This is a genomic window from Streptomyces sp. DSM 120436 (assembly GCF_055778765.1).
On record NZ_JBSKBS010000001.1, the window covers coordinates 4,491,067 to 4,721,752 of the forward strand.

Below are 230,686 nucleotides of genomic sequence, written 5' to 3' on the forward strand. Positions count from 1 at the left end.
GTCCGGGACGGCCGGCTCGCCTTCCGGCCCACCCGGGTGGTGCTCCGCCGGCCCTCCGGCGCGCTGACGGTCGGCCCCGACGAGTTCGCCGTCGCCGCGCCCGACCCGTTGGCCGGCGCCGAGGCGCGGCTGCTGGCCCACCTCGCGGACTGCCACGCCGACGCCGTCGACCGGCTCACCCGCCTGGTGGACCGGGCGAGCCTGCAGGGCGCGGTCCGGGTGCGGCCGCTCGCCGTGGACCGGCACGGACTGACCCTGCGCATCGAACGCGCCCGCACCGACGGCGACGTGCGGCTGCCGTTCCACGCGCCCGCCGACGACCTCGCGCAGCTCACCGAGCGCATGCACGTCCTGCTCTCCCAGGCGAGCGCCGCCTCCTGCCCCCGGCCGCTACAGCGGCAGCGCGCAGACGGCGACGGGTGACGCGAACGGCTCGCCCGCCGGCCGCAGTTCACCGCTGTCCGCGTCCACGCGGAACACCGTGACGTCGCCGGACCTCTGGTTCGCCGCGAACAGCAGCCCGCCGTCGGGGGAGAGGGCGATGTGACGCGGGAAGTCGCCGCCCACCGGCACCGTGCCGAGCAGTCGCAGCCGGGCCCCGTCCTCCTCGACGGCGTACCGGGCGAGGCTGTCGTGGCCCCGGTTCGCGAGGTACGCGTACCGGCCGTCGCCGGTGACGACGAGCTGCGCCGGGTAGTTGGTGCCGGACCCCGAGCCCGTCGGCTGCGGCTCGCCGATCGTCAGCCGGCCCGACCCGGGCTCGTACGCGCACACGGCCACCGTGTCGTCGAGTTCGTTGGCGAGGTAGGCGTACCGGCCCCCGGGGTGGAAGGCCAGGTGGCGTGGTCCCGCGCCGGGCCGCGCGGTGGCCCGGGAGACCTCGGTGAGGGTGCCGGCCCGTTCGTCCAGGCGGTACGTGTACACGGTGTCCGTGCCCAGGTCCACGGCGAGGACGTGACCGCCGTCCGGGGCGGTGACGCACTGATGGGCGTGCGGACCCTGCCGGCCCGGGCCCGGCGGCGGGTCGGAGTGGACGACCGTCTCCGTGCGCTCGCCGAGCGCACCCGACGCCCGGATGCGGTGCACCGCGACACTGCCCGAGCCGTAGTCGGCGCTCAGCAGGAACCGGCCACGGGGATGCACCGACAGATGGCAGGGGGAGGAACCGCCCGTGGCGCTGCTGCCCAGGACCTTCCGGTCGGACAGCCGCACGGCGGTCACGGCGCCGTCCTCCCGCTCGTTCACCGCGTACAGCGTACGGCCGTCCGGGTGCACGGCCAGGAACGACGGGTCACCCACCCCGCCGACGACGCCCGCGCCGGTGATCCGCCCCGTCGCCGGGTCGTACGTCGCCAGACCGATGCCCTCGCCGCCGCCGTCGACCGAGGTGTACGTGCCCAGGTACAGCGGGCGCGGCCCCGAGGGCGTCGCGCTCGGCGCCGGCGGGCCGGTCACCGTGGCGGGAGCCGGCGGGGCCGGCGCGTCGGACGGCGGGGAACCGCCGTCACAGGCGGACAGCGACACCCCCGCGGCCGTCCCCGCGAACGTGCCCACGAAGCGGCGCCTGCTCAAGTCGGCCCTGTTCATCACACGCATCCTCGGTCGTCTCCCGTCCCGCCCGTCACGGGCAACCCTGGCGTCGATCACCCGCCGGGCGCAAGGGAACCCCGCGTACCCGGGCGGGGCGTCGTTCCTGGGCGGCGCGGAACCGCCCGTCTCAGCGCCGGCGCGCGGGCTCCCCGTCCCGGTCGCGGCGGAAGCTGCCCGGAAGACGGGACAGCCGGTCCCGCATCCGGGTGAGCCGGGGGAGCCGTTCGCGCTGCTCGCGCGAGTGGCGGTCCAGCTCCTCGAACAGCCGCCGGGTCCGGTGCTCGGTGTCCATCTCGTCGAGGATCCGGTTGACCTCGGTCAGCAGGGCGCCCAGCAGCTGCCACCGCTGCGGGTCGCGCCCGGCCTCCTCGTGCAGCAGCTCCGCCAGCTTGTCGCGGGTGCCGGCCGCCTGCCGCAGCTGCGAGGCGAGCCGCTCCTCCGCGGACTCGGCGTTGGCGCTCACGCTCGTGGTGACCAGCACCGAGAAGCTGACCACGGCGTCGGCGATCTCCGCCAGCAACTGCTCGAAGACCTGCCCCGTCTCCTCGCCGAAGAGACGTTCCGGCTCCCGCTCCTTCGCCAGGTCGGTGAGGGTGCGGGCCAGCACCCGCAGCACCACCGTGCAGATCTCCAGCGTGTCCAGACCGGTGCGCAGCACCACCCGGTGCAGCAGCCCTTCCCGCACCCGCGGGTTGAGCCGCAGACTCTCCTCCGCCTGCCGCAGGTCCGCGTCGACCTCGCTGATGTCGTGGTCCAGCCGGCGGGCCTCGTGCAGCCGGGCCGCCGCGCGCGCCGCGGGCGGCCGGCCGGCGGCCTCCTCGCCGATCCGCAGCATCAGCTGCCGCACCCGGCGCGCCAGCTCCTCGATGGAGGCGCCGGCCTCCTCCACCCACACGGGCGGCGCCAGCAGCAGGTTGAACGCCATCCCGACGACGGCGCCGATCAGCGTCTCCACGATGCGCGCCCAGGCGGTGTCCCCGTGCGTGGTCACCCCGAGCACCAGCATCGCGCTGATCGCCACCTCGGGCACGAACTCGCCCGCCCGCACCACATGACCGGTGACCAGCGCCGCGAGGATCAGCAGGCCGAGGCTCCACCAGGTCAGACCCACCAGCAGGCTGAAGAGGATCGCCAGCACCACGCCGGTCACCACGGAGTTCACCCGGCGCAGACCGGTGGTCAGCGTGGAGTACAGGGTGACCTGGACGACGAGCAGCGCGGTCAGGGGGGCGGTGAGCGGCGCGGCCTCCGGGCTCAGCCGGACCGCGATGACGTAGGCGAGCGTCGCCGCGGCCGCCGACCGCACCGTCTGCACGGTCAGCGGATCACGGTGTTGCTTGAGGAACCGGACGGCAGGCGCGGTGATCTGGCGTACGACGTGCATCTTCGGACGGTTCCCCCTCCCCGCGTGTGACGAACGTGTTCTCGTGTGACGGCAGTCCCCCGGGGGACGGGCAACGGGACCGCACCCGGTCGCCCGGCGGGACTACAGCTTGTCGACGAAGGCGAACAGATTGCTCCGGGTGCGGTCGATCTGCTCCTCCAGGGTGAGGCTCTCCTCGAACCGGGCCCCGGTCTCCGGCACCTTCAGTCCGCGCAGATACAGGGAGCAGGCCAGGTCGGTGCACATGTAGGCGCCGACCGAGTTGCCCTCCCGGCCCGCCGGGCCCGACTTGCGGGCGGTCATCAGCGACACTCCGCCGCGCGGATGGGTCGTCAGGCACAGGGAGCACATGCTGCGGTGCAGGAAACCCCGCTGGGCGGGCTGGAAGCGCAGGGCCACTCCGACGAGCCGGTCCCGCCGTTCGACGACCAGATAGCTGCGGTCGGGTGCGCCGGGATCGCCCCAGCCGAGGAAGTCGAGGTCGTCCCACGGACGCTCGGCCAGGTCGCGGGGCACGGACAGCCGCTTCGCCTCACCCTTCGAGCAGTTGATGAAGGAACCGCGGATGTCCTGCTCGGTGAGTGCTCTCATGAGGTCGTCTCCTGTGACGTTCCGGCAAACCTAGGGGGTCTAGGTTTCGGCGGCCAGCGTAGGGACCCGCCCCGCGCGGGAGCCAACGGTTTTCCCCCGCACCCCGCCCCTTGCCGCCCCGCACCCGGGGTCGTTCCGTACGCTGTACCGCGGGCGCCGAGGGGGAGGGGTGCGCGCGATGGGGGACTCACGGGAACGGGCCCGCCGGGTGCTCGCGGGCGCGGGCCTGCCGCCCGCCGCCCTGGCCGGGGTGCGCCCGCTGTCCGGAGGCACCTACAACACCGTCGAGGAGATCCTCCTGACCGACGGTACCCGCTACGTCCTGAAGGTCCCGCCCCCGCCCGGTGCGCCCGGCCTGCGGCACGAGCGGCGGCTGCTGGTCGCGGAGGCCGCGTTCTGCGCGGGCGCGGAGCAGGCCCGGGTGCCCGCGCCACACGTCGTGTCCCTCGCCCCGGACGACACGGCGCCGCACCTGCTGATGACCGCCTGCCCGGGCGTGCCCTGGCCCGAGGCGGCCCCCACCGACGAGGAACGGACCGGCCTGCGCACCGAACTGGGCCGCCAGGTGGCGCGACTGCACCGGGTCACCGGAACCGCGTTCGGCCACCCCTCCGGCGCCCTCGGCCCGCTCGCCCCCGACTGGCGGTCCGCCTTCACCACGATGACCGACGCCGTGCTCGCCGACGCCCGCGACCACCGCCCCTGGCTGCCCCGCCCCGTCGACGAGGTGGCCGCCGTCTTCCGGGCCGCCGCTCCCGCGCTCGACGCGGTCGGCGTGCCGGTGCTGGTCCACTTCGACCTGTGGCCGGGCAACATCCTGGTGGACCGCCCGGCGGACGGCCCCGCCCGGATCGGCGGACTGATCGACGGCGAGCGGATGTTCTGGGGCGATCCGCTCGCCGACTTCGTCTCCCTGGCGCTGCTCGACGACATCCGGCGGGACGACGCCTTCCTCGCCGGCTACGCGGAGGAGGGCGGCCCCGCGGTTCTCGACGGGAGCGCCCTCCTCCGCCTCGCCCTGTACCGCGCCCACCTCGACCTGGTCATGCTCACCGAGACCGTGCCCCGGGCCGTCGGCGCCGAGGCCGCGCGCCGGGTCCGGGAGAACGTCGGCCCGCACCTGGCGGCCACGCTGGACGAGATCACCGCTCTGAGCACGTGCACCTCGTGACCTCGTGAACCGAGGGGGAGGGAACGTCGCGCCGAGCCGCCGCTCGACGGTGTGCGCAGACCGGGCCGCGTCCACGGGAGGCGAGCCGGACGCGGTGAGGAACGGGCCCCGCGACCTGCCCGGAGACGTACGCGGGCGCCGAGCCGCTGCTCGCCCGTCGGCGCGACGCCGCCCCGGACCGGGCCCGGCGGGGGATCAGCCGGTGGACTCGTCCGGCACCGGGGCCTCCGGGTAGGACCCCGCCGAGTGCGGCGCGCCCTGGCGGCCCGTGCCGGCCTCGTCCGTGTCCGGCACGTCGTCGGCGGAATCCGGCCTGTCCGCTTCCTCGGCCTTGCGCTCGCTCTCCCGCTCCGCGGCGGCCGGGGCGACCTCCCAGGGGTCCTCGTCGGGACCGGCCTGCTGGTCCGGCATGTCCCTGGGGACACCCGCGCCGTTCTCACCGGGACTGTCGATGCGGTGGTCGGTCACGACGCTCTCCCTTCATCCGTACGGGACTCGCGGGTACCCCGCGCGGGCCCGCGCACGCGCCGCTCAGCCGACCGCGCTGCCGTGCAGCGGCGCCGTGCTCTCCCCGGCGCCCTGCCGCATGCCCAGCAGGAACTCCTCCACCACCTGCGTCGCCGTGCGCGTCGGCCGCCAGCCGAGCTCCACCCGCGCCCGGGTGCAGTCCATCAGCGGCAGCCGCAGCACCGCGTCGAACAGGTGCGGGGAGGCGGGCAGCAGCCGCAGGCCCCAGGCCGCGGCGACCGCCGACCGGGCCGCGGCGCGCGGCAGCCGCACCCGGCGCGTGCCGAACATCTCGCCCAGCAGCCCCACGTCCACCGTCGGCTCCGCCGCCAGGTTGTACGGCCCGCGCGCCTTTGCGGACAGGACGGCCAGCCGGTACGCCTGCGCCGCGTCGTCGGTGTGCAGCACCTGCATCCGCAGCCCGGGGATGTCCGGCAGGAACGGCAGCAGATCGGGGCGGGCCAGCTGGCCCGGCAGGTAGCGGCCGCCGAAGATGCGGCGCTGCTCACTCGCCGACTCGCGCTTGAAGAGGAACGCGGGCCGCATCCGCACCACCCTGAGGGCGGGGCGGTCCCGCTCCACGGTGTCCAGGGCCCGCTCCAGATACGCCTTCTCCCGGCAGTACGCCGCGTCCGGCCAGCCGTGCGTCGGCCACGACTCGTCCACCGCGTGGTCCTTCGGGCCGGGGGAGTACGCCCCCACCGACGAGGCGTGCACCAGCGTCGGCACCTCCGCCCGGGCCACCGCGTCGAACACCCGCATGCTGCCCAGCACATTGCTGCGCCAGGTGGTCGCGGGGTCGTGCGTGGGCTGGAACGCCCAGGCCAGATGGATCACCGCGTCGGCGCCCGCGAACTCCCGCACCAGGTCGAACCGGTCCGAGGCCAGGTCCACCGCCGACCACTCGGTCTTCGGCGGCGACCAGTCGGGGATCCGCCGGGCCAGACCCCGTACGGAGGCGACCTCCGGTTCCTCCGAGAGGGCCCGCACCACGCTGGTCCCGACGTTTCCGGTGGCGCCGGTGACGACGACCCTGAGTCCCGCTGCGCTGCTCACCCTTCCGCTCCCTCCGGCCGGTCTGCTTGGCGGAACCGTCCGGGTACCCCGCACACGCGCGGGCTCACGCCCGCCGCGAGGGCGTGGGCGCAAGGGAAAGCCCCGGCCGTGACGGGGGGAGCACGGCCGGGGCGGCAAGGAGGTGGGTGCGCATGGCGGTCGCCTCGCGGCGAAAGGCTCCACAGGGCTTCAGCCGAACGATCGTCCCTGTGGGCGAATGGTGAGGCCCGGGGACACTGTCCCATCCGCACCCACGGTCGGTTCAACGGGAAACCGCCCCCGTGTGTTCCGCCCGCGGCCCTGTGCCGGGGTGATGTGCGTCACCCCGTCCGGCGGCGGTCAGCGGCCCCGCGCGTCCGGGTCGAGGTCCGCCCACAGGTTCTCCGCCTGGAGCACCAGCGTGCCCAGCACCGCCGTCCGCGCCGCGCCCTGCCCGGCCTCCGCCCTCAGGCCCTCCTGGAGCCGGGTGTGCAGGTCCCGCATGGCCGCGTCGGTCCGCTCGTCCAGCAGCGGATCCGCCGTCCCCTCCTCGCCCAGCAGCCGGTCCGCCTCCGCGCGGCAGCTGTCCCCGAGGAGCTCCAGCAGTTTTCCGTAGGAGCGGAGCACCTCGGGGTCCGGCGCGGCCGGGGAGCGCTCCTCGTCCGCGGCGACGGCCAGGCTGCGGGTCAGCGCCGTGACATGGCCGGTGATCCGGCCGAAGCGTTCGTCCTCGTCCTGCGACGGCAGCGCCTCCGCCGGCGCGCGGTGCAGCCTGCGCAGCAGACCCGACGTCAGCCGCAGGCTCTCCCTGCTCCAGCCGCGCGCCGAACGCAGCGAGTCCAGCCGGTCCTGCAGCCGCTTCGCCGCGCTCAGCCGGTTGGCCGCCGTCTGCGCGTCCCAGTCACCCTCGCGCAGGTCCTCGGCGACGGCGTGCAGCACCTCGCCCGCCTCCCGGGCCAGCGCCGCGAGGTTCTCCCGGACGTCCCGGAGGTGGACGGGCGGCAGGACGAGCGCGTTCACCGCGACGCCGATGGCCGCGCCGAGCGCCGCCTGCCCCAGCCGGTGTCCCACGGCCTCCGCGCTCACCGTGCCGGTGGCGATGGTGAACACGGCCGTGGTCGCCGCGTAGATGCCCTGGTCGCCGAAGTGCGGCCAGTTCGACAGCAGCACCAGGATCGGCACCGACAGGGCGATCGCGCCCGTGGTGTCGTCGGTGACCGCCTGCGCCCCCGACGCCACCAGCGCGCCGATGCAGATCGCGGCGAACTGCCGAGCCCCCTGCACCAGCGAGCTGTACACCGTGGCCTGCACCAGCACCAGCGCGACCCAGGGCGCCATCAGCGCCATCGGGTCGCCGAGCCACACCTGCGCCACCAGCCAGGCCAGCAGCGCCGCCAGCGCCGCCTTCAGCGACTGGACCAGCAGGTCCCGCTCCCGTCCCGGCCCGCGCAGGGCGGCCCGCGCCGCCCGGCCGACCGAGCGCGCCTCCCACCGCACGGCGTCCGCCGCCCGGGCCAGCCGCCCGCCCGAGCCCTTGTTCTCCGTCCCGTCGATCACCCGCGTCATGGACTGCGGGTTTCCCTGTCGCACCGGTGACGAAGCATGCGGAATCTCATGCCAGGGGGGAGTCCGCCAGCGAGGCCAGCAGCCGCGCCGGGTCGTCGTACACCACGTCCGCGCCCGCCTCGGCCAGATCGGCGCGCGGGATGCCGCCGCACAGCAGACCCACACAGCGCACCCCGGCCCGGGTGCCCGCCCGCATGTCCCACACCGTGTCACCGACGAACACCGCGCGCTTGGCGGGCACCCCGGCCAGCTCCAGCGCGTGCTCCACGGGCTCGGGCGCCGGCTTGCCCTCGTCGACGTCGTCGGCGCTCGCCGTGGCGGAGATCGCCCGGTCCGCGTCGATCGCCCGGCGCAGCGCGCCCAGCTCCACCCCGCCCGCCGAGGTGGCGAGCACCACCGTCCAGCCGTCGTCGTGCAGCCGCTCCAGCAGCCGCCCGGCGTCCGGCAGCGCCGGCAGCCGGTCGAAGTACTGCCCGTACAGCGTCTTGTGCGCGGCACTCAGCCCGGCGTCCCGGGAGGCGTCCCGGTCCCCGCCGAGCAGATGCGCGATCAGGTCGGTGGAGGGCAGGCCCACCGCGCGGTGGATCGCGTGCATCGGAACCCGGTGGCCGGCCTGCCGGAACGCCTCCCACCAGGCCGTGACGTGCAGATGGTTGGTGTCGGCCAGCGTGCCGTCGACGTCGAACACCGCCGCACGGTTCATGACGGTTCTTCCTCTCCTCGCGGACCGGTACGGGTGCCGTCGCGGCCGCCCGCCACGCCGGCCGGCGTCCCGCGCCTGTGGGCCCTCGCCGGCGGCTTTGCCGACGACCGGGCGGCGACCACCCGCTCGGGCGGCGCCCCGCACTCCCCGGCGCGGGCGCGCCCGAGGATCCGCCGGTCCGGGTGCCCGGGGACGTGCGCGTCGGTGTCGAGGGGGAACAGCGCCCCCGCCTCCAGCGTCCGCTCGCGCACCTCGTCCGGGCCCGGCTCCGCCGGCGTCCGCACCGCGGTGCGGACGGCGCGGGCGCGGTACGCCGGAGCCGGCGACCGCTCCAGCGGGAACGCGACGTCCTCCAGCGCCTCGACGGGGTCCATGGCCACCTCCTCGCTCCAGGGTTCCCCAGGGCGGACGGGGCCGCACGCCGCGTCCGGGACGGTTGGCCCGCGCCGGTGCGGGTACTGCGACCCGGCACCCCGGACACCGACGACGAGGAGGCAGGCATGTCACTCTCCACCCCCGTCAACGGCAAGGTCGCCGTGATCACCGGCGCGGACTCCGGCATCGGCCGGGCCACCGCCGTACGGCTCGCCGCCGCCGGCATGGACGTGGGCATCACGTACCTCAGCGACCGCGAGGGCGCGGAGGAGACCGCGGAGGAGGTGCGCGCGCACGGCTGCCGCGCCGAGGTCGTCCACCTCGACCTGACCGAGCTGCCCGGCGCCGCCGACACCGTGGACGACCTGTGCGACCGGCTCGGACGCGTCGACGTGCTGGTCAACAACGCCGGCACCGGAACGAGCACGCCCTTCCTCGACCTGGCGCCCGAGAAGGTGCGGGAGGTGCTCGACGTCGACCTGCTCGGCCCGTTCCTGTGCTCGCAGAAGGCGGCGCGGCACATGATCCGGCAGGGCGACGGCGGCCGGATCGTCAACGTGACCTCCGTGCACGAGCACCAGCCGCGGGTCGGGGCCGCCCCGTACTGCGCGGCCAAGGGCGGTCTCGGACTGCTGACCCAGGTGATGGCGCTGGAGCTGGCCGAGTACGGCATCACGGTGAACGCGGTCGCCCCCGGTGAGATCGCCACCCCGATGACCGGCCAGGAGGACACCGACCCGCACACCGAGAGCCGCCCCGGCATCCCCCTCGGCCGGCCCGGCGACGCCCGCGAGGTCGCCGCGGTGATCGCCTTCCTCGCCGGCCCCGACGCCTCGTACGTCACCGGCGCCTCGTGGAGCGTGGACGGCGGGATGCTCCGCATGGGACCGCAGGCCGGCTCGCACCTGACGAGCGACGACTGGCGGCGTCCCTGAGGGACGGCTCCGGGCTGCCGTGTCCGAAAGGCCGGGTCCATGCCGTTTGGGGCTACCCTCGGAGGCATGACCGAAAGCGCGAGTCCGTACATGTCACAGCCGCGGATCACGGTGCTCGGAGTGCAGCCAGGGTCCCCGCCCTTCCGGATCGTGGAGATCGACGGAGAGATCGTGGGTGAGGCCAGGTCGGTCACCGACGTGCTCCAGGCGGCCGTGGTGTACGGCATCACGGTGCACGACCTGGACGACCCCGACACGGTCCGCTGGGTGGGCGGGGACAAGTTCACCTGGTCCCCGCGCCAGGCCCCCCGCGTCCGCGAGGAGCAGCGGGAGAGGCCCTAGCCGGCGTACGCCTCCGCCCGCGGGGGACGGAGGCGTACGTACGGCGTGCGGCGGCCCTCGGGTCACTCCTCGGGGCGGCGTGCGTGCACGGCCCTGCTCATCCGCCGGCCCACGAGCAGGTAACCGATCAGCGCCCCGGCGGTGTTGAGGATGACGTCGTCGATGTCGAAGGCGCGGCCGGTGACCAGCGAACCCTGCGCCACCTCGACCAGCAGCATCACCGCGGCCGTCAGGAACAGGATCCGCAGGAAGCCCCGGGTGCGCGGCGCGACGACCGGCGCGAGCACCCCGAAGGGCACGCCCAGCAGGATGTTGCCGCCGATCTGCTTCACCGCGTCCCGCAGCGCCGGCTGGTCCAGATAGGCCCGCAGGGATCGGCCCGGATGCAGGTTGGTGTGGGTCAGGGCCTCCGAGGCGGGGGACGGCTGCAGCGTGAGCCGGGCCAGCACCACCGCGAAGAGCACCATGAAGGCGAAGGCGCACAGCATCACCAGCAGCCGCAGGGGCAGCGGGAGCGGATGGCGGGCGGCGCGAGCCATCGGATGTCCTCCAGTCGTCAACGTCCTTGAGTGTTACGGCGGTTACCCCCGGCGGGACCGGGCAGTCCGGGTCAGTCGGCGAAGCTGACGCGCACCCGCTCGAAGCCCAGGGAGCGCAGCAGCCCCTGGAGCATCTCCCGGGTGTTGGCCTCCGCCCGCGCGGTCAGCCCGCTCTCCTCGGCCGCCTCCCGGATGTGCCGCACCGCGAGCTTCTGCACGGCCTGTTCGCCGTTCGGGTTGTCCGAGAACAGATCCCCGAGCCGGTCGAGCAGGCCGCGCTGCTTGGAGACGGCGTAGGAGCGGTCGACGTCCAGCGCCGGGGCGCCCAGCCGGGCGCGGGGCAGCCGCAGCGTGGCGGAGGTGCGGTCCTCGTCCACCCGGACGTCGCCCTCCTTCAGCCCGCCGAGGTCGACGTACGCGTCCACGGTGCCCGCGCCCACGTACAGGGTGCGGCTGCCGCGGACCGCGTCCGGCAGGAACTTGGTGTCCTTCTCCAGGTCCACCACCACCTGGAAGGCGCCCGAGGCGGCGTCGTAGCGGCTGATGTCCTGGATGGACTCCAGCAGCGCGGGCCCCGAGCGGTCGCGCGTCTCCGTGCCGAACAGGCCCTTCAGCCCCGGCAGCACGCTCAGCCGGATCCCGGCGAACAGCACGGCCAGCAGTACCACCGTCGCACCCAGCACCTTCACCCAGCCGGGCACGCGCGCGGTCGGTCCCTCCACCGGAGTCGTCATGGCGACGGCCCTCCTTCCTTCCGTCCGGATGCCCGCCATCTCACCGAACAGACAAGGCGGTCGGGGGACGGGCACCGGCACCGGGAGCACGCGGGGGCGCACGGGCGGGCGGGCCCGCGAAGGGCTACACCGGTCCGGACCTCGATCCGGGGGCGGTCAGCGCCGCCTCCAGGGTGGGCCACGGCGGCAGCAGACGGGACAGGCCGGTGATCCGCAGCATCCGCAGGGTCGGCGGATGGGCGCACACCAGGTGCAGCCGCCCGTCGGCGAGGCGGTGCCGGGCCCGGTGGAGCAGGCGCAGCCCGGAGAGGTCGAAGAAGTCGACGTGGGTCAGGTCGACGACCACGCGGGCGTCCGGCCCGGCGGTCGCCAGGTCGAGGTGCGGCACGATCTCCGCGGCGGCCGCGATGTCGATCTCGCCGTGGAACTCGAGCACGGTGTGGTCCCGGTCGCGGCGCACGCGCAGATGCCGGGTCAGCGGCGGGGGTTCGTACCGCACGACGCCATCGCCTCCAGCCTGCTCCGTGCTCGGGGGAGGGGCGTCGGCCCCAACACCGGCCCCGGGCACGCCAGTTACTCGCGGACGACTGCATTTGAGCATGTTCGAACGACATATGTCTTCGTCTTGCGGCCGAGTTTTTCACCCCTGTGATCGATGAGTGAAAACGGCGAGCGCGGACAGGTGTCACCGGGCGGGGCCGGACCGCCCCGCATCCGACGCCGCGGAGGAGACATGGCACTGGTGACCACGGGCGTGGTGGTGCTCGACTGCGCCGAACCCGAGAAACTCGCCGATTTCTACAAGGAGTTGCTGGAGGCGGACCACGTCGACGCGAGCGCCAACCGGGTGGAGATCCGCACCGCCGACGGCTTCCGCCTGGCCCTGCGTCGCGACGTGAACGCGACCGCGCCGAGCTGGCCCCGCCCGGAGAACTCCCTCCAGGCGCACCTGGAGTTCATGGCGGACGACCTGGACGGGGTGGAGCGGAAGATCGTGAGCCTGGGCGGCCGCCCGACGGAGAGCGGTGACTCGTCCGGCTCCACCGAGGAGCGCGGGTACGCCGATCCGGCGGGGCATTCCTTCACCGTCCGCCGGGGCGCACCGACAGCGCCCAAGCAGGGCTGAAACGCCGGAGGGGCTGACACGTCAGCCCCTCCGGCGTTCCGGCCGGCGCGACCGTCCGGGTCAGTCCCGGCCCCCCTGGTCCGGGACCGGCCAGACTCCGGTGGACCGCTCGATCGCCTTCGCGCCCGCGCGGTCCACCGCGCTGCGCACCACCGCGAAGATCGCCCCCTGGACCGCCGCGGCCAGCAGGATCTCGCCCCAGCCGCGGTCGCGGTCCAGCGCGTCCGGCGCGTTGTCCTCCTTCTTGATCACCTTCCAGGTCTTCTGGAAGGCCAGGCCCGCCACGGTGCCGCTGGTCCAGCCCAGCGCGAAGCCGATCGGCTTGTACGCCAGGGGCAGCTTCTTCGCCTTCTTGTTCTTCTTCGCCACGTCGCCTCTCCTAGGTCGGCTGCTTCGAACGGGGTGGGTGGGTGGCCGGCCGGGCCGGGGGTCAGGGACGGCCCCGCGCCGGGATCTCCTCACCGGGCGGCACCGGACCCGGCGGGGTGCCGTCGCCGAACGGCCGGCCGCCGAGCTCCTCGCGGTGGTGGGGAGACGTCCAGCCGGCCAGGTCGGGCCCGAGCGGGACGATCCCGGACGGGTTGATGCCGGTGTGCACCTGGTGGTAATGCCGCTTGATGTGGTCGAAGTCGACGGTGTCGCCGAACCCCGGCGTCTGGTACAGGTCGCGGGCGTACCCCCACAGCACCCGGCTCTCCGTCAGCTTCCAGCGGTTGCACTTGAAGTGCCCGTGATACACCGGATCGAACCGCACCAGGGTGGTGAACAGCCGGATGTCCGCCTCGGTGAGGGTGTCCCCGACCAGGTACCGCTGCCGCTCCAGCCGCTGCTCCAGTGACTCCAGCCGCCGGAACAACGCCGTGCAGGCGGCCTCGTACTCCTCCTGCCCGGTGGCGAAACCCGCCCGGTACACACCGTTGTTGACGTCCCGGAAGATGTCGTCCATGACCGCGTCGATCTCGTCGCGCAGCTTCTCGGGATACAGGTCGGGCGCCCCCTCGCGGTGCAGGGCGGTCCACTCGGTGGCGAAGTCCAGGGTGATCTGCTGGTAGTCGTTGGTGACCAGCTTCCCGCTGGGCACGTCCACCACGGCCGGCACGCTCACCCCGCCCGGGTAGTCCGTCTCCCGCCGGTCGTAGGCCTCGCTGAGGTAGCGGATGCCGAGCACCGGGTCGCGGCCGTCGGGGTCCAGGGTGAAGCGCCAGCTGCGGTCGTCCTGGACCGGGTCCGTGACGGCCAGGGACACCGCGTCCTCCAGCCCCAGCAGCCGCCGCGACACCAGCGCCCGGCTCGCCCAGGGGCAGGCGCGGCTCACCACCAGCCGGTAGCGCCCGGCCTCCACCGGCCACCCGTCCCGCCCGTCCGCGGTGATCCGGTCCGCGAAGTGCGCCCGGGACCGCTTGAACGCCTTCCTGCCGTACGAGCTGTTGCCGCCCGAGTCGTCGCGGCCGCTCATGGTGGCCTCCCTCTGTCGTGGTTGCGTCGTCCCTGTGACCGCGTTCCCCGTTGTTCCCCGTTCTCTCCCGACCGCACGGTATGAGCTGGGCCGACCGGGGCAATCGCCCGACGTGACTACACGATCGGATCGCAGAACGCGGGTCACCGTCCTGGTGGCGCTCGCGGCCAACCTCGTGATCGCCGCCGCCAAGGCCGTCGGCGGCCTGGCCGCGTCCTCCCCGGCGCTGCTGTCGGAGGCGGCGCACTCGGTGGCCGACAGCCTGAACGAGATCTTCCTGCTCGCGGCCCTCCGCCGCAGCCGCCGCCCGGCCGACACCCGCCACCCCTTCGGCTACGGCAAGGAACGGTTCTTCTGGTCGCTGCTCGCGGCCGTCGGCATCTTCGTGATGGGCGGCTGCTTCTCCTTCTACCAGGGCGTCGACGCGCTGCGGAGCGGGGGAGAGGAGCACCTGAGCGGTTACGTCGCCGGGCTCGTCGTGCTCGGCGTGGCCCTCCTCGCCGAGGGCGGCTCGCTGCTGCGCGCCCTGTACCAGGTCCGCCGGCAGGGTGGCGGCCTCGGCGACCCGGCGCTGCGCACGGTCATCGCCGAGGACGGCACCGCGGTCGTCGGCGTCACCCTGGCCATGGTCGGCATGGCACTGCACATGACCACCGGCCAGGTCGTGTGGGAGGCGGCCGCCTCGCTCGCCATCGGCGTCCTGCTGGTGTACGTCGCCTACCGGCTCGGCCGCGAGGCCCGGGACCAGCTCATCGGCGAGGCCGCCGACCCGCGGGCGAGCGAACGGATCCGGGAACTGCTGCGCGCCCAGCCCGAGATCGACAGCGTGGAGGCGCTGTTCACCATGAAGACCGGGCTCGACACCGCGCTGGTGGCCGCCCGGGTCGACCTGGTGCCAGGGCTGGACAGCGAGCGGGTGGAACAGGTCGCGGTGCGCATCAAGCGGTCCATCGCCCGGGTGGTCCCCGAGGCCGCCCAGGTGTTCCTCGACGTCACCGACCGCGGCGCGACGGAGGCATGGGAGGGCCCCGCCGCGACGGGGGAACACGGCGGGGCCTGAGGCTCGTGTGCCCGGCGGCCGGGGCTTCATGCGCGAGGGGGCCGGGAAATTCCCCCCGGCCCGCCGCACCCGCCCCGTCAGCCCCGGCCGGACCGCTCCAGCACGAACACCGGGATCTCCCGGCTGGTCTTGCGCCGGTACTCCTCGTACGGCGGGAAGGCCGCGACCGCGCGCTTCCACCACTCGGCCTTCTCCTCACCGGTGACCTCACGGGCCGTCATGTCCCACGTGTGCGGGCCGTCCTGGAGTTCGACGTGCGGGTCGGCCTTCAGGTTGTGGTACCAGACCGGGTGCTCGGGCGCGCCGCCCAGCGAGGCGACCGCCGCGTAGCGGCCCTCGTGCTCCACCCGCATCACCGGGGTCTTGCGCAGCTTGCCGCTCTTCGCTCCCCGGCTGGTCAGCACGACCACGGGCCTGCCCTGCAGCGTCGTCCCCTCGGTGCCGCCGGACCGCTCGATCAGTTCCACCTGTTCCCGCACCCAGGCCGTCGGGCTGGGCTCGTACTCGCCTTCGAGAGGCATGGCATCCGTCCCATCGTTCTCGCGTGGTACGACCGATTCGATCACCGCTCCGGAAACACCGCACCCGGAAGCCGCCCTGACCCGGGCGGCTTCCGGCCGCCGGTGCCCCGGAGACCCGGACCGATCCCCGCCCGCGCCGGCGCCCGCACGGGACGGGCGGATCCGCCCGTCCCGGCCCCGTCAGCCCGGCGCCGGCGCCGTCCGCGGCGCGAGCGCCGTCATCACACCGCTCACCACCGGCCGCCCCCGGTGACCGGCCGGCGCCCGCCCCGGCAGGGCACCGCCGGCCAGGAGCACCCGCCGGCTCGCGGAGGCCGCGAAGGCCGCCGTCACGAACACGGCCCGCTCCGCCGCCCCGGCGGTCGTCCCGCCCTGCGAGCCGAGCACGAGCGCCGCGAAACAGATCACCGTGGTCGGGTCGAGCAGGGTGATCCCCAGCAGCGCCAGGTACGCCCGCAGCACGCTCGGGGGCGCCGCCGCGGAGCGGGTGGCGAGCCGGCGGCCGCGGTGCTCCCGCAGCGTGCCGACCGCGCCCCACGCCGCCGGCACCAGCACGTACACCCGGCGCAGCGGGCCCGGGGCCGGACGCGGCGCCGAGGCGAGGGCGGGACCGCCGAGGACGGCGGCGAGCGCGTACAGACCGTCGGCCGTGGTGACGCCGAGGGCCGCGCACACCCCGGTGCGCGGGGACGTACGGGCGGTGAGGGAGACGAGGCGGGCGCCGGCGGCGCCCACGGGGACGGCGATGCCGTAACCGGCCGGCAGCGCGGCCGTCACGGGCGCGGGCGAGGCGTGCCTTCCCGGGCGCCGCGCTGCTGCCGGCCCGCGACGAGGACGGACGACGACCGCGGGAGCCCGTGCGTGGGCAGGGGAGGGGTCCTGGGGCCCGCCCCCCGGTACCGGCAACCGGTTTTGGCTGGCTAGGGTGCCCGGGTGACCGACAAGCCCTTCCTCTACGTCGTCGTCTGCGCCGCCGGAGTCGCCGCGGACGTCGGCAAGCTGATCACCGCCGCGCAGGAGCGGGACTGGGAGGTCGGTGTCCTCGCCACCCCGACGGCGATGAACGGCTTCTTCGACGCCGCCGCCGTCGAGACGCGGACCGGCCGCCCGATCCGCTCCGCCTGGCGCCGCCCCGGCGACCCGCGCCCCTTCCCGGCGCCCGACGCCGTGGTGGTCGCCCCGGCCACCTTCAACACCGTCAACAAGTGGGCGGCCGGCATCGCCGACACCCTCACCGTCGGCACCCTGTGCGAGGCCGCCGGGCTCGGCGTGCCGATCGCCGTCCTGCCCTGCGTCGCCGACGCGCTGGCCGCCCACCCCGCCTACCGGGACAGCGTCGCCCGGCTGCGCGGCATGGGCGTCCGCTTCGCCGACCCGTACGAGGGGGAGGCCGAAGGGGACGGCGGGCGGCGGGGGTTCGCCTGGGAGCGGGCACTGGACCTGCTGCGGAACGACTGAGCGGCACCCCGCACCCTGACGGACGAGGAACTCCAGGAACTCGCCGGGCCCCCACCCCGCACCCGACCGCGGGACACCGACGGGACGGTGACGCCGGGACGCGACCGGGAAACACCCGGTCGGCGCCCGCCGCGGCGAGAGGCGCGCGCCTCACCGGGGGGTGACTTCCGCCGGGGTCACTCCATGTCCGCCAGTGCCAGTTCCGCCCAGATCGTCTTGCCCTCCGTCGTGTGCCGCGTCCCCCACCGCTGGGTGAGCTGGGCGACCAGGAGCAGACCGCGGCCGCCCTCGTCCCAGGTCTTGACGCGGCGCAGGTGCGGAGCCGTGTGGCTGCTGTCGGAGACCTCGCAGATCAGTGTCGACGCGTCGTGGATCAGGCGCAGCCGGATCGGCGGGGCGCCGTAGCGGATGGCGTTGGTGACCAGCTCGCTCACCACCAGCTCCGCCGTGAACGACGCGTCGGTGAGCGCCCACGCGGCGAGCTGGTCGAGGACCTGCTTGCGGATGGGGGCCACCAGCGCCGGATCGGCCGGGACGTCCCAGGTGGCGACCTGCGAGGCCGGCAGGCCCCGGGTGCGGGCCAGCAGCAGTGCCACGTCGTCCGCCGAGCCGCCCGGCGCCAGCACGCTGTTCAGCACACGGTCGCACGTCTCGTCGAGCGGGCCCGACGCGCCGGACAGCGCCTCGCGCAGCGCGGCCTCGCCCTGCTCGACGCCCCGCCCGTGCGAGGCGACCAGCCCGTCGGTGTAGAACGCCAGCACGCTGTCGTCGGACAGCTCGAACTCCGCCGACTCGAACGGCAGCCCGCCCAGCCCCAGCGGCGGCCCCGACGGCAGTTCCAGGTGCCGGGCCGGTCCGCCCGGCGGGATCAGCACGGGCGGCGGATGCCCCGCCCGGCACAGGGTGCAGCGCCGCGACACCGGGTCGTACACCGCGTACAGACAGGTCGCGCCGACCTCCCCGGGCCCGGAGTCGCCGCCCGCCTCCTCCGACAGGTGCAGCACCAGGTCGTCGAGGTGGGTGAGCAGCTCGTCGGGGGCGAGGTCGATGTCGGCGAGGGTGCGCACGGCCGTGCGCAGCCGGCCCATCGTCGCCGAGGCCTGGATGCCGTGCCCCACGACGTCCCCGACGACCATGGCGACCCGCATCCCGGACAGCGGGATCACGTCGAACCAGTCGCCGCCCACACCGGAGCGGGCGGCCGGCAGATAGCGGGTGGCGGCCTCCAGGGCGGCCGTCCGCGGCAGGGACCGGGGCAGCAGGCTGCGCTGGAGGGTGAGCGTCGTCTCCCGCTCCCGCGAGTAGCGGCGGGCGTTGTCGATGCAGACGGCGGCGCGCGCGGTGACCTCCTCGGCCAGCAGCACGTCGTCGTGGGTGAACGCCTCCGGCCGGCTGAAGCGGGTGAAGGCGGCCACGCCGAGGGTGGTGCCGCGCGCCTGGAGCGGCACGGACAGCACCGAGTGCACGCCGTACCGCTCGATCTGCCGGGCCCGCGCCTCGTCCGCCGACAGCCACGGGTCGAGGTCGCCGGACGACACGGAGGCGGCGATGCTGTGGCCGGTGACCAGCGAGTCCGCCTGCGGCGAGTCCTCCGGGTAGACGACCACCTCGCCGATCTGCGCGAGGCCCTCCGGGGCGGCGGCGGTCAGGGATTGCTGGGCGACCCGGCGCAGCGAGACCGGCGGGGACAGCGGACCGGCCGCCTCGCTCCCGCTCTCCTCCGGCTCCAGCAGCTCCACGCTGACGAAGTCGGCGAGCGCCGGCACGCACACGTCCGCCAGCTCCTGCGCCGTCCGGGTGACGTCCAGGGTGGTGCCGATGCGCATGCTGGCCTCGTTGACCAGCTGCAGCCGCTCCCGGGCCCGGAACTGCTCGGTGAAGTCGTGGGAGGTCACGCACACGCCCCGCACCCGTCCGGACCGGTCGGTCAGCGGCGCGAGCCGGGCCAGCCAGGCGTGCGCGTGGCTCTCGGCCCTGGCCTTCATGTGCGTCTGCATGTCGTGCGGCCGCCCGGTGCGCAGCACCTGCCGCAGCTGCCGTTCCAGCTCGCTGTGCTGCGGGCGGCTCCCGATGTCGGTGGGCCGCAGCCCGCGCAGGTGGCCGGCGGGCAGGCCGAGGAGCCGGGCCATCGCGTCGTTGACCCCGCGCAGCCGCAGCCCCTGGTCGAAGACCATCGTGGCGCACGGCGACTGGAAGACGGCCTTCCTGACCAGCGGGTCGTCGGGCAGATCGTGGTCGGTCGCCTCCAGCGGGGTGACCGCGAGCCACTCGCCGGGGCCGTCGCCGGAGGGCTGCCGGTGGTGGGCGAGCACCCACACGCTCACCGTGCCGCCGTCGCGGTGGCGCAGCACCAGCGTGCCGTTCCACCGGTCGGACGGCAGTGGGAGCGGTCCCGAACCGTCGGCCAGCAGCTCGGCGGCCGGGCGGCCGACGACCTCCTCGGCCCGGTGTCCCAGCAGCAGTCGCGCGCCCTCGCTCCACCGCGTGAGCGTGCCGTCGGCGGTGATGACGGCCCGGGCCGTCACGGCATCGTCGAACGGGTCGTCCGGCCTCATCGTCGCCACTCCATCGCGCCCACTCACCGTGAACCGGTGCATCGCCAGAGTCCCAGCCTAGTGCGTCGGAGCGTGACATGAACGGGAACCGGGGCCGCCGCCTCCGCGACATCCGGAGGGCGCTTGTCGCGTCACGACCGTTGACGGGGCGTCACATCTGCCACAACCATGGGCGGCGCACGGAGTTGGGAGCGCTCCCATTCGCGCCCCGTACCCCCGTACCTCCGCAGAGGAGCCCAGACGTGAAACGACGCAGAACCGCGCTGCTGACCCTCACCGGTCTGCTGGCGACCGCGCTCACCGCGCTGCCGGCCGCCCCGGCCGGGGCCGACGAGGCCGAGCAGGTCCGCAACGGCACCTTCGAGAACGGCACCGAACCCTGGTGGGCCTCCGAGGGCGTCACCGCGGGCGCCTCCGACGGCCGCCTGTGCGCCGACGTGCCCGGCGGCACCGCCAACCGCTGGGACGCGGCCGTGGGCCACAACGACATCACCCTGGTGGAGGGGGAGACCTACCGCTTCTCCTTCAGCGCGACCGGCTCGCCCGCGGGACATGTGGTCCGGGCGATCGTCGGCCTCCAGGTGGAGCCGTACGACACCTACTACGAGGTGTCGCCGCAGCTCAGCGTCTCCGGCGACACCTACGCGTACACCTTCACCGCGCCGGTCGGCACCGAGCGGGCCCAGGTCGGCTTCCAGCTCGGCGGCAGCCCCGACCCCTGGCGGTTCTGCGTGGACGACGTCTCCCTGCTCGGCGGCGTCGCCCCCGAGCCGTACGAGCCGGACACCGGTCCGCGCGTCCGGGTCAACCAGGTGGGCTACCTGCCCGCCGGGCCGAAGAACGCCACGCTGGTCACCGACGCCGCCGAGAAGCTGCCCTGGCAGCTCAAGGACGGCCGCGGCCGGGTGGTGCGCACCGGCTGGACCGTGCCGCGCGGCACCGACGCCTCCTCCGGGCAGAACGTGCACTCCGTCGACTTCGGCTCCTACCGGGGACGCGGCGCCGGCTTCACCCTGACCGCGGACGGCGAGACCAGCCACCCCTTCGACATCGACGCGAAGGCGTACGAGCGGCTGCGGCTGGACTCGGCGAAGTACTACTACACCCAGCGCAGCGGCGTGGAGATCCGCGAGGACCTGCGCCCCGGCTACGGCCGCCCGGCCGGCCACGTGGACGTGGCCCCCAACCAGGGCGACGGCGCGGTGCCCTGCCAGCCGGGGGTGTGCGACTACACCCTCGACGTCACCGGCGGCTGGTACGACGCCGGCGACCACGGCAAGTACGTCGTCAACGGCGGCATCAGCACCTGGGAGGTGCTCAGCACCTACGAGCGCGCCAAGCACGCCCGCACCGGCAAGGCGCACAAGCTGGGCGACCGCACCCTGAACATCCCGGAGAGCGGCAACAAGGTCCCCGACATCCTCGACGAGGCCCGCTGGGAGCTGGAGTTCCTGCTGAAGATGCAGGTGCCGGACGGCGAGCCGCTGGCCGGCATGGCCCACCACAAGATCCACGACGAGCAGTGGACCGGGCTGCCCCTGCTGCCCAGCGACGACCCGCAGAAGCGCGAGCTGCACCCGCCGACGACCGCCGCCACCCTGAACCTCGCCGCCACCGCGGCGCAGGCGGCGCGGCTGTACCGCCCCTACGACAAGAAGTTCGCGGACCGCACCCTGGCGGCGGCGCGCAAGGCCTGGGCGGCCGCGCTGGCCCATCCGGACCGGCTCGCCGACCCGGACGACGGCATCGGCGGCGGCGCCTACCCCGACGACACCGTGTCCGACGAGTTCTACTGGGCGGCCGCCGAGCTCTACCTCACCACCGGTGAGCGCCCGTTCAAGGACCACCTGTTGAAGTCCCCGGTGCACACCCAGGACATCTTCGGCCCGATCGGCTTCGACTGGGCGCGCACCGCCGCGGCCGGCCGGCTCGATCTCGCCACCGTGCCGAACAAGCTGCCCGGACTCGACAAGGTCCGCCGCTCCGTGATCGAGGGCGCCGACCGCTACCTGGCCACCTTGAAGGCGCACCCGTACGGGATGCCGTACGCGCCGGAGGGCAACGTCTACGACTGGGGCTCCAGCCACCAGATCCTCAACAACGCCGTCGTGCTCGCCACCGCCTACGACCTCACCGGCGCGGCCAAGTACCGGGACGGCGCGCTGCAGAGCATGGACTACATCCTCGGCCGCAACGCCCTCAACATGTCCTACGTCACCGGTTACGGCGAGGTCCACGCCAAGAACCAGCACAGCCGGTGGTACGCCCGCCAGCTCGACCCGAACCTGCCGAACCCGCCCGCCGGCACGCTCTCCGGCGGACCCAACTCCAGCATCCAGGACCCGTTCGCCCAGTCGAAGCTGCAGGGCTGCGTCGGACAGTTCTGCTTCATCGACGACATCCAGTCCTGGTCGACCAACGAGCACACCATCAACTGGAACGCGGCCCTGACCCGCATGGCCTCCTTCGTGGCCGACCAGGGCTGACCGGTCCCTGCTCGCGCGGGCCGGTGACCGACAGCGGTCACCGGCCCGCGCCCGTACCTCGCGGTACCCCATCTCATATGTTCTGACCTGCGCGTATTTACTGTTCAGTACCTGAGCGGTACCGTAGGTCCATGCCAGCTCTCAACGTGGAGTTCAGCGACCGCGAGCTCGAGGACCTGCGGCAGATCGCCAAGGAACGCGGTACGTCCATGAAGGCGCTCGTACGGGAGGCGGCAGCGGCGGACATAGCCCGCCACCGCGCCCTCCAGGAGGGCGCCGAGGCCTTCCGCCGCTTCTTCGCCACGCACGCCGACGAGTTCGCCGCCGCGTTCCCCGACGACGAACCGCCCGTCAAGGGCGCGGGCCGGGCGGCCTGACCGATGACCCCCGTGCTGCACATCGACGTGCCCTGGCTGCTCCAGCGGCACGAGGAGGTCCTCCCGGACCAGCCCACGATCAACGACTTCTCCGCTCTCGTGGCGGCCGTCGCCCGGCACCGCGTCGATCCGCCCCGGCTGGGCGTGGACTCCGACGCCGCCTGGCGGGCCGCCGCCCTGCTGCACACCCTGGCCGTGCTCCGCCCGCTGCCCTCGGCCAACGCCCGCTTCGCCTGCGCCACGGCCGTCGCCTACATGTACGTCAGCGGGGCCGGCATCGACCCGCCCTACGGCGCCCTGGTCGACCTCGCGCGCGACCTGATCTCCGGCGCGGTCGACGTGTACGGCGCCGCCGACCGGCTGCGCTCCTGGCAGATCTGACGCCCGGGCCGCCACGCCCGCACGCCCGCGCGGCCGGGCGCGCGGGCGTGCCGCCGTCGCCGCGCCCGACCTCCGGCAAGGGGCCCGTCCGGCGCGCCGCACCCCGGCGCACTCCGGCAGCGGGCGCGGGGCGCCGGCGCGGACGCACCGTTCACCCGGGGTGCGCGCCGGGGAAAGGGCACACCGGGGGAGTGGTGTGCCCGCCCTCCCGCCGCGCCTTCCTGTCACCGCTTTTCACGGCGCCCCGCGCGAACTCCGAAAAAGCGCAGTGAATGCCGGACACGGATCGCGGACCACCTTCTCCTTTTGACTTTCTGTCAACGCGGGAATGTTGCCCGACCGCCTTGTTGGCCGCGTGCGGGTTGTGCGAGAGTGAGCCACCCGTGGGGGGTAGAGGCCGGGACGCCCGCGCGTCGATGAACCGGGCCGGAAGCGCCGTCGGACAATTCCCGCCCCCCGCGCCACACCAAAGAGGTATGCCCGACTCGGGCATCCCTTTTCGGTGCCGGAAACGCTCGAATGTCACATGCGCTGTGGGAAGGAACCAATCTCAGTGCACACCCCCCACCCCCCTCGCCCTCCCTATCCCCCGCCGGGCGGTGATCCCGGGGAATCCGACGAGGCGCTCGCCGCGCGACTGCGGGGGCGTCCGGAGGCCGAGGCCGCCCGTTCCGTCGCCCTGCTGACGGCGCGCCACTGGCACGCGATGCACGACTACGCGACCGTGTGCCTCGCCTCGGGCGGGCGCACCGCCGCCATGGTCACCGGGGCCGCCCTGCACCGGGTGCTCGACCGGGTCGCCCTCGGCGAGTCCGCCGTCGCCCTCCGTCCCGTCCTGCTCGTGGGGGTGCGGGACACGGTCCGCGAGTGGGCGGCCGACGACCGCGTGACCGAGGTGCTGCCGGGGCTGCTGAAACCGGCGGGCGGGCGGGGCATGCGCGCGGCGACGACCATGACGCCGGAGAACCGCGCGCTCGCCCAGCGGGCGTTCCGGTCCCTGCCCGCGCTCGCGCGCTGTCTGCTCTGGCACGTCGAGGTCGAGGCCGAACCGGTCTCCGTGCCCGCCGGTCTGCTCGGCACGGACGCCGACCTCGCATCGGGCGCGCTCGACCAGGCACGCGAGAAATTCCGTCAGGGTCTGGTCCGCGCCCATCAGGAACTGGCGCCCACGCAGGAGTGCCGCTTCCACAACCGGCTGCTCGACGTGCCCATCCGCCGGGGCGGCGAGCTGCTGCCCGACGTGCGGCAGCACATGGCCGAGTGCCGCTACTGCCGCAACGCGGCCGAGCAGCTCGGCCACTTCCCGTCCGGACTGGGCACGCTCCTCGCGGAGGCGGTGCTGGGGTGGGGGGCCCGGCGCTACCTCGACTCACGACCGGGCCGTGCCGCGTCCGGTCCGCGCTCCGGCCGGGCCGGACGCCGCCGGCGCCGCGGCGGCGGGGACGGACCCGGGCACCCCGACGGACGGCACCGGCTGCTGGCCCGGTTCCCGGTGCCCGGCCGGCTCGCCCTGGCGCTGCCCGACCCGGTGCGCTCCACCCGCACCCTGCTCACCGGCCTCGGCGCGGTGTCCGCGGGCGTGCTGGTCAGCGTGCTCATCGCCGGGTCGTCCACCCCGGACGGCGGCACCGCCGACCCGGCGGACGCCACCGGTGCGGGCGGCCGGGCCGCCGTGCCGTCCGCCTCGCCGCCCGGAGCGGCCGGCCTGCCCTCCGCGCCGAGCCGCACCCGGCTGCGCAACATCGCCTCCGGGCTGTGCCTGGACACCCGCGACGAGCCCCGGGACGGCTCCGGCACCCGCCTGGCGAAGTGCTCCACGGCATGGACCCAGCAGTGGACGTACGAGGAGGACGGGCTGCTGCGCAGCGTGGCCGACCCGGGGCTGTGCCTGGACTCGCACAAGGACGCCGGTGTGGTCGTCCTCGGCGCCTGCGCCGACTCCGGCGACCGCACCGCCGACGACGTGCGGTACGACCTCACGGTGCAGGGCGAGCTGGTGCCCCGGTGGGACGTGCGGACGGCGCTCGCCCCGTCGGCCCTTGACGCGAACGCCGACATCGTCGTCAAGGTGCGCGACCGGACCGTGGAGCAGCGCTGGGCCGCCGAACCGGTCCGCTCCGCCGGCGAGTCCGGCGAGTCCTTCTCCGTCACCGGCCCGACGGCCCCCTCCGCCCGCCACGCCGAGCTGGCGGAACCGGTGAGCTGAGCCGCGCGCCCCCGGGGCGGCCGCCGGGCCGCCCCGGAGGGGTCAGAGCGCCGCCTCCGTGAGGTCGGCGGGCCCCACCGTGCCCGGACCGGAGTGGCCCGACAGGGCAAGGGTGAGGTCGAGTTCGGCGAGCAGACAGCGGATCACGTGCTCCACGCCCGCCTGTCCGTCGAGGCCCAGTCCGTACACGTACGGCCGCCCCACCAGCACCGCGCGGGCGCCCAGCGCGAGCGCCTTGAAGACGTCGTCGCCGGTGCGCACCCCGCTGTCGAACAGCACGGTGAGCCGGTCGCCGGCGGCCCGCACCACCCCGGGCAGCGCGTCCGCCGCGGCGATCGCGCCCGCCACCTGGCGGCCGCCGTGGTTGGACACCACCACCCCGTCCATGCCCGCGTCGGCGGCCATCCGGGCGTCGTCGGGGTGCAGCACGCCCTTCAGGACGACCGGACCGTCCCAGTTCTCCCGCAGGAACGCCAGGTCCGGCCACGTCTTGGCGGGGTCGGCGAACATGCCCACGAAGTGCATCACCGCCGCGTTCGGATCCTCGTGCACCGGCTTGGCGAGCCCCGCCCGGAACGCCGGGTCGGAGAAGTAGTTCGCGGTGCCCACCCCGTGCAGGAACGGCAGGTACGCCTGGTCCAGGTCGCGCGGCCGCCAGGACAGCAGGGGCGTGTCCAGGGTGACGACCAGCGCCGAGTACCCGGCCGCCTTCGCCCGGTCCAGGAAGGACCGCGCCACCTCCACGTCCTTCGGCCAGTACAGCTGGAACCAGCGCTCCGCGTCCCCCATCGCCTCGGCGACCTGCTCCATCGGCGTGCTGGACGCCGACGACAGCACGAACGGCACGCCCTGCGCGGCCGCGGCGCGCGCGGCCGCCGGCTCGGCGTCCGGGTGCATGATCGACAGCACCCCGACCGGCGCGAGGGCGAGCGGGGCGGGCAGCGGGCGGCCCAGCACCTCCACCGACAGGTCGCGCTCGTGGACGTCCCGCAGCATGCGCGGCACGATCCGGCGGCGGTCCAGGGCGGCCCGGTTGGCGCGGGCGGTGCTGCCGTCGCCCGCGCTGCCGGCGACGTACCCGACCGGGCCGGGGCCGAGGCGCCGCTCGGTCAGCTCCTCCAGCCGGGTCAGGTCGGTCGGCAGCCGCGGCACGGCGCCCGTCATCCCGTTCAGGTAGATCTCGTACTGGAAGTCGGCCCAGTGCTTCGCCATCCGTCCCGCCCCATCCCGTCGTGGATCGTGGTCCCGACGCATACTGGCCGGTATGTGTCGGTGGCGTCCAGCGTCCGGTGACAGGACGTCCCCTCCGCCGCAGGAGACGCGCGGCGTGCTCGAAGGTGACCGTGAAGCGTCCTTTTCATGACCGCAAGGGGTTTCTATTCAGCCCGTGTACGGCTGAATTGGAAAGTTTCAGGCCGATTGATGAGCGACGGGTATCCGGCCATCTGGCCGTTTCGCTCACGCGGGGGCCGCGAGTTCACGGGGTCGACGCGCGTCCGTTTGGTCACTTCACGCCACTGATTCAATACGCAATGTTACTGAAATGCATGGGGTCGAGATGAGTTTCCGCCGGGGACTCGGCAGACTCCGGCACGCCGGTCCGGCACCACCGAGCACGGACCGGCGAACGGAAGAAACGAAGCGGAAGGATGCACACAATGCGGAACACCGCGCGCTGGACCGTCACCCTCGGTCTCACGGCCGCCGCCGTCTGCGCCCCCCTCTCCGGGGCCGCGCTCGCCGCCCCCGAAGACGCCCCGTCCGCGCTCTACGCCCCCTCTGCCCTGGTGTTCACCGTCGGCAAGGGCGTCAGCGCCACGACCGCCACACCGGAACGCGCGGTCACCCTGACCTGTGCCCCGGGCCCCGAGGGCACCCACCCGGCCGCCGGCTCCGCCTGCGCGGAGCTGGCCGCCGTCGGCGGCGACCTGAACGCCCTGACGCGGAACGACGACGTCATGTGCCCGATGGTGTACGACCCGGTGCTGCTCACCGTGGACGGCGTCTGGCAGGGCAAGCGCGTCTCCTACGAGCGGGTCTTCTCCAACGAGTGCGAGCTGAACGCGCACGGCGCGAACGTCTTCGCCTTCTAGGGACCGGGATCGCACGGTTCCCGTGACCGCGTGGCGGCCCGCGGACTGGGGAGTACGGGGCACCGCGCGGACAGTGCGATCCCATGGGAGGCCGGCGGGCGGAGTGGGGCCGCCCGCCGGCCTCCGGGCTGTTCACCGGGCCGTTCTCCGGCCGTTCGGGGAACGGTCAGGCGCGGTCGCGGTGACTGGTGTCGCACCAGGGGTAGCGCCGACTGCGCCGGCAGGTGCACAGGGCCACGCGGAAGCGGTCGGAGGACACCACCGAACCGTCCTCCAGCTCCACCTCCACCGGGCCCTCCACCAGCATCGGCCCCTTGCGCCGCACGGTCACGCGGCGCGCGTCGCCGGACGCGGGGCCCGGGGCCCCGGAGGGAGCGCCGGACCGGGCGGCGGACGGGGACCGCGCGGGATCAGACGGGGAGTTCGGCACGGACCACCACCAGCTCTTCCTCGTTCTCGTCGGGGGACAGCAGCCCGCGCTCCCGCAGCCACTCCACCCGGGTCCGCAGCACCGGCCCGAAGGCGATCCGCTGCCGCTGCGTGACCGCGGACTTCAGCCCCGCGGAGCGCAGACAGTCCACGGTCAGCCCGGGATCGCTGAGCGCCGACTGCACCATCAGCAGCACCCCGCCCGGCCGCAGCAGCCCCGGCGCCTCGTGGCAGATGCGGTCGAGCACCAGCCGCCCGTCGCCGCCCGCGTCCCAGGCGCGGGCCGCGCCGCGCGGCGGCCGGTGCGCCCGGGGCGCGGGGACGTACGGGGGATTGGCGAGGACCAGGTCGAACGACCGCCCCCGCACCGGTTCGAACAGATTGCCGCGCAGGACCTGGACGGACAGGCCGGCCCGCAGGGCGTTCAGCCGCGCCGCGCACACGGCCCGCCGCGACACGTCGACCGCGGTCACCCGGGCGCCGCGCCGGGCGGCCGCCAGAGCCAGGGCGCCGGAACCGGTGCCGACGTCGAGGACGGCGGCGCCCGGCGCCACCGGCTCGTCGGCCAGGGCCGCGGACAGCAGCTCGGTGTCCTCTTGGGGGGCGTAGACGCCCGGAGGTGCGAGACTTTTCACAGGCGGCCGGGTACCCCGTTGGTCAAGAGACATGAGCCGCCTCCTGTGACAGGGGAGTGCGCAGCGCGGAGCGGCCCTCGCTCCAGTCGGCGAGCAGCCGGTCGCCGAGCCGGTCCTCCGTGAGGACCGTGGCCGCCACACCGAACGCGATGTCCGGCGCGAGGTGCGGCTCGTCCTCCAGCAGACCTCCGATGACGTCCTTGCGGACCACCTGCTCGTGCACCGCGTCCGCCTCGACGTGCTCGTCGTAGAAGTGCTCGGCGGCGGGGCCGGCGCCGGTGCGCCGCATGGCCTCCGCGAGCCGCCGGGACCCCGGCGAGGAGGTGATCTCGACCGTCGCGAAGTGGCCCACCAGGGCGCCCCGCAGGGTGCGGTGCAGCCCGAACAGCGACATCAGGTTCACCGTGACCAGCAACTCCGCGCAGGCCGTGTCCAGGTAGCGGCCGTACGTCGTGTCCAGCCCCAGATCCGTCATCAGGTCGGCGAACAGCCGGGCGTGCACCCGGTCGCCCCGCCCGCCGCCGTACTCGTCGAACTCCACGGCCGCCATCGCCGCCTTGGCCCGGCCGCGCAGCCGCGGCAGCACCCAGGCGTGCGGGTCGGCCTCCTTCAGGTGGTACAGCGAGCGCAGGGCGGCGTACTCGCGCAGCTGCCACAGCTCGCCCTTGTCGCGCAGGAAGTGGCTGACGCCCGTGCCGTCCACCGGCTCGACGAGGATCCCGGCGAGCGCGTCGTCGACGCTCTCGTGGCGTGGGGCGTCCTTGCGGAGCGCGGCGAGGAAGCGCCGCTCCATGGCGGCCCGCACCCGCAGCAGGTCCGGGTCCCACTCCAGGGTGGGCGCCACGCCCGCGAAGCCGCGGTAGTGCAGTTCGTAGCAGAGGTAGAGGGCGAGTTGGAGGTCCTCGCCGTACACCGGGGCGGCGGCCACGTCCTCCTCGGAGGGCAGCGGGCCCGAGCCCCGCAGATACGTCGTCACGGCGCGGCTGAGCGGCCCGCGCGGCGCGGGCAGCAGAGGTTCGTCTCGAGGGTCGTCCATGGGCCCCGTGTACCCGGACGGCGTACGGAAACCCCTGCTGGTGTGGCGGGGGCGGACGCGCGGGGTACCCCATGACGTCATGAAGGCATTGGTGATCAACTGCACGCTCAAGAAGTCGCCGGAGACCTCCAACACCGAGGCGCTGTTCCGGACCGTCACCGAGCAGCTGGAGCGGGAGGGCGTCGAGGTCGACGTCGTCCGCGCCGTGGACCTGGACATCGCCCCCGGCGTGGTCAGCGAGGCCGTGCACGAGGGCGACGACTGGCCGGGGGTGCACGAGAAGCTGCTCGCGTCGGAGATCCTCGTCATCGCCTCGCCGACCTGGCTGGGCCAGCCGTCCTCGGTGGCCAAGCGCGTCCTGGAGCGCATGGACGGGATGATGTCCGAGACCGACGACGAGGGACGTCCGGTGGCCTACAACCGGGTCGCCGGCGTCGTCGTCACCGGCAACGAGGACGGGGCGCACCATGTGATCAGCGAGATCACGGGCGCGCTCCACGACATCGGCTACACCGTCCCCGGCCAGGCGTGGACCTACTGGAACCAGGGCCCGGGCCCCGGACCGAGCTTCCTGGAGGGCGGCAGCGGCCAGGACTGGTCGCGCGGCACGGGCCGCGCGATGGCCGCGAACCTGCTGGGCGTCGCCCGCGCCCTGGCCGCCCACCCGCTCGGCGCCCCGCCGCAGTAGGGGCGGGCACGGGGCTGCCGTCCAGGTCCCCTCCGAACCCGGGTGACGGCCCGCGCGCCGCTACTCGCCCTCCGCCTCCTCCTGCGCCCGGACGTTGGGCGTGACGGCGTCGCCCGCCTCGCCGCGGTGACGGCGGTCCTCGTCGGTGTCCCGGGTGCGGCGCTCGGCCTCCTCCACCTCGCGCAGCACCTCCTCGAGGGCCGACTCGGACGGCTTCGGGGTGTCGTCGTGCTCGTGCTCGGACAACGGGCTCTCCTCACGTCGTGCTGGTCGTGCTCGTCGCTCCCCGCCCCGCGGGCGGGAGTCAGTGCCGGGCGGCGGCGATGCGCAGCGGCACCAGGTCGGCGCCCTCCGCCTCCCTCTCGTTGCGCCGGGTGATCTCCGCCCACCAGGAGGGGCCGTCCTCCACGTGGCGCAGCAGCACCCCCTCGCGCAGCGCCCAGGGGCAGATCGTCACCGTCGCCAGGCCGGTCAGCTTCATCGCGGTGTGCGCCACCACGGCCCCCGCCAGGCTCTGCGTCGCGCGGGGCGCGGAGATGCCGGGCAGCCGGGCGCGTTCGGCGGCCGGCAGGGCGGCCAGCCGGTCGATCGCCCCGCGCAGGTCGGCGGCGGACAGCTCCCGCTCCACGAACGGGCCGTGCCGCCCGGGCGCCGCCCCGCACAGCCGGCCGAGCTGCTGGAAGGTGCGGGAGGTGGCGACCGCCGTGCGCGGCCCCTCCCAGCGGATCCGGGCCGCGGCGTCGCGCAACTGGTGGCGCACCCGCCGGCGCAGGGCGCGCACCCGGTCGGGCGAGGGCGGGTCCTCGTCCCCGAAGTGCTCGTGGGTCAGCCGGGCCGCCCCCAGCGGCAGCGAGGCGGCGAAGTCGGGCAGCCGGCCGCGCCCGAAGGCGACCTCCATCGAGCCGCCGCCGATGTCCAGCAGGGCCAGCGGCCCGCAGCGCCAGCCCATCCAGCGGCGCGCGGCGAGGAAGGTCAGCTCGGCCTCGACCTCGCCGGGCAGGGTGCACAGCGCGACACCGGTCCGCTCCCGGACCGTGCGCAGCACCTCGTGCCGGTTCGGGGCCCCGCGCACCACGGCCGTGGCGAAGGCCAGGGGGCCGGCGGCGCCCCAGCGCGCGGCGGCCCGGTCCGCCGCCGCGACGGCCTCCACCAGGTCCTCCACGGCGCGGTCCGGCACCGGCCCGCCGGGCGTGACCTGCTCGGACAGCCGCAGCCGCCACTTTGCCGTGTGCACCGGCAACGGCGCACCGCCCTCCGTGTCCGACACGACGAGCCGGACGGTCTTCGATCCGACATCCACCACGCTGGTCCGCATGGCCCGTGGGTACCCACTTACCGCCCCGTCCAACGGACGGACCGCGCGGAGGGCCGCATACGCGCCACGGTGTGCGTGCTCTGACGGGAGGAGGACCGCGCCGTCCCCCGGGACCGACGGGCCGGCGGCTCAGGCCGGCTGCCTGCGCACCAGCCCGTGCAGCCGGCCCCGGGCGCCGGTGAGGAGCTCGGACGGGTGCCCTGCCGGACCACCGTGCCGGCCTCCCTCGCCACCACCCGGTCCGCGGCCGGCGCCGTCGACAGCCGGTGCGCGATGACGACGCCGGTCGCCCGCAGCGCCTGGGTGCTCTCGATCACCGTGCGCGGCGTCCCGTTGTCCAGGGCGCTGGTCGCCTCGTCGAACGGGCTGTGGACGCCGCCCGGACGGCGCGCGATCACGTCGTACGGCGCCGCGTCCTCCAGCGCCTCCACCACCGCCTCGTCCGGGACCGACGGGTCCCCTGCAGCGCCACGTTGTCCCGTACCGTGCCCTCGAGCAGGACCACGTCCCGGCCGGCGAAGGGGACGGACGCGGCGAGCGCCCCGCGCGGGACGTCCTCGGTGCGCCGCCCGTCGATGCGGATCGCGCCCTCCCACGGGGTGTACGGCCCCGCGATCAGCTGCGACACCGTCGACTTGCCGCTGCCCGAGCCACCCGTCAGCGCCCGGCCACGTGCGGCCCGCGGCCGGAATCCGGCACACCGGCCGCAAAGGCGTGTCCCGGACGGGTGCCCTGCGCACGCACCTCGGGTCCGGTGACCGGGTCGGGCATGCGCTGTGCAGATCCCCCGAAGCCGGGACCCACGGCGGGGCCGGACACCGGGCGTGCCTGCACGGTGGCGGACGGTGAAGGGCTGGGAGGGGGTGAACACCTCTCGAGTCCCTTGCGTACCAACGACCGTCCAGGCGCCCCGAACAGCCGCCGGACGGCGGCACGACTCCGGTCCCCCAGGAGGTCGAGAAGTTTGAGTCACAAGCGAATCCCGAAGCGCAAGGCCGCGGCAGCGGCGGGCGTCGTGGTGGCCCTCGGGGCCGCCGCGATCCTGCTCCCCAGTGCCAACGCGTCCCAGGACGGCGCGCAGGACGACGTCGCGGCCGCGCCGAGGACCCTCAAGGCGGGCGACGCCTCGGACCTCGCCGCCCGGCTCGCCGGCATGCTCGGCGACGCGTACGCGGGCGCCTGGTACGACGGCGAGGACAAGCGGCTCGTCGTCAACGTGGTGCGCGGCGGGGGCGCCATGGCCCTGAAGGCGCGCAGCGCGGGCGCGGAGGTCCGCGAGGTCGACCACAGCATGGCCGAACTGGAGGCCGGGGAGCGGACGTTGAAGACGGAGGCGACCATCCCGGGCACCTCCTGGGCGGTCGACCCGCGCACCAACAAGATCCTCGTCACCGCGGACAGCACGGTCACCGGCGACACGTGGGACCGGCTGGAGTCCACCGTCGAGGGCCTCGGCCCCGGCATGGCCGTCCTCAAGAAGTCCGCGGGCACCTTCCGCACCTTCGCGTCCGGCGGTGACGCCATCTTCGCGGGCGGCGCCCGCTGTTCGCTCGGCTTCAACGTCACCGCGGGCGACGGCAGCCCGGCGTTCCTCACCGCCGGACACTGTGTCGCCGCCGGCGACGAGTGGTCCGACCAGCAGGGCGGCGAGCCCATCGCCACGGTCGACCGGGCGCTCTTCCCGGGCGCGGGCGACTTCGCGCTGCTCACCTACGACGCCCCGGCCGTCGAGGCCCCGAGCGAGGTGAACGTCGGCGGCCGGACGGTCCCGGTCGTCCGGGCCGCGGACGCCACGGTCGGCCAGCAGGTGTTCCGCATGGGCAGCACCACCGGTCTCGCCGACGGACAGGTGCTCGGCCTCGACGCCACGGTGAACTACCCCGAGGGCACGGTCACCGGCCTCATCCAGACCGACGTGTGCGCGGAGCCCGGCGACAGCGGCGGCCCGCTGTTCACCCAGGACGGTCTCGCCATCGGCCTGACCTCGGGCGGCAGCGGTGACTGCACCGTGGGCGGCGAGACCTTCTTCCAGCCCGTCACCACCGCCCTGGAGGCGGTCGGCGCGACCCTCGGCGCCGGTGCCGGCGCGGACGGCCAGGCCGGCGGTCAGGAGCAGGGCGCGGGCGAGGAGACCGGCGACGGCCAGACGGGCGCGGACGGCCAGGCGGACGCCGAGGACCGGACGGGTGGTCAGGACGCAGGTTCCGGTCAGGACGCCGACTCCGGTCAGGACGGCGCGGGCGGGCACCACGGCGCGCGGGAGCGGACCGGCATGGGCTCCGGCCGTCACTCCGGGGCGGACTCCGGGCTGGTTCCGTCGTACTGACCCCGTGTGCGGGAGGCGCCCCCGGCCGTGTGCGGGCGGGGGCGCCCGCCCCCCCGCCGGGCTCAGTCCCGTGCGGTCTCGAGCAGCAGCACCGCCGTGTCGTCCAGCCGGTCCGCCGCGTGCGGACCGTGCCGCACGAGCGCGTCCGCGAGGTCGTCCAGGGGCAGCCCGTCCAGGCCGGTCAGCCGCCGGCACAGCTCGGCGAGGGCGTCCTCGAAGTCGACGCCGGGCGACTCCACCAGACCGTCGGTGTACAGCACCAGCAGCGAACCGGGCGGCAGGGCCACCTCCGTCGACGGGTAGACCGCCGCGCCGTCGATGCCCAGCAGCGGACCGCCGGCCAGGTCCAGCACCCGCACCCGCCCGTCGGGGCGGCGCAGCAGCGGCGGCGGATGCCCCGCACGCGACATCACGGCCCGCCCCCGCACCGGGTCGAGCCGCAGGTACAGACAGCTCGCGAACAGCTCCGAGCCCAGGTCCAGCAGCAGCCGGTTGGTGCTGCGCATCACCTCCTCCGGCGCCTGCCCCACGGCCGTGTACGCCCGCACCGCCGTGCGGACCTGCCCCATCAGCCCGGCCGCCGTCACGTTGTGCCCCTGCACGTCCCCGATCACCGCCGCCGCCAGGCCCTGTGTCGGCACCAGGTCGTAGAAGTCGCCGCCGATCTCCATGCCCTGGGTGGCCGGCAGGTACCGGGCGGCGGCCTCGATGCCCGGCAGCGCCGGCAGGGTGCTGGGCAGCAGCGCCTCCTGCAGTCCGTGCGCCAGCCGGTGCTTGGCGTCGTAGAGCATCGCCCGCTCCAGCGCCTGGGCGATCAGCCCCGCCAGACTGGTCAGCACCGCCCGTTCCTCCGTCGCGAACCGGTGCGGCGACCCGTACGACAGCACGCACGTCCCCACCGGGCGGCCCGAGGCGATCAGCGGCAGGTACGCCCACGCCGAGAACTCCGACGGGTGCGTCTGCAGGGCCGGGTACAGCCGCTCCAGCTCGTCCCGCGACGCGAAGAAGGCGGGCACCCCGGTGCGCAGCACCTGGCCGCCCGGCGTCGGCTCGGACAGCGGCAGCCCGTCGAACCGCTCCACCACCAGCGGGTCCGCGTACCCGCGGTGTCCGAGGACCCGCAGCCGTCCCGCGCGGGAGCCGAGGACCACCAGCCCCTGACTGCCCACCGCCGGCGCGATCTCGTCCGCGACCAGCTGCACCACGTCCTGCACCCCGACCGCCTCGGTCAGCGCGCCGGCCAGGCCCAGCACCTGGGTGATGGTCACCAGCCGGTCCCCGGCCGCCCCCGGCCGCGGCGTCGCACGGTTCATCTCCGTCACCGCGCGGGCCCTGCTGATCCGCACGCTGAGACCGGTGGTGCTCGGGTACATCCGGAAGGACAGCCACGTGTCGGGCGGGCGCAGCGCGACGAAGGAGGTGACGTGCTGGCTGAACAGCGCCGCCCGGTACCGGTCTTCGTACACCGGGTCGTTCAGCCACGGCACCGCCGCCCACATCTGCGCGCCCAGCAGCCGGTTCGCCGGGACGCCGAGCAGTTCGGAGGCGGCGGCGTTGGCGAACGCCACCCGCCCGTGCAGATCGAGCGAGCACAGCCCGTACGGCAGCCGGGAGACCATACGGGCCGCCTCCACCGTGCCGAGCGTGCCGGCCGCCCCGCCCACCGCCGGCGCGGCCAGCAGGTCCGGTTCCGGCGCGAGCGGCAGGCTGTGTTCGGCGGCCCGCTCCAGCCGCACCGCCAGCCGGTCGCAGGCGGCGGTGAGGTGCTCGCGCTCCCGGTCCGACAGCTCCGGCGGGTGCGCGCCCGGCCAGGTCACGAAGACCCCGCCGTACGTCCTGGCCGCCGTCGCCACCGGGAGCGCGGCCAGTGAGAAGGGGTAGGGGAGCACCATCGCGAGCCGGGGGTACTGGCGCGCCATCTCCTCCTCGCCGCCCACCCACACCAGCCGCCGCTCGCGCACCGCGTCGGAGACCGGGATCGGCGCGCTCAGCCCGACCCGCTCCCACGGCGCCGCGAAGGCGCGGGGCAGCCCCGCCATCACCGCCATCTCCAGCACGGGCTGGTCGGGGGAGAGGAGGTACACCGCGCCGGAGTGGGCGTGCACCTCGTCCATCATCGCGGCCAGCGTCAGCGACAGCAGCGGACGGCCGACCGGTGCCCGGGAGCCCGACGGCGCCTGCGCGGACGACTGCCCCTCGGACACGCCGACCACCTCCTCGCACGGCCCGCGTCACCGGGCCCGCACGGCCCTTCGCGCGCACCCCTGCGCGTACCCCGTTCCGCCGCCGTAAGGCCCGCGCTCCCCCTGCCGGCCTTGGCGGACCCCGCGAAGGGCTCCCGGGGCGGTCCGCCCGGGAGCCGTTCGCGCACAGGGGCTGCGCCCGTGTCCCTTTGGCGCTGTAATGGCCAACGTGGTCGGTGAGGGCGCTGTGGGAGGCGGCACGAGAACGCTGCGTGCCGAAGGCGCCCTGAGCGCGATCGCGGCGGACCCGGATCCACCCGACCGGCTGCGCAGGACTCTGGAGCAGGCCCTCGTCTTCGCCGGCGCCCTGTTCGCCGGCGTCTACATCCCCGGTGGGGACGGCGAGCTGTTGTGTCTGGCGGAGGCCGCCGGGGTGCCGCGGACCCTGTGCGGGGTGCGCGACTGCTACTCCGCCGCCGGCCGCGGCCCCGTCGCCGAGGCCCACCGCGGACGCGCGGTGTGGCTCGGCCCGAGGGACCTGGCCGCCCAGTCCCAGTCGCGGCGCACGCCCCGCCGCGACTTCCACCTCGCCGCCCTGCCCGTGCGCCGCGACGGCGGCGGCTGTCTGCTCGCGGTGAGCGAGCGGCCCGGCGGGTTCGACGCCGAGGACCGGGCGTGCCTCGGCCTCGTCGCCGACGCCGTCGCCTTCCCCGCGCCGCCCGTCACCGCCGAGGGCGCGGACCTGCCGCCGGGCGGCTTCAGCCTCGCCATGGACACCGGCCGGGTCCGGGTGCACGACGACGTCCTGGACCTCTACGGACTCGACCCGGACGACTTCGACGGGCGGGTGGAGACCCTGCTCGGCCTGGCCGTCCCCGAGGACCTGCCCTCGCTGATGTCCGTGGTGGAGGCCGACCACATGACCATCGGCGACCGCGAGCTGGAGTTCCGGGTGCTCCAGCCCGCCGGACCGCCCCGGTGGCTCCGGCTGCGCGGCCGGCTGGCGTCCGGCGGTGAGGGACGCCCGGCCCGGCTCGTCGGCACCGTCGCCGACGCCTCCTCGCTGCGCGCCGACGTCACCGACGTGGCGCGGGTGCAGCGCCTGGCCGCCGCCCTGTCCACCGCCGTGACCGTGCGGGACGTCGGCAAGGCCGTGGTGGCGGCGTTGCGCCGTCCGCTGCGCGCGGACCGGATGGCGCTGGCCGAGCTGGAGAGCGACCGGCTCGTCGTCACCGTCCTCGACCCGCCCGAGCCGGAGGCCTGGCCGGAGCTGTGGCGGTCGGAGTGGCGCACCGAGTGGCCCGACGCGCCCGTGCGCACCATGCCGACCCTGGCCGCCGCGCTGCGCGACGGCCGCCCCGCGATGTGGCCGGCCGGCTCCCCGCTCGAGCCGGCGCTCGCCGGGGTCGGCCCGGGCGGTCTCGCGGTGCTGCCGCTGCCCGCCGGCAACCGCATGGCCGGCGCCTGCCTCGTCGGCTGGGACGCCCCGCACGACATCGGTGCGGACGAGCGGACCCTGCTCACCGCCGCCGCCAACCTGGCCGGACAGGCGCTGATGCGAGCCCGCGCCTTCGACGCCGAGCACGAACTGGTCGGCATGCTCCAGCGCCAGCTGCTGCCGCGCCGCCTGCCCCGGCTGCCGGGCGCGGTCGCCGTCGCCCGCTACCTGCCGAGCACCGCCGGACTGGAACTCGGCGGCGACTGGTACGACGTCATCCCGCTGGCCGACCACCACGTCGCCCTCGTCATCGGGGACGTACAGGGCCACAGCGCCGGCGCCGCCACCCTCATGGGACAGATGCGCACCGCCCTGCGCGCCTATGCCGTCGAGGGACACCCCCCGGACGTGGTGGTCTCCCACGCCAACCGGCTCCTCGTCGACATGGAGACCGACCTCTTCGCCACCTGCTGCTACGTCGACGTCGACATGGAGGCGGGCGCCGCCTGGTGCGTGCGCGCCGGGCATCTGCCGCCGGTGCTGCGCCACCCGGACGGGCGCACCGAGATCGCGGAGGCGGAGGGCGGTCCGCCGCTCGGGGTGGTGCGGCAGTGCGACTTCCCCATGAACCCGCTGCGGCTCCAGCCCGGCACGCTGGTCGCCCTCGCCACGGACGGCCTGGTCGAGTCGCCGGACTCCGACGTCGACACCGGCATGGAGCGGTTCGCCCGGCAGGTGGCCGCCGCCGACCCCGCCGACCTGGGCCCGGTCGCGGACGCCCTGCTCGGCAACGCCCTCCGCAGCGACGACGTGGCGCTGCTGCTGATGCGCTACGACGGTATGGACACGCGCCCGCTGCGGGAGAGCTGGACCGTGTGGCGGGTCCCGCAGGCGGTCGGTCACGCCCGCCGCTTCACCCGGCGCACGCTGCGCTCCTGGGGCGTCACCGAGGCGATCGACGCACCGCTGCTCGCCGTGTCCGAGCTGGTCACCAACGCCCTGGTGCACACCGACGGCCAGGTGCGCCTCGACCTCGCCCTGATCGGGGACCGGCTGCGCCTCGCCGTCGCGGACGCCTCCCCGCGCTCGCCGGTGAAACCCACCAGCATCGGCTGGGAGGCCACCGGGGGCCGCGGCATCCTGCTCGTCGAGGCGGTGTCGGAGTCCTGGGGCACCCTGCCGGTCAGCGGCGGCAAACAGGTGTGGGCGGAGTTCACCGTACGGCGCTGACGATGCCGCAGGCCGTACGGCGGGTACCCGGCACCCCTGTCGCTCCGGCCGGGCGAGGCCGGGCACGCCGAGGAAGGGACCCGCCATGACCCAGTACGTCCGCGACATCATGACCTCCGCGCCCGTGGCCGTCGGACCGCAGACCTCCGTCGCGCAGGCCGCCCGCCTCATGCGGGACCACGACCTGGGCGCCGTGCTGGTCACCGACGACGGGCGGCTGCGGGGCCTGGTCACCGACCGGGACCTGGTGGTGCGTTCGGTCGCCGAGGGCGTCGACCCCGAGGAGACGACCGTGGCCGGCGCGTGCAGCGAGGACCTGGTGACCGTACGGCCCGACGACGAGCTGGACCTCGCGGTGCGGCTGATGCGCGAGCACGCCGTGCGCCGCGTCCCCGTGGTCGAGGACGAACACGCCGTCGGCGTCCTGTCGTTGGGGGACGTCGCCCTGGAACGCGACCCGGAGTCGGCCCTCGGCGACATGGCCGTCGCCCGCCCGAACACATGAACCACCCACGGTGGTCATGAAGTTGAGTGAATCCGGAGGCGCGGTGTTTGAGCCGTGCGGCACCGGGAGACCCGGCCCGCCGGTGACCGCAGAAAGGAAGATGATGTGACGTGATCACGGAGAAGACGGACAAGCCCCGGACCCGGCGTTCGGAGACCGGCTGGGCGCGCGCACGGCGCCTGCGCGACCAGGGACCGCTGCGGACCTGCCTCCCCGCGGTCGACCGGGACCCCGTGCCGGCCGCCCCGGTCACCTGGGCCGAGGGGAACATCGTGCGCGGCGAGGACTGACCCCCGCCATCACCGGGCCCGCACCCACGGGGTGTGCGGCCCGGCGGCGTGTACGCGTCCCCACCCGCCCCGGCGTCCAGGCCGCCCACCACACGCTCCTCGACGGTGGCTGCGGCCTTGTCGACGTCACACGCCGGGTGCCTGGTCACCGGCTGCACGTGCCCGATCCACCCGCCGTGGTGCTGCAGCACCGCACACCGCACGGCGAAGCGCCACTTCGTCCACCGGGAGGCCGTCCGCTTCGGTGCGGGTGGTGACCGGTGCGCTCGCAGGGGGTGCGCCGGGGTGTTCTCGGCCCCCTCGACGGTCGGAGGGTGGGCACCGTACCGTCGACGACGGTCACAAGGGGGGCCGGCGGGCGGGCCCGGCCGCATGACGAGGGGTGAGGAGTGGCGATGGTGGGCAAGGACCCTTGGATCAGGCCACTGCGCGGCGCCGCGGATGCTCGGGCGCGCGTGGTGTTCTTTCCGCACGCCGGAGGCGCCGCCTCGTTCTACGCTCCGTTCGCGCGGCGGTTCCCCGACGGGTACGACGTCGCAGCCGTTCAGTACCCGGGGCGGCAGGAGCGTTGGGGCGAACCGTTCGTGACGACCGTCGAAGGCCTTGCCGACCGGCTGCTGCCGTCCCTGCGGCGATGGGCGGCAGAGCCCGTGCCGCTCGTCCTCGTCGGTCACAGCATGGGAGCGTCCGTCGCCTTCGAGTCGATGCTCCGGCTCGGGCGCGACCGGTCGACGGCCCACTGCCGCCTGGTCGTCTCCGGCCGCGCCGCCCCGTCGGTGACGCGAGAGGCCCAGGCGTTCGACTCCGACCGGGACCTGCTCGACCACCTCGCACGCCTCGGCGGAACCGACACGGCGATCCTGAGCAGCCCGGACCTGATGGACCTGACGCTGCCCGCCATCCGCAACGACTACCGGGCAGTCACCCGGTATCGGCCGGTCCCCGACGCGGTGGTGGCGACGCCCGTCCTCTGTCTGACCGGGGACCGGGACCCGCAGGTGACGCCGGAGGAAGCCGCAGCCTGGAAGAGCCACACCACGGCCGGCTTCCGGCTGGAAATGCTCCCCGGCGGACACTTCTTCCTGTCGGACCACCAGGACACCGTCGTGCGCCTCGTCGCCGAGTGCGCCGAGGCCGGCGACCGATGACGGGCGGCGGGCCCGCAGTGCGCCGGGGCCGCGCCGAACTGCTGCTCTCTCATTGACGTGGCGCCCACGCACGTGGGCGAGCGCGCGTGTCCCCGGTTTTCCGCGTGCGCCGGGTCGGTTTCGACGCCGTGGCTGTGCCGGTGCCGGACGACCGGGCGGGGCCCGGGGCGGCCCCCGCCCGGTCTGGCCGAAACCCGTCGCGTGGACGGCCGTGTGATCGAGGCGGTGGTTGCGGGGGTGAGGGGGGCCGTGCCCCGCGGTGGCGAGGGCGTGTGAATTCTCTTCGACAACACCAGGTTTGAATGTGAAACGCCGGGATACACGCCCTTCTTGGCGGGGCGCCTGACGGCTCTCCCCTTCGATTTCGGGGGGTTGCGATCTCGTCACCCGACGTGAAAACTGTGAGCGCGCTCGGCCCGGACGAATCGTGTCGAAGGCGTGTTCTTGGCATGTGAAGTGCGGAATCGTGGGTCAGGGGAGTTCCCGCGCGGGGTTGCTGCACGGGAGAAGTCACGGGGGGATGTGTTGATGCCTGTTCGTCGGTCCCCGGGGTGTGTGCTGCCAGGCTGCGCAGGTGCGGGCCTGTCCGCTGCTCGGCGGGCTTCCGGACCGCTCGGAGCCGCATCCCCGCCGTCCGAAAGCTGTTCTCAGATGTGCTGACGCCCGGGCCGGCACGCCGTGGGCCGGCGGACCGGCCGGTCGCTCCCGGCCCGGCCCCCGGGGGGCGGGCCGCGCGGCGGCCCGCGGCGCGGAGCGAGAGCCGTCCTGCGGCGCCACGCCCGGTGGCCGCGGGCATGACGGCCACCCCTGCCCGCGGCGGCCCACGGCGTCCTCGCACCACGGCATCGTCGGTGACCCACCGCCGGGCCTGCGCGTTCTCACCCAAGGAGAAACGGTGACAAGCACAGAACTGACCGGGGCGGAATCGCCACTCGACGCGTTACCCGAGAGATGGCGCTGCTTACGCGACGCGGGCCCCGTGGCGTACGACGAGGAGCGGCAGCAGTGGCACGTCGTGGACCACCAGGGCGTCGCTGCCGTCCTGTCCGACCCGGCGACGTACTCCTCCGACATGACGCCGATCGCCCCCACCCAGGAGGACTTCGAGGCCTTCACCCAGGGCAACTTCGTCGGCATGGACCCGCCGGAGCACCGCAAGCTCCGCACCCTGGTCAGCCAGGCCTTCACCCCCCGCGTGGTCCACGGACTCGCACCTCGTGTCGAGGCCGTCTGCGCGCGGCTGTTCGACGGTGTCGCCGACCGCGACCGCTTCGACCTGGTCGACACCCTCGCCTACCCCCTGCCGATCATCGTGATCGCCGAACTCCTCGGTGTCCCCGCCGAGGACCACCGGCTGTTCCAGGAGTGGGCCGCGACCCTCTTCGGCGGCGACCAGCTCGGCGACAGCCTCGACATGGCCGACCTGGAACGGGCGCTGGAGGCCATCGCCCCGACCGTGCGCGAGATGAACGGCTACGTGCTGGACCACATACGCCGCCGCCGCGCCGACCCCGGTGACGACCTGACCACAAGACTCCTCTCCGCCGAGGTCGACGGGACGCGGCTGGAGGACCAGGAGATCGTCGGCTTCGTCGCCCTGCTGTTGGTCGCCGGGCACATCACCACCACCGCGCTGCTCGGCAACGCCGTGGTCACCTTCGACCGGCACCCCGGCACGTTCGACGCGCTGCGCAAGGACCCGGACCGGGTGCCCGCCGCGGTGGAGGAAGTCCTGCGGTGGCTCCCGCCCTTCCCCGAGCTGGGCCGGCGCACCACCCGGACCGTGGAGCTCGGCGGCCACGAGATCCCGGCCGACACCCTGCTGATGGTCCACCTGGGGGCCGCCAACCGCGACCCCTCCCGCTTCACCTCGCCGGACGTCTTCGACCCGGCCCGCGATCCCAACCCCCATCTGACGTTCGGGCACGGCATCCACTTCTGCTTCGGCGCCCCCCTGGCTCGACTGGAAGCCCGTATCGCCCTGCGGATGATGATGGATCGTTTCCCCGACATCGGGGTGCCCTCGTACGACGACGTCACGTACCAGAACCCGGCCGTCATCGTCGGCGTACGCCACCTGCCGATCGCCGTCACCAGGCCGTAAGCACGTCGACGCGCACCCCGCACCGCTCACCGTGGGGCCGGCGCACCCGCTCTCCCCGCACCCGCTCTCACCAGGAGTCACGTCCCCATGACCTACTCGACCGCCGCGCCGACCACCGACCGGCCATCGGCCGTCTCGCACCACGAGTTGCGCAGTCACCTCGAATCCCTCGCGCGCATACACCGCGTGCCCGGGGCCCAGCTCGCCGTCCACACGGGAACCCACCTCGTCAGCCTGCACACCGGCACGGCCGACGCCCTGACGAACACCGCGTTCACCGCGCGGACGGCCGTCCCCCTGGGGTCCGTCACCAAGGTCGCCACCGCCACCGCCGTCCTGCTCCTCGCCGATGACGGCGACATCGACCTGGACGAGCCCGTCAGCGACCTCCTGCCCGGCTTGCCCGGCGAGTTACCCGGTGTGACGGTCCGTCACCTCCTGAGTCACACCGCGGGCCTCCCCACCGGGCCCGACTCCGACAGCGCCGTCGGCGCCACCGCCTCCCGCTACCTCTCGGCCGTCTGGAACGCCCGGAACACCCTCTTCGCGCCGGGCACCGGATTCTCGTACTCCAACGCCGGCTACGTCGCCGCCGGCCGCATCCTGTCCGAAGTGACGGGCATGACCTGGCAGGAAGCGGTGACGGCGCTCGTCCTGGAACCCCTGGGCATCGTCCCCGCGTTCCTCGGCGACACCGCCCCCTCGCGGCCGCTCGCCAGCGGCCACGCCCTCAACACGGCCACGGGCCTGGTGCGCCCGGCCCACCAGAACCTCGCCCCGGTGGAGGCCCCCGCCGGAGCCCTGCTGGCCAGCGCCGAGGACCTGGTCACCCTGGGCAGAGCCCTGATCGGCCGATCGGCCGCGCTGCCGGCCGCCGTCGCCGACCGGATGCGCCACCCCGAACCGGCCGCCGACGCCGGTGCGCTGGCGGACTCCTGGGGCCTGGGCCCCGCCCTCTTCCAGCAGGACGGCCGGGTGTGGTGGGGCCACGACGGCAACGCCCAGGGCACCTCCTGCCACCTGCGGGCCGACGCCGACACGGGCATCGTGGTCGCCTTCACCGGCAACGCCGGTGCCGCCACCGCCCTGTGGCGCGACATCGCCGCCGAACTCGCCCGGCTCACCGGCATCCGCGTGCCCACCGGCCCGTCCGCCGACACCCGCCGCGGACCCGCCCTGACCCTCACGGACTGCGCCGGGACGTACCGCAACGGGGGCGTCGAGTACACGGTCAAGCTGGACGGGGACGGCAGGCCGACCCTGTCCGTCGACGGTGACTACCCCATTCCGTTGGTGTGCTACGCGGACCTGTCCTGCGACCTGGTGGACCCGTCCACCGGCCGGCTCGAACCGGGGGGCCGCTTCCACCGCGACCCGGTCACCGGGGCCATCGACCGGCTGCAGATATCCGGGCGCACCGCGCGCCGCACAGGCACCGGCTGACCGCACCGCGCGCCGCACAGGCACCGGCTGACCGCACCGCGCGCCGCACAGGCACCGGCTGACCGCACCGCGCGTCGCACCGCCGCCGTCCGACCGCGTCCCGCGCGCCACCCGTCACGCACCCGCCCCGTACGCGAAGACCCCGCACCGCTCCGGTGTGCCCGCGCGCCCCCCGCGAGCGGCGCGCCGGGTCCGCGCCCCGCCACCGCCCGAAGGACTGCTCCCCGATGACGGACCTGCACGCCCCGCGCCCCGCCACGCCCGCTTCCCCAGCGGCCGGTCCCGTCCCGCCGGCCCGTGCCGACCACGCCACACGGCACGTCCCGCTCCGTGAGGTGTTCACCGGCTGGGTGACGCGCGACCCGCACGCCCTCGCGGTGACCGACGGCCGCCGCACCTGGTCGTACGGCGAACTCGCCCGGCGGGCCGGCCGGCTCGGCGCCCACCTCGCCGCGAACGGCGCCGGACCGGAGCGGACGGTGGCACTGGTCCTGCCGCGCTCGATGGAACTGATCGCCGCCGAGCTGGCCGTGGCCCTGACCGGTGCCGCCTTCCTGCCCGTCGATCCCGACTACCCCGCCGAACGGCGGGAACTGATGCTCGCCGACGCCGCACCGGCCGTCGTCCTGGACGACCGCGACCGGGTCCGCGCACTGCTGGACGACGAGGACCGCGAGGCGACCGCGCCCGCCCCCCCGGTACTGCCCGACCATGCCGCGTACGTCATCTTCACCTCCGGCTCCACCGGCACCCCCAAGGGCGTCACCGTCACCCACCGGGGCATCGCCGGTTTCGCCGCGGCGGCCGCCGAACGCTACGCCGTCGGCCCCGGCGACCGCGTGCTGCAGTTCTCCTCGCCCAGTTTCGACGCCTCCGTGCTGGAGCTGTTCATCTCCGTGCTGTCCGGCGCCACGCTGGTCGTCCCGCCGCACGGGCCCTGGCTGGGCGACGAACTGGCCGCCGTCCTGGCCGAACACCGCATCACTCACACCCTCATACCGCCGGCGGCCCTCGCCACCCTGCCCGACCCGGCGGACCTCGGCGGTCTGCCGTCGCTGCGCACCCTGATCGTCGGCGCCGAGGCGTGCCCGGCCGCCCTCGTCGACCGGTGGGCCCCCGGCCGCCGCATGATCAACTCCTACGGGCCGACCGAGGCCACCATCGTCGCCACCTGGACCGGACCCCTGACCGCGGGCACCGGGACGCCCACCATCGGCGGCCCGCTGCCCGGCACCGAGGCACACGTCCTGGACGCGGCACTGCGCCCGGTGCCGCCCGGCGGCGAGGGCGAGCTGTACGTGGGCGGCGACGGTCTGGCCCGCGGTTACCTCAACCGCCCCGGACTGACCGCGACACGGTTCGTCGCCCACCCCTTCGGGCCGGCCGGCGCCCGTCTCTACCGCACCGGCGACCGGGTACGCCGGCGCGACGACGGCGAGCTGGAGTTCCTCGGCCGCGCCGACCGGCAGGTCAAGGTGCGCGGCTTCCGCATCGAACCCGGCGAGATCGAGGCCGCCCTGACCCGGGACCCTCAGGTCCGCGAGGCCGTCGTCGTGGTCCGTGACCAGGACCCGGGCCGCGGCCGGCTCATCGGCTACGTCACCCCCGCCGCCCCCGCCCGCAGACCCGAGCCGGCCCGGCTGCGCGCCGCCCTCGCCGCCGCGCTGCCCGCGCACATGGTGCCCTCCGCGATCGTCGTGCTGGACGCGCTGCCGCTCACCCCGCAGAACAAGATCGACCTCAGGGCACTGCCCGCCCCCGGTGCGGCGCCGACCGAGCGGCACGTCGCACCGCGCACCGACGGCGAACGGACCCTGGCCGCGATCTGGGCCGACGTCCTCGGCGTGGACACCGTCGGCATCGACGACGACTTCTTCGACCTCGGCGGCGACTCGATCCTCGCGGCCCGCGTGCTGACCCGCATCCGGGAGGCGTCCGGCGCCCGGCTCACCCTGCGCGACGTGTTCACCGCGCGGACCGTCTCCGCGCTCGCCCCGCTGACCGCCGAGCCGTGCGCCGCCCCGCCGGAGCCGATCCCCGCCGCCCCGCGCTCGGAACCCGTCCCGCTCTCCAGCGCCCAGCGGCGCCTGTGGTTCCTCGACGACCTCACCGACGGCGGCACCGAATACAACACCGGCGTCGCGCTGCGCCTGCGCGGCCCCCTCGACACGCCTGCCCTGGAACGCGCCCTGCACCGGCTCGCCGCCCGCCACGACTCCCTGCGCACCACCTTCGCCACGGTCGACGGGCAGGGCGTCCAACTCGTCGCCTCCGAGCCGGACCTGCCGCTGCGCACCGCCGACGTCGGGCACGTGCCCGCCGACCGGCGGGACAGCGCCGTCGAGCGCCTGCTGACCGAGGAACTGCGCCGCCCCCACGACCTGACGACCGGGCCCCTGACGCGGGCGCTGCTCGTCCGCCGGGCACCCGAGGACCACGTGCTGCTGCTGGCCCAGCACCACATCGTCACCGACGGCTGGTCGGTCGGCGTCCTGACCCGGGACCTGGCCGCCCTCTACCGCGCGGAGGCCGCCGGCGAACCCGACGGGCTGCCCGAACAGGCGGTGCAGTACCCGGATTTCGCGCTGTGGGAGCGCGGCCGGCACACGGCCGCCGACGCCCACGCCGACGACCTCGCCTACTGGAGACGCCACCTCGCCGGCCTCCAGCAGCTCGAGCTGCCCACCGACCGGCCGCGTCCCGGGGTGCGCACCACCGCGGGCGCCGCCCACCGCCAGGACCTGCCGCGCCACCTGGTGGACCGGCTGCGGCAGCTGGCCGCGGGCCGGGACACCACCGTCTTCACGGTGTTCGCCGCGGCGGCGGCCGTGCTGTTCGCCCGCCACTCGGGACAGCGGGACGTCGCCTTCGGCACCGTCACCAACGGCCGGGACCGCCGCGAACTCGAGGACGTGACCGGCTTCTTCGCCAACACCGTCGTGCTCCGCGGCGAGGTCGACGACGCCGTCACGGTCGACCGGTTCGTGCAGAGCATGCGCGCGACCGTGCTGGACGCGTTCGCCCACGACGGCGCGCCCTTCGACCGGGTGGTCGAGGAGCTGGCCCCGCCCCGCGACCCCAGCCGCACCCCGCTGGTGCAGGCACTGGTGGTCCAGCAGGCCGCCCCCGCCCGGCCGCCGGTCGCCGCCGGACTGCGCATCGATGACCACCCGCTGCCCCGCCCGGCCGCCCGCTTCGACCTGGTGCTGGAGTTCGCGCCGCGCGCCGACGGCGGGCACGAGCTGACGGTCGAGTACAACACGGACCTGTTCGACGCGGCGACCGTGGCCCGGATGGCCCGGCAACTGCACCACCTGCTCGAAGGCATGGCGGACGGCCCGCAGCGGACGCTGGCCGACCTCCCGCTGCTGTCCGACGACGAGCGGCGCGTGCTCCTCGACTCCTGGAACCCGCCCGCGTCGGCCACGGACCCGGCCGCCGACACCACGCTCCCCGCGCTGTTCGAGGAGCAGGTGACCAGGACGCCCGACCGGACCGCCGTGACCTGCGGCGACGCCCGGCTGGACTACGCCGGCCTGAACCGGCGCGCCAACCGGCTCGCCCGCCTGCTCGCGGCGCGCGGCGCGGGACCGGAGTCCCTGGTCGCACTGTGCCTGCCGCGCACCGCCGGCCTGCTGCCGGTGCTGTGGGCCGTCCTGAAGTCGGGCGCAGGCTACCTGCCCGTCGACCCCGCCTACCCGGCCGAGCGCATCCGCTTCATGCTCACCGACGCGGCCCCCGCCCTCGTCCTCGCCACCCGGGAGACCGCACACGCGCTGCCCGAGGACTGCGAGCCGCTGCTGCTGGAGGACGTGGCGCCCTTCGTCACCGACGCCACAGCCGACGCCCCGGCCGGCGCCGAAGCCGACCTCACGGATGCCGACCTCACCGACGCCGACCGCACGGCGCCCCTCCACGCGTCCCACCCCGCCTATGTCATCTACACCTCCGGCTCCACCGGCCGGCCCAAGGGCGTGGTCGTCACCCACCGCAGCGTGGCCGCGCTGGCAGCCTGGGCCCGGGACACGTTCGGAGCGCGCGGCTTCTCCCATGTCGTCGCCTCCACCTCCCTCAACTTCGACGTGTCCGTCTTCGAGCTGCTGTGCCCCCTGACGGCCGGCGGCAGTGTCGAGGTGATCGCCGACCTCACCGCGCTGGCCGATCTCACCGACGGTTCCCGGCCGGGCCGGGCCGGACTCCTCAGCGGCGTGCCGTCCGCGCTGTCCCGGGTGTTCGGCGGCGACGGCGCCCTGGAGGCGGACACCGTCGTCCTCGCCGGGGAGGCCCTGCCCGCCCGCACCGTCCGGGACCTCAAGGACGCGATGCCCGCGGCCGAGGTGGCGAACATCTACGGCCCCACCGAGGCAACCGTCTACGCCACCGCCTGGTTCGCCGGCGGCACCGTCCCCGAGCAGGCTCCGCCCATCGGCCGTCCCGTCGCCCGCACCCGCGCCTATGTCCTGGACCGTCTGCTGCGCCCCCAGCCGCCGGGCGTCACCGGCGAGCTGTACCTCGGCGGCGGCGGACTCGCGCGCGGGTACCTGCACCGCCCCGGCCTGACCGCCGCCCGCTTCGTCGCCGACCCGTTCGGCGCTCCCGGGGAGCGCATGTACCGCACCGGCGACCTGGTGCGCTGGGGCGCCGACGGCCAGCTGGAGTACCTGGGCCGCCTCGACCAGCAGGTCAAGGTGCGCGGTTTCCGCATCGAACTCGGCGAGGTCGAGGAGGCCCTGCGCGGCTGCGCGGGCGTCGCCGAGGCCGCGGCCACCGTCCGCGACGCCGACGGCCACCGCCGCCTCGCCGGGTACGTCGTCCCCGCGCCCGGCGCCACCGTGGAGCCCGAGGCCGTACGCCGTGCCCTCGGGCGCACCCTGCCCGAGTACATGGTGCCCTCGGCCGTCGTGGTGCTGCCCGCCCTGCCGCTCAACCCCAACGGCAAGCTGGACCGCGGCCGGCTCCCCGACCCGGCGCCCGCCGAACGCGCCGCCCGTCACGTCGCGCCCCGCACGGCCACCGAACGGACCCTCGCCGCCATCTGGGCCGGTGTCCTGCACGTGGAGCGGGTCGGCGCCGACGACAACTTCTTCGCGCTGGGCGGGGACTCCATCCTCAGCATCCAGGTCGTGGCCCGGGCCCGGCAGGCGGGCCTGACGATCAGCTCGCGGGACCTGTACCAGCACCAGACGCTCGCCGCCCTGGCCCGCCGCGCCGACGAGACCGGCAGCCGGCGCGGGGCCGCTCCGGCCGCCCCCGTCGAGGCCACCGGCACCGCGCCGCTGACCCCCATCCAGCACTGGCTGTTCGACAGCGCCGCCGAGCGGGCCGGGCACTTCGCCCAGACGCTGTCGCTGGACCTGCCCGCCGACGTCGACGAGAGCGCGCTCCAAGCCGCACTGGACGACGTGGTCGCCCACCACGACGCGCTGCGGTCCCGCTTCCTTGCCGACGGGGCGGGCGTACGGTGGCTGATCGACGGCCCGGCCGCGCGCTGCCGCCTCACCCGCCACACCGGCCCGGACACCGACTCCCCGCACCTCGGCCCGTTCGACCTGGCCCACGGCCCGCTGCTGCGCGCCGTCCTGCACGACCGGGGCGACGGACGGCCGCCCGTCCTGCACCTGTCAGTCCACCACCTCGTCGTGGACGGCGTCTCCTGGCGCCTGCTCCTGGAAGACCTCGAACACGCCTACCACGCACGCCGTGACGGCCGCGACGGCGCGGCCGCGCTGCCCCGCAAGTCCTCACCGCTGCGGCAGTGGGCCGAGCGGCTGGCCGCGCACACCGCCGCCGGCGGCTTCGCCGCGGAGAAGGCGTACTGGACCCGGGAGACCGAGGGCGCCCTGGCCGCCCTGCCTGCGGACCGGGACGGCGCCAACACCTACGCCTCCCAGCGCTCGGTGACGGTGCGGATCGGCCCCGAGGACACGGACCTGCTGCTGCGAACCCTCCCCGAGACGTACCGCACCCGGGCCAACGACGTCCTGCTCGCCGCGCTCGGCCGGGTGCTGTGCGGCTGGAGCGGCCACGAGCGGGTCCTGGTCGACGTCGAAGGGCACGGCCGCGAGGACCTGTTCGCCGACGTCGACACCAGCCGCACCGTCGGCTGGTTCACCACCCGCCACCCCGTCGCCCTGGCCGTCCCGCCCGAGGACGGCTGGGACGGCGTGCTCAAGCGGGTCAAGGAACACCTGCGCGCCGTGCCCCGGCACGGCATCGGCCACGGCGCCCTGACCCTGCCGGGCCTCGACGGCGCACCGCTCCCGGCGACCAGCGCGCAGATCAGCTTCAACTACCTCGGCCGGTTCGGCCTGTCCGAGACCTCCGCGGAGGGCCTGTTCCGCGGGCTGGCCCGTCCGCTGGAGCTGGAGGCCGACCCCGCCTCGACGCGCCCGCACCCCCTGGAGGTGGTGGGGCGGCTCGACGGGGACAGCCTGGAGTTCACCTGGTTCTACTCCTGCCGGCTGCACCGCCCGGAGACCGTCGCGGATCTCGCGGAACGCTACGCCGACGCGCTGGCCGGTCTCGCCCGGCACGCGGCCCGTCCCGGCGCCGCCGGACGCACCCCCTCGGACTTCCCGCTGGCGCGGCTCGACCAGAACCACGTCGACCGGATCGCGGGGGAGGACCCGGCGGGCCTGGAGGACGTCCACCCGCTCACGCCCACCCAGGCCGGCATGCTCTTCCACCGGCTCTCCCAGGCCGACCGCGGCGTGTACTTCCAGCAGTTGACGTTCGTCCTGGACGGAGTGCCCGACCCGGCGGTGCTGGCCGACGCCTGGCAGCGGATCACCGACCGCACCCCGGTGCTGCGCGCGCGGGTGGTGTGGGAGGACGTGCCCGAGCCGCTGCTCGCGGTGCAGCGCCGGGCCGCCGTACCGGTGGAGACCGCCGACTGGCGCGGCCTGACCGCGGCCGAGCAGGACGAGCGGCTGCGCGACCTGCTCGAACGCGACCGCGCCCGGGGCGTCGACCTGATCCGCGCCCCGCTCCAGCGCCTCGTGCTGGCCCGGGTCTCCGACACCGCGGTGCGCGTCGTGTGGTCCTTCGACCACCTGATCCTGGACGGCTGGAGCCTGTTCCAGGTGCTGTCCGACGTGTTCGCCTGCCACGCGGGCCTGTCCGGCAGCGCACCGATGACGCTGCCCGAGCGCCGCCCGTTCCGTGACTACGTCGCCTGGCTGCGTGAGCACACCGACGGCGCCGAGGGCGAACGCCACTGGCGGGCCCGCCTGAACGGCCTGGCAGAGACGACCGCGCTGCCCTTCGACCGCGAGCCCCGCGAGAGCCACCGCGCCGAGTCCACGGAGGCGGTGCGCGTCACCCTGCCCGAGGCCGTCACCAAGTCCCTGGAGGACGTGGCCAGGACGGCAGGCCTGACGCTCAACACGCTTGTTCAGGGCGCCTGGGCCGTGCTGATGAGCCGCCAGGCGGGCCGCGACGAGGTGGTGTTCGGCACCACCGTCTCCGGGCGGCCGCCCGAGCTGCCCGGCTCCGACGCCATCACCGGCCTGTTCATCGCCACCCTGCCCACCCGCGTGCGGGTGCCGCGCGACGAGCCGCTGCTCACCTGGCTGGCCCGGCTCCAGCAGGAGCAGAGCGAGGACCGGCGCCACGACCACGTGCCGCTGAACCGGATGACGGCGTACACCGACCTGCCCGAGCGGGCCGCCCTCTTCGACAGCATCGTCGTGTTCGAGAACTACCCGGTCGACGACGACCTGGCCGCCGCGCACGGCCTCCGGCTGAGCGGCCTGGAGGGCATCGAGACCACCAACTACCCGCTCAGCCTGGTCGCCTACCCCGGCGCGGAGCTCGCCCTGCGCCTCGGCTACGACCCCGACCTCTTCGACGCCGCCACCGTCGAGCGGATGGCCGAGTACCTCACCGTCCTGCTGGAGAGCTTCGCCACCACCCCGCGGTCCACCCCCGCCCGGCTGTCCCTGCTGACGGCCGCCCGCCGCGAGCAGGTGCTGCACACCTGGAACGACACGGCCGCCGACGCGCCCGTCACGACCACCGCGGACCTCTTCGCCGCCCAGGTGGAACGCACCCCGGACGCCGTCGCCCTGCTGGCCGGCGACGAGCGGCTGACCTACCGGGACCTCGACGCCCGGGCGACGGCCCTGGCCGGCCGGCTGGCCGCGCTCGGGGTGCGGCCCGAGGTCGCCGTCGGCGTGCTCATGGACCGCTCGACCGCCCTCGTCGTCGCCCAGCTCGCCCTCGCCCGCCTCGGCGGCGTGTACGTCCCGCTCGACGGCCGGGCCCCCGCGGACCGGCTGCGCACCATGCTCGCCGAGGCCGGCGCCGACCTGCTCCTCACGGACGCCCAGTGGCACGGAACGGCCGCGGACCTCCTGCCCGAGGGACACGTCCTGCGCCCGGACCTGGACACCGAAGGGCCCGCAGCGGACCTCGCCACCGTGCCGCGCGTGCACCCGGACAACGTCCAGTACCTCATGTTCACCTCCGGCTCCACCGGCAACCCCAAGGGTGTGGCCGTACGGCAGCGGGACGTCGCCGCGCTCGCCCTCGACCGTGCCTTCGCGAGCCACGACCGCGTCCTGGTGCACTCCCCGCACGCCTTCGACGCCTCCACCTACGAGCTGTGGGTGCCCCTGCTGCGCGGCGGCACGGCCGTCCTCGCCCCGCCCGGGGAGCTGGACGCCGCCGCCGTACGCTACGCGATCGCCGAACAGGGCGTCGGCTGCGTCTTCCTGACGATCGGCCTGTTCCGCCTGTTCGCCCAGGAGGACCCCGCCTGCCTGCGCGGCGCCCGCGAGGTGTGGACCGGCGGCGAGGCCGTGCCCGGCGCCGCCGTACGGCGCGTGCTGGACGCCTGCCCCGACCTCACCGTCGTCGACGTCTACGGCCCCACCGAGACCACCACCTTCGCCACCCGCCGGCCCTTCCGCGCCGGTGACACCCTGCCCGCGGCGCTCCCCATCGGCCGCCCCCTGGACGACACCCGCGCCTACGTCCTGGACGGCGCCCTCCAACCGCAACCGCCCGGTGTGCCGGGGGAGTTGTACCTCGCGGGTGCCGGACTGGCCCGCGGTTACATCGGCCGCCCCGGCGCCACCGCGGCCCGCTACCTGGCCGACCCCTACGGACCGCCCGGCGGGCGGATGTACCGCACCGGCGACATCGTGCGCTGGGGCGCCGACGGTGATCTGCACTTCGTGGGACGCGTCGACGACCAGATCAAGATCCGCGGCTTCCGGGTGGAGCCCGCCGAGATCGAGGCCCGGCTCACCGCCCACCCCGCGGTCGCCGAGGCGGTGGTCTCGGTGTCCCGGCACGAGGGACGCAAACGCCTGGTCGCCCACCTGGTGCCGGCCCCCGGCGCCGCCGTGCCGCAGACGGCCGAGCTGCGCGCCCACGTGGCTGCCGAGCTGCCCGACTACATGGTCCCGGCCGCTTTCGTCCCCCTCGCCGAGCTGCCCCTGACCACCAACGGCAAGGTCGACCGGCGCCGGCTGCCCGCCCCCGAGTGGTCGGCGGCGGCCGACAGCGCCTACCGCGCGCCGCGCACCGAGGCCGAGCGGGTGCTCGCCGGCATCTGGGCCGAGCTGCTGGGTGTGGAACGCGTCGGCCTGGACGACCACTTCTTCATGCTGGGCGGCGACTCGATCGTCAGCATCCAGGTCGTCTCCCGGGCCCGCACCGCCGGGCTCGCGCTGACCCCGAGGGACCTGTTCCGCCACCCCACGCTCGCCGCCCTGGCCGCCGCCTCGACCGGCGCCGCCGCGACCGTCGCGGGCACCGGGCCGGTCGCGGGCGAGGTGCCCCTCACCCCGATCCAGCGCTGGTTCCTCGACGCCGCGCTGCCGCGCCCGGAGTACTTCAACCAGTCGGTGGTCGTCGAGACCGGTGAGGACGTGGACCCGGCTGCACTGCACACCGCCCTGGCCGCGCTGTGGTCCCATCACGACGCCCTGCGCGCCCGCTTCACCCGTGCGGCGGACGGCACCTGGCGCCAGGAGTACGCCTCCGCGGACGCCGACGTGCCGGAGCTGCTGCGGGCGCACGACCTGAGCGGCCAGGACGCCGACGTCGCCGCACAGACCGAGGCCCGCCTCACCCACGAGGCGCACACCGGCTTCCGGCTGGACACCGGACCGCTGATCGCCGCACGCCTCTTCACCGGCGGCGGCCGGCCACCGCGCCTGCTGCTGACGGCCCATCACCTGATCGTCGACGGCGTCTCCTGGCGCGTCCTGCTGGAGGACCTGGAGACCGCCTACCGGCAGGCCGGGAACGGCGAGCCGGTCCGGCTGCCGCAGCGCACCACGTCCGTGCGGGAGTGGGTGCGGCGGCTCACCGCACGCACCGGCGAGGCGGACCTCGCCGCGCAGCGCGCCCACTGGGCCGACGTCTCCCGGCACTGCGCCGCACCCCTGCCCGAGGACCTCGACGGCGGCAACACCGTCGCCGACCTGCGCGCTGTGACCGTACGCCTCGACCGGCGGCGCACCGAGGACCTCCTGCGCAAGGTCCCCGGCGTGTACCGCACCCGCGTCGACGACGTCCTGCTGACCGCCCTGGGCCGCGTCCTGGCCGACTGGACCGGCCGGAGCACCGTCGCCGTGGGACTGGAGGGCCACGGGCGCGAGGACCAGCACTTCGACGACCTCGACCTGTCCCGCACGGTCGGCTGGTTCACCAGCCTCTTCCCGGTCGCACTCGACCTGCCCGACGGCGACTGGGGCACCGCGCTGAAGGCCGTGAAGGAACAGCTGCGGGCCGTGCCCGACCGGGGCATCGGCTACGGCGTGCTGCGCCACCTCGCGGGCGACGAACACCTCGCCGGAGCACCGCTTCCCGGCGTCAGCTTCAACTACCTCGGCCGCTTCGACTGGTCCGCCGCCGACGCCGAGCTGGTCCGGGCCGTGCCCGGCGGCCTGGACGGCGCGGAGGACCCCGGCGCGCCCCGGCCGCACCTGCTGGACGTGGTGGCCCGCGTCGAGGACGACCAGCTGGAGATCACCTGGCACCACAGCGGCGGCCGCCACCGCGAGGAGACCGTCGTCTCCCTCGCCGAGGGCATGCTGCGGTCCCTGGAGGAGATCGTCGCGCACTGCGCCGCCCCCCGGGCCGGCGGCCGCACCCCCTCGGACTTCCCGCTGGCCCGGCTCGACCAGGCCGCCGTGGACCGGGTCGTGGGCGACGGCCGCGGCGTCGAGGACGTGTACCCGCTGACCCCGATGCAGGCGGGCATGCTCTTCCACAGCCTGATGGACCCGCAGGGCCGCACCTACGTCAACCAGGTGCAGGTCGTCCTGCACGGCGTCACCGACCCGCACGCCCTCGCCGGGGCCTGGCAGGACACGGCGGACGCCAACGCCATCCTGCGCACCCGCCTGGTGTGGCAGGAGACCGCCGAACCCCTCCAGGTGGTGGAGACGCGGGCCGCCGTGCCCGTCACCCACCACGACTGGACCGGCCGGACCCCCGAGTGGTGCGCACGCGAGACGGAGGCGCTGCTCGCCGCCGACCGCGAGGCCGGCATCGACCTCGGCGCGGCCCCGCTGATGCGGCTCGCACTGATCCGGCTGGCACCGGACCGGGTGCGCATGGTGTGGACGTTCCACCACGTGCTGCTCGACGGCTGGAGCGCGGCCCAGGTGTTCGACGAGGTGTGCGAGCGGTACGCGGCCCGGACCGCCGGCCGCCGCCCGCAGGTGCCCGACCGGGCCCGCTTCGCCCGCTACCTGGAGTGGCTGGCCGTTCAGGACACCGCCCGGGCGGAACAGCACTGGCGCGACACCCTCGCCGGGTTCGCCGTGCCCACCGAACTGCCCCGCGACCGGCGCCCCGCCGACACCCACGGCGCGTCCTCGTCGGGCACGGTGCGGGTCGCCCTCGGCACGGAGGTGTCGGCACGGCTCAGGGACACCGCCCAGCGGGCCGGGCTGACCGTCAACACGGTGCTTCAGGGCGCCTGGGGCCTGCTGCTGCACCACTACGGCGGCGGCGACGACGTCGTCTTCGGCACGACCGTGTCCGGCCGCCCCGCCGAACTGCCCGGCGTGACCTCGATGGTGGGCCTGTTCATCAACACCCTGCCCACCCGGCTGCGCGTCGACCGGCGGCGCCCGGTGCTGGAGTGGCTGCGCGAACTGCAGGCCGCCCAGGTCGAGTCGCGCCGCCACGACTTCGTGTCCCTCGCCCAGCTCCAGTCGTGGAGCGAAGTCCCCGGCGGCACCGGCCTGTTCGACAGCATCGTCGTCTTCGAGAACTACCCGTTCGACGCGGGCGCCCTGACCCGGCACGGACTCGCCGTCGAGCAGGAACGCGACGTCGAGCCGACCAGCTACGCGCTCAGCGTGGTCGTCGCCCCCGGCGACGACGTCACCGTGAGCCTCGACTACGACCCGGCCGCCTTCGACACGGCCACCGTCGAGGGGATCGGCGCGAGCCTGCGCACGCTCCTGACGCAGTTCGCCGCCGACGCCGACCGCAGCCTGGCCGACCTGGCCCCGCTCGAACCGGCCGACGGCCGCCGCCTCCTGGACCGCCTCGCCGGACCCGGGGCGCGACTCCCGCGGCGCACCCTCCCGGACGCCTTCGCGGACCAGGTCGCCCGCACCCCCGACGCGCCCGCCGTCAGCTCCGGCGCCGACCACCTCACGTACCGGCAGCTCGACGAGCGCGCCAACCGGCTCGCCCGCCTGCTGATCGAGGCCGGCGCCGGGCCGGAGCGGTTCGTCGCCCTGGCCCTGCCCCGCACCGCCGACCTGATCGTGGCACTCCTCGCGGTCCTCAAGAGCGGCGCCGCCTACCTGCCGGTCGACCCCGGCTACCCGGCGGAGCGCATCGCGTTCCTCTTCGAGGACGTACGCCCCGACGCGGTGATCACCAGCGCGGAGACCTCCGCACGGCTGCCGGACGGCCCGTACACGCGGATCGCCCTGGACGACCCGGACGGGGCCGCCCGGCTGGCCGCCGCGTCCGCCGCGCCCGTCGGCGACGGCGAGCGGCGCGGCAGGCTGCTGCCGGACCACCCGGCCTACGTCATCCACACCTCCGGCTCCACCGGCCGGCCCAAGGGCGTCGTCGTCCCCCACGCCTCGGTGGTGGCGCTGACCGACTGGGCCGCCGCCGAGTTCACCGGCCGCGGGCTCGCCCACGTGGTGGCGTCCACCTCGCTCAACTTCGACGTGTCGGTCTTCGAGATCTTCTCGCCGCTGCTGGCGGGCGGCCGGGTCGAGGTCGTCCGCGACCTGCTGGCCCTCGCCGAACGGTCCGAACCGTGGCGGGCGGGGCTGCTCAGCGCCGTGCCGTCCGCCCTCGGCCGGCTGCTGGCCGAGGACACCGTGCACGTCGGCGCCGACACCGTCGTCCTGGCCGGCGAGGCACTGCCCGCCCGCGCCGTCCAGCAGGTACGGGCGGCGGTGCCCGGCTGCCGGGTGATGAACATCTACGGCCCCACCGAGGCCACCGTCTACGCCACCGCCTTCACCTGCGACCCGGCCGACCCCGACCGCGTCCCGCCCATCGGCCGCCCCGTCGGCGGCGCCCGCGCGTACGTCCTCGACGCCCGCATGCGGCCCGTGCCCGTCGGGGCGCCCGGCGAGCTGTACCTCGCCGGGACCGGGGTGGCCCGCGGCTACCTCAACCGGCCCGGTCTGACCGCCGGCCGCTTCCTCGCCGACCCGTTCGGCCCGCCCGGCAGTCGCATGTACCGCACCGGCGACCTGGTCCGCTGGACCGCCGGCGGTGACCTGCTGTACCTGGGCCGCACCGACGACCAGGTCAAGGTGCGCGGCTTCCGCATCGAACTCGGCGAGCTGGAGGCCGCGTTGGCCCGGCACCCGCAGGTCGCCGCGGCCGCCGCCCGCGTCGTGGAGCACGGCGGCCACAAGCGCCTCGTCGGCTACGCCGTGCCCCGGGCCGGCGACCTCCCCGCGCCGGCCGAGCTGCGGGAGTTCCTCGCCCGCACCCTGCCCGACCACCTGGTCCCGGCGGCCGTGGTGCCCCTGGAGCGGCTGCCGCTGGGCGCCACCGGCAAGCTGGACCGGCGCGCCCTGCCCGAACCGGTGTGGTCCGCGGCCGTCACCCCGCAGGGCACCCGGCCCCCGCGCACCGCGACCGAACAGACGCTCGCCGCGATCTGGGCGCAGGTGCTGGGCGTGCCCGACGTGGGCGCCACGGACAACTACTTCGCGCTCGGCGGGGACTCCATCCTCGGCATCCAGATCGTCTCCGCGGCCCGCCGGGCCGGACTGACCCTGACACCCCGTCACCTGTTCGCCCATCAGACGATCGCCGAGCTGGCCGCCGCGGTCGACACCTCACCGGCCGGCCCCGCCACCGCCACGGCCGACCAGGGCCCGGTCGTCGGCGACGTTCCCCTCACGCCCGTGCAGCACTGGCTGTTCGACACCCTCACCGGTGACCCGGCCCGCTTCACCCAGGCGGTCTCCTTCGAGACGGCGCCCGACACGGACGAGACGCTGCTGCGCGCCGCCCTCGCGGCGGTGCTGGAGCAGCACGACGCGCTGCGCATGCGCTACGAGCCCTCGGGCGACGGCCGATGGCGGCAGGTGGGCACCCCGCCCGGCGCCGCACCGCACCTGGAGGTGCACCGCGCCCCTGAGGAACCGGCCGACGTGGCCGCCGAGTTGTGCTCCTCGTTCGACCTGGCGGGCGGGCCGCTGCTGAAGGCCGCCCTGTGCCACCGGGACGGCGACCGGCCGCCCGTGCTGCTGCTGGCCGCCCACCACCTGGTCGTCGACGCGGTGTCCTGGCGGGTGATCCTCGAAGACCTTGAGGCCGCCCACCGGGCGCTGCGCGCCGGCGGCACCCCCGACCTGGGCGCGAAGACCACGTCCTTCCGCGACTGGGCCCGGCGCCTGGCCGCGTACACCGCCGACGACGGCTTCGACGACGAGGTCGCCCACTGGAGCGCCCTGCACCCCACCGACCTGCCGACCGATCGGCCCGGCGGCAACACCGCCGCCGACGAGGAGACCGTGACGGTGGCCCTCGGCGCCGAGGAGACCCGGCGCCTGCTGACGGAGGTCCCCGACGCCTACCGCACCCGCGTCAACGACGTCCTGCTGACCGCCCTCGGCCGGGTCCTCGCCCGCTGGACGGAGCAGGACCGGGTGGTGGTCGCCCTGGAGGGCCACGGCCGCGAGGACCTCTTCGACGGCGTCGACCTCTCCCGCACCGTCGGCTGGTTCACCACCATGTACCCCGTCGGCCTCGACGTGCCCCGCGGCGCCGACCTCGGCACCGCGCTCAAGACCGTCAAGGAGAATCTGCGGGCCGTACCGCGCGGGGGAGTGGGCTACGGCGCGCTGCGCCACCTGCACCCGACGGCGGGAGCCGGGCTGCCCGCCCTGCCGCAGGTCGGCTTCAACTACCTCGGCCGGCAGGACCGGAACGGGGGCGGGGACGGTCTGCTGCGGGCGCCCCACGAGGGCCTGACCGGCGGCATGGACCGCTCGGCGCAGCGACCCCACCTCATCGACGTGCTCGGCCGGGTCACCGACCGGCGCCTCGAGTTCACCTGGTCGTACTCCCGGGCGGTGCACCGGCCGGAGACCGTCGCCCGTCTCGCCGAGGAGACGGCGGAGGAGCTGCGCCGGATCGTCGCGCACTGTGCCGAGCCCGGCGCGGGCGGCCGCACCCCGTCCGACTTCCCGCTGGCCGCCCTGGACCAGGCCGCCGTGGACCGACTCGTCGGCGACGGCCGCGACGTGACGGACGTCTACCCGCTCACCCCCACCCAGACCGGCATGGTCGTGCACGGCATGGACGAGCCCGGCGAGGGCCTGTACGTCGAGCAGATCACCTTCGTCGCCGACGGCGTGCGCGACCCCGCGCTGCTCGCCGACGCCTGGCAGCACGTCGTGGACGCCACGCCCGTGCTGCGCACCGCCGTCGCCCTGACCGGAGTCCCGGTGCCGTTGCAGACCGTGCACCGCCGGGTACCGCTGCCCGTCACCCGGCTCGACTGGAGCGACCTCGGCCCGGAGCGGCAGGAGAGCGCACTGCGGCGGCTGCTCGACGAGGACCGGGCCCGCGGCATCGACCTGGACCGCCCCCCGCTGCTGCGGGTCACCCTGATCCGGCTCGGCCCCGATCAGGTGCGCGTGGTGTGGACCTTCCACCACGTCCTGCTGGACGGCTGGAGCGTCTTCCACGTGCTGTCGGACGTCCTGGAGGCGCATGCCGCGCTCGCCGCCGGAACCGAGCCCCGCCTTCCGGGACGGCGGCCCTTCGCGGACTACGCCGCCTGGCTGGCCGGCCGGGACGGCGCCGCCGCCGAGGAGCACTGGAAGGCCGCCCTCGCCGGGTACGCGGCGCCCACCCCGCTGCCGTACGACCGCAGGCCCGCCCCGGGCGCCGCCGCCCGGTCGGGCACCTGGCTGACGCAGCGGCTCGACGCGGCCGGCACCGCCCGGCTGACCGATTTCGCCCGCCGTCACCGGCTCACCCTCAACACCTTGGTCCAGGGCGCCTGGGCGCTGCTGCTGGCACGCTCCGGCGGCGAGCGGGACGTGTGCTTCGGCACGACGGTCTCCGGGCGGCCCGCCGACCTGCCGGGCGCGGACACCATCACCGGCCTGTTCATCACCACCCTGCCCGCGCGGGTCACCGTGGACGACTCCATGCCGTGTCCCGCCTGGCTGCGGGAGGTGCAGGCCGCCCGTGCCGAGGACCGGCGCTTCGACCACGTGCCGCTGACGGACCTCCACCAGTGGAGCGAACTGCCGGCCGGCACCGCGCTGTTCGACAGCCTGCTGGTGTTCGAGAACTACCCGGTCGGCGACGCCACCGCCGGCGCGCACGGCGTGCGCGTGCACGGCCTCGACGCCCGCGAGGCGACCAACTACCCGCTCACGGTGGTGATCTCGCCCGGGGACGAGCTGACCGTGGAACTCGGCCACGACCCGCGGTATTTCGACGAGGCCACCGCCGACGCCCTGGCCGCCCGGCTCATGCACACCCTGACCGCGCTGGCCGCCTCAGGCGACGAGGCGCCGCTGGGGGCGGTGGACGTGCTGCCGCCGGCCGAACGCCACCGGCTGCTGCACGGACCCACCCGCCCGCACCAGGCGCCGCCGCCCCCGGCGACGCTGCCCGCGCTGATCGAGGCGGCCGTCGACCACTGGCCCGACCGACGTGCCCTCGAGAGCGCAGAGTCGAGGTTCACCTTCGCCGAGGCGGAGGTCCGCGCCAACCGGCTGGCGCACCGACTCATCGCCCGCGGGGCGGGGCCCGGCGACATCGTCGCGCTGGTCCTGCCGCGCTCGGCGGACATGATCCTCGCCCAGCTCGCCGTCGCCAAGGCGGGCGCCGCGTTCCTCCCGGTGGACCCCGGCTACCCGGCCGAGCGGGTGGCGCTGATGCTGCGCGACGCGCGGCCCGCCGTCACCCTGACCGCCGAGGAGGTCGCCGACCTGCTCGCGGCACCGCCCGACGGCACGCCGGACCACCGGCCCGCCGACGCCGACCGCGTCCGCCCGCTGCACCTCGACGACCCGGCGTACGTCATCTACACCTCCGGCTCCACCGGCACCCCCAAGGGCGTCGTCGTCACCCACCGGGGACTGGTCGCGTTCGCCGCCGCCGAGGCCGCGCACTACCAGGTCGGTGCCGGGGACCGCGTGCTGGCCTTCGCCACGCCCAGCTTCGACGCCTCCGTGCTGGAGCTGTGCATGTCCCTGCCGCACGGCGCGGCCCTCGTCGTGCCGCCGCCCGGACCGCTGCTCGGCGACGAACTGGCCGGCGTGCTGCGCGGCGCGCGCATCACGCACACCCTGCTGCCGCCCGCCGCGCTCGCCACCCTCCCGCCGGACACCCCCGGCACCCTGCCCGGCCTGCACACCCTGATCGTCGGCGCGGACGCCTGCCGGGCCGAACTGGTCGCCCGCTGGGCACCCCACCACCGCATGATCAACTCCTACGGGCCCACCGAGGCCACCGTCGTCGCCACCTGGTCCGACCCGCTCGCACCGGACGGTGAGGCACCGCCCATCGGCCGCGCCCTGCCCGCCACCGCCGCCTACGTCCTCGACGCCCGCCTGCGGCCCGTCCCCGACGGCGTGCCCGGCGAACTGTGGCTCGCCGGACCGGCCCTGGCCCGCGGTTACCTGGGCCGTCCCGGCCTGACGGCGACCCGCTTCACCGCCGACCCGTTCGGCCCGCCCGGCGCACGCATGTACCGCACCGGCGACCTGGTCCGCCGCGACGCCCGCGGCGAACTGCACTACCTGGGCCGCACCGACCACCAGCTCAAGCTGCGCGGTCACCGCATCGAGGCCGGCGAGGTGGAGGCGACCCTGGTGCGCCACCCGGCGGTCCTGGACGCGGTGGTGAGCGTGCGGGAGGACGAGCCGGGGCTGCCGCGCCTGGTGGCCCACGTGCTCGTCGCCCCCGGAGCCGAGCCGCCCGCCGGCGCCGAGCTGCGGGCCCTCGCCGCCCGCACCCTGCCCGGACCCATGGTGCCCTCGGCGTTCGTGACGATGGACCGCTTCCCGCTCACGGAGAACGGCAAGACCGACCGGTCCGCGCTGCCCGCCCCCGCCCCGGAGACGCGGCAGCCCGACGCCGCGCACGTACCGCCCCGCACACCCACCGAGGAGGCCGTCGCCGCCCTGTGGGAGGAGGCCCTGGAGACCACCGTGGGCGCCGAGGACGACTTCTTCGCCCTGGGCGGCGACTCCCTGCGCGCCCTGCTCATCGCCTCCCGCGCCAACGACGCCTTCGGCGTGCACCTCACGCCCCGCGACGTCCTGGTGGGCCGCACCGTCGCCGCCCTGGCGGACCTGGTGGAGGAACAGGTGCTGAGCGAACTCGAAGACGCCGCACGCGGCGACAGCGACCACGACGAACGGTGAGGACCGGACGACCATGACGTCTTCGAAGCGAAACCGTGCCGAGGCCCTGCCGCAGGACCTCCAGGAAGCACTCCGCCGCCGGCTGGCCGGACGGGCCGCCCCGGGCGCCCCCGGCGCCGCCCGGCAGGCCATCCCGCGCGCCGACCGCACCCGCCCGCTGCCGCTGTCCTTCGCCCAGCAGCGCCTGTGGTTCCTGGACCGGCTGCGCCCCGGCGACCCGCGCTACAACAGCGCCGTCGCGCTGCGCCTGACCGGCCCCCTCGACCACACCGCCCTGGCCGCCGCACTGGAGCACGTGGTGGCGCGGCACGACGCGCTGCGCACCACGTTCCAGGAGCACGACGGCACCCCCGCGCAGACCGTGCACCCCGCCGGGCCGCTCCCGCTGCCCGTCCATGACCTCACGGGAGCGGCCGGCGCCGGCCTGGAGGCGGCCCTGCTGGCCGAGTACGAGCGGCCCTTCGACCTGGAGGCCGGGCCCCTGCTGCGCGCCCTGCTGCTGCGGGAGGCACCCGACACGCACGTCCTGCTGCTGACGGCCCACCACATCGTCACCGACGGCTGGTCGATGGGCGTCCTGCTCGACGAGCTGTGCACCGCCTACGACGCTCTCGCCCAGGGCGCGAGACCGGCCCTGGCGCCGGTGGCCACGCAGTACCCGGACTTCGCCGTCTGGCAGCGCGAGCAGCTGTCCGGCGCACGGCTGGAACGCCACCTGGCGTACTGGAAGGAGCGACTGTCCGGGGCGGTCGCCCCCGAACTGCCGCTGGACCGGCCCCGCCGCGGCGAGGAGTCCGGCGCGGGCGCGGTGCACACCTTCACCGTCCCCGCCGCCACCACCGCCCGGCTGAAGCAGCTCGCGGCCGACCGGCACACCACCCTGTTCACCGCCCTGGTCGCCGCCTGCCAGGCCCTGCTGGCCCGCTGGTCCGGGCAGGACGACATCACCGTCGGCTCGCTCACCCCGGGGCGCGGCCGCACCGACCTGGAACGGGCCGTCGGCTTCTTCGTGAACACCGTCGCGCTGCGCACCCGCGTCGAGACCGGCGCCTCCTTCCGGGACCTGCTCACCGCCGCCGCGGACACCGTCAACGACGCCTTCGCGCACGGCGACACGCCGTTCGAGCGGCTGGTCGAGGCCGTCGGCGCGACCCGCGAGGCCGGCCGCAACCCCCTGTTCGACGTGATGGTCCTGCTGCATCCGGCGCCGCCCGCCGCGCCCGACCCGCACGGCCTGGCCGCCTCCCCGGTCGCCGTGCCCCGGCGGGCCGCCACCTTCGACCTGAGCGTGGAGTTCGTACCCGACGGCGACGAGCTGACGGGCCTGCTGGAGTACCGCACCGATCTGTTCGACGCGGCCACCGCCGCACGCATGGCGGACCAGCTGCTGCGCACGCTGGACGGCGCCGCCGCCGACCCCGACCGGCCCCTCGGCGCCCTCCCCCTCCTCTCGCCCGAGCAGGAACGGCAGGTGACCCGGGACTGGAACGCCACCGCGCGCCCGGTCCCCGAGGAGACCCTGCCCGAGCTGTTCGCCCGGCAGGCGGCCCGCACCCCGGACGCCACCGCCCTCGTCGCCGGGGACGTCCGCCTCGACTACGCGACGCTCTCCGCGCGCGCCGACCGCCTGGCCCGCCACCTCGTGTCGCGGGGAGCGGGCCCCGAGCGCCTGGTCGCCCTCCGGCTCCCGCGCACCGCCGACATGATCGTGGCGATCCTCGCCGTCTGGAAGGCCGGCGCAGGCTACCTGCCCCTGGACCCGGCGCTGCCCGAGGACCGGGTGCGGTTCCTGCTGGACGACGCCCGGCCCGCCCTCGTCCTCGACGAGACCGCGCTGCGGGAGGCGGACGACGCTCAAGACGGCGCCGCCGACGCTCCGTCGGCGCCCCCCCACCCCGACACCACCGCCTACGTCATCTACACCTCCGGCTCCACCGGCCGCCCCAAGGGCGTGACCGTGACACACCGGTCCGCGGCGAACCTCCTCGCGGGCCACCGCGAGGGCTTCGTCGCCGAAGCGGGCGGCGGGCCGCTGCGGGTGGCGCTCACGGCGTCGTTCTCCTTCGACACCTCCCTGGAGGGCTTGCTGCTGATGGCCGACGGCCACCCGCTGCACCTGGTCGACGAGACGACCCGGCTGGACGCCGCCGCCCTGGTCGAGTACGTCGTCGAGCACCGCATCGACTTCCTCGACCTCACCCCCACTTACCTGCGCCAGCTGCTGCCCGCCGGGCTGCTCACCGACCCCCGTCATCACCCGCGCGTCCTCATGCTCGGCGGCGAGGCCGTCGGACCCGCACTGTGGCGGGAGCTGGCGGCGCGGCGGGACGTCGCCGCGTACAACTTCTACGGGCCCACCGAGTGCACCGTCGACGCGCTGGCCTGCCGGATAGCCGGCGACGGCCGGCCGACCGTGGGCCGGCCGCTGCCCAACGTGCGCGCCTACGTCCTCGACGACCGGCTCCGTCCCGTTCCGCCCGGCGTCGGCGGCGAGCTGTACCTGGCCGGAGTGCAACTGGCCCGCGGTTACAGCGGGCGGCCGGGACTGACGGCCGCCCGGTTCCTGCCCGACCCGTTCGGCCCGCCCGGCGCCCGCATGTACCGCACCGGCGACCTGGCCCGCTGGAGCGCCGACGGACGTCTGGACTACCTGGGGCGCGCCGACGACCAGGTCAAGGTGCGCGGCCACCGCATCGAGCCCGGCGAGGTCGAGGCGGCCCTGACCGACCTGCCCGGGGTCGCCGCCGCCGCGGTCGTCGCCGTCACCGACCCGCACGGCCACGTCCGGCTCGCCGCCCACCTCGTCCCCGCCGACCCCGCCGCCCCGCCCGCCCCGGGCGAGGTACGGGCCGCCCTGCGGCGGACGCTGCCCGACCACATGGTGCCGTCCTCCTTCACCGTGCTCGACACCCTGCCGATGACCGTCAGCGGCAAGGTCGACCGGCGCGCCCTGCCCGCGCCCGACCTCGAAGGTGTCGAGGAGCGGGAGTTCGTCGCCCCGCGCACCCCCGAGGAGGAGACCCTCGCCCGCATCTGGGCCGAGGTGCTGGGCGCGCGCAGGGTCGGCGTCACGGACAATTTCTTCGAACTGGGCGGCGACTCCATCCTCAGCATCCAGGCCGTCTCCCGCGCCCGCGCGGCCGGGCTGCACCTGACCTCGCGGGACGTCTTCCGCCACCAGACCGTCGCCGACCTCGCCGCCGCCGCGTCCGTGCGCACCGCGCAGGTGCCCGCGCCCCGGCGTCCCGCCGAGGAGGGTCCGGCACCGCTGACCCCCGTACAGGAGTGGTTCTTCGCCACCCACGGACCGCTGCGGCACTTCAGCATGTCGATGCTGCTGAACCTGCCGCCCGACCTCGACGAGCCTGCGCTGGAGCGCGCCCTGGAGGCGCTGGCCGCCCACCACCCGGCGCTGCGCACCCGGTTCGCCCGTTCGGGCGACACCTGGCGGCAGCACCCCGGCGAGGGCCCGGCCACCGGCCTGCTCACCCACCACGACCTCACCGGCGCCGCCGACCCGGCGGCGCAGCGCGAACGGGCCGCCACGGCCGCCCGCGCCGCCCTCGACCCCGAGACCGGCGCCCTGCTGCGCGCCGCCCTGTTCACGCGCGCCGGTGATCGGCCCCGACTCTTGGTAGTCGCTCATCACTTGGCGGTGGACAGCGTCTCCTGGCGGATCCTGCTCGCCGACCTCGCCGAGGCCTACCGGCAGACCGCCGGGGGGGAGGCGGTCCGGCTGGAGCCCGTCGCCACGCCGTTCACCGACTGGGCCGCGCACCTCGCGCGCCGGGTCCGCGACGGCGACCTCGACGCCGACCTGCCGCACTGGACGGCCGAGGCCGCCGAGCCCCGCACCCCGCTGCCCGTGGACCGCCCCGGCACCCCGTCGGCCGGCTCGGTCCGCACCCTCGGCGCCCGCGTGGACCGCGCCACCACCGAGGCGCTGCTGCGCCGGGTGCCCGCCGTCTACCGCACCCAGGTCAACGACGTGCTGCTCGGCGCGCTGAGCCGGGTCCTCGCCGACTGGACGGGCGCGGAGCGGGTGACCGTCCTGCTGGAGGGCCACGGCCGCGAGGACGACACCCTGGACCTGTCCCGCACGGTGGGCTGGTTCACCGCCCAGTACCCCGTCACCCTCGCGCCCGCCGGGCCGCCCGGGGCACCCGACTGGGGCGCGACCCTCAAGGCGGTGAAGGAGCGGCTGCGGTCCGTGCCCCGGCACGGCCTGAGCTACGAGGCCCTCGCCCGCCTCGGCTCGCCCGACCCGGCCGCCCGCGCCCTGAAGGACGTGCCGCTGCCGCAGATCAGCTTCAACTACCACGGCCAGTGGGAGGCCACCGACGGCGGCGACTTCGCCCCGGCGGGCGAGACACCCGGCCGCGACATCGCCCCGGACACCCCGCTCGACCACCTGCTGGACGTCTCCGCCGTGGTCACCGACGGCGAACTCCACCTCACCTGGCACTACAGCGACCAGGTCCACGACGAGGCCACCGTCCGCGCCCTCGCCGACGGCATGACCGGCGCGCTCGCCGCGATCACGGAGCACTGCGCCCTGCCCGGCGCGGGCGGCCGCACCCCGTCCGACTTCCCGCTGGCCCGCCTCGACCAGGACCGCCTGGACCGCCTCGTCGGCGACGGCCGCGACGTGGAGGACGTGCTGCCGCTCACCCCGCTCCAGGAGGGCATGCTCTTCCACCGGCTGGTCGGCGGCCCCGACGACGTCTACGTCGACCAGGCCGCCCTGCTCCTCGACGGCGTCGCCGACCCGCACGCCTTCGCCGTCGCCTGGCAGCGCGTCACCGACCGCACCCCGGCCCTGCGCACCTGCGTCGTCTGGGAGGACGTGCCCGTACCCCTCCAGGTCGTGCGCCGTGACGTCCGGGTGCCGGTCACCCACCTCGACTGGCGCGAGCTGGACGAGGGGACACGCGCCGAGCGCCTGGCCCGGCTGCGCGCCGACGACCTGGCCCGGGGCATCGACCTCGCCGCGGCGCCGCTGATGCGGCTCACCCTGGTCCGGCTGCCCGACGCCCGGCTGCACCTGCTGTGGACGTCCCACCACATCGTCCTGGACGGCTGGAGCCTCGCCCAGGTGCTGACCGAGGTGTGCGAGGAGTACGCCGCGCTCACCGCGGGCACCGAGGCCCGGCCGCCGCTGCGGCGCCCCTTCGGCGACTACGTGCGCTGGCTCGCCGAACAGGACCCCGACGCCGCCCGCGCCCACTGGCAGAACGTCCTCGCCGGGTTCGCCGAACCCACTCCGCTGCCCGCCGACCGCCCCCTGCGCGAGGCCCACCGGGCCCGCTCCGCCGCACTGCACACGGCCGGCCTGGACGCGGAGGCGTCGGCCCGCCTCGCGCGCACCGCCCGCGAGACCGGACTCACCCTCAACACGGTCGTCCAGGGCGCCTGGGCCCTGCTGCTGTCCCGCTACGCCGCCCAGGACGACGTGCTGTTCGGCACCACCGTCTCCGGGCGCCCCGACGACCTGCCCGGCGTCGAGTCGATGGTCGGCATGTTCATCAACACCGTGCCCACCCGCGTCCGCGTCGACCCCGCCCGCCCCGCCGGGGCCTGGCTGCGCGACCTCCAGGACGCCCAGGCCGAGTCGAGACGGTTCGCCGCCGCCTCGCTCGCCGAGCTGACCCAGCTGAGCGACGTGCCGTCCGGCAGCCCGCTCTTCCACAGCATGGTCGCCTTCGAGAACTATCCCTTCGACGAGGCCCGCACCGCCGGGTCCGGGATCCGCCTGGCCGACGTGTCCTCCCGCGACGCCACCAACTACCCCCTCGTCCTGCGCGCCTACCACGGAGAACGCCTCGGCTTCGACCTCGCCTACGACCCGGACCTGTTCGACGCGGCCACCGTCCGCGCCCTCGCCGACCGGCTCCGCCTGCTCCTGACCGGGCTCGCCGACGGCACCGACCGGCCGCTGCGCGCCCTGGCCTGGACGACGGCCGGGGAACGGCACCGGATCCTCACCGACTGGAACGGCACCGCGTCCGGCCGCCCCGCCGAGACGCTGGTGGACCTGTTCGAGGCGCAGGCCGCCCGCACCCCCGGTGCCGTCGCCGTCACCTGCGGCACCGAGCACCTGGACTACGCGACCCTCGACGCCCGCGCCGGCCGCCTCGCCCACCGGCTCGCCGAACTGGGGGCCGGACCCGAGCGGTTCGTCGCCCTCGCGCTGCCCCGCTCCACCGACCAGGTCGTCGCGGTCCTGGCCGTGCTGAAGACCGGCGCCGCCTACCTGCCGATCGACCCCAGCTCGCCCGCCGAACGCATCACCCACCTCCTCACCGACGCCACGCCCGTCACCCTGGTGACCACCACCGGCACCGCGGCCCGCCTCGACGGCACCGGTGTGCCCGTCGTCCTCCTCGACGCCCCGGACGAGGAGGCCGGCCTCGCCCGGCGCCCGGCGACCGGTCCCGCCCCGGCCCGCCGCCCCCTGCCGGAGAGCCCCGCCTACGCCATCTACACCTCCGGCTCCACCGGCCGCCCCAAGGGCGTGGTGATCCCGCACGCCAACGTGGTGCGGCTGTTCACCCGCACCCGGCCGTGGTTCGGCTTCGGACCGGACGACGTGTGGACGCTGTTCCACTCCTACGCGTTCGACTTCTCCGTGTGGGAGCTGTGGGGCCCGCTGCTGCACGGCGGCCGGCTCGTCGTCGTGCCCGACGAGACCGCCCGCTCCCCGGAGGACTTCCTGCGGCTCCTGGCCGACGAAGGGGTCACCGTCCTCAACCAGACGCCGTCCGCTTTCTACCCGCTGGTGCGCGCCGACGCCGAACACCCCGACACCGGCGCCCGTCTCGCCCTGCGCACGGTGATCTTCGGCGGTGAGGCCCTCGACGTCGGCCGGCTCACCGACTGGTGGGCCCGCCACCCGGCCGACACCCCGCGCCTGGTCAACATGTACGGCATCACCGAGACCACCGTGCACGTCACCCACGCCCCGCTCGACCCCGCCACCGCCGCGCACGGCCCCGCGAGCCCCATCGGCGTCGCGATACCCGACCTCCGGGTGTACGTGCTCGACGCGGACCTGGCGCCCCTGCCGCCGGGCGCGACCGGCGAGCTGTACGTGGCGGGGGAGGGCCTGGCCCGCGGTTACCTGGGCCGCCCCGGCCTGACCGCCACCCGGTTCCTCGCCGACCCGTTCGGCCCGGCCGGCAGCCGTATGTACCGCACCGGCGACCGGGCGAAGTGGCGGCCGGACGGCACCCTGGAGTACCTGGGCCGCGCGGACGCCCAGGTGAAGATCCGCGGGTACCGCATCGAGCCCGGCGAGATCGAGGCCGCCCTGCACACCCACCCCGGGGTCGCCGACGCCGCCGTCGGCGTGTTCGAGGACGCCTCCGGCACCCGCCGCCTCGTGGCGCACGTCGTCGGCACCGGCGACGCGACCCCCGTGGCGGCCGAGCTGCGCGCCCATCTGGAACGGCTGCTGCCCGCCCACATGGTGCCCGCCGCCTACGTCCCGATGGACACCCTCCCGCTCACCGTCAACGGCAAGCTCGACCGGCGCGCCCTGCCCGCCCCGACGGCGGACGGCTATGCCGCCGACACCGACCGGACCGCACCGCGCACCCCCGCCGAACGGGCCGTCGCCGCCGCCTGGGCGGACGTCCTCGGCATCGAGGAGGTGCACGCCGGGGACGACTTCTTCGCGCTCGGCGGCGACTCCATCCTCGCCGTCCGCGTCACCGCCCGGCTGCGCGCCGCGTTCGGCCCCGACGTGTCCCCGCGCGTGCTGTTCACCCACAGCACCGTGTCCGCGCTCGCCGCCGAACTCGGCGACCCGGTGGGCGACACCTCCGCCGCCCCCGTCGACGCGATCACGGCGACCGCCCCCGAGACCCCGGCGCCGCTGTCGTACGCCCAGCAACGCCTGTGGTTCCTCGACCGGTTCGAGCCCGGCAGCACCGAGTACACGACGCTGTCCGTGCTGCGCCTGCGCGGCCCGCTCGACGAGCCGGCCCTGCGCACCGCCCTGGACGGCCTCGTCGCCCGCCACGAATCCCTGCGCACCACCTTCACCGAACAGGACGGACAGCCCCGGCAGGTGGTGCGCCCGCCGCATCCGGCCGCCCTGGCCGTGGACGACCTCACCGCCGCCCCCGACGCGCGGGCCGCGCTGGAGGAACTGCTGGACCGCGAGGCCGCCACGCCGTTCGACCTGGCGGCCGGGCCGCTGCTGCGCGCCCGCCTCGCCCGCACCGCGGCCGACGAGCACGTGCTGGCCCTCGCCGTCCACCACATCGTCACCGACGGCTGGTCGCTCGGCGTCCTCGGCCGGGACCTCGGCGAGCTCTACGCGGCTGCCCACGAGGGCCGCCGGCCCGCACTCCCGGACCTGCCCGTGCGCTACGCCGACCACGCCGCCTGGCAGCGCGCCCGCACCGACCAGGTCGAGCGGCAGCTCGCCCACTGGCGCGAGCGGCTGGCCGGCGTACCGCCGCTGGAGCTGCCGACCGACCGGCCGCGTCCCGCCGTCCGTTCCCGCGACGGCGCGCTCGTGACCTTCACGCTGCCCGCCGAGCTGACCGACCGGCTGCGCGAGCGGGGGCGTGAGGCCGACGCCACCCTCTACATGACCCTGCTCGCCGGCTGCACGGTCCTGCTGTCCCGCTGGGCGGACCAGGACGACTTCGCCGTCGGCACCGTCACCGCCGGCCGCGAGCGCCCCGAACTGCACGACGTCGTCGGCATGTTCGTCAACACCCTGGTGCTGCGCAACGAGGTCCGGCCCGGCACGTCGTTCCGCGCTCTGCTCGAACAGGTGCGCGGCACCGTCCTGGACGCCTTCGCCCACCAGGACGTGCCCTTCGAACGGCTGGTGGACGCCCTCCAGCCCGAACGCGACACCAGCCGCACCCCCCTGTTCCAGGTCATGGTCGCCCTGCACAACCTGGGCGCCGAGGCACCCGAGCTGCCCGGCCTGGACACCGAGCCGCTCCTGCCGCCGGTCCGGCACGCCACCTTCGACCTGGCCTTCGACTTCGTCGAGGGCGACGGCGGCGTCACCGGCCACCTGGAGTACGACACCGGCCTGTTCGACGAGGACACCGTCCGCGGTCTGGCCGCCCGCCTGCGCCTGCTGCTGGAGGCGGCGGTGCGGGAGCCGGACCGTGAGGTGCGGGCGCTGGAGCTGATGACCGCCGACGAACGGCGGCGGGTGCTGCACGACGGCCAGGGAGCCCACCTGACCGTCCCGGACACCACCTTCCCCGCCCTGTTCGAGGCGCAGGCCGCCCGCACCCCGCACGCCACCGCGCTGGTCGCCCGCGACGCCACCCTCGACTTCGCCGCCCTGAACGACCGCGCGAACCGGCTCGCCCACCACCTGCTGGCCCTGGGCGCCGGACCCGAACGGGTGGTGGCCGTCCGGCTGCCGCGCACCTCCGAGCTGGTGGTCGCGGTGCTCGCCGTCGCCAAGTCCGGCGCCACCCTGCTCCACCTCGACCCCGACCTGCCGGCCGAACGCGCGGCCGGGCTCCTCGAGGACGCCGCCCCGCACACGGTGCTCACCGCCGACGCGCTGCGCGCCACCCCGTGGGACCGGCTGCCCGCCCACGACCCCACCGACCGCGACCGCCCGGCCCCGCTGCGCCCGGACCACGCCGCCTACATCATCTACACCTCCGGCTCCACCGGCCTCCCCAAGGGCGTCGTGGTGGCACACCGCCACCTGGTCAACCTCTGCCACGACCACCGCGACGGGCTCGTCGCCCCGCACACCGCCGACGGAGAGCGGCTGCGCGCCGCGCTCAGCGCCTCGTTCTCCTTCGACACCTCCTGGGAGGGCCCGCTGCTGCTCGCCCTCGGCCAGGAGGTCCACCTCATCGACGAGGACGTGCGCCTGGACCCCGACGCGTTCTGCGCGCAGATCGCCGAACGGAACCTGGACCTGGTCAACGTCACCCCGTCCTTCCTGCGCGAACTCCTCGCCGCGGGCCTGCTCGCCCCCGGCCGCCACCACCCCCGCGTCCTGCTCGTCGGCGGCGAGGCGACCGGCCCCGACACCTGGCGCGACCTGTGCGCCGCCGCCGAACTCGGCGTCACCGCCTACAACATGTACGGCCCCACCGAGTGCACCGTCGACGCCGCCTACGGCCGTGTCACCGACCGCCCCGACCGGCCGGTCATCGGACGGCCCGGCGCCAACCTGCGCGCCTACGTCCTCGACGGCGCCCTGCGCCCGGTGCCGCCCGGCACGCCCGGCGAGCTGTACCTCGCCGGCGCCCAGGTCGCCCGCGGCTACCTGAACCGTCCCGGCCTGACCGCCGCGCGGTTCCTCGCCGACCCGTTCGGCGCGCCGGGGGAGCGGATGTACCGCACCGGCGACCGCGCCCGCCGCGACGCACAGGGAGTGCTGGAGTTCCTGGGCCGCGCCGACGAACAGATCAAGATCCGCGGCTTCCGCATCGAACCCGGCGAGATCGAAGCCGCGCTGCTCGCCCACCCGGACGTCGCCGACGCCGTCGTCACGGCACGCGACCACGCCGGCCGCCAGATGCTCGTGGCCTACCTGGTGCCCGCCGGGGACACCGCCCCGGCCGCCGACGAGCTGCGTCCGGCGCTGCGCCGCACCCTGCCGGACCACATGGTGCCCGCGGCGTTCGTGCCGCTGACCCGGATTCCGCGCACCACCAGCGGCAAGACCGACCGCCGCGCCCTGCCTGCTCCGCCCGCCCAACCCGACACCACGGAAACCTACGTGGCGCCCCGCCCCGGCACCGAGCAGACCCTCGCGACGATCTGGGCGGACGTCCTGCGCGTCGAACGGATCGGCGCGCGCGACAACTTCTTCGCGCTCGGCGGCGACTCGATCCTCAGCATCCAGATCGTCTCCCGGGCCCGCCAGGCCGGTCTCGCGCTGACCACCAAGGACGTCTTCCGCCACCAGACCGTCGCCGAACTCGCCCTACGCGTCACCGAGTCGACGCCGGTCACCACCGACACGACCGCGCCCGCCGAGGCGCCGCTCACCCCCATCCAGCACTGGTACCTCGACGGCCGCAGCCCCGGCGACCCGCTGCGCTTCACCATGTCGCAGCGCCTCGAACTCGCCCCCGGCACCGACCTGTCCGCCCTGCGCACCGCCGCCGATGCCCTCGTACGGCACCACCCCGCCCTGCGCACCCGCTTCCGCCGCACCGAGGACGGCTGGCGTCAGGAGGTCCTGCCCGGCGTCCCGGACGGCACCGTCACCCTGCACGACGTGACGGGCCTCGACGGCCCCGCTCTGGGATCCGAGGCGGCCCGCCTCGCGGACGAGGCACGCGCCGCACTCGACCCCACCGAGGGCCGGACGGCGCGCGTCCTCGTCCTCGACCGCGGCCCGGACGCGCCCGGACAACTGCTGTTCGTCGTACACCACTTGGTTGTCGACGGCGTCTCCTGGCGGATCCTGCTGGCCGACCTGGAGACCGCCCACCGGCAGGCCGCCGCCGGACACCCCGTCGAACTGCCTCCGGTCACCACCGCCTACGGCCACTGGGCGGTGCGGCTGGAGGGCCACACCCGCTCCGGCGCCCTGGACGGCGACCTCGACCACTGGCGGCGTACCGTCGAGGCCCCCGCCGAGCTGCCCGCGGGCCGCCCCGGCCCCAACACCCACGGCACCGCCGCCACGGTCACCGTGGAACTGGAACCGGAGACCACCGAGGCCCTGCTCCGCCAGGTCCCGGAGGTCTACCGCACCCAGGTCAACGACGTCCTGCTCAGCGCCCTCGGCCGCACCCTGGCCCGCTGGTGCGGGCGTGACAGCGTGCTGGTCGGCGTGGAAGGCCACGGCCGCGAGGACCTCTTCGACGACCTGGACCTGTCCCGGACGGTCGGCTGGTTCACCGCCGAGTTCCCGCTCGCGCTGACCGTCGCCCCCGACGCCGGCTGGCACGACACCCTCCGCTCGGTCAAGGAGCAGCTGCGCGCGGTGCCCCTGCACGGCCTGAGCCACGGCGCGCTGCGCCACCTGCTGCCCGACAGCCCGCTGGCCGGCGCCCCGGCACCGCGGGTCGGCTTCAACTACCACGGCCAGTGGGACGCCGACGCGGGCGGCAGCGGCCTGTACGGCGCCGCCCTGCCCCCGGCCGGGTCCGACACCGACCCCGACGCCCCCCGGCCCTACCTGCTGGACGTCACCGGCGTGGTGCAGGACGGCCGGCTCGAACTCGGCTGGACCTACCCGCCGGCCGTCTACGACGAGTCCACCGTCCGGGCGCTCGCCGAGGAGATGTGCGCGGCGCTGCGCGAGATCGCGGCCCACTGCGCCGCCCCGGACGCGGGCGGCCGCACCCCGTCCGACTTCCCGCTGGCCGGGCTCGGCCAGCGGGAGCTGGACCGGCTGGTGGGCGACGGCCGGCACGTCGCCGACGTCCTGCCGCTGACACCGCTGCAGGCCGGCATGCTCTTCCACGGCCTGGTGGACACGGCGGGCGCCTACTCGGACCGCGTGGCCGTCCGCCTGGCCGGAGTGAGCGACGCGCGGCGCTTCGCCGCAGCCTGGCAGCAGGTCGCCGACCGCACCGAGGCCCTGCGCACCAGCGTCCACTGGCAGGGCCTGCCGCACCCCGTGCAGGTCGTGCACCGGCGCGTGGAGCTGCCCGTCACCCACCTGGACTGGCGACACCTCACGCCCGAGGAGCGCGCGGCGGCCACCGAGGACCTGCTGGCCGCCGACCGCGCGGCGGGCATGGACCTGACCACCGCACCGCTCACCCGCATCACCCTGGCCGCACTGCCCGGCGACGAGGTCCTGCTGCTGTGGTCCTCCCACCACCTCGTCCTGGACGGCTGGAGCACCGGGCAGCTCCTCACCGAGGTGTGCGAGCGCTACGCCGCCCTCACCGGCGGCCGACCGGCCCCCGCACCGGTCCGGCGTCCGTTCGCCGACTTCCTGCGCTGGCTGCACGACCAGGACGAGGCCGCCGCCGAGGCGCACTGGGCCGAGACCCTCGCCGGGTTCCCCGCCCGCACCCCGCTGCCCTACGACCGCACGCCCACCGAGGAGCACCGCGCCCGCGCCGCCGCCCTCACCAGCCGGAGACTGGACGAGCACCTCTGCGCGCGGCTGCGGCAGGGCGCCGCCCGCGCCGGGCTCACGGTGAACACCGTCATCGAGGGCGCCTGGGCGCTGCTCCTGGCCCGCCACAGCGGCCGCGACGACGTCGTGTTCGGCACCACCGTCTCCGGGCGCCCGGCCGAACTGCCCGGCGTGGAGTCGATGATCGGCATGTTCATCAACACCGTGCCCACCCGCGTCCGGGTCGAGGGCGGGGGAGCGGCGTCCTGGCTGCGCGCGGTGCAGGAGCACCAGAGCGACACCCGGCGCTTCGACTTCCTCGCCCTGCCTCGCATCCAGGCGCTGAGCGAGGTCCCGGCCGGTGAGGCGCTGTTCGACAGCATGGTGGTGTTCGAGAACTATCCCGTCGACGAATCCGCCACCGCTCGCACGGGCGTACAGGTCGAGGAGGTGCGCGCCGAGGACGCGCCCACCTTCCCGCTGTGCCTGCGCGCCCACCTCGGCGACCGCCTCGGCCTCGACCTCGCCTACGACGACGGCCTGTTCGACACGGACACGGCCGAACGCCTCGCGGACCGCCTCACCGTCGTCCTGCGCGCCCTCGCCGACGCGCTGGAGACCGACGCGGACGTGACCGGCCTGGACGCGCTGACCGAGGACGACCGCGCCCTGCTCGAGCGGTGGAACACCACCGTCCGCCGGACCGAACCGAGCAGTCCCGTCGCCCTGTTCGCCGAGCAGGTCCGCCGCACGCCTGAAGCGCCCGCGCTGCGCGACGGCGACACCGAGCTGACGTACCGCCAGGTGGACGACTGGTCCGACGCCGTGGCCTCCCGGCTCCTCGCCGGCGGACTGCGGGCCGAGGACCGGGTGGCCCTGTTGGCGGACCGCGGTGCCGAACTCGTCGTCGCCCAGCTCGCCGTCCTCAAGGCGGGCGGCGCCTATGTGCCCGTGGACGCCCGCGCCCCCGAGGACCGGCGCCGCACGCTGATCGAGCGCGCGGGAGCGACGGTCCTGTCCGCCGAGGACGTCGCCGGCGCGCGGACTCCCCTGCCGGACGCGCCCGTCGCCGTACCGGCCGACCCCGACCGGCTCGCCTACGTGATGTTCACCTCCGGGTCGACCGGCGAACCGAAGGCCGTCGCCGTACGCCACCGCGACGTGGCCGCCCTCGCCACCGACAGCCGCTTCACCGGCGGTGTGTGCGACCGGGTGCTGCTGCACTCCCCGGTGGCCTTCGACGCCGCCACCTTCGAGGTGTGGGCGCCGCTGCTCACCGGCGGCTGCGTCGTCGTGGCCCCCTCACGGCCGCTGGACGCCGCGCTGTTGCGGCAGTTGGTGCGCGACACGGGGCTGAGCGCGTTGTGGCTGACCGCGGGCCTGTTCCGGCTGCTGGCGCAGGACGCACCGGACTGCTTCGCCGGACTGCGCCAGGTGTGGACCGGCGGCGACGTCGTGCCGGCCGCTGCCGTACGCCGCGTCCTGGCCGCCTGCCCGGGCCTGACCGTCGTGGACGGCTACGGCCCCACCGAGACGACGACGTTCGCCACGTCGTTCGCCCTCACCGACGCGGCCACCGTCCCGGACACCGTGCCCATCGGCCACCCGCTCGACGACATGCGCGTGCACGTCCTCGACGGCCGGTTGCGGCCCGTGCCGCCCGGCTGCCCGGGCGAGCTGTACCTCGCCGGCGAGGGCGTGGCCCGCGGCTACCTGGGCCGCCCCGGTGACACCGCGGCCCGCTTCCTGGCCGACCCGGCCGGCCCGTCCGGCAGCCGCATGTACCGCACCGGCGACCTGGTCCGCCGCCGCCCCGACGGCACCGTCGAGTTCCTCGGCCGCGCCGACGACCAGGTGAAGATCCGCGGCTTCCGCGTCGAGCCGGGTGAGGTCGAGGCCGTCCTCGCGGGACACCCCGGCGTCACCGACGTGACCGTGCTCGCCCGCGAGGACCGGCCCGGCAGCCGCCGCCTGGTCGCCTACGTGGTCGGCACCGAAGACGTCACCCCCCTGCGGGAGTTCGCCCGGCGCTCCCTGCCGGACTACCTCGTGCCGTCGGCGTTCGTCGTCCTGCCCGCCCTGCCGCTCAGCCGCAACGGCAAGGTGGACAGGGCGGCCCTGCCCGCTCCGGAACCCGCGAGCGGGGCACAGGACACGTCGGCCGAGCCGCGCACCGACGCCGAGCGCCGCACGGTGGAGGTCTTCGCCGACGTCCTGTCCGTCCCGCGCCCCGGCGTGCGGGACGACTTCTTCCAGCTCGGCGGCGACTCCATCCTCAGCATCCGCCTCGCCGTCCGCCTCTCCGAGGCGTTCGGCACCGAACTGTCCCCGCGTGCGGTGTTCACCCACCCGACCCCCGAGGCCCTCGCCGCCCTGCTCACCGAGGAACACCCCGTCGGCACCGCCCCTGCCGCGATCGTCCCGGTCACCCGGGACACGCCCGCACCGATGTCGTACGCCCAGCAGCGCCTCTGGTTCCTGGAGGAGTTCGCGCCGGGCAGCGGCGAGTACGTCACCGCGCTGGCCCTGCGGCTGCGCGGCCGGCTCGAGGTGCCCGCCCTCACCGCGGCCCTGCGCGCCCTGGTCGAGCGGCACGAGGCGCTGCGCACCACCTTCGACGCGGTCGACGGCCACGGCGTGCAGATCGTCCACCCGGCCGGGGACGTGCCGCTGACCCTGCACGACGTGTCGCAGCTCACCGGAGGCGAACGCGACGCCCGGCTCGCGGACCTGCTGGACGCCGAACGCGCCCGCACGTTCGACCTGCGGCGCGGCCCGCTCCTGCACACGGGCCTGATCAGGCTCGCGGACGACGAGCACGTCCTGACGCTGACCCTGCACCACATCGTCACCGACGGCTGGTCCACCGGCGTGCTCACCGGCGACCTCGCCCACTTCTACCGCGCCGAACTCGGCGTGGAGACGGACGCGTTGCCACCGCTGCCGGTGCAGTACGCCGACTACGCGCACTGGCAGCGCGGGCGCGGCACGGACGACCACCTCGGGTACTGGAAGGAGCACCTGACAGGGCTGGAGACGCTGGGCCTGCCCACCGACCGGCCCCGTCCGGCGGTGCGCACCCACCACGGCGCCTCCGTACGGCTCGCCCTGCCCCGCGAGACGACCCGCCGCCTCGCCCGGGTGGGCCGCGACCGGCAGGCCACCCTGTTCACCACGCTGGTCGCCGCCGCCCAGGCCTACCTGGCCCGGCTGACCGGCGGTGAGGACATCACCGTCGGCACGGTCACCTCCGGCCGGGACCGCGCCGAGGTCCAGCACCTCGTCGGGTTCTTCGTCAACACGCTCGTGCTGCGCTCCCGCGTCACGCCCGACCGGCCGTTCCCCGAGTTCCTCGACGAGGTCCGCGGCACCGTCCTGGACGCCTTCGCCCACCAGGAGGCGCCGTTCGAGCAGGTCGTGGACGAGGTCCAGCCGGTCCGCGACACCAGCCGCACCCCGCTGTTCCAGGTCATGGTCGTCCTCCAGAACGCCCCGGCCGCCGCCCTCGACCTGCCCGGCCTGGAGGTCACCGACGTCGACAGCGAGCTGCGGCACGCCGCGTTCGACCTCACCCTGGAGTTCGCCGAGACCGGCACCGGTGAACTGCACGGCGTCCTCACCTACAACACCGACCTGTTCGACACGGCTACCGCCGAACGCATGGCCGACCAGCTCGGCACCCTGCTGACCGCCGTCGCCGACGACCCCGACCGGCCCGTGGGCGCCCTGCCCCTCGCCACGGACGAGACGCTCAAGGCCGTGCTCGACCAGGGCCGCGCCACCGCCCGCCCGGTCCCGCCGGCCACCCTGCCCGAGCTGTTCGAACGCCAGGCCGCGCACACCCCCGACGCCCTCGCCCTGGCCGACGCCGACGGCCGGGAGCTGACGTACGCGCACGTCGAACGCGCCGCCAACCGGCTGGCGCACCGCCTCATCGCCCGGGGCGTGGGACCCGAGCGGATCGTGGCCCTGGCCCTGCCCCGCAGCGCGGAGACGGTGGTGGCGCAGCTCGCCGTCACCAAGGCCGGCGGCGCCTTCCTGCCCGTCGACCCGGACTATCCGCAGCAGCGCCGGGAGTTCATGCTCCGCGACGCCGGCGCCTGGCTCGTCCTGGACGACCCGGCCGCCGTGTGGGACGCCGACGGACCGGACACCGCGCCCACGGACATCGACCGCACCTCCCCGCTGACCGTCGACCACCCGGCGTACGTGATCTACACCTCCGGCTCCACCGGCACCCCGAAGGGCGTCACGGTGACGCACCGCGGCCTCGCCGCCTTCGCCGCGTCAGCCGCCGACCGCTACGACGCGGGCCCTGGCGACCGGGTCCTGCAGTTCGCCTCACCCAGCTTCGACGCCTCGGTGCTGGAGCTGTGCGTGTCGCTGCTCAGCGGCGCCACCCTGCTCACCGGGGAGGAGGGCCCCCTCGTCGGCGAGCGCCTCGCCGAGGTCCTCGCCGGGCGGCGCGTCAGCCACACCCTGATCCCGCCCGCCGCCCTCGCGACGGTCGACCCGGGCACCGCCGACGCCCTGCCGCACCTGCGCACCCTCATCGTCGGCGCCGAGGCCTGCCCCGCCCACCTCGTCGAACGGTGGGCACCCGGCCGACGGATGATCAACTCGTACGGCCCCACCGAGGCCACCGTCGTCGCCACCTGGACCGGCCCGCTCACCCCGGCCGCCGGCGCCCCGCCCATCGGACGCCCGGCCGGCGCCACCCGCGTCCACGTCCTCGACGCCGCCCTGCGCCCCGTCCCGCCCGGCGTCACCGGCGACCTCTACGTCTCCGGACCCGGACTGGCCCGCGGCTACCTCCACCGGCCCGGCCTGACCGCCTCCCGCTTCGTCGCCGACCCGTTCGGCGCCCCCGGGGAGCGCATGTACCGCACCGGCGACCGCGCCCGCTGGGACGCGAGCGGCGACCTGCGCTTCGCCGGACGCGCCGACGCCCAGCTCAAACTGCGCGGCTTCCGCATCGAACCCGGCGAGATCGAGAGCGCGCTGCGCGGCAACCCGCTGGTGCGCGACGCGGTGGTCACCGTCCGCGCCGGCGGCAGCGATCCGGACGGCCGATCCGACGCACGCCTGGTCGCCCACGTCGTACCTGCCGAGGGCACCTCCGAAGACCTGCCCGTATCCGAACTGCGCGACCACCTCGCCGGACTGCTCCCGGCGCACATGATCCCCTCGGCGTTCGTGCCGCTGGACCGGCTGCCGCTCACCCCGAACGGCAAGACCGACCGCAACGCGCTGCCCGAACCCGGGCCCGCGCACACCGCCACCGGGCCGCACACGCCGCCGTGCACCGACACCGAACGCCGCATCGCCCGCATCTGGGGCGACGTCCTCGGCGTCGCCGACGTCGGGGCGCACGACAACTTCTTCCACCTCGGCGGCGACTCCGTCCTCAGCATGCAGGTCGTCTCCCGGCTGCGACGCGACGGACTGCACGTGACCACCCGTGACCTGTTCACCCACCAGACCGTCGCCGAACTGGCCGGCGTCGTCACCACCGCCCCCCGGCACACCGGGGAGGAGGCGGTGAGCGGGGACGTGCCGCTCACCCCGATCCAGGAGTGGTTCCTGACCGGACAGCGCGCCAGCCACGCCCACTTCAACCAGTCCCTGCTGGTGGAACTCGCCCCCGGCGTCGACGCCACCGCCCTGGAAACCGCCCTCAACGCCCTGCTCGACCACCACGACGCCCTGCGCATGCGCTTCACCGCCGGCCAGGACGGCTGGCGCCAGTACAACCCGCCCGCGGACGACACCGACCGCGACGGGCTCCTGACCCGCCACGACCTCGGCGGCCTCACCGCCACCGACGCCGACACGGCGATGGAGAAGGCCGCAGACGACCTGCACACCGGCTTCGACCTCGCACGCGGCCCGCTGCTGCGGGCGGCCCTGTTCACCGGTGCCGCCGACCGGCCCGACTTCCTCCTCCTGGTCGGCCACCACCTGGTCGTGGACGCCGTCTCCTGGCGCATCCTGTGCGACGACCTGGAGGCCGCCTACCGGCAGGCCGCCCAGGGCGAACCTGTCGCGCCGGGGGAGCGCACCACCTCCTTCCGCGACTGGGCCCGCGGCCTCGCCGCACACGTCGCCTCCGGCGCCTTCGACCACGAACTGCCCTACTGGGAACACGCCGTGGACACCGAGCCGCTCCCGTCCGAGACGCCGGACGGTCCCGACACCGGCGCCGTCGACACGCTCACCGTGGAACTGGACGAGGCGGACACCGAGGCGCTGCTGCGCGCCGCACCGACCGCGTACCGCACCCGCGTCAACGACGTCCTGCTCGCCGCCCTCGCCCTCGCCCTGGCCCGCTGGACCGGCCACGAGGACGTCCGCCTGGACCTGGAGGGACACGGCCGCGAGGACGTCCTCGACGACGTCGACCTGACCCGCACGGTCGGCTGGTTCACCACCGTCCACCCCGTCGCCCTCCAGGTCCCCGAACCCGCCGACCTGGGCCCCGACCGCGACTGGCGCGCCCTGGTGAAGTCCGTGCGCCGCCAGCTGCGCGCCGTGCCCGGCAACGGCCTCGGCTTCGGCGCGCTGCGCACCTTCGGCCCGCCCGAGGTGCGCGAACGCCTGGGACGCGCCGCCCACGGACAGGTCGTCTTCAACTACCTCGGACAGTGGGACGCCCGCCCGGAGAACCCCGGTCACGGCCTGATACGCGCCGAACACGGCTCGTTCGGCCGCCACCACGACCCGCGCGACAGCGGCTCCCACCCGTTGGAGATCGTCGGCGCCGTCCAGCGCGGGCGGCTGTCCTTCATCTGGCACCACCGGCCCGCCCTGCACGCCACCGCCACCGTGCGCGCTGTCGCCGAGGACTTCGCCCGGGCCTTGCGCCACATCGCCCACCACGCCCGCGGCCGCCGGTGACGCCCCGCCTCGCGGCCCGCGCCCCACCGCCGCAGACGCAATCCCGTCCCAGCCCCCTTTCACCACCCGATCACCACCCGATCACCGACCGAGAGAGCGAGACAGCCGGACATGGACGAGAACACCCGCTACCAGGTGCTGCGCAACGACGAGGAGCAGTACTCGCTGTGGCCCGTCGACATCGAGGTGCCCGCCGGCTGGCAGCCCGTCGGCAAGGAGGGCACGGAGGCGGAGTGCTCCGCCTACGTCGACGAGGTCTGGACCGACATGCGTCCGCGCAGCCTGCGGGAGCGCATGGAGAACGCCGAAGCCTGACGCACTCGCGCGGAGGCACGGGAGACCGGGCCGGGGCGCGTCCCACTGCCGCCCGCCCCGGCCCGGTTCCGCCGTCCTCCCCGCATGCCCCGAGGAGCCCTGATGACCACACCGGTCCTGCACACCGAACGACTCACGTTCCGCCCCTACCGCCCCGAGGACGAGGACGCCTTCGTGGAGCTGCTGCGCGACGAGGAGGTCTGCCGCTGGATGGGCCAGGAACGCGTGCCCGAGGCGGACATCCGCACGCTGTTCCGCACCATCCTCACCGACATCTACCCGCAACGCCTGTTCGACGTGTGGGGGGTGTGGCAGGGGGAGACCTTCGTCGGGCACGCGGAGGTGAAGAAGACAGGCAATGTCGACGGACACGAGCTGATCGCAGCCCTCGCGCCCCCGTACTGGGGCCGGGGCCTGGGCACCGAAGTGGTCCGCGGCCTGCTGCGCCACGCCGCCGACGACCTGGGCCTGAAGGAGGCCTACGGCATGGTCGGCGCGGACAACACCCCCAGCCTGGCCATGTGCCGCCGCCTGGGCTTCCGGCACGTACGGGACGTGACCGGCGACGACGGCACCGTCACGAAGCTGCTGGTGATCTCGACGACGGACGCGTACGCCCAAGATGGTCAGACGTCCGGAAGACACCTCGAGGTGCCGTCGCACGCTTCAGATCAGCACCCGGAATGACAACCTGCCGCCGCGCTGACGGTCCGGGCCGCTTCGCTTCGGTGGAAACGGCCCGGGCCCTGCGAGTGATGCGACTCTTCCACGGACCCCCTTCCATCGGAGGTGATACGTGGCGACTACCCCTATCCGTGGGACTCACACATCCCGGAGGAGATTCGAGCGGTGGACGGGCGGTTCAGGACCATCGGCCACCCGCGTGCGGCGCGGGTCAGCCGCCCGAGGGTCCGGTCCAGCCCTCCCGCACATGGCCGAGCCGCACTCGCTGCGGGTGGTCGCCGACCGGGACGGACGCGGTCTTCTCGCCGGTCGCGAAGTCGATCGCCGTGACCCGGTCGGCGCCGCTCTCGGAGACCACGCAGGACTCCCCGTCGCCGCTGACGGTCGCCCAGTACGGCTTGGAGACGGTGACCAGCGGGCCGTGCTCGAAGGTGTCGCGGTCGACCACGGTCGCGTAGTCGTCCATGGTGCCCGCCACGCACAGCTTGGCGCCGTCGGGCTTCATGGTGATGCCGTGGTGACGGGAGTCGTTGACCCAGGTGGTGCGGTCCTCGCCGGTGTCCGGGTTCTTCGGCAGGGTCTTGACGCGGGTGATCCGGTCGGCGGCGACGTCGTACTCGAAGAAGCCGTGGAAGAACGACACCTGGAAGTACAGCTTCGACTCGTCGGGGGAGAAGGCGGCGGGGCGGACCGCGTCCGAGTACTCCTTGAAACCCGCCGCGTCCAGCCGCTCCCGCATGTCGATGACCCGGACCTGCTCGAACGTCCGGGCGTCGGCGACCGTGATCTTGCGGTCGCCCTTCGTCCAGTCCAGCCAGGGCGCGTCCAGGTCGGTGTTCACCTCGCCGATGGACATGTTCCAGATGTAGCGGCCGTCCCGGCTGAAGACGTTCTCGTGCGGCTTGTCGCCGGTCTTGAACTTCCCCACCTCCTCGCCGGTCTCGATGTCCAGCACGTGCACCGTGTTGGACGTCGAGGCGGAGACGGCGACGCGCGTGCCGTCGGGCGACACGGCCATGTGGTCGGAGCGGTAACCGGATACCGGGAAGCGCCAGTTGACGCGTCCGGTGGCCAGGTCGAGGGAGACGACGTCCGCGAAGCTGGGCCGGGAGACGACCACCGAGGTGCCGTCCGGGGTGGAGTACATGTCGTCGACGAACTGGTCGTGGCCCTCGCCGACGGTGTTGCGGATCGCCATGAAGTAGATCCAGCGGATCGGGTTGGCGTTGATCTCCGCCATCCGCTGGTCCTTGTCGGGGATCACGTTGACCCGGCCGATCCGGCCGAGGTCACCGCCGGACTCGATGACGTCGGCGGTGCCGTCCCAGTTGTTGCCCACGAACAGCACCTCCCGCAGCCCGTCGGAGGGTGCGGCCGGGCCGGCCGCGCTCGCGACGGCTCCGGGGGCGGTGAGGGTCAGGGCGACGGCGGCGGCGAGGGTGCACAGATGCCTGCTGCGGATCGGCACGGCGGGTCTCCTCTGCGGGTGGGGGGTCATGATCGGGACATGTCAAACAGGGGGAGGGGAATCCGAACAGACGCGCTTTCAGATTGAACTTACTGAAAAGTAAGGACGGTCAGGGGTTCTCCACAAGACCGCGGACACGACAACATTGCCGGGCGCGGGGAGAGGAGACCGGGTGGCGGACAGACTGAGCGCACCGAGCGGCCGGTACGCCGGGAAGTCCGCCGAGGAAGCGGAGGGCCGAGCGGCGCCGCCGCTTCCTCGACGCGGCCCTCGAACTCTTCGGCGGCGGGCCCGGCTACCGGAACACCACCGTCGCCGCCCTCAGCGAGGCCGCCGGACTGTCCACCCGCCAGTTCCACGAGGAGTTCCGCACCCTGGAGGACGTCCTCGCCGCACTGCACCTCCAGGTCAACGACTGGGCCGAGGCGGCCGTCCTCGCCGCGGCGGCCGGGACGGCGGACGCCCCGCTCGCCGAGCGCGCCGCCGCCATTTTCCGTGCCTGCGCGGCCGACGCCACCCGCGACCCGCGCCGCATCCGCATCGCCTTCGCCGAGATCATCGGGGTGAGCCCGCGCCTGGAGGAACAGCGGCTGGCCCGCCGCGCCCGCTGGGTCGACCTGATCTGCGCCGAGGCGGCCGCCGCCGTCGCCCGCGGCGAGGCCGCACCCCGTGACCACCGCCTCGCCGCGACCGGCTTCATCGGCAGCGTCAACGGACTGCTGCACGACTGGAACGCGGGATGGGTCGAGGCCACCCTCGACGAGGTCGTCGACGAACTGGTCCGCCAGCTCCTGGCGATTCTCCGTCCGCCGGAGACGCCGGAGACGCCGGGGACGCCGGAGACACCGGAGGCGGAAACGCCGCGGACGCCGACTGCGGTGGGCGCGCCGAACCCGCCGAACCCCCCCGGGCGCACCGGCGCGGACAGGTCGACGAAGCGTCAACCCGTCGGCGTGAGGTCCCCCGCGAAGGCGATCATCTGGTCGATCAGCCCCCGCCGCGGGTGGACGACGTCGGTCCCGGCGAGCCGGGGACCATCGGGTCGAGCCCCTGCGGAAGCGGGGTGACGAACCCGGCCTTGAGCAGCACGTACGGGGCGTGTCCGCCGTCGGCGACGATGCCGGTGATCACCTTGCCGGGGCAGAGAATCTGGTCACCGCGGACGCAGTGGTCGCAGGGACCGCACGAGTCGTACAGGAACTGCCCGCCCACGGCCGTCCCGACCTCCGGGAAGGTGACGCCGGGGCCGGTGGCCGCGACCACGCCGGTGATCCCGTGGCCCGGCACGACCGGGAAGCGGGCGAACGGACAGTGGCCGCGCAGCAGGGTCAGGTCGGTGGAGCAGACCCCGTATACGCGGTGACCTTCACGAGCACCTCGCCCGGACCCGGTTCGGGGACCTCCAGGTCCTGGAGGGCGAGCGGGGCGTCGGCCCCGACGGCGCCCCGTGGCGGCACGGCCCGGACGTCCACGACTGGAGGAGATCCTGGCGTACGTCCGGGCCGGCAGCGGGACGGTGCTGGTGCCCGAGTCGGGCGCGGCGGTGTTCCCGCGCCCCGACATCGCTTACGCGCCGGTCACCGACGTGGCGTCCGGCACGGTCGCGCTCGCCTGGGACGGCAACCGCCCGTCCCCGCTCGTCGACACCTTCGTGGACGCGACGCGGGCGACGGCCTCCGGTGTCACTCGTCCCACGCCTGGATCAACACCTGCCCCGTGATCTTGCCGTCGCGCAACGTCAGCATCGACTCCGAGAGCACCCGCACACCGTCCGGGTAACGGCAGCTCTCGCAGTAGGCGGCGTGATCGCCCTGCACGACGCACGCCTCCAGCGCGTGCGTCATGTCGCGGCTGTAGACGTCGTCCAGCATCGCGGCGATCTCGTCCTTGCCGTGCAGCACCTTCGGGCGGCTCGGCCCGCTGACGTGGTCCACGACGCGCAGCTCGGCGTCGTCCGCGTACAGCGACTTCAGCATGTCCGGCGTGTCCGCCTCGATGCCCCGGCGCAGGGTGTCGGCACCGAACACGGGCTGTGCCCGGGTCGTCATGATGACCCACCTCCTCGGGAGGCCCCGGCCCGGAATCAGGCCCCGTGGGCCTCACCTACGAGCGTCCTCCCCGAGACGGGCCGGGGCAAGCGCGACGCCTGGCCGGCGGGGGCGTGACGGGCTCGTTGCCAGTACCGGGCGGAATGCTCCGCCGCCATGAACAGACAGCAGTTCTGGCAGCTCGTCGAGGCGGCCCGCGGCCAGGCGCCCGACCCGGACGACGCCGGGGATGTCGTCCGCCGGGCGAGCGCGCGGCTGGCGACACGACCGGCCGCGGAGATCGCCGCTGCCCAGCAGGTGCTGTGGGACCTGAGGGCGGACTCCTGCACGAACCCCCTGTGGGCCGCCGCCTACGTGATCAACGGCGGATGTTCCGACGACGGCTTCGACTGCTTCCGTGGCTGGTTGACCGCCCAGGGGCGGGAGGTCTTCGAGCGCGCGGTCGCCCGCCCCGACACCCTGGCGGACCTGCCCGTCGTGCGCGCCTCGGCGGCCGACGGGCACTGCCTCGAGTGCGAGGAGGTGCTGAGCATCGTCTGGAACGCCCACGTCCGGGCGACCGGCCGGCGACTCGCCGGCGACGCGTTCACCCTTCGCTATCCGGAGCTGGACCCCACCTGGGACTTCGACTTCGACGACCACGCCGAGACGACACGCCGACTGCCGCGCCTGGCAGCCCTCCACCTGGAGTGAGCGCAGACGCGCGCTCGCTGAGCGGCGGGGCGGAGGTCCCCGGCGAGGAGGCGCCGACCGACGGCCGCGCACGGACCCCGGGCCCGGGGGCGCCCGCCCGCGTAGGGGTCCGCGGGGCAGGCGGGGGACCAGCCCCGCGTCCCGCGGCCCGTTTCACCCCGCCGTGGCCAAGAACTGCGTAGCGGCCAGCTCCCCGTACAACGGGTCCGACGCGACCAGTTCCCGGTGCGTCCCCACCGCCCGCACGCGTCCCGCGTCCATCACCACGATGCGGTCGGCCGCCGTCACCGTGGAGAGACGGTGGGCCACCACCAGCACCGTGGTCGTCCGCGCGACATCCGCCACCGTGTCCCGCAGGGCCGCCTCGTTCACCGCGTCCAGCTGCGACGTCGCCTCGTCGAGGAGGAGCAGGCGCGGGCGCCGGAGCAGGGCGCGGGCGATGGCGACCCGCTGGCGCTCGCCGCCGGACAGCTTGGTGCCGCGGTGGCCGACGAGGGTGTCGAGGCCGTCCGGCAGCCGGGCGACCAGCCCGTCCAGCCGGGTCGTCCTCACCACCCGGGCCAGCGCGTCCTCGTCCGCGCCGGGATTGCCCAGCAGCAGGTTGTCCCGGAGGGAACCGGACAGCACGGGCGCGTCCTGCTCCACGTACCCGATGGCCGCCCGTAGCTCCGGCAGGTCCCACTCGGTGATGTCCCGGCCGTCGACGGTGATCACGCCGGACTCGGGGTCGTAGAACCGCTCGATGAGGGAGAACACCGTCGTCTTGCCCGCGCCGGACGGCCCGACGAACGCGGTCAGTCCCTGCGGCGGCACGGCGAACGTCACCCCGTGGTGGACGTACGGCAGGTCGTCGGCGTAGCGGAACCGCACCTCCTCGAAGGCGACGGCCGCCGGGGCGGCGCCGGGCGACGGCAACGCGGCGGGCGGCGCGGCCGGTTCGGCGGGCAGCCGCAGTGCCTCCTGGATCCGGGCGAGCGCCGCGCTGCCCGCCTGGTACTGCGTGACCGCGCCGACGACCTGCGAGATCGGCGCCATGAGGTAGAACACGAACAGCAGGAACGCCACCAGCGTCCCGATGTCGATGGCGCCGGTCGCCACCCGCGCCCCGCCCACCGCCAGCACCGTGATGAACGCGAGCTGCATCGCCAGCCCCGCCGTGTTGCCCGCCGCGGCCGACCACTTGGCGGCCCGCACGCTCATCCGCCACGACTCGCGCGCCGCGTCGTGCAGCGTCCGCTCCTCCCGGGGCTCGGCGCCGGACGCCTTCACCGTGCGCAGCGCGCCCAGCACCCGCTCCAGCGAGGCCCCCATCACGCCCACCGCGTCCTGCGCCTGCCGGGACGCCCGCTGGATCCGCGGCACGATCACCCCGAGCATCGTCCCCGCCAGCGCGATCACCCCCAGCGTGACCGCCAGCAGCACCGGCTCCACGTAGCCCATCAGCACCACGGTGGCGATCAGGGTGAGGCCGCCCGTGCCCAGCCCGATCAGCGAGTCGGTGGTCACCTCCCGCAGCAGCGTGGTGTCGGAGGTGATGCGGGCCATCAGGTCACCCGGCTCGGTCCGGTCCACGGCGGTGATCCGCAGCCGCAGCAGGTACGACGACAGCGTGCGCCGCGCCCCGAGCACCACCGACTCCGCCGTGCGCCGCAGCACGTACGCCCCCACCGCGCCCAGCACCGCGTTGGCGATCACCAGCGCCGACATCAGCAGCAGCGCCCCGGTGACGGCCCGGTCCGCCGCGAGGTCGTCGATCAGCTCCCGGGCCACCAGCGGCAGCGCCAGCCCCGTCGCGCCGGTCACCAGCGACAGCACGGCGCCGCCCAGCAGCGCCCACCGGTGCGGCCGTACGTACGACAGCAGCAGCCTCCAGGCCGGCGGTCCGGACCGGTCCCCGGCAATGCTCACGAGCCCCCCTCGGCGTCGGTCGGATGTTCAGGCTACGTCGCCCGGGCGGGCGCACCGCACGGTGGGCGGCACGGCCGATCATTCCCGCGTAGGGTCGGGGGAGACGGGGGAGACGGACCCGGCCGATGAAGGAGTCAGCACCATGGCCCAGGAAGTACGCGGCGTGATCGCACCCGGCAAGGACGAGCCGGTACGGATCGAGACGGTCGTCGTACCCGACCCGGGACCCGGCGAGGCGGTCGTGCGCGTCCAGGCGTGCGGGGTGTGCCACACGGACCTGCACTACAAACAGGGCGGCATCAACGACGACTTCCCCTTCCTCCTCGGCCACGAGGCCGCGGGCGTCGTCGAGTCGGTGGGCGACGACGTCACCGACGTGCGGCCCGGTGACTTCGTGATCCTCAACTGGCGCGCCGTGTGCGGAAGTTGCCGAGCCTGTCTGCGCGGACGCCCCTGGTACTGCTTCGACACGCACAACGCGCGGCAGAAGATGACCCTGGCCGACGGTACCGAGTTGACCCCGGCGCTGGGCATCGGCGCCTTCGCCGAGAAGACCCTGGTCGCCGCCGGACAGTGCACCAAGGTCGACCCGGCCGTCGCGCCGCAGGTCGCCGGGCTGCTCGGCTGCGGCGTGATGGCCGGCATCGGCGCCGCGATCAACACCGGCGAGGTGGGCCGCGGCGACTCGGTCGCCGTCATCGGCTGCGGCGGCGTCGGCGACGCGGCCATCGCCGGCTCCCGGCTGGCCGGCGCGGCGAAGATCATCGCCGTCGACATCGACGACCGCAAGCTGGACAAGGCGCGCTCCATGGGCGCCACCCACACGGTCAACTCGCGGCAGAAGGACCCCGTCGAGGCGATCCGCGACCTCACCGGCGGCTTCGGCGCCGACGTCGTCATCGAGGCCGTCGGCCACCCCGAGACCTACCGGCAGGCCTTCTACGCCCGCGACCTGGCCGGCACGGTCGTCCTGGTCGGCGTGCCCACCCCGGAGATGAAGATCGAACTGCCCCTGGCGGACGTCTTCGGCCGCGGCGGCTCCCTCAAGTCCTCCTGGTACGGCGACTGTCTGCCGTCCCGGGACTTCCCGATGCTGATCGACCTGCACCTCCAGGGCCGCCTGGACCTGGGCGCGTTCGTCACCGAGACCATCGCCCTGGACGAGGTGGAGAAGGCGTTCGAACGGATGCACCACGGCGACGTGCTGCGCTCGGTGGTGGTGCTGTGATGACCGCCCGCATCGAACGACTCGTCACCTCCGGTCAGTTCCGCCTCGACGGCGGCACCTGGGACGTCGACAACAACGTGTGGATCGTGGGCGACGACCACGAGGCCGTCGTCATCGACGCGGCCCACGACGCCGACGCCATCGCCGAGGCGGTGGGCGACCGGCGCCTGACCGCCATCGTGTGCACCCACGCCCACAACGACCACATCGACGCCGCGCCCGCCCTCGCCGAGCGCACCGGCGCCACGATCTGGCTGCACCCCGACGACCTGCACCTGTGGAAGCAGACCCACCCGGACCGCGACCCCGACGCCTGGCTGGCCGACGGGCAGGTCATCGAGGCCGGCGGCGCCGACCTCACCGTGCTGCACACCCCGGGCCACGCACCGGGCGCGGTCTGCCTCCACGACCCGGGGCTGGCGACCGTGTTCACGGGCGACACCCTCTTCCAGGGCGGCCCCGGCGCCACCGGCCGCTCCTTCTCGCACTTCCCGACGATCATCGACTCCATCCGGGACCGGCTGCTCACCCTGCCGCCGGAGACCAAGGTGCTCACCGGGCACGGCGATCCGACCACCATCGGCGCCGAGGCCCCGCACCTGGACGAGTGGATCGCCCGGGGCCACTGAGCGGGACGGCACGCGCCCGGACGCCGCCGCGTCCGGGCGCGTGCGGGTGAATCCGCCGAGGACGCGGGTGACCCCGCGGAAAAGCCGACAGAGGATGTCCGGCTTACCCGTCACGCTTCTCGTCGACAGACGGACACGGGCACGGGAGGCCATACATGACGGAACGGTTGAGGGACAAGGTCGCGCTGGTGGCCGGGGCGACCCGGGGAGCCGGACGGGGCATCGCCGTGGAACTCGGCGCGGCGGGCGCCACGGTGTACGTCACGGGCCGCACCACCCGCGCCCGCCGCTCCGAGTACGACCGGCCCGAGACGATCGAGGACACCGCCGACCTGGTCACCGAGGCGGGCGGCCGGGGCATCGCGGTCCCCACCGACCACCTCGAACCGGCCCAGGTGAAGGCGCTCGTCGACCGGATCGCCGCCGAGCAGGGCCGCCTCGACGTCCTCGTCAACGACATCTGGGGCGGCGAGACGCTCTTCGACTGGGACGCCCCCGTCTGGGAGCACGACCTCGACAAGGGACTGCGGCTGCTGCGCCTCGCGGTGGAGACCCACGCGATCACCAGCCACCACGCCCTGCCGCTGCTGCTGCGCCGCCCCGGCGGACTGGCCGTCGAGGTCACCGACGGCACCGCCGCGTACAACCGCGACCACTACCGGGTCTCCTTCTTCTACGACCTCGCCAAGTCCTCGGTGCTGCGCATGGCGTTCGCCCTGAGCCACGAACTCGGCCCGCGCGGCGCCACCGCCGTCGCCCTCACCCCCGGCTGGATGCGCTCCGAGATCATGCTCGACCACTTCGGGGTGCGGGAGGACAACTGGCGCGACGCGCTCGGCAAGGAGCCGCACTTCGCCATCTCCGAGACACCGCGCTACGTGGGCCGCGCCGTCGCCGCGCTCGCCGCCGACCCCGACGTGTCCCGCTTCAACGGCGCCTCCCTGTCCAGCGGCGGCCTCGCCCGGGAGTACGGCTTCACCGACCTCGACGGCAGCCGCCCCGACGCCTGGCGCTACCTGGTCGAGGTGCAGGACGCGGGCAGGCCGGCCGACGTGACCGGCTACCGCTGACCCTTCGGCGCCGACAGGCCGGAAAGGACTTGCGGCGGTGATCGCCCGAGCGGCTACCGTCCTCCCATGACGACGGACACAGGGCGCTTCGCGGGGTACGGGGTTCTCATCACCGGGGCGGCACGCGGCATCGGCGCCGCCACCGCGGCACGGTTCGCCGAGGAGGGCGCTCGCGTCCTGATCGCCGACGCCGACCCGGAGGCGGGGGAGCGGACGGCGGCGGAGCTGCGCGGGCGCGGACTCACGGTGGAGTCCGTCGCCTGCGACGTGGCCGACCGGGCGTCCGTCGAGGCGGCCGTGGACCGCGCCGTACGCGCCTTCGGTTCGCTCGACGTGCTGGTGAACAACGCCGCCCACTGCACCCCCGACGCGCCCCGCTTCGAGGACGAGCCGGAGGAGGAGTGGGCGGCGGACCTGGACGTCACCCTCACCGGCGCCTACCGCTGCTGCCGCGCCGCCCTGGAACACCTGGAGGCCTCCGGCCGGGGCGCGATCGTCACCGTCGGCTCGGTCAACGGGCTCCAGGACTTCGGCGGCCACGCCTACAGCGCCGCCAAGGCGGGTCTGATCTCCCTCACCCGGACCCTCGCCGGCCACGCGGGACCCCGCGGCGTCCGGGTCAACCTCGTGGCGCCCGGCACGGTCCGCACCCGGGCCTGGGCCGGCCGGTCCGACGATCTGGCGGCGATCTCGGAGCTCTACCCCCTGGGCCGCGTCGGCGAGCCGGAGGACATCGCGGCGGCCGTCGCCTTCCTCGCCTCCCGCGACGCGTCCTGGATCACCGGCGCCACCCTGGTCGTCGACGGCGGCATCACGGCCGTCAACCACGGCTTCCACCGGGCGGCGGACCACACCGGAAGACGGCGGGCCCCGCACCCCGGGGGCCCCACGTGACCCGGCTCACGCCGAGGCATCCGGCGTGACGGACACAACGGTCCGGTCGCGGGTACAACCGAATGTCCCTCTTCGTCGTCTACCTGACAGAGTGCGCGAGCCCGCGCACGTTTCCGCGGGAAAGGCAGAACAGCTCATGGGGGAGATGCGCAGACGGGGTGTCGTCGCCCTGGGGGTCACCGCTCTGGTGGCCCCGCTCACGCTCGCGCTCGGTGCGACGCCGGCCCAGGCCGCCAGTTGCACCAAGTCGGCGGGGCCGTACCAGAAGAAGGTGGAGAAGTTCCTCGGCCGCCCGGTCGACGGCAAGCAGTCCGCCGCCGACTGCAAGGCCGTCAGGGCCTTTCAGAACAAGCACGGCATCAGGCCCAACATCGGGTACGCCGGCCCCGTGACCTGGGGCGTGATGAACCTGATGAACAAGCAGAAGGCCGTCGGGAAGAACCCGAACAAGGCAGGCGCGTGCCCCACCAACAAGGGACGCATCGCCTGCGTCAACCTCACCCTCCAGCTGAGCTGGATCCAGGACGGCAAGAAGCTCGTCTACGGTCCGGTCCCGGTCCGCACCGGGCGCGACGGCTACGAGACCCGCACCGGCCTGAAGAAGGTCTACTGGCGGAACAAGAACCACGTCTCGACCATCTACGACGTGCCCATGCCCTACAGCCAGTTCTTCGACGGCGGGCAGGCCTTCCACTCCGCCGGCGTCAGCATGTGGAACCCGCCCGGCTCCCACGGCTGCGTCAACATGACCACGACCACGGCCAAGAAGTACTGGTCGCTGCTGAAGAAGGGCGACGACGTCTACGTGTACGGCCGCAAGCCGGGCACCTGACGGCCCTCGGCGCCCGGCCCGCGGGCCGGGCGCTCCCGCGTCCCGCCGGTGTGAACTCGCCCACCTTGCACAGGAGATGGACGTGATCAGCGACACTGTCGGATTTGCCTTAATCGCCCGATAAGCGTGCGATTACTCACAGCGTCTTCACCTCGGGGGACGTATGCTTCACGGTATGTCCACCACTGTTGAACCTACCTCCGAGCGATCGGCTGCCGAGGTCAACGAGGAGATCCGGGCCCTGTGGCTCCGGTCGGGCGGGACACTCAGCGTCGAACAGCGCGAGGAGTACCAGCGCCTGGTCCAGGAGTGGGCCTCGGCCCTTCCTCCGGCGGCCGAGGCCGCCTGACCGGCCTCGGCACCACGATCGGGCACCCGTGGGCGCACGGGTGCCCTTCACGTCTCACCCCCAGGTCGCCGAGTACTGCCGCCGGTACGCCTTGCGGTCCTGCTCGGTCCTGATCCACCGCGACGCCACCAGCGCCACCAGGCTCCCGCCCGTCACCAGCAGCCCCGGGCCCACGTTCCGCGGGTCGGCCAGCCGCGACACCAGCGTCGACGGGTCCGGCAGGATGCCCCGCACCGGCGCCGACGAACCCGGCCCGGCCGCGTCCGGCGCCGCCACGCCCTGCGCCTGCGACGGCGCCGGGTCCTCGCCGTCCGCCCCGGGCGCCACGAGCAGCTTCAGATCCAGGTCCGCCAGCGCCTTCGTCACCGGCTGGAAGTACGTCGTGCCGCCCGAGCGGCAGTCGCCGCTGCCTCCGGAGGTGACGCCGAGCGCGATCCCCTCGGAGAACATCGGCCCGCCGCTGTCCCCGGGCTCCGCGCACACGTCCGACTCGATCAGCCCGCCGACCGTCCCCTCCGGGTAGTTCACCGTCACGTCGAGCGCGGTCACCTCCCCGTCGCGCAGCCCGCTGGTGCTGCCGCTGCGGAAGACCCGCTGCCCCACCGTCGGGTCGGCCACCCCGGTGATCCGCACGCCCTTGCCGCCGCCCACCGCGACCACCCCGGCGTTCTCACCCGCCAGGCCGCCCTCGTACGCGATCAGCGAGTAGTCGTCGCCCGGGAAGCTGCCGCCGACGGTGGTGCCGATCCTCCGCCGGTCCCCGTCGCCGGAGAACCACACCGACCCCCGCGGCCCGCAGTGTCCGGCCGTGAGGATGAACTCCCGCTCCCCGTCGGTGACGTTGAACCCGGCCGAGCAGCGGCCGGCCGTCGACAGCACGGGCAGCCCTCCGTTGAGGCGGGTGGTGAAGACGCCCCCGACCCGTTCCATGCGGACGAAGTCGCCGATGCCGTCGGCCACATCGGTCAGCGCCGACCAGTCGTCCGCGGACACCGTGCTGTCCCCGCGCACCACCACCTGGTTCGACCGGTAGTCCTTCAGCCAGGCCGTGCCGGGCACCCGCGGCGCCGAACTCAGCGTTCTCGTCGCGGAGTCGAAGTCGTCCATGCTGTGCCGCACCACCTTCGGCTCGGCGCCCGCCGCCCGCACCTCGGCCGCCGCCTCCGCGTCGGTCACCGCGACCACCGTCCGGCCGTCGGAACCCACCCAGGCGCCCGCCGTGCGGGACGTGCCGAGACGCCGGACCAGGGCGGCGCCCGGCCCTGCCGGGGCCTCGTCCGCGGGGGAGACGGTGGAGAACGGGACGGCGTCGGGCGTGCCGGGCTCGCTCGCCACGGCGTGCGTGACCATCGTGCCGCCCAGCAGGAGTCCGCCGACGGCCGCCAGCCGTGTCACTCGCCGGACCACCCGTCGTCGTGCGTGCCTCATGTGCATGGCTCCAGAACCTCGACGGCGCGGTGCGCGCACCGCGGGGGCCTCCCTCGGGCCGAGCGCCCCCTGTCCATACGGCCCCGGAGCCCGTCGTGTTCAGCGCGGGCGCCACCGCGTTCGACTCAGCCGCCCGTCCGCACCGCGGAGCCGGGCGCGGGCAGGCCCAGTGCGGCCGCGGTGCGGGCGTCGCCCCACACGGACGCCGGGCCGGCGTAGGGGCGCAGCAGCGCGATGAGCCCCGGGTCGCCGTCCCCGCGCAGCGCGTCACCGGCCGCCTTGCGGGCGATCCCGGCGAGGAAGTCCGCCAGCTGCACCCGCGGGTCGTCCCGCGCGGCGACCAGCCGCACCTCCGCCAGGGCGACGCCGGACCGCCGGGCGGTCTCCTCGATCCACGCGAGGCGCCCGGGCGTCAGCAGGTTCTGCCGGTCGTGCACCAGCCGCACCGGCCGGCGCCCGCGCCCGCACCAGTACGCGGCCGTGGCGACGATCGCCGGAAGCAGCGGATTGAGCACCGGGATGCGCGTCGCCGGGCCGTCGAGCAGCCCCGCCCGGTACGCCTCGGCCCGCCCGCGCCCCGCCACCAGCCGCTCCAGCACCGGGCCCGCGTCCGTACCGGCGTACACCCGGCACAGCTCGTCCAGGGTCTCGAAGAACAGCGGCACCGAGGACCCCGGCTCCGCCCCGTTGCGGGTGCGCAGCAGCCGGTTCGCCACGGACAGGAACCGCTGCCGGTCCTCCGCCCCCAGCGCCTCCCGGCCCGTGCGGTACACCTCCGCCGCCGCTCCCGGGTCGCCGAGGAGCACGGAGGCCAGCCGGTCCACCACGAAGAACGACTTCTCGGTGAGGTGCACGCACGCCGCGCCGTGCAGCGGCCCGCCCGGCGCGAGGAACCACTCCAGCACCGCCCGGTGCCTCTCCCGCAGCAGATGGGCCGCCTTGTACTCGGAGGCCGGGGAGCGGATCCGGTCGCGGATCTCCCGCAGGGCGCCGGCCGCGGCCGGCACGGGGACGCACACCCCGGCGTGCGCGAACACGTCGGTGTTCCCGCCGGTCAGGTTCTCGCCGTCCGACCCCGACTCGTCGCAGGCGATCTCCAGGGCCGTCCCGTCACCGTCGCCGGGCGGCGCCGCGACATCCTGATGTGGTTCCACACCACGCCCCCTATCGTGTGCTGCATGACCAGGATCCCGCACGACACGTCCGGTGAACCGAATCCCCTCGAGGCCCTTTCCCTGGAGCAGCTGCGCCGCCGCACCAGCATGAAGTGGCGGACCCACCCCGACGACGTCCTGCCCGTGTGGGTGGCCGAGATGGACGTGGCGCTCGCGGAACCGGTCGTGCGCGCGGTCACCGACGCGATGGTGACCGGTGACACCGGGTACCCGGCCGGGACCGCGTACGCCGAGGCGCTGGCCGCCTTCGCCGGCAAGCGGTGGGACTGGCCCGGGCTCGCCGTGGAGCGCACCGCGATCGTGCCGGACGTGATGCTGGGCGTGGTGGAGATGCTCCGGCTGGTCACCGGGCCCGGCGACCCGGTCGTGGTGAACCCGCCGGTCTACCCGCCCTTCTACGACTTCGTGCGGCACGCGGACCGCCAGGTCGTCGAGGCGCCGCTCGGCGCGGACGCGCGGCTCGACCCGGACGTCCTGGAGCGCGCCTTCCGGGAGGCGACGGCCGGCGGCGAGCGGGCCGCGTACCTGCTGTGCAGCCCGCACAACCCCACCGGCACCGTGCACACCGCAGACGAGCTGACGGTGGTGGCGGCACTCGCCGAGCGGTACGGCGTACGGGTCGTCGCCGACGAGATCCACGCGCCGCTGGTGCTCGGCGGGGCACGGTTCGTGCCGTACCTGAGCGTGCCCGGCGGCGAGCGCGGCCTGTCGCTGATGTCGGCGTCCAAGGCGTGGAACCTGGCCGGGCTGAAGGCGGCCCTCGCCGTCGCCGGGCCCGGTGCGGGCGACGACCTGGCCCGGATGCCGGAGGTGGTCGGCCACGGTCCGAGCCACGTCGGCATCCTCGCCCACACGGCCGCCCTGCGCGACGCCACCGGCTGGCTGGACGCCCTGCTGGAGGGCCTGGACGCCAACCGCCGGCTGCTCACCGAGCTGCTCGCCGAGCACCTGCCGGCCGTCCGGTACCGTCCGGGTGATGCCACCTACCTCGCCTGGCTCGACTGCCGCGGCCTCGGCCTGGGCGACGACCCCGCCGCGGCGTTCCTCGACCACGGCCGGGTGGCGCTGACCGGCGGACTGCCGTTCGGCGCGGGCGGCGCGGGCCACGCCCGGCTGAACCTCGCGACCTCGCCCGAGGTGCTCACCGAGGCGGTGCGGCGGATGGCGGCCGCCGTGCGCGCGGCGGGCGGCACGCGTGCCTGACGCCTCCTTCGCCCACCCGCGCCTCGCCGCCCTCCACGACCCGCTCGACCCCGACCGCGGCGACCTCGACGCCTATCTGCGCATGGCGCGGGAGTCCGGCGCCCGTACGGTGCTGGACATCGGCTGCGGCACGGGCGTGTTCGCGCTGCTCCTCGCGGACGAGGGCATCGACGTCGTGGGCGTCGACCCCGCCGGCGCCTCCCTCGACGTCGCCCGCGCCAAGCCGGGCGCCGACCGGGTCCGCTGGATCGAGGGGGACGCCACGGAACTGCCCCCGCTCGCGGTCGATCTGGCCACCATGACGGCGAACGTCGCCCAGGAGATCACGGACCCCGGTGCCTGGCACGCCACCCTGCGCGGCGCCCGCGCGGCCCTGCGCCCCGGCGGACGCCTGCTCTTCGAGACCCGCGACCCGGCCCGGCGCGCGTGGGAGACCTGGACCCGCGAGCAGTCGTACGTCACCGCCGACGTGCCCGGCGCCGGCCGGGTGGAGAGCTGGCACGAAGTGACCCGTGTGGACGGCCCGTTGGTGACGTTCCGTACGACGTACGTGTTCGCGTCGGACGGGGCGGCGCTGACCTCGGACTCGACCCTGCGCTTCCGCGAGCGGGAAGAGATCGAGGCGGACCTGGCGGGCCACGGCTACGTGCTGGAGGAGGTGCGGGACGCGCCCGACCGCCCCGGCCGGGAGCTGGTGTTCGTCGCCCGCCGCCCGTAGGACCGGACGGCTCCCGGCGGGACACGCCGGAGTCGGCCTAGACTTGGGGCATGGACGACGCGTTGCGGGACCGGCTCGGCACGGGGAAGTACCTGCTGCTCACCAGCTACCGGAAGAACGGCACGCCCGTCGCCACCCCGGTGTGGGTGGTGCGCGACGGCGACGCGCTGGGCGTGTGGACCGTGGCCGACTCGTGGAAGGTCAAGCGGATCCGCGCCCGGAAGGACGTCCTCGTGGGCCCGTGCGACCTGCGCGGGAACCCGACCGGCGACCAGGTCCCGGCCACCGCGGAGATCTGCGACGCGGCCACGACCGCCCGCTACCGGCAGCTGATCGCCCGCAAGTACGGGCTGACGGGCCGCCTCACCCTGCTGGGCAGCCGGCTGCGCCGGGGCCCGGACGGCACGGTGGGCATCCGCGTCACCCTCTGAACCCACGCACCCGATACGGCCGTTGACGCCGGAACTGTCAGGTCCAGGCCCGCAGCGGCTCGTCCACCAGCTGGAACACCGGCTCACCGCGCACCGGGTCCTCGGCCGTCGACAGCCGCACCCGGTCGCCGCTGTGGATGCCGATGGGAGGGCCCATGACCCGGCCCCGCACCACGAACCCCTCGGCCATCTCTATCAGCGACACGTTGCGCGCGGCGGGGGTGTTGCGGTGCAGCACCGTCGAGTGGCGCACCGTGCCGAAACCCGCGCTGCGCTCCGTCCGCAGGTCGCTGCCCTGACACACCGGGCACAGCAGCCGGTGGTACATCGCCGTGCCGCACCAGGTGCAGCGCTGGAAGAGCATGGCCTCCTGATCACCGCTCCGCGACTCGGGGCCCTGCGGTTCGAGCAGGCGCGTCGTGGAGCCGGCTGCCCGCTGAGCGACGCTTCCTGAGAAGTGGTACACGCTGGTCAACTCCCTGCACTCGGCCGGACTTCCACGTGCACGGTCCCGCCCGGGCACGCGCCTGCCCGGTGGCCGTGCCACCGCGCACGGCCACAGGTTATGGCACTGAGTGCCACGAGTAAAGGCACTCAGTACCCTCTTTCTTCGGGGCGAGGCCGCTTCCTGGGATGTCCGGCACGTGACGCGTCTGAGTCCACGAGAGCCGGGCATACGGGCAACACCTCTACGGAAGGAGCTCGTTCATGCTCGGCATGGTCGCGGCGGTGCTGTTCTTCATCGCCTTCCTGATCAACGCGGCGGAGATCGGGACCAACGACGTGTTCTCCTCGGTGAACGTGATGCTGCTGGGGCTGACCGCCCTGGCCCTGCACGTCGCCGGCGTCGGGGCGGGCCGGCCCCGCAGACGCTGACCCGCCCCGACGCCGGGGGCCCGGCGCACACGCGCCGGGCCCCCGCTCGTCAGTCGCAGGCACGGGGGTCGGTCCACAGCTGACACCGGCCGGCGCGCTTCGCGTCGCAGCCCAGCGACTCCAGCCGGTCCGACCGGGCGACGACGCCCGCCGAGCAGGAGCTGGAGCCGAGCCGGCCGGCCTCCGCCCACCCCCGGTCGCCGCCGTCATGGACGCGCGACGCGTCCGTGCCCCAGGTGACCCCGCCACAGGCCAGCCCTTGGCGTCCAGCCGTCGCCGGTGGCTGACGGGGACGCGGCGCCGGTGACCGTGTGGCTGTGCGTCAGCTTCGGAACCGTCCCTAGGATCGACGTACGCCGCCCCGAGGAGCCCCCATGCGCGCCACCCGCCCCCGCATCCTGTACGTCACCGACCTGGCCTACCCGGCCCGGGGGCGGCGGTACTGCGACGAGGACATCTTCCTCACCTCCCGGCTGCGCGAGGAGTTCGATCTCGCCCTGTGCCATCCGCGGGACGCCGCCGCCCTGATGGGCGGGTTCGACGCGGTCGTGGTGCGGAACAGCGGGCCGGTGCTCGGGTATCCCGACGCCTACCAGGAGTTCCGCGCGCGGGCCCTCGCGACCGGTACGCCCGTCTACAACCCGCTCACCGGGCGCGGGGACATGGCCGGCAAGCAGTACCTGCTGGACCTGACCGACGCCGGGCTGCCGGTGATCCCCACCGTCGGCCGGCCCGAGGACCTGCACCGGCTGCCCCGCGCGGAGCGGTACGTCGTCAAGCCGCGGCTCGGCGCCGACTCGCACGGGCTGCGGATCGTCCCCGCGGCCGAGGCGTCCGCCCCCGCCGACGGCGACGTCCTCGTGCAGCCGTACATCGACTTCGCCTACGAGGTGTCATTCTACTTCGTCGACCAGGACTTCCAGTACGCCCTCCACGCCCCGGACCCCGCCGCGCGCTGGCGGCTGGAGCCCTACCGGCCCACCTCCGGCGACCTCGGCTTCGCCCGGCGGTTCATCGAGTGGAACACCCTCGGCCACGGCATCCAGCGGGTCGACGCCTGCCGGGCGCCGGACGGGGAACTCCTGCTCGTCGAGCTGGAGGACCTCAACCCCTACCTGTCGCTCGACGCCCTCGACGACGCGACCCGGGACGCGTTCGTCGCCGCGATGACGGCGTCCCTGCACCGCTTCCTGCGCGCGACCGAGGGCGCCCGGGGCTGAACCGGCCGGGCCCCGGTCACGTGCCTCCCGCCGCAGGCGGTTCGCCTCCCCGTGCGGTCACTCCCGCGGCACGCGGATGTCCAGCACGCACACGTCGTCCCGCCGCTCGTCCTCCAGCATCACGTCCAGGAGGGTGCCCAGGGAGCCCGGGGTGTCCTCGGGGTGGGCGGCCGCGGCGTCGGCGAGGCGGGTGAGGCCGGTGTCGATGTTCTCCGGGGGGCGCTCGACCAGGCCGTCGGTGTACAGGAGCAGGCGGTCGCCCGGTTCGAGGCGGTGCTCGGTCTCCTCGAAGTACGGGGCGGAGGTGGCGCCCAGCAGCATGCCCTGGGGCCGCCGCAGATACGTCGCCTCACCGCCGCGCAGCAGCAGCGGCGGCGGGTGACCGGCCTGCGCCCACACCAGCCGGCGGTCCGCCGCGTGGTAGCGGGCGATGACCATCGTCGCGGTGCCGTGGGCGTCCCGGGAGTGCAGCAGCAGCGAGTTGAGCCGGGACAGCGCGCCCCTCAGCGACGAGCCCGTGCTCACCATGCCCTTGGCCGTGAAGCGGAGCTGCGCCATCGTGGCGACCGCGTCCACGCCGTGGCCGGCCACGTCCCCGACGACGAACAGGGCGTCCCCGTCGGGAAGTTCCACGGCGCTGAACCAGTCGCCCCCGACGTGTATGCCGGCCTGCGCGGGCAGATAGGCGACCTCGACGCGCAGCCCGGACAGGTCCACGACCTTGTCGGGCAGCGGCAGCAGCGCGTTCTGCAGCCGGGCGACCAGGACCCGCTCCGACTGGAGCACGTCGTGCTGGGTGAGGTTCACCCGCTCGCTCTCCACCAGCGCCAGTTCCGCCCGCCGCCGCGCGGTCAGGTCCTGCACCACCCCGTGCACCTCGACCGGGGTGCCGTGCGTGTCCGCCACCACCTCGGCGACCAGCCGCAGATGCCGTACGCCGCGCCCGCCGCGGACCCGGAACGGCGCGTCGAACGGCCGCCCCTCGCGCAGCAGGGCCTCGACGGCGGCCCCCAGCGCCGGCCGGTCCTCGGGCAGCGCCAGACCGGGGACGTCGGCGAGCCGGGCCGGTCCGTCCGCCGGGTCCCGGTCGAGGATCGCGAAGACCTGCGCCGACCAGGACACCTCCTCCCGCGCCAGGTTCCAGTTGGCCCAGCCGATGTTGCCGAGCCGCTGCAGCTCCGCCAGCCGCTGCTCCTGCCGGTCCGAGGAGGCGTGCCGCAGCCAGGTGACGACCAGCGCGTCCTCCAGCCGCGTCACCCGCACCGAGTAGGTGGCCAGCTCCGTGACCCCGTCCACGGTCTCCTGGTGCGCGAACGGCTCGCTCTCGTACGGGCCGCCGCCCTCCAGGGTGTCCAGGCAGCCCTGCCACATCGGGACGTCCGTGAGGTCGGGCCGCACCTCGCGCAGCCGCCGTCCGGCCGGGTCGCCCGAGGATCCCCCGAGGAGGTCGGCCGCCTGGACGGTGGCCGCGTCGACGCGGAAGTCCTCCACGTCGCCGGAGGCGCCGGTGACGGGCGTCAGCAGCATCGCCGGAACCGGCAGCGCCGCGAACAGCGACCGGACGGCGTCCGTCTCGGCGTCGGAGGGCGGTGCCGCCGACGAGGTGAAGGTGCGCACGCGTCCCGCGCACAGCCGGACGACGCCCTCCAGGTGTGCGCGGTCGCGCGGGGTGAAGACGCCAGGGCGTCCGCGCAGCACGCCGACGCACACGTCGGAGCCGTCCCCGGCGCGCAGCGGCAGCCAGACCCGGGACCGCCACTGCTCGGGCGGCTCGCCGATCAACAGGTAGCGCCTGCTGTCCTCGGAGTAGTCCTCCAGCCAGCGCGGCTCGCCCGCCAGCAGGGCGTCCGCCATGGCCATCCCGCTGGACGGGGGCACCTGACGCCAGCGGGCGGCGAGCCCGTCGTCGATGCCGGAGTGCCCGGCCAGCTCCAGGCCGCCGCCGGAGCGGCGGACGTAGATCATCACCGAGTCGGCGCCCAGGTCCGGGGCGAGATGGTCCCGCAGGCACTCGGCGAGCGCCTGGTGCGTGTCCACGTGGACCAGGGCGCGGCCCAGGCGGCCCAGGGCGTCGGCGACGTCGTCGGGCCCGGCGAAGGGCGCCGGCGCGTCCGTCGCGGACATGACGGCCGCCGCGTCCCCGGGTGCGCCCGACGGGCGGGAGACGACCGCGTCCCCGCACGGCCGGGCGGGCGTCACCTCACCCAGGGTGATCCAGCACTCCTCCAGCAGGGTGCGGCGGGCGGCTTTGGCACGCTGGTACAGGATCTCCTCGGCGGCGTCCGCGGTGCAGCCGGACAGAGCCATCACGACGCCCTTGGCGCGCTCCACGACCGTCGTCGTCGCGGCCTGCTCGCGGAGCCGGTCCATCTCGGCGCGCTGCTGGGCGACGACCCGGGCCAGTTCGACCACGTCCGGGACCGTGCCGGTCCCGACCTGGGCAAAGCGATCGCTCTTCACGCACCGAGCATTGCACACCCGCGCGTGTCCGTTGACCGGCTTGTCACCACGGACTGCCGGTCCGCGCCGGTCGGCGGCGGCCCGGACGCGACCGCGCGGAGGCGGGGCGGCCCGCACCGGCGTGGGACCGGCCGGGCGGGCCCGTACACGGGGTGTACGGGGTCCGCGCGCTCCATGCGCGGAGCGCGCGGGGGCGGGGCGGCGGTCGCGGGACCGGGCCGCCGGACCGGGCGCGGTCAGCGGGCGCTCCCGTCCAGGGCCTGGGTGACCGCCCGGACGCTCCGCGCGATGTGCTGGAGCTGCGTCAGCTCGGCCGCGTACAGCTTGATCGTGTGCTCGATGACACCCTCGTGCAGACCCAGCCGGGGCAGGTCCGCGCGGGCGGTCCGCAGCGCGGTGCGCGCCACCCGTATCTCGTGCTCGACCTGGATCCGGGCGTGCCGGGCCAGCAGCACGGGGTGCCGGACGAACGCCGGGTAGCTCGCGTAGCGTGCCGGGACCAGCTCGCGCAGCCACTTGGCCGCCGAGCGCTCCCAGTCGTAGCTCCCGGGGGTCTTGACCTGGCGGGGCCAGTCGGGTCCGAGGCGCGTGGACGTCACAGGCATGATCTTCGCTTCCGGGTGTGCGGCGCCGCCGGCGCGGGCGACGGGGTGGGGCGGCCCCGGTCCAGGGCGCGACCGGGGCCGCCACGGGTGGCCGGGCAGGGGAGGCCCGGCCGAACGCCCCGGCCGCCGGTACGGGTGGGAGCCGGCGGCCGCGGGCGTTCGTGCGGGTGCCCGGGGGAGACCGGTGCGGTCGGCCACGGCGACGGGTGCGTGCGGCGCATGGCGGACTTCCGGGCAGGCGGGTGAGGCGGACGGAACGCGGTCCGGAGCGGCCGGGGCCGCGATCCGTGAGCAGTATTTATATATGCCGTCCGCTTGGCAAGACGCATGAAAACATTCATGCCTGATCGCGTCGCGTGACGCGCCGGAAGCGGCCCCGGACCCGGTCCCGCGGTGAGCGGGGGTTCAGTCCCGAAGGAAGAACCGGTGCTCGTCGGCGACCTGCTCGTAGTCCTCGAGCCGGGCCTGCGTCCGCTCCGGGTCGGCGTCCGTCATGGCCTGCAGCAGCGCCGCGCACATCACGCCGGGGGCCGCGTACGAGTCGAAGACCAGGCGGGAGCCGGTGCCGGTGGCGAAGGTGACGTCCGCCTCGTCCGCGAGCGGCCCCAGCGCCAGGTCGGTGATGAGCGCGACCTTCAGCCCGGCGCTGCGCGCGACCCGCACCGCCGTCAGGGTCTCCTGCGCGTGGCGCGGCATGGAGAACGCCAGCACCCACGTCCCGCCCGCTTCCCGGGACTGCAGCAGGGCGTCGTAGGCCACGCTGCCGCCGAGCGTCACCAGCCGCACGTCCGGGTGGATGCGACGGGCGGCGTACGCGAAGTACTCGGCCAGTGAGACGGAGATGCGCAGGCCCAGGACGGTCAGCGGGGTGGAGGCGGACAGGGCGCGGCCCGCCTCGATGACGCGGTCGGTGTCGGCGAGGTCCCGCCGCAGGTTCTCGAGGTTCTCGATCTCGGCGTCGACGGCCGCCTGCAGTTCGTTGCCGCGGTGCTCCTCGGTCTGGCCGGCGCCGGCGGACCGGGTGCCGAGAGTGATCGACTGGAGCTTCTCCCGCAGCGCCGGGTAGCCGCTGAAACCGACCGCCGAGGCGAACCGGGTCACCGAGGGCTGGCTCACCCCGGCCCGGTCCGCGAGATCGGTGATCGACAGGAACGCCGCCTCGGTGATGTGCTCGATCAGGTACTGCGCGATGCGCCGCTGGCCGGGGGAGAGCCGGGGCCGGTCGAAGAGGGCGCGGAGCTGGGCCGTCGGGGACGGCTCCGTCTCCGGACCCGCCTTGGCCGAGGTGATCGCGTATGCCTGTGCGCGTGCCTGCTGCGGCGATGGCACCGGTACGTCTCCCTTGTCTCCCACGAGGGTTCAACATAGCCCACCCCTCGCACGACCAGCGCCGTCGCCGACGGGGGCCGGCCACGGGGCGGGGCCGGCCAGCTCCGGGGAGGGACCGCTCCGGCTTCGCGGGGGATATCCCCGCCCGCTCAGGGAACCCGCCGACTCAGCGCTGCACCGCGACACCGCGACACAGCGACATCGCAACCCCCTGCAAGACGAGGAGCACCGCGGACATGACCGTCCCCGAGGAGAACCGGCCGAAGACGCACGACACCGACGAGGTCCTCGAGCAGCACCGCGAGGATGACACGCAGGCGCAGGGCGGCACCGGCCGGACCATGCGCGAGGCGCTGGAGGAGGCCGAGATCCGGCCCGACGACTACGAGGAGCGGTAGGTCGTGCCGCTCGGATCACGCCGCGGGCGCGGGGGCCGCCGGCCCCCGCCCTGCGGCCTGGTCCGAACGCCATGACCGCCGCCCCGCCCACCCCGTCCCGACGCGACCGAGTTTCGGCAGGTGACAGTATGAGCGCCCTGAGCGCGCTGGAAGCGGCACTGGAGAGCCGATGGGAGGCCCTGTGGGCGCGGATGTTCGGGCGTGATCCGCTCGAACTCGCCGACGCCCTGCGGCGCGAGTGCGACAGCAACGCCGTGGTGTGCCGTGCGGGGCGGGTCATGGTCCCCAACGCCTACGAGGTCGAGCTCGCCGAGCCGGTGCACGAGCGGCTGACCCGGCGCGGCGACAGTGTGGGCCAGGTGCTCACCGACCGGCTGGCCCGGCACGCCGCCCGCAACGGCTACGAGTGGGCGGGCCCGCTCACCGTGCACGTGCGCCGCTCCGCCGAGGTGCCCAACGGCCGCTACCGCGTGGCGAGCACGGTCATGCGGCACGTGAGCGCGGTCGGCTTCCGGCGGGCGGCCCGGCCGGGCGAGGGCTGAGGACGCCGAGGACCCGGCGCGCGACGCCGCCTCACCTCCGGCAGACGGTGATCGGGTTCCCCGCCTGACCGGTCCGCCCGCCGCTGTCGATCAGTCCGCCCGGCCGCCCGGTCGCCTCGGCCGCCGCGGAGTCCGACACCACCGGCACCCCGCGCACCGCGTCCGCCGCCGCGCCCGTCACAGCAGCCCCCCGACGTCGGCACGAACCGGGCGGCCGGCACGTCCGGCGTGGCCGGCGTGGCCGGCGAGCCGTGCGCGATCACGTCGGGGGAGAGGGCGTGGAGCGCGAGCGCCACCAACGCGCCGGCGCGACCGGCCGGTTCACGCGCGAACGCGCACACCGCCGGCCCGAACCCCCGCGTCAGCACGATCACCGGCAGGCGAGCCCGGAACATCACCCGCCGGGGACCGTCGCGTACCGCAGCCGCCGCCCCGACCCGGTCCGACCGCCGTCGAATCCCGGCTCCGGACGCGGATCGGCGACCGCCGTCCTCGCCCCGGCGACAGCACCGCCAGAACGGCCGCCGGTCACCGCCGTGCCCCCACCGCCGCGCGACGCCTCATGCACCGCTCCCTCACGCCGACGCATGCCCGGCGGGCGTGACCGCGCCGCGTGGGCCGGAGCGGTGCCGGCTGCTCCGGTCATGGACGCGAGCCCACCGGGCCGGACGGCCGGCGTCCGGCCGGTCCCGATGACCGGACGCGTCCCGACGTCACGTCAGCTCCTCCACCGGCACCACCACATCCGCCCGGTCCCGTGTCGCCGCCACCAGCTCCGCGTTGCGTTCGTCGGAGCGTTCCACCCAGGCGACCGCCTCCTCGTGCGACTTGCCGAACCGCTCGTGACGGGCGATCAGCCGTCCCACCCGCCGCTCCTCGTCCGCCGCGCAGAACCACACCTCGTCCAGCAGCGGACGCACCCGCGCCCACGCCCCGGTGCCGAGCAGCAGGTAGTTGCCCTCCGTGACCACCAGGCGCGCGGCCGGCGGCACCGGGACCGCCCCGGCCAGCGGCTGCTCCAGCTCCCGTTCAAAACAAGGGGCGTACACCACCTCGCCGGCCTCGTCGTTCTCGTCGGCCTCGCGCAACCGCCGCAGCAGGGCCGCGTACCCGGCCGCGTCGAAGGTGTCGGGGGCGCCCTTGCGGTCCCGGCGGCCCAGCCGCTCCAGCTCCGCGTCGGCGAGGTGGAAGCCGTCCATGGGGACGTACGCCGCCCACGGCTCACCGGAGCCGTTCAACTCGCCGACCAGGCGCTGCGCGAGCGTGGACTTGCCCGCGCCGGGACTGCCGGCGATGCCGAGGATCGCGCGCCGCCCGCCCCGGGGGAGGGCGCGGGCGCGGCGGAGGAGGTCGTCGAAGGTCAGCGCCACACAGCAGAGTGTGTCACCCGGGACGCCGGGCCCCGCCACCCGTGTGGCCCGCGCCACTCACTGTTCCGCGCCGTACGGGGAACGGTGACGGGTATGACGGATCTGGGTCTGCCCGAAGACATCGAGGCGTGCCTCTTCGACCTCGACGGCGTCGTCACCAGGACGGCCGTGGTGCACGCCGCCGCGTGGAAGGAGATGTTCGACGCCTTCCTGCGCGAGTGGGACGGCGTGGGGTTCGCCCCCTTCACCGCCGCCGATTACGACGCCTACGTGGACGGCAGACCGCGCGCCGACGGTGTGCGCACCTTCCTCGCCTCCCGGGGCGTCCGGCTGCCCGAGGGCGACCCCGGCGACCCGCCGGCCGCCGCCACCGTGCACGGGCTGGGCAACCGCAAGAACGAGCTGCTGCTCGCGAGGATCCGCACCCACGGAGTGGAGCCCTACGCCAGCACCCTGACCTATCTGCGCGCCGTCCGCGCGCGGGGCCTGCGCACCGCGGTCGTCTCCTCCAGCGCCAACTGCCTGGACGTGCTGCGCTCCGTCGACGCCGAGCACCTCTTCGACGTGCGGATCGACGGGGTGGTCGCCGCCGAGCGGGGCCTGCCGGGGAAGCCGGCGCCCGACACCTTCCTCGCCGCCGCCCGCGACCTGGGCGTCGAGCCCGCGCGGGCCGCGGTGTTCGAGGACGCGCTGGCCGGCATGGACGCCGGACGTGCCGGACGGTTCGGCCTCGTCGTCGGCGTGGACCGCGTCGGGCAGGCCGCCGCCCTGTACGCGCACGGCGCCGACCGGGTCGTCACCGACCTGTCCGAGCTCGGGGGTGAGGCGTGACCCGCCCCGGCCGCTGGTACGACATCGACCCCTGGACCGTGCGCGAACGCGGCCTGGACCTGGAGCGGCTGCCGCAGAGCGAGTCGGTGTTCGCGCTGTCCAACGGCCACATCGGCTGGCGCGGCAACCTCGACGAGGGCGAACCCCACGGCATGCCCGGCTCCTACCTCAACGGCGTCCACGAACTGCACCCCCTGCCCTACGCCGAGGCCGGCTACGGCTACCCCGAGTCCGGACAGACGGTCATCGACGTCACCAACGGCAAGGTGATCCGGCTCCTCGTCGACGACGAGCCGTTCGACCTGCGCTACGGCCGGCTCGTCCACCACGAACGCACCCTCGACCTGCGCCGCGGCGTCCTGACCCGGGTCTGCGAGTGGACCTCGCCCGCCGGTTCCACCGTCCGGGTGCGCTCCACCCGGCTGGTGTCCCTCACCCAGCGGGCCGTCGCCGCCGTCGCCTACGAGGTGGAGCCCGTCGACAGCCGCACCCGGGTGGTGGTGCAGTCCGAACTCGTCGCCAACGAGTCCCTGCCCGGCCCGGACGGCGACCCGCGCGCCGCCCGCGTGCTGCGGTCCCCGCTGGAGCACGAGGAGGACTTCGCCAAGGGCGGCCGGCTGCGGCTGGTGCACCGCACCCGGCACAGCGGCCTGCGGGTCGCCGTGGCCGCCGACCACGTCGTCGACGGTCCCGAACGGACCACCACCGACTGCGAGAGCGACATCGACATGGCCCGGCTGACGGTCACCTCCGTCCTGGAGCCGGGACAGCGGCTGCGGGTGGAGAAGTTCGTCGCCCACGGCTGGTCCGGCGTCCGCTCCCGGCCCGCGATGAGCGACCAGGTGGAGGCGGCGCTGGCGGCCGCCGCGCACAGCGGCTGGCAGGGCCTCCGCGACGAACAGCGCGACTACCTCGACGCGTTCTGGAACCGCGCCGACGTGGAGGTCGACGGCGACGAGGAGATCCAGCAGGCCGTGCGCTTCGCCCTGTTCCACGTGCTGCAGGCGGGCGCCCGCGCCGAGCGGCGCGCGATACCCGCCAAGGGCCTCACCGGCTCCGGCTACGACGGGCACGCCTTCTGGGACACCGAGGTGTTCGTGCTGCCGCTGCTGATCTGCACGGTGCCGCAGGCCGCCGCCGAGGCGCTGCGCTGGCGGCAGAACACCCTGCCCGTCGCCCGGGAGCGCGCCGCCCAGCTCGGCCTGCGCGGCGCCGCGTTCCCCTGGCGCACCATCGAGGGACCGGAGGGCTCCGCGTACTGGCCGGCCGGCACCGCCGCCTTCCACGTCAACGCGGGCATCGCCGACGCCGTCGTGCGCTACGTCCAGGCCACCGGCGACGAGCACTTCGAACGCGACACGGGCGTGGAGCTGCTGGTGGAGACCGCCCGGCTGTGGCGCTCCCTGGGCCACCACGACGACCGGGGCGTCTTCCACATCGACGGGGTCACCGGACCGGACGAGTACAGCGCCGTCGCCGACGACAACACGTACACCAACCTCATGGCCCGCGCGAACCTGCTGGCCGCGGCCGACGTGTGCAAGCGCCACCCCGACCGGGCGGCCGAGCTGGACGTCGACGAGGAGGAGAGCGCGAGCTGGCGGGACGCCGCCGAGGCGGTCCACCTGCCGTACAACGACGAACTCGGCGTGCACGAGCAGCACGCGGGCTTCACCCGTCACCAGCGGTGGGACTTCGCCGGCACCCGCGCCGACCAGTACCCGCTGATGCTGAACTTCCCGTACTTCGACCTCTACCGCAAACAGGTGATCAAACAGGCCGACCTGGTGCTCGCGATGCACACCCGCGCCGACTGGTTCGAGGAGCGTCACGACGAGGAGCAGATCGCCCGCAACTTCGCCTACTACGAGCCGCTGACCGTCCGCGACTCCTCTCTGTCCGCCTGCGTCCAGGCCGTGCTGGCCGCCCGCACCGGACACCTGGACCTGGCGTACGAGTACACCGCCGAGGCCGCGCTGATGGACCTCGCGGACCTGGAGCACAACACGCGCGACGGACTCCACATCGCCTGTATGGCCGGGGCGTGGACCGCGCTGGTCGCCGGGTTCGGCGGCATGCGCTGGGACGACGACGGCCTCCGCTTCACGCCCCGGCTGCCGCCCGGACTGCGCCGGCTCGCCTTCACCCTGGGCCACCGCGACCGGTGCCTGCGCGTGGAGATCACCGCCGACCGCGCCACGTACCGCCTGCGCTCCGGACCGCCGCTGACCCTCCGTCACCACGGCAGGGAGCTGACCGTGGGGGTGGACGCCCCCGCCGAGGGCCCGGTCCCGGTGCCCGCCCCGAGACGGTCGCCCGAACAGCCCCCGCACCGCCGGCCCCGTCCGCGGTGACCGGGGCGCTCAGGCGGTCCTCGGCCGTTCTCCGCCTGCGCCGCCGACCGGTCCGGGTTAGCTTTGGCCATGATTTCCCTCCCTCCGTCCTCCTCACGTTCCTCACGGCACGGGGCCTTTGCGGCCCGAGGGAGACGGCACCCAGGACCGGCGGCAGCGAAGGACGGACGATGACCCACGGCGCCGGAGCCCCGCCGACCGTGACCCGGCGGAACGAGGAGCGGTCACGGCCGGCCGGACCGTGGACCGCCCACGACGCACGGCCGCTCGCGGTGCTCGCCGCCGTCTTCACCCTGGCCCAACTCGTCCTCGTACGACCGACGCTGGGCCTCGGGTGGGACGAGATCGTCTACACCAGCCAGGTCACCGCCCACCATCCGGCCGCCTTCTTCAGCGCCCCCCGTTCCCGGGGCGTCTCCCTGCTGGTCGCGCCCGTCGCGTCCTGGTCCGACTCCACCGTGCTGCTGCGGACCTACCTCGCGCTGCTCTCCGGACTCGGGCTGTACCTCGCCCTGCGCGCCTGGCGCGGCCTGTTCCCCACCCGCGTCCTGGTCACCGCCGGCGCCTTCTTCGCCTTCCTGTGGGTGACCCTCTTCTACGGCCCCCAGGCCATGCCCAACTACTGGGTGGCCGTCGGCGCGCTCGTCGCCGTCGGGTCGTTCCTGCGCCACCGCCGGGACCCGTCGTCCAGGGGCGCCCTGTGGGCCGTCGTGGCGGGCGCCGCGCTGATGGCGTGGATGCGGCCCACCGACGCCGTCTACGTCGCGATCCCGCTGCTCGTCCTCGCGGCGGCGGGCCGCGGCCCGCGCCTCCTGGCGGCGCTCGTCGGCGGCCTGCTGGCCGGCGGGGTGCCGTGGGTGATCGAGGCGTACGCGTCGTTCGGCGGCCTCGGCGAGCGGCTGGCCGAGGCCTCCCGCATCCAGGGCGGACTCGGTCTGCACATGGCCGTCGACGACCAACTCCGCAGCCTCGGCGGACGCACCCTGTGCCGCCCCTGCACCGGATCGATGCCCCACCCGGTGATCACCCTGTGGTGGTTCGTGCTGCCGCTGCTCGCCGTGCTCGGCCTCGTCGTCGCCGTGCGCGCCCGTCGCGCCCTGCGCACCGCGGTGCCGCTGGCCTGCGCCGCCACCGCCGCGCTGCCGTACCTGTTCACCATCGAGTACGCGGCGCCGCGCTTCCTCCAGCCCGCCTACGCGCTGCTCGCCCTGCCCGTCGCCGACGCCCTGTGGTACCTGGTCACGGCGGTGCGCGGACGCTGGCGGCCGGCCGTCCGGGCGGTGGTCGCGCTGGGGCTCGCGGGCCACCTGGTGGTGCAGCTGACCGTGCTGGTGCACACGGTGAACCGCTCCGCCGCCGGCCGCGAGGAGTGGGCCCGCACCGCGGAGGGACTGCACCGGCTCGGCGTCAGCCCGCCCTGTCTGATCACCGGCCACGAGTCCATCCCCATCGGCTACTACACGGGCTGCTCCTCCGGCGCGACGGCCGGGAACAACGAGAACATGACGGCCGCGGACATCCGGCGCACCGCCGAGCGCGTCCCGGTCGCGGAGATCACCCGTGTCGGCAGCAGGCCCCACGCCTACGCGCGGACCTGGCCCGTCCACCGGATCGAGGACTACGACATCCGCGTCGCGCCGGGTCCGGACGCGCCACGGGAGTGAGATCCACCGGTTTCCCGCAGGTGAGGCGGCTCACGGGGTTAGGGACCGGCTGACGGGAAACGCGGATCTGACATCCGAGACGGCACGAGCCGACGCAGCGCGACAGGGAGGACGCCATGGGCTCCGAACCGATGGGGGACGACGTCTACCAGCCCACCGGGACCAACGAGCAGCAGGAGGACGGCGCCCCGCTCGACATGCAGGACGCCCTCGACGAGCGGGACTACGACGACATGCTCGACGAGGGCTACTCGCCGCCGGAGAAGACGATGGGCGTCGACAAGCACGGCGTCACGGCCGCCGAGCAGCACGACGGGGAGACCCTGGACGAACGGCTGGCCCAGGAGGTGCCGGACACCTCCGCGCCGGCCGGCGACGGCGTGGGCGACCTGCCGGGCGGCGAGGGCGAACCGGTCGACCCGGAGGCGGGCGCCGAGCGCGCGGGACGCCTGGTCGCGCCGGACGAGGGCGCGCACCCCGATACGACCAAGGAGTCCGTCGCCGACGACGTCGGCATCGACGGCGGCGCGGCGGGCGCGGAGGAGGCCGCCATGCACGTCGTGGAGGACGAGACCGAGCTGCCCGAGGACCGTTAGGCGGGGACGGGGACCCCGCACCGCCGGACGACGCCGTCGGGCCCGGTGCGCAGCGCGCGCACCGGGCCCGACGGCGTCCCGCTGCCGAGGAAGCGGGGAGAAGGCGACGGGGTGACTTACGGAAGGATCTTCTCCATCGCGGAGGGACCCTCCTCGGCCAGCTTCCGCCTGGCCCACTCGAGGTTCTGCGGGGTGAGGTCCTTGCCGCTGGCGAGAACCAGGTCCTCCGGCGACACCTCGCTGCCGGTGCGGGTGTGGAGCAGGCTGTCCGGGGTGACGCGGTCCTCGCTCTGCCGGGACGCGTCGGGCTGGGACGTCGACATCTTCGGGCTCCTCGGGTCCGGATCACTGGTACGGCCCGGCGCCGGGCGCCGGGTCCCGTATCCAGCCTTCACCGCGGAGGCCCGCCGTGCATCCGGAGCGCCGTGACGCCCGCCGTGGAGCGCCCGCGGCGGCCCTTGGGTGCGGAGCCTCCCCGTGCATGCCGGGGTACCGTGCCGGGCCCCGGGGAAACCTCCCCCGCTCACTCGAAGGGCGTGAGCGTCAGCCGCAGGGCGGTCGGAGCCGTGTCCTGGATGTACGAGGCGAAGTCCGCCACGTCGTCGAAGGCGAAGCCGTACGCCCGGCCGTCCTCGGTGACCGTGTGCATGACCTTGGAGTAGTGGTTGGTCAGCTCGGTCAGGTAGAACTCCGCCGGGTCGGTGATCGGCTGCTCGGGGTGGCTGAGCAGCGTCGAGCGGTTGAAACCCGCGCCCAGGACCGCGGCGACCGGGCCCGTGGTGCCGTCGTTCGGTGCGGCCAGGGCGCCGTCGCAGAACAGCACGTCACGGGTGGACGGTTTGTCGAAAGCGACCCGGGCGGGCCCGTCGAAGGTGAACCGGCCCCCGCGCACCCGGCCGGTGAAGGTGCCGGCGTTGGTGGTGACCCTCAGGTCCCGGCCGGTGTAGGTGCTCCACACCTCGTCGATGTACGGGGCGAGGTAGTCCTCGGCGAACAGCCCCGCGTCCAGGCCGTGACCGGGCGCGATGATCCGGGTGTCGTCCACCACCAGCCGCGAGAACGCCTCCGTCTCCCTGACGGCGGCGAACGCGGCCGCGCGGCCCCCGGGGCGGACCGTGCCGGTGGTCTGCTCCCCGGCGCCGGTGAGCCGGATGCTCAACGGCACGCTGAACATGTCGACCATGGTCGTGTTGCAGAACAGCCCGGCGGAGTTGTACGTGAACTCGGCGCAGTCGTGCAGCACGCCGTAGTTGGGGTCCGAGGAGACCCACCCGGCCGGGTACTGCAACGCGGGCGCGCCGTTGCCGTCCGCGACGGCCTTGAACCTCAGCTTCTCGCCGAGCGCGACGTAGATGCGGCCGGACATGTGCGGCAGTGACAGCGTTGTCTCGTTGCCGGACAGGCTGATGGCGTAGTCGGTGAAGCCGTCCGGGCCGTTGTCGGCGAGATCGATCGGGGCGAGGGTGCCGTCGGGGGTGAGCCGGACCTGGCGGCCGTCGGCGTTGCCCACGACGTACAGGTGCACCGAGGCGTTGTCGAAGGAGCCGCTGTCGTTGACGATCGTCAGCGGCAGCGAGGCGGCCGTCTTCGTGCCGGACCGGCGCTCACCGGACTGGCCGGCGAGGGCGTGGGGGGCGATCACCGCGGCGGCGGGCAGGGCCACGGCGGCCCCGCCGAGGGTGAGGAGGAGCCTGCGACGGCCGAGGGTGCGCTGGTGCCGAGGAGTCATGTGGGGGATCTCCGGAATGCTCGTGCGGATTGCGGTGGGGCGCACCGGCCGACCGGCCCGGGAGGCATGTGAGAGCGCTCTCAGGTCGTGCGTCGGGACCAGCACGCGGCACTGATGCTAGGGACCGGGACCGGGTCCGCCAACGGGTCCGACTTGTCCCCAACCCTCGCTGACCTGCGCCTTCTTGAAAGGGCGACACAGCGCGCACGATCGCTTAACCGGTCCTTAAGGATCGTTTAAGCGGGTCCCGACGGGCCGGGCACGCAGCGCACCGGCCGCACTCCGCTCGGTGCCGGCGACGGGGCCGCTCCGCGCTCGCCGTACCGTCCGGTGCTCAGTGCGTGCCGCTGTGCAGCAGCGTCTCCGCGGTGGCGAGGATCCGCGTGACGGTGAAGGCGAACGCCGCGTCGCACGGATGGGGCGTACCGGAGCCGGCCGCGGCGATCAGCGCGTCGGCGGCCCGGCGGAGCGCCGGTACGGCGTCCTGCCCGGCCTCCGGCAGCACGGTCACCCCGGACTCGCCCCGCAGCTCCACCATGGCGCCCGCGGCGGCCGGGGGAGCGGTCAGACTCAGGGTCGTGCTGCTCGACGCGCCGCCCGCGTGGTCGAGGACGAGGTGCACCGTGTCCCCGGGCCCGTACGCCGCCGCCGTCACCCGGCGCGGCTCACCCAGCACCGGCAGCAGCACGGACAGGGCGTGCGGACCGACGTCCCACAGCGCGCCCTTCTCCCGACGCCAGGGCGAGGCGGCGAAGGGGTCGTCCCCGGAGGTGAACACCGCGCCGAGCCACTGCGCCCGCCCGGTGAACCAGCCGCCGACGCGCCCCTGTTCCTCGATCCACGCCTGTGGCTCCGGCTGGAAACGGGTGGTGAAGAAGACCACGGAGGCCACCCCCGCCGCCTCGACGGCCTCCACCACCGCACGTCCCTGCGCCACCGTCGGCGCGAGCGGCTTGTCCAGCAGCAGATGGCGTCCCGCCCGCGCGGCCCGCACCGCCAGCTCCGCCTGCACGTCCGGGGGCAGTGCCACGGCGACCGCGTCCACGTCGGCGAGCAGCGCGTCGACGTCCTCGTACGCCCGGACGCCGTGCACCGTGGCCAGCTCACCGGCGGCCTCGGGCCGGCGGCCCCACACGCCCGTGAAGTCCAGGTCCGGGTGGCCGCTCAGCGCGGGGGCGTGCGCCGCCCGCGCCCAGGGTCCGGTGCCGAGCAGTCCGATCCGCATGCCGCCGCCTCTCCCCGGGGGCGCCGTCCGCCGCCGGGCCGATCTCCGCGCCGCGCCCCGCCGGCGCGCGCCAGACCTGCACGATGATCCCCGCCGGAACGCCGTGTCAACCGCCGGCCGCCTCGCCCGGCGGCCGCGGTCTCAGCCCTCGCGCGCGTTGATGTCGGGCGGGTGAGCCGCGTTCGTGGCCGGGTCGGCACCCTCGGCCCTCGCACGCGTTGGTCGTCGACCGTCCACGGGGTGCCGAAACGGTCCGCGCGCCTGCCGAGGACGTCGCCCCGCATCCACCGCTCCAGCGGCACCGGCACCCGGCCGCCGTCGGGCGGCTTGTCCCGGTGGCCGTGCGGCGTGCCCTCCTCCCCGCCGCTGAGGCTGACGGCGAAGTCGTCGCCGGAGGAGTGCTCCATGCCCGGCGGCATGTCCGAACCCATGGCCGTGGAGCCGTCGGTGGTGGTGAGCGTGCCGTGCATGAGCGTGTCGGCGTGCCCCTCCCGGCGCCGCCGGCCTCACCGAAGGGGTGCGGGCTCGCCTCCCCGCCGAAGACCTTCCTGCAGTACCCCCATCGCCTGCCGGGCGTTCCCGTCGACGTCGGGGTGCGGATGGAGGAGCGGGACCGTCGGAGCCTCCCGGAACGGGGCAGCGCGGTGCCGGAGGTGGAGGAGAGCGCGGAGACGGGGACGCCGGCCACGGCGAAGCGGTGTGAAGGGCCGGCCGATCCAGTGACCGCCCCGATGAATCCGTTCGGATTTCCGCGTTGGATTTCCGGGCACGGGGCGACGAGGCTGGTACGCGCATCCACGACCGCCAGCACGACAGCCGGAAGGGGCTTCTCGCACATGCACACGCGTCGTATCGGTGAGGTCGAGGTCTCCGCGATCGGACTGGGCGGGATGCCCATGTCGATCGAGGGGCGACCCGACGAGTCCCGTTCCCTGGCCACCCTGCACGCCGCCCTGGACGCGGGCGTCACCCTGATCGACACCGCGGACGCCTATCACCGGGACGCCGGGGAGGTGGGGCACAACGAGAGTCTGATCGCCAAGGCGCTCGCCTCCCACGAGCGGGGCGGCGACGTCCTGGTCGCCACCAAGGGCGGGCACCTGCGCCCCGGCGACGGCAGCTGGACCCTCGACGGCAGCCCGGAGCACCTCAAGCGGGCCTGCGAGGCGTCCCTGCGCCGGCTGGGCGTGGAGGCGATCGGCCTCTATCAGTTCCACCGGCCCGACCCCCGCGTCCCGTACGCCGAGTCCGTCGGCGCCCTCCGCGACCTGCTCGACGAGGGGAAGATCCGCATGGCCGGCATCTCCAACGCCGGCCCCGAGCAGATCCGGGAGGCCCGGGAGATCCTCGGCGGGCGTCTCGTCTCCGTGCAGAACCAGTTCTCGCCCGCCTTCCGCTCCAGCGAGCCGGAGCTGGAACTGTGCGACGCGCTCGGTGTCGCCTTCCTGCCCTGGAGTCCCTTCGGCGGCATCGCCAAGGCCGGTGAACTGGGCTCCACCTACGCGCCGTTCGCGCGTGTCGCGCAGGCGCACGGGGTGAGCGCCCACCAGGTGTGCCTGGCCTGGATGCTCGCCAGATCGCCGGTCGTCGTGCCGATCCCGGGCGCCAGCCGTCCGGAGTCGGTCCGGGACTCCGTGCGCGCCGCCGACCTCGTGCTGAGCGCCGAGGAGATCGCCGAACTCGACGCGGCCTGAGCAGCCGTTCACGCGCCCGGCGCCCCCGACGGGCGCGGGGCGCGGGCCGTCCCGGGGGCGGCTCCGCGCCGGCCCGCCGGTTCCCAGGGAGGGCCACCGCCCATGGCATCGCCGCAGGCGGGACCGCTCGACCACCGCTGCCGGGGCGAGCATCCGGTGCGCACCCTCGGCTGCCTGCTCCGCGCGGACCGCGGCCGGCTCGCCGCGGCCGTCGTCGTCTTCACCGTCCAGCGCAGCCCCGTCCGGCTGCTGCCGCTGATCACCGCGTCCGTCATCGACACCGTCGTCCAGCGCCGGCCGGTCTCCCGGCTGTGGACCAGCACCGGCGTCATCGTGGTCAACCTGCCGGTCGACTGTCCGCTGCCCGTGCTGTACGTCCGCCTGCCGTACGGGTGGCGTCCGCTGCGACGCGGTGGCGCGTACACGGCGCTGCACGGCGGTCAGGTGGCCTGAAAAGCCGTCAGGCGGCTCGAACGGTCACTCATCCCCATGGTCCGGTCGCAGAGCGAATATTTTCGGTCAATATCGATCAGTGGGGCGCGGGAAGTGCGTGCTTTCGTCGTTGTGGGGCATACGCAGCGAAAAACACGAGAGGGGCGCTACGTGCTCGTACCGGATCCGAAGGCCGTCAGGCGGCTGCTGACGCGGTATGCGACGCTGCGGATCGCGCAGGCGGAACGGCAGAACCCGGCGGTGACCAGGGAACTGGAGGACGTCACCCGCAGGCTCTGCGCGATGATGGGCACGGCCGGCGTCCACGACGCCATCGCGCGCGCCGACGACCTGCTCGCCCGGGCCCGGACCGACCTCTGCCGGTCACCCCGGACGGACGGGCAGAGCGGTCTGCCGCTGGCCGTCTGAGCCCGGGGGACGGCCGCCCGCCGGGACGCCGGCGGCGCGCCCGCCCTCGAACGACCTGCGATAGGCGTACGGGGTCGTGCCCACCACCTTGCGGAACCGCTCGCGGAACGCGGTGGGGGACCCGAACCCCGCCTGCCGGCCGATCCGGTCGACCGTGTGGTCGCTGTTCTCCAGCAGGTACTGGGCGCGCCGCACCCGGGCCCGCAGCAGCCACTGCAGCGGAGTGGTGCCGGTCTGCTCGCGGAAGCGGCGGCTGAAGGTGCGCTCGCTCATCCCGGCCCGCGCCGCCATCGCCGCGAGCGTCACCTCGCGCGCGAGGTTGTCCTCGATCCACTCCAGCAGCGGCTCCAGGTCCGAGCCGCGCGGCACGGGCGGGTGCTCGTGCACGATGAACTGGGCCTGCCCGCCCTCCCGTTCCAGCGGCATCACCGACATCCGCGCCGCGTTCGCCGCCACCGCGGAACCGAAGTCCCGGCGGATCATGTGCAGGGACATGTCCAGCGCGGCGGCGGCTCCGGCCGAGGTGAGGATCCGCCCGTTGTCCACGTAGAGCACGTCCGGCTCCACCCCCACCCGCGGATACGCCCGCGCGAACTCCTCGGCGGCCACCCAGTGCGTGGTGGCGCGCAGCCCGTCCAGCAGCCCCGCCTCCGCGAGCACGAAGGCGCCCACGCACACCGACGCGATCCTGGTGCCCGCCGCGGCCGTCTCCCGCAGCGCCGCGAGCACCTCGGGGGAGGGCGGCGGGGAGCCCGGGGCGCGCCCCGGGACGATCACCGTGTCGGCGTCGGCCAGCGCCTCGAGCCCGCGGTCCACGCGCAGTGCGAAGCCGCCGTCCGCGGCCACCTCCGGCCGCTCGGCGCACAGCCGGACGCGGTACGGATACCGCCCGTCGGGCAGCCGCGTGAAGTCGAACACCTGCAGGGGGGCCGCCATGTCGAACGGCACCACACCGTCCAGAACGAGGATCGCCACGGAGTGCATGAACGCCACCCTAGACAGGTTCCCGCCACGGGTCCTCACCCGTGCCGGTGCGATGCGTACCTGGTCGGAGACGTTGGCGGGAACCCGTGGGGAACTGTCGATCCAGCCGCTGTCCGGCCGCCGCGACGGACCCTAGCGTGAGCCCGGCATCCCACCGCCCATGTCGAGGAAGAGTCCCGGTGACCAAGCTGCTCCTGTCCCTCCATGTCCTGGCCGCCATCATCGCCGTCGGTCCGGTGACCGTCGCCGCCAGCATGTTCCCGCCGGCCGTGCGCCGTGCCGCCCCGGCGGACGGGTCCGATCCCGGCGCGGGGACGGCCGGGACCGTGCGGCTGCTGCACCGCATCTGCCGCGTCTACGCGGGCTTCGGCGTGCTCGTGCCGGTGCTGGGCCTCGCCACCGCCCTCGCGATGGGCGTCCTGGGCGACGCCTGGCTCGTCGCCTCGGTCCTCCTGACCGCGGTCGCCGCCGGTACGCTCATCGCCCTCGTGCTCCCCCGCCAGGACGAACTCGTCGCGCAGGTGACCGAGCGCAGGCCCGTGGAACGGCGCAGCACCGTACAACTCGCCATGTTCACCGGCGTGTTCAACCTGCTCTGGGCGACCGTCACCGTCCTGATGATCGTCCGGCCCGGTTCCACGACGGGCGCCTGACGTCCGGAACGCCCACGTCACCCCCGGTGGCCGCCTACACTCGGCAGTCGCGGTCCCGCACCGGGACCGCCGAGCAGAAAGGCACGTTGTCGGGTGTTCCGAGATTCCCCCATCTACGACCGACTCATCGCGGAGTGCGGCGACGTGCCCGCACAGGTCCGCCGCGAGGCGGAACGCGTGCACCGGGAGCTGGAGTCGGTCATGCGGCCCCTGCAGTCGCCCGGCTACGGCTCCGGCCCCGACCGGCCGCCGGCCCAGGGCAACGGCTGGCACCGCGCCGCCCTGCTGCCCGGGCCCCGGCCGCACTGACCCGCGCCCGCTCCGCCCCCGCCCGGCGCGGCGGCGGGAAGCTCACCGCGCCGTGGTGATCGTCCCGTCCAGCTCCGCGGGCTCCTCGGGCACGGGACGGGACAGCCACTCCGCGATGGTCCGCGCGATCGGCTGTTCCGTCTCCACCTCGACGAACCCGAACTGCCCCGACTGGTTGCACTCGAGGAACCACCAGGTCCCGTCCGCGTCCTCGGCGAAGTCGAAGGCCCCGTACGCCAGGTGCGCCCGGTGCATGTAGCCGAGCACGGCGGCCGCGGTGCGCGGCGGGACCTCCGCGGGCTCCCACGGCGGTCCGGGCGCGGCGAACCGCACGTCCACCACCTCCGGGTCGGCGTCCGGCGCCGTCGCCTTGCGCGCCGCCAGCAGCACGTCGCCCACCACGGTGAGCCGGATGTCGGCCCGCTTGGCGATCCGCCGCTGCAGCAGCGTCGGCCCGTAGGCCACCGTCGAGAAGTCCGCGTCCGGCGGCACCCTGCTGGTCGGCACGGCCCGCGGCGGGTCCTGCGGATGCGCCCCGGACACGGGTTTGACCACCAGGTCCGGGAAGCGCTCCGCGAACTCCCGCGCCGCGCGCGGGAACGTCGTGATCACCGTCGCCGGCACGGGCAGTCCGCAGCGCTGGGCCAGGCGCAGCTGCCACGGCTTGTGGCGGGCCTGCCGCGCGGCGTCCGGGTGATTCATCCAGCGCGCGTCGCAGCCGCGCAGCATGCCGTAGAGCGCCTGCGACGCCTCCTCGGTCAGCCACGCGGACGGCTGCGGCGCGCGCTCGGCCGGGGTGCCGGGCCGGCGTACCCACACCGACCGCAGCCCGCCGATGCTCACCAGCCGTCCGCCGGCGGACAGATGGCCGCGGAACCGGCCGTGGACGTACTCGCCGGACAACGAGACGCCCCCGGTGAGATCGGCGGGGTCGAGGCGGACCACCGGCACCCCTGCGCCGTTCAGATGGACCACCACCATGTCGGCGGTCACATCCTCCTCGCAGGTGAGGATCAGCACGGTCATGGTCTACGGTCCGCGTTCAGTCGTCGAAGTGGGTCTTGGAGCCCGCGGTGGACGTCGTCGTCCCCACCTCGCGCAACAGGGCGTGGTCGCAGGCCGCGATCCGCCCGTCACCGAGGACGTTCAACTGCAGTCCGGAGTCATACACATACGGAGTGGCAACGGCCAACTCCACCGCCGGACGGGCGTAGTTGAGCGCGAACGGTTGCATCGTCTCTCCCTCGTCGGTGCTGCGCCGATCAGGCAACGGCCTTCTGTGCGCCGCCGCTTGGTCCGCCGACTAGCGTTGGCTTCCAGAGACTTATACGAATCGAACGGGTGGTTGGTTTCCTTACGGAGCGTAATCATCGGCGAGTTGTCGGCCCGACCGCCTTCCGGGTACTCCGGGCACCCCCGCGCCGAGGGAGCCACGCATGGTGCGCAGAGCGAGCAGAAGGACGCCGATGTCGTCCAGGTACACCGGATCGGGCAACAGATCGGCCGGCAGCACCAGATAGAGCACCGCGCCCCAGAACACCCAGCGGGGCCCGGTGGGCAGCCCCGCCCGCCGCAACTCCCGCCGCGTGCGGACCAGACGGACCAGCACGGCCACGGCGCCGGCCAGCATCACGGCCGCGAGGACCGCGACGCCCCACACCACGGTGGTCGTGTCCAAGCGCACTGCCCTCCTCCCGGTGAGCCGCGTGCCGCGGCCTCGCACCGCGACACAGTCCTCAAGGAAACGGATTCCCGCTCCGGGCCCCGGTAAGGCGGCGGGGACCGGCCATGCCGCGCACGCGACCGTTGCCCCGTGAACACCACCCGAAACACGGAATCGCCGCAGGTCATCCCTGCGGCTCAACCAAGTGGCAGCACGCGGTGGGGGAGCCTAGTAATGGTCATCAGTCTTCCCGTGGAGTCGATCATGACCACTTTCTCGTCATCCTCCTCCAACGAATCCGGCATACCCGTCGACCCGCCCGCGGTTCCGCCCGCCGGCGCGACGGGCACCGCGACCGGCACGCACCGGACCGAGCCGGCCTGGGCACGCACCCGGACGGCGGAGCACCCGGTTCCGGCCGACCCGGGGTACGCGGCGGACCCGACGGCGGACACCGCACGCCCGCATGATCCGTCCGGGGCGGACCGCCCGGCCCCTCGGGCCGACGCGCACCACTCCCGCGATCCCGTGCACGGCAACCACCCACGCGATCCGGTCGAACGGCGCCGCGGACCCGTCGGCGCGGGAAGGCCGCGTGACCCGGTGGCGACGGTCGATCCGGTGGATCCGGTGGACAACCCCACCCCGAGGGAGCCGGGAGAGCCGCGCGAACCCCGTGACGCACGCGACGCGCACGACGCGCGGATGCCCGCCGGTCCGCCGGTCGAGGCGGCGGGCGCGACCGGGCGGCCCTACGCCGACCCGGTCACCGACCTGGTGCACGCCGCCGTGTCCGACCGCCCCCTCGAAGAGGTCGTCGACCTCATCACCGCGCTCGAACGGTCGCCCGAACACACCCGTGCCGTCGTCGACGCGCTGCGCGCCGCCGGTGTCGACCGGTCCGTGGAGGACGTCACCCGGCTGGTCGCCCTGCTGACCCGCCCTCCCCGCGACGCCGCCGGCGCGGACGAGACCATCCGCGCGGCCGCCGCCCACCGCTCGGTGGAGGACGTCGCTCTCCTCGTCGCACTCCTGCACAACGAGCCCCTCGCGCCGCACTGCCGTAAGGAGGCCCTGCGCGCCGCCGCCACCGGCCGCTCCGTCGACGAACTGGTCGAACTGATCGACCGTCTGGCCGCCCACCGGCCCCCCGAGCACCTCGTCCGGGCGGCCGCGGCCGAGGCGCGGCCCGCGCGGGAGAGGGAAGGACCGGAAGAGGAGCGGCAGCAGGGCCCCCGCCCCGAGGCCGAGCGCGCCGCGGCCCCCCGCGGGGGCGCCTTGCGCGCCGGGCGCCCCCGCCCCGCCGCCCGCCGGACGCCGCGTCCGGCCCGCCGCCCCGGCGCCGCCGCCCGCGCGTTCCGGCCCGTCGCCCGGCCGGCGATCTGGACGAGCTGGCTGGCGGCCGTGGCCCTCGCCGTCTGCGCGGTGACCCACTTCCCGCTGCAACGTGACGGCGTGTCACTCGACGTGCACGTCCTCGCCGTCGGCCTGTCGGTGCTGTGCACGGTGCTGGCGCTGATCCTCGTCGTGCGCCCCGCGGTGGCCGCGCTCGCCTCGGGGATCGTGGCGGCATCCCTGCTCGCCGCCGCCCATGCCTACGGAGGCTCGTTCTCCGAGGCGGCCCTGCCGAGGGCGGTCGGCCTCGCCCTCGCGCCGGCCTGGCTCGCCACGTCGGCCGCCATCACGGCGGCACTGGTGGCCCTGGTGGCCCTGGTGGTCCGCGTGGCGGCTCCGGCCCCGGGCACCCGCTGGTCCCCGTGGCCCCCCGCCGAACCCCACCACGCCACGGACTGACTCCCGCAGCCGTCGCGGGCGGTGGAGGGGGGCCGTGTCAGCCCCGCCCCCGTCCACCGCCCCCGCTGTGGCCGGCTGCGGACACGCCGCACCCCGCCGAACCTGTTCCGGCACGCCCTCTCGGTCACGGCGGCCGGCTCACCGGTTGTCCGAAGGCTCCGGCTCCGGTGCCGCGTCCGTGTCCTCCTGGGGGGAGCGGGCACGCCGGGACCCGCCCGCCTTCAGGCGCTCCAGCGTGCGGGTCAGGTGCTGGAACGGGGCCGGGGTCCGGGGGCCGGGCGGCTGGGCCGGGGAAGGGGCGGCGATGCCCGCCTCCCGGTACGCGGCCAGCGCCTCGTGGGCGCGCTCGGCGGCCTCGCGGTACAGGTCGCGGGACTTCGTCATGGCGTCCAGCGCCTCGGCGTACATCGCCACCAGCGCCCGCTCCCGCTCGAGCTCCTCGGCGAGGGTGAGCAGGTGCCACTCCTCCCGCAGGGCGGTCAGCGCCCGGGCGGCCTGCTCCGGCAGCTCCCTCGGCAGCGCGTCGTAGCGGACCACCGCGTCGACCAGGTCCGCCGGTTCCGTGCCGTCGAGGAAGACCGCGCGCACGGCGAAGGCGTCCGGCTCGTACCCCTCGGGGGCCGGGCGGCCGGGCAGCACCGCCGCGCCGCCCCGGGGGACCTCCACGCCGAACTCCCGCAGCGCCCAGTTCGTCACCCGCGCCTGCTGCGGGGTGGCCCGGTGCTCGACGACCCGGTGCCGCAGTCCGGGCGGCAGCCAGTGCGCGAGCGGCACGTGGCCGCGCTCGTCCGGGGTCATCGCCTCGTGCACCACCACGTGGATGTACCAGGGGTCGCGTGCGCAGTCCCGCAGTCGGCGCCGTACGTCCTTGTCGTCCTCCGGGAGCGGATTGATCTCCCCGGGGCGCAGTCCGGACGCGGGGTCGTGGTTCCAGCCGGCGTCGGGCTCGGAGGGCCAGAACAGGGTGACCGGGGACGGCCAGGAGCGGTCCCAGGGCTGCTCCGCCTCCGCGACCAGGAGCCAGTCCCGCTCGGGCCCCTTCCCCCTGGCGGGGGCGAGGGTGAGCCGGGCGCGGACCGTGACCCCGTCACCGACCCGTGTCCGGGACTCGAACACCAGGTCGGGCTTGGTGTCCTCCGCCGGGAGTTCCAGGAAGTCGTCGATGCGCCCGGCGTCCTTCAGGGCGGAGAGGCTGCGCCGGAGCGTCTCGTCGGCCCGCCCCCCGACGTGGCGGCCGCGGGTCGCCCAGACGGTGGGAGGGACGGTGGGGCGGGCTGTGGCAGAGATCGGCATGGGTCCAGTCGTCAGCGGGGGCACGTGCTGCCCTCAGTATCGTCGCCCGCGCCGGACGACGGGACGCCGGGTTGCGCCGTACGGCTGTCCGGCCCGCGGGCGGCCCGCCCGGACGGGCGGCATCCCGGCCGTGTCCGGCGTGACGCGCGCGGGGTGTGTGCGGCGCGCACCCGGTGACGCCCCCTCACCCGTGGCCCCCTCTGGTCTCCGGCCGCCACCGTGGCCGCGCGGGCGGGGCCGGCCCGCCCTCCGCATGGGAGCCGGCTCCGCCCGCACACGCGCGGGCGCCTGCTCGGGAAACGCCCGCGCGGGCCGCGCGTGCCGCCCCGGCCGGAGGCGAGAAGCGCGGACCCTATCAGCGCCCGGACGGCCGTGTCGCATATTCCCCGGGAAATCGCCAAAGCCCTCACCACGATCGAGCACACACCGTAACGTCGACGTCACGTTCGCGGTACGGCCGTGCGAGGAGGGGGATCCGGCGTGCCCGGAATCGACGAGAGTCTGCTGGAAGCCATGCGCCTGCCCGGGGCGCGTGGCGCCCTGGTGGTCGACTGGATCAGCGGGCTCGCCCTGGGCGCGGTGGGGGAGGCGCCGGGCGGCGACGTCGAGGCGACCGCCGCCGAGACCGCCGAACTGGCCCGCCTGGCGGTGGAGAGCGGCGCCCTCGCCCCCGCGCACGCCGGCCGGGGCAAGGAACCGCCCGTGGAGGACCTGATCCTCACCACCGCGGACGCCTTCCACCTGCTGCGGTTCGTCGTCACGACCTTCGACAGCACGGTCTTCCTGTTCCTGTGGCTGGACCGCGCCGACGGCAACCTCGCCCTGGCCCGCATCCGGCTGGCCGAGATGGCGGACCGGATGGTGCTCGGATGACCGCTGCCGCCGCCCGCGCGGACGGGTCCGCCCCCGAACTGCTGGACACGCTCGCCGCCGACCGGGCCACCGGGGCGCTCACCACGCGCTCCGGGATCTTCTACCTCGCCGCCGGACGCGTGGTCCACGTCGAGTCCGCCCACAGCCCCGACCTCGGCGACCTGCTCACCCGCAGCGGCGCCCTGGCCCCGGCGGGCTGGTGGGAGGCGGTCGAGCGGGCCGGGGCCCGGCAGCGGGTCGGCCGCCAGCTCGTGGACAGCGGGCGCCTCACCGCGGGCGCGCTCGAACTGGCCCACCTGGGCGCGCTGTTCGACGCGGCGTACTTCGCGCTCGCCCACGACGGCACCGCCCTGCGCTTCCGCCCCGGGGTCGCGCACTGGCTCGGCGCGGTCCGCCCCGTGCCGGTCGCGACGGTGCTGCGCGAGTCGTACCGCCGCCGCGCCCTGCTGGACCGCATATGGCCCGACCCGGCCGTCGACACCGCGCCGCTGACCCGGTCGCCCGACGCCGACCCGGGGGCGCTGCCGCCCCGCAGGGGCCGCGCCCTCGCCCTGGTCGACGGCGGACGCACCGCCGCGCAGATCGCGTCCGCCCTCGCCCACCGCACCTTCCACACCCTCGTCGAACTGCGCCGGCTGGCCGCCGACGGCCTGGTCGCCCCCGCGCCCGCCCCGCCCGTCCACCCCGTCCCCGGCGCGGGCCGCGCCGACTGGGACGAGCCCGACACAGCGCTGCTGAGACGGCTCCTGGACGCCTTGGAGGCACTGTGATCCGCACGCGCCGGCAGCGTGCCGAAAGGAGACTGCTCATGGCCGTCGAGACCGACGTGCTGGACGAACTGCGTCGGCTCCGCACCCGCGTCCCACGACTGGCGGGCTCCCTCGCGGCCACCGTCGACGGACTCGTCCTCGCCCACGACGTGCCCGGCACCGAACCCGAGGGGCTCGCCGCGCTCACGGCCGCCGCGCTCGGCGTCGCCCACCGGATGACGGACGCGGCCGGCCGCGGGGACTTCCGCGAACTCCTGGTCCGCGGCGGCCTCGGCTACATCGCCACCTACGCGGCCGGCACCACCGCCGTGCTCACCCTCCTCGCCGACGACCGGGTCAACGTCGGCCGGCTCCACCTGGAGGGCCGCCGCAGCGGCGCACGGATCGCGGAACTGGTGGACGCCCGCATCGGCCCCGGCGGCGGACGCCACGCCGACCGGCCCGCCGCCCACCAGGGCGCCGGCGCCCCGGACCCCGCCGACCGGTCCCGGCCCATCGGCACCCTCCCGGTGCGGACCCCGCAGCGGCCCGCCCACCGGCCCCGGCCCCAGACCGGCGGCTGACCGACACCTCACCCCCGGCCGGACGCCCGGACACCGACGGCGCCGGCCCGCACCACCCTTCACGATCCGGAAAGGACACCACTCATGGCCAACACCGAGACGTCGCTCAAGGAATGCCTCAGCTCCATCGACGGCGCGACGGCCGCCGCGCTCGTCGACTACACCAGCGGCATGGCCCTCGGCACCCTGGGCGGCGGCAAGGAACTCAACCTGGAGGTCGCCGCGGCCGGCAACACCGACGTGGTGCGGTCCAAGCTGCGCACCATGGAGCTGCTGGGCCTGAAGGAGGAGATCGAGGACATCCTGATCACCCTCAACAGCCAGTACCACCTGATCCGCCTGCTCAAGGGGCGCGGCGGCAACGGCCTCTTCCTCTACCTGGTGCTGGACTCCAACCGGGCCAACCTGGCCATGGCGCGGCACCAGCTGCGCCGCATCGAGAACGAACTGGAGGTCTGACACCCCCCGGCCGGTCCGCGGCCCCGCCTTCCGGCGCGCGGGGCCGCGGACGTCGCGGACGGGCACGGGACGGTTCCCGTGCGGTGGTCCCCGCCGGACGCGCGTCCCGCTCGATGCCGTACCGTCACGGTCACTGGACCGTGACCGAGGCCCGCCCCGGGAGACGCCGGGCGGGCGGTGCCGGAGCGTGGGGACAGGAGGCACACGGGTGACAGACGCCGGGCGGGACACGACCCCGGAACGGGACGAGGACGTGCGCGTACGGCTGCCGCAGCTCAGGCTCGACGAACTCCTGGAGGAGCTGCAGGCGCGCATCGACGCGGCCCGCGGCACCCGCGACCGGGTGCACAGCCTGCTCGAGGCGGTCCTCTCCGTCGGCCGGGAACTGGAACTGGAGCAGGCGCTGCACTCCATCGTGGAGGCCGCCGCCGCGCTGGTGGACGCCCAGTACGCCGCCCTCGGCGTGATCGGCCCGGACGGCAGGCGGCTGTCCGCCTTCCACACCGTCGGCGTCAGCGAGGAGGAGATCGCCCGCATCGGGCACTTCCCGGAGGGCCACGGCATCCTCGGCGAGCTGATCCGCCACCCGGAACCGCTGCGGGTGGCCAAGCTGTCCGAGCACCCGGCCTCCTACGGCTTCCCGCCGCACCACCCGCCGATGAACACCTTCCTCGGCGTCCCGATCCGCGTCCGCGACCAGGTCTTCGGCAACCTGTACCTGACCGAGAAGCGCGGCGGGCTGCAGTTCGACGAGGAGGACGAGTCGGTCCTGTCGACCCTCGCGGTCGCCGCGGGCGTCGCCATCGACAACGCCCGCCTCTACGAGGACTCCCGGCTGCGGGAGCGCTGGCTCCAGGCCAACGCCGAGATCACCCACGGGCTGATGTCCGGCAGCGAGCGCGGCGAGGCCCTGCTGCTGGTCGCCGAGCGCGCCCGCGAGATCACCGGGGCCGCCCTCGCCGTCGTCGCGGTGCCCATGCCCGGCACCGGCTCGCTGACCGTGGAACTGGCCCTCGGGCAGGACGCCGAGACCCACCGCGGCCTCGTCGTCCCGGCCGGGGACAGTCTGCTCGGGCGGGCGTTCGCCGCCGCCGCCCCCGTCACCTCCGCCGACATCGCCCACGACGAACGCGTCTTCCGGGGGCCGCAGACCTTCACCGGGCTGGGCCCGGCCGTGGCGGTGCCGATCGGCGGCGAGCACGGCGTGCGCGGCATCCTCCTGCTGGTCCGCGCGGTCGGTCGCCCCGTCTTCACCGACAAGGAGATCGAACCGCTGCGGGGCTTCGCCGCCCAGGCCGCCGTGGCGATGGAGCTGGCCGAGCGCCGCCAGGACGCCGAACAGATCGCCGTGCTCGAGGAACGCGACCGCATCGCCCGCGACCTGCACGACCTGGCCATCCAGCGGCTGTTCGCCACCGGTATGACGCTGCAGAGCGCCGGCCGGTTCATCGAGCACGAGGGGGCCTCGGAGCGGGTGCTGCGGGCCGTCGACGACCTCGACGAGACCATCAAGATCATCCGGTCGACCATCTTCGGGCTGCGCTCGCGCGAGCCCGCGGGCGGCGCCGGGGCCGGCCTGCGCGCCCGCGTCGTACGGCTGGTCGGGGAGGCCGCCCCGCTGCTGGGCTTCGCGCCCAGCGTGCGGATGGAGGGCCTGATCGACACCCACGTCTCCAAGGAGGCCGCCGACCATCTGGTGGCCGTGCTCTCCGAGGCGCTCACCAACGTCGCCCGGCACGCCCGCGCCGGCCACGTCCAGGTGGCCCTGGAGACCGACGGGCGCGAGGTGCGGCTGACGGTCGCCGACGACGGGGTGGGCCTGCCCCCCGGCGGCCGGCGCAGCGGGCTGCGCAACATGGCCGAGCGCGCCGAGCAGCTCGGCGGCTCCTTCGACGTCCCGGACACCCCCGGCGGCGGCACCACCCTGGTGTGGCGGGCGCCGGTGGGCGAGCAGTAGCCCTCTCTCCCCGGCGGTGTGTGGTGCGCTCCGGCCGGGGGTACTCGGTGCGCCGTTCCGGTCGCGGCGGGACCGCCCGGCCCTCCCCGGCCGGGAGGACTCGCCGCCGGTGACGGCGCCGGGCCGCCGCGGCACCCCGGCGCCCTCGTACGGGGCCGTACGGCCGTGTGCGTGGCGGTCGTCGGCGGGAGGAGCGGCGAAGTGACGGGCTGGACCTGGCAGTACGAGGGCTACGACCCCGCCGACGAGCGTCTGCGCGAATCGCTGTGCACCCTCGGCAACGGCTACTTCGCCACCCGTGGCGCGCTGGCGGAGTGCACCGCCGACGAGGTGCACTACCCGGGCACCTACGCGGCCGGCGTCTACAACCGGCTCGTCTCCGCGGTCGGCGGCCGGCAGGTGGAGAACGAGGACGTCGTCAACCTGCCCGACTGGCTGCCGCTGCGGTTCCGGCTGCCCGGCGACGACTGGCTGACCCCCGACACCGCGACCGTCCTGGAGCACGCCGTCACCCTGCACCTGTCCTCCGGGCTGATGGAGCGCCGGACCCGCTACGGGCTCGGCTCCGGGGGCGCGCTCCTGGTGCGGCAACTGCGGTTCGTCCACATGGCCGACCCGCACCTCGCGGGCCTGCGCACCGAGTTCACCGCCGAGGGGTTCTCCGGGCCGCTGGAGGTCGAGGCGGCACTGGACGGGGGCGTCACCAACGCCGGGGTGGCACGCTACGCCGACCTGGACGGCCGCCACCTCACCCATGTGCTCACCGGCAGCTCGCGCGGCGACACGGTCTGGCTGCGCTGCCGCACCCGGACCTCCGACATCCGCGTCGCCCTCGCCTGCCGGCTGACCTCGCCCGCGTCCGTCCTCGTCCGGCACGACCGGCCGCGCGCGGTGCAGGCGACCCGGCTGGAGCTGGCGGCCGGCCGGACCCTCACCGTCGACAAGGTGGTCGCCCTGCACACCTCCCGCGACCCCGCCATCAGCGACCCGCTGCACGCCGCCGTCGACCGGGTGCACCGGGCGGCCGGCTTCGACGAGCTGCTGGCGCCCCACCTGACGGCCTGGCAGCAGCTCTGGCGCCGAGCGGAACCGGACGTGCCCGACGAGGCGGGGCGCATCCTGCGGCTGCACCTCTTCCACGTCCTGCAGACCCTCTCCCCGCACACCGCCGACCTGGACGTGGGGGTCCCGGCCCGGGGCCTGCACGGAGAGGCGTACCGGGGGCACATCTTCTGGGACGAGCTGTTCGTCCTGCCGTACCTGAACCTGCACTTCCCGGAGGTCTCCCGGGCGCTGCTGCACTACCGCCACCGGCGCCTCGAGCGCGCCCGCACGGCCGCCCACGACGCCGGGCTGCGGGGCGCGATGTACCCGTGGCAGAGCGGCAGCGACGGCCGTGAGGAGACTCAGCAGCTGCACCTCAACCCGCGCTCGGGCCGCTGGCTGCCCGACCACTCGCACCTGCAGCACCACGTCGGCTCGGCGATCGCGTACAACGTGTGGCAGTACTGCGAGGCCGCGGGCGACGAGGAGTTCCTGCACACCAAGGGCGCGGAGATGCTGCTGCAGATCTCCCGCTTCTGGGCCGGCTCCGCCGCCTTCGACGACCGGCTGGGCCGGTTCCGCATCAAGGGCGTGGTGGGGCCCGACGAGTACCACGAAGGCTACCCGGACGCCCCCGAGCCCGGACTCGACGACAACGCGTACACCAACGTCACGGCCGCCTGGGTGCTCGCCCGCACCGTGGAGGTGCTGCGCCACCTGCCCTACCCGCGCCGCCGCGAGCTGGCCGAGCGCACCGGCCTCGACGAGGCCGAACTCGACCACTGGGACCATGTCTCGCGCACCCTGCACGTCCCCTTCCACGACGGCGTCATCAGCCAGTTCGAGGGGTACGGCGAACTCGCCGAGCTGGACTGGCGGGGCTACCGGCGCCGGTACGGCGACATCCGGCGGCTGGACCGGATCCTGGAGGCCGAGGGCGACACCGTCAACCGCTACCAGGCGTCCAAGCAGGCGGACGTCCTCATGCTCGGCTACCTGTTCTCGCCCGCCGAACTGCAGGGCGTCTTCCGGCGGCTGGGACTGAGCCTGGACGAGCGGACCTGGCGGCGCACGGTGGACCACTACCTGCACCGCACCAGCCACGGCTCCACCCTCAGCGGCCTGGTGCACGGCTGGATCCTGGCCCGGGCGCGCCGCGCGGACGCCTGGAAGTTCTGCCAGGAGGCCCTTCAGTCCGACATCGCCGACATCCAGGGCGGCACCACGGGCGAGGGCATCCACCTCGGCGCCATGGCCGGCACCCTCGACCTGGTGCAGCGCGGCCTGACCGGCCTGGAGACGCGCGGCGGAGCCCTGTGGCTCGACCCCGTGCCCCTGCCGGAGCTGTCCTCCTACGGCTTCACCGTCCGCTACCACGGACACTGGGGCGTGCGGCTGCGGCTGGAGAGCAGGCTGCTGGAGATCACCGTGCCCGCCGCGGGCCACTCCCCGATCGAGGTGCACCTGCCCGGGCACCGCGCGGTCCGCGTGGACCCGGGCGAGACGGCCCGGCTGGCCCTGCCGGAATGACGACGCCGGACGCCCGGCCGGTGCGGAACCGGCCGGGCGTCCGGCGGACGGGCCCGTGCCCCGGGCCCGAGGGGGTCAGGCGCCGCTCTCGCGGAGCATGTCCTCACGCTCGACGATCTTCACGCGCTCACGGCCCTGCGGCTCGCCCAGCGCCTTCTCCGCCGCGTCCAGGCGGTACCAGCCGTCCCAGGTGGTGTAGCGGACGCCGCGCTCGGCGAGGAACGCGTCCACCGCCTCGGGGTCCGGGGAGCCGGGCGTGCCGAGCCGCCCGTGGGCGTAGTCGTCCAGCAAGTTGGCCACGGTCTCGTTGGCGTCGCCCTTGGTGTGCCCGATCAGGCCCACCGGACCGCGCCGGATCCAGCCGGTGACGTACGTCGACGCCAGGTGCTCGCCGGTCTCCTGGATGACCCGGCCGCCCTCGTCGGGGACGGTCCCGGACTCGATGTCCCAGGGCAGCTTGGGCAGCTTGTCGGACAGGTAGCCGACCGCGCGGTACACCGCGGTGACGTCCCAGTCCTTGAACTCGCCGGTGCCCTTGACGTTGCCGGTGCCGTCGAGGGCGGTGCGCTCGGTGCGCAGGCCCACGACCTTGCCGTCCTCGCCGAGGATCTCGGTGGGCGACTCGAAGAAGTGCAGGTACAGCTTGTGCGGACGGTCGCCGGCGTCGCGGATCGCCCAGTTCTCCAGGGTCTTGGCGACCATGTCGGCCTGCTTGTTGCCGCGCCGGGTGGCGATCGAGCCGTCGTCGTAGTCGATGTCCTCGGGGTCGACGATCACCTCGATGCTGGGGGAGTGGTCCAGCTCCCGCAGCTCCATCGGGCTGAACTTCGCCTGCGCCGGGCCGCGGCGGCCGAAGACGTGGATCTCCATCGCCCTGTTGGCCTTCAGGCCCTCGTAGACGTTCGGCGGGATCTCGGTGGGCAGCAGCTCGTCGGCCGTCTTGGCGAGGATGCGCGCCACGTCCAGGGCGACGTTGCCGACGCCGAGCACCGCGACCTTCTCCGCCTCCAGCGGCCAGGTGCGGGGCACGTCCGGGTGGCCGTCGTACCAGGACACGAAGTCCGCGGCGCCGTAGGACCCGTCCAGGTCGATGCCCGGGATCGGCAGCGCGCGGTCGGCCATGGCGCCGGTGGCGAAGATCACACCGTCGTAGAAGGCGCGGAGGTCGTCGAGGTGGACGTCGGTGCCGTAGTCCACGTTGCCGAACAGGCGGATCTGCGGCTTGTCGAGCACCTGGTGCAGGGCGGTGATGATGCCCTTGATCCGCGGGTGGTCGGGGGCGACGCCGTAACGGATCAGGCCGAACGGCGCCGGCATCCGCTCGAAGATGTCGATGGACACACCGGGATCGGCGGCCACGTCGGACTTGAGCAGGGCGTCGGCGGCGTAGATCCCGGCGGGGCCGGATCCGACGATGGCTACCCGCAGGGGGCGGGGCATGGTCAGGTTCCCTTCGAGCGATGACAAGCGTCTCGCGGGAAAGCCTAAACTGAGGCTTGCCTTACCTGGTACGCGGGTCCGGTCTATGGTCTCATAAGCCGATCTTATGTCCCGCCCCCAGGTGATCTTATGGGGCGGCGCCAGGGCCCTCACGGAGCCCTCAGGGCAGGTTCTGCTCCGCCCAGATCACCTTCCCGGCGGGCAGGTAGCGCGTGCCCCAGCGCTCGGCGAGCTGCGCGACCAGGAACAGTCCGCGCCCGCCCTCGTCCGTCATGGTCGCGTACCGCAGGTGCGGGGCGGTGCTGCTGCTGTCGTAGACCTCGCAGATTAGGTGACGCTCGTACAGCATCCGCACCTGGATGGGCGCGGCGCCGTGCCGCATCGCGTTGGTGACCAGCTCGCTGAGGATCAGCTCCGTGCCGAACGTCAGCTCCTCCAGCCCCCACTCGCCGAGCTTCCGGGTCACCGCCGCCCGCAGCTCGCCCACGGCCGCCGGGTCCGACGGCACCGGCCACTGGGCGATCCGCCCGGCGGGCAGCGCCCGGGTCCGCGCCACGATCAGCGCGATGTCGTCGGCCGCCTTCGCGGGACACCGGGCCTCCACCACCGCCCGGCACGTCTCCTCCGGGGAGTCCCCGGCGCCGGCCAGGGCCTCCCGCAGCCGCTCCAGACCGACGTCGATGTCGTGCTCGCGGTCCTCGACCAGTCCGTCGGTGTACAGCACCAGCCTGCTGCCCTCCGGCAGGTCCAGCTCGGCCGACTCGAACGGCAGGCCGCCCAGGCCCAGCGGGGGACCGGCGGGCACGTCCGGGAACTCCACGCGCCCGTCCGGCCGGACCAGCGCCGGCGGCGGATGGCCCGCGCGTGCCACGGTGCAGCGCCGCGCCACCGGGTCGTACACGGCGTACAGGCAGGTCGCGCCGATGACCGGGGCGACGTGCTCGTCCTGCGCCTCGTCCTGGTCGATCCGGCCGACCAGCTCGTCCAGCAGCGCGAGCAGCTCGCCGGGCGGCAGGTCGAGCGCGGAGAAGTTGTGCACCGCCGTGCGCAGCCGGCCCATGGTGGCCGCCGCGTGCAGCCCGTGCCCGACGACGTCGCCGACCACCAGCGCCACCCGGGCGCCGGACAGCGGCAGCACGTCGAACCAGTCGCCGCCCACCCCGGCCTGCGCGGGCAGATAGCGGTAGGCGATCTCGAGCGCGTTCTGCTCGGGCAGCGTGCGCGGCAGCAGACTGCGCTGCAGCGTCACCGCCATGCTGTGCTCGCGCGTGTAGCGGCGGGCGTTGTCGATGGACACCGCGGCCCGCGCGACCAGCTCCTCCGCCAGCGCCAGCTCGTCGTCGTCGAACGGCTCCGGCTTGCGCGCACGCCAGAAGCTGACCACGCCCAGGACCAGCGAGCCGGCCCGCAGCGGCACCGTGATCAGCGAGTGGATGCCGTACTCCACCACCTGCGCGGAGCGCTCCTCGTCCTGGGCATGCCAGCCCGGCGCCTTGTCGAGCCGCGGCTCCAGCACCGCCCGGCCGGTCGTCAGGCTGCGGCCCTGCGGGGACGACTCGACGAAGCGGATCTGCTGTTCCCTCGGGTACAGCGGGGCGTCGTCGGCGACACCGGTCCGGGCGGTGCGGCGCAGCGCGGCGGCCGCGTCGGGGTGGCCGCCCCCCAGCACCGACTCGAACAGGTCCACGGTGACGAAGTCGGCGAACCGGGGCACGGCCAGGTCCGACAGCTCCTGCGCGGTCCGCGCCACGTCCAGGCTCGTGCCGATGCCCACACCCGCGTCGTAGAGCATGTTCAGCCGCTCGCGGGACTCCTCCGCCCGGCCGGACAGCGCCCGCAGCTCGGTGGAGTCGCGGACGGTGGTGACGCTGCCGCGGTGGCGGCCCGCCGGGTCGGTGGGACGCTGGTTGACCGCGAGCAGCCGGTCACCCACCAGAAGCACCTCGTCCGTGGCGACCCGGCCCGAGGACAGCAGCTCCGTCGTGGCCGGATCCAGTCCCAGGTCCCGGACGTGCCGGCCCTCGGCGTCCTCGGGGAGGCTGAACAGACGGCGCGCCTCGTCGTTGGCGAGCAGCAGCGTGCCGTCGTCGTCGAGGATCATCACGCCTTCGCGCACCGCGTGCAGCACGGCGTCGTGGTGTTCGTACATCCGGGTCATCTCGTGCGGGCCCAGGCCGTGGGTCTGGCGCAGCAGACGTCTGCTGATCAGGGCCGCGCCGCCGGTCGCCAGGGCCAGCGCGGCGAGCGCCGCGCCCAGGACCAGCGGAAGCTGCGCCTCCGTCACTCCGCCGACGTTCTCCGTGGTGATGCCGGCCGACACCAGGCCGACCACCTCGCCGTCCGGGTCCTCCACCGGCACCACGGCCTGCACGAGGTGTCCGATGGTGCCCTCGATCTCCTCCACGACCGGCTCGCCGGCCAGCGCGGGCTCGATCGTGCCGACGAACTGCTTCCCGATGCGGTCCGGGCGGGGGTGCGTGTAGCGGATGCCGTCGGTGTTCATGACGACGACGAAGTCGACGTGCGACCGCTCGCGGGCGGCCTCGGCGCGCGGCTGGAGCACGGCCGTGGGGTCGGGGGACTCCAGCGCCTCGACCGTGCCGGGGGCGTTGGCGAAGGTCTCGGCGACGGCGAGGGAGCGGCCGCGGGCCTCCTGCGTGCTGTCCCGCTGCACCTGAAGCACCAGTGCCACCACGGCGGCGACGACCAGAAGCAGCACCATCACCAGGTGCAGGACGAACACCTGTCCGGCGACGCTGCGCCCGCTCACCACCGACCGCAGCCCCGCCACCGGATGCCACCCCGAGCGACCGCTCTCCTGCCGCCGGCGCCGCACGGAGGCCGCCGCGCCGGACCGCTGGGGCGACCGGGTCCGGGATCGACCCATGAGTCGGACCATGTGCCATGTCTACACTGCCGCGCCGATGGAGGCGAGGGTAGGCCGCTGCCGCGGGGCCTCGCGAACCCGCCGTTCGCCCCGTCAGGGGCGCATCCGCACCGGCGCGGGATGCAGTGAGGCGCGCCGGACGCAAGGCGCGAGAGACAGTGCACGCGTGCGTCGCAAAAGCACGCGGGTCGCGCGCGGCCTTCCCCCTCGGCCGCGCGCGACCCTCCCCCCGACGCGCGACTCGTCCCCCGAACAGTCGCGCGTCTTCTCGGCCGGGCCCGCCCCGTGCGGGGGCGTCCCGGAGTGTGCGGGCCCGTAGGACGGGCTCATGGCCCCGGGCTTTCCGTGCCCCTGCGCCCCGTCGGCGCGGGGACGGTACGGGAACGGCCGGAACCGGTGGTTCAGTCGGCCAGCGCCCGCGCCAGCTCCGTGCTGGCGCGCGCGATCTCCGTGTCCGGCTCGGCCAGCAACCGGTTCAGCTCACCGCGCCGGGCGCGCACCGCCTGGCGCGCGGCCCGCTCCCACACCACCGGGTTCTCACGGCGGTTCAGCAGCTTGGGGTACGCGGCGGCCGTGCTCTCCCACTGCCGGGCGTCGGCGATGGCCTTCAGCAACTGGATGATCCCCGCCCGGACGGTGACGTGCGGCAACTGCGCCAGCTCCCAGAGGAACGGGACCGTCGCGGCGGTCGCCTGCTCCGTGACGAAGCCGTACTGGCAGATCCGTTTCCGCAGATCCTCGAGGGCGGCCCGGGCCGTGTCGGCGTCGCCCCAGGCGATGCCGTTGAGCAGGAGGGGAATGGCGGCCGCCGATCCGGTGGAGTCCTGCATGTCGGCCCACGGCACCTGGGACAGGGCCGTGAGGGGAGTGGACCGTGCCACTTTGGTGGGGGGCGTGTGGCGCACTGGGCGCTCGCTGCTCGGCTGTTCCGTAGAAGCGCTGCGCATGGCGTGGGTGCCTTTCCGCGGCAGTCGTGTCAGATGGGCGGGCGGGTGGACAACCGGGCCCGCACCGTCTTGCCCGCCGGGGCGGCGGGGGACCAGCCCCGCGCCTCGGACAATGCGTCGACGGTGCGGAGCCCCCGGCCGCGCTCCTCCGGGCCGGCGTCGCCGCCGGGGGAGTGCCGCACGGGCGGGGGGTCGTCGGGGCCGGAGGCGGTGAGCAGCGGGCGGACGGCCGGCTCGGTCATCACCAGGATGGCGTCGTCGCCGCACTGCCGCAGCGACCGGTCCCCGAGGGTGTCGCGGGTGAAGGACCGCGCTCGCGCGAGGCCCTCCCCGCTGCAGGCGATGCTCGCCGCCGCGTGGGGGGCGGCGGGCACCGTCGACAACGGGGACCCGTCCTCGTACGGCACTGTCGGCAGCGGGCCGAACGGCCCGGCACCGGCGCCACCGGCCGGCAGGACGGCCGAGGCCGACGACCGGAACGTCAAATGCGCAGGTGATGACACGGCATCTCCTCGATGCGACGTCAGGACGGGGCGCTCCCACAGGGGTTGACGCCACGGCTATTATCCACGCTGTCAGCGCTCTCGTGCAATTGCACGGGAAATTGCGCGAGGTTTTTCGCCAAGCGCGGTGACGGCCGTGCGCGGCGGGACGAGATCAGCGGCAAGGAGACAGCGGTGCCTGGAGTGCGGAACGGAGTGCGGGCCAGTCAGTTGGACGCCCGCTGGATAAAGAGCCGGCACAGCAACGCGGAAGGCAACTGCGTCGAGGTCGCGCCGTTGTCCGGCGGCGACGTCGCGATGCGCAACTCCCGCGACCCCGACGGCCCGGCCCTCGTGTACACCACCGCCGAGCTGGCCGCCTTCCTGGCGGGAGCGAAGGACGGCGAGTTCGACCACCTCGTCCGATGACGGGCCCCCGCGCCCGATGACCGCCGTGCGGCCGGCGTCGGCCCTCGGGGGCGGCGCCGGTGAGGCGGAATGCAACTGCCTTGTTCCGGTCGGCATGTCGCATCCGGATGCCGTCAGGCAGCATCAGATGCGATAGTGTGAGTCGCCCTTGTGCCGGTCTGCTGGGAGTCAGGATGTCCGCCGCGTCGCATCGCATCTCCCGTCTGGAACCCTACCTGGACAGGCCCGAGCCCGCGCCTACCTTGCTCAAGATGCTGGTGGGCGTGCAGCTGGCCGGTTTCCGTGAGGACGCCGGGCTGTCCCAGGACCAGGCGGCCCGTTCCGTCGGCTTCAGCGGTGCCAAGCTGTCCCGCATCGAGTCCGGCAAGGGCCGCCGCCCGCCGGTCGAGGCCGACGTGCGGAAGCTGCTCGACCTCTACGGCGCCGACGCCTACGCGGCCTCCGTCCTCCTCAAGCTGCTCCGGCGGGCCGGCGAACCGGGCTGGTGGCAGCGGTACGACAAGCGGCTGATGCCCGAGTGGTTCGACCGCCTGGTCGGACTCCAGGAGGCCGCCGCCACCATCCGCACGTTCGAGATCCAGTACGTCCCCGGACTGCTGCAGACCGCCGACTACACCCGCGCGGTCGTCGAGCGCGGACTGCCCAACGCCCCGGCGAGCGAGGTGCAGCGGCGGATCGAGCTGCGCATGCGCCGGGCCCGGCTGCTGCTCCGCGAGGACGCCCCGCAGCTGTGGGCCGTCATCGACGAGTCGGTCCTGCTGCGCGTCCTCGGCGACCGCGCCGTGATGCGCGAGCAGCTCGAGCACCTCGCCGCGATGGCCGAGCGGCCGAACGTCACCCTGCAGATCGTGCCGCTGGACGTCACCAACGCCTCGGCGCCCGCCATTCCGGTGACCTATCTCCGCTTCGACGGCCTCGACCTGCCCGACGTGGTCTACCTGGAGCACATCGGAAGCGCCAACTTCCTCGAGGACCGCGACGAGACCGAGGGGTACCGGATCGTGCTCGACCGTCTCGCCGACGAGGCGCTCACGCCCCGCGCGTCCGTCGAGATGCTGCGCCGTACGATCGAGGAGCGCTACGCCCGCTCCTGACGAGCGTCGTGCCCGAGGCGTCCGCCGCCCGGACGCACCGACGCCCCTTCCGGTCCCACGAAATCCGGTGAGGGGCGTCGCGGGACCGGGAGAGCTACCCGGGTATCCGGCCCACGCCGCCGAACTCGATCCACTCCCGCGTGAGCTGAACGGGCGCCACCTCCGTGTCCGGACGCCAGGTGGACACCTCCACCAGGCCCGGGTCGAGGATCTCCAGCCCCTCGAAGAGCGCCTCGACGTCCTTCTCCTGGCGGACCCGGCCCCAGCGTCCCTGGGTCGCCTGGTCCATGAAGCCGGTGACGAAGTCGCGGACCTTCTCGTCCTCGCTGACCAGCTGGCACATCACCATGAAGCTGCCCGGCGCGAGCCGCTCGCGCACCCGGTCGGCGACGGCCTGCGGACCGTCGGTGTCACTGTCCGGAATGCAGTGGAAGACCGAGTTGAACAGCACGCAGACCGGCTCGTCGAAGTCGATCAGCCGCCGGGTCTCGGCATGGCCGAAGATCCTGTCGGTGTCGCGCATGTCCGCCTGTATGACCACCGTGCGCTCGTCCTGCTCCAGCAGGGCCCGGCCGTGCACCAGCACCATCGGGTCGTTGTCGACGTACACGACGTGGGTGGCGGGGTCGATGCGCTGCGCCACCTGGTGGACGTTGTCCTGCGTGGGCAGGCCGGAGCCGTGGTCCAGGTACTGCCGTATCCCGTACTCCTGAGTGAGCGTGCGGACCACGCGCTGCAGGAAGCGCCGGTTGTTCAGGGCCAGCCGGCGGGTGCTCGGCACCACCTTGTCGAGTTCCTCGACCGCGGCCCGGTCCGCGGCGTAGTTGTCCTTGCCGCCCAGGTAGTAGTCGTACATACGCGCGGCCGTCGGCACGGTTGCGTCGATCTCGGTGGACAGCTGCTTACCGGCGTGCATCGCTCCCCCTGCGGAGTACCGCGCCAACTGGACTGGCTGGACAGGAAGTACATCCTAGGGAGGGCCGAACGTCCCTTGCCAGCCCGTCGGTGAACATGACCCCGAAGGAATGGTGAGGATGCGTCAGTTCGTCACTCCGGGTGGCGTGATGCGTGTGGGGAGTGAGGATCCGGCCGGTGAGGGAGGGGACGGACGCCCGCCTCGCGACAGCTCCGCACCGTGAGGGCCGGGCCGCCGTGGACAGCCCGCCGGACCGGATCACCGGCCTCTGGGGCGTGCGTACCCTCTTCACGCGCACGGCGCCCCTGCCGGTCCGCACCTGGCGGACGGGGTGACGCAGGAGGACGCCTCTCCGGAGTGCCCGCTCCAGTTGATCACCGGCCGGACCGTCCGCCCCTTCCCCACCCGCACCGGGACCGGCCGTGCGCCCGGGCCGAACACCGCCGTGCCAAACGTCCGGGGGGAGATCTCCCGGTGGAGGCCGTCGTGCGGGGCCCGGCCGACGGTGACCTGGGCCGTCACCGCCCCGCGCGGGGCGCTCCGGGACCGGCCGCGGACCGTGGCGGACCGTGGCGGCGTGGTGTTCGTGCCGTTCCCCTGCGGCTGCCGGGACACCCCGGAGGGCCGCCGGCCGCCCGCCCCGGACGCGCCGCCGACGAGACCACGGCCGCCGACGGGGACCCGCTGTCCCGGCAGCCCCTGCTCGAGACGGCGGCGGCCCGCGTCACCCCGGCCGCCCGGCACGGGGCGCCGCAGCGGCAGGACGCGGACGGCGCGAGCGCGGGGAGCACGGCGTGAGCGGCATCGGCATCACCCCGCGCGCCTCCACGACGGCGAGCGCGGCCTGGAGACGGATCCGTTCGCCGTCGCCGAGCGGCACCGCGCCGAGCACGAGGCGCACCACGTCGCCACCGGCGTCGCCCGCCGGCCCCGGGAGCGCGCGGCCCGGCCGCCCCCGGACCCGGTCACGGCGTCGAGCTGCCCGGCCCTCGCGGCCGCACCGCGCCCGGCACGCCCGCAGCCCTGCGCGAGAAGGCCGCCCGGGTCCTCGGGCGGCGCCCGGAGACCGGGGGCTCCTCCTGGAGGGCCTGCGCGCCCCGCGCCCGGCCGCCGTCCGCGACTCCCTCCCCCCCCGGAGATGCTCGCCCGGACCGGGCAGGCCGTCCGCGGCCGGGCCCTGCCGGGTCCGGCCTCCGGCCCCCTCCCGCGGACGCTGTGACGGGCGCGCTGGACCGACACGATGATCAAGGCGCTGTCGCCGCACCTCCTCGTCGGCGTCCGGCCTGCCCCGGGACCGGTTCCGCGGTGCGCCTGCGGGGCCGCCGGTGCCCCACTATCGTCGGTTTCGTCCCCACGGGACGCCGGTCGCCCGACGAGCGGCGGCCGGCCCGGCCGGACCCCCGGGAGGCGGGCACCATGGACGGCTACTACGACCTCGGCTCCTACGGACGGCCCGTGTCGACGACCTCCCCCGAGGCCCAACTCTGGTTCGACCGCGGGCTGATGTGGACCTACGCCTTCAACCACGAGGAGGCGGTCGCCTGTTACCAGAAGGCCGTCGACGCCGACCCCGGCTGCGCGATGGCCCACTGGGGCATCGCCCACGCGCTCGGCCCCAACTACAACAAACCCTGGGAGGCCTTCGACGCCGAGGACCTCACCCGCACCGTCGAGCGCACCCACGCGGCCGTCGAACGCGCCCACGCGGCGGCCGCGGTCCGCGCCACGCCCGTCGAGCGGGCCCTCGTCGAGGCCCTGCGCGCCCGCTACCCGCAGGCCCGCCCCGAAGGCGACTGCTCGGTGTGGAACGAACCGTACGCGGACCGCATGCTCGCCGTGCACGGGAGCGCCCCCGGCGACCCGGACGTGGCCGCGCTCTGCGCCGACGCCCTGATGAACCTCACGCCCTGGCAGCTGTGGGACCTGAGGACCGGCCGCCCCGCCGACGGCGCCCGCACCGCGGAGGCCGAGGCCGTGCTCGACGGCGCCCTCGCCACCGAGGCGGGCGCCACCCACCCCGGCGTGGTGCACCTCTACGTCCACCTGATGGAGATGTCCCCGACCCCGGAGGCGGCCCTCACCGTCGCCGACCGGCTGCGCGGCGCCGCGCCCGACGCCGGGCACCTGCTCCACATGCCCTCGCACCTCGAGGTGCTGTGCGGCGACTACCGCCGGGTCGTCTCGGACAACACCGCCGCCGTCGCCGCCGACGAGAAGTACCTCCAGCGGGCCGGCGCGATGAACTTCTACACGCTCTACCGCTGCCACAACCACCACTTCCGGATCTACGGCGCCATGCTCGCCGGACAGTCCGGGGTGGCTCTCGACGCGGCCGCACGCCTCGAGGCCGCCGTGCCCGAGAAGCTGCTCCGGGTGGAGAGCCCGCCCATGGCCGACTGGCTGGAAGCCTTCCTGGCGATGCGGTTCCACGTGCTGATCCGCTTCGGCCGCTGGGACGGCATCCTCGCGCTGCCCTTCCCGGACGACCCGGAGCTGTACTGCGTCACCACCGCGATGCTGCACTACGCCCGGGGCGTCGCCCTGGCCGTGAAGGGCGACACCGGGCGGGCCGACGCCGAGCGGGAGGAGTTCCGCGCGGCCGTGGACCGCGTGCCCGCGAGCAGGGTGCTGTTCAACAACACCTGCCACGACATCCTCGCCATCGCCTCGGCGATGCTGGACGGCGAACTCGCCTACCGCAGGGGCGACCACGACACCGCCTTCGCCGCGCTGGAGCTGGCCGTCGAACGGGACGACACCCTGCTGTACGACGAGCCGTGGGCCTGGATGCAGCCCGCCCGGCACGCCTACGGCGCGCTGCTGCTCGAGCAGGGCCGGGTCGCCGAGGCGGAGGCCGCCTACCGGGCCGACCTGGGGCTGGACGACACCCTGCCCCGGCCGCTGCAGCACCCGAACAACGTGTGGGCGCTGCACGGCTTCCACGAGTGCCTGCTGCGCACCGGCAGGACCGGCGAGGCCGCGATCGTCGCCCGTCAGCTGCGGCAGGCGGCGGCGCTGGCGGACGTGCCGGTCGAGGCGTCCTGCTTCTGCCGGCTCGACACGCACGGCCCGGGGGCGGGGGAGCGCACCCCGGCGGCGGGGCGGCACGCCTGTCACTGAAGCGGCGCCGGCGGGCCCGGGTGCTGCCCGGGCCCGCCGGCGCCGGCGAGGGCGGCCGTGGTTCTCAGCGGGATGCCACGACGGCCTGGAACGACTGCATGCAGGAGAAGCAGTGCCGGTCCGTCGTGTCGCGCCGGGGTGATTCCTTCTCCTTCTCCACCCCGCACAGCGTCGAGGTCTTGTCCGGGGTGAGAACGTGCCAGACCGGCTCCCCCGAAGTGTCCGCACCGCACCACATCTCGTGCATTCCCAGCTCCCTCCGGGTAGGCATGGAGGCCGCTTCCATACCAGCACGGGGGGCGTCCGTACGGCTCGTCCGGCGGGCCAGTCGGGTGACGCGGGGTCCCCGCACGCATACACGCCGACGCGGACGGGTCCCGGAGGGACGACGAAGCCCCCGTTCGGGGTACATCCGCCGCTCGGCTCCGGCGGCCGGCGCGTCACCGTGGCGGAGAGACCGTCGGCCTCGCCTGCTCCGACCGGGACGTCGTGGAGTTCCCGCGCCGCGTCGGGCCGCCGGGGGGCGAACGGCTCCTGGACTCCCGCCCGGGTGAAGCGGGCCGGCGGCCGGGCCCACGCGCACGACACCGCACGGAGCGACGGCGCCCCGGGGGCCGGGGCGCCGTCGCCGCCACCGTCGGCGCCGACTCCGGCGGTGACCGTGCCCGTCCGGGTACCCCGGCCGGGCCCGTTCATGCGGCCCGCCTGTTCTCTCGTCCCGGGGGACGCGACATCCCCCAGGGGCGTGTCGGCGCACAGCGGCGGCGAGACCCCCTCAGGGGCGGGCCCCACCGATCCGCAGGTCCACGCCCGGGCCGGGCCGCCCCGCGAAGCACCTCTCCCACGAGACCGGTGATTTCGCCGGTCCGCGACCGCCCTCTCCCCTCCGACAGTGGCACCGCCAGTCAGAAGGCGGCGCCCCCGGCCGGGGCACGGCTCCCCGTCCCACGCCGTGATCCCGTGCACCGGCCGACCGGGCGGTCCGCCGTGACAGAGAGGACCACTCGTCGTGCAGCAGCACCCCCACACCGGCACGCGCAGGACCGGCCGCCTGGCCGGACTGACCGCGGCGCTCGCCGCCGTCGTCGCTCTCAGCACCCTCACCGGCCCCGGCGCCCACGCCGCCGACAACCCCTACGAGCGCGGACCGGCGCCCACCGAAAGCAGCATCGAGGCCCTGCGCGGCCCGTACGCCGTCTCGGAGACCTCCGTCTCCAGGCTCGCCGCGACCGGCTTCGGCGGCGGCACGATCTACTACCCGAGCACCACCGCCGACGGAACCTTCGGCGCCGTCGCCATCTCGCCGGGCTTCACCGCGTACGAGTCCTCCATCTCCTGGCTGGGCCCGCGCCTGGCCTCCCAGGGCTTCGTGGTGTTCACCATCGACACCAACACCACCCTCGACCAGCCGGCCTCCCGGGGCGACCAGCTGCTGGCCGCGCTGGACTACCTCACCCAGCGAAGCTCCGTCCGCAACCGCGTCGACAGCAGCCGGCTGGGCGTCATGGGCCACTCCATGGGCGGCGGCGGTTCCCTCGAGGCCGCCAAGGACCGGCCCTCCCTCCAGGCCGCGATCCCGCTGACGCCCTGGAACCTCGACAAGACCTGGCCCGAGGTCCGGACCCCCACCCTGATCTTCGGCGCCGACGGCGACAGCGTCGCGCCCGTCACCACCCACGCCGAGCCCCTCTACAACGGCCTGCCCTCCTCCCTGGACCGGGCCTACCTGGAGCTCAACAACGCCACCCACTTCACCCCGAACTCGTCGAACACGACGATCGCGAAGTACAGCATTTCGTGGCTGAAGCGCTTCATCGACAACGACACCCGGTACGAGCGGTTCCTGTGCCCGCTGCCGGCGCGGAGCCTGACGATCGAGGAGGCGCGGGGCAACTGCCCGCACACCTCCTGACGACGCCCCTCGGTGGCGGTCCGCGGACCACGCGGGCCGCCACCGCCGTTGTGCGGGGGCACCGCACGGCGCCGCCCGGACTGGGCCGCGGCACAGTCCCCACCGTGCGTCCCGGTGGAAGAACCCGCTGATGGCACGGCCGTTGATCTCGCGTCCGGCGACGGACGGATACCTTCCGTGTGACCTTACGCGTGAGTAAGGTCACGGGAATGACCGGACACCCGACCGCGCGTCAGCGGCTGACCGCCGAGCTGCTGGACGCGTTGCGCACCGACGGCGGCGTCCGCGTCGTGACCGGTGAACCCGGTTGCGGCCGCACCACGTTCCTCGACCACGCCGCCCGCCTCTTCCGCGCGGGCCCCGTACGGCACGTCCGCGCCGGCCGCGTACGCGAGCTGGACGACGCCCTGCGGACGGCCGCCGCGGCCGGGCCGCTCCTCGTCTGCGTGGACGACGCCCACCTGTGGGACGCCCCGTCCCGCGCCACGCTCGCCCGCGCCGCCGCACGGGCGCGTCGGGCGGGCTCACGGACGGGCCTCCTGCTGACCGTCGCCGGCCACCGCCCCGTGGACCCCGAATTCGCGGACCTGCCCGTCCTGCGCCTGGGCCCGCTCACCCCCGGGGACGCGGCGCTCCTGATCCGGGAGGCCGCGGACGACGCCGTCGACCCCGGCGTGCGGGACGAACTGATCACGGCGGCCGAGGGGAACCCCGCGCTGCTGCTGACGCTGCTCCGGCGGTTGTCACCCGCCCAGCTGAGCGGACGGCGGGCGCTGCCCCGCCCGCTGGCCGACGGCGAGGCGCTGGCCGGTGTCGTCGGCGACCGCCTGCCCGACCCCGGCGGCCTGCTCCTGACGGTGGCGGCGGCCGCGCAGGCGACGGGGGAGGAGGACGCGGACGCGGATCTCGTCCTGCGCGCGTGCGACGAGGCGGCGGCCGGGCCGTTGCCGGAGCTGCTGGCCCGCGGCGAGGGCCGGCTGCGCTTCCGCAGCGCGCTGATGGCCAGAGCGGTGTACGCCACCGCGCCGCCCGGACACCGTCGCGCCGCGCACCGTCTCCTGGCCGAGGCGGCGACAAGGACGCACGACGCCGTCCTGACCCTCCTCCACCGCTCATGGGCCGTCACCGGCCCCGCCCCCGCCCTGGCCGCCTCCCTGACGTCGGCGGCGACCGACCCGGCCGCCACGGCGCCGCCCGCCCTCCGCCGCCGCGCCCTGGCCCGCGCTGCCGAGCTCACCCCGGACCAGGCGGAACGCGCCCGGCGCCACCTCGCCGCCGCCGAGCAGGCGCTCCTGGCCGGACACACCGCCGACGCCCTGCGCCTGCTGGACCGGACCCGCGGCCGCTCGGCACCCGCGTCGGTGCGCGGCGGCGCGGAACTCCTGCGGGGCGCGGTGCTCCTGGCCGACGGCCCGGTGGAGGACGCCCGCGAGTCCTTCCTCCTCGCGGCGGGCCTCCTGGCGCCCACCTCCCCCCACGCCGCGGCCCGCGCGACCCTGGGCGCGGCGGACGCCTCCTGGTCCGCCGGCGACCCCGCCTCCTGCCTCTCGGCCCTGGCCCCCACCCACACACCACCCGCGCTCCCGTTGGCGACGGCCTGCGTCCGCGTCCCGAGAACACCGGCCTCGGCCGACAGACCCGCACGCCGTCGCGGGCCGTCGTACCTCGCCCAGAACCCTGAAGGCGTCGGGGGACCCCCGGGGGCACGGGCGGCCGCGACGGCGCCCCACGCGGCGCGCACCGCGCGGACCGCCGCCGCGGCCACCCCGCCGGCCGGTGACCTCGCCCGCGACCACCGCGACGGCATGCGCGCCGTCCTCCTCGCCCGCTTCGACCTCGCCGCCGCCCCGTTGCGACGCGTGGTCGAACACGGCCTCCGCGGCAGCGACCCCGATCCCCTCCTCCGCTCCGCCGCCGCGGCCCTCATGCTCGGCGACGTCCCGTCCGCCCGCCGCGCGGGCGCCCGCGCCCTCGCCGCGGCCCGCACCTCCGGCTCCGCCGCACTGGAACCCCGCGCCCTCGAATACCTCGCGTACGCCGAACTCCGCGCCGGCCGTCACCAGCTCGCCCGCACCCACGCCGAGGAGGGCCTGCGCACGGCCGAACGCACCGGACAGCGCAACACCGCCGCCCACCACCACGCCGTCCTCGCCCTCGCCGCGTCCATCGAGGGCGAGGCGGACCTGGTGGCCGAGCACGCCGAGGCGGCCCTGCGCACCGCCCGCCGGCACGGGCTCGCGCAGGCGTCGACCCTCGCCCACTGGGCCGCCGCCCGCGCCGATCTGGGCGGCGGCCGCCCCCGCGAGGCGGCGCAGCGGCTCGGCCCGCTGGTCCGTCCCGGCGCCCGCCGCGGCCACTTCGCGGTGTGGATGCTCGCCGTCCCCTGTTTCGTGGAGGCCGCCGCGTCCGCCGGACGTCCCCAGTGCGCGGCGGCGGTCGTGGAGGACTTCGCGCTGTGGGCGGCCTGCGGCGCCGACCCCCAGGCGCCCGCCCAACTCCTGCGCTGCCGGGCCCTGCTGGCCGCACCGGACGCGGCGGACGCGCTGTACCTGCGGGCCCTGGACCAGCACGACACCGCCGCCGACGACTTCGAACGCGCCCGCACCGAACTCCTCTACGGCAAGTGGCTGCGCCGCCGGCGCCGGCTCCGCGAGGCCCGCACCCGCCTGGAGGAGGCGCGCATGGGCTTCGAACACTGCGGCGCACGCCTCTGGGCGCAGCAGGCCGCCGCCGAACTGCGCGCCGGCGGCGCGGCCCCGTCCGCCGCCCCCGCGACGGCCTCCGGCGCCGGCGAACTCGCCCGCCTCACCCCGCAGCAGCTGCGGATCGCCCGGTACGTCGCCGAGGGCGCCACCAACCGGGAGGTGGCCCTCAGCCTCTCCGTGAGCACCCGTACCGTCGACTACCACCTGCGCAACGTGTTCGCCACGCTCGGCCTCCGTTCCCGGGTCGAGCTGGTGCGTCTGGTCGAGCAGGAGGAAAAGACCGGTGCACGACTCTAGGGACCGACCGGACGGTATGCCATCCTTCGGGGCAGGACGAGTCCGACGGCGGCCGGCCCGTGGGCTCCCCGTACCTGCCGGGCGCCGGTACGGGGCCGCCGCACGGCCACCGCCGGGAAGCCAGACCCTGGGGGGAATGCGCGATGCCTCACGCCGTACGGCCACGTACCCTGCTGCGCCCCGGACCCGTGTCCGCGTCCCGGTCACGGTCCCCGCGCGTGCGGTCGCTGATCGACGCCGACGCGCTGCGCGTGCTGCACCGGGCCGCCCGCGTGCTGCTGGACGACCTGCCGCAGCTGACGGACCGGCTGGTCGCGGTGCTCCAGGAGCAGGAGCCGGCCTACCGCACCGCCGTCGAGGGCGACGCCGTCGCCACCTGGCAGGAGGTGCACCGCTCGCTGCGGCACAGCATCTCCTCGCTGCTGGACCCGCAGGGCGCCCGCGACGGGGCGCGCCGCTGCTCCTGGAAGATCGGCGCCACCCGCGCCGAACAGGGCCTGCCGCTGGACGCGGTGCTGCACGCCTTCCGGCTGGGCGGCTCGCTGGTGTGGCAGGGCCTGGTCGACGAGACGTGCAGGGCGGCGCCGGAGGACGCACGGCTGCTGGTGCACGTCGCGTCCGACGTGTGGGACTTCGTCGACGAGCACAGCACCATCGTCGCCGACGCCTACCGGCAGACGGAACGGCAGATGGCGTGGCGGAGGGAGAACAGGGTGCGACTGCTGGCCGCGGCCCTGCTGGACGGCACGAGCCGGATCGCCGACCTGCCCGAGGCGGCCGAAGCGCTGGACCTGCCCGAGCAGGGCCGGTACGCCGTCGTCGCGGTCGAGGGGGCGCGGTCCCCGGGCTGTACGGGCGCCCAGGCGGTCCTCGCCCCGGGTGTGCGCGTGCACTGGCACACCGGCGTGGACGCCGACCACGGCATCGTCCTCGTCGAGGGGGACGTGGAGGCCGTCGTCCCGGACGAGCAGCCGCCCGGCGTGCGGGTGGGAGTCAGCAGCACGGTCGACGGCCTGGCCGCCGTGGGGGAGGCACGACGGCTGGCGGACACGGCGCTGCGGCTGTGCCCGGAAGCGGGCGGCGCGGTCCGGCTGACCGAGCACCTGCCGGCGGCGCTGGTGGCGTCGAACCCCGACCTCGCCGCCGCACTGACGGACCGGCTGCTCGGCCCGCTGGCCGGTCTGGAACCCGCCGACGCCGAGGTCCTCCTCGACACCCTCGCCACCTGGCTGGCCTGCGACGGCTCCGCCCAGCGGGCCGCCCGCCGCCTGTACTGCCACCGCAACACCGTCCTCAACCGCCTCCGCCGCTACGAACAACTCACCGGCCGCTCCCTCTCCCGCCCCTCCGACCTGATCGAAGCCAGCCTGGCCCTCACGGCCCGCCGCCTCCTGCGCCCCTGAGCCAGTACGGCAGTTCCCCGCGCCCAAGGGGCGTGGGGAACTGCGCGACCGGCTCGGGACGGCCCGCTACCGCCGATGGAACGGAGTCGGCCTGCCGTGGGCCGGGGGGCTTCTCGTGGGCCGCCCGGCCCGCATGGACGCCGGCACGATCCCCGCCCGGCCGTGGCGGCGCGTGCCCAAGGGGCGCGGGGAACTGCGCGACCGGTCCCGGACGGCCCGCAGCCGTCGTCGAAACGAAGCCGACCCGCCGCCCAGGCGTGGGGGGAGGCGCCCCGTCCTCCTCCGGACGGGGTGTCAGCCGCCGGCGGGCGGAGAGCGGGCCCCCATGAGCCGCCCCGCCCGCCCCGTATGGGCACCCGCACAACCCCCGCCCGCCCCCGTTGGTACGCCGCAGCGTGCGGGGCCGGAACGCTGTACCGGCCGGTCACCACCGTGCTGTCGTGAGCACCCCTTCCCCCGAAGCCGTCGGCGAAGTGCGCGGCGGCCCCGAGGAGTCGTGATGCCCGAAGCACCACCGGACGGCCTGCCCGCGCTGCACGTCGAGAACGTCGACGTGACGTACGGGCGCGCGCTGTCCGCTCTCCGCTCCGTCTCCCTGACCGTGCCGCCCGGCGCGGTCGTCGCCCTGCTCGGCGCGAACGGCGCGGGCAAGACCACGCTGCTGCGCGCCGTCTCAGGCACCCTCCGCCTGCACCGCGGCGCGATCACGGCCGGGCGCATCCGCTACGGCGACACGGAGCTCGACGGCAAGGACCCGGTCGCCGCGGTCCGCGCCGGCGTCGTGCAGGTCCCGGAGGGACGCCGGGTGTTCGCCGGGCTGTCCGTCGACGAGAACCTCCGCTCCGGCGGGCTCGGCCTCGGACGGCGCGGACGCGCCCAGGTCCAGGAGGCCCGCGACCGCGTCTTCACGCTCTTCCCCCGGCTCGCCGAACGCACCCACCAGGCGGCGGGACTGCTGTCCGGCGGTGAGCAGCAGATGCTCGCCATCGGCCGCGCCCTGATGGCCGCGCCCCGCCTGCTGCTCCTGGACGAGCCGTCCCTCGGACTCGCCCCGCAGATGGTGCACCGCATCGGCGAGGTGATCCGGGAGATCAACGCCCAGGGCACCGCCGTGCTCCTCGTCGAGCAGAACGCCGGCATGGCGCTCTCCCTCGCGAGCCACGCGCACGTCCTCGAGGTCGGCGAGACCCGCCTGTCCGGCCCCGCCGAGGAACTCGCCCGCACCGACGCCGTACGCCGCCTGTACCTGGGCGAGTCGGCGCAGGACCAGGGGGCCGCGTGAAGGACCGCACCCTCGCCGCACCGCCCGAGCTCACCGTGCGGGACGTCACCGTGCGCTTCGCCGGGCTCACCGCGCTCGACGGGGTGTCCTTCACCGTCGCCCCCGGTTCGGTGCACGCGCTCATCGGCCCCAACGGCGCCGGCAAGTCCACCTGTTTCAACGTGCTGTCCGGGCTGTGCCGCCCCGCCGCCGGCAGCGTCACGCTCGGCGGCACCGAGCTGACCCGGCTCGCCCCGCACCGCATCGCCGCTCTCGGCGTGGCCCGCACCTTCCAGAACATCGTCACCACCCAGGGCACCGTCGCCGACAACCTGATGCTCGGCCGGCACGCTCTCACCCGCGCCGGGTTCACCGCGAGCGCCCTGCGGCTGCCGAGCGCCCGGCGCGAGCAGCGCGACCACCTCGTCCGCGCCCGTGAGATCGCCGAACTGACCGGTCTCGGCGCCCACTTCGACGCGCCCGTCGGCCTGCTGTCGTACGGCGACCGCAAGCGCGTCGAACTCGCCCGCGCCCTCTGCCTGGAGCCCCGCGTGCTGCTGCTCGACGAACCGGTGGCCGGCATGAACGCCGCCGAACGCGCCCGCACCGCCGAGGTGGTGGCCGATCTGCGCGCCGAACTCGGCCTGTCCGTCGTCCTGGTCGAGCACGACATGGGTCTGGTGATGCGTCTCGCCGACGACGTCACCGTGCTGGACTTCGGCCGGCCCATCGCGCACGGCACCCCCGACGAGGTCCGGCAGGACCCCGAGGTGCTGCGCGCCTACCTCGGCACCGACGCGACCGACGCGACCGGGGAGGACGCGGCATGACGGACCTCCTGGACAGCCTGCTGGGCGGACTGGCCCTCGGCGCGGTGTACGCGCTGGTCGCCCTCGGCTTCGTCGTCATCTTCAAGGCCTCGGGCGTGCTCAACTTCGCCCACGGCTCCCTGCTGCTGCTCGGCGGCTACCTCGTCGCCGTCCTCCACGACGACCTGGGCTTCGCCGGGGCGCTCGCCCTGGCGGTCGTCGTCACGGCCGCCCTGGCCGGGGCGCTGGACCGGTTCCTGCTCCAGCGCGGCGGGCACGACGCCCACTCCGCGCACGTGCAGACCATCGTCACCATCGGCATCGACATCGTGCTGCTCACCGACCTGGCCCGCCGCATCGGCGGTGACCTGCTGTCCCTCGGCGACCCGTGGGGCGACGCGGTGACCGACCTGGGGCCGCTGACCGTCGCGGACAGCCGGCTCGCCGCGATCGCGGTGTCGGCCGTGGTCATCGGCGCGGTCTTCGCCCTGTTCCGGTTCACCCCCTGGGGCCTGTCCCTGCGGGCGGCGGCCGAGGACACGGAGGCCGCCGCGCTGATGGGCGTACGGCTCGGCCGGGTGCGGGCGGGCGCCTGGTGCCTGGCGGGCGCGCTCGCCGCGCTGGCCGCGGTGTTCCTCGCCGCGTTCCCCGCCCCGGGCCTGGAGCGCACCACCGGCCAGATCGCGCTCAACGCCTTCCCGGCCGCCATCCTGGGCGGGCTCGCCTCCCCGGTCGGCGCCCTCGCGGGAAGCCTCATCATCGGGCTCACCGAGGCGCTCGTCATCGGTTACCAGTCCGAACTGCACGTCCTCGGCGACGGGTTCGGCGAGGTCGCCCCGTACGCCGTGATGCTGCTGGTGCTCCTCGTGCGGCCCAACGGGCTGTTCGGCGCGAAGGGAGCGGCCCGTGTCTGACCGGATCACCGCGCTCCTCACCCGTCGCCGCGCCACCCTGCTCACGGTCGCCGTGCTGCTGTGCCTGCCGCCGTTCTACCTGGACGCCTTCTGGCTGCGCATCGGCCTGTTCTCCATGGCGGCCGCCATCGGCGCCATCGGCCTCGCCCTGCTCAGCGGCACCGCCGGACAGCTCTCCCTCGGCCACGCCTTCTTCCTCGCCGTCGGCGCGTACGGCTACACCTGGCTCGCGGGCGACCCGGGCCCCGGACTGCCGACCGCCCTCGCCGTGCCCCTCGCGGTGCTGATGGCCGGCCTCGCCGGCGGGCTGTTCAGTCCCGTCGCCGGCCGGGTCAAGGGCATCTACCTGGGCATCGCCACCCTCGCCCTGGTCTTCCTCGGCCACCACGTCCTGCTCACCGCCGAGTCGGTCACCGGCGGCTTCAACGGCCGCTCCGTGCCCCCGCTCTCCCTCGGCGGCTTCACCTTCGACGCGGGCGACGAACTGACCGTGCTGGGCGTGCCGTTCGGCGCGGAGGAGCGGCTGTGGTTCCTGGGCCTGGCGCTGTTCGCGCTGACCTGGTTCACCGCCCGGGGCCTGCTGCGCTCCCGCCCCGGCCGGGCGCTGGCCGCCCTGCGCGACAGCGAGACCGCCGCCGCCGTGATGGGCGTCGACGTGGCCCGGCACCGCTCGGCCGCCTTCGTGGTGTCGTCGATGTACGCGGGCCTCGCCGGGGTGCTGCTGGCGCTCGCCTTCCGCCGGGTGGTGCCGGACTACTTCTCGCTGGTGCTGTCCGTCGACTACCTCGCCATGATCGTCATCGGCGGCCTCGGCTCGGTCGCCGGAGCCACCGCCGGCGCCGTCTTCGTCACCGCGCTCCCGCTGCTGATGACGCGCTACGCCGACCAGCTCCCGCTGGTGGCCGCGCCGGGCTCCGCCGAGGGCGCCGTCGGCCCCACCGAGGCCGCCCGCTACCTCTACGGCGCCGCGATCGTGCTCGTCCTGCTGTACGCCCCCGACGGGCTGCACGGTCTGGCCCGCCGGGCCCGCGACCGCCTGCGGCGCCGCCGCACCCCGACCGACGTCCCGCATTCCGCCGTTCCCTCGCCCCCGCCGCCGGCCGCGGCCGCACGACCCAAGGAGCACACCCCGTGACCACCAGACACACCCGCCGCCCCCGCCGCCGCGCCGCCGGAGCCGTCCTCGCCGGCACGCTCGCCCTGCTGCTCGCGGCCACCGGATGCAGCTCCAAGACGGAGGGCGACGACAAGGGCGACGCCGCCGACGGCGTCCGCACCGGACCCGGCGTCGACGACGACACCATCAGGCTCGGCGCCCTCACCGACCTGACCGGCCCGTACGCCACGCTCGGCAAGAGCATCGTGCAGGCCCAGCAGATGTGGGCCGAGGAGACCAACGCCAAGGGCGGCATCTGCGACCGCAAGGTCGAGATCGTCGTCAAGGACCACGGCTACGACGTGCAGAAGGCCGTCACCGCCTACGCCGACATCGCCCCCGACGTCGTGGCGCTGCCCCAGGTCATCGGCTCCCCGGTGGTGGCCGCCCTGCTCGACGACATCCAGCGGGACGAGATCCTCACCTTCCCGCAGGCCTGGGCAGCCTCCCTGCTCGGCAAGGACGCCGTCCAGGTGCTCGGCACCACCTACGACGTCGACATGATCGCCGCGGTGGAGTTCCTCACCCGCACCAAGGGCCTGAAGAAGGGCGACACCATCGGCCACGTCTACTTCGAGGGCGACTACGGCGCCAACGCCCTGGAGGGCTCCACCTGGGCGGCGGAGCGGGCCGGGATCAAGGTGGCCGGGCAGAAGATCCAGGCCACGGACACCGACCTGTCGGCGCAGGTGTCGGCGCTGCGCAAGGAGGGCGTCAAGGCCGTCCTGATCAGCGCGGGACCGGCGCAGACGGCCTCCCTGGTCGGTGTCGCCGCCTCGCGCGGCCTGAAGGTCCCCGTGGTCAGCAGCGCCCCCGGGTTCGCGCCCCAGCTGATGGAGACGCCGGCCGCGCCCGCGCTCGCGGCGATGCTGCACGTGGTCAGCGCGGCGCCCGCCGTCAGCTCCGACCTGCCCGGCGTCCGCCGCATGGTGGCGTCGTACCAGAAGAAGTACCCGGGCTCGCCGGTCGACTCCGGCGTGCTGTCCGGCTACAACGCCGCCCAGCTCATCGGCGAGGACCTCGCCAAGGCGTGCGAGGCGGGCGGCCTGACCCGGGAGGACGTCGTCAAGGCGCACCGCTCGCAGAGCAACGCCGACACCGGGCTCGGCACGCCGCAGAACTTCTCCGACGTGAACCGTCCCGCCAGCGTGGAGACGTACGTGCTCAAGCCCGACGCGAAGGCGGTCGGCGGCGTGGTGAACGCCGAGGACGCGCACGCCGCACCGGGCGTGGAGGAGTACCTGTCCTCCCGCTGACGCACCGGTGACGCCCCGGCGCGCCCCCACGGGAGGGGCGCCGGGGCTCAGCCGGCCGCCGCCTCCGGGTCGCGGTCGGAGGACGGCCAGACGTACGGCAGGTCGTCCGGCTCACCGGGGAACAGCTCCCGGTACACGTCCGGGTCCTTGCGCACCAGCGCGGAGCGGTGACTGCGGTGCACGGCCTCGTCGCCGAGCCACGGCGGCAGCTCACCGGCCTGCGCCAGCTCCTCCTGGCCGCGCACCGGCGCCCCGGGCCGGACCGTGGCGAGATCGGCGACCAGGGTGGCCGCGCAGCTGTCCTGATGACCCCGGTCGCGCCACACCCGGCAGATCTCCAGGCCGTAGCGCACCAGCGCCTCCTCGTAGCCGGTCCACATGCGCACCGCGGGATGACGGCGCCAGCCGTAGCCGGGCACGATCAGCCCGCGCAGCACCTGGAGCGCCTCCACCCGCTGTTTCCCGAGCCGCTTGCGGTCGAGGACCAGCGCGGATCCGCAGAAGTCGGGGTAGGGCAGGAAGGTCTGCATGTGCGGCCGTCCGGGGGATGGGGGGCCAAGCGGGTCTTTGCACCTCAGTTCCCCGGACCGGGCGGGGCACACGTCCTCCCGCCCGGCCGCGGGTCAGCCGAGCGCGCCGAGGCGGGCGTCCCGCCACAGGTCGACGCCGCCGTCCGTGGCGTACGAGTCGATCTCGGCCAGCTCCTCGGCGGTGAAGTCGAGGTTCTCCAGCGCGGCCACGTTCTGCTCCAGCTGCTCGGTGCGTGAGGCGCCGATGACCAGCGAGGTCACGCGGGGGTCCCGCAGCGCCCAGGCCAGGGCCATCTGCGCCAGGGTCTGCCCGCGCCGGGCCGCGATGTCGTTCAGCGCCCGCAGCCTGCGCAGCATGTCGTCCGTCAGCCAGCCCGCGTCGAACGAGGTGCCCGCCGCGGCCCGCGAGTCCCGCGGCACGCCGTCCAGGTAGCGCCCGGTGAGCAGCCCCTGGGCGAGGGCGGTGAACCCGATGACGCCGAAGCCCTGCTCCTGCGCCACGTCCAGCAGCCCGTCCGTCTCGATCCAGCGGTTGAGCATGTTGTACGACGGCTGGTGGATCAGCAGCGGGGTGCCCAGGTCGCGCAGGATCTCCGCGGCCTGACGGCTGCGCCCGGCGTCGTACGAGGAGATGCCGACGTAGAGCGCCTTGCCCTGGCGCACCGCGGTGTCCAGGGCGCCCATGGTCTCCTCGAGCGGCGTGGTGGCGTCCAGCCGGTGCGAGTAGAAGATGTCCACGTACTCCAGCCCCATGCGCTTCAGGGACTGGTCCAGCGAGGCGAGCAGGTACTTCCGGGAGCCGCCGCCCTGGCCGTAGGGGCCGGGCCACATGTCCCAGCCGGCCTTGGTGGAGATCACCATCTCGTCCCGGTAGGGGGCCAGGTCCCGCTTCATCAGCCGGCCGAAGTTGGTCTCGGCGGAGCCGTAGGGCGGGCCGTAGTTGTTGGCCAGGTCGTGGTGGGTGACGCCCAGGTCGAAGGCGCGCAGCGCGATGGCCCGCTGGCTCTCGAAGGACCGGTCGTCGCCGAAGTTGTGCCAGTAGCCGAGCGACAGCAGGGGCAGGTCGAGCCCCGAGCGCCCGGTGCGCCGGTAGCGCATGGTGCCGTCGTAGCGGTCAGGGGCGGCGAGGTGGTTCATCGGCGCGGTCTCCGGTGGTGCGAGCGGGGTGTCCCGGCGGGACGGTGTCGATCCTGGGCCCACAGTGCCCCCGAGCGATCCGGAAGTCCAACCGGTACGTCGCATGGGATTGAGCAGCGGGGCTTCTGAATCGCCGGGGGCCGGTGATTGACCGGCCGGGTGGCGGGAAGCCGCTCCCCAGCGGCACTTCGACCGCCGCCTTCCCCCCACAGGAGGTCGATCATGCGGGTCCGTACGCTCACCGGCGCCGTGGCCGCCGTACTCGTCCTGGCCGGACCCGTGGAGGGCGGGCAGGTCGTGGCGTTCAAGACCCCGGAGACGGCGGTGCCCGCGGGGGAGACCCGGGTGCTCACCTACGACACGAGCGGCGCCGGGGAGTTCGCGTCCGCCGTCGACCGGGGAGCGGCGGTGTGGAACGACAGCGTCGACGCCGTGGAGCTGCGCCCGGTGGAGTCCGGGGACCGTGCCGACATCCGGATCCTCGTCGACGACGGCTGGCCCCGCGCCGCGCCCGGGGGCCTGGGCAGCGGCACCGTCCACTTCGGCCGGGAGGCGGTGGCGGAGGGGCACTCCACGGTCCGTATCGCCGCACACGAACTGGGCCACCTCCTGGGCCTGCCGGACCGCAAGCCCGGCCCGTGCTCCCGCCTGATGTCGGGTGCCAGCGCCGGGCCGTCCTGCACCTCCGCCCGGCCGAACGCGGCCGAGCGGGCGGAGGTCGAGAAGAAGTTCGCACGTGCCCCCGCCGCGCTGTTCATGTGACCGATGTGACTACTGAGGCGATCCCCGTTATGGTTGTCCCAGGTCACGGCGAGGAAGAAGCCCCGCCGCCCGGCCGTGCGTTGGTGGTCCAAGGAAAGACGCCCCGCTTCCTGCGGGGAGATGCAGGTGCAAGGCCTGCCCAGCGCTCCGCTCACGAGCCCCGTCCCGCGGTCGCGGGACGGGGCTCGTGTCATCGCACGGCGCTCACGGCTGCACGGGCATGGTCCAGCAGTTGGAGCTCGTGGCCTTGCCCTTGAGCCGGTCGGTCAGCCAGTCCACCGCGTCGCCCTGGTCGGTCAGCAGCGGCGCCAGGTGGTTGGTGAGCAGCTTGTCGCCCAGGTTCGGCAGCCGTACCGCCTTGTAGGTGACGTCGCCGCCCTTCGCGCACCAGTCCACGGCCAGTTGCCGCGCCTGCGCGTGCGGCACGATGTCGTCCTGCACGCCCGTCGCCACGCGGACCGGGCCGGTGGGCCGCAGCCGTCCGAGGCGCTGGTCGTCCAGGACGGCCTGGGCGGCGGGCTCACCGGCGATGACCTCGCCGACGGACGTGCCGCTCTTCGTCCACTTGGTGCTCCTGGTGAAGCCGTAGCCCAGGATCGCGTCGCCCACGCAGGTGGTGGAGATGTCCTCCAGCGCCTTGCGTCCGGCGTCGTTCATGTGCGCCTCGACGACCTCCCGCAGCGCCGGCGAGGCCTGGGCGAAGCCGTTGATGGACCAGCCCAGCGCACCGGCCAGCGCGCTGCCGTCGATGCCCTTGGTGACTTCGGTCAGGTCGGCGGGCGGGGCGCCGCTGTAGGTGCCGACGAGCGGGACGTCGGGCGCGTAGGTGCGCTGGAGCTCGGCGGCGGAGGCGCTGGCCCCGCCGCCCTGGCTGTACCCGTACATCCCCACCCGGGAGGCGGCGGTGACGGACGCGCCGGGCACGGAGCGCGCCGCACGGGCCGCGTCCAGCATGGCGTGGCCCTCGTCGACGCGGTTGACGTAGGTGTGCAGCCGGTCGGTGGCGCCGAGGCCGACGTAGTCGGTGACGACGACCGCCGCGCCGGTGGAGAGCAGCCGGTAGACGGCGAGGGTCTCGTACCCGAAGGACACGGTCTCCCCGGTGAGGGTCAGCGGGTTCTCCAGGGCGAGGGAGGGGGCGCACTGGTCGCCCTGGCCCATGGTGCCGGAGCCGACGACGACCAGGGGGCGGGGCCCCGCTCCCTTCCAGTCGGCGGACGGCTCGATGTAGGCGCCGGTGACGGCGACCGGCTCGCCGCCCGAGTCGGTCGAGGTGTACATCAGGCGGGTGGCGGTGCCCGGCAGCCGGCGGCCGTCCAGACCGGGCAGGCTCAGCCCGAGGCGCAGGGGCTCATGACGGATCAGCTCGCCGTTGCCCGACGGGAGGTCGGCGGGCGGGGTGTAGAAGGCGGGGATGGTGACGCCCCGCGACACGACCGGGTCGGTCGCCGCGGCGGGCGACGCGGACGCGCACACACAGGCCGTCGTCGCGACGACGGTGGTCAGCACGCTGCTGATACGGCTCACGGCTCTCTCCTCGCTGCGGCTGCAGAAGACGGGACCGAAAACTAGCAGCGCTCACTTACCGCCGGTAACCCGCGAGTGAGTTACGGGCCGGTAACTCTTGCGGGTGACGGACCGCGAGGTCTCCGGGCAGCACGGGAAGCGGGCCCCGCCGAGGAGTTCGGCGAGGCCCGTGCGCGTGCCGGAGACGGTGTCAGGCCGTGTGCAGCCTCAGCCCGTAGCGGTTGAGGATCTCGTTGACCGGCTGGAACCAGGTCTCGCCCCCGCTGGAGCAGTTGCCCCAGCCGCCGGAGGTGACGCCCTGCGCCTGGTCGCCGCTGAGGTACGAACCGCCCGAGTCGCCGCCCTCGGCGCACACGCTCGTCTTCGTCATCTGGTGCACCGCGCCCTCGGCGTAGTTGACCGTCTCGTTCTTGGCGAGCACCCGGCCGCAGTGCCAGCGGGTGGTCGAGCCCGAGCGGCACACCGAGGCGCCGACCGGCGCCTCGGCCGAGCCGCGCACCAGCTGGTCCGGCACGGTGCCCCAGCCGAGCACCACCGGCACCGTCCACCAGCCGCTGCCCACGTTGACCCAGGCGTAGTCGTCACCCGGGAAGGAGGACCCCTGGAAGTTCCCGATGTACGAGCCGTCCCAGCCCCGCACCTGCTGCCCGGCCCGGCCGCAGTGCCCGGCGGTGACGAAGCCGCCGTGCACCGAGAAGCCGATGGAGCAGCGGACGTTGCCCGTGTAGTACGGGTCGCCGCCGACCGTGCCGGCGGCGAACGTGGACGGCGCGTCCGCCACCGTCCGCACGGTCACCGGGCCGGCCTCGCGCGCCTCGGCCACGAAGGCGCGGACATCGTTGTCGCCCCGTTGGCCCTCGACGACGTTCACCACGACCGCGTTGGCGGCCGGGTCGACGGACCAACTGGCCACGCCCGCGGGGGCGTCGAGGCGGTCGAGGCGGGACTTGGCCGCGTCCAGCCGGCGTTCGGTGTGCTCGACGGTGCGGACGGCGGCGCCGGACTCGCGCAGGGTGCGCACGGCCGTGGCGTCGGCGTCCGGCGTGACGGCGACGGTCAGTCTGCCGCTGTCCGCGTCGAACCAGGCGCCGCCGTAGGCGGATCCGGCGGTCTCGCGTGCCCGGGGCGCCAGGGCGGTCGCCGCGCGCTCGGCGGCCAGGCGGTCCTCCGCCTCGGCGCGGGTCAGGCCGAGGTCGCGCTGCATCGCGCCGAGCAGTCCGGGGGAGGCGGGTGCGGACGCCCCGGCGGTCGCGGAGGCGGGGGCCTCCTGTGCCGAGGCGGGGAGCGTGCCCGCCGCCGCCCAGCTGCCGATCAGCAGGGCGGCGGCCACGGCCGTGTGCGTGAGTCCGGTGCGTCGTCTCATGGAAGGTGGCCCTTCGTCGTTCCAGCGGAGGTGGGGGTGGAACAGACATGGTGAGAGCGCTCTCAACCGAGTGAGGACGAGCTTAGCGAATGGATCTTGGCAGGTCTATGCCAAGTTTCTGGCCATCACTCGGCCGTCGGTCCCGCCGCCGGTCCCGGGCGATCCCCTACTCGGCGGGGACGCGTACGGTGAGCAGGGCGACGTCGTCGTCGTTGCCGGCCGGGCGGGTCCGCTCCAGCACCAGGTCGGTGAACCGGGCCGGCGGGTGCTCCGCCAGGGCGGCCGCGTGCCCGCGCAGCAGCTCCAGCCCCTCGTCCAGGGAACGGCTCGGCTCCTCGATCAGGCCGTCCGTGTAGAACAACAGCGTGGCACCGGGCGGCAGTTCGGTCTCCCCGTCGGGGCGGGGACGGTCCGTGCCGGTGCCGATCAGCATGCCGTGCCCGTCGGTGAGGTAACGCGCCTCGCCGTCCCGCGTGACCAACAGCGGGGGAGGATGGCCCGCGTTGGTCCACACCAGCTTCCACCGCCCGTCCTCCGTACGGGACATGCGGGCGAACAACAGGGTCGCCATGGTGACGTCGGTGATGTGCACGGTCGCCCGGTCCAGCCGGGAGACGATGGCGCTGGGCGGCTCCTCCCGGGCCCACGCGTAGGCCCTCAGCACGTTGCGCATCTGCGCCATGCCCGCCGCCGCGTCCAGGTCGTGCCCGACGACGTCCCCGACGGCCAGCGCCGTCGCCCCGTCCGGCAGCACGAACGCGTCGTACCAGTCGCCGCCCACCTCGGAGGCGTCCGGCGCGGCCACGTACCGGGCGCTCATCTCCAGCCCGGGCACGTGCGGGAGCTGCGGCAGCAGGTGACGCTGCATCGTCTCGGCCACCTTGCGCTGCCGCTCGTAGAGCCGGGCGTTGTCCAGCGCCAGCCCGGCCCGCCGGGAGATGTCCTCCAGCAGCGGCAGGTCGTCCGCGGTGAACGCCTCCGGCCGCTCGGCGCGGCCCAGGGTCAGGGCGCCCAGCACCTCGCGCACGCCCCGTATCGGCGCGATGGCCGCCGAGTGGATGCCGGTCTCCGCGAACAGGCGGCGCTGCTCCGACCCGAGGAGGGAGTCCGGCGTCAGGTGGAGGGAGGGGTCGGCCAGCGCGGGGGAGACCCCGCGCAACGCCCGCGCCAGGGGCAGCAACGAGTCCTCCGGGATGGAGGAGAGGGGGCCCTCGAGGTCCTCGCGCCGCACCAGGCCGCCGTCCTGCGCGTGGACCACGGTCGACCGGCGCACCCCGCCGCGCTCGGTGACCAGGTCGACGACCGCCCAGTCGGCGAGCTGCGGCACGACCAGCCGCACCAGCCTGCGCAGCGCCTGTTCGACGTCCAGGGTGGCGGTGAGCTGGGTGGTGGTCTCCGCCAGCAGGGCCAGCCGCTCCAGCTCGGGCAGCGGGCTGCTGAACCGGTTGCCCGGGGTGCGCGTCTCCTCCGGGTCGTGCGGCGCGTGGAAGAGCACCAGGGTGCGTTCCGCCCCGTCGTCCGTGCGGCACGGGGTGACCAGCCAGGCCACCGGGAGGAGCGAACCGTCGCCGCGCTCGAACCACTCCTCGTCGGACTGCACCGTCCGGCCCGTCATGTGGGCCTGGCGCATCCCGCACTGGGCGCGCGGCAGGGAGGCGCCGTACCGGCTGCGGTGCAGCAACTCGTGTGCGTCACGGCCGACGACCTCCCCGGCCGGCCGTGCCAGCAGCTGCTCCGCGCACGCGTTCACGGCCACGACCGTGCCGTTCGCGTCCACCACGTACGCGCCCGTGCCGAGGGACGCCAGCAGCGAGGCCAGCGACGCCGGCGCCGCCGGGGCGGGCCCGCGGCCCGCGGTGTCCCGCGTCACCCCGCACTCCCCGTCCGGCGGGCGGCCCGCTCCCGCTCCGTCACGTGTCGCACCTCCCGTGCTCCGCTCCGTCCGGGCGTCCCCGTCCGGCCACCCTCACGGACGGGTGCGGTCCCCGGGCGCCCGGGGCGCCACGCCCGTCTCTCCCCGCCCCGCGGTCCGCCGTGCCCGGTCACGCGCCGTCCCTCCCCGCCCGTTCGGCCCGGCGTGCGGCGGCCGCCGCCAGTTCCTTCGCGGCCGCCCGGTCGCGCGCCCGTGCCTCGCCGAGCTCCGTCCGCGTCCGCTCCAGCTCCGTACGGGCCCGGGCGAGCTGTTCCTCCAGGGCCGCCACCCGCTCACCGGCCTCCCGTCCCCGCTCTCCCGCCCGGTCCGGCGCGTGCCGGGCCTCCTCGCGGGCCGCGCGCCGCTCGAGCCGCCGTGCCTCGGCGGCCCACGCCTCCTCCCGCTCGGCCGCCGACTCCGTACGCGACGTCCGGGCGCGCGTCGCGTGTTCCTCCCGCCGGGCGACGACGTCCGACGGCGGCAGCGCGTACAGCTCGTCGAGGACCGCCTCGACGTCGTCCTGAGGGCCGGGCCGCCCGTCCTCGCGCCGCACGATCCCCAGACAACACCGGACCGGACGGCCCCGCACATCGGGACGGACCGCCGGCCGTGCGGTCGCGGACAGCAGGTTCACAGGCGCTCGCCGGCCACTTCGTGGGCCTCGGGGTCCGGTCCCGCGCCCTTCCCCCTGGCGCGGTGCAGCCGCAGCCGGTCCAGGCGCGAGATGACGGGCGTGGCGCTCACCCCGTGCAGCACCACCGAGGCGACCACCGTGAAGGCCACCACCGCCCACAGCACCTCGGCGGGCACCCCGAACTCGTGGGAGGCCAGCGCGTAGGCCAGGTAGAACAGGGAGCCGATGCCGCGGATGCCGAAGAACGCGGTGACCGCCCGCTCCCGGGGGCCCGCCGCGACGCCGAGCTGGGCCACCCATCCGGCCGCCGGACGGACCACGAGCAGCAGCAGCACGCCCACCGCCGCGCCCTGCCAGGAGAGCGGCGCCAGCCCGCCCTGGGCGACGAAAGCGCCCAGCAGGAACAGCAGCACCGCCGTCAGCAGCCGTTCGATCTGCTCCACGAAGTCGTGCAGCACCCCGTGGTAGCCGTGGGCGCGCTCCGCCGAGCGGATCCGGCAGGCGGTGACGAACACGGCCAGGAAGCCGTAGCCGTGCACCAGCTCCGTCACCCCGTACGCGAGGAACGTCACGCCGAGGGCCACGAACCCCTCGCTGTGCTCCGACAGCCGTATCGCCCGCCGTTCGGCGCGGAAGAACAGCCGGCCCAGCAGCGCCCCGACGACCAGCCCCGCGGCCACGCCCGCCGTGCACTTGTACAGCAGCTCCACCAGCAGCCAGTGGCCGACGCCGCCGCCGGTCGGCGGTCCGCCCGCGGCGGCCAGCGCCATGGCGGCCGCGACGAAGGGGAAGGCCAGGCCGTCGTTCAGCCCCGCCTCACCGGTCAGCGTGAAGCGGACCTCGTCCTCGTCGTGCTCCGCGTCCGTCGGCTCCCCGACCCGCACCTCGGAGGCGAGCACCGGGTCGGTCGGCGCGAGCACGGCCGCCAGCAGCAGCGCCGCCGCCACCGGCCAGCCGAGCACGCCCCAGGCGAGGGCGGCGACGCCCACGATGGTCAGCGGCATGGTGATGCCGAGCTGCCGCCACACCCCCTGCCAGCGGACGCGGCCGAAGGGCCGGTTCAGGGCGAGGCCGGCGCCCATGAGCGAGAGCACCACGCAGATCTCCGCGAGGTGCTCCACCCACACCCCGTCCGCCACCGGGTCGATCTCCGGCAGCGGGAGCGGCAGCAGCTGGACGGCGGCGCCGAGAGTCAGGAACACCAGGGGCAGCGACAGCGGCCGGCGGGCCAGCAGCCGCGGCAGCACGGCCGCGCCGAGGGCGACCGCGCCGAGGAGGGCGAAGAGGAGGTCTGCTGTGGTCACCGCTCACTTGTGCCCCTTCCTCCCCGTCCGCACGCCGCCCGCCGTCGCGAAAGTGTCCGGCCGCCGGGGGTGACGTCCGCCACGGAGCGGCTCCGCCGATCCGGGACGCGTCCTGCGCGCCGGGCACACCGCTGCCGTGGGTCCCGGCCGGGCGCCGTCCGGCCGGGACCCACGGCGGTCGGGCGGGCACCCGCCGTTCCCGCCCGCGTCCGACGGGCGGGGACGGCGGGCGGGGACGGCGGGCGGCATCGCCCGAGGGGGCCGCGTCATCTCACAGGGTGCGCTCCAGGCGGTCCGCCATCAGCTGCACGAAACGCGCCGGGTCCTTGGGCCGGCCGCCCTCGGCCACCACGGCCAGGGCGTACAGCAGCTCGGCGGTGTCGGTGAGCTCCGAGCGGTCCTCCCGCTCCCCGAACGCCTCGTTCAGCCCCTTCACCAGTGCGTGGTCCGGGTTGAGCTCGAGGATGCGCTTGCTGCGCGGGACCTCCTGCCCCATGGCCCGGTACATGTTCTCCAGCGCCGGCGTGAGGTCGTCCGCGTCGGCGACGAGACAGGCCGGGGACCGGGTGAGCCGCGTCGACAGCCGGACCTCCTTGACGTCGTCGTCCAGCCGCTCCCGCATCCAGCCGAGCAGACCCGCGTACGCCTCGGCCTGCTGCTTCTGCTCGTCCTCGCTCCTGTCGTCCTCGCGCGCGTCCAGGTCGATCTCGCCCTTGGCGACCGACCGCAGCCGCCTGCCCTCGAACTCGCCGACGGCGTCCGCCCACACCTCGTCGACCGGGTCGGTGAGCAGCAGCACCTCGATGCCGCGCTCCCGGAACGCCTCCATGTGCGGGGAGTTGTCGATGGCCTCGCGGGACTCGCCGGTGATGTAGTAGATGTCGTCCTGGCCCTCCGGCATCCGCTCCACGTACTGCTTGAGCGTGACCGCCCCGCCCTCCTCGTGCGTGGAGGCGAAGGACGCCACGGCGAGCAGCGCGTCCCGGTTGTCGGGGTCGGTGACCAGGCCCTCCTTCAGCACGGCGCCGAACTCCCGCCAGAACGTGGCGTACTTCTCCGGGGCCCCGGTCATCATGCTCTTCACCGAGGACAGCACCTTCTTGGTGAGCCGGCGCTGCATCATGCGGATGTGCCGGTCCTGCTGGAGGATCTCGCGGGACACGTTGAGCGAGAGGTCCTGCGCGTCGACCACGCCCTTGACGAACCGCAGGTACGCCGGCAGCAGCGCCTCGCAGTCGTCCATGATGAACACGCGCTTCACGTACAGCTGGAGGCCGTGCCGGACGTTCTGCCGGAACAGGTCGTGCGGGGCGTGCGACGGGACGAACAGCAGGGCCTGGTACTCGAAGGTGCCCTCCGCGTGCAGCTGGATGGTCTCCAGCGGCTCGCGCCAGTCGTGGCCGATGTGCTTGTACAGCTCGTGGTACTCGTCCTCGGACACCTCGTCGCGCGAGCGCGCCCACAGCGCCTTCATCGAGTTCAGCGTCTCGGGCTCGGCCGCCTCGCCGTCCTCGCCCTCCCCGCTCTTCTCCCCGACCAGCCGGACGGGCCAGGTGATGAAGTCCGAGTAGCGCTTGACGATCTCCTTGATCTTCCACACCGACGTGTAGTCGTGCAGCTGGTTGTCCGGGTCGGCCGGCTTGAGGTGCAGCACGACGGAGGTGCCCTGCGGCGCGTCGTCCACCCGCTCCAGGGTGTACGTGCCCTCGCCGCGCGAGCACCAGCGGGTGCCCCGCTCCTCGCCGGCCCGGCGGGTCACCAGGGTGACCTCGTCGGCGACCATGAACCCGGAGTAGAAGCCGACGCCGAACTGCCCGATCAGCCCCTCCGCCCCGGCCGTGTCCTGAGCCTCCTTCAGCTCCTTCAGGAACTGCGCCGTGCCGGAGTTGGCGATGGTGCCGATGAGCTCGCCGACCTCGTCGTACGACATGCCGATGCCGTTGTCCCGCACGGTGAGCGTCCGGGCGTCCCGGTCGATCTCCAGCTCGATGTGCAGGTCGGAGACGTCGGCGTCGAGCGTGTCGTCGCGCAGCTTGGCAAGCCGCAGCTTGTCGAGCGCGTCCGAGGCGTTGGAGACGAGCTCACGGAGGAAGACGTCCTTGTTCGAGTAGACCGAGTGGATCATCAGCTGGAGCAGCTGACGCGCCTCTACCTGGAACTCAAACGTTTCGGTCGACATGGTTCGCGATTACCTCACTGGTCCATGAAGCGCTGGATACGGGCGCGATCACTGTAGTCAACGCGGTGTCGGCTCACCTGCGGTTCCGCCCGGCCCGCCGGTGCCTCCGGGCGCCCCGGGCGCGGTCACCGCCGCGTCCAGCAGGGGGCCGAGTTCGCGGACCGCCGTCGTCAGGGCGCGGACGCTGCGCTCGGCGCGGGCGATGAGGAGGGCCCCTTCGAGGGAGCTGATCATCAGTGTGGCCAGCGGCCGGCCGCGCTCCTCGGGCACGCCCATGTCCGTCAGCGCCGTGGCCACCGCTCCGGTCCACCGGGCGAAGGCGGCCTCCGCGGCCTGCCGGGTGGAGTCGGCCGTCCGGGCGCGGTCCACCGTGGCCGCGGCGACCGGGCAGCCGCCGTCGAACCCCTCGGTCTCGTACTCGTCGGTCCACTGGCGCACCATCTCGGCGAACAGACCGGACGGGGTCGGCTCGGGCAGCGCGGACAGGAAGCGCGCCACCCGGTTCCCGGCGTACCGGCCGGCCCAGCCGACGGCCTCGTTGACGAGCTGTTCCTTGCCGCCGGGGAAGTAGTGCTGGAGCGAGCCGCGGGGCGCCCGCGCGTGGGCGGCCACCTCGCGCATCCCGGTCGCGCCGACCCCCTCGCGCCGGATCAGCTGGGCGGCGCTGAAGACCATCCGCTCCCGCGGTCCCCGCTCACCCCCTGCCATCCCGGCCTCCCGCACCTCGCTCCCGCTGCCGACGGACACACCCTATGACCGCCGTCATGGAAGCCGCTACTATGACAGCCGTCATAGAGAACGGCCGGCACGAGGAACGGGACGGTTCGGCGGCCCGGGGAACGGTGGTGCGACATGCGCGTGGGCTTCGTCGGACTCGGGGTCATGGGCCGCCCCATGGCGCTCAACCTCGCGCGCGCCGGGACCCCGCTCGTCGTGTGGAACCGCACCCCCGGCCGCTGCGCACCCCTGCGCGAGGCCGGCGCCGAGGTCGCCGAAAGCCCCGCCGAGGTCTTCGCGCGGGCGGACACCGTGCTGCTGATGCTGGCCGACGAGGCGGCGGTCGACGCGGTGCTCGGCCGCGGCACCCCCGGTTTCGCCGCCCGTGTGGCCGGACGCGCCGTCGTCCACATGGGCACCACGTCCGCCGAGTACTCCGCCGCCCTGGAGAGGGACGTGCGCGGCGCCGGAGGAGCCTACGCCGAGGTTCCCGTCTCCGGCTCCCGCGTCCCCGCCGAGCAGGGGCGACTGGTGGCGATGCTGGCCGGTGACGACTCCGTCCTCGCGTCCCTGCGCCCCCTGCTCGCCCCGATGTGCCGCGAGAGCTTCGTCTGCGGTCCGGTGCCGAACGCCCTGCTGATGAAGCTCGCGGTGAACCTGTTCCTGATCACCCAGGTCACCGGGCTCACCGAGGCGTTCCACTTCGCCGACCGGCACGGACTCGACCGCGCCCGCTTCCTCGACGTGCTGGACGCCGGCCCCATGGCCAGCTCCGTCTCCCGGATGAAGGCGCCCAAGCTGCTCGCCCGGGACTTCGCGGTGCAGGCCGCCGCCACCGACGTGCTGAAGAACAACCGCCTGATCGCGGGGGCCGCCCGCACGGCGGGGGTGGCCTCCCCGCTGCTCGACGTCTGCCACGCCCTGTTCGAGGAGACCGTGGCCGGCGGGCACGGCGGCGAGGACATGGTCGCCGTGCTGCGCGCCCTGGAGGCCCGCACCGACGCGTCCCGGGCGGCCGGCGGCGGCGCCGCCTGAGCCCGCCGACAGTGCCCGGCCCCACCGTGCGAGCATGGGCGAATGAGCATCCTCCGCAGGAACAACGTCCGTGTCACCGGGGCCGCCACCGGACGTCCCGTCGTTCTCGTGCACGGCTTCGGCTGCGACCAGAACATGTGGCGTCTGGTCGAACCCCTTCTCGCCGAGGACCACCCGCTGGTGCTCTTCGACTACGTCGGGGCCGGCCGTTCCGACCTGTCCGCCTGGCGGGAGGATCGTTACTCCTCCCTCGACGGCTACGCCCGCGACGTGGTGGAGGTCTGCGAGGAGCTCGACCTGCGCGACGCGGTGGTCGTCGGCCACTCGGTGAGCTCCATGACCGGCGTGCTGGCCGCGGCCGCCGCACCGGAGCGCGTCGGCGCCCTGGTCATGGTCTGCCCCTCGCCCTGCTACATCGACGAGGACGGCTACCGCGGCGGCTTCAGCGCCGAGGACATCGACGAGCTGCTGGAGTCCCTGGAGGCCAACTACCTCGGCTGGTCCGCCGCCATGGCCCCGATGATCATGGGCAACCCGGACCGCCCGGAGCTCGGCGAGGAGCTGACCAACAGCTTCTGCGCGACCGACCCGGACATCGCCCGGGTCTTCGCCCGCACGACGTTCCTCTCCGACAGCCGGAAGGACCTCGAGACCGTCGCCGTCCCCACCCTGATCCTGGAGTGCGAGCAGGATGTCATCGCGCCCCGCGAGGTCGGCGCGTACGTCCACGCCGCCGTGCCCGGCAGCGAACTGGTCACCCTGGACGCCACCGGCCACTGCCCGCAGCTCAGCGCCCCCGAGGCCACCGCCTCGGCGATCCGCGCCTTCCTGTCCGCAGGAGCCCGTTGAACGGGGGCGGCGCGGACGAGCCCGGCGCGGGAGCGCCGGGCACCCGCGCGGCGTTCAGCTCCCTGCTGGAGGACTCGGCGGAGGACCTGTACGAGTCGGCGCCGTGCGGCTACCTGTCCACCCTGATGGACGGCACCATCGCCAAGATCAACGCCACCCTGCTCGGGTGGCTCGGCCTGTCCCGCGAGGAGGTCGTCGGCCGCAGGCGGTTCAGCGACCTCCTCACGGTCGGCGGCAAGCTCTACCACGAGACGCACTTCGCCCCGCTGCTGCGCATGCAGGGCCACCTCGGCGGCATCGCGCTGGAGATGCGCACCGCCTCCGGCACCCGGCTGCCGGTGCTGGTCACCTCCACCCTCAAGCGCGGAGCCGACGGTGAACCGCTGCTCATCCGGACCACCGTCTTCGACGCCACCGACCGGCGCGCCTACGAGCAGGAACTGCTGCGCGCCCGCCGGGCCGCCGACGAGGCCCGCAAGCAGGCCGAGGCCGACCGCGCCCAACTGCGCGAGGCCCTGGCCGTGCTCCAGCGCAGCCTGCTGCCCGCCACCCTCCCCGACCTCCCGGGCGTGGAGACGGCCGGCTACTACCACACGGCCTCCCCGATGGAGCTCGGCGGCGACTTCTACGACCTGTTCCCGCTGGACGACACCCGGGCCGCCTTCTTCCTCGGCGACGTCTGCGGCAAGGGCCCCCAGGCCGCGGCCCTGACCTCGCTCACCCGCTACACCCTGCGCGCCGCCATGATCCAGGACGCCGACCCGGTCGCCGACCTGCGCGTCCTCAACCAGGCCCTCGTGGAGCGGTACACCGGTGACGACCCGCGCTACTGCACCGCCGTGGCCGGCGTGTTCGAACGGGCGGAGGACACCCTGCGGGTCCGGCTGGCCTCCGGCGGCCATCCGCCGGCGCTGGTCCTGCGGGCCGACGGCGGCGCCGAGTACCTCAGCACCCGGGGCGGCATGCTGGTCGGCGTCCTCCGGACGGCGCAGTTCGTCGAGACGAGCACCGTCCTGCGGCCGGGCGACACGCTGCTGCTCTACACCGACGGCCTCACCGAGGCCCGGGTCGGTCCCGACCGGCAGCTCTACGGCGACGAGGCGCTGCTGGAGTTCGCCGCCGCGCGGGCCCCCGCGGGCAGCAGCGCGTTCGTCGACGCCCTCACCGGTCTGCTGCGCGACTTCGGCGACGGCCTCGACGACGACACCGCGCTCCTCGCGATCGGCGTCCCGGCCGCCCCCTGACGGGCGTCCCGGCCGCCCACTGACGGCTCTCCCGGCCACCCCCTGACGGCTCTCCCGGCCACCTCTGTCGGGCCTCTCGGCCATCCCTGGCGGACAGTTCCACGGAACGAACAGAGCGCCCCGCCATGAGACCCCTGACGATCGTCTCGTCCCGCACCCCCGCCGGCCCCTCCCGGGCCGCGCGCCCCTCCACGTCACGGCCCGCACACCGCTGACGAGGGCTGTTCGATTGCTTGTGCGTCATCCGGGGCACCCGGGAGGTGCCGAGAGCGCCGCAGGTGGCCCCAGTGCCGTCGCGGGGCCGGCACAGGACTACGGGCAAGGGGAAACCGGCGGTGACGGTGCGTATCGGAGCAGAGGAAGAGTTCCACGTCCTGGACGCGGAGAGCGGACGACTCGTGCCACGGGCGGGTCTGCTGTTGGAAAGACTCGGCACGGGCCCTTTCACCGGCGAGCTGCAGCAGTCGGCGGTCGAGAGCAACAGTGAGGTGCACGACACCCTCGACGGGCTCTACGCCGACCTGTCCGGCACCCGGCGCCGCCTGGCCGCCGCGGCCGACGCGGAGGGACTGGCCGTCGTCGCCGCCGGCACCGTGCCGCTGGCCCGGGTGACCCCGCGCGACGTCTCCGACAACCCCCGCTTCCGGCACATGGCCGACGAGTACCGCAGGGTCGCCGAGGAACAGCTCATCTGCAGCGCCCAGGTGCACGCCGACGTGCCCGACCGCGACACCGCGGTCCGCGCCATGTGCCTGGTGTCGCCCTGGCTGCCGCCGCTGCTCGCGCTGTCCGCCAGCTCGCCGTACTGGCTGGGCTCCGACACCGGCTACGCCTCCTGGCGCACCATGCTGTGGCAGCGCTGGCCCACCGCCGGCCCGGCCGGCTGCTACCGGGACGCCGCCGAGTACGACGCCGCCGTCGCGGAACTGATCGGCTCCGGCGTCATCACCGACACCGGCATGCTCTACCAGGACGTCCGCCCCTCCGCCCACCAGCGCACGCTGGAGCTGCGGATCGGCGACGCCTGCCCGCGCGCCGAGACGGTCGTGCTGATCGCCGGACTGTTCCGGGCGCTGGTCCGCGACGCCTGCCACCGGCTGGAGCGCGGCGCGGACCCGCGCTGCGACGGACACCACGAGTGGCTGCGCGCCGCCGGCTGGCGCGCCGCGCGCTCCGGCCTGGAGGGCCCGCTGGTCGACCCGTGGACCCGCCGCGCCGCCCCCGCCCACCTGGTGCTGCGCCGCATGCTGCACCGGCTGCGCCCGGCGCTGGAGGCGTCCGGCGACTTCGACACCGTGCGCGACCTGCTCGACGAGGCCCTCGACGCCGGCAGCGCGGCCCACCGGCTGCGCCGTACGGTCCGCGAGGCGGACCTGCTGACCGGCATCGACCTGCTCGTCACCGAGACGCGCGGCGGACGCCTCCCGGCCCGCGCCGGCGCCCGCCGCCCGCGCCCGGCGGTCACCACCCGGCACGCCAACGGCCGGCCTCACGCCCCGCTCCACCCGCTCACCACCCCGGGCACGCCGGGCTGATCCGGCCGCACGGCCCGTACCGCCGTCCGGCGACGGGCCGCCACCCGCCCCCGAACCAGGAGAGTGATCACCACCCCATGTCCAGGACACCCCACGCCGTCGACCAGCAGGACAGCGCCCCGAGGGACCGGGAGCCGAGGGAAGGGAGGGACCACTGATGTGCGGCCTCAGCGGTGAGATACGCCTCGACGGCGGACGGCCCGACATGGCGGCGGTGGAGCGCATGACCGACCGGCTCGCGCCGCGCGGCCCGGACGGACGCGGCCTGTGGTCCCAAGGGCCGGTCGCCCTCGGACACCGCCGGCTGAAGATCATCGACCTGTCGGAGTGCGGCGCCCAGCCCATGACCGATCCGCGGGCCCGCCTCACCGGCGTCTTCAACGGCTGCGTCTACAACTACCGCGAGCTGCGCGACGAACTGCACGCCCTCGGCCACCGCTTCTTCTCCGAGTCCGACACCGAGGTGGTGCTCAAGGCGTACCAGCAGTGGGGCACCGACTGCGTCGAACGGTTCCACGGCATGTTCGCCTTCGCGATCGTCGAACAGGACACCGGACGCGTCGTCCTCGCCCGGGACCGGCTCGGCATCAAGCCGCTCTACCTCTCGGCCACCGCCGAGCGCCTGCGGTTCGCCTCCTCGCTGCCCGCGCTGCTCGCGGCCGGCGGCGTCGACACCTCCCTCGACCCCGTCGCGCTGCACCAGTACCTGAGCTGGCACGCCACCGTCGCCGCGCCCCGCACCGTCCTCAACGGCGTGCGCAAGCTGCCCCCGGCCACCGTGCGCGTCGTCGAGCCCGACGGCACCCAGCACGACCGCCGCTACTGGCACCCCGTCCACGCCCGCCGCCCCGCGTACGCGGACCTCACCGCCGACGACTGGACCGACGCGGTCCTGGCCGCCCTGCGCACCGCCGTGCGCCGCCGCATGGTCGCCGACGTGCCGGTGGGCGTGCTGCTCTCCGGCGGCCTGGACTCCAGCCTGATCGTGGCGCTGCTGGCCGGCGAGGGGCAGCGGGACCTGGCGACCTTCAGCGTCGGCTTCGAGTCCGAGGGCGACGAGGACGGCGACGAGTTCCACTACTCGGACCTGGTGGCCCGGCACTTCGACACCCGCCACCACCAGCTGATGGTGCCCTCCGACCGGGTCGCCGGCGCCCTCGACGGAGCCGTCCGCGCCATGAGCGAACCCATGATGAGCCACGACGTGGTCGCCTTCCACCTGCTGTCCGAGCAGGTCGCCAAGGAGGTCAAGGTCGTGCAGAGCGGGCAGGGCGCCGACGAGGTGTTCGCCGGCTACGACTGGTACCCGGCGATGGCGGGCGCGCCCCGCGAGCGGGCCGCCGAGGCGTACATCGACGCCTACGCCGACCGCTCCCACGCCGACATGGCGGACGTGCTGCGGCCCGAGATGCTGCCCGACCGGGACACCTCGGCGGAGTTCATCAGGGAGCACATGGCGCAGGACGGCGCCGACACCGCCCTCGACGCCCAGCTGCGCCTGGACACGCTGGTGATGATGGTCGACGACCCGGTCAAGCGGGTCGACAACATGACCATGGACTGGGGCCTGGAGGCCCGTGTGCCGTTCCTCGACCACGAGCTGGTCGAACTGGCCGCCGCCTGCCCGCCCGAGCTGAAACTCGCCGACGGCGGCAAGGGCGTCCTGAAGGCCGCGGGTCGGCGCGTGCTGCCGCGCGAGGTCGTCGACCGGCCCAAGGGCTACTTCCCCGTCCCGGCGATCCGGCACATGGCCGGGCCCGTCCTCCAGCGGGTCCGCGACACCATGACCGCCCCCGAGGCCCGGGCCCGCGGCGTCTTCCGCGAGGACTACGTGGAGCGGCTGCTGGCCGAGCCCGACGCCCACCGCACCCGGCGCGGGGCCAACGCCCTGTGGCAGATCGCCCTGCTCGAGACCTGGCTCCAGACCCACGGGATCCGATGACGGCGACCCGAGACCCCGGCAGCGCGCTGTACGCCCCCGCGCTGTACGCCCCCGAGTCCGCCCCGCTGGCCGACACCTCGGCGCCGTACGACCTGCCGCCCCCGGCGGTGCACGGCTGCTGGTACCCCTCGGCCGACCCGAGCGGCCGGCACGTCGCCTTCATCTGCGACCGGGCCGGGGTGCCGCAGCTGTGGACCGGGCCGGTCGACGGCGCGCAGGTGCGCCGCCTCGACGCCGACCCGCACCCCGTCACGGAGGTGTCCTGGTCACCGGACGGCCGGTGGATCGCGTACACCACGGCGCCCGGCGGCGGTGAGCTGACCCGGGTGCTGTGCGTCCGCCCCGACGGCAGCGGCCGGCACCTGCTGGCCGGCGGCGAGCCGGGCACCTCCGCGCGGCTCGGCTGCTGGCAGCACGACGGCTCCGCCCTCGCCGTGACCGTCACCGAGTCCGCCCCGCCCGGTCACACCGGCCGGCACCACGCGGAGGCGCCCGCACCGCCGGGCACCGAGCACGCCCCGCACTGGGCGGGCCGCGACGGCCGGGCCGTCCTGCTGGACCCGGCCGGAGGACGGATCCGCCCTCCGGCCGGGGTCGCGCGGTCCGGCTCCGGGCAGGAGCCCGAGGAGCGGACCCTCTCCGCCTACCTCGTCGACCCGGAGGGCACCGCCGCGCCCGTCCTGCTGTTCAGCGAGCGCGGCGCGGCCAACCAGCGGGTGTGCGACCTCAGCCGCGACGGCCGCCTCGCCCTGGTCTACCGGGGTCCGCGCGGACGCCGCGAGGCCCTCGTCGTACGCACTGAGGACTCCGCCGTCACCTGCGCCTTCCCGGTCGCCGACGGCGACCCCTGGATCGGCGGCTTCTCCCCGTCCGCGGGCACGCTCTGGCTGCGCAGCGACGCCGGACGCGAGTACGCGGCCCTGCTCGCCGCGCACCTCGACGCGCGCGGCGGACTGCACACCACGCGGGTGGTCGCCGAACGCGAGGACTGCGGCCTCGAACTCCTCGCCCTCGGCCACGACGGCCGCCGCGCCGTGCTGGCGTGGAACCGGCACGGGGTCAGCGAGCTGGAGCTGCTCGCGCTGGAGGCCGCCCCGCCGCACGGCACCGCGCCGGACTCGGTCACCCCGCCCTCGGCCGGGGACGCGCGCCGCGTCGGCCTGCCCCACGAGGTGGTCACCCGGATCGCGCCCACCGCGGACCCCGACGCGCCCGTGGTCGCGCTGTCCGGGTCACGACGCCATCCCGGCGTGTGGTGGCTGCCGCACGGCGCGCCCCTGCGCACCCCCTGGTCCTCCCGCGACGAGGACGCCTTCCCGCCCGGCCTCACACCGGTCAGGCCCACGCCCATGCGGCCCGTCGCCCGGGACGGCCTCCAGCTCGGCGGCTGGTACTACCGCGCCCCCGGCCGCTCGCCCGGCGAACCCGCCCCGTGCGTCCTGCACCTGCACGGCGGGCCCGAGGAACAGGAACGCCCGGTCCTCGAACCCCTCTACCTGGAGCTGCTCCACCGCGGCCTGGACGTGTTCGCCCCCGACGTCCGCGGCTCGTCCGGCCACGGGCGCGGCTTCGTCGACGCCGACCTGGGCGCCGGACGCTTCGCCGCCATCGACGACGTCGCGGACTGCGCGGCGCACGTCATGCTGCGGGGCCTCGCGGACCCCCGGCGGATGGCCGTCATGGGCCGCTCCTACGGCGGCTACCTCACGATGGCGTCCCTGGTGTGGCACCCCGACCTGTTCCGCACCGGGGTGGCGGTGTGCGGCATGTCGGACCTGACCACCTTCTTCGCCGGGACCGAGCCGTGGATCGCCCAGTCCGCCGCGCACAAGTACGGCCACCCGGAACGCGACCGGGACCTGCTGCGCGCCCTGTCGCCGATGAGCCGGGTCGACGCCCTGCGCGCCCCGGTCCTCGCCGTGCACGGCGAGCACGACACCAACGTGCCGCCCGACGAGTCCGAGCAGTTCGTGCGGGCCGCGCGGGAACGCGGACTGGAGGCGGAACTGCTCCTTCTGCGTGACGAAGGTCACGATTTCCGCCGCGCCGACAACCGGCGGCTCTTCCGTCGCACGGTAGGTGACTGGCTCGAGCGGCACCTGGCCGACTGACCTGTCGGCGACACCTGTCACACTTCATGGGCGTGCGGGGGAGCGATGCGGGTAGTCGCGCGGTGTGATCGAGTAAAGGCGGACCGGATGGAACCAGTTTCTGTCGACGAGGGAGAGACGGTGTCAGGCGCACCCCGGCTGCGGGCCAGCTATGCCCTGGACGCCGAGGGCGCCTGGATAGCGCAGGCACGCCGCCTCGCGGCCGAGTTCCTCGACCGGGCGCGGGCGGAGGACGGCCTGCCGGTGTCGGCGCGCGCGGTGGAGATCACCCAGCTCGTGGTCAGCGAGCTGGTCACCAACGCCCGCAAGTACGCGCCCGGCCCCGTCGGACTGGACCTGCTGGTCTTCGGCGACGCCGTCGAGGTGGTCGTCCACGACGGCAACCCGGAGGCGCCGAAGCCCCGGGCCGCCGACCCCGGCCGCGTGGGGCAGCACGGCCTCGAGATCGTCATGGCCGTCGCCCAGAGCCTCGACGTACGCCAGAAGGCGGAGGGCAAGAGCATCTCCGCGCGCATCGCCCTCTCCGCCTGACCTCCCCGCCTTTCAGCGCTCCACCCGGTGCCCGCCGTCGTCCGGCACCCGTTCCAGGTGGATCAGGGCGCTCGCCCAGTCGCCGCCCGGCAGGTCCAGGTCCAGCCCGTACTCCGTGAGCACCGTGGAGTGGTGCACCGCGCCCGTTCCCGTGTCCCGGAGGCGGACGCCCGGCGGCAGCCCGCGCAGCCGGAGCGGCACCCGCGGTGCGCCGTGCCGGGGGCTGGCGCCGAAGGCGAGCACCACCGTCTCGCCGCCGTCCGCCGCCACGTACTGCACGGCCGACGGGCCGTCGCCGTACGGGGCGCCGATCCGGTACTGGTCGCCGTGCTGCACCAGGTGCCGGATCTCCTTGTAGCGGGCCACCAGTGCGGCGGCCTCGGACAGCTCCGCCTCGCTCCAGCGGGTGAGGTCGCCGCCGAGGCCGAGCAGCCCGGCCATCGCCGCGTGGAAGCGGAAGCGCAGCGGCACGGACAGCCGGGTGAGCTGGTTGGGCACGTCGGTCACCCAGGCGGACATCACCCGCGCCGGGTAGACCTGGCTGAAGCCCCGCTGGATGCCCAGCCGGTCCACGGCGTCGGTGTTGTCGGACGTCCACGCCTGGTCGGTGCGGGCCAGGATGCCCAGGTCGACCCGGCCGCCGCCCCCGCTGCAGGTCTCGATCCGCAGGTGCGGGTGCGCCTCCCGGAGCCGGTCGAGCACGCCGTACAGGTGGTGGACGTAACGGGTCCACAGCCGGTCGTTGCCGTCGTCCGGCCCGGACCAGCCGGACTCGCCGAACGCGCGGTTCATGTCCCACTTGAGGAAGTCCACGCGGTGCTCGGCGACCAGCCGGGTGAGCCGGCCGAAGGCCCAGTCGGCGACGTCCTGCCGGGCGAAGTTCAGCACCAGCTGGTTGCGCAGCTCGGTGCGCGGGCGGCCCGGCAGGTGCAGCACCCAGTCGGGGTGCGCCCGGTACAGGTCGCTGTCCGGGTTGACCATCTCCGGCTCCACCCAGAGGCCGAACCGCATGCCGAGCCGGTGCACCGCGTCGGACAACGGCCCGAGCCCGTGGGGGAACCGGTCCGGCGCCGGCGTCCAGTCGCCCAGGCCCGCCCGGTCGCTGCGGCGGGCGCCGAACCAGCCGTCGTCCACGACGAACAGCTCCACGCCCAGCCGGGCGGCCCGCTCGGCGAGCGCCAGTTGACCCGCCTCGTCCACGTCGAAGCCGGTGGCCTCCCAGGAGTTGTAGAGCACCGGCGCCGTCTCGTCGGCGTGCCGCAGCACATGGGAGCGGACGTACGCGTGCCAGGCCCGGCTCGCCCCGCCGAAACCGCCGTCGGTGAACAGCCCGGCCAGCACCGGCGTGGCGAACTCCTCGCCCGGCCCGAGCGGCACGCGCGTCCCCTCGTGGCCGGCCCCGCCGGTCAGGCCCGCCCGCCCGTCCGGCGTGCGCTGCACGGTGATCCGCCAACTGCCGCTCCACGCCAGCGCCGTGCTCCACACCCGGCCCCGGTCCTCGTCGGCGGTGCCGTCGTCGAGCATGGTCCAGGGGTTGGCGTGGTGGCTGGTGATGCCGCGCCGGCTGGTCAGCACGGTCTCCCCGTGCGGCAGCGGCTCCCGGCGCAGCCGGGTCTCCGCCGACCACTGGCCGGTGACATGGCTCAGCCGGTAGTCCGGCAGCGGCGGCAGCGTCCACGCCGCGGAGTCGGCGCGCAGCAGGTCCACGCGCTCCTCGCCGTCGTTGCGCAGCACGGTCCAGCGTTCGATCACGTCCGTGTCCGCGCGGACCCGGTAGTGCAGCGCGACCGAGAGGGGGACCAGCCGGTCGCGGAACTCCAGGACCAGCTCCTCGCGGCCGGGGACGGAGTCGTCCACCCGGTGTCCCACGGGCTCCCACTCGAAGGCCCGGGAGCCGTCCGCGTACCGCACCTGGAGCGAGGGCGGCCCGTAGCGGGTGCCGCCGTCCACCGGCAGCTCCTCGCCCACGGCCGGCCGGCCCTCGAAGCTGTTCGACGGCTCCGCGAACGGCGCCGCGAGCGCGTCCGCCTCCTGCGGGGTGAGGCGGGGCCCCCACGCCACGTGACAGGGGGCGCCGGTCCCGTCGATCCGCAGCGCGTACGAGGTGCGCGGGGTGGTCAGCAGCCAGACCCCGGTGTCCGGGGAGCGGGTGATGAGCGGCATGGGGCCTCACGATCGGGGTCAGAGGATTGCACCGCACACCCAAACGTGGCCTTCGATCACGTGTCAAGAGGGCTCTGACTCTTGGATTTCCAAGGCAGACCAGCGCACTTCGCTACCTTCGAAAGAAAGGAGCCTTCTTTCATTGACAACGGAAAATAAGGCCCCTAGGTTCCCGGCCATGCAGTCGACCCCGCCCGCCGAGACGTTCCCGGCCCACACCCCGGCGGCCTCCCAGATCTTCACCGCCGTCCTGGCGCACGGCCCGCTCACCCGGATGGAGGCGGCCCGGCGGACGGGCCTGTCCCCGGCGGCGGTCACCAAGGCCGTACGACCGCTGATCGAGGCCGGCTATCTGGTGGAGGACACCGGCGCCGAGGTCCGCCCGGCTCTCGGCCGCCCGGCCAGCCCGGTCCGGGTCGACGGGGGACGGGCGCTGTTCATCGGTCTGAAGGTGACCGGTGACGAGATCATCGGCGTGCTCACCGACCTGTGCTGCCGCATCCGTGCCGCCCGGCGCGTCCCGCTGGCCGGCCGCGCGCCGTACGAGGTCCTCGCGGCCGCCGCGGACCTCGTACGGGAACTGCTCACCGAGGCCGAGGGCTTCGGCGTACGGGTCCTCGGGATCGGTGCCGCGGTCGCCGGGGACGTCGACCGCGACGCGGGCACGGTGCGCTACTCGCCCTTCCTGGACTGGCACGACGTACCGCTCGCCGAGCTCGCCGGGGCGGCGAGCGGGCTGCCGGTCACCGTCGACAACGACGTCCGCGCCCTGACCGTGGCCGAGCAGTGGTTCGGCGACGGTGTGGGCCTGTCCGACTTCGCCGTCGTCACCGTGGGCGCCGGCATCGGCTGCGGTCTCGTGGTGCACGGCCGGGTCGTCTCCGGCGCGCACGGCGTCGCGGGGGAGATCGGCCATGTCCCGGTCGACCCGGACGGCCCGCCCTGCCACTGCGGCGACCGCGGCTGCCTGGAGGCCGTGGCCTCCGACGCGGCGATCACCGCCCGGGTCCGCGAGGTCACCGGCGTCCCGGTCGCCGACGCCGCCGAGGCCCTCGCCCTGGCCCGTCAGGGCGACGCGGGGGCCCGCTCCGTCTACGCCCGGGCGGGGGAGGCCATCGGGCGGGGGATCGCCACCGTCGCCAACCTGCTCGGCCCGCAGCGCGTGGTCATCTCCGGCGAAGGGCTGGCCGCGTACGACCTCTTCGCCGGGCAGATCCGCGACGCCTTCGCCGCGGCCGCCTTCGGCTCCGCCGCCCGCTGCGAGATCCGTACCCGCCCGCTGCCGTTCGAGGAGTGGGCCCGGGGGGCCGCCGCCACGGCCATCCAGTCCTTCGTCGGCCGCTGACGCCGCCCGCCGGGGACCGGGAGGTGAACGGCCGATGAAGGCATCCGGCAGGCGGTGCCGGGCCGGACGCCTGCCGCTAATCTCACCATGGGTCACGAAGACATCACAGGTGACGAGGACACCGGATCGCGCACACCGCCTCGCGAGGACCGTCCCGCCGGCGAGGAGGGTGCCGACGAGTTTCTGGGAGGCGACGCTGAACACCACGACGCTCCACCCTGGAAGACCGCACCCGAAGGGGACCCGGCTGCGCGGGCTGTGCGTCCTGGCCCTGCTCGCCGCTCTCCTGGGCCCCGCCCCGTCGGCGGCCCAGGCCAGACCGCCCCGCCACGACGTCGTCACCTGGGCGGCCAGCGCCTTCCGCCTGGGCACGGGCGTGCCCGGCCGCGCCTACCGACTGGTGGTGCACACCAGCGTCGGCGGCGACCGGATGCGCGTACGGCTCTCCAACGCCTTCGGCGACCGGCCGCTGACCTTCGACAGCGTGTACGCCGGAGTCCAGCGGCAGGGCGCCGCCCTGGTCCCCGGCAGCAACCGCCGGCTCACCTTCGACGGCCGCACCACCGTGACGATCCCGCCCGGCGGCATCGTGTACAGCGACCCGCTCCCCGGCCGGGTCCGCGCCCGCACCGACCTGGTCGTCAGCCTGCACAGCCCCGACGCGGCAGGCCCCGCCACCGGACACCGGCTGGCCATGCAGACCTCGTACCTCACCCGGGGCGACCACACCGCCGACGAGACCGCCGCCCCCTGGACGACGACCACCACGTCCTGGTTCTACCTGGACGCCGTCACCGTCCGCACCCCCGCCCGCACCGGCGCGGTGGTGGCGCTCGGCGACTCCATCACGGACGGCTGGGAGTCCACCACGGACCTCAACCGCCGCTGGCCCGACCAGCTCTCCCGCCGCCTCCAGCACTCCCGCGCCACGACCGTCCGCGGCGTGGCCAACGCGGGCATCTCCGCCAACAAGGTGCTCGCCGACGGCGCCTCGCCGAGCGCCCTCAACCGCCTCGACCGCGACGTGCTCTCCCACCCGGGCGTCCGCACGGTCCTGGTGTTCGAGGGCGTCAACGACCTCAAGGCCCGCACCGGCGTCACGGCCCAGGACCTGATCGACGGCTACCGGGAGATCGCCGACCGCGTCCACGCCGCCGGCCACTGCGTGGTCGGCGCCACGATCGCGCCGTTCAAGGGCTGGCCCGAATGGGACCCGGCGGCCGAGGCGGTGCGCCAGGAGGTCAACGCCTTCATCCGCACCGGCGGGCTGTTCGACGCCGTGGCCGACTTCGACCGGGCGGTGCGCAGCCCCGACGACCCCGAGAGCATCCGGCCCGCCTACGACAACGGCGACCACCTGCACTTCACCGACGCGGGCATGCGGGCGATGGCCGACGAGGTCCGCCTGAAGGACCTGGAGTGCGCCTCGGGCCCGGGGCGGTGACGTCGCCCGGCCCCCCGCGCACGCCCGGTGCGACCCGGTGTCCGGCGCACCGGGCGCGACCGGAACAATGCGGGTCCCGGCACGGTTCCCCCTGAGGAACGTCGCAGCACACCTGGGAGAAGGGCGACACACACGATGACAAGGACCGAGGAGAAGGCGCTGCTCGCGGGCGGATGCTTCTGGGGCATGCAGGAGCTGATCCGCACGCTGCCGGGCGTGCTGAGCACCCGGGTGGGGTACAGCGGCGGCGACGTCCCCGACGCGACCTACCGCGACCACGGCACGCACGCCGAGTCGATCGAGATCACCTACGACCCGGCGGTCACCGACTACCGGACGATCCTGGAGTACTTCTTCCAGATCCACGACCCGACGACGAAGAACCGCCAGGGCAACGACATCGGCATGAGCTACCGCTCCGCGATCTTCTACTACGACGACGAGCAGAAGCGCGTCGCCGAGGACACGATCGCCGACGTCGACGCGTCCGGACTGTGGCCGGGCAAGGTGGTCACCGAGGTGACCCCCGCCGGACCCTTCTGGGAGGCCGAGCCGGAGCACCAGGACTACCTGCAGCGCTACCCGGACGGCTACACCTGCCACTTCCCGCGCCCCGACTGGCGCCTGCCCAAGCGCGCGGCGTCCTGAGCCGGCGCCGGCACACGACAGGGGGCGCGCTCGCACGGTGAGCGCGCCCCCTGTGTCGTGCGCGAGGTGACCTCCGGTCAGGAGACGCCCGCGGTCGGCTCCCGGAAGGTACGGCCCGCGTCCCGCACCCGGGGCGGCCACGGCACCGGCGCGCGCCGCCGTCGCGGCACCGGCCGGCACCTCTGGTGGCCGGCCGCACGACAACGCCCCGTCGCCGGCGCCGTACCCGCTCAGGAGACGCCCGCGGTCGGCTCCCGGAAGGTACGGCCCGCGTCCCGCACCCGGGGCGACCACGGCACCGGCGCGCGCCGCCGTCGCGGCACCGGCCGGCACCTCTGGTGGCCGGCCGCACGACAACGCCCCGTCGCCGGCGCCGTACCCGCGCCCCTGCTCGCCGCGGGCGTGGGCGGCGCCCCCCGCGGCCCTGCGCGCCGCGCTCGGGCGGGTGCGGCGGGGAGGGCCGCCGGGGGAGCCCCCCGCCGCCCGCCGCCCGGCAGGGAGGTCAGCCGAACTGGCCGGGCTGGTAGTCGCCCGCGGGCTGCTGGTTGATGACGTTGATCCGGTTGTAGGCGTTGATGATCGCGATCAGCGAGATCAGCGCGGCCAGCTGGTCCTCGTCGTAGTGCTCGGCGGCCTTCGCCCACGCCTCGTCGCTCACCCCGCCGGCCGCGTCCGCGATCCGGGTGCCCTGCTCGGCCAGTTCGAGAGCGGCGCGCTCCGCCTCGGTGAAGACGGTGGCCTCGCGCCAGGCGGCGACCAGGTGGAGACGCGGCTGGGTCTCGCCCGCGGCGGCGGCGTCCTTGGTGTGCATGTCGGTGCAGAAGCCGCAGCCGTTGATCTGGCTGGCGCGGATCTTCACCAGCTCCTGGGTGGCGTGCGGCAGGCCGGAGTCCGTCACCGCCTTGCCCGCCGAGTTGATGTGCCGCAGCACCTTGCCGGCGACGGGGTGGGCGAAGAAGTCGATACGCGCGTTCATGTGCTCTCCGTGGTCGGTCCGCCGTTACGGTGTCGCTTCACTGACGGAACGGCCGCGCGATGTGTGACGACCCCGCGTGTGTGACCTACGTCTCACCCTTCGGCGTCCCTGTACGGCACGCCGTCCGGCGGGCACCGGACCTGCCGATAACCTTTCCGGGTGGACGGGGAGCGGGGTGCCGGGTGAGTGAGCGTCGGGAACGCGACTGGACGGCGATGACGCCCGGAGACTTCGACCGCGAGGCCCCGTTGTGCCTCGGCGTGGGCACCGGTCCCGTCGTCGTCCCCGCCGAGCCGGACGAGTACGGCACCGAGCCGCTCTTCGGCGACGAGGTCCCGGCGCGCCGTCCGGCCTCGCGCCGCACCCCGCGCCGCGCCTCCCCGGACGGACGGCAGGAACCGCTGTTCTGACCCCGCACCGGCTCCCGCGCCACCTCCGGGGCGAGGCGGCGTGAAATCGATGTGCCTTGAAACCGATGTGAGGGGTACGCGGCGGGAGCGGTCGGATCACCGGGAGACAAGGCGCGCGGGGACCCGGACGGCGCGACCCGGGGCCACTCCATCGGCGGGCGCCCCCCGTGCGGAGCCACGAGCCGTGAGGCGTCGGCCGAGGCCGGCGTCCCTCTCGCACCTCGCGTCCCCGAGGCCAACCGCGGTCGGCAAGTGAAGCACGGCCACCCCGTCGTGGCCGGTCCGAAGCGGAGGAGCATTCATCCATGAGCGAGGCCAACCCCGTACGGCGGGTCGCCAAGAAGGTCACCGAGAGCCTTCAGGGCGGCGGTTCGGCCCCCGCCGACGGCATCCCCGGCCGTCCGGCCCCCGAACCGCCCACCGTGGAGCAGCCGGTGGAGCCCCGTGAACCGCTGCCGCCCAAGCCGGACCAGAGCGGCCCGGCCACCGTCTCGCCCACCGGCAGCCCCACCGGGGCCGACCAGGAGCGGATGGCCCAGTCGGGCGGCCACCTGACGAACGCGCAGGGCGCCCGGCTGCACGACACCGACCACTCGCTCAAGGCGGGCCCGCGCGGCCCGGTCCTGCTCCAGGACCATCATCTGCGCGAGAAGCTCATGCACTTCGACCACGAGCGCATCCCGGAGCGCGTGGTCCACGCCCGCGGCGCCGGCGCGCACGGCGTCTTCCGGAGTTACGGCACGGCGTCCTCCGTGACCAAGGCCGGGTTCCTCGCCCCGGACGTCGAGACGCCGGTCTTCGTGCGCTTCTCCACGGTGGTCGGCTCGCGCGGCTCCGCCGACACCGTGCGCGACACCCGCGGCTTCGCGACGAAGTTCTACACCAGCGAGGGCGTCTTCGACCTGGTCGGCAACAACATCCCGGTCTTCTTCATCCAGGACGCCATCAAGTTCCCCGACGTCGTCCACGCCGCCAAGCCGCACCCCGACCGGGAGATCCCGCAGGCCCAGAGCGCCCACGACACCTTCTGGGACTTCGTCTCGCTGCACACCGAGGCCACCCACCACACCATCTTCTTCATGGGCGACCGCGGCATCCCGCGCTCGTACCGGATGATGGAGGGCTTCGGCGTCCACACCTTCCGCCTGGTCGACGCGGAGGGGAAGACCACGCTGGTGAAGTTCCACTGGAAGCCGAAACTGGGCGTGCACTCCCTGGTGTGGGACGAGGCGCAGCTCATCAACGGCAACGACCCCGACTTCCACCGCCGGGACCTCGCCGACGCCATCGAGGCGGGCGCGTACCCGCAGTGGGAGCTGGGCATCCAGACGTTCCCCGACACCCCGGACCAGACGTTCGAGGGCATCGACCTGCTGGACCCGACGAACATCGTGCCGGAGGAGCTGGCCCCGGTGCAGCCGATCGGGCTGATGACGCTCAACCGCAACCCGTCGAACTTCTTCGCCGAGACCGAGCAGGTCGCCTTCCACGTCGGCCACCTCGTGCCCGGCATCGACGTCACCGACGACCCGCTGCTCGCGGGCCGGCTGTTCTCCTACCTCGACACCCAGATCACCCGGCTAGGCGGTCCCAACTTCCCGCAGCTGCCCATCAACCGGCCGCACGCGCCCGTCAACGACATGCTGCGCGACGGCATGCACCAGACGGCCGTGCACCGGGGCGTGGCGCCCTACCAGCCCAATTCCCTCGACGGCGGCTGCCCGTTCACCGCGGGCGCGGACATGGGCGCCTACGTCGAGACGCCGGTGACCGTCCCCGAGGGGCGGAAGGTGCGCGAGGCCCCGGAGTCGTTCGCCGACCACTTCAGCCAGCCCCGCCGTTTCTGGCTGAGCATGAGCCCGGTGGAGCGCGAGCACATCATCGGCGCGTACACCTTCGAGCTGGGCAGGTGCTACGAGGAGGCGATCAGGAAGCGCACCCTCCAGGTGCTGGCCAACATCGACCCCGAGCTGTGCTCCCGCGTCGCCGACGGTCTCGGCCTGCCCGCGCCGGAGCCGACGGTACCGCTCGCCGACGTCGAGCCGAGCCCGGCACTGTCGCAGGTCGGCGGGGTCTGGCCGGTCGACGGCCGCGTCATCGGCATCCTCACCGGCCCCGGCGGCGACCTCGACGGGGTGCACGCGGTCCGCGACGCCGTGCTGGAGGGAGGCATGATCCCGCTGGTCGTCGCGCCGACCGGCGGCACGGTGGGCACGGGCGACCAGGCCCTGACGGCGCAGCGCAGCCACGTCACCGCGCGGTCGGTCGAGTTCGACGCGGTACTGCTGGCGGGGCCGCCGGCGCCGGGTCCGGACGCGCCCGGCGCGACGGACGGCAAGGGGGCGCCGGGCGCCCCGCCGGCCGCACCGGACCCGCGGGTCGCGCAGCTCCTCCAGGAGGCGTTCCGGCACGGCAAGGCGATCGGCGCGTGGGCGGGCGGCGAGGCCGCCCTGGAGGCGGCGGGCGTGCCCACCGACGCTCCCGGCATCGTGATCACCGACTCCGGCCCGGCGGCCCTGACCGCCGTCCGCGAACTGCTCGCCTCCCACCGCGTATGGGAACGCTTCACCCCGAGCCCGTGACCGCCGAGGCGGCGCCGCCCCCGAGCTCGTCGTGAGCGTCACGCCCTTCAGGGGCGTGGGGAACTGCGCGCTCGGCGCGCACGGTGCCGTGCCCGCCGATGCGGGCGTCGGCCCCGGGCTCGACGGCGGCGGACCCCGGCGGGCACAGCCGTACAGTGGAAGTGACGGCCGTGTCCGCCGGGCGCGGCCCGCGGGCCCGCGGACCGCGCCCGCCCCCCCACCGGAAGCCGGACCGACCATGCGCCACCAGCCCTCCCCGTCCCACGGCTCCCAGGAGCCCCTCTTCGGCATCGACGCGATGCCGCAGGCGGAGTCGGCGGAACCGGCCTCCTCGCCGGCCCCCTCACCGACGTCCTCCGCCTTCCGGGACTCACCGCAGGCCCGCCGGCTGCTGGCGGTCAAGGAGATCCACGCCGAACCGGCCGCGGCCGCGTCCCCCCGGGGCAGGCAGATCCTGGCCCGCTTCCCCGAGGCGCGGCTCATCGAGGTGGCCTCCCACTGGCGCATCCCCGAGCTGCACGGCAACGAGGGCAGCGCCGACCGCTGGATGCGGATCAAACGCGAGACCCTCGTGCTGGGCGTGCGGAAGAAGCTCACCACCCGCCCCAACGGCCGCTCCGCCGACTGGATCGCCCCCGGCCCCTCCAACGGCTGCGCCCTGTCCTGCGTGTACTGCTACGTGCCCCGCCGCAAGGGCTTCGCCAACCCGATCACGCTGTTCACCAACATCGACGCGATCGTCGCCCACCTCGGCCGCCACGTCGCCGCGCAGGGGCCGAAGACGGAACCGAACCAGTGCGACCCGAAGGCGTGGGTGTACGACATCGGGGAGAACGGCGACTCCTCGGTCGACGCCCTGGTCTGCGACAACACCGCCGACCTGATCCGCGCCTTCCGCGACTGGCCCACCGCGAAGGCGTCCTTCGCCACCAAGTTCGTCAACCCGGACCTGCTGGAGCTGGACCCGCGCGGCCGCACCCGCATCCGCTTCTCGGTGATGCCGGCCGACGACTCCCGACTGCTGGACCTGCGCACCAGCCCGGTGGACCGGCGGATCGCCGCCGCCGCGGACTTCCTCGACGCGGGCTACGAGGTGCACTTCAACCTCTCGCCCGTCGTCGTCCGCCCCGGCTGGCAGGCCGCGTGGGACGAACTGCTGCGCCACATGGACGACGTCCTGCCGGAGCGGGTCAAGCGCCAGGCGCTGGCCGAGGTCATCATGCTCACCCACAACGCGGACCTGCACGAGGTCAACCTCCGCTGGCACCCGCGCGGCGAGGACGTGCTGTGGCAGCCCGCCGCCCAGGAGACCAAGCGCTCCCAGAACGGCGCCCTGAACCTCCGCTACCACGCGGGCGTCAAACGCCAGGCCCTTGCCGAACTGCGTGGCCTCGTCCAGCGCCGCACCCCGTGGCTGGGCGTCCGGTACGCCTTCTGAGCCGCCGCCAGGCCACCCCGGGGCGACGTGGGTCACCCCGCGACAACGGAGATTAAGGGTAGGCTAACCTTGCCTCGTGATTCCTGGTGAAGAGGCGTCCTCGGGCCTGAGAGGGCATGAACTGGCGGCCACCGGCGTGACCGTGGCGTACGACGGCACGGACGTCGTGCACGACGCGGACCTGACGCTGCGGCCCGGTGAGGTGACCGCGCTCGTCGGGCCCAACGGCAGCGGCAAGTCGACCCTGCTGCGCACCGTCGCCCGGCTGCAGCGGCCCCGGCACGCGGCCCTCACGATCGACACCGCCACCGACGCGCTCGCGCTCAGTCCCCGGGAGTTCGCCCGCCGCGTCGCCCTGCTGCTGCAGAGCCGGCCCACGCCGAGCGGGCTGAGCGTGCGGGACGTCGTGGACTTCGGCCGCTACCCGCACCGCGGCCGCTGGGGCGGCACCGACCCGGGCGGCCGGGCCGCCGTCGACCGTGCCCTCGCCCTCACCGGCGTCACCGAACTCGCCGACCGCGGCGCCGAACACCTCTCCGGCGGACAGCTCCAGCGCGTCTGGCTGGCCGGCTGCCTCGCCCAGGAGACCGGCGTCCTGCTCCTCGACGAGCCCACCACCTACCTCGACCTGCGCTACCAGGTCGAACTCCTCGACCTCGTGCGCGACCTGGCCGACGACCAGGGCATCGCCGTCGGGGTCGTACTGCACGACCTCGACCAGGCGGCCGCCGTCGCCGACCGCGTCGTGCTCCTGTCGGCCGGACGCGTCGTCGCCGAAGGAGCACCCGAGGACGTCCTCACCCCCGAGCGGCTGACCGAGGTCTACGGCATCCGCATCGAGGTCGACACCGACCCCCTCACCGGCCGTCTGCGCACCCGCGCCATCGGCCGCCACCACACCCGCACCGAAAGGCTCCGCACCCCCTCATGAGACGCCTCCTGCGCACCGCGCCCCTGGCCGCCGCCGCTGCCCTGCTGCTCGCCGCCTGCGGCACCACCGAACCCGCGGCCGACCACGAGCCCAAGGCGTCGGCCGAGCCCATCACCCTCACCGACGCGTCGGGCGCGAAGGTGGAACTCGACGGCCCCGCGAAGAAGGTCGTCGGCACCGAGTGGAACGTCGTCGAGCACCTGATATCGCTCGGCGTGGAGCCGGTCGGCGTGGCCGACGTCAAGGGCTACAAGACCTGGAACAGCGCCGTACCGCTCACCAACGACGCCAAGGACATCGGCACCCGTGGCGAGCCCAGCGTGGACGCCATCGCCGCGCTGAACCCCGACCTCATCGTCGCCACCACCGACCTCCAGCCGAACGCCGTCAAGCAGCTGCGGAAGATCGCCCCGGTCCTCGAGGTGAAGTCCGCCGACGCCGCCGACCCGGTCGGGCAGATGCTGGAGAACCTCGACCTCATCGCCGAGGCCACCGGCACCACCGAGCAGGCCGCCGGCCTGAAGAAGGGCTTCGACGCCAAGCTCGCCGAGGGCGCCGAGGCCCTCGAGGACGCCGGCCTCAAGGGCGCCGGGATCGCCTTCGCCGACGGCTACGTCATCTCCAACCAGGTCTCCGTGCGCCCCTACACCTCCGGCTCGCTCGTCGGCAGCGTCAACGAGCGGCTCGGCCTGAAGAACGCCTGGAAGCTGAAGGGCGACGAGGCGTACGGTCTCGCCTCCACCGACGTCGAGGGCCTGACCGGCCTCGGCAAGGTCCAGTTCGTCTACATCGGCAACGAGCAGGACGCCGCCAGCGACCCGTTCGCCAACGAGCTGAAGGACAACTCGGTGTGGAAGTCGCTGCCGTTCGTGAAGTCCGGTGACGTGCACCGGCTGGACGACGGCACCTGGATGTTCGGCGGCACCGGCTCGATGGAGCGCTACGTCGACTCCCTCGTCGCGGCGCTGACGAAGTAGCGCGATGGCCGTCACCGCCACCCCTCCCACCGTCCGCCCGGAGACGGTTCCGTCCCGGGCGGGCGCGGCCGCGGTGACGACCGCGCTCGTGCTCCTGGTCGCCGCCCTCGCCGTCGTCGACATCACCCAGGGCACGGCCGCGGTCGGCCCGGCCGAGGTGCTCAAGGCCCTCACCGGCCGGGCCGACCCGGACGACGCGTCCGTCGTCATCGCCTCGCGGCTGCCCCGGATGGCCGCCGGACTGCTCGTGGGCGCCGCCCTCGGCATCGCGGGTCTCGCCCTGCAGGCCGTCAGCCGCAACGTCCTGGCCTCCCCGGACACCCTCGCCGTCAACGCGGGCTCCTACTTCGCCCTCGGCGTCGCCGCCGTCACCGGCCTCTCGCTGCCGCTGCTCGCCTCCTCGGCCGTCGCCTTCGCCGGCGGTCTCGCCGCGGCGGCCGTCGTCCTCGGCCTGTCGGGGCTCGGCGCGGGCACCGTACGGCTCGTCCTGGCGGGCACCGCGCTCACGCTCGGCCTCACGGCCGTCACCGAGGGGCTGCTCCTGCTGTTCCCGGAGGAGACCGAGGGCCTCTACCAGTGGAACCAGGGCAGCATCGCCCAGAACGGTTTCGGCGGCGTGCTGCAGACGCTGCCCGTCGTCGTGGCCGGCGTCGCCGGACTGCTCCTCGTCGCGCGGCGGGTCGACGCCCTCGCGCTCGGCGACGACACCGCGCGCGGCCTGGGCGTGCCGGTGCGGGCCACCCGTGTCACGGCGGTCGTGCTGGCGACGCTGCTGTCCGCCGCGGCCGTCACCCTCGCCGGCCCGGTCGGCTTCGTCGGCCTGTGCGCCCCGGCGCTCGCCCGCCCCCTCGCCCGCTGGGTCCGCGGCCTGCGGCGGCTGCGCGTGGGCGCGCCGGTCACCGGTCTCGTCGGCGCCGCGCTGGTGCTCGGCGCGGACGTGCTGCTGCGCGCGCTGATCGACGCGGACACCGCGGTCGCGGTGCCCACGGGCGTGGTCACCAGCTTCGTGGGGGCGGCGTTCCTGGTGGTGATGGCGGCCCGGCTGCGCGACACGGGCGGTGCCGCCGCGGCCGACAGGCTGAGCATCCGCAGCCGCACGGTCTTCGTCGTCACGCTCGTGGTGCTGGTGCTCGCCCTGGCCGGCGTCGTCGTCGCGGGGCTGCTGCTCGGCGACCACAAGCTGCTGCTGGGCGACGTGGTCAACTGGGTGCAGGGCAGGGCGGGCCGGACGGTCTCCTTCGTCCTGGACACCCGCGTCCCGCGGGTGCTCGCCGCGCTCCTCGCCGGCGCCGCCCTCGCGCTGGCCGGCACGCTCGTCCAGGCCGTCACCCGCAACCCCCTCGCCGAACCCGCCGTCCTCGGCGTCTCCGGCGGTGGCGCGCTCGGCGCGGTCGTCCTCGTGACCACCGTTCCGGTCGCCGGGGGGTGGAGCGTCTCCGCGGCGGCCTTCGCCGGGTCGGCCCTCACCGCGGTCCTCGTGTTCGGACTCGCGGCACGCGGGGGGTTCCAGCAGAACCGGCTGGTCCTCGTCGGCATCGGCGTGGCGTCGGGGGCCACCGCCGTGATCAGCCTGCTGATCGTGCTCACGGATCCCTTCAACGCCACCAAGGCCCTCACCTGGCTGTCGGGCTCCACCTACGGCCGGGGCCTGCCCGACGTGCTGCCCCTCGCGGCGGTGCTCGCCGTCGGCGTGACGGTGGCGGGCGTCCGGCACCGGGAACTCGACCTGGTCTCCCTGGACGAGGACACCCCGAGGCTCCTCGGCCTCGACCTCACGCGGGGCCGGCTCGGCTTCCTCGTGATCGGCGTGCTGCTCACCGCGACCGCCGTGGCCGCCGCGGGCACCATCGGCTTCGTCGGTCTGGTGGCCCCGCACGCCGCGCGCGCTCTGGTCGGCCGTCGGCACACCCGGGTGCTGCCGGTCGCCGTGCTGCTGGGCGCCGTCCTCGTGTGCACGGCGGACCTGCTGGGCCGCACGGTCATCGCCCCGGCGCAGCTGGGCGCCGGCCTGATGACGGCCGTGATCGGCACGCCGTACTTCCTCTACGTGCTGGTGCGCGCCCGCCGTTAGGGGGCGCGGGACGTCACCGCGGGGCTCACGGCGGGGAGTCGGCCTCCCGGCCGCGGGGCCCGCGGCCGTTCCCCGGCGGGTGACGGTCAGCCGAGGGCCTTCACGGCCTGGTAGGAGGCCCAGGCGGTGCTGTCCGCAGGCGGTCCTGACGGGCACCGCGGTAGCCGGTGCAGACGCGCTTGAGGTCCTCGTGGAAGGCGCTGCCGCGCGGCCGGGTCCGGCCTTCCGGTACGGGGCCCGGCCGCCGGCACGTCGTCCCGCACGGTCGGACGAGGGTCCGCGTGGGTGAACCCGTACCGCCGGCGCGTCCCGTCGTCCGGGTGTACGGCGCCCGGCCGCCACCGCCGGGTGGCCGGGCCGTCACCGCTGCCGATGACGAGGTCCGTGCCGTTGCCCGCGGGGGCGAGCGCCTTGCCGCTCCGTACGCCGGCCGGCGTACGGGTGCGGCCCTTGCGCGGTGGTGGGGCGTCCGGCGCGACCCCGAAGAAGCCTCGACCAGGGACGACGTCACCGGCCGGGCGGGCACGGTGGACGCGGCGGACCGGCCGGCTGCCCGCGCCGGCCGGGGGAGGAGGACCCCCGGAACGACGCGGGCCGTTCCGGGGGTGCGCCCGCCGGTCAGGAGACGGGCTGTCGCAGGACGGCGACGGCGCGCGGGCCGAGGGTGAGGGAGCCGTCGGCGTCGGTGTCGCCGAGCAGCACCTCACCGTCGAGGCCGGGCACCGGGACGGTGCCGTCGGTGCGGTTCACCAGGAACAGGAAGCGGCCCCCGGGTCCCCGGCGCACCACCGGCTCGACCGATCCCCGGGCCCCGGCGGGCAGTTCGCTCTCCACACCGGCCGGTTCCAGCAGCCTCGGCAGCAGCGACACCAGGCCGTCCACGCCGAGCCGCGTGGAGACGTACGCGGCGGTGCCGCGGCCCGTGGGGCGCCGGGTGACGGCGGGCCGGCCGGCCTGCTCGCCGGTGCGGTAGCGGACGAGGACCTCCGTGTCGTCGGCGGTCACCGTGATCCGGTCCGTCCACAGCGTGCCGGTGGTGGCGTCGTCCAGCTCCACGCCGTCCCCGGCGAGCAGCGGCCCGAACTCCTCCACCCGGATGCCCAGCAGGTCCCGCAGGGCGCCCGGGTAGCCGCCGAGCCACACGTGGTCGTGCTCGTCGACGACGCCGGAGAAGTACGTCGTGACCAGGTGGCCGCCCTGCTCGGTGTACCGGGTGAGGGTCTCGGCCAGACCCGCGGGCACCACGTGCAGCACGGGCGCGATCAGCACCTGGTGGCGCTGGAGGTCCGAGCGGGTGGTGACGAGGTCGGCGCGGATGCCGAGGCGGAGCAGCGCCGAGTACCAGTCGAGGGCCTCCTGCCGGTACCGCAGCAGGGCGGTGGGGTGCGAGTCCTGCTCGCTGGCCCACCAGGAGTCCCAGTCGTAGACGATGCCGACCTTCGCGGGCTCCCGCTCGCTGCCGGCCACCGGGGCCAGTCTCTTCAGCGTGGCGCCGAGTTCGGCCACCGCGCGGAACAGGTCGCTGTCCGCGCCGGCGTGCGGCACCATCGCCGAGTGGTACTTCTCGGCGCCGGCCGCCGACTGCCGCCACTGGAAGAAGCAGACCGCGTCCGCGCCGTGCGCCACGTGCAGCAGGGAGTCGCGGGCCAGCTCGCCGGGGCGCTTGGCCACGTTCACCGGCTGCCAGTTGACGGCGCTGGTGGAGTGCTCCATCAGGAACCACGGCCGGCCGCCGGAGATGCCGCTGGTGAGGTTGGCGGAGAAGGACAGCTCGTCGCGGTCCTGCGGGCCGGGGTGCACGTAGTGGTCGTTGGAGACGAAGTCGATCTCCTCCGCCCAGTCCGCGTAGTCCATGCCCTTGGTGTCGCCCATCACCATGAAGTTGGTGGTGACCGGCACGTCCGGGGTGATCTCCCGCAGCAGGTCCCGCTCGGCGCGCAGGTGGTCCTTCAGCGCGTCCGACGAGAAGCGCTTGAAGTCGAGCTGCTGCGTCGGGTTGGGGTGCGAGGCGGCCAGCCGCGGCGGCAGGATCTGCTCCCAGGCGGAGTAGCGCTGCGACCAGAACGCGGTGCCCCAGGCGTCGTTGAGCGCGTCCAGCGTGCGGTACCGCTCGCGCAGCCACTCCCGGAAGGCGCGGGCCGCGTCGTCGGAGTAGTCGTACACGTTGTGGCAGCCCAGCTCGTTGCTGACGTGCCAGGCGACCAGCGCCGGGTGGTCCTTGTACCGCTCGGCGAGCGTGCGGACCAGGCGCAGCGCGTGCTCGCGGAAGACGGGGGAGGTGGGCCGCCAGTGCTGGCGGGCGCCCGGCCACAGGGTCTCGCCGGTCGCGGTGACCGGCAGCACCTCCGGGTGGGCGGTGGTCAGCCACGGCGGCGGGGAGGCGGTCGCGGTGGCCAGGTCGACGCCGACGCCGCCCTCGTGCAGCAGGTCGAGCACCTCGTCCAGCCAGCCGAAGTCCCAGGTGTCCGCCGTCGGCTGGAGCCGGGCCCAGGAGAAGATCCCGACGGACACGACGTTGACGCCGGCCTCCCGCATCAGCCGGACGTCCTCCTCCCACACGGAGCGGGGCCACTGCTCCGGGTTGTAGTCGGCGCCGAAGAGGAGACGGGGGGCGGTGTCACCGTCCGGCCCGCCGCTGCGGGACAGGAGGGTGGAGATCATGGTGGTCCTTCCGGTGGGCGCGTCGGGGGCGGCGCGCGGCGTGGTGCGCGCCGCCCCGCGGGTGGTGCGTGTCGCTACTTCTCGACGGTGAAGCCCTGCTCCTCGCCGTACTTCACCGAGGCGTCCTGCCAGGCCTTCAGGCCGTCCTCCAGCCGGGTGCCGGAGATGTAGGCCTTGCCGACGGTGTCGTTGAAGATCGAGTTGGCGTACGCCTGGAAGGGCAGGTACGACCAGTCGTCGGCGACGTTCGCGGCGGAGGCGGCGAAGATCTCGTTGGCCTTCTGGCCGCCGAAGTACGGGAACTCCTTGCCGAGGAACCCGGCGGACTCCAGCTCCGCCCGGGTGGCGGGGAAGGCGCCCTCGGAGACGCGGGAGGCGACGCCCTCACCGGAGTTGGCGTACTCCACGAAGGCGTAGGCCAGTTCCTTGTTCTCGGCGAGTGCCGGCACGGTCAGCGCGCTGCCGCCGTTCTCCGCGGCGGCCTTGTCGCCCTCGGTCCACGCGGGCAGCGGGGCCACGCGCCACTGGCCGGAGGCGTTCGGCACGCCGGACTCGAAGTTGGCGGGCATCCAGGCGCCGGTGGCCAGGGTGGCGATGGTGCCGTCGCCGAGTCCCTTGTACCAGTCGTCGGTCCAGCTGGTGACGGGCGCGAGCAGCTTCTCGTCGATCAGCTTCTGCCACACCTCGGTGAACTTCTTGGCGTTCGCGTCACCGAAGTCGATCTTCACGTTGGTGCCGTCGACCTTGTAGGGCCGCGAACCGGCCTGCCACAGCAGGCTGGTGGTGAAGCCGGCGTCGCCGGTGTCGTTGGCGATGTAGGCCTTCGGGTCGGCCTTGTGCAGCGTGCGGGCCGCGTCCAGGTACTCGTCCCAGGTGGTCGGGACGGCGATCTCGTGCTTGTCGAAGACCTTCTTGTTGTAGAACAACGCCATCGGGCCGGAGTCCATCGGCAGGCCGTGGACCTTGTCGCCCTCGGTGACGGCGTTCCACGGGCCCGGGGTGTACGTGGAGGCCAGCTTGTCCGCGCCGAAGCCGGACAGGTCGGTCAGACCCTCGGTGAGGGCGTACTGGCCGATCGAGAAGTACTCGAGCTGGGCGACGTCCGGGACGCCCTTGCCGGCGGATATCGCGTTCGACAGCGCGGTGTAGTGCTTGTCGCCGGAACGCTCGCTCACCAGATTGATCTTGACCTTGGGGTGCTTCTTCTGGAAGTCGGCGGCGACCGTCTTCAGCGTGGGCTCCCACGACCAGACGGTGACCGTGCCGCCCTTGTCCAGGGCCGCCTGGATGTCCTCGGCGGAGACCGGCCCGGTGCCGGCGCCGTCGTCCGAACCGCCGCAGGCGGTGGCGCCCAGGGCGAGGGAGGTCACGAGGGCGATGCCGCCCAGCAGGCGGCTGGTCCTTCTGCGCATGAGTGTGGATCCACTTCTTCGTGGGTGGGACAGGGAGGGGAGGGGGCAAAGGGGCGTGGGGTCAGGGGCGGCCCGGGGGCCGCGGGGTCACTCCTTGACGCTCCCGGCGGCGAGACCCGACTGCCAGTACTTCTGCAGCAGCAGGAACGCGGCGACGAGCGGCACGATCGTGAGGAGGGAGCCGGTGATCACCAGGTTGAAGATCACCTCGCCGCCGACGGTCTCCGCCTGGGAGTTCCACGCGCTCAGGCCCAGGGTCAGGGGGTACCAGTCCGGGTCCTTGAGCATGATCAGCGGCAGGAAGTAGTTGTTCCAGGTGGCGACCGTGGTGAACAGCAGCACGGTCACGATGCCGGGGGCCAGCAGCGGGAGCGCGACCTGGAAGAAGGTGCGCGCCTCGCCCGCGCCGTCCATCCGGGCGGCCTCGAGAAGCTCGGCGGGGATCGCCTCGGTGGCGAAGACCCACATCAGGTAGAGGCCGAACGGCGACACCAGCGACGGGAGGACGACCGCCCACGGGGTGTCGGTCAGCCCCATCTTGCTGAACATCAGGAAGGTGGGGACGGCCAGTGCGGTGCCGGGCACGGCCACCGCGCCGATCACCGTGGCGAAGACGCCGCGCTTGCCGGGGAAGTCGAACTTCGCCAGCGCGTACCCGCCGAGCACCGCCAGCAGGGTCGCGCCGCCGGCGCCCAGCACCACGTACAGCAGGGTGTTCAGCAGCCAGCGGGTGAAGATGCCGTCGCCGTAGGTGAACGTGTCACGGATGTTCTCCCACAGGGCGAAGTCGTCCGCGAACCACAGGCCGCCCGAGTCCGCCAGACCCGCCTGCGTCTTCGTGGCGTTGACGACGAGCCAGATCAGCGGGACGACGGTGTAGAGGACGACCAGCGAGGTCAGCGCGGTCAGCAGCGTGCTGCGCCGGGGCCGGCCCGGCCGGTGCGCCTTGACGCGGCGCAGCCGCGGGGCGCTCTTCGCGCTGCCGGGAGCCGCGGCGGCGGGTGCGGGGGTGGTGACAGGAGGGGTCATCGGGTCACGCTCCCTTGCGCATGCCGCGAAGCTGCACGACGTAGGCGACCACCATGGTGATCAGGCCCATGATGATGGCCACGGTCGCGGAGTAGTTGTGCTGCTGGCCGCTGAAGGACAGCGAGTACGTGTAGAAGTTCGGCGTGTAGTCCGTCGTGATGGCGTTGCGCGCCAGCGGACGCAGGATGCTCGGCTCGTTGAAGAGCTGGAAGCTGCCGATGACGGAGAAGATCGTCGCGATCACCAGCGCGCCGCGGATGGCGGGCAGCTTGATCGCGGTGATCACCCGCCACTGGCTCGCGCCGTCGATCTCCGCCGCCTCGTACAGGGAGTGCGGGACGACCCGCAGCGCCGAGTAGAAGATCAGCATGTTGTAGCCGACGAACTCCCACGTCACGATGTTGCCGATGGAGGCCAGCATCAGGTCGGCGGAGAGCGGGTCGGGCAGCGACCAGCCGAAGGCGGAGTTGACGTCCCCGACCAGGCCGTACTTGGTGCCGTACATGAAGCCCCACATCAGGGTGGCGACCACGGCGGGCACCGCGTACGGCAGGAAGATCGTGATGCGGAAGAAGCTCGTGCCGTAGAGCCGTCCGCTGTCCAGCGCGAGCGCCACCAGCAGGGCGATGCCCAGCATGAGGGGCACCTGGATCACGAGGAACAGCGTCACCCGGCCCAGCGACGCCCAGAACAGCTCGTCCTCGAGCGCCTGCCGGTAGTTCTCCAGACCGACGAACGTGGTGCCGCCGATGAGCTGGTCGCGGAAGAGGCTGAGATAGACCGAGTAGGCGATCGGTGCGAGGAAGACCAGGGCGAACACGGCCGCGAACGGGCCGATGAACCCCCAGCCCTTCCATGAGCGCCGGTCCCGTCTCACCGGAGGCGGGGCCGGCCGCGGCTCTGCGGCCGCTGGCGGTTGCAGCGTCGTCATGTCGTTCCTCGCTGTTCGGCGTTCCGGTCACCAGCGGCTCGGCACCCGGCACGGAGCCGGGCGGCAGGTCGCCCGGTCGGATGTTTGCGCAAACATCACTCGGCGCGGAAGCGTCTCGGAGCTGTTATGTTTACGTAAACATCCGGTGGCGGCATGTCTACACTGCCCCGATGACGACGGTCAAGGGTCCCCAGAAGGACCGTGACACGAGAGACAGGAAGGCGGGGGCAGCGCGTGGAGACGGTCGATGAAGCGGCGGCGGACCCGAGCGGCCCGGCCACCGCGACGGGAGCCGGCCAGGGGACGGACGCCCCCGCCGCCCCCGCTCCCCGGCGCCGCACCCGGGTCCGCGCCACCGCCTCCATGGCGGACGTGGCACGGCTCGCGGGAGTGTCGGCCCAGACCGTCTCCCGCGTCTCCAACGGCTACCCGGGGGTGACCGAGGAGACCCGCCGCCAGGTGCTCGCCGCGATGAAGGAGCTCGGCTACCGGCCCAACAGCGCCGCCCGCGCCCTCAAGCGGGGCGAGTTCCGCACCATCGGCGTCATCACCTTCACCCTCTCCACCACCGGCAACGTCCGCACCCTGGAGGCCATCGCCACCTCCGCCGCGCGCGAGGGGTACGCGGTGACGCTGCTGCCGGTGGCCGTGCCCACCCAGGACGAGGTGCGCGGCGCGTTCTCCCGCCTCGAGGAGCTCGCCGTCGACGCCGTGATCGTCATCATGGAGGTGCACCTCCTGGACGCGGCGACGGTCCAGCTCCCGCCGCACGTCCAGGTGGTGGTGGTCGACTCCGACGCCGGCGACCGCTACACGGTCGTCGACACCGACCAGCACGGCGGCACCCGCGCCGCCGTCCGGCACCTGCTCGGCCTCGGCCACCGCACCGTGTGGCATCTGGCCGGCCCCGAGGACTCGTTCGCCGCCCAGCGCCGCACGGACGCCTGGCGCGCCGCGCTCACCGAGGCGGGGCGGGAACCGCCGCCGCTCGTCCGCGGCGACTGGTCGGCCGAGTCCGGCTACCGGGCCGGCCTCGAACTCGCCGTCCGCGAGGACTGCACGGCCGTCTTCGCCGCCAACGACCAGATGGCGCTGGGGCTGTTGAGAGCCCTGCACGAACACGGCAGACGAGTGCCGGACGACGTCAGCGTGGTCGGCTTCGACGACATCCCGGAGGCGTCCTCCTTCCTGCCCCCGCTGACCACCCTGCACCAGGACTTCGCCGAGGTGGGACGGCTCTGCGTGCAGGCGGTGCTGCGCAAGATGCGGCAGGAGGGCCCGGAGCGGGGGACGACGCTGGTTCCGGCGCGGCTCGTGCTGCGTGAGAGCACGGCGCCGCCGCCGGAGGGGCGCTGAGGGACACGACGCCGACGCGCGGAGCCGACCCGTGAACCGCCCCGGTCGGCAGGGCCGTCGGCGTGCCGGACGCGACGATCGCCAGGGCCGGCGTCAACCTCGGCTCCTGCACCCGCGACGAGGTCGCCTGCTTCCTCGACGGCCTCGGCCCGGTCGCCGCCGGCCTGGTGACGGCCCCGGCCGGTTCCACACGGAACCGATGCCCACGGCGGAGGACAGCGGGATCTGCGCGGGGGTGGCGAGGGTGGGGAGCGGCGGCCGAACCGAAGGGCGGCGGTTCTCGTCAGGCGCCGACGGCGCTCCGGGAGCCGGCGAACGCGGCGAGGGGCCGGAAGCCGTCCCCCCCCCGCAGGCCGATCCGTGGGTCGACGTGGTGCGGGGACCCCGGCCCGCGGTGGTGGGCGCGTACGTACGCCTGGGCCGCCTCACTCCGCTCGTCGTCCACTCAGGCGAAGGGCCGGCCGCCGGCGGTTGAGGGGCCCGTCCACGTCGAGGAACAGCAGCGGTCGGTCCACGGACCGGACCTTTCTCGTCGCGGGCGGCGATTTCCGGTCCTGGGAGAGGGCCGGGCGACGGCCGTCACACTGCTCCGGCGCACACCGTGCTACTGTCGATCTCTGTTGTGGTCGTGCGGTCATCGACCCGCGGGGCCGGAGGGACCGGCACCGCGCCGGCACCGGCGTCCACCGCGCAGCAGGATCTCACACGGATCACACGGAGAGGTGCACGCTCCGGTCGCTGCTTCTCATGGGTCGCGCCCTCACCGGGCGGAACCGCCCCCGCGGCCCCATTCACCCAGGCTCGTTCTTGCAATTCCCCGCGTTCCCCAGCGGCGGACATTCCTTGAGACGCGCCACATCAAGGAAGGTTCTCCGTGACACAGGCACGCGCGAACGATCGAACCGCCCGCACCCGCTCCGCCGGCAAGGGCTCCCCGAAGGGCGGCCGCCGTTCCGGCGCCGCGGGCGGCCGCGGCGGTGCGCCGCGCCAGTCCAAGGGCGGCTCGGGCCGCAGGACCGTGACGACCGGGGAGTTCGCCCTCCCCGAGACGATCACCCCCGCCCTCCCCGCGGTGGACGCCTTCGAGGACCTCGGCCTCCCCGGCGAGATGCTGGCCACCCTCGGCAGTGAAGGCGTCACCGCACCGTTCCCCATCCAGGCGGCCACGCTGCCGAACTCCCTGGCCGGCCGTGACGTCCTCGGCCGTGGCCGTACCGGCTCCGGCAAGACCCTCGCCTTCGGCCTGCCGCTGCTCGCCCGCACGGCCGGCCGCCGCGCCGAGCCCCGCAAGCCGCTCGCCCTCGTCCTCGTCCCCACCCGGGAACTCGCCGGACAGGTCACCGACGCGCTGACCCCCTACGCCCGCTCCGTGCGGCTGCGGGTCGCCACCGTGGTCGGCGGGCTGTCGATCGGCAAGCAGGCGTCCGCGCTGCGGGCCGGCGCCGAGGTCGTCGTCGCGACGCCGGGACGGCTGAAGGACCTCGTGGACCGGGGCGACTGCATACTCGACGAGGTCGCCATCACCGTGCTCGACGAGGCGGACCAGATGACCGACATGGGCTTCATGCCCCAGGTCACCAGGCTGCTCGACCTGGTGCGCCCAGAGGGACAGCGGCTGCTGTTCTCCGCCACGCTCGACCGCAACGTCGACCAGCTCGTCCGCCGCTACCTCAGCGACCCGGTGGTCCACTCCGTCGACCCGTCCGCGGGCGCGGTGACCACCATGGAGCACCACGTGCTCCACATCGACGACGCGGACAAGCGCCGTACGACGACCGAGATCGCGGCGCGGGACGGCCGGGTCATCATGTTCCTCGACACCAAGCACGCGGTGGACCGGCTGACCAAGCACCTGCTGAGCAACGGCGTGCGGGCCGCGGGCCTGCACGGCGGCAAGTCGCAGCCGCAACGGACGCGGACGCTCACCCAGTTCAAGGAGGGTCACGTGACCGTGCTGGTGGCGACGAACGTCGCCGCGCGCGGCATCCACGTCGACGACCTCGGCCTGGTCGTCAACGTCGACCCGCCCGGCGACCCCAAGGACTACCTCCACCGCGGCGGCCGCACCGCCCGGGCCGGCGAGTCCGGCAGCGTGATCACCCTCGTCACGCGGGACCAGCGGCGCGACGTCAGCCGGCTGATGTCCCAGGCGGGCATCACCCCGCGCATCACGGAGGTGCGGCCGGGCGACGAGGAGCTGACCCGCATCACCGGCGCGCGTACGCCCTCCGGCGTCCCGGTCGTCATCACGGTCCCGGTCGTGGAACGCCCCCGCCGCACCGCCACGTCCCCGTCCCGCAACCGCCGCCGCCGCGGCGCGCCGGGCCGGCAGGGCCAGGCCCAGCCGAAGGGCGGTACGACCCGGAACGGCGCCCCGGCCGCCCAGGAGCGCACCGGCTCCGGCCGCAACAGCCGAGCCGACGAAGCGCCGCGCCGCAAGCCGCGCACGAAGCCGGCGATGGACCGCGCGGCCTAGTCGCAGGTCCCCGGTCCGGGCCGCGCGACGCGGTCCGGACCGATCCGGCGCTGGTCGGCAGTACCCCGGCCACCGCCGTTCGCTCGTCTCCCTCACGCCGTACCACGCCGAGGGCATCGGCACCCGGTGGTCCCCCGCCCTCCGCAGCCACCGGCGATGATCGGCGATCCGGTCGTCCGGGGAGGACAGTCGTCCGGGGAGGACGATCGGCACCCGCACGGTGGCCCCAGGGCCCCCGCGACAGCGACGAGAGGCATCCGTGGGCGTCGCTCCCAGCGGCGGGCGCCCGTACCGGCATACCGAGAAAGCGACAAGGCGACCCACCGCACCGGCCACCCCTCGGTGCGCGCCGAAACGCCCGCCCGCTAGCGTGCCCCCATGAGCGCCGTCACCGCCCCCGTCCGCCACCACCCCACGCCATCGGCCGGGGGCGCGGCGTGACGCCGCTCGAGATGGCCGGGGTGTTCGGCGCCGGTGTCGGGGCCGGGGCCTTGAACGCCGTGGTCGGGTCCGGCACGCTCGTGACGTTCCCCGTGCTGCTCGCCGCCGGACTGTCGCCCCTCACCGCCACCGTGTCCAACGCCCTCGGGCTCGTGCCCGGCGCCGTCAGCGGGGCCGTCGGCTACCGTCGCGAGCTCGCCGGACAGGGCGGCCGCGTCCGCAAGCTCGGCGTCGGTGCCGCGCTCGGGGGGATCACCGGTGCCGTCCTGCTGCTCGCCCTGCCCGCCGAGGCCTTCGAGACCATCGTGCCCTGTCTCGTCGGGCTGGCCCTCGTCCTCGTCGCCCTCCAGCCGCTGATCAGCCGGAAAGTGCGGGAACGCAGGCCGGCGGACCGCCCCGTGCGGCGGGACGGCGGGCGGCCGCTGTTCGCCGGGCTGACACTCGCCAGCGTCTACGGCGGCTACTTCGCCGCCGCGCAAGGCATCATCTACCTCTCCCTGATGGGCCTGCTCCTCGACGAGCCGCTCCAGCGGCTCAACGCGGTCAAGAACGTCCTCGCCGCCGTCGTCAACACGGTGGCCGCCGTCTTCTTCCTCTTCGTCGCCGACTTCGACTGGACGGCCGTCGCCCTCATCGCGGCCGGCTCCACGCTGGGCGGACAGCTCGGGGCGGCGACGGGCCGTCGCTTCCGCCCCGCCGTACTCCGCGCCCTCGTCATCGCCGTCGGGACCGTCGCCCTCGTCCAACTCCTCCTGCGCTGAGCCGGGAGCGGGGGGACGGCGCGCACCACCGGGGCGCGCCCCGCCTCCCCGAAGGCTTCGGCACACCCTTGCCGTCCGCGCACGTCCGCAGTTCCCTCAGGTCAGGAGACTTTCCCAACCATCCGTCACGGACGGAATCCCCACGCGGAACCACGCCGGGGAGGGCGCCGGCGACTTCGCGATGTCCCAGCACTCCCTCGACCTCATGGTGGAGAAGAAGACCGGCTGGGTCGACTGGAACTTCTCCGACGACCCCCGCACCGGAGCCGTGTCCACCCCGGGCACCTGCGCCGACGACGGTCCCCGGGCGGGGACGGCCGTGCTCAAGCCCGCCGGTGTGCGGATCCGCGACCGGATCAGGACACCGGACGCCTTCCGCGCGGGATGAGCCTCCGGGGTGTCCCCGGCCGGCGCCTGTCCCACGTCCCGCAGGCGCCGGCCCGCCCCTCACGGCAGGATCGACCCCACGCACCCGCCGTCACACGCACCGCCGTGCTTCGGCGTGCGTTCGGCGGGCACCCGCTTCCGCATCACCACGCGAGCCCGTCGGGCATACGCTGCACAAGGGGGCCCGGTGAGACGGGACCGGAAAGGCGGAAGACGACGTGACGGCCGACCACCCGGACGAGCGACAGGGTCGTGACCACCCGGATACGCACGAGGGCCGTACGGCGGCGGACGCGGGGACCGACGCGTCCCGCACCACCGGCGAGAACCTGCTCCACGGTCTGGAGGTGGACACCCGGCGGCCGGAGCGTCCCGTGCTCCTGGACGCCGACGGCACCCCCATCGAGACCTGGCGCGAGAACCACCCCTACGACCGGAAGATCCGCAGGTCGGAGTACGAACGCACGAAGCGTGTCCTGCAGATCGAGCTGCTGAAGATGCAGCGGTGGGTGAAGGACACCGGCCAGCGGATCGTCGTCGTCTGCGAGGGACGCGACGCGGCCGGCAAGGGCGGCACCATCCAGCGGTTCATGGAACGCCTCAACCCCCGCGGCGCCCGCGTCGTCGCCCTGGAGAAGCCGACCGAACGGGAGGCGGGGCAGTGGTACTTCCAGCGCTACGTGGCCCATCTCCCGGCCCGCGGTGAGATCGTCTTCTTCGACCGCTCCTGGTACAACCGGGCCGGCGTCGAGCGGGTCATGGGCTTCTGCTCGGACGAGGAGTACCGGCTGTTCCTCGAGCAGACCCCGCTGTTCGAGCAGTTGCTCACCGACGACGGGATCATGCTGGTGAAGTTCTGGTTCTCGGTCTCCCGGGCCGAGCAGCGCACCCGCTTCGCCATCCGCCAGGTCGACCCGCTGCGGCGCTGGAAGCTGTCGCCGATGGACCTCGAATCGCTGGACCGCTGGGACGACTACACCAAGGCGAAGGTGGAGATGTTCCGCGCCACGGACACCCCGCACGCGCCGTGGACGGTCGTGAAGAACAACGACAAGCGGCGGGGGCGGCTGGAGGCGATGCGCAGCCTCCTCGACCGCTGCGACTACCCGGCCAAGGACCACGAGGCCCTCGGCAAACCGGACCCGCTGATCGTGGGCGCGGCCGACACCCTGCTGGAGCCCGGCGAGGAACCGGAGGTCCTGTCCCCGACCCCGCTGGCGGGCCCCGGCCACGGCCCGGGCGCCCACCCGGACGACGAGCAGCGGCCGGGCTCCTGACCCCGGCCGCGCCGGGCATGCTCCCGGGCAGCCGGTCCCGGGGCCTCGGCCCACCAGGCCGGGCAGGTCCCGGAGGCCCGAGGCCCGTCCCGGGTGCCCGGGCGGTCCCGCTCGGCCGCGCCGTGCACGCCCCCGGGCCGTCCCAGGCGCTCTGACGGTCCCGTCCGGCCGTGTGGTTTCGTCGGACTCGCGGTTCCGTCCGGCCAGGCGGTCCCGTCGGGCCACGGGGCTCGTCCGGCCGTGTGGTCCCTTCTGGTCGCATGGTCTTGCCCGGCCGTGTGGTCTCGTCGGACTCGCGGTCCCGTCCGGCCAGGCGGTCCCGTCGGCCCGAACGGGCCTGCCCAGCCGGGCGGCCCCGCCCGGGCCACGCCCGCCCGTCCGTGCGGGACCGCCCAGCCGCACCGACGACCTCACCGCGCCGACGACCTCACCACGTCGCCCCACGCGTCCTCACTCCGACGCCGCCGGCACCCTCACCTCACCGGTCCCCGAAGCCTCCGCCCCGCCCGCCACCCGCACCGTGAACGGCCGGTCGGTGCCGGACGCCGCCACTCGCAGCACATCCCCGTCCCGGCGCACCCGGAACGTCGCCGCCGGCAGGCCCGCCGTGTCCGGCACGGTCACCTCCGCCGTCCAGTCGGGCGCGGCCGGCGGGTGGACCAGCAGCACCGGCGCGTCCAGCCAGTCGCCGTCCGGGCGGGAGTCGTCCCCGGCCAGCGGCAGCACCGCGCCCTCACGGACGTACAGCGGCAGACTGTCGTAGCCGTGGTGCTCGGTGCGCCAGCACGGGCCCGTCACCCGCTCCCCGCTGAGCAGATGCGTCCAGGTGCCCTCCGGCAGGTACACCTCCACCTCGCCGTCCGCGCTGAACACGGGCGCGACCAGCAGGTCGGGGCCCAGCATGTACTGACGGTCCAGCGGGCGGCACGCCGGGTCGGCCGGGAACTCCAGCAGCATCGGCCGCATCATCGGCACACCCGTGCGGTGCGCCTCGGCCGCCGCGCCGTACAGGTACGGCATCAACCGGTGCTTGAGCAGCGTGAACCGACGGGCGACGTCCACCGCCTCGTCGCCGAACTCCCACGGCACGCGGTACGACGTGGAGCCGTGCAGCCTGCTGTGCGAGGACAGCAGGCCGAAGGCCAGCCAGCGCGTGAAGACCTCCGGGGCGGGCGTGCCCTCGAACCCGCCGATGTCATGGCTCCAGAAGCCGAACCCGCTCAGCGACAGCGACAGCCCGCCGCGCAGCGACTCCGCCATCGCCTCGAAGGACGACCAGCAGTCCCCGCCCCAGTGCACCGGGTACTGCTGGCCGCCGGCGGTCGCGGACCGGGCGAAGACGACAGCCTCGCCCTGCCCGCGCTCCTTCTCCAGCAGTTCGAACACGGTGCGGTTGTACAGGTGCGTGTAGTAGTTGTGCATCCGCTCGGGGTCCGAGCCGTCGTGCCAGACGACGTCGGTCGGGATGCGCTCGCCGAAGTCGGTCTTGAAGCAGTCCACCCCCTGGTCTAGCAGCGCTTTCAGTTTGCTCTGGAACCAGGCGCGGGCGTCCGGGCTGGTGAAGTCGACCAGTCCCATGCCGGCCTGCCACAGGTCCCACTGCCACACGTCGCCGTTGGGCCGGCGCACCAGGTGCCCGAGCGCGGCGGCCTCCTCGAACAGCGGGGACTTCTGGGCGATGTACGGGTTGATCCACACGCTGACGCGCAGACCCTTGTCCTTGAGGCGGGCCAGCATGCCCTCCGGGTCGGGGAAGACCTCCGGGTCCCACTGGAAGTCGCACCACTGGTACTCGCGCATCCAGAAGCAGTCGAAGTGGAACACCGACAGCGGGATGCCGCGTTCGGCCATGCCGTCGACGAACGAGGTCACCGTCGCCTCGTCGTACGAGGTGGTGAACGAGGTGCTCAGCCACAGGCCGAACGACCAGGCGGGCGGCAGCGCGGGGCGGCCGGTGAGGGCGGTGTAACGGCTCAGGACGTCCTTCGGGGTCGGGCCGGCGATGACGTAGTACTCCAGCGTCTGGTCCTCGACGCTGAACTGCACCTGGCCGACGGACTCGGAGCCGACCTCGAAGGAGACCGCGCCGGGGTGGTTGACGAAGACGCCGTAGCCGCGTGAGGACAGGTAGAACGGGACGTTCTTGTAGGCCTGTTCGCTGCTGGTACCGCCGTCGGCCTGCCACACGTCGACGGTCTGGCCGTTCTTGACGAACGGGGTGAAGCGTTCACCCAGGCCGTAGACGTGCTCGCCGACGCCGAGGGACAGCCGGCTCAGCACGTGGTGCGCCCCGTCGGCGGTGGTGGCGTACGCCGTGCTCTTGGCGCCGGCCCGGGTCAGCTCCCGTCCGTCCGCGTCGAGGAAGGTGAGCCCGAAGGCGCCGTCCGCGTCCAGCCGCAGGGTCAGCGGGCCGCTGGTCAGTTCCGTGGCCGGGCCGTCCCGGCGCACCTCGCCCACGCCCTCCGCCTCGCCCGCCAGGGCGAAGTGGGGGCCGGGGTCGCGCCTGCCGGCGTGATGGGTGACCCGCACGCCGACGACGCCCTCGGCGGGGGAGAAGCAGTCGACCGTGACCAGCGGGGCGTTGAGGGTGTCGCCCCGGCGCGTCACCTTCCTCGTCGCGGCGTAGCTGGTGAAGCGCTTCGATTCCGCGTGGACATCTCGCACCTCGGTGGCGTACGAGATCTGGACGCCGTCGCGGATGCGCCAGAAGCCGTCGGTGAATTTCATGGTCTTCCTCGGGATCGGGAGGGCGGGGGAGATACGAGAGTCACCTCTGACCAGGAACTATGACAGGAACCTCGGAACCTGTCACGCCCTGGGGCGAGAAGAACGTGCCTCTGGGGGGCTAGCGCGACCGGCTCGCGCTGACGTATTAGTAATCAGGCCAAACAAATTAAACCCCGGTGCTGCGTCAGATGAAACCCCCACTGCGGCGGTCCGTAATCGAAGCGCTTCACCTGTCATCCCACAGAGCCGCCGGCCCGGCGCAGCCGAGCCGGTCCCACCCAGGGGCACCCACCGTGACAGCACATCCAACGGTTGCCGCACGTCATCCGCGCGGACGCGCGCGCCGAGCCGTCTCCTCGCTCGCCACCGCAGCGGTCCTCGTCGCCTCGGCGGCGCTGACCGGCTGCGCCGAGCAGCGCGACGACGACGTCTACACCGTCCTGAACTCCTCGACCGACGAGACCTACCACCGCTGGGACGCCGAGGCGATGGCCCGCTGCGGCAAGCAGCTCGGGGTCACCGTCGAGCAGCAGAGCGTCCCCGCGTCCCAGGTCATGACCAAGGCGCTGCGCATGGCCTCGTCGAAGTCACTGCCGGACGTCGTGCAGTTCGACGCCTCCGAGATGCCCGTGTTCGCCGAGGCAGGCGGGCTGGTCGACCTGCGCACCCTCGGCCTGTCGACCGACCACGTCCCCGACGGGATCGTCGACTTCGGCTCCTACCGGGGCACCTACTACGGAGCCGCCCGCTCCGTGAACACCCTCGCCCTCTTCTACAACAAGGACGTCCTCGCCGAGGCGGGCGTCCGCACCCCCGCCACCTGGGACGAACTGCGGGAAGCGGCACGCGAGCTCACCCGCGGCAAGCGCTACGGCCTGGCGCTCAGCGCGGGCGGCGCCGAGGACGGCGTCTTCCAGTTCACGCCGTTCATGTGGTCCAACGGCGGAGACGAACGCGAGCTCGACAGCCCGGAGGTCGTCGAGGCGCTCGACTTCTGGAAGGCGCTGCTGAAGGACGGCTCGCTCTCCCGGTCCACGGTCAACTGGACCCAGGCCGACGTCAACGACCAGTTCATGGCCGGGAACGCCGCCATGATGATCAACGGCCCCTGGCAGGTCGAGACCCTCAACAGCGACCCGTCCCTGAACTGGGGCATCGCCGAGATCCCGGTGCCCGAGGCGGGAGCCGACTCGGTGGCCCCGCTCGGCGGCGCCGTGCTCACCGTGCCCCGCACCGGGGACGGTGAGCGCCAGCGCACGGCCGGCCGGATCGTCGCCTGCCTGACGAGCGAGAAGGAACAGCTCACCTACGCCCTGAACAGCTGGATGGTCCCGGCCGACGAACGGGCCGCCGCCCGCTGGCGGGCGCGGGTGCCCGAACTGGACGCACTGGCCGACCAGGTCGCCGCCGCCCGCTCCCGCACCGCCCAGCTCGGCGCCGGCTGGCCGGCCGTCTCCCTCGCCCTGCAGAGCGCCTTCCAGTCCGCCCTGACCGGCCAGTCCAGCGAGGCCGCCCTGAAGCGCGCCCAGCAGCGGGCCACGAGCGGGAACTGAGGTACGCCCCCATGACCACGTCCACCGTCACCGCCCCGCCGTCCGCCGCCGCGGGCAAGCCGGCCGCGCCGGACCCGGCCCGCGCCCGCCGGCGCCGCAGGCTCGCCCAGTGGGGCTTCGTCGCGCCCGCCGTCGTCTTCATGCTGCTGTTCTTCGGCTACCCGCTCGTCCGCAACGTCGTGATGAGCTTCCAGCACTACACGCCGAAGACCTTCTTCACCGGCGAGGCCCCCTTCAACGGCGCCGACAACTGGTCGTCCGTCTTCCACGACGCCCTCTTCGGCAAGGCCCTCTGGCACACCCTGGTCTTCACCGCGGGCTCCCTGCTCGGCCAGTTCTGCATCGGCCTCGCCCTCGCCGTCTTCTTCAACCGCCGCTTCCCCCTCGGCGGCGTCCTGCGCTCGCTGATCCTGCTGCCCTGGCTGGTGCCCATGGTGGTGTCCGGCATCGTCTGGCGCCGCATCCTCGACCAGGACACCGGCGTACTGAACGCCTTCCTCGACACCCTCGGCCTCGGCGGGGGCACCCCGTGGCTGACCAGCCCCGGCATGGCGCTGCTCTCGGTGATCCTGGTGAACATCTGGATCGGCATCCCGTTCAACATGGTCATCCTCTACGGCGGCCTCCAGGAGATTCCCAGAGAGCTGTACGAGGCGGCCTCCCTGGACGGCGCCTCCGCCTGGCGCGCCTTCCGCTCCGTCACCCTGCCGATGCTGAAGCCGGTGATCACGGTCGTGCTGGTGCTGGGCTTCATGTCGACGGTGAAGATCCTTGACCTGATCCTCGCCCTCACCGACGGCGGCCCCGCCGACGCCACCCAGACCCTGGGCACGCTCACCTACCAGAACTCCTTCGTGGAGCTGGACTTCGGCGCCGGCGCGGTCGTCGGCAACGTCCTGATCCTGATCTCCGCCGTGTTCGCGGTGTTCTACCTGCGGGCCAACCGCACCGAGGGGAAGTGACCGACATGGCCGCCCACGCGCCCACCGCGCCCCGCCGCCGCTGGGGCTCCACCGTCGCGGGCCTGCTCGTCCTCGCGGTGATGCTGTTCCCGCTGTACTGGATGCTCAACACCGCGCTCCAGCCCGACGCCGGACTCCTCCAGGTCGACCCGGTCCCGTCGGGTCTCGACCTCTCCGGGTTCACCAAGGCCCTCACCGACCAGGGCGGCAACCTGCTGACCTCCCTGCTGGTGTCCGTCGGCGCCGTCGCGATCTGCCTCGCGATCGCCGCGCCCGCCGCCTACGGCCTGGCCCGCTTCGGCCTGCGCGGCTCGCGCACCATGGTGTTCGGCACCCTGATCACCCAGATGGTGCCGGGCATCGTCATCGCCAACGCCCTCTACACCTCCTACGTCGACCTGGGCCTGGTGAACTCCTACTTCGGTCTGATGCTCGCGGACGCCTCGCTCGGCATCCCCTTCTCCATCGTGCTGATGCGCTCCTTCATGGTGTCCATCCCCGGAGAGGTGATCGAGGCCGCCGAGATCGACGGGGCCGGGCCGGTACGGGTGTTCCTGCGGGTGGTGCTGCCGATGAGCCGCAACGCCCTGATCACCTCCGGCCTGTTCGCCTTCCTGTTCGCGTGGAGCGACTTCATGTTCGCCCTCACCCTGAACACCACGGACGACGTCAAACCGATCACGCTGGGCATCTACCAGTACATCGGCGCGCACGTCGGGGACTGGGGCGCGGTCATGGCCGCGGCCGTGCTCTCCGCCGTACCCGCCGCGATCCTGCTCGTCCTCGCCCAGAAGTACATCGCCGCCGGCATCACCGGAGGCTCAGTCAAGTGACCACCGCACACACCGAGACGGACTCCACCCGCATGAGCGACTTCCCCCGGTTCCCGCCCGGCTTCGTCTTCGGCGCCGCCACCGCCTCCTACCAGATCGAGGGGGCGGCCCGGGAGGACGGGCGCGGCCCGTCGATCTGGGACACCTACAGCCACACCCCCGGCCGGGTCGCGAACGGCGACACCGGCGACGTCGCCTGCGACCACTACCACCGCTACCCGCAGGACGTGGCCCTGCTGCGCGACCTCGGCGTGGACTCGTACCGCTTCTCCGTGGCGTGGCCGCGGATCGTGCCCGACGGCACCGGCCCGGTGAACCCCAAGGGCCTCGACTTCTACTCCCGGCTGGTCGACGAACTCCTCGCCGCGGGCATCGAGCCGGCCGTCACCCTCTACCACTGGGACCTCCCGCAGGCCCTGGAGGACCGTGGCGGCTGGCGGGTGCGGGAGACCGCGGAGCGGTTCGCCGACTACACGGCCGTCGTCGCGGACCGCCTGGGCGACCGGGTGCCGCGCTGGATCACCCTGAACGAGCCCTGGTGCAGCGCCTTCCTCGGTTACTCCGTCGGCCGCCACGCCCCCGGCGCCCGCGAGGGCCGGGGGGCGCTCGCCGCCGCCCACCACCTGCTGGTCGGCCACGGACTCGCCGTGCGGGCCCTGCGCGCGGCGGGCGTCCGCGAGGCGGGCATCACCCTCAACCTCGACCACCATCTGCCCGCGACGGACTCCGACGCCGACCGGGCGGCGGTGGTGCGCGCCGACACCCTGCACAACCTGGTCTGGACGGAGCCGATCCTCGCCGGTCGCTACCCGGACACCGAGGAGGAGACCTGGGGCGAGCTGATCACCGGGCAGGACTTCCGCCGCGACGGCGACCTGGAGCTGATCGCGCAGCCGCTGGACTTCCTCGGGGTCAACTACTACCGCCCGATCGTCGTGGCCGACGCCCCTCACCGGGAGAGCGACCCCGCCCTGCGGGTGGCGACCGACAACCGCTGCACCGAGGAGCCCATGCCGGGCGTGCGGCGCACCGCCATGGGCTGGCCGGTGGCCCCCGGCACCCTCACCGATCTCCTGACGGACCTGAAGGAGCAGTACGGGGACGCGCTGCCACCGGTCCACATCACGGAGAACGGCTCCGCCGAGGACGACGAGGTGGCCCCCGACGGCGCCGTGCACGACACCGACCGCGTGCACTACCTGCGCGACCACCTCACCGCGCTGCGCGCCGCGATCGACGCGGGCGTCGACGTCCGCGGCTACTACGTGTGGTCCCTGCTGGACAACTTCGAATGGGCCTTCGGCTACGACAAGCGGTTCGGCATCGTCCGCGTCGACTACGCCACCCAGCGGCGCATCCCGAAGGACAGCTACCACTGGTACCGCCGCATGATCGCCGCCCAGCGGCCCTGACGGGGACGCGCCCCGGGCGGCCGTACACCTCTCGGTGCGCCGGCCGGACCCGCGCCGGCCGGACCCGCGGCGGGCGGGCCCGGCCGGGCGGGCGGGCCGTCAGGGCGCGGGCACCTCGTCCACGAACGAGGTGCCCGCGGCGCGGTAGGCGTCGATCTTCGCCGCGACCTGGGCGGGCGTCAGCACCTGGTCCTTGACGTGCAGGACGTAGTCGACCTGCTGGTGGTAGGAGCGGGGCGTGGTCGACCGCTGGCCCTCCAGGTCGATCAGCCACTGGTTGAAGTTGATCGACATCGGCCGCTCCGGCAGGTACGCGGCGTCGTGGGTGCCGAAGTGCCGCCCGTCGACGTAGTAGGTGATACCGGAGTCGTCGATGGTGACGACCAGGTCGTGCCAGCCGGCGAAGCTCTGGCGGCTCTCGCTGTGCTGGTTGACGGCCTGCCAGGGATCGGGGGCGTAGGTCTCCCAGGACGTCGTGTACAGGATCGAGGACGGCTCGCCCCAGCCGCCGTTGGGCAGGTACTCGAAGTCGTACTCGGCGTAGTCGTCGGCCATCGGCGCCTTGAGGTCGTTGATGGTGAAGAACGTCTGCACGACGCGGTCGCCGTCCGGGCCGGAGACGGGGGCGTCGGAGAAGCGCACCCGGGCCGCGTAGGTGCCGTACGCGAACTTCATGCTCCGGGTGAGGATCTCGGTGTGCGTGGTGGAGGCGCCCGTGCCCGCGGTGGACGTCTCCAGGTCCATCACCGAGTTCCCGCCCGAGGACCCGAAGGTCACCTTCGCCGGGTCCCAGGTCGCGCCGGGCACTCCGGGGCCGCCCGCGTTGGAGCGGACGCTCCAGCCGTGCGCCGTGAGGTCCGGGTCGGTGTGCGACGCGTAGTCGAAGTCGTCGAACAGCGCCTGACCGCCCTCACCGGGCGGGTCGGTGGGATCCGTGGGGTCGGTCGGGCCGTCGCCCTCGGGGCCCGTGCCCCACACGGCGGCGCCCGCGAGCCGCGCGGTCACCTTGTCCCAGTCGGCGTACGACGTCCGCGCCGCGCCGAAGGAGTAGTCGTCGCTCTGCCGCAGCGTCCGCCAGTCGGCCCGGTGGAACCGCAGTTGCAGGTCGCCGGTGTCGGCGCCGGGCGCCAGCGACCCGGCGGACGGGGTGAACCCGATCTCCAGGTAGCGGTCGGCGGTCGCGGTGGGCCGGGGGAGCGTGCCGAACGTGCCGGTGACGGCCGAGCAGCCGACGACCGCCCAGGAGCAGGCGAAGCGGTACGCGGCGTCGGGGGCGTCGGCCTTGAAGTAGTAGCGGATCTTCACCTGGCTCAACCGCACGGGAGCGGAGCCGGTGTTGCGGACCTTGAACCAGGGCTCGCTCTGGTCGGCGGTGGCCCCGGGGGCACTCGTGCGGTACTGCACGGCGAGCGCGCCGTCCGCGGCGGTGGCCGTGGGCGCGGGGAGCCCGGTGAGGGCGGCGCCGCCCAGCAGGGCGGTGAGGGCGAGTGCCGCGCGGGCGCGGCGGCCGGTGGGACGAGTACGCATCCGTGGTCCTTTCGCGGTGGGGGTGGCGCACGGTGGTGCGTCCGCGCGGCGGGCGTGGGGCGCCGACCGGCGCGGGCTCGCGGTGACGGACCGGTCCTCGGAACTGACCAGTTGCCCGCCGAGGCCTTACCAGTGGTGTCGAGAGAAGGTGGCATAGACCAATAGGCGCGTCAACCCTGCGCGTCGAAAGCGGAGTTGACATTGTCGAAGGCGACCCTGGTGGCCACCGGACCAGTTAAGGTCGGGGGCATACCAGTCGCCCCGCGTCCCGCCCGCGGCCGACGACGAGGGGAGCCCCGCATGGCCGTCGATCCCGCCGCCTCGGGCGCGGTGCTCAAGCGTGAACGGGTGCGCGACGCGCTCCTCGAACTCATCGAGACCCGCCGCCCCGGCGACGCCGTCCCCTCCGAGCGCGTCCTCTGCGCCCGGCTCGGCGTCTCACGCCCGACCGTGCGGGCCGCGGTCGACGAACTCGTGGTCGCGGGACTGCTGGTGCGCGAGCACGGCCGGGGCATGTTCGTGGCCGCCGAGAAGATCACCCAGGAACTGGTGCCGGAGCACGGTGCGTTGACCGTGCCGCGGGCCAAGGGCGTGTGGACCAGCCGCGTCCTCGAGTTCCGCACGCTCCCGGCCGGCGCCCGGGTGGGCCGCAGGCTGCGCGTCTCGCCGGCCGCCCGGATCCGGTACGCGGCCCGGCTGCGGCTGGTGGACGGCGCCCCGATGGCCATCGAGCACCTGCACCTCCCCGCCGGCCTGGTGCCCGGCCTCACCGAGGCGGAGCTCGAACAGGGCGATCTGTACGAGCACTTCCGGGAGCGGCACGGGGTGCGGGTCGGCGAGGCCGTGCAGTCCGTCGAGCCGACCGTGACGACCCGCGCGGAGGCGGAACTGCTGGACGTGCCCGAGCTGTCACCGGCCCTGCTGTTCGAGCGCCTCACCACCGACACCGCCGGCCGTCCGGTGGAGTACGTCCACTCCGTCTACCGGGGCGACCGCTACCGGATCGTGTCCCGGCTCGCGCTGGGCCCGTCCGCCCCGCGCGCGGGAGAGGCGGAAGCGGCCAGGGGGGACCACCACCCGGGTTTCCCGCCCGGCGATCTCCCGTCCCACGGCCCGGTCAGCTTCTCGGCGCACGGAGTCGTGCAGCGCGGCTGAGCCGCTGCTTCCAGCGGGTCGCGAGAGCACGCGGAACCTCCGACTCCTGCACGGTCGCCCTCACCATTGACAGGTCCATACCAGCGCGCAACTCTCGGTGAGAGCGCTCTCACAACGGTTCTCGGACACTGTCGAACGGAGGACGACCATGCTGCGCACCCTCAGACGCCGGATCACGGCGGTGGCGCTGGGCATCGCCACCGCACTCGGCGGGTCCTGGCTCGCCGCCGGGGTCCCGTCCCCCGCGCACGCCGCGGTCCCGGCCACCGTCCCGCTGACCATCACCAACACCTCGGGCCGCGCGGAGCCGGTCCACATCTACAACCTCGGCACCGAGCTGTCGTCCGGCCGGCAGGGCTGGGCGGACGCGAGCGGCGCCTTCCACCCCTGGCCCGCCGGCGGCAACCCGCCGACCCCCGCACCCGACGCCTCCATACCGGGCCCGGCGCCCGGCCGGTCCACGACCATCCAGGTCCCCAGGCTCTCCGGCCGGATCTACTTCTCCTACGGCCGCAAGATGGAGTTCCGGCTGGCCACCGGCGGCCTCGTGCAGCCCGCCGTGCAGAACCCCACGGACCCCCACCGCGACATCCTCTTCAACTGGTCCGAGTACACGTTCAACGACGACGGACTGTGGATCAACAGCACCCAGGTCGACATGTTCTCCGCGCCCTACACGGTGGGCGTGCAGCGCGGCGACGGCACCACGCTGAGCACCGGCAAGCTGCGGCCCGGCGGCTACCACGGCGTGTTCGACGCCCTCAGAGGACAGCCCGGCGGCTGGGCGAACCTCATCCAGACCCGCTCCGACGGCACCGTGCTGCGCGCCCTGTCACCGCTGTACGGGGTGGAGACCGGCGCCCTCCCGGCCTCGATCACGGACGACTACGTCAACCGGGTCTGGGACAAGTACACCCGCACCGACCTGGTCGTCACGCCCTTCGCCGACCGCCCCGACGTCCGGTACACCGGCCGGGTCTCCGGAGGCGTCCTGCGGTTCACCGACGCCGCCGGCAACGTCGTCACCACCTTCCAGAAGCCGGACGCCTCGTCCGTCTTCGGCTGCCACCGGCTCCTCGACGCGCCCAACGATCAGGTGCGCGGCCCCATCTCGCGCACCCTGTGCGCGGGCTTCCACCGCACCACCCTGCTCGCCAACCCCCACCAGCCCGACCGGAGCGCGGCCGGCTTCTACCAGGAGCCGGTCACCAACCACTACGCGCGGGTCATCCACGCGCACATGGTCGACGGAAAGGCGTACGGCTTCGCCTTCGACGACGTCGGCCACCACGAGTCGCTCGTCCACGACGGCGCTCCGCGCCAGGCGTTCCTGACGCTCGCCCCGTTCGACTGACCGCTCCCGCGCACCGCCCCCGGCCGGTCCGCCGGCCGGGGGCGGACCGGCCGACACCCCGCCGGCACACGCCCGTTGTGTCCCGTGATCACCACGGCCCCCCGGGCACCATAGGGTGCCACCATGTCTGCCACGTTGAACGCGGGGAAAACCCGCGCCGCGCTGAGAACCTCGGCGCGCATCTCGGGGGAACTGCTGCTGGTCCTGGTGGCGACCGGGGTGGCCCTCTGGCTGCTGGGCCGGATGTGGTCCGTGGTCTGGCCCCTGATAGTGGGCCTGTTGCTCACCACGCTCACCTGGCCCCCGACCCACTGGCTGCGCCGGCGCGGTCTGCGCCCGGCGGTCGCCGCGTCCCTGGTGACCGTGCTGTTCCTGCTGGTCGGCGCGGGCACCGTGGCGCTCATCGCGGTGCCCGTCGCATCGGAGGCCGGTCAGCTCGGCGACGGTGTCGTCCAGGGCGTGCAGAAGCTGCGCGAGTGGGCCGAGGGACCGCCGCTGAACATCGACGACGCCCAGATCGCGGGCGCCTTCGACGCCGCGACCGCCCGTCTCCAGGACAGCGCCGGGTCCATCGCGACCACCGCCGTCACAGGGGTGAGCACCGTCTTCAGCGGCGTCGTCACCGCCGTCCTGGCGCTCTTCCTGATGTTCTTCTTCCTGAAGGACGGTCCGCGCTTCCTGCCGTGGCTGCGCCGCCAGCTCCCCGGCCGGCTCGCCGCCGACGTGCCGGCCGTCGCCGCGCGCTGCTGGAACACCCTCGGCGCGTTCGTGCGGTCGCAGGCGCTCGTCGGTCTCATCGACGCCGTGCTGATCGGGCTCGGCCTGTGGATCCTCGACGTGCCGCTGGTCCTGCCGCTCTCGGTGCTGACCTTCGTGTCCGCGTTCGTGCCCATCGTCGGCGCCCTGTTCGCCGGCCTGGTCGCCGTGCTGATCGCGCTGGTGTCCAACGGGCTGATGGACGCGGTGCTCGTGCTGGTGGTCATCGTCGTCGTGCAGCAGCTCGAGGGCAACGTGTTCCAGCCGATGATCCAGAGCCGCGGGCTCGGCCTGCACGCGGCGGTCGTCCTGCTGGCGGTGACACTGGGCGGCAGCCTGGCCGGCATCGTCGGCAGCCTGCTCGCCGTGCCGGTCGCCGCTCTCATCGCGGTCGTCTGGAACTACCTGCGCGAACAGCTCACCGACCCGCCGGCACCCCAGCCTCCGGCACCGCAGTCGCCCGCACCGGAGCCTCCGGCGCCGCAGTCCCCGGCGCCCGGCGCCCCCGCCGCCTGACCGCCCTCCCGACCCCCAGGAAGACCTCGTGACGTACGACCTCACCGCACTGCGCGCCGCGATCCCCGCGCTGGCCGCCGGCACCGCCCACTTCGACGGCCCCGGCGGCACCCAGACGCCGCGCCCCGTCATCGACGCGATCGCCGACGCCCTCGCGCGGCCGCTGTCCAACCGGGGCGGCCTGCTGCCCGGCGAGCGCAACGCCGACACCCTCGTCGTCGAGGCGCGCCGCGCCATGGCCGACCTGCTCGGCGCCGACCCGGCGGGCGTCGTCTTCGGCCGCAGCGCCACCCAGCTCTCCTACGACGTCGCCCGCACCCTCGCCGCCGGCTGGTCGGAGGGCGACGAGGTGGTCGTCACCCGGCTCGACCACGACGCCAACATCCGCCCCTGGACGCAGGCCGCCGAACGGGCCGGAGCCACCGTCCGCCGCGCCGACTTCGACCCGGCCACCGGAGAGCTCACCGCCGACCACATCCGCGCCCGGCTCTCCCCCCGCACCCGCCTGGTCGCGGTCACCGCCGCCTCCAACCTCATCGGCACCATGCCCCCGGTCGCCGAGATCGCGGAGCTGGTCCACGAGGCGGGCGCCCTGCTGTACGTGGACGGCGTCCACTACACGGCGCACGCCCCGGTCGACGTCCGGGCGCTCGGCGCGGACTTCTTCGTCTGCTCGCCGTACAAGTTCCTCGGCCCGCACCACGGCGTGCTGGCCGCCGCTCCGGAACTGCTGGAGACCCTGCGCCCGGACAAGCTGCTGCCCTCCTCCGACGCGGTGCCCGAGCGGTTCGAGCTGGGCACCCTGCCCTACGAGCTCCTCGCCGGCACCCGCGCGGCCGTCGACGTCCTCGCCGGACTCGGCGGGCGGACCGACGGCGACCGCCGCGCCCGGCTCGGCGCGGCGTACGAGGCGATCGGGGAGCACGAGGCGCGGCTGCGGGCCCGCCTGGAGAAGGGACTTGCGGCCCTCGACGGGGTCACCGTCCACTCCCGGGCGGCCCACCGCACCCCGACCCTGCTGGTCACCTTCGACGGCCGCCGCACCGAGGACGCCTACCGCTTCCTCGCCGGGCGGAACGTCCACGCGCCCTCCGGCCACTTCTACGCCCTGGAGGCCTCCCGCCACCTGGGCCTCGGCGACACCGGCGGCCTGCGCGCCGGCCTCGCCTGCTACACCTCCGACGAGGACGTCGACCGCCTGCTCGACGGCCTGGCGGACTTCCTGGAGGAGACCCCGCCCGCGCCCGGCCGGTGACGCGACGGCCCGCCGGACCACCGCGACGCGGCGGCGCCGGCGGGCCGGACGTGCCATCGTGGACGCATGACCGTCGAAGTCCGTCCGGCCTCGGAGTTCGAGGACGTCCGTGCCCTGCTGGGTCCCAAGTCGCCGCAGGCGAACGTCTGCTGGTGCCTGAGCTACCGCGTCCCCTCCCGGCTCAACCGTGAGCTGCGCGGCCCCGCCCGCGGTGAGTACGTCGCCGGGCTGCTGCGCTCCGGCATCCCCCTCGGCGTGCTCGCCCACGAGGACGGCGAGCCCGTCGGCTGGGCCGCCGTCGCACCCCGCGCGGACACCTCCTTCGCCCGCAACCGCAAGATCCCGCACATCGACGACCTCCCGGTCTGGTCGCTGTGGTGCATCCGGGTCCGCCCCGGCCACCGCGGCAAGGGCCTCTCGCACGCCCTGATCGCCGGCGCCGTCGAGTACGCCCGCGCGCAGGGCGCCCCCGCCGTCGAGGCGTACCCCCTCGACAACGGCGACGCCCGCGCCGACCTCACCATGGCCTACCCCGGGCTCCGCAAGAACTTCGAGCGGGCCGGCTTCACCCGCGCCGCCGACACCACCTCGGTGCTGGCCGGCCATCCCCGCGTGCTGATGCGGCTCGACCTGCGCTGACGGCACGGACGGCCCGGCTCAGGCGTACAGCGCGGCGATCTCCTTCGCGTACGCCTCCTGCGCCTCCTGCCGCTTGACCTTCAGCGACGGGGTGAGCAGGCCGTTCTCCTCGGTGAACTCGCCCTCGACGAGGGTGAACGCGCGGATGGACTCGGCGCGGGAGACGGCCTCGTTGGCGTAGTCCACCGCCTTCTGCACGTCGGCGCGCATGCGCGGGTCGCGGATCACCTCGGCCATCGGGGTGTCGGCGGGCATCCCGCGCACCGACAGCCAGTGGGCGACCGTCTCCGGGTCCAGGGTGATCAGCGCGGCCACGAAGGGCCGGTTGTCGCCGACGACGAGACACTGCCCGACCGGCGGGCGGCTGCGCAGCCGGTCCTCCAGGACGGCGGGGGAGACGTTCTTGCCGCCGGAGGTGACGATGATGTCCTTCTTGCGGCCGGTGATGGTCAGATAGCCGTCCTGGTCGAGGGAGCCGAGGTCCCCGGTGGCGAACCAGCCGTCGCGCAGCGCCTCCTCGGTGGCCTCCGGGTTGTTCCAGTACGACGTGAAGACGATGCCGCCCTTGACGAGCACCTCGCCGTCGTCGGCGATGCGCACCGCGGTGCCGGGGACCGGCCGGCCGACCGTGCCGGGGCGCGGGCCCAGCGGCGGGACGACGGTGGCGGCGGCGGTGGTCTCGGTCAGGCCGTAGCCCTCGTAGATCATGACGCCGGCCGCGTAGAAGAACAGGTTGAGGTCCTTCTCCAGCGGGGAGCCGCCGCTGATGGCGTAGCGCAGACGCCCGCCGAGCTCCTTGCGGACCCTGCGGTAGACCAGCAGGTCGTACAGCGCCCACGCGGCGTACAGGCGGAGGCCGGGGCCCTTGCCGCGGCCCAGGAAGCGGTCGAGGTGCGCCCGCGCGAAGCGGACGGCGACGCGGTGGGCGCGCTCGAAGGAGGCGCCGCGGCCGATCTTCTCGGCCGTGGCCCGTCCGGTGTCGTGGATCTTCTCGAAGAGGTAGGGCACGCCCACCACGAACGTGGGGCGGAACGCCTTGAGCGCGGGCCGCAGTTCGTCCGGCTTGATGCTCGGGCAGTGCCCGGTCTCGATGCGGGCCATCAGGCAGGAGATCTGCAGGGTGCGGCCCAGGATGTGAGCGAGCGGCAGGAACAGCAGCGTCGAGGCGACCTGGCCGGTGACCGCCTTGAAGACGGGGTGCAGCAGCTCGACCGTGTTCGCGGACTCGGCGTACAGGTTGCCGTGGGTGAGCACGCAGCCCTTGGGGCGTCCGGTGGTGCCGGAGGTGTAGCAGACGGTCGCCACCGTGTCGGCGGTGAGGGCGGTGCGCCGCTTGGTGACCTCCTCGTCCGGGACGTCCCGGCCGCGTGCGACGAGGTCGTCCACGGCGCCCGCGTCCAGCTCCCACACCTGCGGCGGCGCGGGGAGGGCGGCGGTGCCGGCGCGGACCGCGGCGGTGTTGCCCGGGGTCTCGGTGACGACGTGCCGGGCGCCGGAGTCCCCGACGATCCACCCCACCTGGTCCGCCGAGGAGGTGGGGTACACCGGCACGGTCTGCCCGCCGGCCGCCCAGATCGCGAAGTCCAGGAGCGTCCACTCGTAGCGGGTGCGGGACATCACGGCGACCCGGTCGCCCGGCTCCAGGCCGGTGGCGATCAGGCCCTTGGCCACGGCGGTGACCTCCCCGGCGAAGGCCGCCGCCGTGACCGGCCGCCACACCCCCCGCTCCTCGCGGCGCAGCACCACCGCGTCGGGCGCCTCGTCCGCGTTGGTGAACGGGACGTCGGCGGGGGTGCCCGCGGCGGGAGGCGCGGCCAGGACCTCCGCGCGGACCTCGCGGACGACCCCGCGCTGGTCCTTCACGGTCTCCACCCGGCTGCGGCCCGCCAGATCGGCCCGTCGTCTCGCCCGTTTCAGATCCTTGCGTACGCCCATGACGGCTCCCGGTCGCGGCTGACTGTCGTGCTGGCTCTCCGTACTTACTTACTGGGGAGTCAACTTACCCGTGCGTAAGGACGAGTCAACGGTCCGGGGGCGATCGGTCCGGCCGGTCCGCCCCGCGGGCCGCCTCCGTCGGCTCCCGCACGCCGGCGCCTTCGGTACCGGCGGCCGGCGCTCCGGCGCGCTCGGGCGGTTCCCCGAGGCCGGGCGCGCCGGGCAGCGCACCGTACCGGCGGCCGGGGGAGCGGAGCGCGGCGCGTCGGTGAAGCGGGCGGCGGTCGCGGTGACCGTCAGCCGGGGCCGTGCCCGCCGCGCCGGTCGGCCTCCAGGCCGCCGGTCCCCCCGTACGGGTCCGCCCGCGCCGGCCGCGCCGGTCACCCCGCCTCGGCGTCCAGCGCCGCGTCGGGCCGGCGGTGCGCCGTGAGCCGCTCCGGCCGCACCCGCTCCCCGTCGGCGGTGACGAAGGCCAGCCGGGCCGTGGTGCCCGAGTCCGGCAGGGTGAACTCGGGCGACGTCCCCTCCGGGTGCGGGCGGTGGGCCCGTCCCCAGGACGCCAGCGCCGCGATCACCGTGGTCAGGCCGTGCCCGGCCTCCGTCAGCACGTACTCCTCGCGGGCCCGCTCGCCGGGCTCCCGGTAACCGCGCCGCTCCATCAGTCCTTCGTCGACCAGGAACGCCAGGCGCTTGGTCAGGATGTTCGGCGCGATGCCCAGCGCCTCCCGGAACTCCTGGAAGCGCGTCGAGCCCGCCAGCATCGCCTCGCGCACGATCAGCAGCGTCCAGGTGTCCCCGAGCACCTGCAGGCTCCGCGCGATGGAGCAGGTCGCGTCCTTGTCGAGCGTCTTGGCCATGCGGCCAGTGTACTGGTGAGTTGCAAGGAGCTACTCAGGGAGTCCGCGTCTCTCCCGGGGGGACCGGCGCCGGCGGAGTGAGTCCGGGAGCGGCGATGCGCCGTCCGCCCCTCCGTGGAGAGGGGCGGACGGCGCACCGGACCGGGACCGGTCACCCGTTCCTCACCCGTGAGGAACGGGGTCGCTACGGATTGACGCAACCGATCGTGCCCACCGGGAAGTTGTTGCCGGTCGACGTGGCCGTGAAGCCGAACGTCGCGCTCCCGTCGGGATTGATCACTCTGTTGTGGGCGGCGTTCCGCACCGTCACCGTGCCGTCGGACCCGGTGCTGAGGGTGCCGTTCCAGGCACTGCCGATCGTGGTGCCCTGCCCGGGCTTCCACCGCACGGCCCAGCCGTTGAGCGGGGACGTGCCGTGGTTCATCACCTCGACGGAGCCCTGGAATCCGCCGTTCCAGGAGTTCGTCACGCTGTAGACGGCCATGCACTCACCGGTGTGCGGCGGGTCGCTCGGGTCGGGGGTCGGGTCCGTGCCCGGGTCGCCGCCCGAGCCGCGGATGCCGGTCACCTCGCCGTTGCCGCCGTCGAAGACCACGTCGGAGCAGGAGAAGAAGTTCTCCTGGCTGTCCGACCGCACCCACTGCATGAAGATCAGCGCGTCACCGGAGCGGCCGGAGGGCAGCTTCAGGTTCCAGTAGTAGTGGCCCCCGTTGGCGCCCGCGGATCCCTGCTGGGGCGGGTCGGTGACGGTCTGGATCAGCTCCAGGTCGTTCCACTTCAGCTGGGAGGTGGGCGACCAGCCGGGCTTGGTGATGTACACCCGGAAGTCGCCCGGGTGCGCGGCCCAGTTGCTGTACTGCACCTTGATCGTCGCGCCGGACGTCAGGTGCGTGCGCGGCCAGTCGGCGCGGGCCGCGTTGTAGGCGGAGAAGTCGTAGGGCGAGCGGTCGCCCGCGCTGCACAGCGTGCCGTCCGGGACATAGCCCGGGCCCCGCCCGCCGGCCTGGGAGTCGAGGACGGCGAACCAGTTGTAGAGGGCCGTGGCGCCGCTCTGGTTCAGCGCGGCCCTGCAGGCGGGGTTGGTCGGGTCGAGTGCGCCGGTGCCGGTGATGGCGTCCAACTGGCACAGATAGGTGCGCGAGCCGGGCATCATCGCCACGCCGTGCGCCTGCGCGTCCTTCTGCCAGAGGAAACTGAGACCGAGCCCTCCGAGGAGGGTCGCCAGTACCGCTGCCAGAGAGACCAGTCTGCTTCTCAGAGCCATGGAGTCTCCTGTCCCGATGCTGAGTTGCTCATGGGCGGTGCGAGAGGGGGTGGAGCCCCCGCCCGGCCGGGGAGGGCGCCAGCCGGACGGGCGGGGGGATCAGGGGACCGTCCCGCGGCGGACGGGACCGGTCGGCGTCGGGTGCGTCGGCACCCGTCGCCGGTGCGGCCGTCCGCGGCGCGGTCGGGCCGGGGCGGCGTGCGGCTCGCGGGCCGCCCCGTCGGGGGAGGCCCGCGGGGCCCGCCCCGTCGGCGCAGGGAGGGAAGAGCAGGCCCCGGAGCGCGGGGTCACGGCGGGGTGCGGCCCGCCGCGGCCCTCACGCGGTGCGGCAGACGGTGCCGTTCAGCCGGAAGGCGTCCGGCTGCGCGAAGCCGCCGCTGTAGGTGCCCTGGAAGCCGAAGCTCTGGCTTCCTCCGGCGGCGATCCGGGCCCGGTCGGCCGGCGCGGTGGCCGTGACCGCGCCCGAGGAGGGGGTGACGGACGCGTTCCAGGCGTGCACGACGCTCTGGCCGGAGGGCAGGGTGAAGGCGAGCCGCCAGCCGTCCACGGGGGCCGGCCCGTTGTTGGTGACGGTGACGTTCGCGGTGAAGCCGCCCGGCCAGACGTTCGTCGCGTACGACACCGTGCAGGCCGCCGGGGCGCCCGGGTCGTTCCCACCGCCGCCCGTGTGGACGGACGACGAGAACGAGTTCACCGCGAGGCCCGCGCCGTTCTGCCACGGCTCGAAACCGGCCTGGACGCTCGTCAGGTACCAGTCGTCGCCCGCCATGCCGCGCGCGACGGTCTCCCGGACGAAGTCCATCACGTCGAAGCTCCAGCTGCTGATCGCCGACGGCGCGACGAACGACAGCACGTCGTTGGTGCCGTTGCCGCCGGACCACACCTCCCAGGTGCGCCCGGCCACGGTGGCCGTGCCGACCCGCGAGCCGATCGGCTGGATCGGACCCACCCGGTTGAACCAGATCATGATCTCGGTCCGGTTCACCCCGTCGGTCCGGGGCGTCGGGTCCAGCCAGATGTCGTACGAGGCGTTGTACACGGCGTTGTCGACGTAGCTGTACGAGATGCTGCTGGGCGCGGAGGAGATCCCGCTGATGCGCGCGGGGAGAGCGGTGCCCGGCGAACAGTTCGTGTAGTGGCAGCCGTTGAAGAGCGACGGGTACGACTTCGGCGCGCCGTTGGTCGGCACCGAACCGTCGGCCCGGCTGACCCGGAAGCCGGAGTCGGTGGCGGTGACGCACTGGGGGGCGGTGGTGCCCCAGCGGTTGTTCTGGACGACGTAGCGTCCCTGGACGACCGTCGACCCGTACTGTTCGCAGATCTCGGTGTCGGCCTGGGCCGGCGCGGTCGCGGTCAGCAGCGCCGCCAGGGCGGCCAGGGCGGTGAGGAGCGCCGCCAGGGCGGCGCGCGGGGTGCGGGGGTGGTGCCGTAACCGTGGCATGTGGGGGACCTCTCGGGAGGAGGGTGCGGGATACCGGCGGGAGCGCTCCCGCCTCCCCATGGATGGGAGCGCTCCCAATGGTGTTCCGGAAAGGGACTGTAGAAGGCACCCATGTCCCTGACAACCCTATGCGCGGCAACCCGTCGAATGTCTTTCGAAGCCGCAGGTCAGAGGAATGATCCACGCGCTCCCCGGACGGCGGGAGCGCTCCCGAAACATTCGACGCGCACCGGTCCGCACACGGCGGGCCCGGATTCCGGACCGGTCAGGCGGAGCCGCGCAGCACCAGTTCCGTGCGGTGGATGACGTGCCGCCAGGCCGCCGACGGCTCCTCCAGCTCCTCCAGGAGCAGCCGCACCATCGTGCGCCCGATCTCCTCCAGCGGCTGACGGACCGTCGTCAACTGCGGATCGGTGTGCTGGGCGAGCGGGAAGTCGTCGAATCCGATCACCGCCACGTCGTCCGGCACCCGCCGGCCCGCCGCGCGGAGCGCTCCCAGCGCGCCCGCCGCCATGGTGTCCGACGCGGCGAACACCCCGTCGATCTCCGGCGCCCGCTCGATCAGTCCGGCCATCGCGCGGTGCCCGCTGTCCGCGGAGAAGTCGCCCTCGGCGACCCAGGACTCCCTGCCCTCGACGCCCGCCCGCTCCAGCGCCTCCCGGTAGCCGCGCAGCCGGCACCGGGCCACGTACATGTCGGGCGGCCCGGTGATGGTCGCGATCGCGCGGCGCCCGGTGTCCAGCAGATGCGACACGGCGGCGCGCGCCCCGCCGACGTTGTCCGCGTCGACGTAGGTCACGCTCTCGTCGCCGGAACGCCGCCCCAGCAGCACGGTGGGCAGGCCCACCTGGGCCAGCATGTCGGGCAGCGGGTCCGCGGCGTGCACGGACATCAGCATCACGCCGTCCACCCGGCCGCCGCGCGCGTACTCCACGAGCCGCTGCCGCTCGGCGTCCGTGCGCACCAGGGTGAGCAGCAGCTGCACCTCGGTCTCGGTCAGGGCGTCTCCGACGGACCGCACGATCTCGGAGAAGAACGGCTCGCCGAACTGCCGCCAGTCCGGCTCCGTCATGACCAGCGCGACCGCGTCGGCACGCCGTCCCGCCAGCGTACGGGCCGCCAGATTGGGGACGTACCCCAGTTCCGCGATGGCGCGCTGCACGGCACGGCGGGTCGTGTCCTTCACTCCCGCCGCGTTGTTGACGACGCGGGAGACGGTGCCCCGCCCGACACCGGCGAGCGCGGCCACCTCCTCGAGCGTCGGTGTGCCCGGACGCCGCCTGAGCATGACCACCCCCACGAGCTCACTTGATCCTACGGCCCCAGTCATGCCCGTATCGACCGTTCCCGCAACCCGCCCGCCGTGTGGGGTGGTTCGCACCCCTCGCCGGCCGAGCACGGCGTGCCCGTGGGCCTTGCGCCGTCGTGCGGACCGAACGGCGGGGGTCCGGTCCGACGGACGGCCGACCGGCGGGCACCAAGGGGCGCGGGGAACCGCGTGACCGGCCCTCGCCCGCCCGCACCCGGCGACGGACCGAACTCGCCCCACGGGGCCCGTTCTCAGCCCGGCGCCGTGCCGCCCCGCGCCCGCGCGGCACGGGCCCGCGGCCCGCCGCCCCCGCGCGCGGCCCGCGCCCGCCGCACCAGGTCCGCCGCCGCCCCTTCCCACCCGGGCCGGGTGAACTCGAACCCGGCCTCCCGCAGCCGGCCCGGCACCACCCGCCGGCTCTTGAGCAGCAGCTCCGTGTCCGAGCGCAGCGCGAAGGCTCCCAGTCCGGCCATCCAGCGGGTGGCCGGCAGCCCCACCGGCAGGCCCCGGGCGGCCCGCAGCACCCGCATGAAGTCCCGCTGGGGGAGCGGGTCGGGCGCCGCGAGGTTCACCGGGCCCTCCATGTCCTCCCGCGCGATCAGGAACTCCACCGCGCGCACGAAGTCCTCGTCGTGGATCCACGACACGTACTGCGCGCCGCCCGCGACCGGGCCGCCCAGTCCCAGCTGGGCCAGCCGCAGCAGCACGTCGAACACCCCGCCCCGGTCCGGGCTCATCACCATCGCCGCCCGCAGGGCCGCCTTCCGGGTGTCCGGCGTCGGCGCCTCGGCCTGCGTCCGTTCCCAGTTCCTGGCGATCTCCACGCTGTACGCCCAGTAGTCCGGCACGCCGCTCTCCGTGCCGCCGATGACGCCCGTCGCCTCGTCGTTCGCCGCGTCGAAGCGGTGCGCGTAGATGGTCGCGGTGCTCATCTGGAGCCAGACCTTCGGTGGCCGGCGGGCCGCCGCGATCGCCTCGCCCACGACCCGCGTCGAGTCCACGCGGGAGTCCATCATGGCGCGCAGGTTCTCCGGGGTGTAGCGGCAGGAGACGCTGCGGCCCGCGAGGTTGATCACGACGTCCGAGCCGTCGACCGCACCGGCCCACGGGCCCAGGGTCGCTCCGTCCCAGGCGACGTCCTGGGGGCGCCTCGGCTGCCTGGTCAGCACGACGACCTCGTGCCCGGCCGCGCTCAGCGCACGGTCCAGGACCGTGCCCACCTGTCCGGTCCCCCCGGGCAGAACGATCTTCATCGGACCCCTCCGGCCTCTTCGAGTGCCCCCACCCTAACCCGCCTTTTTGAACATGTTCAACAGCGGGTCGCGGTGCGGTGGGCGGGGGTCGAAGAGGGGTGGGGCTACGCCGCCCGGGTGGCGATCTGGATGAGGTTGCCGCAGGTGTCGTCGAAGACGGCGGTGGTGACGGGTCCCATTTCCAGGGGCTCCTGGGTGAAGCGGACGCCGTGCTCCCGCAGCCGCTCGTACTCCGCCCGCACGTCGTCCACGGCGAACTGGGCGAGGGGGATGCCGTCCGCCGCGAGGGCGTCCCGGTAGGCCTTGGCCGCGGGGTGGCCGGCCGGCTCCAGGAGCAGTTCGGTGCCCTCCGGGTCCTCGGGCGAGACGACGGTGAGCCACCGGTCGCTCTCGCCCACGGGCACGTCGTGCTTCTTCACGAAGCCGAGGACGTCGGTGTAGAAGTGCAGGGCCCGTGCCTGGTCGTCGACGAGGACGCTGGTCAGGTGGATCTTCATGAGGGGTCCTTCTCCGGTGCGGGGGTGCTGGGGTCGAGCCAGCGCTCGGTGATGTGCCGCAGCGGCGCGACGTTCAGCTCGTGGAACTTGTACCGGCCCTCCCGCCGGGTCTCGACGAGCCCGGCGGCCTCCAGGACGGCCAGGTGCTGGGACACCGCCTGACGTGAGATGCCGAGCCCGTGCTTCATGCTCAGGCGCGCGCAGATCTCGAACAGGGTCTGCCCGGACTTCTCCGTGAGCTCGTCGAGGATCGTGCGGCGGGTGCCGTCCGCCAGGGCTTTGAAGAGGTCGTCGGCCACCTCTCCACTATAGGCAAGTGTCCACTTGCCTATCAAGGCGAGGGCCGCCCCCTCGGCGGGGCGGCTGCGGTGGCGGGGCTGTGGTGGCGGTCCGTGGGGCTATCCGCGGCCCCGGTCCCCGGACGAGGCGTCACGGCGGACGAGGCCCGGCAGGGACAGGGAGCCGGGTCCGGAGAACACCAGCAGCAGGAAGCCCCAGCAGAACAGCGCCGGTGACAGGCCGCCGTTCTGCAGGGGGAACAGACCGTCCGGCTGGTGCTCGGTGAAGTAGGCGAAGGCCATGGCGCCCGAGCCGAGGAACGCGGCGGCCCGGGTGAGGACCCCGAGCAGGACGAGCGCGCCGCAGACCAGCTCGATCACCCCCGCGTACCAGAACGGCCAGTCGCCCGCGGGGACGGCCTCCCGGTCCAGGACGCCGAAGAGGGCGGCCGCGCCCTCGCTGGTGAACAGCAGCCCGATGACGATGCGGAACAGACCCAGGACCAGCGGCTGGTGACGGTCGAGCCGGTCGGTGGTGCCCATGGTGGAACTCCTTGCGGTTGGCCGGTGCGCAGGGCAGGGAAAGGAGTGGCGCGGAGGCCGCCCGCCCTCCATCAACGTGCGCGCCGGGCCCGCCGTTCAGCCGCTTCGGCCCCCGTAGGACACAGGTCGGCGACGGTCCCTCGGGCGCGGGCTGGCAGACTCGCCCCTCATGAGCGACAGAGCTGTCCGAACGGCCCGCCCCGCAGGCGGGAGCGGGCCGCCCGCTCCGGGCGCGACGGGCCGGACGCGGCTCCTGGCGGCAGCGGCGGCACTGCTGACCGTCGGCGCGGGACTGGGCCTGCGGGCCGTGGCGACGGGTGACGTCGCCAAGTACGGCGGGGACGCGCTGTACACGCTGCTGATCCTCGCCCTCGTCGTCCTGCTCGCCCCGCGTTCGACCCCCGTACGGGCGGCGGGTGTCGCGCTCGCGGTGAGCTGGGCGGTGGAGCTGCTCCAGCTCACCGGACTGCCCGCCGCGCTGTCCGCCCGCAGCACCGCCGCCCGCCTGGTCCTCGGCTCCACCTTCAACGCACCGGACCTGTTCTGGTACGCCGTCGGCGCGTGTGCCGGCTGGCTCGTCCTCCGCGCGGTCGCCCGCCGCCGTCCGCCGGCCTGACCCCGTACGCTCGGCGGGAGGCCGCTCGCCGCCGGCCGTCGCCGGAGCGGCGGTGAACCGCAGCGGCTCGGGCGGCGCGGGCACCGGCGTGCGGCGCAGCCACCGGTACGGCGTCGCGCCCGCACCGCCCGGAGGCCGCGTCAGCGCCCGTTGCGCCGTGCCAGTCGGCGGAACGCCCGTGCGCTGCCCGTCGGCGTGGGCAGCTCGCCCGCCACCGCGTCGGCGAGCAGGGAGCCCACCGTCTCGGTCGCGCAGACGCGGTTGGCGCCGATGCCGCCGGAGGCGCCTCGCTTGATCCAGCCGACGACGTAGGCGCCCGGCCGGCCGGTCACCCTGCCCCGGTCGTGCGGCACGGTGCCCGTGGACTCGTCGAACGGGAGGCCGGCGAGAGGCGTCCCGCGGTGGCCGACCGCGCGGAGGACCAGGCCGGCCGGGATCTCCGTCTCCCCCGCGGCGCCGGCGACCCGCACGGCGCGGACGGACT

The 230,686-nt window shown here is 74.5% G+C and carries 173 protein-coding genes and 6 pseudogenes (2 of these 179 running past the window's edge); 101 read left to right on the forward strand and 78 right to left on the reverse strand.

All coding sequences use genetic code 11. The features are described from left to right. Nucleotides 1-423, forward strand: the 3' portion of a protein-coding gene (locus tag ACWH4W_RS20045) for a DUF2470 domain-containing protein (protein WP_473077086.1). Its footprint begins 306 nt before the window's first position; only the last 423 of its 729 coding nucleotides appear in the window; its start codon lies beyond the left edge, outside the window; the stop codon is at nucleotides 421-423. Here the strand turns inward: ACWH4W_RS20045 and ACWH4W_RS20050 are convergent. From ACWH4W_RS20050 to ACWH4W_RS20060, 3 genes are all read right to left on the reverse strand, one after another. After that, nucleotides 391-1,587, reverse strand: coding sequence for a lactonase family protein (locus ACWH4W_RS20050; protein WP_473077087.1), 1,197 nt, complete (start codon nucleotides 1,585-1,587; stop codon nucleotides 391-393). The two genes, ACWH4W_RS20045 and ACWH4W_RS20050, sit on opposite strands and share 33 nt — an antisense overlap. Nucleotides 1,588-1,717: 130 nt before the next feature. Next, nucleotides 1,718-2,974, reverse strand: coding sequence for an FUSC family protein (locus ACWH4W_RS20055; protein ID WP_473077088.1), 1,257 nt, complete (start codon nucleotides 2,972-2,974; stop codon nucleotides 1,718-1,720). 102 nt (nucleotides 2,975-3,076) lie between these two features. Beyond that, complete coding sequence (locus tag ACWH4W_RS20060; RefSeq protein WP_473077089.1) at nucleotides 3,077-3,565, reverse strand: FBP domain-containing protein; 489 nt, start codon at nucleotides 3,563-3,565, stop codon at nucleotides 3,077-3,079. A gap of 178 nt (nucleotides 3,566-3,743) precedes the next feature. Here ACWH4W_RS20060 and ACWH4W_RS20065 point away from each other — a divergent pair, with 178 nt between their 5' ends. Beyond that, nucleotides 3,744-4,736 (forward strand): phosphotransferase family protein, encoded by a 993-nt coding sequence (locus tag ACWH4W_RS20065; protein ID WP_473077090.1) that lies wholly within the window; start codon nucleotides 3,744-3,746, stop codon nucleotides 4,734-4,736. Between the two features lie 195 nt (nucleotides 4,737-4,931). Here the strand turns inward: ACWH4W_RS20065 and ACWH4W_RS20070 are convergent, their stop codons facing one another. The 5 genes from ACWH4W_RS20070 to ACWH4W_RS20090 form a co-directional block, all read right to left on the reverse strand. Then, the gene (locus ACWH4W_RS20070) at nucleotides 4,932-5,204 is read right to left on the reverse strand and encodes a hypothetical protein (RefSeq protein ID WP_473077091.1); all 273 of its coding nucleotides are present in this window, start codon (nucleotides 5,202-5,204) and stop codon (nucleotides 4,932-4,934) included. A 63-nt stretch (nucleotides 5,205-5,267) separates the two neighbouring features. Then, a complete protein-coding gene (locus tag ACWH4W_RS20075; protein ID WP_473077092.1) occupies nucleotides 5,268-6,299 on the reverse strand; it encodes an SDR family oxidoreductase in 1,032 nt (343 codons plus the stop codon). A 339-nt stretch (nucleotides 6,300-6,638) separates the two neighbouring features. Continuing rightward, nucleotides 6,639-7,844 (reverse strand): FUSC family protein, encoded by a 1,206-nt coding sequence (locus ACWH4W_RS20080; protein ID WP_473077093.1) that lies wholly within the window; start codon nucleotides 7,842-7,844, stop codon nucleotides 6,639-6,641. Nucleotides 7,845-7,890: 46 nt separating this feature from the next. Next, nucleotides 7,891-8,547 (reverse strand): HAD family hydrolase, encoded by a 657-nt coding sequence (locus ACWH4W_RS20085; RefSeq protein WP_473077094.1) that lies wholly within the window; start codon nucleotides 8,545-8,547, stop codon nucleotides 7,891-7,893. Continuing rightward, complete coding sequence (locus ACWH4W_RS20090) at nucleotides 8,544-8,921, reverse strand: hypothetical protein (RefSeq protein WP_473077095.1); 378 nt, start codon at nucleotides 8,919-8,921, stop codon at nucleotides 8,544-8,546. Before ACWH4W_RS20090 ends, ACWH4W_RS20085 begins: the two co-directional genes overlap by 4 nt. A 126-nt stretch (nucleotides 8,922-9,047) precedes the next feature. Here ACWH4W_RS20090 and ACWH4W_RS20095 point away from each other — a divergent pair, with 126 nt between their 5' ends. Both ACWH4W_RS20095 and ACWH4W_RS20100 read left to right on the forward strand, forming a co-directional pair. Continuing rightward, entirely contained in the window at nucleotides 9,048-9,857 is an 810-nt protein-coding gene (locus ACWH4W_RS20095; RefSeq protein WP_473077096.1) for an SDR family oxidoreductase, read from the forward strand. 66 nt (nucleotides 9,858-9,923) lie between these two features. Then, nucleotides 9,924-10,199, forward strand: coding sequence for a hypothetical protein (locus ACWH4W_RS20100; protein WP_473077097.1), 276 nt, complete (start codon nucleotides 9,924-9,926; stop codon nucleotides 10,197-10,199). 62 nt (nucleotides 10,200-10,261) lie between these two features. On the opposite strand, the gene ACWH4W_RS20105 is transcribed toward ACWH4W_RS20100, so the two are convergent. The 3 genes from ACWH4W_RS20105 to ACWH4W_RS20115 form a co-directional block, all read right to left on the reverse strand. Further along, complete coding sequence (locus tag ACWH4W_RS20105; RefSeq protein WP_473077098.1) at nucleotides 10,262-10,738, reverse strand: VanZ family protein; 477 nt, start codon at nucleotides 10,736-10,738, stop codon at nucleotides 10,262-10,264. A 71-nt stretch (nucleotides 10,739-10,809) separates the two neighbouring features. After that, entirely contained in the window at nucleotides 10,810-11,472 is a 663-nt protein-coding gene (locus tag ACWH4W_RS20110; protein ID WP_473077099.1) for a DUF4230 domain-containing protein, read from the reverse strand. Nucleotides 11,473-11,596: 124 nt separating this feature from the next. Continuing rightward, nucleotides 11,597-11,971 carry an STAS domain-containing protein gene (locus ACWH4W_RS20115; RefSeq protein ID WP_473077100.1) on the reverse strand — a complete coding sequence of 125 codons (375 nt, stop codon included), beginning with the start codon at nucleotides 11,969-11,971 and terminating at the stop codon, nucleotides 11,597-11,599. A 234-nt stretch (nucleotides 11,972-12,205) separates the two neighbouring features. On the opposite strand from ACWH4W_RS20115, the gene ACWH4W_RS20120 reads away from it, so the two are divergent. Further along, nucleotides 12,206-12,598: a VOC family protein gene (locus ACWH4W_RS20120; protein ID WP_473077101.1), complete on the forward strand. Its 393-nt coding sequence runs from the start codon at nucleotides 12,206-12,208 to the stop codon at nucleotides 12,596-12,598. A gap of 60 nt (nucleotides 12,599-12,658) precedes the next feature. Here the strand turns inward: ACWH4W_RS20120 and ACWH4W_RS20125 are convergent, their stop codons facing one another. Beyond that, nucleotides 12,659-12,967, reverse strand: coding sequence for a DUF4235 domain-containing protein (locus ACWH4W_RS20125; protein WP_473077102.1), 309 nt, complete (start codon nucleotides 12,965-12,967; stop codon nucleotides 12,659-12,661). Between the two features lie 61 nt (nucleotides 12,968-13,028). Continuing rightward, nucleotides 13,029-14,054 (reverse strand): glutathione S-transferase family protein, encoded by a 1,026-nt coding sequence (locus ACWH4W_RS20130; protein WP_473077103.1) that lies wholly within the window; start codon nucleotides 14,052-14,054, stop codon nucleotides 13,029-13,031. Nucleotides 14,055-14,166: 112 nt separating this feature from the next. On the opposite strand from ACWH4W_RS20130, the gene ACWH4W_RS20135 reads away from it, so the two are divergent. Next, nucleotides 14,167-15,114 (forward strand): cation diffusion facilitator family transporter, encoded by a 948-nt coding sequence (locus tag ACWH4W_RS20135; RefSeq protein ID WP_473077104.1) that lies wholly within the window; start codon nucleotides 14,167-14,169, stop codon nucleotides 15,112-15,114. A 77-nt stretch (nucleotides 15,115-15,191) separates the two neighbouring features. Here the strand turns inward: ACWH4W_RS20135 and ACWH4W_RS20140 are convergent, their stop codons facing one another. Together ACWH4W_RS20140 and ACWH4W_RS20145 are read right to left on the reverse strand one after the other, a co-directional pair. Further along, nucleotides 15,192-15,635 carry a nitroreductase family deazaflavin-dependent oxidoreductase gene (locus ACWH4W_RS20140; protein WP_473077105.1) on the reverse strand — a complete coding sequence of 148 codons (444 nt, stop codon included), beginning with the start codon at nucleotides 15,633-15,635 and terminating at the stop codon, nucleotides 15,192-15,194. Nucleotides 15,636-15,815: 180 nt separating this feature from the next. After that, nucleotides 15,816-16,412 (reverse strand): LysE family transporter, encoded by a 597-nt coding sequence (locus tag ACWH4W_RS20145; protein ID WP_473077106.1) that lies wholly within the window; start codon nucleotides 16,410-16,412, stop codon nucleotides 15,816-15,818. Nucleotides 16,413-16,568: 156 nt separating this feature from the next. Between ACWH4W_RS20145 and ACWH4W_RS20150 the strand changes: the two genes are divergently transcribed. Further along, nucleotides 16,569-17,093, forward strand: a complete 525-nt coding sequence (locus ACWH4W_RS20150; protein ID WP_473077107.1) for a flavoprotein — start codon at nucleotides 16,569-16,571, stop codon at nucleotides 17,091-17,093. 176 nt (nucleotides 17,094-17,269) lie between these two features. Here the strand turns inward: ACWH4W_RS20150 and ACWH4W_RS20155 are convergent, their stop codons facing one another. Next, nucleotides 17,270-19,648 (reverse strand): SpoIIE family protein phosphatase, encoded by a 2,379-nt coding sequence (locus tag ACWH4W_RS20155; protein ID WP_473077108.1) that lies wholly within the window; start codon nucleotides 19,646-19,648, stop codon nucleotides 17,270-17,272. A gap of 242 nt (nucleotides 19,649-19,890) precedes the next feature. Here ACWH4W_RS20155 and ACWH4W_RS20160 point away from each other — a divergent pair, with 242 nt between their 5' ends. From ACWH4W_RS20160 to ACWH4W_RS20175, 4 genes are all read left to right on the forward strand, one after another. Beyond that, on the forward strand, nucleotides 19,891-22,134 hold the full coding sequence (locus tag ACWH4W_RS20160; protein ID WP_473077109.1) for a glycoside hydrolase family 9 protein: 2,244 nt from the start codon (nucleotides 19,891-19,893) through the stop codon (nucleotides 22,132-22,134). Nucleotides 22,135-22,265: 131 nt separating this feature from the next. Beyond that, a complete protein-coding gene (locus ACWH4W_RS20165) occupies nucleotides 22,266-22,511 on the forward strand; it encodes a hypothetical protein (RefSeq protein WP_033275293.1) in 246 nt (81 codons plus the stop codon). A 3-nt stretch (nucleotides 22,512-22,514) separates the two neighbouring features. Next, nucleotides 22,515-22,892 carry a toxin Doc gene (locus tag ACWH4W_RS20170; RefSeq protein ID WP_106411100.1) on the forward strand — a complete coding sequence of 126 codons (378 nt, stop codon included), beginning with the start codon at nucleotides 22,515-22,517 and terminating at the stop codon, nucleotides 22,890-22,892. A 553-nt stretch (nucleotides 22,893-23,445) separates the two neighbouring features. After that, nucleotides 23,446-25,098, forward strand: a complete 1,653-nt coding sequence (locus ACWH4W_RS20175; protein ID WP_473077110.1) for an RICIN domain-containing protein — start codon at nucleotides 23,446-23,448, stop codon at nucleotides 25,096-25,098. A gap of 42 nt (nucleotides 25,099-25,140) precedes the next feature. Here the strand turns inward: ACWH4W_RS20175 and ACWH4W_RS20180 are convergent, their stop codons facing one another. Then, nucleotides 25,141-26,310: a lactate 2-monooxygenase gene (locus ACWH4W_RS20180; RefSeq protein WP_473077111.1), complete on the reverse strand. Its 1,170-nt coding sequence runs from the start codon at nucleotides 26,308-26,310 to the stop codon at nucleotides 25,141-25,143. A gap of 446 nt (nucleotides 26,311-26,756) precedes the next feature. Here ACWH4W_RS20180 and ACWH4W_RS20185 point away from each other — a divergent pair, with 446 nt between their 5' ends. Beyond that, on the forward strand, nucleotides 26,757-27,191 hold the full coding sequence (locus ACWH4W_RS20185; RefSeq protein ID WP_473077112.1) for a subtilase-type protease inhibitor: 435 nt from the start codon (nucleotides 26,757-26,759) through the stop codon (nucleotides 27,189-27,191). Nucleotides 27,192-27,357: 166 nt separating this feature from the next. Here the strand turns inward: ACWH4W_RS20185 and ACWH4W_RS20190 are convergent, their stop codons facing one another. The 3 genes from ACWH4W_RS20190 to ACWH4W_RS20200 are packed head-to-tail and all read right to left on the reverse strand — an operon-like array spanning nucleotide 27,358 to nucleotide 29,291. Beyond that, a complete protein-coding gene (locus ACWH4W_RS20190) occupies nucleotides 27,358-27,621 on the reverse strand; it encodes a CDGSH iron-sulfur domain-containing protein (RefSeq protein ID WP_473077113.1) in 264 nt (87 codons plus the stop codon). Then, nucleotides 27,602-28,288: a HemK2/MTQ2 family protein methyltransferase gene (locus tag ACWH4W_RS20195; RefSeq protein ID WP_473077114.1), complete on the reverse strand. Its 687-nt coding sequence runs from the start codon at nucleotides 28,286-28,288 to the stop codon at nucleotides 27,602-27,604. Before ACWH4W_RS20195 ends, ACWH4W_RS20190 begins: the two co-directional genes overlap by 20 nt. Further along, nucleotides 28,278-29,291 carry an iron-containing redox enzyme family protein gene (locus tag ACWH4W_RS20200; RefSeq protein WP_473077115.1) on the reverse strand — a complete coding sequence of 338 codons (1,014 nt, stop codon included), beginning with the start codon at nucleotides 29,289-29,291 and terminating at the stop codon, nucleotides 28,278-28,280. The genes ACWH4W_RS20195 and ACWH4W_RS20200 overlap by 11 nt, the downstream gene beginning before the upstream one ends. A 79-nt stretch (nucleotides 29,292-29,370) precedes the next feature. Between ACWH4W_RS20200 and ACWH4W_RS20205 the strand changes: the two genes are divergently transcribed. Continuing rightward, nucleotides 29,371-29,979, forward strand: a complete 609-nt coding sequence (locus ACWH4W_RS20205; protein WP_473077116.1) for a flavodoxin family protein — start codon at nucleotides 29,371-29,373, stop codon at nucleotides 29,977-29,979. A 60-nt stretch (nucleotides 29,980-30,039) separates the two neighbouring features. Here the strand turns inward: ACWH4W_RS20205 and ACWH4W_RS20210 are convergent, their stop codons facing one another. The 3 genes and pseudogenes from ACWH4W_RS20210 to ACWH4W_RS20220 form a co-directional block, all read right to left on the reverse strand. Then, nucleotides 30,040-30,225, reverse strand: coding sequence for a hypothetical protein (locus tag ACWH4W_RS20210; protein WP_106411094.1), 186 nt, complete (start codon nucleotides 30,223-30,225; stop codon nucleotides 30,040-30,042). Between the two features lie 58 nt (nucleotides 30,226-30,283). Next, nucleotides 30,284-31,294 (reverse strand): Ppx/GppA family phosphatase, encoded by a 1,011-nt coding sequence (locus tag ACWH4W_RS20215; RefSeq protein ID WP_473077117.1) that lies wholly within the window; start codon nucleotides 31,292-31,294, stop codon nucleotides 30,284-30,286. Between the two features lie 197 nt (nucleotides 31,295-31,491). Next, a pseudogene (locus ACWH4W_RS20220) lies at nucleotides 31,492-31,958 on the reverse strand (ATP-binding cassette domain-containing protein); the annotation flags it as partial. 300 nt (nucleotides 31,959-32,258) lie between these two features. Here ACWH4W_RS20220 and ACWH4W_RS20225 point away from each other — a divergent pair. Next, on the forward strand, nucleotides 32,259-33,620 hold the full coding sequence (locus ACWH4W_RS20225) for a S1 family peptidase (RefSeq protein ID WP_473077118.1): 1,362 nt from the start codon (nucleotides 32,259-32,261) through the stop codon (nucleotides 33,618-33,620). 62 nt (nucleotides 33,621-33,682) lie between these two features. Here ACWH4W_RS20225 and ACWH4W_RS20230 read toward each other — a convergent pair whose 3' ends face one another. Further along, nucleotides 33,683-35,824, reverse strand: coding sequence for a SpoIIE family protein phosphatase (locus tag ACWH4W_RS20230; RefSeq protein WP_473077119.1), 2,142 nt, complete (start codon nucleotides 35,822-35,824; stop codon nucleotides 33,683-33,685). A 199-nt stretch (nucleotides 35,825-36,023) separates the two neighbouring features. On the opposite strand from ACWH4W_RS20230, the gene ACWH4W_RS20235 reads away from it, so the two are divergent. From ACWH4W_RS20235 to ACWH4W_RS20280, 10 genes are all read left to right on the forward strand, one after another. Further along, entirely contained in the window at nucleotides 36,024-38,471 is a 2,448-nt protein-coding gene (locus ACWH4W_RS20235) for a SpoIIE family protein phosphatase (RefSeq protein WP_473077120.1), read from the forward strand. A gap of 85 nt (nucleotides 38,472-38,556) precedes the next feature. After that, nucleotides 38,557-38,976, forward strand: coding sequence for a CBS domain-containing protein (locus ACWH4W_RS20240; protein WP_473077121.1), 420 nt, complete (start codon nucleotides 38,557-38,559; stop codon nucleotides 38,974-38,976). A 110-nt stretch (nucleotides 38,977-39,086) separates the two neighbouring features. After that, the gene (locus ACWH4W_RS20245; RefSeq protein WP_473077122.1) at nucleotides 39,087-39,266 is read left to right on the forward strand and encodes a hypothetical protein; all 180 of its coding nucleotides are present in this window, start codon (nucleotides 39,087-39,089) and stop codon (nucleotides 39,264-39,266) included. Between the two features lie 395 nt (nucleotides 39,267-39,661). Further along, entirely contained in the window at nucleotides 39,662-40,414 is a 753-nt protein-coding gene (locus ACWH4W_RS20250) for a thioesterase II family protein (RefSeq protein WP_290003232.1), read from the forward strand. Nucleotides 40,415-41,309: 895 nt separating this feature from the next. Next, entirely contained in the window at nucleotides 41,310-42,518 is a 1,209-nt protein-coding gene (locus tag ACWH4W_RS20255; protein ID WP_473077123.1) for a cytochrome P450, read from the forward strand. A gap of 87 nt (nucleotides 42,519-42,605) precedes the next feature. Continuing rightward, on the forward strand, nucleotides 42,606-43,961 hold the full coding sequence (locus ACWH4W_RS20260; RefSeq protein WP_473077124.1) for a serine hydrolase domain-containing protein: 1,356 nt from the start codon (nucleotides 42,606-42,608) through the stop codon (nucleotides 43,959-43,961). Nucleotides 43,962-44,188: 227 nt separating this feature from the next. Continuing rightward, on the forward strand, nucleotides 44,189-62,815 hold the full coding sequence (locus tag ACWH4W_RS20265; protein WP_473077125.1) for a non-ribosomal peptide synthetase: 18,627 nt from the start codon (nucleotides 44,189-44,191) through the stop codon (nucleotides 62,813-62,815). Between the two features lie 13 nt (nucleotides 62,816-62,828). Then, a complete protein-coding gene (locus tag ACWH4W_RS20270) occupies nucleotides 62,829-82,745 on the forward strand; it encodes a non-ribosomal peptide synthase/polyketide synthase (protein ID WP_473077126.1) in 19,917 nt (6,638 codons plus the stop codon). A 111-nt stretch (nucleotides 82,746-82,856) separates the two neighbouring features. After that, on the forward strand, nucleotides 82,857-83,060 hold the full coding sequence (locus ACWH4W_RS20275) for an MbtH family protein (RefSeq protein ID WP_043505857.1): 204 nt from the start codon (nucleotides 82,857-82,859) through the stop codon (nucleotides 83,058-83,060). Nucleotides 83,061-83,162: 102 nt separating this feature from the next. Next, nucleotides 83,163-83,747 (forward strand): GNAT family N-acetyltransferase, encoded by a 585-nt coding sequence (locus ACWH4W_RS20280; RefSeq protein ID WP_473077127.1) that lies wholly within the window; start codon nucleotides 83,163-83,165, stop codon nucleotides 83,745-83,747. 208 nt (nucleotides 83,748-83,955) lie between these two features. On the opposite strand, the gene ACWH4W_RS20285 is transcribed toward ACWH4W_RS20280, so the two are convergent. After that, nucleotides 83,956-85,212, reverse strand: a complete 1,257-nt coding sequence (locus tag ACWH4W_RS20285; protein ID WP_473077128.1) for a YncE family protein — start codon at nucleotides 85,210-85,212, stop codon at nucleotides 83,956-83,958. Between the two features lie 172 nt (nucleotides 85,213-85,384). On the opposite strand from ACWH4W_RS20285, the pseudogene ACWH4W_RS20290 reads away from it, so the two are divergent. Beyond that, a pseudogene (locus ACWH4W_RS20290) lies at nucleotides 85,385-86,024 on the forward strand (TetR/AcrR family transcriptional regulator); the annotation flags it as partial. A 128-nt stretch (nucleotides 86,025-86,152) separates the two neighbouring features. On the opposite strand, the pseudogene ACWH4W_RS20295 reads toward ACWH4W_RS20290, so the two are convergent. Together ACWH4W_RS20295 and ACWH4W_RS20300 are read right to left on the reverse strand one after the other, a co-directional pair. After that, nucleotides 86,153-86,254, reverse strand: a pseudogene (locus ACWH4W_RS20295) (nuclear transport factor 2 family protein); the annotation flags it as partial. 68 nt (nucleotides 86,255-86,322) lie between these two features. Continuing rightward, nucleotides 86,323-86,775, reverse strand: a pseudogene (locus ACWH4W_RS20300) (alcohol dehydrogenase catalytic domain-containing protein); the annotation flags it as partial. Between ACWH4W_RS20300 and ACWH4W_RS20305 the strand changes: the two are divergent. Then, on the forward strand, nucleotides 86,660-86,932 hold the full coding sequence (locus ACWH4W_RS20305) for a type 2 periplasmic-binding domain-containing protein (protein WP_473077566.1): 273 nt from the start codon (nucleotides 86,660-86,662) through the stop codon (nucleotides 86,930-86,932). The pseudogene ACWH4W_RS20300 and the gene ACWH4W_RS20305 overlap by 116 nt on opposite strands. On the opposite strand, the gene ACWH4W_RS20310 is transcribed toward ACWH4W_RS20305, so the two are convergent. After that, the gene (locus tag ACWH4W_RS20310; RefSeq protein ID WP_290003250.1) at nucleotides 86,895-87,260 is read right to left on the reverse strand and encodes a nuclear transport factor 2 family protein; all 366 of its coding nucleotides are present in this window, start codon (nucleotides 87,258-87,260) and stop codon (nucleotides 86,895-86,897) included. The two genes, ACWH4W_RS20305 and ACWH4W_RS20310, sit on opposite strands and share 38 nt — an antisense overlap. A 156-nt stretch (nucleotides 87,261-87,416) precedes the next feature. On the opposite strand from ACWH4W_RS20310, the gene ACWH4W_RS20315 reads away from it, so the two are divergent. Then, nucleotides 87,417-87,953, forward strand: a complete 537-nt coding sequence (locus ACWH4W_RS20315; RefSeq protein ID WP_473077129.1) for a DUF4240 domain-containing protein — start codon at nucleotides 87,417-87,419, stop codon at nucleotides 87,951-87,953. Between the two features lie 153 nt (nucleotides 87,954-88,106). On the opposite strand, the gene ACWH4W_RS20320 is transcribed toward ACWH4W_RS20315, so the two are convergent. After that, entirely contained in the window at nucleotides 88,107-89,861 is a 1,755-nt protein-coding gene (locus tag ACWH4W_RS20320; protein WP_473077130.1) for an ABC transporter ATP-binding protein, read from the reverse strand. A 142-nt stretch (nucleotides 89,862-90,003) separates the two neighbouring features. Between ACWH4W_RS20320 and ACWH4W_RS20325 the strand changes: the two genes are divergently transcribed. From ACWH4W_RS20325 to ACWH4W_RS20350, 6 genes are all read left to right on the forward strand, one after another. Beyond that, entirely contained in the window at nucleotides 90,004-91,089 is a 1,086-nt protein-coding gene (locus ACWH4W_RS20325) for an S-(hydroxymethyl)mycothiol dehydrogenase (protein WP_473077131.1), read from the forward strand. Beyond that, the gene (locus ACWH4W_RS20330) at nucleotides 91,089-91,718 is read left to right on the forward strand and encodes an MBL fold metallo-hydrolase (RefSeq protein ID WP_473077132.1); all 630 of its coding nucleotides are present in this window, start codon (nucleotides 91,089-91,091) and stop codon (nucleotides 91,716-91,718) included. The genes ACWH4W_RS20325 and ACWH4W_RS20330 overlap by 1 nt, the downstream gene beginning before the upstream one ends. Before the next feature lie 155 nt (nucleotides 91,719-91,873). Then, nucleotides 91,874-92,788 carry an SDR family oxidoreductase gene (locus ACWH4W_RS20335; RefSeq protein WP_473077133.1) on the forward strand — a complete coding sequence of 305 codons (915 nt, stop codon included), beginning with the start codon at nucleotides 91,874-91,876 and terminating at the stop codon, nucleotides 92,786-92,788. Nucleotides 92,789-92,854: 66 nt separating this feature from the next. Then, the gene (locus ACWH4W_RS20340; protein ID WP_473077134.1) at nucleotides 92,855-93,682 is read left to right on the forward strand and encodes an SDR family NAD(P)-dependent oxidoreductase; all 828 of its coding nucleotides are present in this window, start codon (nucleotides 92,855-92,857) and stop codon (nucleotides 93,680-93,682) included. Nucleotides 93,683-93,818: 136 nt separating this feature from the next. Continuing rightward, nucleotides 93,819-94,514, forward strand: a complete 696-nt coding sequence (locus tag ACWH4W_RS20345; protein WP_106411075.1) for a L,D-transpeptidase family protein — start codon at nucleotides 93,819-93,821, stop codon at nucleotides 94,512-94,514. Between the two features lie 163 nt (nucleotides 94,515-94,677). Beyond that, nucleotides 94,678-94,863: a hypothetical protein gene (locus ACWH4W_RS20350; RefSeq protein WP_471586916.1), complete on the forward strand. Its 186-nt coding sequence runs from the start codon at nucleotides 94,678-94,680 to the stop codon at nucleotides 94,861-94,863. Between the two features lie 54 nt (nucleotides 94,864-94,917). Here the strand turns inward: ACWH4W_RS20350 and ACWH4W_RS20355 are convergent, their stop codons facing one another. Both ACWH4W_RS20355 and ACWH4W_RS20360 read right to left on the reverse strand, forming a co-directional pair. Beyond that, nucleotides 94,918-96,291 (reverse strand): S1 family peptidase, encoded by a 1,374-nt coding sequence (locus tag ACWH4W_RS20355; protein WP_473077135.1) that lies wholly within the window; start codon nucleotides 96,289-96,291, stop codon nucleotides 94,918-94,920. Between the two features lie 125 nt (nucleotides 96,292-96,416). Then, nucleotides 96,417-97,445, reverse strand: coding sequence for a hypothetical protein (locus tag ACWH4W_RS20360; RefSeq protein ID WP_473077136.1), 1,029 nt, complete (start codon nucleotides 97,443-97,445; stop codon nucleotides 96,417-96,419). A gap of 24 nt (nucleotides 97,446-97,469) precedes the next feature. Between ACWH4W_RS20360 and ACWH4W_RS20365 the strand changes: the two genes are divergently transcribed. The 3 genes from ACWH4W_RS20365 to ACWH4W_RS20375 are packed head-to-tail and all read left to right on the forward strand — an operon-like array spanning nucleotide 97,470 to nucleotide 99,818. After that, entirely contained in the window at nucleotides 97,470-98,669 is a 1,200-nt protein-coding gene (locus tag ACWH4W_RS20365; protein WP_473077137.1) for a MalY/PatB family protein, read from the forward strand. Next, entirely contained in the window at nucleotides 98,662-99,387 is a 726-nt protein-coding gene (locus tag ACWH4W_RS20370) for a class I SAM-dependent methyltransferase (RefSeq protein WP_473077138.1), read from the forward strand. The genes ACWH4W_RS20365 and ACWH4W_RS20370 overlap by 8 nt, the downstream gene beginning before the upstream one ends. A gap of 50 nt (nucleotides 99,388-99,437) precedes the next feature. Beyond that, nucleotides 99,438-99,818, forward strand: a complete 381-nt coding sequence (locus ACWH4W_RS20375; protein ID WP_473077139.1) for a PPOX class F420-dependent oxidoreductase — start codon at nucleotides 99,438-99,440, stop codon at nucleotides 99,816-99,818. 37 nt (nucleotides 99,819-99,855) lie between these two features. Here ACWH4W_RS20375 and ACWH4W_RS20380 read toward each other — a convergent pair whose 3' ends face one another. After that, a complete protein-coding gene (locus ACWH4W_RS20380) occupies nucleotides 99,856-100,284 on the reverse strand; it encodes a Zn-ribbon domain-containing OB-fold protein (RefSeq protein ID WP_473077140.1) in 429 nt (142 codons plus the stop codon). 242 nt (nucleotides 100,285-100,526) lie between these two features. On the opposite strand from ACWH4W_RS20380, the gene ACWH4W_RS20385 reads away from it, so the two are divergent. Next, nucleotides 100,527-100,694, forward strand: coding sequence for a hypothetical protein (locus ACWH4W_RS20385; RefSeq protein WP_473077141.1), 168 nt, complete (start codon nucleotides 100,527-100,529; stop codon nucleotides 100,692-100,694). Nucleotides 100,695-101,068: 374 nt separating this feature from the next. Continuing rightward, nucleotides 101,069-101,914 (forward strand): ATP-grasp domain-containing protein, encoded by an 846-nt coding sequence (locus tag ACWH4W_RS20390; RefSeq protein WP_473077142.1) that lies wholly within the window; start codon nucleotides 101,069-101,071, stop codon nucleotides 101,912-101,914. 57 nt (nucleotides 101,915-101,971) lie between these two features. Here ACWH4W_RS20390 and ACWH4W_RS20395 read toward each other — a convergent pair whose 3' ends face one another. From ACWH4W_RS20395 to ACWH4W_RS20405, 3 genes are all read right to left on the reverse strand, one after another. After that, nucleotides 101,972-104,374, reverse strand: a complete 2,403-nt coding sequence (locus ACWH4W_RS20395) for a SpoIIE family protein phosphatase (protein WP_473077143.1) — start codon at nucleotides 104,372-104,374, stop codon at nucleotides 101,972-101,974. A 236-nt stretch (nucleotides 104,375-104,610) separates the two neighbouring features. Further along, nucleotides 104,611-104,979, reverse strand: a complete 369-nt coding sequence (locus ACWH4W_RS20400; protein ID WP_473077144.1) for a hypothetical protein — start codon at nucleotides 104,977-104,979, stop codon at nucleotides 104,611-104,613. 405 nt (nucleotides 104,980-105,384) lie between these two features. After that, nucleotides 105,385-106,308 (reverse strand): MurR/RpiR family transcriptional regulator, encoded by a 924-nt coding sequence (locus tag ACWH4W_RS20405; RefSeq protein WP_198602382.1) that lies wholly within the window; start codon nucleotides 106,306-106,308, stop codon nucleotides 105,385-105,387. A 236-nt stretch (nucleotides 106,309-106,544) separates the two neighbouring features. Here ACWH4W_RS20405 and ACWH4W_RS20410 point away from each other — a divergent pair, with 236 nt between their 5' ends. Together ACWH4W_RS20410 and ACWH4W_RS20415 are read left to right on the forward strand one after the other, a co-directional pair. Further along, a complete protein-coding gene (locus tag ACWH4W_RS20410; protein WP_473077145.1) occupies nucleotides 106,545-106,706 on the forward strand; it encodes a hypothetical protein in 162 nt (53 codons plus the stop codon). 128 nt (nucleotides 106,707-106,834) lie between these two features. Further along, the gene (locus ACWH4W_RS20415) at nucleotides 106,835-107,248 is read left to right on the forward strand and encodes a DUF3662 domain-containing protein (protein WP_473077146.1); all 414 of its coding nucleotides are present in this window, start codon (nucleotides 106,835-106,837) and stop codon (nucleotides 107,246-107,248) included. Between the two features lie 713 nt (nucleotides 107,249-107,961). Here ACWH4W_RS20415 and ACWH4W_RS20420 read toward each other — a convergent pair. Then, a complete protein-coding gene (locus tag ACWH4W_RS20420) occupies nucleotides 107,962-108,618 on the reverse strand; it encodes a nucleoside/nucleotide kinase family protein (protein ID WP_473077147.1) in 657 nt (218 codons plus the stop codon). Between the two features lie 93 nt (nucleotides 108,619-108,711). Between ACWH4W_RS20420 and ACWH4W_RS20425 the strand changes: the two genes are divergently transcribed. The 4 genes from ACWH4W_RS20425 (at nucleotide 108,712) to ACWH4W_RS20440 (ending at nucleotide 114,063) form a co-directional block, all read left to right on the forward strand. Further along, nucleotides 108,712-109,449 carry an HAD family hydrolase gene (locus tag ACWH4W_RS20425; RefSeq protein WP_473077148.1) on the forward strand — a complete coding sequence of 246 codons (738 nt, stop codon included), beginning with the start codon at nucleotides 108,712-108,714 and terminating at the stop codon, nucleotides 109,447-109,449. Continuing rightward, nucleotides 109,446-111,803 (forward strand): glycoside hydrolase family 65 protein, encoded by a 2,358-nt coding sequence (locus tag ACWH4W_RS20430; RefSeq protein WP_473077149.1) that lies wholly within the window; start codon nucleotides 109,446-109,448, stop codon nucleotides 111,801-111,803. The genes ACWH4W_RS20425 and ACWH4W_RS20430 overlap by 4 nt, the downstream gene beginning before the upstream one ends. A 170-nt stretch (nucleotides 111,804-111,973) precedes the next feature. Then, nucleotides 111,974-113,467 (forward strand): hypothetical protein, encoded by a 1,494-nt coding sequence (locus ACWH4W_RS20435; RefSeq protein ID WP_473077150.1) that lies wholly within the window; start codon nucleotides 111,974-111,976, stop codon nucleotides 113,465-113,467. Nucleotides 113,468-113,583: 116 nt separating this feature from the next. Further along, the gene (locus tag ACWH4W_RS20440; RefSeq protein WP_473077151.1) at nucleotides 113,584-114,063 is read left to right on the forward strand and encodes a DUF5709 domain-containing protein; all 480 of its coding nucleotides are present in this window, start codon (nucleotides 113,584-113,586) and stop codon (nucleotides 114,061-114,063) included. Between the two features lie 116 nt (nucleotides 114,064-114,179). Here the strand turns inward: ACWH4W_RS20440 and ACWH4W_RS20445 are convergent, their stop codons facing one another. The 3 genes from ACWH4W_RS20445 to ACWH4W_RS20455 form a co-directional block, all read right to left on the reverse strand. Continuing rightward, nucleotides 114,180-114,386: a hypothetical protein gene (locus ACWH4W_RS20445; protein ID WP_473077152.1), complete on the reverse strand. Its 207-nt coding sequence runs from the start codon at nucleotides 114,384-114,386 to the stop codon at nucleotides 114,180-114,182. A gap of 200 nt (nucleotides 114,387-114,586) precedes the next feature. Further along, a complete protein-coding gene (locus ACWH4W_RS20450) occupies nucleotides 114,587-115,792 on the reverse strand; it encodes a glycoside hydrolase family 64 protein (RefSeq protein ID WP_473077153.1) in 1,206 nt (401 codons plus the stop codon). A gap of 334 nt (nucleotides 115,793-116,126) precedes the next feature. After that, nucleotides 116,127-117,017, reverse strand: a complete 891-nt coding sequence (locus ACWH4W_RS20455; RefSeq protein ID WP_473077154.1) for a Gfo/Idh/MocA family protein — start codon at nucleotides 117,015-117,017, stop codon at nucleotides 116,127-116,129. An 836-nt stretch (nucleotides 117,018-117,853) separates the two neighbouring features. Between ACWH4W_RS20455 and ACWH4W_RS20460 the strand changes: the two genes are divergently transcribed. The 3 genes and pseudogenes from ACWH4W_RS20460 to ACWH4W_RS20470 all read left to right on the forward strand — a co-directional run bounded on the left by ACWH4W_RS20460 (nucleotide 117,854) and on the right by ACWH4W_RS20470 (nucleotide 119,572). Further along, nucleotides 117,854-118,711, forward strand: coding sequence for an aldo/keto reductase (locus tag ACWH4W_RS20460; protein WP_473077155.1), 858 nt, complete (start codon nucleotides 117,854-117,856; stop codon nucleotides 118,709-118,711). A gap of 102 nt (nucleotides 118,712-118,813) precedes the next feature. Continuing rightward, nucleotides 118,814-119,104 (forward strand): annotated as a pseudogene (locus ACWH4W_RS20465) (ABC transporter ATP-binding protein); the annotation flags it as partial. A gap of 210 nt (nucleotides 119,105-119,314) precedes the next feature. Continuing rightward, nucleotides 119,315-119,572 (forward strand): DUF5133 domain-containing protein, encoded by a 258-nt coding sequence (locus ACWH4W_RS20470; protein ID WP_473077156.1) that lies wholly within the window; start codon nucleotides 119,315-119,317, stop codon nucleotides 119,570-119,572. Here ACWH4W_RS20470 and ACWH4W_RS20475 read toward each other — a convergent pair. Next, nucleotides 119,528-120,556 (reverse strand): GlxA family transcriptional regulator, encoded by a 1,029-nt coding sequence (locus ACWH4W_RS20475; protein ID WP_473077157.1) that lies wholly within the window; start codon nucleotides 120,554-120,556, stop codon nucleotides 119,528-119,530. The genes ACWH4W_RS20470 and ACWH4W_RS20475 overlap by 45 nt on opposite strands. A gap of 179 nt (nucleotides 120,557-120,735) precedes the next feature. Between ACWH4W_RS20475 and ACWH4W_RS20480 the strand changes: the two genes are divergently transcribed. Both ACWH4W_RS20480 and ACWH4W_RS20485 read left to right on the forward strand, forming a co-directional pair. Next, nucleotides 120,736-121,209 carry a hypothetical protein gene (locus ACWH4W_RS20480; protein ID WP_473077158.1) on the forward strand — a complete coding sequence of 158 codons (474 nt, stop codon included), beginning with the start codon at nucleotides 120,736-120,738 and terminating at the stop codon, nucleotides 121,207-121,209. A gap of 93 nt (nucleotides 121,210-121,302) precedes the next feature. Then, nucleotides 121,303-121,518, forward strand: a complete 216-nt coding sequence (locus tag ACWH4W_RS20485; protein WP_473077159.1) for a hypothetical protein — start codon at nucleotides 121,303-121,305, stop codon at nucleotides 121,516-121,518. A 42-nt stretch (nucleotides 121,519-121,560) separates the two neighbouring features. On the opposite strand, the gene tgmB is transcribed toward ACWH4W_RS20485, so the two are convergent. The 3 genes from tgmB to ACWH4W_RS20500 all read right to left on the reverse strand — a co-directional run bounded on the left by tgmB (nucleotide 121,561) and on the right by ACWH4W_RS20500 (nucleotide 123,196). Continuing rightward, nucleotides 121,561-122,544, reverse strand: coding sequence for an ATP-grasp ribosomal peptide maturase (gene tgmB / locus ACWH4W_RS20490; RefSeq protein WP_473077160.1), 984 nt, complete (start codon nucleotides 122,542-122,544; stop codon nucleotides 121,561-121,563). A gap of 16 nt (nucleotides 122,545-122,560) precedes the next feature. Then, a complete protein-coding gene (gene tgmA, locus ACWH4W_RS20495) occupies nucleotides 122,561-122,752 on the reverse strand; it encodes a putative ATP-grasp-modified RiPP (RefSeq protein WP_473077161.1) in 192 nt (63 codons plus the stop codon). Between the two features lie 120 nt (nucleotides 122,753-122,872). Further along, the gene (locus ACWH4W_RS20500) at nucleotides 122,873-123,196 is read right to left on the reverse strand and encodes a YkvA family protein (RefSeq protein WP_473077162.1); all 324 of its coding nucleotides are present in this window, start codon (nucleotides 123,194-123,196) and stop codon (nucleotides 122,873-122,875) included. Nucleotides 123,197-123,445: 249 nt separating this feature from the next. Here ACWH4W_RS20500 and ACWH4W_RS20505 point away from each other — a divergent pair, with 249 nt between their 5' ends. After that, a complete protein-coding gene (locus ACWH4W_RS20505; RefSeq protein ID WP_473077163.1) occupies nucleotides 123,446-124,975 on the forward strand; it encodes a hypothetical protein in 1,530 nt (509 codons plus the stop codon). 138 nt (nucleotides 124,976-125,113) lie between these two features. Here the strand turns inward: ACWH4W_RS20505 and ACWH4W_RS20510 are convergent, their stop codons facing one another. Beyond that, the gene (locus ACWH4W_RS20510) at nucleotides 125,114-126,268 is read right to left on the reverse strand and encodes a hypothetical protein (protein WP_473077164.1); all 1,155 of its coding nucleotides are present in this window, start codon (nucleotides 126,266-126,268) and stop codon (nucleotides 125,114-125,116) included. Nucleotides 126,269-126,748: 480 nt separating this feature from the next. On the opposite strand from ACWH4W_RS20510, the gene ACWH4W_RS20515 reads away from it, so the two are divergent. The 6 genes from ACWH4W_RS20515 to ACWH4W_RS20540 all read left to right on the forward strand — a co-directional run bounded on the left by ACWH4W_RS20515 (nucleotide 126,749) and on the right by ACWH4W_RS20540 (nucleotide 133,464). Next, nucleotides 126,749-127,141 carry a hypothetical protein gene (locus ACWH4W_RS20515; protein ID WP_473077165.1) on the forward strand — a complete coding sequence of 131 codons (393 nt, stop codon included), beginning with the start codon at nucleotides 126,749-126,751 and terminating at the stop codon, nucleotides 127,139-127,141. Further along, entirely contained in the window at nucleotides 127,138-127,911 is a 774-nt protein-coding gene (locus tag ACWH4W_RS20520; protein WP_473077166.1) for a hypothetical protein, read from the forward strand. The genes ACWH4W_RS20515 and ACWH4W_RS20520 overlap by 4 nt, the downstream gene beginning before the upstream one ends. A 38-nt stretch (nucleotides 127,912-127,949) precedes the next feature. Further along, nucleotides 127,950-128,474 carry a roadblock/LC7 domain-containing protein gene (locus ACWH4W_RS20525; protein ID WP_473077167.1) on the forward strand — a complete coding sequence of 175 codons (525 nt, stop codon included), beginning with the start codon at nucleotides 127,950-127,952 and terminating at the stop codon, nucleotides 128,472-128,474. A gap of 84 nt (nucleotides 128,475-128,558) precedes the next feature. Then, complete coding sequence (locus ACWH4W_RS20530; protein WP_106411044.1) at nucleotides 128,559-128,933, forward strand: roadblock/LC7 domain-containing protein; 375 nt, start codon at nucleotides 128,559-128,561, stop codon at nucleotides 128,931-128,933. Nucleotides 128,934-129,141: 208 nt separating this feature from the next. After that, nucleotides 129,142-130,890: a sensor histidine kinase gene (locus ACWH4W_RS20535; RefSeq protein ID WP_473077168.1), complete on the forward strand. Its 1,749-nt coding sequence runs from the start codon at nucleotides 129,142-129,144 to the stop codon at nucleotides 130,888-130,890. A 201-nt stretch (nucleotides 130,891-131,091) separates the two neighbouring features. Then, the gene (locus tag ACWH4W_RS20540; RefSeq protein ID WP_473077169.1) at nucleotides 131,092-133,464 is read left to right on the forward strand and encodes a glycoside hydrolase family 65 protein; all 2,373 of its coding nucleotides are present in this window, start codon (nucleotides 131,092-131,094) and stop codon (nucleotides 133,462-133,464) included. Nucleotides 133,465-133,539: 75 nt separating this feature from the next. Here the strand turns inward: ACWH4W_RS20540 and ACWH4W_RS20545 are convergent, their stop codons facing one another. The 4 genes from ACWH4W_RS20545 to ACWH4W_RS20560 form a co-directional block, all read right to left on the reverse strand. Next, nucleotides 133,540-134,904 (reverse strand): FAD-dependent oxidoreductase, encoded by a 1,365-nt coding sequence (locus ACWH4W_RS20545; protein ID WP_473077170.1) that lies wholly within the window; start codon nucleotides 134,902-134,904, stop codon nucleotides 133,540-133,542. Between the two features lie 160 nt (nucleotides 134,905-135,064). Then, on the reverse strand, nucleotides 135,065-137,791 hold the full coding sequence (locus ACWH4W_RS20550; protein ID WP_473077171.1) for a SpoIIE family protein phosphatase: 2,727 nt from the start codon (nucleotides 137,789-137,791) through the stop codon (nucleotides 135,065-135,067). 401 nt (nucleotides 137,792-138,192) lie between these two features. Then, nucleotides 138,193-138,738, reverse strand: coding sequence for a hypothetical protein (locus ACWH4W_RS20555; protein WP_473077172.1), 546 nt, complete (start codon nucleotides 138,736-138,738; stop codon nucleotides 138,193-138,195). A gap of 29 nt (nucleotides 138,739-138,767) precedes the next feature. Then, nucleotides 138,768-139,241 (reverse strand): ATP-binding protein, encoded by a 474-nt coding sequence (locus ACWH4W_RS20560; RefSeq protein WP_473077173.1) that lies wholly within the window; start codon nucleotides 139,239-139,241, stop codon nucleotides 138,768-138,770. A gap of 174 nt (nucleotides 139,242-139,415) precedes the next feature. Between ACWH4W_RS20560 and ACWH4W_RS20565 the strand changes: the two genes are divergently transcribed. Both ACWH4W_RS20565 and ACWH4W_RS20570 read left to right on the forward strand, forming a co-directional pair. Next, on the forward strand, nucleotides 139,416-139,649 hold the full coding sequence (locus ACWH4W_RS20565) for a DUF397 domain-containing protein (RefSeq protein ID WP_369160873.1): 234 nt from the start codon (nucleotides 139,416-139,418) through the stop codon (nucleotides 139,647-139,649). A gap of 173 nt (nucleotides 139,650-139,822) precedes the next feature. Continuing rightward, the gene (locus ACWH4W_RS20570; protein WP_473077174.1) at nucleotides 139,823-140,743 is read left to right on the forward strand and encodes a helix-turn-helix domain-containing protein; all 921 of its coding nucleotides are present in this window, start codon (nucleotides 139,823-139,825) and stop codon (nucleotides 140,741-140,743) included. A 94-nt stretch (nucleotides 140,744-140,837) separates the two neighbouring features. Here the strand turns inward: ACWH4W_RS20570 and ACWH4W_RS20575 are convergent, their stop codons facing one another. After that, the gene (locus ACWH4W_RS20575) at nucleotides 140,838-141,659 is read right to left on the reverse strand and encodes an SAM-dependent methyltransferase (protein ID WP_473077175.1); all 822 of its coding nucleotides are present in this window, start codon (nucleotides 141,657-141,659) and stop codon (nucleotides 140,838-140,840) included. Between the two features lie 176 nt (nucleotides 141,660-141,835). Here ACWH4W_RS20575 and ACWH4W_RS20580 point away from each other — a divergent pair, with 176 nt between their 5' ends. The 3 genes from ACWH4W_RS20580 (at nucleotide 141,836) to ACWH4W_RS20590 (ending at nucleotide 144,779) form a co-directional block, all read left to right on the forward strand. Next, complete coding sequence (locus tag ACWH4W_RS20580) at nucleotides 141,836-141,994, forward strand: hypothetical protein (protein ID WP_473077176.1); 159 nt, start codon at nucleotides 141,836-141,838, stop codon at nucleotides 141,992-141,994. A 139-nt stretch (nucleotides 141,995-142,133) separates the two neighbouring features. Next, the gene (locus ACWH4W_RS20585) at nucleotides 142,134-142,457 is read left to right on the forward strand and encodes a hypothetical protein (protein ID WP_473077177.1); all 324 of its coding nucleotides are present in this window, start codon (nucleotides 142,134-142,136) and stop codon (nucleotides 142,455-142,457) included. Nucleotides 142,458-143,075: 618 nt separating this feature from the next. Next, nucleotides 143,076-144,779: a tetratricopeptide repeat protein gene (locus tag ACWH4W_RS20590; RefSeq protein WP_473077178.1), complete on the forward strand. Its 1,704-nt coding sequence runs from the start codon at nucleotides 143,076-143,078 to the stop codon at nucleotides 144,777-144,779. 64 nt (nucleotides 144,780-144,843) lie between these two features. Here ACWH4W_RS20590 and ACWH4W_RS20595 read toward each other — a convergent pair whose 3' ends face one another. After that, complete coding sequence (locus ACWH4W_RS20595) at nucleotides 144,844-145,026, reverse strand: hypothetical protein (RefSeq protein WP_473077179.1); 183 nt, start codon at nucleotides 145,024-145,026, stop codon at nucleotides 144,844-144,846. A gap of 762 nt (nucleotides 145,027-145,788) precedes the next feature. Here ACWH4W_RS20595 and bdeA point away from each other — a divergent pair. The 8 genes from bdeA to ACWH4W_RS20635 all read left to right on the forward strand — a co-directional run bounded on the left by bdeA (nucleotide 145,789) and on the right by ACWH4W_RS20635 (nucleotide 156,492). Beyond that, on the forward strand, nucleotides 145,789-146,691 hold the full coding sequence (bdeA, locus tag ACWH4W_RS20600; protein WP_473077180.1) for a bis(hydroxyethyl) terephthalate hydrolase: 903 nt from the start codon (nucleotides 145,789-145,791) through the stop codon (nucleotides 146,689-146,691). A 209-nt stretch (nucleotides 146,692-146,900) separates the two neighbouring features. Continuing rightward, entirely contained in the window at nucleotides 146,901-149,693 is a 2,793-nt protein-coding gene (locus ACWH4W_RS20605; RefSeq protein ID WP_473077181.1) for a LuxR C-terminal-related transcriptional regulator, read from the forward strand. 143 nt (nucleotides 149,694-149,836) lie between these two features. Continuing rightward, on the forward strand, nucleotides 149,837-151,096 hold the full coding sequence (locus ACWH4W_RS20610) for a PucR family transcriptional regulator (RefSeq protein ID WP_473077182.1): 1,260 nt from the start codon (nucleotides 149,837-149,839) through the stop codon (nucleotides 151,094-151,096). 499 nt (nucleotides 151,097-151,595) lie between these two features. Next, nucleotides 151,596-152,378 carry an ABC transporter ATP-binding protein gene (locus tag ACWH4W_RS20615; protein WP_473077183.1) on the forward strand — a complete coding sequence of 261 codons (783 nt, stop codon included), beginning with the start codon at nucleotides 151,596-151,598 and terminating at the stop codon, nucleotides 152,376-152,378. After that, a complete protein-coding gene (locus ACWH4W_RS20620; RefSeq protein WP_473077184.1) occupies nucleotides 152,375-153,187 on the forward strand; it encodes an ABC transporter ATP-binding protein in 813 nt (270 codons plus the stop codon). Before ACWH4W_RS20615 ends, ACWH4W_RS20620 begins: the two co-directional genes overlap by 4 nt. Further along, on the forward strand, nucleotides 153,184-154,080 hold the full coding sequence (locus ACWH4W_RS20625; RefSeq protein ID WP_106411030.1) for a branched-chain amino acid ABC transporter permease: 897 nt from the start codon (nucleotides 153,184-153,186) through the stop codon (nucleotides 154,078-154,080). Before ACWH4W_RS20620 ends, ACWH4W_RS20625 begins: the two co-directional genes overlap by 4 nt. After that, nucleotides 154,073-155,215 carry a branched-chain amino acid ABC transporter permease gene (locus ACWH4W_RS20630; protein ID WP_106411029.1) on the forward strand — a complete coding sequence of 381 codons (1,143 nt, stop codon included), beginning with the start codon at nucleotides 154,073-154,075 and terminating at the stop codon, nucleotides 155,213-155,215. The genes ACWH4W_RS20625 and ACWH4W_RS20630 overlap by 8 nt, the downstream gene beginning before the upstream one ends. After that, the gene (locus ACWH4W_RS20635) at nucleotides 155,212-156,492 is read left to right on the forward strand and encodes an ABC transporter substrate-binding protein (RefSeq protein ID WP_473077185.1); all 1,281 of its coding nucleotides are present in this window, start codon (nucleotides 155,212-155,214) and stop codon (nucleotides 156,490-156,492) included. Before ACWH4W_RS20630 ends, ACWH4W_RS20635 begins: the two co-directional genes overlap by 4 nt. A gap of 47 nt (nucleotides 156,493-156,539) precedes the next feature. Here ACWH4W_RS20635 and ACWH4W_RS20640 read toward each other — a convergent pair whose 3' ends face one another. Both ACWH4W_RS20640 and mgrA read right to left on the reverse strand, forming a co-directional pair. Continuing rightward, complete coding sequence (locus ACWH4W_RS20640; protein ID WP_473077186.1) at nucleotides 156,540-157,022, reverse strand: MSMEG_6728 family protein; 483 nt, start codon at nucleotides 157,020-157,022, stop codon at nucleotides 156,540-156,542. Between the two features lie 93 nt (nucleotides 157,023-157,115). Next, a complete protein-coding gene (mgrA, locus tag ACWH4W_RS20645; protein ID WP_473077187.1) occupies nucleotides 157,116-158,159 on the reverse strand; it encodes an L-glyceraldehyde 3-phosphate reductase in 1,044 nt (347 codons plus the stop codon). 222 nt (nucleotides 158,160-158,381) lie between these two features. Here mgrA and ACWH4W_RS20650 point away from each other — a divergent pair, with 222 nt between their 5' ends. Continuing rightward, nucleotides 158,382-158,921 carry a snapalysin family zinc-dependent metalloprotease gene (locus ACWH4W_RS20650; protein WP_473077188.1) on the forward strand — a complete coding sequence of 180 codons (540 nt, stop codon included), beginning with the start codon at nucleotides 158,382-158,384 and terminating at the stop codon, nucleotides 158,919-158,921. Nucleotides 158,922-159,125: 204 nt separating this feature from the next. On the opposite strand, the gene ACWH4W_RS20655 is transcribed toward ACWH4W_RS20650, so the two are convergent. The 7 genes from ACWH4W_RS20655 to ACWH4W_RS20685 form a co-directional block, all read right to left on the reverse strand. After that, nucleotides 159,126-160,448, reverse strand: coding sequence for a lipase family protein (locus tag ACWH4W_RS20655; protein ID WP_473077189.1), 1,323 nt, complete (start codon nucleotides 160,446-160,448; stop codon nucleotides 159,126-159,128). 190 nt (nucleotides 160,449-160,638) lie between these two features. Then, a complete protein-coding gene (locus ACWH4W_RS20660) occupies nucleotides 160,639-161,811 on the reverse strand; it encodes a S1 family peptidase (protein ID WP_473077190.1) in 1,173 nt (390 codons plus the stop codon). Between the two features lie 166 nt (nucleotides 161,812-161,977). Next, complete coding sequence (locus ACWH4W_RS20665) at nucleotides 161,978-163,681, reverse strand: PP2C family protein-serine/threonine phosphatase (protein ID WP_473077191.1); 1,704 nt, start codon at nucleotides 163,679-163,681, stop codon at nucleotides 161,978-161,980. 172 nt (nucleotides 163,682-163,853) lie between these two features. After that, the gene (locus ACWH4W_RS20670; RefSeq protein ID WP_473077192.1) at nucleotides 163,854-164,276 is read right to left on the reverse strand and encodes a hypothetical protein; all 423 of its coding nucleotides are present in this window, start codon (nucleotides 164,274-164,276) and stop codon (nucleotides 163,854-163,856) included. Nucleotides 164,277-164,353: 77 nt separating this feature from the next. Then, the gene (locus ACWH4W_RS20675; RefSeq protein WP_473077193.1) at nucleotides 164,354-165,661 is read right to left on the reverse strand and encodes a cation:proton antiporter; all 1,308 of its coding nucleotides are present in this window, start codon (nucleotides 165,659-165,661) and stop codon (nucleotides 164,354-164,356) included. A 271-nt stretch (nucleotides 165,662-165,932) separates the two neighbouring features. Continuing rightward, a complete protein-coding gene (htpG, locus tag ACWH4W_RS20680) occupies nucleotides 165,933-167,840 on the reverse strand; it encodes a molecular chaperone HtpG (RefSeq protein ID WP_473077194.1) in 1,908 nt (635 codons plus the stop codon). Between the two features lie 57 nt (nucleotides 167,841-167,897). Next, complete coding sequence (locus ACWH4W_RS20685; protein WP_473077195.1) at nucleotides 167,898-168,548, reverse strand: TetR/AcrR family transcriptional regulator; 651 nt, start codon at nucleotides 168,546-168,548, stop codon at nucleotides 167,898-167,900. Nucleotides 168,549-168,692: 144 nt separating this feature from the next. Here ACWH4W_RS20685 and ACWH4W_RS20690 point away from each other — a divergent pair, with 144 nt between their 5' ends. From ACWH4W_RS20690 to ACWH4W_RS20720, 7 genes are all read left to right on the forward strand, one after another. Next, complete coding sequence (locus ACWH4W_RS20690) at nucleotides 168,693-169,592, forward strand: NAD(P)-dependent oxidoreductase (protein WP_473077196.1); 900 nt, start codon at nucleotides 168,693-168,695, stop codon at nucleotides 169,590-169,592. Between the two features lie 42 nt (nucleotides 169,593-169,634). Continuing rightward, complete coding sequence (locus tag ACWH4W_RS20695) at nucleotides 169,635-170,441, forward strand: alpha/beta fold hydrolase (RefSeq protein ID WP_403549175.1); 807 nt, start codon at nucleotides 169,635-169,637, stop codon at nucleotides 170,439-170,441. Next, on the forward strand, nucleotides 170,438-171,685 hold the full coding sequence (locus ACWH4W_RS20700; protein WP_473077197.1) for a PP2C family protein-serine/threonine phosphatase: 1,248 nt from the start codon (nucleotides 170,438-170,440) through the stop codon (nucleotides 171,683-171,685). Before ACWH4W_RS20695 ends, ACWH4W_RS20700 begins: the two co-directional genes overlap by 4 nt. A gap of 335 nt (nucleotides 171,686-172,020) precedes the next feature. Continuing rightward, on the forward strand, nucleotides 172,021-173,220 hold the full coding sequence (locus ACWH4W_RS20705) for a carboxylate-amine ligase (protein ID WP_473077198.1): 1,200 nt from the start codon (nucleotides 172,021-172,023) through the stop codon (nucleotides 173,218-173,220). 157 nt (nucleotides 173,221-173,377) lie between these two features. After that, nucleotides 173,378-175,162 (forward strand): N-acetylglutaminylglutamine amidotransferase, encoded by a 1,785-nt coding sequence (locus ACWH4W_RS20710; RefSeq protein ID WP_473077199.1) that lies wholly within the window; start codon nucleotides 173,378-173,380, stop codon nucleotides 175,160-175,162. Next, complete coding sequence (locus ACWH4W_RS20715; protein WP_473077200.1) at nucleotides 175,159-177,273, forward strand: S9 family peptidase; 2,115 nt, start codon at nucleotides 175,159-175,161, stop codon at nucleotides 177,271-177,273. The genes ACWH4W_RS20710 and ACWH4W_RS20715 overlap by 4 nt, the downstream gene beginning before the upstream one ends. A gap of 87 nt (nucleotides 177,274-177,360) precedes the next feature. Then, nucleotides 177,361-177,804, forward strand: coding sequence for an ATP-binding protein (locus tag ACWH4W_RS20720; protein ID WP_473077201.1), 444 nt, complete (start codon nucleotides 177,361-177,363; stop codon nucleotides 177,802-177,804). A gap of 12 nt (nucleotides 177,805-177,816) precedes the next feature. Here ACWH4W_RS20720 and ACWH4W_RS20725 read toward each other — a convergent pair whose 3' ends face one another. Further along, nucleotides 177,817-179,967 (reverse strand): alpha-galactosidase, encoded by a 2,151-nt coding sequence (locus ACWH4W_RS20725; protein WP_473077202.1) that lies wholly within the window; start codon nucleotides 179,965-179,967, stop codon nucleotides 177,817-177,819. A 178-nt stretch (nucleotides 179,968-180,145) separates the two neighbouring features. Here ACWH4W_RS20725 and ACWH4W_RS20730 point away from each other — a divergent pair, with 178 nt between their 5' ends. The 3 genes from ACWH4W_RS20730 (at nucleotide 180,146) to msrA (ending at nucleotide 183,404) form a co-directional block, all read left to right on the forward strand. After that, nucleotides 180,146-181,312, forward strand: coding sequence for an ROK family protein (locus ACWH4W_RS20730; RefSeq protein ID WP_473077203.1), 1,167 nt, complete (start codon nucleotides 180,146-180,148; stop codon nucleotides 181,310-181,312). Nucleotides 181,313-181,598: 286 nt separating this feature from the next. Then, nucleotides 181,599-182,756, forward strand: a complete 1,158-nt coding sequence (locus ACWH4W_RS20735; RefSeq protein ID WP_473077555.1) for an SGNH/GDSL hydrolase family protein — start codon at nucleotides 181,599-181,601, stop codon at nucleotides 182,754-182,756. Between the two features lie 135 nt (nucleotides 182,757-182,891). After that, a complete protein-coding gene (gene msrA / locus ACWH4W_RS20740) occupies nucleotides 182,892-183,404 on the forward strand; it encodes a peptide-methionine (S)-S-oxide reductase MsrA (protein WP_473077204.1) in 513 nt (170 codons plus the stop codon). Nucleotides 183,405-183,906: 502 nt separating this feature from the next. Here msrA and ACWH4W_RS20745 read toward each other — a convergent pair. Then, entirely contained in the window at nucleotides 183,907-184,380 is a 474-nt protein-coding gene (locus ACWH4W_RS20745) for a carboxymuconolactone decarboxylase family protein (RefSeq protein WP_473077205.1), read from the reverse strand. Between the two features lie 182 nt (nucleotides 184,381-184,562). Between ACWH4W_RS20745 and ACWH4W_RS20750 the strand changes: the two genes are divergently transcribed. The 6 genes from ACWH4W_RS20750 (at nucleotide 184,563) to ACWH4W_RS20775 (ending at nucleotide 192,789) form a co-directional block, all read left to right on the forward strand. Then, entirely contained in the window at nucleotides 184,563-184,790 is a 228-nt protein-coding gene (locus ACWH4W_RS20750) for a hypothetical protein (RefSeq protein ID WP_473077206.1), read from the forward strand. A 305-nt stretch (nucleotides 184,791-185,095) separates the two neighbouring features. Then, on the forward strand, nucleotides 185,096-187,372 hold the full coding sequence (locus ACWH4W_RS20755; protein WP_473077207.1) for a catalase: 2,277 nt from the start codon (nucleotides 185,096-185,098) through the stop codon (nucleotides 187,370-187,372). 238 nt (nucleotides 187,373-187,610) lie between these two features. Next, nucleotides 187,611-188,810 carry a spore photoproduct lyase family protein gene (locus ACWH4W_RS20760; protein WP_473077208.1) on the forward strand — a complete coding sequence of 400 codons (1,200 nt, stop codon included), beginning with the start codon at nucleotides 187,611-187,613 and terminating at the stop codon, nucleotides 188,808-188,810. Between the two features lie 76 nt (nucleotides 188,811-188,886). After that, entirely contained in the window at nucleotides 188,887-189,741 is an 855-nt protein-coding gene (locus tag ACWH4W_RS20765; RefSeq protein WP_473077209.1) for an ABC transporter ATP-binding protein, read from the forward strand. Next, a complete protein-coding gene (locus tag ACWH4W_RS20770; protein ID WP_473077210.1) occupies nucleotides 189,738-190,718 on the forward strand; it encodes an ABC transporter substrate-binding protein in 981 nt (326 codons plus the stop codon). The genes ACWH4W_RS20765 and ACWH4W_RS20770 overlap by 4 nt, the downstream gene beginning before the upstream one ends. 4 nt (nucleotides 190,719-190,722) lie before the next feature. Continuing rightward, nucleotides 190,723-192,789, forward strand: a complete 2,067-nt coding sequence (locus tag ACWH4W_RS20775) for an iron ABC transporter permease (protein ID WP_473077211.1) — start codon at nucleotides 190,723-190,725, stop codon at nucleotides 192,787-192,789. 618 nt (nucleotides 192,790-193,407) lie between these two features. On the opposite strand, the gene ACWH4W_RS20780 is transcribed toward ACWH4W_RS20775, so the two are convergent. From ACWH4W_RS20780 to ACWH4W_RS20795, 4 genes are all read right to left on the reverse strand, one after another. Further along, the gene (locus tag ACWH4W_RS20780) at nucleotides 193,408-195,450 is read right to left on the reverse strand and encodes a beta-galactosidase (protein ID WP_473077212.1); all 2,043 of its coding nucleotides are present in this window, start codon (nucleotides 195,448-195,450) and stop codon (nucleotides 193,408-193,410) included. A 74-nt stretch (nucleotides 195,451-195,524) separates the two neighbouring features. Then, nucleotides 195,525-196,862: an ABC transporter substrate-binding protein gene (locus tag ACWH4W_RS20785; RefSeq protein WP_473077213.1), complete on the reverse strand. Its 1,338-nt coding sequence runs from the start codon at nucleotides 196,860-196,862 to the stop codon at nucleotides 195,525-195,527. A gap of 87 nt (nucleotides 196,863-196,949) precedes the next feature. Then, nucleotides 196,950-197,891 (reverse strand): carbohydrate ABC transporter permease, encoded by a 942-nt coding sequence (locus tag ACWH4W_RS20790; protein ID WP_473077214.1) that lies wholly within the window; start codon nucleotides 197,889-197,891, stop codon nucleotides 196,950-196,952. 4 nt (nucleotides 197,892-197,895) lie between these two features. Continuing rightward, nucleotides 197,896-198,822, reverse strand: coding sequence for a carbohydrate ABC transporter permease (locus ACWH4W_RS20795; protein WP_106410996.1), 927 nt, complete (start codon nucleotides 198,820-198,822; stop codon nucleotides 197,896-197,898). Nucleotides 198,823-199,185: 363 nt separating this feature from the next. Here ACWH4W_RS20795 and ACWH4W_RS20800 point away from each other — a divergent pair, with 363 nt between their 5' ends. Next, nucleotides 199,186-200,178, forward strand: coding sequence for a LacI family DNA-binding transcriptional regulator (locus ACWH4W_RS20800; RefSeq protein ID WP_473077556.1), 993 nt, complete (start codon nucleotides 199,186-199,188; stop codon nucleotides 200,176-200,178). A 283-nt stretch (nucleotides 200,179-200,461) separates the two neighbouring features. On the opposite strand, the pseudogene ACWH4W_RS20805 reads toward ACWH4W_RS20800, so the two are convergent. Beyond that, nucleotides 200,462-200,662: pseudogene (locus ACWH4W_RS20805) on the reverse strand (hypothetical protein); the annotation flags it as partial. A 390-nt stretch (nucleotides 200,663-201,052) separates the two neighbouring features. Between ACWH4W_RS20805 and ACWH4W_RS20810 the strand changes: the two are divergent. The 4 genes from ACWH4W_RS20810 to ppk2 all read left to right on the forward strand — a co-directional run bounded on the left by ACWH4W_RS20810 (nucleotide 201,053) and on the right by ppk2 (nucleotide 205,520). Next, complete coding sequence (locus tag ACWH4W_RS20810) at nucleotides 201,053-202,654, forward strand: DEAD/DEAH box helicase (RefSeq protein ID WP_473077215.1); 1,602 nt, start codon at nucleotides 201,053-201,055, stop codon at nucleotides 202,652-202,654. Between the two features lie 452 nt (nucleotides 202,655-203,106). After that, entirely contained in the window at nucleotides 203,107-203,856 is a 750-nt protein-coding gene (locus ACWH4W_RS20815) for a sulfite exporter TauE/SafE family protein (RefSeq protein ID WP_473077557.1), read from the forward strand. 181 nt (nucleotides 203,857-204,037) lie between these two features. After that, nucleotides 204,038-204,244, forward strand: coding sequence for a hypothetical protein (locus ACWH4W_RS20820; protein ID WP_473077216.1), 207 nt, complete (start codon nucleotides 204,038-204,040; stop codon nucleotides 204,242-204,244). A gap of 217 nt (nucleotides 204,245-204,461) precedes the next feature. Continuing rightward, on the forward strand, nucleotides 204,462-205,520 hold the full coding sequence (ppk2, locus tag ACWH4W_RS20825; protein ID WP_473077217.1) for a polyphosphate kinase 2: 1,059 nt from the start codon (nucleotides 204,462-204,464) through the stop codon (nucleotides 205,518-205,520). Nucleotides 205,521-205,970: 450 nt separating this feature from the next. Here the strand turns inward: ppk2 and yicI are convergent, their stop codons facing one another. Continuing rightward, complete coding sequence (gene yicI / locus ACWH4W_RS20830; protein ID WP_473077218.1) at nucleotides 205,971-208,247, reverse strand: alpha-xylosidase; 2,277 nt, start codon at nucleotides 208,245-208,247, stop codon at nucleotides 205,971-205,973. 293 nt (nucleotides 208,248-208,540) lie between these two features. Here yicI and ACWH4W_RS20835 point away from each other — a divergent pair, with 293 nt between their 5' ends. Genes ACWH4W_RS20835 through ACWH4W_RS20850 form a run of 4 tightly spaced genes read left to right on the forward strand, consistent with a single transcriptional unit; the run spans nucleotide 208,541 to nucleotide 213,007 of the window. Next, the gene (locus tag ACWH4W_RS20835) at nucleotides 208,541-209,800 is read left to right on the forward strand and encodes an ABC transporter substrate-binding protein (protein WP_473077219.1); all 1,260 of its coding nucleotides are present in this window, start codon (nucleotides 208,541-208,543) and stop codon (nucleotides 209,798-209,800) included. A gap of 11 nt (nucleotides 209,801-209,811) precedes the next feature. Beyond that, entirely contained in the window at nucleotides 209,812-210,762 is a 951-nt protein-coding gene (locus ACWH4W_RS20840; RefSeq protein ID WP_473077220.1) for a carbohydrate ABC transporter permease, read from the forward strand. 5 nt (nucleotides 210,763-210,767) lie between these two features. Further along, nucleotides 210,768-211,595, forward strand: a complete 828-nt coding sequence (locus ACWH4W_RS20845; RefSeq protein ID WP_473077221.1) for a carbohydrate ABC transporter permease — start codon at nucleotides 210,768-210,770, stop codon at nucleotides 211,593-211,595. A gap of 32 nt (nucleotides 211,596-211,627) precedes the next feature. Further along, on the forward strand, nucleotides 211,628-213,007 hold the full coding sequence (locus tag ACWH4W_RS20850) for a GH1 family beta-glucosidase (protein ID WP_473077558.1): 1,380 nt from the start codon (nucleotides 211,628-211,630) through the stop codon (nucleotides 213,005-213,007). A gap of 99 nt (nucleotides 213,008-213,106) precedes the next feature. Here the strand turns inward: ACWH4W_RS20850 and ACWH4W_RS20855 are convergent, their stop codons facing one another. Beyond that, complete coding sequence (locus ACWH4W_RS20855) at nucleotides 213,107-214,534, reverse strand: cellulose binding domain-containing protein (RefSeq protein WP_473077222.1); 1,428 nt, start codon at nucleotides 214,532-214,534, stop codon at nucleotides 213,107-213,109. Nucleotides 214,535-214,834: 300 nt separating this feature from the next. On the opposite strand from ACWH4W_RS20855, the gene ACWH4W_RS20860 reads away from it, so the two are divergent. The 5 genes from ACWH4W_RS20860 (at nucleotide 214,835) to ACWH4W_RS20880 (ending at nucleotide 220,209) form a co-directional block, all read left to right on the forward strand. Further along, complete coding sequence (locus ACWH4W_RS20860) at nucleotides 214,835-215,689, forward strand: GntR family transcriptional regulator (RefSeq protein WP_473077223.1); 855 nt, start codon at nucleotides 214,835-214,837, stop codon at nucleotides 215,687-215,689. A 148-nt stretch (nucleotides 215,690-215,837) separates the two neighbouring features. Beyond that, a complete protein-coding gene (locus tag ACWH4W_RS20865) occupies nucleotides 215,838-217,043 on the forward strand; it encodes a glycoside hydrolase family 64 protein (protein WP_473077224.1) in 1,206 nt (401 codons plus the stop codon). A 123-nt stretch (nucleotides 217,044-217,166) separates the two neighbouring features. After that, nucleotides 217,167-218,315, forward strand: a complete 1,149-nt coding sequence (locus ACWH4W_RS20870; RefSeq protein WP_473077225.1) for an AI-2E family transporter — start codon at nucleotides 217,167-217,169, stop codon at nucleotides 218,313-218,315. A 28-nt stretch (nucleotides 218,316-218,343) separates the two neighbouring features. After that, entirely contained in the window at nucleotides 218,344-219,570 is a 1,227-nt protein-coding gene (locus ACWH4W_RS20875; RefSeq protein ID WP_473077226.1) for a cysteine desulfurase-like protein, read from the forward strand. Nucleotides 219,571-219,636: 66 nt separating this feature from the next. Further along, complete coding sequence (locus ACWH4W_RS20880; RefSeq protein ID WP_473077227.1) at nucleotides 219,637-220,209, forward strand: GNAT family N-acetyltransferase; 573 nt, start codon at nucleotides 219,637-219,639, stop codon at nucleotides 220,207-220,209. An 18-nt stretch (nucleotides 220,210-220,227) separates the two neighbouring features. On the opposite strand, the gene ACWH4W_RS20885 is transcribed toward ACWH4W_RS20880, so the two are convergent. From ACWH4W_RS20885 to ACWH4W_RS20925, 9 genes are all read right to left on the reverse strand, one after another. After that, a complete protein-coding gene (locus ACWH4W_RS20885; protein WP_473077228.1) occupies nucleotides 220,228-222,144 on the reverse strand; it encodes an AMP-dependent synthetase/ligase in 1,917 nt (638 codons plus the stop codon). Nucleotides 222,145-222,524: 380 nt separating this feature from the next. Further along, nucleotides 222,525-223,001 (reverse strand): winged helix-turn-helix transcriptional regulator, encoded by a 477-nt coding sequence (locus tag ACWH4W_RS20890; RefSeq protein WP_473077229.1) that lies wholly within the window; start codon nucleotides 222,999-223,001, stop codon nucleotides 222,525-222,527. A 184-nt stretch (nucleotides 223,002-223,185) separates the two neighbouring features. Beyond that, nucleotides 223,186-224,265: a lytic polysaccharide monooxygenase gene (locus ACWH4W_RS20895; RefSeq protein WP_473077230.1), complete on the reverse strand. Its 1,080-nt coding sequence runs from the start codon at nucleotides 224,263-224,265 to the stop codon at nucleotides 223,186-223,188. A gap of 316 nt (nucleotides 224,266-224,581) precedes the next feature. Further along, nucleotides 224,582-225,706, reverse strand: coding sequence for a glycoside hydrolase family 12 protein (locus tag ACWH4W_RS20900; RefSeq protein WP_473077231.1), 1,125 nt, complete (start codon nucleotides 225,704-225,706; stop codon nucleotides 224,582-224,584). A gap of 265 nt (nucleotides 225,707-225,971) precedes the next feature. Continuing rightward, nucleotides 225,972-226,994, reverse strand: coding sequence for a LacI family DNA-binding transcriptional regulator (locus tag ACWH4W_RS20905; RefSeq protein ID WP_473077232.1), 1,023 nt, complete (start codon nucleotides 226,992-226,994; stop codon nucleotides 225,972-225,974). A 272-nt stretch (nucleotides 226,995-227,266) separates the two neighbouring features. Then, nucleotides 227,267-228,268 carry a TIGR01777 family oxidoreductase gene (locus tag ACWH4W_RS20910; RefSeq protein ID WP_473077233.1) on the reverse strand — a complete coding sequence of 334 codons (1,002 nt, stop codon included), beginning with the start codon at nucleotides 228,266-228,268 and terminating at the stop codon, nucleotides 227,267-227,269. A 104-nt stretch (nucleotides 228,269-228,372) separates the two neighbouring features. Further along, entirely contained in the window at nucleotides 228,373-228,765 is a 393-nt protein-coding gene (locus tag ACWH4W_RS20915) for a VOC family protein (protein ID WP_473077234.1), read from the reverse strand. After that, entirely contained in the window at nucleotides 228,762-229,064 is a 303-nt protein-coding gene (locus ACWH4W_RS20920) for an ArsR/SmtB family transcription factor (protein ID WP_106416103.1), read from the reverse strand. The genes ACWH4W_RS20915 and ACWH4W_RS20920 overlap by 4 nt, the downstream gene beginning before the upstream one ends. 99 nt (nucleotides 229,065-229,163) lie before the next feature. Continuing rightward, entirely contained in the window at nucleotides 229,164-229,586 is a 423-nt protein-coding gene (locus ACWH4W_RS20925; RefSeq protein ID WP_473077235.1) for a DoxX family protein, read from the reverse strand. 169 nt (nucleotides 229,587-229,755) lie between these two features. Between ACWH4W_RS20925 and ACWH4W_RS20930 the strand changes: the two genes are divergently transcribed. Then, entirely contained in the window at nucleotides 229,756-230,202 is a 447-nt protein-coding gene (locus ACWH4W_RS20930) for a ribosomal maturation YjgA family protein (RefSeq protein ID WP_473077236.1), read from the forward strand. A gap of 140 nt (nucleotides 230,203-230,342) precedes the next feature. Here ACWH4W_RS20930 and ACWH4W_RS20935 read toward each other — a convergent pair whose 3' ends face one another. Further along, nucleotides 230,343-230,686: the end of an FAD-dependent oxidoreductase gene (locus tag ACWH4W_RS20935; protein ID WP_473077237.1), read on the reverse strand. It continues 1,174 nt past the right edge of the window; 344 of the gene's 1,518 nt are visible here — the last part of the coding sequence; the start codon falls outside the window, past its right edge; its stop codon occupies nucleotides 230,343-230,345.

What these genes read in the sequence shown, in the direction of transcription:
- ACWH4W_RS20050 (WP_473077087.1), bottom strand. Translation starts at nt 1,587, where the DNA reads ATGAACAGGGCCGACTTGAGCAGGCGCCGCTTCGTGGGCACGTTCGCG.
- ACWH4W_RS20055 (WP_473077088.1), bottom strand. Translation starts at nt 2,974, where the DNA reads ATGCACGTCGTACGCCAGATCACCGCGCCTGCCGTCCGGTTCCTCAAG.
- ACWH4W_RS20060 (WP_473077089.1), bottom strand. Translation starts at nt 3,565, where the DNA reads ATGAGAGCACTCACCGAGCAGGACATCCGCGGTTCCTTCATCAACTGC.
- ACWH4W_RS20065 (WP_473077090.1), top strand. Translation starts at nt 3,744, where the DNA reads ATGGGGGACTCACGGGAACGGGCCCGCCGGGTGCTCGCGGGCGCGGGC.
- ACWH4W_RS20080 (WP_473077093.1), bottom strand. Translation starts at nt 7,844, where the DNA reads ATGACGCGGGTGATCGACGGGACGGAGAACAAGGGCTCGGGCGGGCGG.
- ACWH4W_RS20085 (WP_473077094.1), bottom strand. Translation starts at nt 8,547, where the DNA reads ATGAACCGTGCGGCGGTGTTCGACGTCGACGGCACGCTGGCCGACACC.
- ACWH4W_RS20090 (WP_473077095.1), bottom strand. Translation starts at nt 8,921, where the DNA reads ATGGACCCCGTCGAGGCGCTGGAGGACGTCGCGTTCCCGCTGGAGCGG.
- ACWH4W_RS20095 (WP_473077096.1), top strand. Translation starts at nt 9,048, where the DNA reads ATGTCACTCTCCACCCCCGTCAACGGCAAGGTCGCCGTGATCACCGGC.
- ACWH4W_RS20100 (WP_473077097.1), top strand. Translation starts at nt 9,924, where the DNA reads ATGACCGAAAGCGCGAGTCCGTACATGTCACAGCCGCGGATCACGGTG.
- ACWH4W_RS20105 (WP_473077098.1), bottom strand. Translation starts at nt 10,738, where the DNA reads ATGGCTCGCGCCGCCCGCCATCCGCTCCCGCTGCCCCTGCGGCTGCTG.
- ACWH4W_RS20110 (WP_473077099.1), bottom strand. Translation starts at nt 11,472, where the DNA reads ATGACGACTCCGGTGGAGGGACCGACCGCGCGCGTGCCCGGCTGGGTG.
- ACWH4W_RS20120 (WP_473077101.1), top strand. Translation starts at nt 12,206, where the DNA reads ATGGCACTGGTGACCACGGGCGTGGTGGTGCTCGACTGCGCCGAACCC.
- ACWH4W_RS20130 (WP_473077103.1), bottom strand. Translation starts at nt 14,054, where the DNA reads ATGAGCGGCCGCGACGACTCGGGCGGCAACAGCTCGTACGGCAGGAAG.
- ACWH4W_RS20140 (WP_473077105.1), bottom strand. Translation starts at nt 15,635, where the DNA reads ATGCCTCTCGAAGGCGAGTACGAGCCCAGCCCGACGGCCTGGGTGCGG.
- ACWH4W_RS20155 (WP_473077108.1), bottom strand. Translation starts at nt 19,648, where the DNA reads ATGAGGCCGGACGACCCGTTCGACGATGCCGTGACGGCCCGGGCCGTC.
- ACWH4W_RS20165 (WP_033275293.1), top strand. Translation starts at nt 22,266, where the DNA reads ATGCCAGCTCTCAACGTGGAGTTCAGCGACCGCGAGCTCGAGGACCTG.
- ACWH4W_RS20170 (WP_106411100.1), top strand. Translation starts at nt 22,515, where the DNA reads ATGACCCCCGTGCTGCACATCGACGTGCCCTGGCTGCTCCAGCGGCAC.
- ACWH4W_RS20180 (WP_473077111.1), bottom strand. Translation starts at nt 26,310, where the DNA reads ATGGCGAAGCACTGGGCCGACTTCCAGTACGAGATCTACCTGAACGGG.
- ACWH4W_RS20185 (WP_473077112.1), top strand. Translation starts at nt 26,757, where the DNA reads ATGCGGAACACCGCGCGCTGGACCGTCACCCTCGGTCTCACGGCCGCC.
- ACWH4W_RS20195 (WP_473077114.1), bottom strand. Translation starts at nt 28,288, where the DNA reads ATGTCTCTTGACCAACGGGGTACCCGGCCGCCTGTGAAAAGTCTCGCA.
- ACWH4W_RS20200 (WP_473077115.1), bottom strand. Translation starts at nt 29,291, where the DNA reads ATGGACGACCCTCGAGACGAACCTCTGCTGCCCGCGCCGCGCGGGCCG.
- ACWH4W_RS20205 (WP_473077116.1), top strand. Translation starts at nt 29,371, where the DNA reads ATGAAGGCATTGGTGATCAACTGCACGCTCAAGAAGTCGCCGGAGACC.
- ACWH4W_RS20215 (WP_473077117.1), bottom strand. Translation starts at nt 31,294, where the DNA reads ATGCGGACCAGCGTGGTGGATGTCGGATCGAAGACCGTCCGGCTCGTC.
- ACWH4W_RS20235 (WP_473077120.1), top strand. Translation starts at nt 36,024, where the DNA reads ATGGCCAACGTGGTCGGTGAGGGCGCTGTGGGAGGCGGCACGAGAACG.
- ACWH4W_RS20240 (WP_473077121.1), top strand. Translation starts at nt 38,557, where the DNA reads ATGACCCAGTACGTCCGCGACATCATGACCTCCGCGCCCGTGGCCGTC.
- ACWH4W_RS20250 (WP_290003232.1), top strand. Translation starts at nt 39,662, where the DNA reads ATGGTGGGCAAGGACCCTTGGATCAGGCCACTGCGCGGCGCCGCGGAT.
- ACWH4W_RS20260 (WP_473077124.1), top strand. Translation starts at nt 42,606, where the DNA reads ATGACCTACTCGACCGCCGCGCCGACCACCGACCGGCCATCGGCCGTC.
- ACWH4W_RS20265 (WP_473077125.1), top strand. Translation starts at nt 44,189, where the DNA reads ATGACGGACCTGCACGCCCCGCGCCCCGCCACGCCCGCTTCCCCAGCG.
- ACWH4W_RS20270 (WP_473077126.1), top strand. Translation starts at nt 62,829, where the DNA reads ATGACGTCTTCGAAGCGAAACCGTGCCGAGGCCCTGCCGCAGGACCTC.
- ACWH4W_RS20275 (WP_043505857.1), top strand. Translation starts at nt 82,857, where the DNA reads ATGGACGAGAACACCCGCTACCAGGTGCTGCGCAACGACGAGGAGCAG.
- ACWH4W_RS20280 (WP_473077127.1), top strand. Translation starts at nt 83,163, where the DNA reads ATGACCACACCGGTCCTGCACACCGAACGACTCACGTTCCGCCCCTAC.
- ACWH4W_RS20310 (WP_290003250.1), bottom strand. Translation starts at nt 87,260, where the DNA reads ATGACGACCCGGGCACAGCCCGTGTTCGGTGCCGACACCCTGCGCCGG.
- ACWH4W_RS20315 (WP_473077129.1), top strand. Translation starts at nt 87,417, where the DNA reads ATGAACAGACAGCAGTTCTGGCAGCTCGTCGAGGCGGCCCGCGGCCAG.
- ACWH4W_RS20325 (WP_473077131.1), top strand. Translation starts at nt 90,004, where the DNA reads ATGGCCCAGGAAGTACGCGGCGTGATCGCACCCGGCAAGGACGAGCCG.
- ACWH4W_RS20330 (WP_473077132.1), top strand. Translation starts at nt 91,089, where the DNA reads ATGACCGCCCGCATCGAACGACTCGTCACCTCCGGTCAGTTCCGCCTC.
- ACWH4W_RS20335 (WP_473077133.1), top strand. Translation starts at nt 91,874, where the DNA reads ATGACGGAACGGTTGAGGGACAAGGTCGCGCTGGTGGCCGGGGCGACC.
- ACWH4W_RS20340 (WP_473077134.1), top strand. Translation starts at nt 92,855, where the DNA reads ATGACGACGGACACAGGGCGCTTCGCGGGGTACGGGGTTCTCATCACC.
- ACWH4W_RS20345 (WP_106411075.1), top strand. Translation starts at nt 93,819, where the DNA reads ATGGGGGAGATGCGCAGACGGGGTGTCGTCGCCCTGGGGGTCACCGCT.
- ACWH4W_RS20350 (WP_471586916.1), top strand. Translation starts at nt 94,678, where the DNA reads ATGCTTCACGGTATGTCCACCACTGTTGAACCTACCTCCGAGCGATCG.
- ACWH4W_RS20355 (WP_473077135.1), bottom strand. Translation starts at nt 96,291, where the DNA reads ATGAGGCACGCACGACGACGGGTGGTCCGGCGAGTGACACGGCTGGCG.
- ACWH4W_RS20365 (WP_473077137.1), top strand. Translation starts at nt 97,470, where the DNA reads ATGACCAGGATCCCGCACGACACGTCCGGTGAACCGAATCCCCTCGAG.
- ACWH4W_RS20375 (WP_473077139.1), top strand. Translation starts at nt 99,438, where the DNA reads ATGGACGACGCGTTGCGGGACCGGCTCGGCACGGGGAAGTACCTGCTG.
- ACWH4W_RS20385 (WP_473077141.1), top strand. Translation starts at nt 100,527, where the DNA reads ATGCTCGGCATGGTCGCGGCGGTGCTGTTCTTCATCGCCTTCCTGATC.
- ACWH4W_RS20390 (WP_473077142.1), top strand. Translation starts at nt 101,069, where the DNA reads ATGCGCGCCACCCGCCCCCGCATCCTGTACGTCACCGACCTGGCCTAC.
- ACWH4W_RS20400 (WP_473077144.1), bottom strand. Translation starts at nt 104,979, where the DNA reads ATGCCTGTGACGTCCACGCGCCTCGGACCCGACTGGCCCCGCCAGGTC.
- ACWH4W_RS20410 (WP_473077145.1), top strand. Translation starts at nt 106,545, where the DNA reads ATGACCGTCCCCGAGGAGAACCGGCCGAAGACGCACGACACCGACGAG.
- ACWH4W_RS20415 (WP_473077146.1), top strand. Translation starts at nt 106,835, where the DNA reads ATGAGCGCCCTGAGCGCGCTGGAAGCGGCACTGGAGAGCCGATGGGAG.
- ACWH4W_RS20425 (WP_473077148.1), top strand. Translation starts at nt 108,712, where the DNA reads ATGACGGATCTGGGTCTGCCCGAAGACATCGAGGCGTGCCTCTTCGAC.
- ACWH4W_RS20435 (WP_473077150.1), top strand. Translation starts at nt 111,974, where the DNA reads ATGACCCACGGCGCCGGAGCCCCGCCGACCGTGACCCGGCGGAACGAG.
- ACWH4W_RS20440 (WP_473077151.1), top strand. Translation starts at nt 113,584, where the DNA reads ATGGGCTCCGAACCGATGGGGGACGACGTCTACCAGCCCACCGGGACC.
- ACWH4W_RS20445 (WP_473077152.1), bottom strand. Translation starts at nt 114,386, where the DNA reads ATGTCGACGTCCCAGCCCGACGCGTCCCGGCAGAGCGAGGACCGCGTC.
- ACWH4W_RS20450 (WP_473077153.1), bottom strand. Translation starts at nt 115,792, where the DNA reads ATGACTCCTCGGCACCAGCGCACCCTCGGCCGTCGCAGGCTCCTCCTC.
- ACWH4W_RS20455 (WP_473077154.1), bottom strand. Translation starts at nt 117,017, where the DNA reads ATGCGGATCGGACTGCTCGGCACCGGACCCTGGGCGCGGGCGGCGCAC.
- ACWH4W_RS20460 (WP_473077155.1), top strand. Translation starts at nt 117,854, where the DNA reads ATGCACACGCGTCGTATCGGTGAGGTCGAGGTCTCCGCGATCGGACTG.
- ACWH4W_RS20475 (WP_473077157.1), bottom strand. Translation starts at nt 120,556, where the DNA reads ATGCACTCCGTGGCGATCCTCGTTCTGGACGGTGTGGTGCCGTTCGAC.
- tgmB (WP_473077160.1), bottom strand. Translation starts at nt 122,544, where the DNA reads ATGACCGTGCTGATCCTCACCTGCGAGGAGGATGTGACCGCCGACATG.
- tgmA (WP_473077161.1), bottom strand. Translation starts at nt 122,752, where the DNA reads ATGCAACCGTTCGCGCTCAACTACGCCCGTCCGGCGGTGGAGTTGGCC.
- ACWH4W_RS20505 (WP_473077163.1), top strand. Translation starts at nt 123,446, where the DNA reads ATGACCACTTTCTCGTCATCCTCCTCCAACGAATCCGGCATACCCGTC.
- ACWH4W_RS20510 (WP_473077164.1), bottom strand. Translation starts at nt 126,268, where the DNA reads ATGCCGATCTCTGCCACAGCCCGCCCCACCGTCCCTCCCACCGTCTGG.
- ACWH4W_RS20520 (WP_473077166.1), top strand. Translation starts at nt 127,138, where the DNA reads ATGACCGCTGCCGCCGCCCGCGCGGACGGGTCCGCCCCCGAACTGCTG.
- ACWH4W_RS20525 (WP_473077167.1), top strand. Translation starts at nt 127,950, where the DNA reads ATGGCCGTCGAGACCGACGTGCTGGACGAACTGCGTCGGCTCCGCACC.
- ACWH4W_RS20530 (WP_106411044.1), top strand. Translation starts at nt 128,559, where the DNA reads ATGGCCAACACCGAGACGTCGCTCAAGGAATGCCTCAGCTCCATCGAC.
- ACWH4W_RS20545 (WP_473077170.1), bottom strand. Translation starts at nt 134,904, where the DNA reads ATGCCCCGCCCCCTGCGGGTAGCCATCGTCGGATCCGGCCCCGCCGGG.
- ACWH4W_RS20550 (WP_473077171.1), bottom strand. Translation starts at nt 137,791, where the DNA reads ATGGGTCGATCCCGGACCCGGTCGCCCCAGCGGTCCGGCGCGGCGGCC.
- ACWH4W_RS20555 (WP_473077172.1), bottom strand. Translation starts at nt 138,738, where the DNA reads ATGCGCAGCGCTTCTACGGAACAGCCGAGCAGCGAGCGCCCAGTGCGC.
- ACWH4W_RS20570 (WP_473077174.1), top strand. Translation starts at nt 139,823, where the DNA reads ATGTCCGCCGCGTCGCATCGCATCTCCCGTCTGGAACCCTACCTGGAC.
- ACWH4W_RS20575 (WP_473077175.1), bottom strand. Translation starts at nt 141,659, where the DNA reads ATGCACGCCGGTAAGCAGCTGTCCACCGAGATCGACGCAACCGTGCCG.
- ACWH4W_RS20590 (WP_473077178.1), top strand. Translation starts at nt 143,076, where the DNA reads ATGGACGGCTACTACGACCTCGGCTCCTACGGACGGCCCGTGTCGACG.
- ACWH4W_RS20595 (WP_473077179.1), bottom strand. Translation starts at nt 145,026, where the DNA reads ATGCACGAGATGTGGTGCGGTGCGGACACTTCGGGGGAGCCGGTCTGG.
- ACWH4W_RS20605 (WP_473077181.1), top strand. Translation starts at nt 146,901, where the DNA reads ATGACCGGACACCCGACCGCGCGTCAGCGGCTGACCGCCGAGCTGCTG.
- ACWH4W_RS20610 (WP_473077182.1), top strand. Translation starts at nt 149,837, where the DNA reads ATGCCTCACGCCGTACGGCCACGTACCCTGCTGCGCCCCGGACCCGTG.
- ACWH4W_RS20615 (WP_473077183.1), top strand. Translation starts at nt 151,596, where the DNA reads ATGCCCGAAGCACCACCGGACGGCCTGCCCGCGCTGCACGTCGAGAAC.
- ACWH4W_RS20625 (WP_106411030.1), top strand. Translation starts at nt 153,184, where the DNA reads ATGACGGACCTCCTGGACAGCCTGCTGGGCGGACTGGCCCTCGGCGCG.
- ACWH4W_RS20640 (WP_473077186.1), bottom strand. Translation starts at nt 157,022, where the DNA reads ATGCAGACCTTCCTGCCCTACCCCGACTTCTGCGGATCCGCGCTGGTC.
- mgrA (WP_473077187.1), bottom strand. Translation starts at nt 158,159, where the DNA reads ATGAACCACCTCGCCGCCCCTGACCGCTACGACGGCACCATGCGCTAC.
- ACWH4W_RS20650 (WP_473077188.1), top strand. Translation starts at nt 158,382, where the DNA reads ATGCGGGTCCGTACGCTCACCGGCGCCGTGGCCGCCGTACTCGTCCTG.
- ACWH4W_RS20660 (WP_473077190.1), bottom strand. Translation starts at nt 161,811, where the DNA reads ATGAGACGACGCACCGGACTCACGCACACGGCCGTGGCCGCCGCCCTG.
- htpG (WP_473077194.1), bottom strand. Translation starts at nt 167,840, where the DNA reads ATGTCGACCGAAACGTTTGAGTTCCAGGTAGAGGCGCGTCAGCTGCTC.
- ACWH4W_RS20685 (WP_473077195.1), bottom strand. Translation starts at nt 168,548, where the DNA reads ATGGCAGGGGGTGAGCGGGGACCGCGGGAGCGGATGGTCTTCAGCGCC.
- ACWH4W_RS20690 (WP_473077196.1), top strand. Translation starts at nt 168,693, where the DNA reads ATGCGCGTGGGCTTCGTCGGACTCGGGGTCATGGGCCGCCCCATGGCG.
- ACWH4W_RS20695 (WP_403549175.1), top strand. Translation starts at nt 169,635, where the DNA reads ATGAGCATCCTCCGCAGGAACAACGTCCGTGTCACCGGGGCCGCCACC.
- ACWH4W_RS20710 (WP_473077199.1), top strand. Translation starts at nt 173,378, where the DNA reads ATGTGCGGCCTCAGCGGTGAGATACGCCTCGACGGCGGACGGCCCGAC.
- ACWH4W_RS20715 (WP_473077200.1), top strand. Translation starts at nt 175,159, where the DNA reads ATGACGGCGACCCGAGACCCCGGCAGCGCGCTGTACGCCCCCGCGCTG.
- ACWH4W_RS20720 (WP_473077201.1), top strand. Translation starts at nt 177,361, where the DNA reads ATGGAACCAGTTTCTGTCGACGAGGGAGAGACGGTGTCAGGCGCACCC.
- ACWH4W_RS20725 (WP_473077202.1), bottom strand. Translation starts at nt 179,967, where the DNA reads ATGCCGCTCATCACCCGCTCCCCGGACACCGGGGTCTGGCTGCTGACC.
- ACWH4W_RS20730 (WP_473077203.1), top strand. Translation starts at nt 180,146, where the DNA reads ATGCAGTCGACCCCGCCCGCCGAGACGTTCCCGGCCCACACCCCGGCG.
- msrA (WP_473077204.1), top strand. Translation starts at nt 182,892, where the DNA reads ATGACAAGGACCGAGGAGAAGGCGCTGCTCGCGGGCGGATGCTTCTGG.
- ACWH4W_RS20745 (WP_473077205.1), bottom strand. Translation starts at nt 184,380, where the DNA reads ATGAACGCGCGTATCGACTTCTTCGCCCACCCCGTCGCCGGCAAGGTG.
- ACWH4W_RS20755 (WP_473077207.1), top strand. Translation starts at nt 185,096, where the DNA reads ATGAGCGAGGCCAACCCCGTACGGCGGGTCGCCAAGAAGGTCACCGAG.
- ACWH4W_RS20760 (WP_473077208.1), top strand. Translation starts at nt 187,611, where the DNA reads ATGCGCCACCAGCCCTCCCCGTCCCACGGCTCCCAGGAGCCCCTCTTC.
- ACWH4W_RS20770 (WP_473077210.1), top strand. Translation starts at nt 189,738, where the DNA reads ATGAGACGCCTCCTGCGCACCGCGCCCCTGGCCGCCGCCGCTGCCCTG.
- ACWH4W_RS20775 (WP_473077211.1), top strand. Translation starts at nt 190,723, where the DNA reads ATGGCCGTCACCGCCACCCCTCCCACCGTCCGCCCGGAGACGGTTCCG.
- ACWH4W_RS20780 (WP_473077212.1), bottom strand. Translation starts at nt 195,450, where the DNA reads ATGATCTCCACCCTCCTGTCCCGCAGCGGCGGGCCGGACGGTGACACC.
- ACWH4W_RS20785 (WP_473077213.1), bottom strand. Translation starts at nt 196,862, where the DNA reads ATGCGCAGAAGGACCAGCCGCCTGCTGGGCGGCATCGCCCTCGTGACC.
- ACWH4W_RS20790 (WP_473077214.1), bottom strand. Translation starts at nt 197,891, where the DNA reads ATGACCCCTCCTGTCACCACCCCCGCACCCGCCGCCGCGGCTCCCGGC.
- ACWH4W_RS20795 (WP_106410996.1), bottom strand. Translation starts at nt 198,822, where the DNA reads ATGACGACGCTGCAACCGCCAGCGGCCGCAGAGCCGCGGCCGGCCCCG.
- ACWH4W_RS20800 (WP_473077556.1), top strand. Translation starts at nt 199,186, where the DNA reads ATGGCGGACGTGGCACGGCTCGCGGGAGTGTCGGCCCAGACCGTCTCC.
- ACWH4W_RS20815 (WP_473077557.1), top strand. Translation starts at nt 203,107, where the DNA reads ATGGCCGGGGTGTTCGGCGCCGGTGTCGGGGCCGGGGCCTTGAACGCC.
- ACWH4W_RS20820 (WP_473077216.1), top strand. Translation starts at nt 204,038, where the DNA reads ATGTCCCAGCACTCCCTCGACCTCATGGTGGAGAAGAAGACCGGCTGG.
- yicI (WP_473077218.1), bottom strand. Translation starts at nt 208,247, where the DNA reads ATGAAATTCACCGACGGCTTCTGGCGCATCCGCGACGGCGTCCAGATC.
- ACWH4W_RS20840 (WP_473077220.1), top strand. Translation starts at nt 209,812, where the DNA reads ATGACCACGTCCACCGTCACCGCCCCGCCGTCCGCCGCCGCGGGCAAG.
- ACWH4W_RS20845 (WP_473077221.1), top strand. Translation starts at nt 210,768, where the DNA reads ATGGCCGCCCACGCGCCCACCGCGCCCCGCCGCCGCTGGGGCTCCACC.
- ACWH4W_RS20850 (WP_473077558.1), top strand. Translation starts at nt 211,628, where the DNA reads ATGAGCGACTTCCCCCGGTTCCCGCCCGGCTTCGTCTTCGGCGCCGCC.
- ACWH4W_RS20855 (WP_473077222.1), bottom strand. Translation starts at nt 214,534, where the DNA reads ATGCGTACTCGTCCCACCGGCCGCCGCGCCCGCGCGGCACTCGCCCTC.
- ACWH4W_RS20860 (WP_473077223.1), top strand. Translation starts at nt 214,835, where the DNA reads ATGGCCGTCGATCCCGCCGCCTCGGGCGCGGTGCTCAAGCGTGAACGG.
- ACWH4W_RS20865 (WP_473077224.1), top strand. Translation starts at nt 215,838, where the DNA reads ATGCTGCGCACCCTCAGACGCCGGATCACGGCGGTGGCGCTGGGCATC.
- ACWH4W_RS20870 (WP_473077225.1), top strand. Translation starts at nt 217,167, where the DNA reads ATGTCTGCCACGTTGAACGCGGGGAAAACCCGCGCCGCGCTGAGAACC.
- ACWH4W_RS20880 (WP_473077227.1), top strand. Translation starts at nt 219,637, where the DNA reads ATGACCGTCGAAGTCCGTCCGGCCTCGGAGTTCGAGGACGTCCGTGCC.
- ACWH4W_RS20885 (WP_473077228.1), bottom strand. Translation starts at nt 222,144, where the DNA reads ATGGGCGTACGCAAGGATCTGAAACGGGCGAGACGACGGGCCGATCTG.
- ACWH4W_RS20890 (WP_473077229.1), bottom strand. Translation starts at nt 223,001, where the DNA reads ATGGCCAAGACGCTCGACAAGGACGCGACCTGCTCCATCGCGCGGAGC.
- ACWH4W_RS20895 (WP_473077230.1), bottom strand. Translation starts at nt 224,265, where the DNA reads ATGGCTCTGAGAAGCAGACTGGTCTCTCTGGCAGCGGTACTGGCGACC.
- ACWH4W_RS20900 (WP_473077231.1), bottom strand. Translation starts at nt 225,706, where the DNA reads ATGCCACGGTTACGGCACCACCCCCGCACCCCGCGCGCCGCCCTGGCG.
- ACWH4W_RS20905 (WP_473077232.1), bottom strand. Translation starts at nt 226,994, where the DNA reads ATGCTCAGGCGGCGTCCGGGCACACCGACGCTCGAGGAGGTGGCCGCG.
- ACWH4W_RS20910 (WP_473077233.1), bottom strand. Translation starts at nt 228,268, where the DNA reads ATGAAGATCGTTCTGCCCGGGGGGACCGGACAGGTGGGCACGGTCCTG.
- ACWH4W_RS20915 (WP_473077234.1), bottom strand. Translation starts at nt 228,765, where the DNA reads ATGAAGATCCACCTGACCAGCGTCCTCGTCGACGACCAGGCACGGGCC.
- ACWH4W_RS20925 (WP_473077235.1), bottom strand. Translation starts at nt 229,586, where the DNA reads ATGGGCACCACCGACCGGCTCGACCGTCACCAGCCGCTGGTCCTGGGT.
- ACWH4W_RS20930 (WP_473077236.1), top strand. Translation starts at nt 229,756, where the DNA reads ATGAGCGACAGAGCTGTCCGAACGGCCCGCCCCGCAGGCGGGAGCGGG.